The sequence below is a fragment of the Duganella sp. GW822-FHT06D06 genome, from assembly GCF_058799615.1.
Map to the genome: position 1 here is coordinate 221,433 of NZ_JBXALQ010000006.1, position 171,032 is coordinate 392,464.

Sequence of the window (171,032 nt, forward strand, 5' to 3'; positions counted from 1 at the left end):
TGACCAGCGAGAATTCGGCGCCGGCCGGCATCGGCAAGCCGACGCGGATCAGGCCTTTGGTCAGCAGCATGCTGTAGGCGACGCGCTTCTGGTCCAGCGTGGCGGTGGCGGCCAGCGGCGAGACGGCGCCGTCCACCAGGCGGAATACCGGATCGGTGCCGTTGCTGTTGGCGAAGCGGGCGGCCAGCTTGTCCGGGCCGATGCTCCAGCCGTTGTCGGGCTGGTGGCAGGTGGCGCAGGAGCGGCCGTTGCCGAACGGTTTGAAGAAGGGATTGGCGGTGTCCACCGCGCCCACGGTGCTGAAGCTGAGGGAGGCGCCTTCATCGTTCGGCACCGGCGCCAGCACGACGGGTGGCGGGGCTGCCTGCACCGCTGCCGCTTGTACGGTGATCGCCGCCAGCGTCGTGGCGGCCGGTGCGCCGCCTTGCAGCACGCGGGCGGTGGCGCTGGTGGCGGTGTCCGCCGTCGGATCGCTGCCGCCGCATGCGGCCAGCAGGGCGGCGGCGATGGCCGGTGTCAGGTAAAGCGCGCGTTGATACATGGTGTTCTCCGTCTGGTGTGATGACGGTGCGAGATTGACGCCAAATTGTGTAGAAAAAATGAAGACCGGCGCCGTGTCGCGTTTTTGCCAGTAGCTCATAATTTCTCCACATTTGGCGGTTATGATGAAGGCATGAAGCCAAGGAGCCAGCCATGCGGTTGACCATCGCCCGCAAGATCGCGCTGGCGGTCATCGCTATCGTCATCCTGTGCGTGGGCACGATGGCGTGGGTCGCCAGCAGTAACCTCAAGCGCGGCTTCGTCGCCTATCTCAACGATCTTCAGGTGCAGGACTTCGACCAGTTGCGCGAGCTGCTGGAGGACCGTTATCGGACCGAGGGTAACTTCGATTGGCTGAGCGGGAAGCCGCGCGCGCTCGGCGAACTGCTCAACAGGATCACCCCGCGCAGCCAGGTCTTCGAGCCCGATGGCGACGCGCGCCGTCCGCGTCGCGAAGGCCGGCCGCCACCGCCGCCGCGAGGCGGCCCCGCGCCGGAACATGAAGGCGAGCGGGGCGAGTTTGGCGACCCAGCCAGGCCGGCGCGCCGCGGGCCGCCGCCCGAGGCCGACCCGCCGCCGCGCCGCAACGACCCGATGGACTTCGCACAACGGCTCTCCATCACCGATGCCCAGGGCCATAGGCTCATCGGCCCTCCGGACATCCAGGTCGGCGCCGAGCGCGCCATCAAGGTCGATGGCGTGGTGGTCGGCCACATGCGCCTGATGCCGCTGCGCGAGACGGGCGGAGTCGACGCCAGCGCCACCATCTTCCTGCGCGAGCAACTGCAATCGATCCTGCTGCTGTCCGCCGGATTGATCGGCCTTGCCGTGTTGGCGGCGATCTGGCTTGCCCGTCATCTGCTGCGGCCCGTGGCCGCGCTGCGCGACGTCACGGCGCGGCTGGCGCTGGGCGAGTTGAGCGCCCGCGCGCCCTTGCTGTCGCGCGACGAGGTGGCGGAACTGGCGCTGCACGTCAACGCCATGGCCGAGGCGCTGGAAGACAGCGAGCGTCAGCGCCGCAAGATGCTGGCCGACGTGTCGCACGAACTGCGCACGCCGCTGACGGTGATACGCGGCGAGATCGAGGCACTGCTGGACGGCATCCGCAAGGCCGACGCCAACGCGCTGCAATCGCTGCATGCCGAGGTGCTGCGCCTGAATAAACTGGTCGACGACCTGCACCAGCTGACCATGGCCGATGCCGGCGACCTGCACTACCACTGGCATGAACTGAACCTCGGCGAACTGCTGCGGCCCACGCTGGAGCGCTACCAGCCGCGCGCGCAGGCGCGCGGCCTGGATCTGAGCTGGAGCCTGCCGTCCGCGCCGGTGGTGCTGCAAGGCGATGCCGGCCGCTTGCAGCAGGTGTTCACCAACCTGCTGGAAAACAGCCTGCGCTACACCGACAGCGGCGGCCAGATCGTGGTCGCGCTGAGCTGCGCCGGCGGCTATGCCGAAGTCGTGGTGGAAGATAGCGCGCCGGGCGTGCCGTCCGCCGTCCTGGGGAGCATCTTCGAGCGCCTGTACCGCGTGGACGGCGCTCGCACGCGCGAGCGCGGCGGCAGCGGGCTGGGACTGGCGATCTGTAAAGCGCTGGTGGAAGCGCATGGCGGCAGCATAGACGCCGCGCCGTCGGTGCTGGGAGGCGTCAAGATGCTGGTGCGCCTGCCGTTGAAAACATAGGAACAATCACGTGCCCACTATCCTGATCGTCGAAGACGACACCAAGATCGCCGCGCTGCTGGCGGACTACATGAACGCCGCTGGCTGGCAAACCCGGCTCGCCGCCGACGGCCGCAGCGCGGTCGATATTATCCGCAAAGGCGGCATGGACCTGGTGCTGCTGGACCTGATGCTGCCGGAACTGGACGGCATCGGCGTGTGCCGCGAGGTGCGCACCTTCTCGCAACTGCCGATCATCATGTTGACCGCACGGGTGGACGAGATTGACCGGTTGCTGGGCCTGGACAGCGGCGCCGACGACTACGTCTGCAAACCATTCAGCCCGCGCGAGGTGGTGGCGCGCGTACGCGTGCATCTGCGTCGCAGCGGCGTGGCGGCAGCGGCGGCGCCGACTGCACCCGCCTCGCCGTTCCAGATCGACCGCGCCGGCATGCGTGTGCTGCACAAGGGCGCCGCGCTGGCGCTGACGCCACTGGAGTTCCGCCTGCTGGCCGAGTTGATCGACAATCCAAGCCGGGTCTACACGCGCCAGCAACTGCTGGACTTCGCACACCAGGACCAACGCGACATCAGCGACCGCACCGTCGATTCGCACATCAAGAACATCCGCCGCAAGCTGCCGGACGCCGAATGCCTGCAGTCGGTCTACGGCGTAGGCTACCGCTTCGAGCTGCCGCTATAATTGGCGCTTCATTTATAGCCCGGGAGCGCCATGTTCATTCGCCGTTTGCTTTCATCCGACGCCCCCGCGTTCCGCTCCCTGCGGCTGGTGGGCTTGCGCGAATCGGCTTCCGCCTTTGGCTCCAGCTACGAGGAGGAATGCGATATGCCGCTTGCCACCACGGAGGCGCGGCTGGCGCCGGATTCGGGCCGTATCGTGTTCGGCGCTTTCGACGGCGACCAACTGGTTGGCATTGTCGGCCTGGTGCGCGAGACGGCGCTCAAGGTCCGCCACAAAGCCTTTGTATATGCGATGTACGTGGCCGAGTCGCACCGTGGCCGGGGAATAGGGCGGCGCTTGATGGAGCAGGTGCTGGCGTGCGCCGCCACGCTGGACGGCGTGCTGCGCATGACGATCTCGGTCACCGCCGGTAACGCGGAAGCGGTCGGCCTGTATGAGTCGCTGGGCTTCATCGAGTTCGGCCGCGAGCCGGACTCGATGATCGTCGACGGCCGGTTCTACGACGAAATCACGATGTCGCGCGCGCTCGCCGTCACGCCGCCAGCCGGAACTGACTGACCACCTGATTCAGCTGGCCGGCCTGGTCCTGCATCGCCGCCGCGGCTGCCGCCGCCTCTTCGACCAGCGCGGCGTTCTGCTGCGTCACGTGGTCCATCTGGCTGATGGCGATGTTGATTTGTTCGATACCGCCGGTTTGCTCGCGGTTGGCCAGCGTGATCTCGGCGACGATATCGGTCACCTTGCGCACGCTGTCCTGCACCTCGTTCATGGTGCTGCCGGCCAGGTCGACCAGGCGCGCTCCGGCCGCCACCTTGTTCACTGAATCGTCGATCAGCGTCTTGATTTCCTTGGCCGCGCCGGCCGAGCGTTGCGCCAGGTTGCGCACTTCCGACGCCACCACCGCAAAGCCGCGCCCCTGTTCGCCTGCGCGCGCCGCTTCCACCGCCGCGTTCAACGCGAGGATGTTGGTCTGGAAGGCGATGCCGTCGATCACGCCGATGATGTCGACGATCCGGCGCGACGAGTCGTTGATCGAGCTCATGGTGCCAACCACCTGCGCCACCACGTCGCCGCCGCGCTGCGCCACCTGCGTCGCCGACAGCGCCAGCTCGTTGGCCTGCTGCGCATTGGCGGCGTTCTGCTTGACGGTGCTGGTCAGTTCTTCCATCGAGGCGGCGGTTTCCTCTAGCGAGCTGGCTTGCTGCTCGGTGCGCGAGGACAGGTCCATATTCCCGCTGGCGATTTCCGCCGAGGCGGTGGTGATGGCGCCAGTGCCGGTGCGCACGCGGCCGACGATGCTGGCCAGGTTGTCGTTCATCTTGCCCAGTTCCCCCAGCAGCTGGCCCATTTCGTCGCGCCGCTTGTTGCCGATGCGGCAGGTCAGGTCGCCGGAGGCCACGGCGCGCGCCATCGTCAGGGCGAGGCCGATCGGGTCGGTGATCGAGCGCGTCACGCGCCACGCGAAGGCCAGGCCCAGCGCCAGCGCCACGATGCCGAGCCATCCCATCATCTGGCTGGCCATCGCGATATCGTGCTTGACCAGTTCACCGTTGGAGGTGACGATGGATTTTTGCAGGTCCGACAGTTGGCGGATGCTGGCCTGAACCTTGGCCAGCTTGGGCAGCATGTCGGCGCGCAGCGCGGCTTGCGCTTCGTCGCGCTGGCCGCCTGCCAGCATCTTGCCCACTTGCGTGAACGATGCTACGTAGGCCTTGCGCTGCTCGCGGATGGTTTTCAGCAGTGCCTTGCCGTCGTCGGTGTAGACCAGGGTGTCCAGGGTTTCGAGCGAGGCGCTGATGGTCTTTTTGTTGACGTCCATCTCGCGGTAGATTTCCGCCGTGCGCGCCGCGTCGGTGGTGGTGAAGAGTTCCAGCGTCAGCGCCGCGTTGGCGCGGGTGGTGCTGCCGACCATGGCCGCCGCATCGGCCTTGACCCAGTCCTTGTCGATGATGGCCGCATTAAGCTGGCTGATGCTGTTTAGCCGTTGCAGGCCGACGCCGATCAGCACCGCCATCAGCACCAGCACCGCACCAAATGCGACGCCAAGCCGCACACCGATTTTCAGGTTCGAGATATTCATGCATGACTCCATGAGAACACCAGGCGAATAGCCAGTATATCGACAATGGTGCAGCGCGGCGGAATTGGTTGGCGACGACTGTTGCGCACGAGGGACGACGCATAGTATTGTGACACTATTGTCTAAGGAGGCTGCATGTTGGGACGCATACGCGCGGGCTTGAAGGCCGCGTTTCTAGGTACTGCCACCGTTAATGCTCCGTGCGCGCAGGCCACGCGGGAGGCGCTTTTGAGGCCGGATGGATTGCGCCGCTATCTGCTCGCGCGATCGAGCCAGCCGTCAGCAGGCAAGCGCCCGCTGGTCATCGTGGTACATGGCGCCGGCGCTTCGGCGGAGCAGGTGATGGGCAAGGCGTTTCCGCCGTCGCCGTTGTCGGTGTGGTTGGAGATCGCCGAGCGTGAGGATATCGTGGTGATCGCGCCGGACGCCGGCGCGGGCGGCTGGAGCGATTGCTTTGCAAGCGCCGAGAAGGTGGCGAAGAAGGACGACGTCGCCTTCATCGCGGCGCTGATCGACAAGGCGGTGGCCGACTACGATGTGGACGCCGGCCGCGTTTATCTGATCGGCGTTTCCCGTGGCGGCTTGTTGACCTATCGCGCGGCGGTGGAGATTCCGCACAAGCTGGCCGCATTCTCGACCGTCCTCGCCTGCATGCCGCCGCCGCACGCGGCGCGCATGCCCACGGCCGCGTTGCCGGCGCTGATCATGGGCAGCACGGCCGATCCGCTGATGCCTTACCGTGGAGGTAAATTCTTTCATGTGCTGGGTTTCCTGGACCCGGTCAGCAGCATCGAGGACAGTGCCAGGACCTGGCGCGAACTGGCTGGCCTTGCCGATGAACCGAGTGTGCTTGAGATCCCGCATCGCAACCAGTGGGACAAGACGCGAGTCACGCGCACGATGTGGGGCCAAGCGGGCAATGGGCTGCAGGTGGGACTGTACAAGATCGAGAACGGCGGCCATGCGGAGCCGAGCAGCAGCAAGCGCTACCCCTATTTCATCAACAAGCTGACCGGCCGGCAGAACGCCGACTTCGAGGTGGCGGAAGCCGCCTGGGAATTTTTCAGGGAGAAGCGCACGGCAGCCTAGCCGCATCCGCGCGCCCGGACTTACTTCTGCTTGTCCAGCACTTCCATCACCGCGGCGACGATGGCGGCGGGTTCGCCGTGCCGAACTTCGGCCAGCGGCAGCTCGCCGAAGGGCTTGCGCGCGGTGCGCATCTGGCCGGCGCTGGTTTCCAGGCTGTCCAGTTCCGAGGCGCGGGCGCGCCAGTAGGATGGCTTGGCCACTTGCGCCGCCTGCGCCGCCGCCAGCCGAGGTCCGATCTCGCCGTTGATGGCGGTGGCCGGATAGGCGCAGGCGGCGACGCTCTTGCCGTCGTCCGCCGCCGCCAGGCAGGCCAGCGCCGCATCCAGGCTGGCGGCGCGGTCGGCCGGCAGCGCATCCTCGTGCATCGCGTCCACCAGCACCAGGCCGGTGACGGCGCTGCGCGAGCGCAGCGCGTAGTGCTGCGCCACCATGGCGCCGTAACCCGCGCCCACCAGCACGAAGGGCGCGTCCATGCGGGCGTTCTTGATCAGGAAGTTCAAGTCCTTGCTGGCGTTGGCGACCGTCGATGCGCGCATGATCGGATCGCTGGCGCCCATGCCGGCGCGGTCGTAGACGCAGGCGCGGGTGCGCTTGGCCACTTCCGGCAGCACGGCCGACCAATCCCAGCCCGCGCGGCCGCCATCGGCCTCGAACAGCACCGTGGGCGAGCCCTTGCCGGTGCAGTACATATTGAGCTTGCGGCCGCCGACATCGACCTTGACCTGGGCGCCGGCCAGCGCGTCCTGGCCGGTGGGCGGCGTCGCCTGGGCGCCGGTGCCTGCCAGCAGGAGGATGGCGGCGGAGAGTGCGGATTTGTTCATGTTTGCGGAGGATATGGATGGTGAAAGGGCGCCCTCGTGGGGCGCCCTTCAAAATCCGGCTCTGGCGGCTGCTGGCCGGTGCTGTTTTTACGCGGTGGCGTCGGCGTCCGCCGGTGCCGCCGCGGCTTGCTGCTGCGAGAGCTGGCGGTTGACGGCGCTCAGCACCGCCTTGAACGAGGCGGTGACGATATTGCTGTCGATGCCGGCGCCGAACAGCGTCGGGCCGTTGGCCAGGCGCAGTTCGACATAGCAGGCCGCCTTGGCGTTGGCGCCGGAGCCGATCGAATGCTCATGGTAGTCCATCAGCTTGATGTCCAGGCCGAGCGCATTGACGAAGGCGTCGATCGGGCCGTTGCCGCCGCCTTGCAGCGCCAGAGGCGCCTTGCGGTGGGTGAGGGCGATGTCGATCTGCACCGGCTCGTCGCTGCTGGTGTCTTCCACCATCTTGTGCGCGCTGTAGGCATACGGCGAGTTCTGCTCGAAGTATTCCTGGTTGAAGATGTCGTAGATGCCTTCGGCGGTGATCTCCAGGCCGGTGGAATCGGCCACGGCCTGCACCGCGCGGCTGAACTCAATCTGCAAGCGGCGCGGCAGCACCAGGCCGTAATCCTGCTCCAGCAAGTAAGCCATGCCGCCCTTGCCGGACTGGCTGTTGACGCGGATGACGGCGTCGTAGCTGCGGCCCAGGTCCTGCGGGTCGATCGGCAAGTAAGGGATCTCCCACAGCGCGCCTTCCTTCTGCTGGGCGAAGCCCTTCTTGATCGCATCCTGGTGCGAGCCGGAGAAGGCGGTGAACACCAGGTCGCCCACGTATGGATGGCGCGGGTGCACCGGCAACTGGTTGCACTCTTCAACGCACTTGCGCACTTCGTCGATGTCGGAGAAGTCCAGGCCCGGATGCACGCCTTGCGTGTACAGGTTCAAGGCCAGCGTGACCAGGTCGACGTTGCCGGTGCGTTCGCCATTGCCGAACAGGCAGCCCTCGACGCGGTCGGCGCCGGCCATTACGGCCATCTCGGCCGAGGCGACGGCGGTGCCGCGGTCGTTGTGCGGGTGGACGCTGATGATCAGCGAATCGCGGCGCGCCAGCTTGCGCGACATCCATTCGATCTGGTCGGCGTAGACGTTGGGGGTGCTGCACTCCACCGTCGACGGCAGGTTGATGATCATCTTGTTGTGCGGGGTCGGTTCCCAGATCGCGGTGACGGCGTCGCAGATATGCTTGGAGAAATCGAGTTCGGTGGTGGAGAACGATTCAGGCGTGTATTCGAAGCCCCATTCGGTCTGCGGGTGCTGCTTGATCAATTCCTTCACCAGCTTGGTGCCGGTGGTGGCGATGTTGGTGATCTCTTCGCGCGACATGCCGAAGACGACCTTGCGGAACACCGGCGCCACCGAGTTATACAGGTGGACGATGGCGCGCTTGGCGCCGACCGCCGATTCAACGGTGCGGCGGATCAGCTCATCGCGCGACTGGGTCAGCACGATGATGGTGACGTCGTCGGGGATGCGGTTTTCCTCGACCAGTTTGCGCACGAAGTCGAAGTCGGTCTGCGAGGCGGAAGGGAAGCCCACTTCGATTTCCTTGAGGCCGACCTTGACCAGCAGTTCGAAGAAACGCAGTTTTTTCTCGGCGCTCATCGGTTCGATCAGGGCCTGGTTGCCGTCGCGCAGATCGGTGCTCATCCAGATCGGCGGCTTGGAGATCACGTTGTTCGGCCACTGGCGGTCGGACAATTGTACGGGTGGGAAGGCGCGGTACTTCGCTGCTGGGTTCTTCAACATCATGGGGTGCTCCTGAGTCTCAAATGGGGAAATGCGTGTGCCGCAGTCCGAGGAATCGGCGTTGGCGCTCTGTTGTGGCGAGGGGCTGCCGTGCGGCCACGGGATACTAGGCTCGGCAACCGATCGGTAGTTTTAGCAGTAGCGACAAGGCTGGGAACATCGGTGCAAACTTTCCTGGGATTTGTAGACAGGTGCGGCTTATGGCCGGCACTGGGGTACAGCTGGAACGCGGATTAAGCGCGTGCTAGTAGGCGCGCTGCTAGCGATAGGGCGCTAGCAGACGGCAGCAGGAAAGCGGATAGGTGCAGATGCGAGGTCATGGCCCTAAATGTACGAGATCGACGGCGTCGCTGTCAAGGGAATTTGACCTTATGGCGATGAATGCATGGCATCGTGTCACTTTTGACATCTGAACGGCCCGGTAAGCGAGCAGTTATACTATCGCCCTGCAAAAAATTTAAGTTCGGGCTATGTCAACAGAGAAGAAATCGGCGGAAGCGCCACGGGCGCCGCGCTTGCCGCCCACCAGGCAGGAATCGGAGTCCGCATGGGCCGCAGACCCTGCCGCTCAAAAGCAGGCGCGCGAGCGCAAGGATGCGCAGGTGCGCGGCGTCACTTCGATCCAGGCGATGCGCGAGGCGATCAAGCGCGTCGCCCGCGCGCTGCCGGCGATATCCGAAGTGCCGCGCCTGCGGGCGCTCGACGCCGCCGCCTTCCGCAAGCGGGCCGCCGAAGGCCTGCCGTTCCTGATGACCGGCATGGTCGACCGTTGGCCGCTCTCCGGGCTGACGCCGCAGACGCTGCGCGATCACTACAGCCACCTGCCGGTGCGCGCGCGCGTGGGCGACTACATCAACACCGCGTTCGCGCCCGACCGGGCGATGCAGGACATGTCGATGCTGGAGTACCTGGAGCTGTCCGCCTCCGGCGCGCACGACCTGCCGCCGTACCTGGGCAACCTGGAGCTGCGCGAATTGAACCGCTTGTGCCACTGGCCCACCTACTTCGACAAAATGGGGCCGCCGCGTTTCTGGCTCGGCCCCGCAGGCACGGTGACGCCGCTGCATTGCGACTACGACGACAACATCTTCGCGCAGATCTGGGGCACCAAGCGCATCTTCCTGGCGCCGCCGCATCACGACGAATTCCTGTATCCGAACGAGGCCAACGCCATCCTGTTTGGATCGCCGTTCGATCCCGAGGCGCCGGACTTCGAGAAGTTCCCGCTGGCGCGCCAGGCCGCCACGGTCGAAGTCATCGTCAATCCGGGCGACATGCTGTACGTGCCGGCCGGCTGGTATCACCAGGTGCGGGCGCTGACGTTCTCGCTGTCCTCCAACCGCTGGTCCCGGTCCATGCCGTTTTCCCTGAACGGCGACCCGGCCTTGCGCCAGGCGGCGGACTAGCCACCAGGGCCTATTGCGGCAGCCGCGTGCGCGCCTGTTTGATCATCTGCTTGATGAAGCGGCCGATGCGCGGGCTTTGCAGCTCCCAGGCGTGCCAATGCAACTGGACCGCTGGCCGGTCCGCAGGCATGAGGTCGACCAGCGCGCCGGCCGCCAGCATTTCTTCCCATTGCAGTTCGGGGCAGATGCCGTAGCCCAGGCCTCCCTGTATGCAGTGCAGCAGGCTATGCACCGAGGGCACGGTCATCGACGGGAACTCGCCGGACGCCACCGCGAACCGGCTGGCGAGGAAGTTGGTGTGCAGCGTGTCGGAATTGCCGAAGGTGATGGCCGGCGCGCGCAGCAGCGCTTCCCGGTCCAACCCGCGCGGGAAGTAGCGCGCGGCGAAGGCCGGCGTGGCGATGCAGCGGTAGCGCATCTCGCCCAGGCGCGTGCTGGTGCAGCCGCTGGCGGGATGTTCGACGCTGGTCACGCAGCCCAGCACATCGCCGTTCTTCAGCATGCCCAGCGTGTGCGCCTCGTCCTCCACCTTCAATTGCAGCAGCAGGCGTTCCGCTATCAGGATCTCCGTCACCGCCGGGATGAACCAGGTGTGGAGCGAGTCGTTGTTGATGGCGATCGGCAGTTCGACCAGCCGTTCGCGGTCGTCGCCCTGCAAGTCGTCCTGCAATTCCTGTTCGAGCAGGGCGACCTGGCGCGCGTGACGCAGCAGGCGCATGCCGGTCGTGGTGGCGATGGCCGGCGTGCTGCGCACCACCAGCGTCTGGCCCATGCGCTCTTCCAGCTGGCGGATCCGCTGCGAGACGGCCGACGGCGTGATGAACAGCTTTCCCGCCGCGCGTTCAAAGCTGCCCGTGTCGATCACGGCGGTGAGGGCGGCGAACAGTTTGTAGTCTTGCATAAGAAATTCTTATCATTCCTGAAATTGATTAATTTTACTGCATGCGGCGGGACGGCTACAGTCTCTGTTTTTAAGGAGACAGTCAATGAGCGAAGTGGCGATTACCCTGTTCCAGGGCCGCGTGGCGGATCACAACAACCTGGCGATACCCGGCGCGAAGTCGGTGGCGCGCATGCTGGCCGAACAACTGGGCGTTGACGTCACCGTGGTCGGCACACCGGCGCCGGCGCTCGGCGCGGGCTGGCAAACGGAATTGAACCAGGCCATGCCGGCCCTGCATGCGTTGGCCGCACAGTTGGTCGAGGTGTTCGCCCGCCGGGCCAAGCCATTGAGCGCGACCAGCCGCTGCGCCGCCTCGCTGGCGACCCTGCCGGTGGTGGCGCGCTATCGTCCGGATGCCTGCGTGGTGTGGTTCGACGCGCATGCCGACCTGAATACGCCGTCCACCACCGGCAGCGGCTACCTGGGCGGCATGGCGTTGTCCGGGCCTGCGGGCTTGTGGGCTTCCGGCTTGGGAGCGGGGCTGGCGCTGTCGAATGTCGTGCTGGTGGGGCAGCGCTCTCTCGATCCGTCGGAGCTGAGGCTGATCGCATCGGGCGCGGTGGCGCATGTGGCGCCGGGGCCGGAGCTGGCCGAGCGGCTGCGCGCTGCGGTTGGCGGGCGTGCCGTCTACATGCACCTCGATTGCGATGTGCTCAACCCTGGCATCGTGCCCACCGATTATGTGCATGAAGGCGGACTGTCGCTGGCGGATTTGCACACCGCCTGCACGGTGCTGGCGGAATCCGAAGTGATCGGCCTGGAGATCGCGGAGTTCCAGAATGCCTGGGAAGAGGGCGGCGAGCCGGTGTCCCCGGCGCACCTGATCGCCGCCCTGGCGCCGATGGTGACGGCGCTGCGATAGCGTGCCGCGTGGCGCAGGTGTTTTGTTATTTTAGCAATGATGCCTTTTTTGATATTATCGGACTCCGTTCCCTCTGGAGTCTTTCATGCGCTTCGCCCCACTTGGCTGCATCGCTTTACTTGCCGGTATTGGACTATCCTGCAACGCCATCGCACTACCCGGCAGTATCAATCAGGACCACCCGCGCCTGTATGCCACGCAAGCGGATATTGAACAACTCAAGAAAACGCTGCCCCATGGCGGCCCGCTGCCGCAGGTTAAGGGCAAGATAGAATTCACGCTGAAAGCGGCGCTCAAGGCTGCCGGCGATCCGGACGATGCAATGCTGCTGGGGACAGTGAGTTCGGCCACCAACGCGATCATGATCCGTCACGTCGACAATGCCGCAGCAGAATCGGGCGGGCGGATGCGGATACAGGTTGCACTCATCAAAGCCGGAGGGGGCTACTTTGCGTACTCCAATGTCTACATCACGCCTGGCGATCCGGTCACAATCACGGTGAGCTACGACAGCGACGCGCGGCATGTCGAAGTGTCGGCGGACCGTGCCATTTCCGTGGACGCCGTTACCTATAAAGACCCCACCTACACCTGGCGGCCCGGTAGCCAGAGGTTCGACTTTGTAGGGCGACGCGGCGATAGCGTCACGCGTCTCGAGGTGAAGGATGGCGCCGGCAACAAGGTTTGGGGTCTCGACCAGATAGACTATGAACTAAGCAGCGCGCGCACCTCGTTCCTCGCCAATACCAGCGTGCTCGCCGGCCGGATCAAGAACGTGTGCATAGTCACCGCCAATCCAGTCAAGGATCCCAATGCGCCGGAGTGCAATGTCGGGACCGGAGGCCGCATTGCCATTCTCGAAGCAGCCAAGGCGCTGGGGCTGGCCCATAAACTGAGCGGGGATCCGGTTTACCTGGAGGCCGCACGCAAGTACGTCAGCGTCATCTTTGGCATCCAGGACCATCTGCTTGGTGGTGAATGGTCGATGAACGCGCGTGTCGCGGCGCTGGGGGTGATCTACGATTGGTTCCACTCGAATCTCGACGACAGAACGCGCGCCGATATCCGAGCCTACATCCTCAAGACCATCCGCGCGGATAACCAGACGTCGGACAAAAACAATGACGACCTGATCGCTATGATTTGCGGCAACAACGCCAGGTTGAAGCCTTCGACCGCGAGGCTCGAGTGCGATGGCGTGCCAGATATCTCGCGCTTTTATATCATGGGGCATCATGCCAGCGCGATGACCGGCACCGCCCTCGGACTGCTGGCGATACAGGAGGAAAGCCGCGCCGAGGGCATAGACGTGCTGCCGATGATAGACCTCATCTATACCCATCTCGTGCAGGGACTGATCCCGGCACGCAACTATATTTCGGCCGATGGCGGCCACCAGGCCATGTCCTCCTATAACTCCACCGTCGGCGAGATGATAGAACGGTTGATCATGTGGCGGCGGGTGCTGACCCCGACGACATCCGCGATGACCGCCGAGACCCGGTTCGAACCCAAGGTGATCCAGCCCTTTATCTACGCCCTGCGTGGCGATGGCTCTTTCCCTGCCAGCGGCGATAATTTTGAATTGCGGGTCGGGATGCCGCATGTCGGCTACATGAGCTTGGCTGCCGCCACCGGCGGCGAAGGGACGGGCACGCGGTTTTACCAGCAATCCGTGAAAACCGCGCGGACCTGGGGCTCAGGGCAGCTGCTATGGGACACGCTGTATTTCCCTGGCGCGCGCTCGAACGCGGTTGAAATATCGACATTGCCGTTGTCACGCTACTACATCGTCGCCGGCAACGTCTTCATGCGCGATAGCTGGGATTACGCCAACTCGACCCTATTGGATTTCAAGTCGGCTACTTTCATCAGCGAGAATCATCAGCATCTGGACCAGAACAGTTTTTCCGTGTTTCGGCATGCGCCGTTGCTGGTCGACTCCGGTATCTACGATGAGTATCGCAGCGCCCATTGGAACAACTACTACTACCGGACGATTGCGCATAACAGCCTGGTCGTATTCGATCCCAACGAAGTGTTTTCGGATGGCAAGAACACCTACAGCAATGACGGCGGCCAGTGGTTCAAAAATGGCCAAACCCGTTATCCGACGCTGGCCGAGATCCAGCGCGGTGGGGTCAACGTGCTCGACGGCGTGACGCAGTACGAAGAGGGTGTCGCTTACGCCTTCGTCACCGGCAATGCCAGCAAGGCATATTCAAACAAGCTGGACCAGAAGGATGGTTTCCTGCGCAGCATTTTCTATCTGCGTCCAAAAACCAGCGGAGGCAAGACATCGATTCTGGTTTTCGATCGCGTCCACACGGCAGGGTTGCCGGCAACGTCATTGCTGCATACGGTAGGCAAGCCCTCGATGCACGTCGCATCGACCACCGGCGACGCCGGCCGGGTGAATTTGGCCGCCATGCCCGACAATTATCCGCTGCTGGTGCGTAACGGCGGCGGGATGATGACGATCGAGCCGCTGCTGCCGAAAAACGCCAGCATCAGCATGGTCGGTGGCGAGTCGGGTAACCAATGCATGCAGGTGACGAACGAAGACGTGCCGCCCACCACTCCGTACGACTGTCGTTTCATCGTCCGCCGGGCGACCGGCAACGGTCAGTTTGCCTGGTATAACTTCGCGCCCAAGGAAAAGTTCGACAAGGTCAGCCAGTCGGACTTCGGCGTGTGGCGGCTGGAGATCGCGGCGGGACCCGATCAGAGCGCATCGGCCAGGTATCAATGGTTCCTGAACGTGTTGCACGTGGAGGACGAGCGGCCGGAAGCCGATCCGACGGTCAACAGTTCGGTACTGCTGGACAGTAGCGATGGCACTGCGGCCGCAGTCGCGGTCGAAGCTGGAACGACCGTGGTGTTTGCCAAGTCGTCGGCGCCGGCCGCTGCACTGCGCTGGAAGTCGTCGGCGAACTACCAGGGCACGATACTGGTTGGCGGCTTGCTGCCATTGACGGCCTACATCCGAAGCTTCGAAGCTTCGACACAGGAGATTGTGCTGCGTGCGGCGGCGAACGCCGGCCCCGAGGTGCCGCGCACCTCCAAGGATGGCGTGCTCAGTCTCAGCATCAATTGAGCCGGCGACGGCGCGGCTTAATCCAGGGCCATGCTGCGGGACAGATGGCCGAACACCGTTGAGACGCGCCGCAGGTGGCGCGATTCGGCGTGGGTGAGCAGCCATAGCTCGGTTTGCGCTTCGTCCAGCACGCCGCCCAGCTGCGCCAGGTCGTTGCGCTGCCGCGCCAGGAACAGCGGCAGGATGCCGACGCCCAGTCCCAGCGCCACCATCTCGGCCACACCGAGGATGCTGTCGACGCGGAATTGCGGCGTCACCTTCGGATGATTTTTCTTGCGCCAGATGACCGACGGATGTTCCGGCAGCGCGTCGTCCGGCGCGATCCACGGCGCCTTGCCGGCATTGGCTTTCTTCCATTTTCCGCCGCGCGCGGCGAACAGCGCCACGCGGATCGGGCCGACGTGTTTGCCGACCAGGTGCGCGGGAGGCCGGTTGGTGGCGCGTACCGCGATGTCGGCCTCGTGACGGCTCAGGTTCGCCAGTTCGTTGCTGGTGTCCAGTTCATAGGACAGCAGCGGATGGCTGGCCTGCAGATCGCGCAGCGCCGGCGCGACCAGGGCGTGCAGGATCGTGTCGGTGCTGGTGATGCGTACCGTGCCCGCCACCTGCTCGGGGCTGAGCAGCGCCGCCGAACGCGCCGCGTCCAGCTGCGCCTCCACCAGTTCACCATGCCGCGCCAGCGATTGCGCCAGTTCCGACGGTTGGTAGCCCAGGCGCGAGCGTTCGAACAGGCGCGTGCCCAAGCCTTTTTCCATCCGCTGCACCGAACGGAACACGGTGGAGGGATCCACCGCCAGCCGCTCGCCGGCGTCGGCCAGGGTGCCGCCGCGCACCAGCGCGAGGATGATTTCCAGGTCCTGGGAGTTTAGTCGGTATTGCTGTTTTGCATAGCTCATCTGCGTGATCGCCTATTTTCATTGCATGCTCGAAATCGTATATTAACGCCATCGACGTTCAGAGGAGGAGTGAAAATGGATACGGTCCTGGTCAGCCATCCGCTGTGCCCCTATGTGCAGCGGGCGGCGATAGTGTTGGCCGAGAAGGGCGTGCCGTACGAGCGGCGCGATATCGATCTGGCGGTCAAGCCGGACTGGTTCCTGGCGGTGTCGCCGCTGGGGAAGACGCCGGTGCTGCTGACCGGCGGCGCGGCGCTGTTCGAATCGGCGGTGATCTGCGAGTACCTGGACGAGACCCACGCGCCGCGCCTGCATCCGTCGGACGCCTTGCTGCGCGCGCAGCAGCGTTCGTGGATGGAGTTCGGCTCGGCGCTATTGAATCTGATCGGCGGATTTTATAACGCCGCCGATGAGCGGGCGCTGGCCGCCAGGGCCGCCGAAATTCATGCACGTTTCGAGCAGGTGGAAGCCGCGCTGGGCGAAGGGCCTTACTTCATGGGTGGGCAATTCGGCATGGTCGACGCGGTCTTTGGACCGGTGTTCCGCTACTTCGACGTGTTCGATGAGATTGCGGAATTCGGCATGCTGGCCGGGCTGCCGCGAACTGCCGCATGGCGCGCCGCGCTTGCCGCGCGGCCGTCGGTGCGGCAGGCAGCGCCAGCCAACTATCCGGACCTGCTGCGCGTCTTCCTGTTGAAGCGCGGCGCGGCGTTGTCGGTCCGGATGGCGGGGTGATCAGACCACCGTCACGCGCGCCGCGCCTTCGGCCATGCGGCCGATGACGGCGGCTTCGCCGAAGCCTTCGCGGCGGAACAGCTCCAGCACTTCGTCGACGCTGGCCGCGTCGCACGACACCAGCAGGCCGCCCGAAGTCTGCGGATCGGTCAGCAGCATGTGCTGCGCCTGCGATACCGATGGCGACAGGTCGACATCCTTGCCATAGGCGTCCCAGTTGCGGCCCGAGGCGCCGGTGAAGTAGCCGTCGTGCGCCAGTTGTTCCACGCCAGGCAGCAGCGGGATCCTGGCCATGTCCAGATGCGCCGCCAGCTTGGCGCCGCGCGCCAGTTCCAGCAGGTGGCCCAGCAGGCCGAAACCGGTGACGTCGGTCAGCGCATGCACGCCCGCCATGTCCGACAGCGCCTTGCCCGGCTTATTGAGCTTGGTGGTGTTGGCGATCATGGCTTGGTAGCCGGCGGCGTCCAGCTTGTCCTTCTTCAGCGCGGCCGACAGCACGCCCACGCCCAGCGGTTTGCCCAGTATCAGCACGTCGCCGGCCTTGGCGTCGGCGTTGCGCTTGACTTTGGACGGATGGATCAGGCCCAGTACCACCAGGCCGTAGATCGGTTCGACCGAGTCGATGGTGTGGCCGCCGGCGATGGGGATGCCGGCTTCGGCGCAAATCGATTCGCCGCCCTTGATGATCTGGCCGATGGTTTCCAGCGGCAGTTTGTTGATCGGCATGCCAACCAGGGCCAGCGCCATGATCGGCGTGCCGCCCATGGCGTAGACGTCGGAGATGGCGTTGGTGGCGGCGATGCGGCCGAAGTCGAACGCGTCGTCGACGATGGGCATGAAGAAATCGGTGGTGGCGATCAGCGCCTGCTCGTCATTGAGCTTGTAGACGGCGGCGTCGTCGGCGGTCTCGATGCCGACCATCAGCTCCTTCGGCACCGGGAAACCGGACGAATTCTTCAGGATCTCGGACAGCACGCCGGGCGCGATCTTGCAGCCGCAGCCGCCGCCGTGGGAGAAGGAGGTCAGTTTGATGGTTTCGTTAGTCATTTTGTCTTTCCTTGTTTAGCCTTGTGCAGCAGATTATCCACCAACTCCAGCAATGCTGCCCGCTCGGCCGCCGGTGAGAATAAGGGGAGTCGCGCATCGCACTGGGCGCGCAGCTGTTCGTAGAAGTCCGGTTCGGCCAGCGCGCGGTCGATCAGCCGCGCCAGCGCTGCGGCGTCGCCGACCGGGAAATAGCCGGCATAATCGTCGCCCAGCATGCCGCGATTGCCGCTGATGTCGCTGGCCAGCACCGGCACGCCGCTGCAAACCGCTTCGATGATGACGTTGGCGCCGCCTTCCATGTGCGAGGCGATCGCCATCAGGTGGCTGCGTTTGAGGCGCTGCCGGGTGGCCGCGTGGGGCAGTGCGCCAAGCCATTGGTACCTCGGATGGGCGGCCGCCGTCGCCAGCGCCGCCTGTTCCAGCGCCGGCTCCAGCGCGCCGCCGATGTGGACCAGGCGCGCCCTGGGCGCGGTGACCAGCGCCGCCGCGCGCATGAACGTCAGCGGATCTTTTTCGGAGCGCAGGTGGCCGATCATGGCGATGTCCAGACGGCGCCTGTTGGCGGGCGCCGCCGGCTTCAGCGTGGCCGCCGACTGGAAAATCACGCTGGCCTTGGCACGCAGCGGGGCGGGCAGGGCGTCCATGCCGGCCGCTTGCAGCAGCACCAGCGCGCTGGCCTGGCGCAGCGCCTGCTGGGCGCTGGCGTCGGTCTGGATGTCGCGATACAGGTCGGTCCCGGTCAGCAGCAGTATCGACGGCTGCCGCGGACAGGCGCGCGCATACGCGTCGAGCGACGATGCGGAACGGCGCGCGTGCAGCGCGATCAGCAGGTCGGGCGCGGTGTGTTCGCCGAGGTGTTTGCCAGGTTCGGGCCACTGTTGTGAAATCGAGACCCGGTAGCGGGTGCGCAGGAAACGCGCCCAGCGGCTTGCGCTCTGCCAGTTGCCGTTGTTGGCGCGGGCAGAGGCGGGGCTGACGATCCAGATATGGGGTGCGCTCACTGGTGTTTTGGCTAAAATTCGTTACAATCGGCTCATGATATCAAGCCCAACTTCGTTCAGGAACGCCTCGCCACAACAACTGGCGCTGGCGCTGCGGCATGCGCGGGATTATACGCTGTCGCTGTTCGATTGCTTCGCCGCCGCCGGCATGGATGTGTCGACGCGGGTGCCGCAACTGCGCATCGTCAATCCGCCCTTGTGGGAACTGGGGCACATCGCCTGGTTCGCCGAATGGTTCATCCTGCGCGAGGCAGCCTCCAGCCATCCGGCCGACGCCAACGGCAACTGCCTGCTGAGCAAAGGCGACGACTGGTTCGATTCGGCGACGGTGCCGCACCGCGCCCGCTGGACGCTGGACCTGCCCAGCACCGGCGCGCTGAAGACCTACTGCCGCGAAGTGCTGGACCGCGTGCTCGACAAACTGTCGCGCGAGCCGAACGACGACGCGGCGTTGTATCCCTACCGGCTGGCGCTGGCGCACGAGGACATGCACGGCGAAGCGCTGCTCTACACCTTGCAAACCCTGGGCCTGACCGCGCCGGCGCAGGCCGCGCACAACGAGCAGCCGCTGTTCGCGCCGTCGGAGATCGGCTTCCCCGGCGGGGGCATCCAGCTGGGCAGCGCCGAGGGGCAGGGCTTCGTGTTCGATAATGAACGCGAGGCGCACAGCTTCCGCGTGGCGGCGTTCACCATCGACAGCACCCTGGTGACCAATGCGCAGTATGCCGATTTCGTCACCGATGGCGGCTACGACAACCGCCAGTTCTGGAGCAGCGCCGGCGCCGAGTGGCTGATGCGCCAGGAGCGTTCGGCGCCGCGCTATTGGCAGCGTGACGGCGCCCAGTGGCGCACCGTGCGCTTCGGCCAGCCAACCACGCTGGCCGGCGCCGAGCCGGTGCGGCATGTGAACCTGTATGAGGCGCAGGCTTACTGCGCCTGGGCCGTGCGTCGCCTGCCGACCGAGGCGGAATGGGAGTATGCCGCCTTGTCAGGCCATCCGGCGTTCCGCTGGGGGCAGCTGTGGGAGTGGACGGCGTCGCCGTTCGAGCCTTACTCCGGCTTCAAGGCCGACCGTTATCGCGAGTATTCCGAGCCGTGGTTCACCACGCACCAGACCTTGCGCGGCGCCTCGTTCGCGACGCCGCTGCGGTTCGACTCGGCCCACTTCCGCAATTTCTTCCTGCCCGAACGCGACGATTTCTATGCTGGATTCCGCACCTGCGCTTGGCCCGGATAGTTCAACAATAAGAACGCTTTTTTGCATGCGCTCTGCTATTCTTTTCTTTTCGAAGAAAAAGGCGCCCCCAATGAAACTCAAGCATCTCCTGATGTCCGCCGCCGTCCTCGGCGCCCTGGGCGCGGCCGCGCCGTCGTTCGCCGACGGCGCCAAAGTGGTGGCGATACGCGCCGGTAAGCTGGTCGACGTGGTCGCCGGCACGGTGCTCAAGGACCAGACCATTATCATCACCGGCGAGCGCATTACCTCGGTCGGCCCGAGCGCCTCGGCCAAAGTGCCGGCCGGCGCGCAGTTGATCGACCTGTCGTCGCAGACGGTGCTGCCAGGCCTGATCGACATGCATACCCATTTGACCGGCGACCCTTACCTGGGCGGCTACAACGCGCTGGGCGTGTCCGACACCCGCGCGGCGCTGTACGGCGTGCGTGCCGCGCGCAAGACGCTGGAGGCGGGCTTCACCACCGTGCGCAACGTCGGCGCCGGCGGCTTCGGCGACGTGGCCCTGCGCGACGCCATCAACGACGGCGATTTCATCGGCCCGCGCATGCGCACCGCCGGTTACGCCATCGGCATCCAGGGCGGCCATTGCGACGAAAACCTGCTGCCGCCCGATATGAAATTCACCAGCCGCGGCGTGGCCGACGGCCCGTGGGAGGTGCGCGCCAAGGTGCGCGAGATGGCCAAGTACGGCGCCGACGTGATCAAGATCTGTGCATCGGGCGGCGTGCTGTCCAAGGGCGACGAGCCGGGCGCGCAGCAGTACACGCTGGAAGAAATGCAGGCCATCGTCGGCGAGGCGCATAAGCTGGGCCGCAAGGTGGCCGCGCACGCGCACGGCACCAGCAGCATCCGCGATGCGATCCTGGCCGGCGTCGATTCGATCGAGCACGCGAGCCTGATCGACGACGAGGGCATCAAGCTGGCGCGCGAGAAGGGCACCTATCTGGTGATGGACATCTACAACGACGACTTCATCCTGCAGGAGGGCGAGAAGGCCGGCATGCTGCCGGAATCGATCGCCAAGGAAAAGGTGATCGGCCAGCTCCAGCGCGACAACTTCCGCAAGGCCTTCAACGGCGGCGCCAGGATGGCCTTCGGCTCCGACTCCGGCGTTTATCCGCACGGCGACAACGCCAGGCAGTTCGCCTACATGGTCAAGTACGGCATGACGTCGATGCAGGCGATCCAGGCGGCCACCATCAACGCGGCCGACCTGCTGGGCTGGAAGGACCGCGTCGGTTCCCTCGCCGTCGGCAAGTTCGCCGACATCATCGCCGTCAAGGGCGACCCGGCCGAGAACGCGACGGAACTGACCAAGGTGACCTTCGTCATGAAGGGCGGCGAAGTCATTAGAAAATAAAGGCCCGCCGGGTCATCCCGCTGGCTCGCGGGGCCATGCCGTTGTGGCGTGGATGGTAAAGGAAAGGGATAGGTTTTCTATATACTTTTCGCTTTCAGACCGTGCACTGCGAGCCAGTATGAGTATTCAAGCCTTACCCCGCCACCTGGCCCTGTTGACACTGGCCGCCGCCTTGAACGCCTGCGGCGGCGGCTCCGGTTCTTCCAGCCCCGCCGCGGACGCCACCGCCGCCACCACCGTTACCGGCACCACGCCGGACACCACCGGCGCCATCGCCATCGCCGGGGTGGCGCAGGCGGTCAGATTGCCAGGCGGCGCAGCACTGGCCGGCATGGGCGACGCGATGGTGGTCGGCGACCATATCGTGGTGCGCTCCCTCTCCGATTCCAGCATCACCGTCAAAGGCAACCAGGTGCACCCGCGCACGCGCTTGAGTGTGCTGGACCAGAACGGCACGCTGGTTTCCAGCATCGACTACGGCTTCACCTTGGCCGCCGGCTACACCGGCGAGTGGCAGATGCTGCCTTCACCGGACGGCTTCGTCATGGTGCAATCGGGTCCCGGCACCAGGCTGCTGCACTTCGATGCGCAGGCGAAGCTGGTCGGCGCGCCGCTGGAACTGTATCCAGCCGTCGCCGCCACATCCACCACCGAGCTGGCGTCGGCGGAAAGCAGCGGGGCGGTGGACGGCAATGGCTTCTGGCTGGTCACCACGTTCTCGCTGCTGCCGATCACCGAGAAGACGAAGTACCAGCTCAAGCTGTGCAAGTTCGATTTCAACGGCCGGCAGTTGACGCCTCCGCTCCAGATTTCGACGGCGGCCGAGCATCCGCACATCGCGGCGTCGGGCGGCGCGGTGCTGGCCGCGTGGATGGAGGGCGGCGGCGCGATGGTGGCGATGTGGCCGAAAGGACTGGGCGCGCCTATCCTGCGTTCGCTGGGCACCGGCGGCGCGCAGCCACATCCTATCGCGCTCGACACCAGCGGCAAACTGGGCGTACTGTGGAACGGCAAGGTCACGCTGACCAGTCCAGGTGGCGTGATGGGCGTGGCGATCGACAACAACGGCGTCGCGGTACTGCCCACCGGCCGCATCGACCTTGCAAAGGAAACCTTGTCCAGCCGCTGGGGGGGCAACGGGCGGATGGCCGAGGTGGACGCGCGCGTGTACAAGGGCCGCCTGCTGCTGGCCGATGTGACGGTCGGCGCCTACAGCCCCGGTGAACCGGTGGCCGATGTGATGGTGCTGGCCGACTACGGCGTCGGCACGGCGGCCCTGTCGGCGCAGAAGGAGCTGATCTTCCGCATCAAGATGAGCGGCACCGGCTCGGTGCTGGGCAGCTATCCGGTGATGCGGCAAATGCTGTTTGCCGATCACGCCACGCTGCTGTTCGGCGACGAGAACCACCTGGAGACGGCGCGCATCACCCGCAATTGAGCCGATCTACCGTCTTGTTGCCATTATTTAACACATGCTGGCCAACAAGGCATTCGAGCTTGCCAAACCCGCAGCCGCAAAGTACCTTGAACCGTCAACGTCGCCGGGGGCGGGGAATGAAAAAAATCATTGCTTTATCAGCTATCGCAGTTTCGCTGCATGCGGGCGCCGCGGAGCCGGCAAAAACCATACAGCTGGCTAGCCTGGAGTGGATGCCTTTTAGCGGGGCGACCCTGCCCGGCGATGGTTTGTCCAGCAGCGTCGTCGCGGAAGTCGAAAAGCGGCTGGGCAACAGCATCAAGGTCAGGTATTTCGAGTGGAAGGATACGGTCGCCAAAGGCGAATCCGACCCCGAATATGCCGGATACTTCCCCGTGTATTACACGGCTGAAAGATCGGAGACCAAATGCTACTTGTCGCAGCCGATAGGAAAGAGTGAAACAGGTATCGGCTATCTGAAAGACACGCCAGTGCTCTGGAAAAAAACCAGCGATCTGGCGGCGTTCAAGATCGGGGTGGTGGAGGGCTATGCCAACAGCGCCGAGTTCGACGCCGCCGTGAAGCAGGGCAGGCAGGCGGTGGATGTGGGCAGCAGCGATACGAATAACGTTCGTAAGCTGGTGGGCAAGAAAGTCCCCGGCATCGTCGTCGACAAGCTGGTGCTGCGGTACCTGACCATGCACACCGGCGTCAAGGACAGCGTGATGTTCAGCGACCGCTTGTTGACTGAAAATACATTGCATGTTTGCTTCCGCCGTTCTCCCGCCGGCAAGGCGCTGCAGGAGGCTTTTGACGCCGAACTGAAAAAAGTAGACGCCGCCGGCCTGGAGGCGGCTTACCTGAAACGCCTGGAAGCGGGCGCCAGATAGTGCGCGCCAATTCAAGGGGAAATCATGTATCTGAATTTGACCAGGGTTTTTTGGGGCGGTGCGCTGTGCGCGACGGCACTGGTTTGTGGTGCGGCGCGAGCCGGGGAAGCGCCAGCTTCGCCCTTCAGCATCGGCGGCGCGATACGATTTAACTACGTCTACAAGAATTGGCAGGCCGACCATCCGCACGGCTTCTTCGGGCTGGACACTGCGCGTCTGGACGTCAACTACGATGATGGCAAGTGGATCGGTTCCGGCCAATATCGCTACAACGATTTCCCGCTGGGGCAGGGCGACTACGCCGAGCATTTCCTGCATCATGGCTGGATAGGCATGCGCTTTGCCGACAAGAGCAGCGTGCATGTCGGGCTGGATAAAATCCCGTTTGGGCTGCTGCCGTTTGCCTCCAATAATTTCTACGAGTCGATCGCGTTCTACACCGGCTTTGAAGACATGTATGACTTGGGCGTGACCTACGCCAGCAAGCCTGGTCCGCTGGAATGGCAGCTCGGTTTCTATCCGCGCGATGGCGGATCGTATGGCGGCAGTTCCAATACGGCCGGGGCGTCGAATCGTTATTCGTTCAACATCGTCGCGGACGACAACGCCCAGGGTTACGCCACTGGCCAAAAGGATAGCGAGCGCAATACGCTGGTGGCGCGCGCCGCGTGGCATTTTGGCGCCGGCGAAAAACAGGAGCTCGGCCTGTCCGGCCTGACCGGCGAGATACGCAACGGCGCCGGCGACAACTCCCGCCGCAACGCGGTCGCCGTCCACTACAAGGGCGCTTTCGGTCCGGTGGGCGTGATGCTGGAAGCGCTGCGCTACAGCTACCATACCCGGCACGCGCCGACCCAGACCTACGGTGGCCTGGACCCGAACAGCTTCGTGATGCTGGGCGCATTCGGTTATCCGTATCCGATGGCGGCCAAGGGCGATATCTTTGTTGCCAACATCAGCTATGACCTGCCATGGACGATCGGTCCGTTCACCGGGTTTAAGATCTACAATGACTACAGCATGCTGACCAAGCGCGTCGGCAATTACAAGGACGCGCAGCAGAATGTGACCGGGCTGAGCTTCGCCGCCGGGAAATGGTACTTCTACGCCGACTTCATGGCGGGCAGGCACCAGCCGTATATGGGGCCGGATTTTGGTGGCCTCGGTTCGACCTCGACCAGGTACGACGGCGTCACCCACCGGGTCAATCTGCAGGCCGGGTACTATTTCTAGTTTTAGGGATGACAGCCCATGGCGATGGAATGACGCGCGCGGCGGCGGCGCCAGCACCCTTGGCTATTCCTATGCCAGCGAATTCCGGGTGATGGCGCGTTCGGGCAAGCTCCGTATTCTTAGATCAGCGATTCAGCCAGGTCGCGCAGGTCGTCGGCGTATTCCAGCTCGATCAACTCCTTGCGGGCGACGCCGCTGCGCCATGCGGCGGTGGCGATCTTCGGCGTGACGCCGCTCAGCAGGCGCGGGTCCAGCAGGCCTGGCACCACGTAGTCCTTGCCGAAGCGGGCGTCGCTGCGGGCCATGTCGGCCAGCGCCACCACGCAGGCGCGCTTCATTTCCTGGTTGATGGTCGAGGCGCCGCAGTCCAGCGCCGCGCGGAACAGGTAAGGGAAGCACAGCGCGTTGTTGATCTGGTTCGGATAGTCCGAACGGCCGGTGGCGATGATGGCGTCCGGCGCCACTTCGCGCACCAGTTCCGGACGCAGCTCAGGCTCCGGATTGGCCAGCGTGAAGACGATAGGCTGCGGCTTCATGCGTTCGATATCCAGCGGCGACAACACGCCGGGACCGGACACGCCGAGGAACACATCCGCGCCGTCCATCACGTCGGACAGCTTGCTGGCGCTGGTGTCCTGCGCCCAGGCGGCTTTTTCGCCGTCCAGGTTGCGCGCGGTGGTCAGCACGCCTTTGCTGTCGCAGACGAAGATGTTCTTGCGTTCCGCGCCCAGGTCCACCAGCAGTTCCAGGCAAGCGATGGCGGCGGCGCCGGCGCCGGAGCAGACGATCTTCACGGTGGAGATGTCGCGGCCGGTCATTTCGATCGCGTTCAGCATGCCGGCGCCGACCACGATGGCGGTGCCGTGCTGGTCGTCATGGAACACCGGGATCGACAGGCGCTCGCGCAGCTTGCGCTCGATGTAGAAGCATTCCGGCGCCTTGATGTCTTCCAGGTTGATGCCGCCGAAGGTCGGATGCAGCGCGGCGACGATGTCGATCAGCTTGTCGGGGTCGGTTTCGTCGATCTCGATGTCGAAGGCGTCGATGCCGGCGAATTTCTTGAACAGCACCACTTTGCCTTCCATGACAGGCTTGCCGGCCAACGCGCCGATGTTGCCGAGGCCGAGCACCGCCGTGCCGTTGGTGATCACGCCGACCAGGTTGCCCTTGGCCGTGTACTCGTAGGCCTTGGCCGGATCGCGCTGGATTTCCACGCATGGCGCGGCCACGCCTGGCGAGTACGCCAGCGCCAGGTCTTCCTGGGTGGCGACGCTCTTGGTCACTTCGATGGCGATCTTGCCGGCGCTGCCGGCGCGGTGGTAAGCCAGCGCTTTTTGTTCGATGGTGCTCATGGTGTCCTCGTTATTTTATTGGCTCTGAATGCGAAAAACGCCCGCACGGGCCGAAGCCGGTGCAGGCGCAAACTGCTGGGGATTAGTGGATCATGGATACAGGCCGCGTACTTCGCGCGCTTGCAGCACACGGGTGCACGCCAGGATGAAGGTGGCGGTGCGCAGCGTGACCTTCTTGTCCTGCGATACCGACCATACGGCGTTGAAGGCGTCCTGCATGATGCGGGTCAGGCGGGCGTTGATCTCGTCCTCGCTCCAGAAGAAGCTGGAGAAATCCTGCACCCATTCGAAGTACGACACGGTCACGCCGCCGGCGTTGGCCAGCACGTCCGGCACGATCAGCACGTCCTTGTCGGTCAGGATGTCGTCCGCTTCCGGGGTGGTCGGGCCGTTGGCGCCTTCCAGGATGATCTTGGTGCGGATGGTCGGCGCGTTGGCGGCGGTGATCTGCTGTTCCAGCGCGGCCGGAATCAGGATGTCCGATTCGATGCCCCAGAACGCGTCGCGGTCCAGGAAGGCTTCGGCGCCGGGGAAACCGGTCACGCTGCCGCATTCGGCGACGTGCAGGTGCAGACGTGCCACATCCAGGCCGCCCTGGTTGACGACGGTGCCGGTGTGATCCTGCACGGCGATGATCTTGGAGCCGGCTTCCGCGAACATGGTCGCTGCCACGCCGCCGACGTTACCGAAACCCTGGATCGCCACACGAGCGCCTTCGATCGCCACGCCGCGCTTGGCGGCGGCCTCACGGCCCACCACGAACACGCCGCGGCCGGTCGCTTCGCGGCGGCCCAGCGAGCCGCCCAGCGAGATCGGCTTGCCGGTGACGACGCCGGTCGACAGGTTACCTTCGATCATGGCGTAGGAGTCCATCATCCATGCCATCACCTGTTCGTTGGTGTTGACGTCCGGCGCCGGGATGTCCTTGTTTGGTCCGATGATCAGCGAGATTTCGCTGGTGTAGCGGCGGGTCAGGCGCTGCAGTTCGTTGCGGGACAGGGTCTTCGGATCGACACGGATGCCGCCTTTGGCGCCGCCGTATGGCACGTTCACCGCCGCGTTTTTCACGGTCATCCATGCCGACAGGGCCATCACTTCGGACAGGGTCACGTCCTGGTGGAAGCGCACGCCGCCCTTGCCTGGACCACGCGACATATTGTGCTGGACGCGGTAGCCTTCGTAGTGGGCGATCGAACCGTCATCGCGCTCGATCGGCACGTCGACGGTCAGGATGCGCTTCGGGCGCTTCAGCGTTTCGACCCAGCGCGACAGGCTGCCCAGGTGCGGGGTGACGCGGTCGATCTGCTGCAGGTAGACGCCCCAAGGGCCCAGGTCTTCTGGATTGAGGTAGGAAGGCAGTGCGTGTGCTTGTACAGTGGTCATGCTCAAGTCTCCGTTTGAATTCGTGGCTGAAGTCCGCTCGTGGCGCTCTTCAAGTGGAGCGAATCATAGGATGGGAGATTGAAAACGGGCCAATGCTGTATGCGCATTTGGCTATGCAAAAAATGCATAGTTATGCAAGTGGCGTTAATCGTGGCGTTAATTCGCCGCAAACTGGCCCTATCTTTCGGAGACGGTGACGCGGCGTTTGCGGCCGCTGTCTTTCTGCTGCTGTTCGAGGAATTCCCACAGCCGTTCGACGATGGCCTTGCCGCGCCGGTGTGCCGACGGGCGCTCGCGGTACAGGCGGATTTCCATTTCGATTTCCCATTCCGAGGCGCCGCCGTCGGCGCGCGCCAGCTGCTTTTGCTTGAGCTCCCGCGTGACCGCCGATTCGGGCAGGAAGGCCACGCCGCGGCCTTCCAGCGCCATCATCTTCAGGCCTTCGGCCATGTCGGTTTCGTAGTGCGGGTCCAGGTGCAGCGGGGTCTTGGCGTCGGTCAGGATCAGCTCCACCATGCGGCCCAGGTAGGCGTTGTTGGTGTACGATAAAAACGGCAGCGGCTCCTTCTTGGTGCCGGGCAGTGTGAATTCCGGCGCCTTGTTCTTGTCGCAGCGGGCGTAGGCGCGCAGCGATTCGCGGCCCATCACCAGCATGTCGTAGCGGCCCGGATCGAGCTGCACCGGCTGGCGCGGATGGTGATAGCACAGCAGCAGGTCGCAGCCGCCTTCGACCAGCTGCATCACCGCGTCGTGCACGTTGAGCGCCATCAGGCGGCTGCTGATCGGCGCGAAGTCCTGTTCCAATGCGGTCATCCATTTCGGCACGAAGGTCAGCGACAGCGTGTGCGGCACCGCCAGGTCGATGCTGGTCTGCGCGGCGGCCCGCTTGGAGCGCAGCATGTCGCGCGCGCCGTTGATCTGCGCCAGCATCTCCAGCGCCTGCTCGTAGAACACGATGCCGGCCGGCGTCAGGCTGGTGGGATATGAGGTGCGGTCGATCAGGTCCGTGCCCAGCCAGTTTTCCAGCGACTGGATGCGGCGCGAGAAGGCGGGCTGCGTCACGTGCCGCAGCGCCGCCGAGCGGCTGAAATTATTGGTCTCGACCAGCGAGATGAAGTCTTCCAGCCATTTGGTTTCCATGCACGTTTCCTTTTACTGCGGTTGCGGGGTGTTGGCGTTGTTGTCGGCACTGATGCTGCGGATAGGCGTGAGCAGATACGCCAGTGCCGCGAACACCACCAGTATGATGCCACCGCCGAGGAACAATTGCGACAGCGAGATCTTCGTCAGCACCCAGCCGGTGACGGCGGCCGACAACGGCGCCAGTCCCATGAAGATGAACATGAAGATGCTCATGGCGCGGCCCATCATGTGCGGCGGCACGCGGCGCTGGATCCAGGTGAAGACGTTGATCTGCATGTAGCCGGACAGCAGGCCGAGCGCCAGCATCAGCGCGCAGGCCTGCCACGGGGCTTGCACGGCGCCGAGCGGCATCACCAGGAAGCCGGCGATGGCGTCCGCCGCCAGCAGGATGGTACCGAAGCTGGCGAAGCGCAGGCGCGCGCCCAGCACCGCGGCGCCGGCCATCCCGAACAGCATGCCGGCGCCATTGGCGCCCATCAGGATGCCGAGGGCGGAGGCGCCGTGCAGCTTCTCGCTGGCCAGCACCGGGATCGCCACCTGCATCGAGCCGCCGATGAACAGCGATACCGTGCCCCAGTAGATGAAGCACAGGCGCAGCGGCACGTCGTTCCACACCATCATCAGTCCGGCGCCGACGGAGCGCAGCACCGATTGCGGGGCTTCGGCCTGGGCCGGCGCCGCTGTCGGCATCGGACCGACCTTGGACAGGGTCCAGGCCGAGACCAGGAAACTGAGGCAGTCGAAGCCAAAGGCAAACGCCAGGCCGCGCGCATCGGCCACCATGCCGCCGCTGTCGCCCCTGTCGCCGAAAATGGCCAGCAGGCCGGCCGCCATCAGTGGGCCGATCAGCATCGACACCTGGCGCAATCCCATCAACACGCCGTTGGCCGCTTGCAGATGCTCGGCGGCGATCGCCTGCGGCATGATGGAGGTGCCGGACGGGATGCCGAAGGCTTGCGCCAGGCCGATGCCGAAGGCCAGCACGTAGATGATCATCAGCGTCAGGTGGGCGTTCAGGTCGATGGTCAGCGACAGCGTATCGCTCAGCGAGAACGTCAGCGTCGGCTGGTTGTGCAGCACCAGCAAGGTCAACAGGCCAAGCAGCACGGCGTTGGCGTACTTGCTCAGCATGAGGACGCGCTTGGGCGAGTAGCGGTCCACCACGGCGCCGCCGATCAGGATGAAGACCGCGCGCGGTATGCTCATCAGCGCGATGACGAAGCCCAGCGCCAGCGTGTCGCCGGTGAGCTTGAGCACCAGCCAGGGCAGGGCGATCATGGACAGCTGGTCGCCCAGCATGGAGATCACGCTGCCGCGCAGCAGCCATTTGAAGTTGGGGTCGCGCTTCAATGCCGCGCGTTGCAGTTTTTTCGGGTCGTCCATGACGGCGTCTCTCAGGAGTTGGTGGCGTTCATGCCGGCGATCAGGCCGAGCGCGGTGCTCAGTTCATCGAAATGCGCGGTGGGGCAGTTGCGCAGCAGGTCTTTGCTGATCTGCTCCGCCACCACGACGGCGTTGTTCAGCAGTTCGCGGCCGGTGTCGGTGATGGCGGCGTAGGCCACGCGGGCGTCGCGCGGATCCTGCTGGCGTTCGACCAGGCCGATTTTCTCCAGCGGCAGCAGGGTGCGGGTGACGCCGGATGCGGTCAGGCCCTGGCGTTCGGCCAGGTCGACCCGGCGCAGGCGGCCGCCGGGCGCGCGGTTCAGGTAGTGCAGCAGCATGAAGTCGCCGAAGCTGATGCCGTGGTAGCCGCCCAGCACCTGGTCGAGCCGGCGCACCAGCGCCGCCTGTGCGCGCGCCAGCCGCAGCGCAAATTCCAGGCTGGGACTGATGTCGGCCGGGGTGTTGTCAATAATTTCGTTCATACTGTGCTCCGTTGTCAATTAATTCTTGATTAATGCTTGAGTAAACAAGTATATCTCAACCAATTGAGGAAGCAAGCCTTTTTTATCAGCTGATATAATTGCGGGATGAACGATACTACCCAACTCCCTCCATTGCCGGATCGTCTGTCGATTGATCCGCGCAGCAAATTCCACGTTGCCGCCGTGTTCGAACACGATGTGGGCATCCGTTTTAACGATAAAGAACGCCTGGACGTTGATGAGTACTGCATCAGCGAAGGCTGGATCAAGGTCCCGGCCGGCAAGAGCCTGGATCGCTTCGGTAACCCGATGCTGATCAAGCTCAAGGGCAAAGTCGAAGCCTTCTATCGTTAATCCAACCGATGCAATAAAAAAACCACCTGCCTGAACGAGTTCAGCACAGGTGGTTTTTTTTTGCTGGAGCGATCAGAAGCGGTGGTTGTACTCCGCGGTGAAGCGCATCTGGCGTTCCGGGGCGCGTCCCAGCACCTGGTTGTAGTACCCGCTGACCGTGCCCGGACCCGAGTTGTAGCCAGGCTGCGTGGCCAGGTCGGTCTGCTGGTTCAGCAGGTTGAACACGTCCGCCTTCAAGCTCAGGCCCTTGAGCCAGCGCGGCATGTAGGTGACGTTCAGCGCCAGCCGCACATCGGTCGGCAGGGTGCCGGCGCTGCCGCGCGGCGCCAGCTTCTCGTCGCAATAGAAGGTGGCGGAACCGTACCAGCCGGCCGGGTTGTTGTTGACGTCGAGCGCCTTGGGCAGGTTGCCGATGCAGGACTTCGGTGCGCCGGTGGCGATGTTGAGGTTGCCGCCTACGCGCCATTCCGGGGTCAGCTCATAGTAGCCATACGCCTTCAGCACCTGCGTGTGGTTGTTGGGCAGCAGGCCGTTGGCGCCGGTCATCAGCTCCGGATAGTCGAAGGCGGTGGTGGCGGCCAGGTCGGCCTGGCCGATGTCGGACGCCACCTGGCCTTCCATATTGCCGCGGCTGCGCGACAGCGTGTAATTGACCTTGCCGTACCAGCCATCGCGCAGCGGATGCTCAAGGAAGAAGTCCAGCGCCGTGTAGATGCGCTCCACTTTCGGCAGGCCGATGTCGTCGGCCGTCAGCGGGATGGTCACCAGCTTGCCGTCGCCACGCAGGTCCAGCTCCAGGGTGTTGTCGCGGCCCGGATTGATCAGCAGGCACGGCATCCGGTATTTGCTGGCGTCGATCTTGTTGCGCTTGGCCCAGGCATCCACCGGTCGCTGGTCGCACCAGTCCTCGATGGTGCTGCGCAGCGTGCGGTAGGTGAACTTGGCGCCGGCCGTGTAGGCCGGCGTCAGCGCCGCCTCGATGCCCAGCGCCAGTTCATCCTGGTAGGTGGCGCCCAGACTGCTGGCCGCCACCTGGTGCGGATCCTTGGCCTGGCCCCACTCGTTGCCGCCCGAGACCTGCGGGCTGATTTCGGTCAGGCCGGTCGGCACGCCGGTCTTGGGATCGACGCCGGTGTAGGTGAAGTAGTGGTCGATGTGCACCGGATTGCCGGCCAGGCGCATTGCCACGCTGGTCGGAATCTGCAGGTGGTAGCGGCCGGCGTTGGCGAACAGCTTCATGCTGCTGTCGCCGCGCACGTCCCACGACGCCCCCAGGCGCGGCGCCAGCATGTGGCGCTGCTCGGCATACGGCACGCCGAAGCTGTTCTTGTTGGTGAACTGTTCGTTGCGCAGTCCCAGGTCCAGCAGCAGCGTGTTGGTGATCTGCCAGCGATCCTGAATGTATTGCGCGCTCTGGTCGGTCTGCGGCGAGGCCGAGTCGCTCTGGTGGTATTCGTTCACATAGTAGCCCTGGGCGCCGTAGCCGCCGCCGGATGCCGGCGAACGGCCGCCCGGCACCTTTGCATTCGGATCGGACGCGCGGAAGTAAGTCCAGCTGCCGCCACCGGCCAGCGAGGAACCGTTGATCGACGAAACGTCGTTGCGGTCGAGACCGGCGCGTAGCGCATGGTCGCCCAGCTTGTACTCGACGTCCAGCCGCAGCGTGGATTGCTTGTCTTCCGCGTTGGCCACCTGGATGGTGCCGCCTATCGGCTGCGGGTTGTTGTAGGTCAGCCCCGGCACCTGCGCGCTCGCCTGGGCGATGATCTGGTACACACCCGGCACATAGCCTTCCTGGCTTTGCGGATAGGTCGATTTGAAACGGCCGGCCAGCGCGGTCACGGTCAGGCGGTCGGTCAGGTAGCCGGTGTATTTCAGGATCGAGTCGTTGGTGATGGCGCCGTCGCCCGTCACGCCGCTGGCGCGCGTGTTGTTGCGCTGTAGCGTGGCGTAGCTGAAGCCGTAGTTCTGCTGGGTCTTCTTGTTCTCGTCGTGGATCTGGGTGAATTCGAGACGGTGGTTGTCGTTGATGTTGTAGTCCAGCTTGAGCATGTAGCGCGGCGTGCGGGTCTCGCGCTCGGTCCAGCCGTTGGTCTTGTTGACCGAATCGGAATCCTTGCTGATGTAGCCGGTGCTGAAGCGGTCCTGTTCCAGGTTGGCGAACATGAACAGCTTGTCCTTGATCAGCGGCCCGCCGACATAGACGCTGCCGAAAACGTCGGTGGCGTTGTTGGCGCCGCGATAGGTCAGCAGCTTGCCGTCGGTGGCGGGGTTGACGCCGGTCTGCGGATAGTAGGTGTCCTCCGGTTTGGCGCGCAGCCAGTTGGGCGTGTACTGCAACACCGCGCCGGCATCCCAGTGGTTGGTGCCGCTCTTGGTGGTGATGTTGACCACGCCGCCGGTGGAGCGGCCGAATTCGGCGCTGTAGCCGCCTTGCAGGATCTGCGCTTGGGCGATGGCGAAGAACGGCAGCGTGGTCGAGCCGATCTGCTTGTACACATTGGTGACCGGGAAGCCGTTGATGTAGTACGAGTTCTCCGACACGCCGGCGCCGCCGAAGCTGTCGCCGCCGATGCGCGGATTGCCGCGCGAGGTGCCGGGCGCCAGCTGGATGATGCCCGACAGGCTTTGCGCCACCGGCAGCGCCGCCAGTTCGCGCGCGGTGAACACGGCGCCGTTGTTGGTGTTGCTGACGTCGATGCTGCGGCGGCGGCCGGTGACGGTGACCGCCTGCACGCTGTCGAACGAGGCGTCGACACCTTGGCCGATCAAGGCTTCCACTTCCAGCGTGCGTTCGACTTCATCGCCGCGCATCAGCATGACCTTGTAGATACCGGGCTGCATGGAGGTGGCCTGATAGCGTCCGCTGGCGTCGGGATAGACGGTGCGGCGCGCGCCGGTGGCCGTGTTCTCCAGCACCACGCTGGCTCCCTTTGCGTTGGCTATCTGGCCGAAGATGGTGCCGGTGGCGTTCGATTGCGCGTAGGCTGGTGCGACCAATCCGCCTGACAAAAGGGCGCCGCCGAATGCCAGTGCGAGGGCGTGGGCGACGAGTGTCATCCGGGTGCGCTGGGTGGATTTCTTCATGATGTCTCCTGATCGTTATTATGATGATCGGCTGCCGCAGGCAGCCGATGGAGACATACTAGGCAAGGCGGGGATTGCAATCTAATGAATGTTTAGCCACTACCATTGCTGAAAACGATATGCATTAATTTGGAAGCGTGACCTGCAACGGCGCCTTGCCATCCCACGCCCGATCCAGCACGGTCTTGCCGTTCAGGCGCACCAGCACGCGTTGCGCTTGCTGGCCCGGTCGCAGTCGCGTGGTCACCAGGTCGAGGCCTTCGCCCTGGTCGCCCGCACCGAACGCGCGTATGCGCCGCAAGGCCATGCGCGGCCAGCCCTTGGGCAAACGCGGCGCGAAACTGAAGCTGCGCAAGCCGGTCGCCTCGATGCCGAACAGGCCTTCCGTCATCACCCGCGCATACAGGCCGCTTTCCGCCGACAGGTGGCGTTGCTGGCCTTCCGGCCACGCCTCCACCGCATACGGCACGTGCTCGCCCAGCAGGCGGCGGCCGGAGTAGTAGCGCAGGTAGGGCATGCTGCGTTCCAGTTCGCCCGCCTTCAGCAGGCCGCGCAGCGTGTACAACGTGGCGCGGTCCCAGAAGGTCTTGTCGCCGGCTTCGGTCAGCACGCCGTTTTCAGACCACAACTGCGGCGACAGCAACGCATCGATGGTGCCGCGCTGGCGTTCCGTGATGCCGAACGCCAGCGGCAGCGCGATCCACGCGCGCAGCTTGTCGTTGCCGGCGTAGTAGCGGTAGGTGTCGTAGCCGCCGATGCTGGCGCCGAAGTAGCGTTCGATGGCGGCACGCTGGTTCTGCGCCTCCTGCTGGAGCGCGGCGGCGCGCGGCTGGTCGCCCAGCGCCGCGTTCAGGCGCGCGGCGCCGGTCAGGCCGCCGTAGGCCAGCACGTTGGTCGACAGGTTGGCTTTGCCGGCCGGGAAGCGGCCCTCCAGCTCATCGCTGTCGGAATGGACGATGCCGTCGGCGTCGCGCTGGCGGCGGGTGAATTCCAGGCACCAGTCGATCAAGGGCAGCAGCTGGCGCGCGGTGCCGGCGTCGCCCTGCGCCAGTGCGAACTGGCTGGCGCCATAGGAAATCATGGCGCAGTCGCCACGGTCGCCGGCGCCGTTCCAGTAGCCGCGTCCCTCGGCGATGATGGAGGAGGGCAGCGGCTTGTATTCCGGATTCATGTAGCGCGCGAACAGGCCGAAGCTGGTGAGCGCGCTCTGCACGGCGGCGCGGTCGCCCAGGTAGGGGAAGAAGGGATTGACGTATTCTGCCTGGTCGTTGGCCCAGACGGCGGCGTAGTAGCGGGTGCCGCCCGGTCCGTGCAGCAGGCCGCCGCGGGTGGCGAACACGCTTTCGGCGGCGCGCACTTTGGAGAAGGCGAACATGGCGTCGAGCACCGGGTCCGGCGTTTCCAGCACCAGGTCGCCGCGCCACTGCGCCACCTTGCGGGCGCGCGCCTGCAAGGCTTCCTCGCCGTCCACGTACACCATTTCGTTTTGCAGGCGGCCGCTGACGATCACGTCCACGAGCACGCGCGCGCCCGGCGCCAGCGTGCCTTCGCGCGCCTGCGACTGCACCGCGATCACGTAGGCGCCATGGGTGCCGCGGTCGGCGGGCGTGGTCTCGCTGTTGTCCAGCGCCGCGAAGCTGTAGCGGCGCGCTGTCTTGCCGTGGTTGACCAGTTCCAGCCGCTCCACCAGCGCCGGCTCGTCCGGCGACGGCGTCAGCGTGCGGGTCAGCAGCAGGCCAGGCGCCAGCCGGGATTGCAGGCTTAGGCGACCGTCGAAGCGCACTTGCTGCAGATGCTCGGCGGCGGCCGGCACGCCGTCGATCGTGATGGCGGGCGTGGCCTCGGGGCCGAACTTGCGTATCAGGCTGGCGTGCGTGTCGTCCGGGATGGTGCGCAGCATCGGCCACACCACGGTGCGTGTCAGCAGCAGCGTGCCGTCGGCCTGGCTGCCGTAGTCGATCACCGCCGATACCTGGCGGCCGCTCATCTCCAGTTGATCGCGATGGGTGTCGCCGACTTGCCAGCGGATCGCGTTGCCGTCGATCTGCCAGCGCGGCGTAAAGGCTGGCGGCGCGGCTTGCGCGAGGCTGGCCGCAAATAGCGCGGTGGCCAGGGCGGCGGCCATGGTGGTCGTGCGCGTGCGTAATGTGCTTTGCATGGTGTGGTGCTCCTTATTTCGCAGGCGTGGCTGGGCGGATGATGGCGGTCCAGCCGCCGCCTGGCGCCAGGCGCATGGTGAGGCGGCTGGCACGCGTCACGTCGGCGCTGCCGGCCTGCACGTCGGTGGCGAAGATCGCCGCGTTCGGGCCGTCCTCCATGCTGCTCATCTGGTAGCTGCCTTCGCCCAGGAAGGACAGGTCGAGCGCCAGTTCGCGGCCATCGGCGCCGGTCATGGCGCCCACGTACCAGGTATCGCCGTGGCGGCGCGCCATGGCCACGTAGCGGCCCAGTTCCGCGTGCAGCACGCGGCTTTCGTCCCACTCCACCGGCACCTGGCGGATGAAGGCCAGCGACGATGGATTGGCGCGGTATTGCGACGGGCTGTCGGCCAGCATCTGCAAGGGGCTTTCATAGATCACGTACATCGCCAGCTGGTGCGCGCGCGTGCCCTGGCTCATGGGACGGTCGAAGCTGGCCACGAAGTCCTTGCGGTGGGCGTTGCTCATGGCGCCGGGGGTGTAGTCCATCGGCCCTGCGAACATGCGGATGAAGGGCACGGTGACATCGTGCTCCGGGGTTTGCTTGTCGCTCCACTTGTCGTTCTCCAGACCCTTCACGCCTTCGAAGGTGAGCACGTTGGGCCAGGTGCGATGCAGCCCGCTGGGTTTGAAATTGCCGTGGAAGTCCACCAGCAGCTTGCGCGCCGCCGCTTCGCGCGCCACGCGTTCGTAGTAGTTGACCATCCACTGGTCGGCGCGCTGCATGAAGTCGACCTTGATGCCGGCCGCGCCCCAGCGCGCAAACTGGTCCAGCGCCGCCTTCATCTGGGTGTCCAGCGTTTTCCATGACACCCACAGGATGATGCCCACGCCGCGTTCCCTGGCATGCGCCATCAGCGCTGGCATGTCGATCGCCGGCTTGACCGCCAGCAGGTCGCCCAGCTCATACCAGCCTTCGTCCATGATGATGTATTCGAGGCCGTTCTCCGCCGCGAAGTCGATGTAGTGGCGATAGGTGCGGGTGTCGACGCCGGACTTGAACGGCACGTTGTACAGGTGGTTGCCGTTGTACCAGTCCCACGCCACCTTGCCCGGCTTGATCCAGTCGGTTTGCTTCAGCTCCTGGGCATCGGCCAGCAGGTAGGGCATCTGGTTCAGCAGCAGGCCGCCGGCGTCGGCGGCGATGCCCATGATGCGCCACGGGTAGGCGCGGGTGCCGGCGGTGCGCGCGATGTAGGGCGCTTCCTGCGTCACCGGCACGTTGCGGTCGTCGCGCGCGGTGTCGGCCAGCGCCACTTTCGGGAACACGGCGCGCAGGCCGTCCGCCTCGCCGTGCAGGTACATGCCGGGATAGTCGCGCAGGCCGGATTCGGTCAGCACCAGGTGGGTGCCGCCGCTGCGCACCAGCGCCGGCACGCCGACCAGTTTGCCGGCCGCCTCGCTGATGGCCAGCGGCTGGTAATAGTGCTCGTTATGCGACTGCATCGACTTTTCCTGCGGCCAGTACAGCGTGTCCTGCGGCCGCACGTGGACGCCCGCCAGTTCGTCCTCCACCGTCACCTGGCCGGGCAGCTCGGTGCGGAAGCGGTAGGCGATGCCTTCGTCGTAGGCGCGCACTTCCAGCGAGTAGCCGCCGGCGAAGTCCAGCCGCAGGGCGTTGTAGTGGTCGCGCACCTGGCGCGATTTCTGCGCCACCACCGGGCGCACCGTGGTGTCGATGCTGGTGCGCTGTTGCCTGGTCAGGCGCGGATGCTGGCCCAGCGTGCCGATGCCGCTCAGTTTCAGGCCGATGGTGGTGGGCAGCACCAGCTGGGTGTCGCGGTGGTTGACCGCCAGCGTCAGCTGCTCGTCGGTGTCGATGGTGACGCGCAGCTGGCGGTCGGGCGAATTCAGTTCCAGCAGGTTGGCCGCGTGGCTGGCCAGCGGCGCGATCAGGAGCAGTGCGCCGAGGCGGCGCGCAAAGGATAGGTGGTTCAAGGCAGTCTCCATATAGGTGTTTTTGGCATGCTAAGGGCGCGAGGCCATAGCAGTCCATTCACCTTTTATGCGCTTGCCATATCGAATACGGCAAGGCTGGTCGACGCCTGGCGGCGTATCGCTTGCAGCAGCAGCTCGGCGCCCGGCGACAGCAGGCGGTCGCGCCGGCGGATGATGCCGTAGGGGTCCATCTGGCAGGCCAGTTCGATCGGCAGCACCGTCAGCAGGCCCAGTTCCTGGTAGCGCAGGGCGACGTCGGCCGACATCACGTTCAGCGCGTCGCTCATTTGCAGCATGCTGGTGATCAGCACGATCTCGCTGGTGTCGACCACGTCGCCCGGCGGCTCCAGGCCGGCGTTGTGGAACTGCTGGTCGAAGCGCTGGCGCAGGATGCTGCCGGGCGGCGGCATGATCCACGGCGCCGACGCCAGCTCGTGCAGCGCGAGCCGTCCGCGCGCGGCCAGCGGGTGGCCGATGCGCGCCACCACCACCACCGGTTCGGCCGCCAATTCCTCGTATTGTAGGTCGGCGCTGTCGGACAGGCCGGTCATGCGCGCCAGCAGGAAATCGAAGTTGCCGCGTTGTAGGCGTTCGAGCAGCACCACGCTCGATTCGACCTGCACGCCGATGCGCAACAGCGGCGCCAGTTTCTTGATCCGCGTGATGGCGCAGGGCAGCAGCCGCATGGCCGGCGTCATGATGCTGCCGACGTCGACCTGGCCGGCCAGGCCGGCCCGCAGCGCGACGATGTCCTCATGCGCGCGCGCCAGGCTGGTGAGCGCCATGCGGGCGTGGCGTATCATGCTCTCGCCGTAGATGGTCGGTTCCATGCCGCGCGGCAGGCGCTCGAACAGCGCGATGCCGAGCATGTCCTCGAGTTCCTTGAGCTGCTTGGAGGCGGCCGGCTGGGTCATGCACAGGACTTCGGCCGCGCGCATCAGTGTGCCTTCGTCGTCCAGCGCGATCAGCAATAGCAGCTGGCGGGTTTTCAGCCGCGCGCGCAGGAACCAGTTTGGGTTTGGCGCGTCCATGGCGTCTCCGTTGTCATTATAAGAAAATTATACGGGGCGGAGCCATAGCCGTTCAATGATGTAATCGAGGCCATTGATATCGAAATCGGCATAGTGCCGATGGGGCGGGGACGCTGAATGCGAAACGGCCCGGCCGAAAAATCGACCGGGCCGTCCGTGACCGCGCAGGGGGCGTTTAATGCCCCTGCGGTTCGCCACGCAATTTGTCCAGCATCTGCAAGGTCGTCGGCAGCAGGTTCATGATGCCGTGATACGCACAGTATTCACAAAATGCTTCTTCCGGACTCATGGCGGTGATGCTGGCGTCCGAGTGTCCGCGACGGCGCAGTGCGCGTAAGCAGGCTGCGTCCATATTCCTTGCGTTCATGCGCTGATTCCCTTTCGATTGGTTCCAGGTGGGTTGGGATGATGTCTCAGCGCAATTATATGCTCAAAATAGTGCTATGTGGCAACTATATTGGGTTATTTTAAGATCCGGGGCTATTTTGTCATGGCGGCGGCCTGCGGCAAGGCCGCCGCCGCCGTTGTGTTGCGGTTCAGGCGCCACAGCAAGGCCAGGCCGACCAGCGAGGTGCCGACCACGACGAAACCCACCACATCGAAATGCTGCAACTTGCCGCTCGCGCCCTGGGTGACGATATGGCCGGCCAGCACCGACGCCACGCCGCCCGACAGCTGCTGGATCGAGGCGCTGATGGCGTTGAAGGAGCCGCGCTGGGTTTGCGCCGGCACGCCCGTCATCATGGCCTGGAACGGGATCATGCGCGAGAAGATGCCGATGAACATCACAGTGTTGATGACGATGAGCACCGCTACCGAGGTCACGCCCAGATGGGTGTAGACCAGCACCATGGCGATGGTCAGCATGGTGCCGAACATGAACACGCGGAACTTGCCGACCGTGTCCGCCAGCTTGCCGATCATCGGGCCGATGAAGATGGTGCACAGGCCGGTGACCAGGTAAACCGTCGGCAGGTGGGACAGGTCGATGCCCAGGTTGTTGACGATGTAGGCGCTGCTGAACGGCATCAGCATGAAGCCGCCGGTGGTCAGCAGGGCGGTGGTGGCGAAGGCCAGCAGGTAGCGCCGCTCGGTGACGGTGTGGAACAGGTGCAGCCAGGCGCCGTGCTCCTGCGGCTTGCCGAGGTGGGCGTTGACCGGTTGCAGCTTCCACGCCACCAGCAGGCCGCCGGTCATGCCGAAGGCGGCCATGGCGACGAAGGGGACGTGCCAGTTCCAGTGGCTCGACAGGTAGATGCCGGCCGGGATGCCCAGCACCTGGCTGGCGGCAAACGCGGTCTGGATGTAGCCCATGACGCGGCCGCGCAGTTGCGGCGGGAACAGGTCGCTGGCAATGGCCAGCACGATGGAGCCGATCACGCCGCCGAACAGGCCGGTGACGATGCGCGCCGCCAGCAGCGACTCATAGCTTTGCGCCATGCCGCACCACAGCGTGCCGAGGATGAAGCCGGTGTAGAAGAACAGCAGCAGCTGCTTGCGGTCGAAGCGGTCGGCGAAACCGGCCGTCAGCAGGCCGGACGCGCCGGCGCTGAAGGCGTAGGCCGACACCACCAGGCCGAACTGCCGGGGGCCGATGTTCAGGGCCGGCATGATGACCGCGCCGAGCGGCGACATCAGCATGAAATCGAGGATGACGGCGAACTGCAGGAAGGCCAGCATCGCCACCACGGTTTTTTGATAGCCACTGAACGGCGTCGCCACGGGTTTGGTCATGTGTTCTATTCTTTGTTGGGGCGGCAGTAGGCGCCGCGGTCTTTGTGGAATTGGGCGCGCTCTTCGGGCGTCATCGCCTGCCAGCGCTGCCAGCGTTCGCGGCCATAGTGGCCGCCGCCGTGGCGTCCGCGGAAGCCGCCGAACAGAATCCGGCATAGTACCAGCAGGCCGAGCGCGCGCCAGTAGTCGATTTGCATGCTGCCGGCGAACACGCCGGGCATGACCGAGTTCCATAACATCATCACCACCCAGGCCAGCGCGGCCACCCCCACGAGGATCAGCGGCAGGAACAGCAGTTTCCTTTTCATTTCAGTCACTCCTTTCTTTCATTTCATTCGTTGTCGTACAGGGTTTGCAAGCGCGTGCGCAGATACAGGACGGCGTAGCGTTTGCGGGCCAACAGGGTGTTGATGGACAAGCCGCTTTGCGCGGCCATTTCTTTGAAGCTGGCGCCGTCCAGTTCGTGCGCGATGAACACTTCGCGCTGGTTGGCCGGCAGTTCTTCCAGCGCCGTTTGCAGTTCGGCCAGCAGCGTCGAGCGCGCGTAGGCGTCTTCCGGGCTGCCGTCGGGCGAGGGCAGCAGCAGGTCGAGGCGGCAGTCCTCGCCGTCGTCGGCGGCCATGTCGTCGAGCCGCACTTCCTTCTTCTTGCGGAAGCGGTCGATGATGCGGTTGCGCGCCACCCGGAACAGCCAGGCGCTGACTTGCTCGATCGGCTCCGGCAGGCGGTAGGCCTGGACGAATTCGTAGAACACATCTTGCAGGATGTCGTCCGCGTCGGTGGGGTCGCTGACGCGGCGCCGGATAAAATTCCCGAGACGAGACCGCTCCCGCAGTACGGTGGCAGCGATATCCTGTTCGGTGCTTGAATTCGGTGGTGTCATGGCTTTGCAGACGGCTCACGACTCAGCATATTGTGCCAAATTGGAACTTTTTACGATCAGTCGGTGATTTGTGCGCTGACCTTCCAGCAGGCGGCCGTAAAGCGGACCTCCTCGCCATGCACGTAAGGCTCGAAGCTGGCGCGCACGGCTTGCGCCACCTGCTGGCGGGTGTGTTCGTCCGCCGTTTGCAGCGCGCGGCCTACCGGGCCGAGCTGGGTCAGGTATTGGTATAGCCGGTTTTCCGGGAAGATGCAAACCACGTCCAGCGGCTCGATGTCGATCGCGCGCCAGCCGCTTTGCTCGAGGATGGCGTGCAGGCGCTGCCGGTTGGACAGGCCGAACTGGCCGGGTTCGTCGGGCCGGCGGAGCGGCAGGCCGGGCAGCAGGTGGGCCGCGCTGCGCTCGGCGGCGGTCATGAAGGGATTTTCCTCGGGACTGCGCCAGACGATGGCGTGCAAGGTCGCGTGATCGCGCGCCGCCTGCCGCAGGTTGCCGAAGGCGGCCACGGGATCGTCGAAGAACATCAGGCCGAAGCGGGAGACGATGGCGTCGAAGGTGGCGGGTTCGAAGGCGTGCTGTTGGGCGTCGTCGAGGATGTAGCTGAGGTTGGGCTGCTGGCCTCTGGCAGCGGCGGCGGCCAGCATCGGCGCGGAGACGTCGATGCCGGTGCAGTGGCCGTCCGGGCCGAGCCGGCGCGCGATGGCGTGGACGATGCTGCCGGTGCCGCAACCGACGTCCAGCACCCGGCGCGCCTCGGCGGGGATGGCATCGACGATCAAGTCCTCGATGGGCTGGTACATCCGGTCGAGCATGTCTTGCGCGGCGACCCAGGTGTTACCGGCTGCGCCGTTCCATAGTGATGCGTCCATGATGTGTCCTCTCGCTTGTCTTCAAAAAGTGAAAGTGCTACTGTGCCACTTCAAGTCAACTTGAGGTCAAGCGATGGCGAGTCTGGACATAGCCGAAGTGGCGCGGATATCGGGCATGCCGGCATCCACGTTGCGATTTTACGAGGAAAAGGGATTGATCGCCCCGATCGGCAGGCGCGGCTTGCGCCGCCATTACGATGCGGGCGTGGTCGAGCGCCTGGCGTTGATCGCGCTGGGCCGCGCCTCCGGCTTTACGCTCGACGAGATCGCCGGCATGTTCGGCGCCGACGGCGACCTGCGCATCGACCGCCACCTGCTGAGCGCCAAGGCGGACGACCTGGACCGCACCATCAGGAAACTCACCACCATGCGCGACGGCCTGCGGCACGCGGCCGTGTGCAAGGCTGCCAGCCACATGGAATGCCCTACCTTTCGGCGGATCTTGCGGATCGCGGCCAGGGCGTAGGGAGGTTTTCCCGCGCCGGAGCGAGAAAACCGTCATTTTCAGCGCATGAGACCAGTCCCCGCTATCTTTCCTCTGTGTAAGTTTTACACTTATAAGATAAAATTGCTATTTTTAGAATTTCTCGAGGGAATGCATTGTTTTCAAATAAGAATATTCGGTTGTGGCGCGCGGCGGCGATCGGGGTGTCATGCCTGCTTGCCGCCTGCGGTGGCGGTGGATCGTCCAATTCCAGTTCCAATCCCGTTACTTCGGTGCTCGATCCGGCACCCGGATTTTCGGTCAGCGTAGATCGTACCCAGCTGTATTTCTCTGGCGATGAGGGCAGTGTGCTCGCTTCCCAGGTCGTCCTGGGTACGGGCAGCGGCACCAGTATGCCGACGAACGTCTATTTCGGCGGTCAGGATCTGGGCACGGCCATCGACCGTGTGGAAGCCAATATTAATGGTACGCAAGCGCAGTTCAGGGTGTATCCCAAAAAAGCATTGGCGGCGGGGGCGTTTGCCGGCACGCTGAGGCTTTCGATGTGTGCTGACATGCAATGCACCCAGCACTTTAAGGGGTCGCCGGCCGACGTCTCTTATACCGTTAGCATCGCCAAAGGCTTAAAGGTATTGCCGGCCACCGTGGATGTGAGTGCGCTAGCCGGGACCACGGGCTCCGCTGCGGTGACCGTGCAGTTGCCGGTCGGCGCGAGCAGTTTTGCCGCCACGACCAAGACCCCTTGGCTGCAGATCGCGAATATCACAAGCAGTGGCATGAAGATTGTCGCCGCGCTCAAGGCGCCGGGCTCTTATCTCGGGTTGGTCAATGTCAGCGCCGCCGGCCGTCAGACGACCATTCCGGTGTACTACACCGTCACCGCCGACGCATCCACTGTGACTAATATTGTGCCTGACCGCACCAGCCTGGACTTCTCCGCGACTACGGGGTACGCCGGCGGCGTACGGCGGTTGATGGTGACTTTGCCGGCCTGGGCACAAGCCCTGACCAGCAGTGTGCGTTATCGCACTGCCGAAGCCAACTGGCTGACCGTCACACCAGGCGCTGCCGGCACCTTGAACATCGTTGCGTCGGCGGCCATGCTGGCGCCGGGTATCTACCAGGCCGACTTGGTGCTGAGCGGCGGCACTGATGTGCTTCCCTTCAATGTGCCGGTCAGTCTGAATGTACTTCCGGCGAATTGGAGCGTCGCCGGCACGTCTACTTTTACGGTCAACGCCGCCACCACGCAGAGCGGCTTGAACGGACAGATCAGCATCGACATTCCGAACTTGCCGGTGCAGAATTGGCGGGCCAGCACCAACGCCAGTTGGCTGGTGCTGTCGCGTACCAGTGGTTCGCTGCGCACCGACAAACTGGGCGTATCGGTGAATATGCCAGAAATGTTGAAGCTGGCCAACCACCGTGCCCATACGGCCGACATCACCTTGAGCTTGCCCGGCGGCATGGTCGCGGCGACCAAGTTCACGGTCACTCTGGACAAGAAGCTGCCAGAGCTGAATTACATCAGCCCCCATACCCGCCTTCCTGGCGAGTCCGGCAATTACATCGTGCGCGGCAGTGGTTTTGACGCGATTGGCGATCTGAGCCAGGTATTGCAAGTGACCGGTGCCACGCCAGCCAAAGTTGTGCGCGTCAACGACACGCAGTTCGAGCTGAGCCTGCCGGCGGCGGTGGGCGACGCCACGTTTACTTTGCCTGATACCCTGGGCGTCAAGTCCGGCATTGTGACGCTGAAGACGGTGCCTCAGCCATCTATCGCCTACGCGGCGGTGGCGGCGCAGGGTAGCAAAGGTGGCATGGTCTTCGATCCCGAGCGGCAGGCGGTGTTCACCATAAATAAAACGCTGGGTTCGCTGATGCGTTTCAGCAAGAGTGGAGCGAGCTGGAATGTCAGTAGTGTGCCTGCCGGGAATGCCGACGCGGTGGTGATTTCTCCCGACGGCAAGAGTCTGGTAGTGACTGTCACCACCGGGCAGATCAAATTGTTCGATCCGGCCACGCTCGCCGAGCAGGGCAGCTTTAAGGCCGCCTATGTCAACGGTGACACAGTAAACAGTCTGCCGCGCATTGCGATGCGCAACGATGGCAAAGCATTGTTTAGCGGATATTCCGGAGTTCAGGGCGGTGACGCTTCCATGGGGTATTTTGACTTGGTCAGTCTTGGCTTTGGCAATATCGGCGGACCCTATGGCTTTGCCTGGGCGGTGGCTTCCGGTGATGGATCGCACATCAATATTGTACAATCATCAAGCTATTCGTCGAGTTTTTCGATGGTGTCACTGGAGAGCAGCGACTTAGTTGGTAAAGTGGCGCCAGGCGGGTTGACCGCCTGGTATGAGGGCGCACAGAGTCTGCGCGGTGAGCGGTTTGCGGAAGGCACTAGTGTGGTCTGGGACCGCGACTTCAATATGATCGGCAAGGCGGTGATCCCGGGTAACGATTATTTCGGCCGCACGCCGGTTTTTTCGCCGGACGGCAAGCGGCTGTACGTGATGGCTTATGACCGCGATGTGATGTATGGGGGGACGACAAACAAGCCGCGCGTCTATGTCTTCGATAGCAGCACGCGCATGGTGACCAGTACCGACTTGCCGCTGCTTGGTTTCTTTGAACTGCAGGACTACCCGACCTGCACAGTTAGAGATTATGGCTGTGATACGCGCGCGCTGGGTACAATCAGCCCGGATGGCAAGACCTTGTTCTTCCTTGGCGATGCCCGCTTGGTTGTAGCTCCCATTCCGGTCATTTCAGGTGGCAGGGCTCCGGTCATGCGGCGACTCGTTCTGCCCCCATCTCGCTAAATTTCAGCGACGCCAAATACAAAAGCCCCCGCTGGCACCGATCTCGATCAGGCCATCGGGGGCTTTTTAGCAGGACGGCCTGGCGGTCGCGGCCGTGTGCAAGGCCGCCAGCCACATGGAATGCCCTACCTATCGGCGGATCTTGCGCATCGCGGCCAAGGCGTAGGGACGTTTTCCTGTGCCAGAGTCAGAAAGCCGTCATTCTCGGTGCATGAAACCAGCCCGCGACATTTCCCATTTTTGTAGATTGATACACTTGTAAGGTAAAATTATCATTTTTAGAATTTCCTTAAGGAATGCATTGTTTACTTACAAGAAGAATCGGCTGTGGCACGTGGCGGCGATCGGAGTGTCATGCCTGCTTGCCGCTTGCGGTGGCGGCGGATCGTCCAGTTCCAATTCCAATTCCAATTCCAATCTCATTGTTTCGGTGCCTGATCCGGCACCCGGATTTTCGGTCAACGTAGATCGTACCCAGCTGCGCTTCGCTGGCGATGAAGGCAGTGTGCTCTCGTCCCAGGTAGTACTGGGTACGGGCAGCGGCGCCACCGTGCCGACGACGGCCTTTTTCGGCGGCCTGGATCTGGGTACCGCTATCGATCGTGTGGAAGCCAGTATTAATGGTACACAAGCGCAGTTCAGGGTGTATCCCAAAAAAGCGCTGGCAGTGGGGGAGTATGCCGGCACGCTGAGGCTGTCGATGTGTGCTGATACGCAGTGCATCCAGCACTTTAAGGGGTCGCCGGTCGACGTATCTTATACCGTCAGCATCGCCAAAGGCTTGAAGGTGTTGCCTGCTACCGTGGCTCTGAGTGCACTTGCCGGGTCCACGGGCTCCGTTGCGGTGACCGTGCAGTTGCCGGGCGGCGCAAGCAGTTTTACTGCCACGACCAAGACACCCTGGCTGCAGATTGAGAATATCTCAAGCAGTGGCATGAGGATCGTCGCCGCGCTCAAGGCTCCGGGCTCTTACCTCGGACTGGTCGATATCAGCGCCGCCGGCCGCCAGACGACCGTGCCGGTGTTTTACACCGTCACCGCCGCCCCATCCTCTGTGACCAATATTACGCCTGACCGTACCAGCCTCGACTTCTCCGCGCCCGCGGGCTACGCCAGCGGCAACCAGCAATTGAAGGTGGTTTTGCCGGCCTGGGCACAGGCCCTGACCAGCACTGTGCAGTATCGCAGCGCCGAAACCAACTGGCTGGCCGTCACGCCAGGCGCTGCCGGCGCCTTGAGCATCGTCGCTTCTGCGGCCAAGCTGGGCCCCGGTCTGTATCGGGCCGACTTGGTGCTGAACGGCGGCGCTGAAGTGCTTCCTGTCACCGTGCCAGTCAACCTGAACGTCCTTCCGGCGGAATGGACGGTCGCCGGTACGTCTACTTTCACGGTCAACGCTGCCAGCACTCAAAGTAGCTTAAACGGACAGATCAGCATCGACATTCCGAACATGCCGGGGCAGAACTGGCAGGCCAGCAGCAACGCCAGTTGGCTGGTGCTGTCACGTACCAGTGGTTCGGTGCGTACCGATAAACTGGGTGTATCGGTGAATATCGCAGAAATGCTGAAGCTGGCCAACAACCGTGCCCACGCTTCCGATATCACCTTGAGCCTGCCGAATGGTCTTGCCGCGGCGACCAAGTTCACGGTCACGCTGGACAAGAAGCTGCCTGAGCTGAATTACGTCAGCCCGCATACCCGCCTTCCCGGGGAGTCCGGCAATTACATCGTACGCGGCCGAGGCTTCGACGCGATTTCCGATCTGGGTCAGGTGTTGCAGGTGACAGGCACCACGCCCACCAGAATTGTGCGCGTCAACGACACGCAGTTCGAGCTGAGCCTGCCGGCGGCAGTGGGTGACGCCACGTTTGCTCTGCTCAATGGCCTGGGCGGCAAATCCGGCACGGTGGCGCTGAAGACAGTATCGCAACCATCTATCGCCTACGCGGTGGTGGCGGCGCAAGGTAGCAAGGGTGGCCTGGTTTTTGATTCCGAGCAGCAGGCGGTGTTCACTGTAAATAAAACTTTGGGTTCGCTGATGCGCTTCAGCAAGAGCGGCGTGAGCTGGAATATTAGCAGCGTACCGGTCAAGGGTGCCGACGCGGTGGCGATATCCCCCGACGGCAAGAGTCTGATCGTGACTGTCACCTCCGGGCAGATCAAGCTGTTCGATCCGGCCACGCTGGCCGAACAGGGAAGCTTTAAAGCCGGCAGTGTCTGGGGCGATAAGTGGAACTCCCTGCCGAGCATCGTGGTGCGCAATGACGGTAAGGTCCTATTTAGCGGCTATTCCGGAGTTCAGGACGATGGCGGCTCCATGTCGTATTTTGACTTGGTCAGTCATGGCTTTGGCAATATCGGCGGCGTCTATGGCTTTGGCTGGGCGGTGGCTTCCGGTGATGGATCGCACATCATTATCGTGCAATCGGCTAGTTACTCACCGCAGCCGCCGATGGTGTCTCTGGACAGTAGCGACCTGGTTGCGAAAGCGGTGCCCGACAGCAGGGGCTTCTGGTTCGAGGGCGCCCAAAGTCTGCGCGGCGAGCGCTTTGCGGAAGGCACTGATACGGTATGGGACCGCGATTTCAATATGGTCGGCAAGGTGGTGATCCCGGATCGTACTTACTTCGGCCGCACGCCAGTATTCTCGCCGGACGGCAAGCGGCTGTACGTGATGGCTTACGATAGCAGCGGGCTTTACGCTGGGTCAACCAGCAAGCCGCGTGTCTATGTCTTCGACAGCAGCGCGCGCATGATAACCAGTACCGACTTGCCGCTGCTTGCTTCCTTTGATCTGCAGGATTACCCGACCTGCAACACCAGCGATTCTGAGTGCGACACGCGCGCGCTGGGTACTATCAGCCCGGACGGCAAGACCTTGTTCTTCCTTGGAGATGCCCGCTTGGTCGCGGTTCCCATCCCAGTCATTTCCGGCAGAAGAGCTCCGGTCATGCGGCGACTCGTTCTGCCAGCATCGCGTTAAATTTCAGCGACGTCAAATGCAAAAGCCCCCGTTGGCACTGATCTCGATCAGGCCAGCGGGGGCTTTTTAACAGGGCCGCTTGCCAGGCGGTTTTACGTGACCGTATTGAACGACGCGACAACATCGACCAGCTGTTGCCTGACCCAGATATGGGCAGGGTCGCGATGGAGGCGTTCGTGCCAGATCATGGCTGGCGACAAGGGCGCGACCTCTAGCGGCAGATCCAGCAGCACGAGCGGGAGCGTTTGCGCCAGCAGGCGCGCCAAGCGGCCAGGCAGCGTGAGTATCATGTCGCTGTCCGTCACCAGCATCGCGGCAGCAAGAAAGTGGGGCACCCGCAGCGCGACATGGCGCGTGCGCCCCAGTGCGGCGAGCGCTACGTCGACCGCGCTTTCTCCTACGCCGGAAATGGTCACGGCAATGTGACGCAAGCCCACATATCGTTCCAGACTGAACCCATCCGCCAGACCGGGATGACCAGACCGCGCCACGCACACCAGGCTGTCGGTATACAGGCCGCGTCTATGGAAACTGCCGGGCAGCGTTTTGAAAATCCCCAGCGCCAGATCCGCGCCTCCTTGCTCGATCAACCGCACGTTGTCCCCAGCAGGTTGCGCGATATGGAGACTGAGTGCGGGCGCGTGGCGTTCGAAGCGGGCCATCAAACCGGCCAGTACCATCAGGCTCAGGTGATCGTGGGCGGCGATCGTGATGCGACCCGTTGCCGAGGCGGGATCGAAGACGGCGGGCGAGATGATGCCACGGGCATCGTCCAGCAGCTTGGACACCGGACCTGCTAACGCCTCGCCGCGCGGCGTCAGTTCCAGTCCGAGCTTGCCGCGCACCACCAGGCGGTCGCCCAGCATCGTGCGCAGTCGCGCCAGCGCGCGGCTGGCGGCCGGCTGGCTCAGGCCCAGGCGCAGGCCAGCCTGGGTGACGCTGCGCTCCCGCACGAGGGCTTCGAACAGTTTCAGCAGGTTGAGGTCGAGCGTCGATAAATCCACTTGGTGCATGTTGGCTATGACTTCTATGTCATTGGTGAATGTCGGGCCATCATGCACCATTCGGATTCATCTGAATAGGAGATTTCCGTATGACTGCTTGCTTCCCCCATCCTTACCTTGTGTTCGGCGTGACCGGCCGTACCGGCGCCGCTGCCGCCGATGCGCTTTTGCGCGCCGGCCATCCGGTGCGCGTCGTTGTGCGCGATCCGGCCCAAGGCCGGCCGTGGGCCGAACGCGGCGCAGCGGTTGCCGTGGCCGACCTGACAGACCTGGCCTCGATGGTCAGGGCGCTCAGCCAGGTCCAGGGCGCTTATGTCGTCAGTCCGCAGCACTATCACCGTGAAGACCTGTTCGAACGGGCGGACTCGATTGCCGATACCACGGCGCGCGCAGCAGTTGCTGCGGAGGTGCCCAGGCTGGTGGCGCTTTCCTCGGTGGGCGCCGATCATGAAAGCGAAACGGGATGGATAGGCATGAACCGCATGTTCGAACAGCGTTTGGGCGCAAGCGGCGTACCCACCACGTTCCTGCGCGCGGCCTACTTCATGGAGAACTGGATGCCGATGGTTGGGCATGCGATACGCAGCGGCGCGCTGCCGACGTTCCTGGCACCACCGCAGCGTCTCATCCCCATGGTGGCGACGGTCGATGTCGGCAGCGCTGCGGCTGCATTGCTGCAGGAAGCGAGGAAGGGGATCAGCGTCGTCACGCTGTCGGGCCCTCAGGACTACGCTCCGAATGATGTCGCCGCCATTATTTCAGCCGCGCTCCGGAAGCCTGTCGATGTAGCGGTTCTGCCAGAAACAGAATGGCCCAACGCGCTCGCCGACGCCGGTTTCTCAAGCGCCGCCCTGGCTGGCTTCACCGAAATGACCCGTGGCCTCAATGGCTCCCATATCGACATCAAGAGCGACCCCACCGCGACCGAACGGGCGGGAACGACGCCGCTCGAACAAGTGATCGTCGAACTGGTGCAACGCCAGCGGTAAGCCCAATGCAAAAAGCCCCTGTTGGCACTGATCGAGATCAGGCCAACGGGGGCTTTTTAATTCAGCGGGCTACCGATTAACGGTCGCCGTAGCTGCGGCGTGCGCCGTCGGTGCTGCGTGGGTTGCTGCCCTTGTAGCCGCCGCCGGTGGTGCTGCCTTCTTTGCGCGGTGCGCCTGGCTTGCTGAACGTGCGCTGGCCGGATGGCTTGGCGCCGCCACGGTTGTCGCCTGGTTTCCAGCCGCCTGGACGCGGGGACGAACGCGATGCCGACGCGGTCTTCTTAGGCTCGTAGCCTTCGATGACGTTGACCGGAATCAGCTGCTTGGTGAAGCGTTCGATACGCTTGACGTTCATGCCTTCAGCGTGGTTCACCAGCGAGATCGCCAGGCCATTGCGGCCGGCACGGCCGGTACGGCCGATGCGGTGCACGTAGTCTTCAGGGAACTTCGGCAGGTCGTAGTTGAACACGTGGGTGATGGTCGGCACGTCGATACCGCGAGCGGCGACGTCGGTGGCGATCAGGATCTTGACCTGGCCGCGGCGCAGGCTGTCGAGCGTGCGGTTACGGGCGCCCTGGTGCATGTCGCCATGCAGTGCGGCGGCCGAGAAACCGGCGATGTTCAGACGGTCGGCGATGGTGTCGGCGTCACGCTTGGTGGCGGTGAAGACCACGGCCTGGTCCAGCGAGTCGTCGCGCAGCAGGTGGTCCAGCAGGCGATTCTTGTGCGACAGGTCGTCGACGAAGTGAACGCGCTGGGTGATGTTTTCGTGCTTGTTGGCGGCGCTCAGGATCTGGATCACTTGCGGATCCTTGGTGATGCGGCGCGCCATGTTGCCGACGACGCCGTCCAGCGTGGCCGAGAACAGCATGGTCTGGCGGGTCGATGGGGTAGCGTCGACGATTTTTTCGATGTCGTCGATGAAGCCCATGTCCAGCATGCGGTCGGCTTCGTCCAGCACCAGGATTTCCAGTTGCGAGAAGTCGATCTTGCCCGATTCCATGTGGTCGATCAGGCGGCCTGGGGTTGCCACCAGAATCTCAGGATTCTTGGCCAGCAGTTGCATCTGTTTTGGGTAAGGCATACCGCCCAGGATCGACACTGCTTTCAGACGACGCAGGTTGACGCTGTACTTGTCGGTATTGGAGGTGACTTGCAGGGCCAGTTCGCGGGTTGGGGTCAACACCAGCATTTTTGGCTGTGCAGCTTTAAAACGTGGGCGCTCGCCACGGGCACGGGCGGCTTGCATTTCTTGATTCGGAGTCTTGCCGGCTGCGGCCGGGTCGATCTCGGACAAACGGTGCAGCGACGGCAGCATGAATGCTGCAGTCTTGCCGGAACCGGTTTGCGAGGAAACCAACAAGTCCTTGCCTGCGATAGCGGCAGGGATAGCCTGCTGCTGTACTGGAGTCGGCGCGGTGTAGCCGGCGTCGGTCAGGGCTTTAATGAGGGACGTGTTGAGACCAAGTGCTTCAAATGTCATGCTGTACTTTCGTAAAAAACCGGCGTTCGTGCAAAAGCCGAACGCGAAATAGCTACGCCTACCAAAACGAAATGACTCAATCAAAATCGAAAGAAATTTCGGCACAAAAGCTTTGCGCCGGGACGGTGTCAGGTGCGACACCAAAGGCGGGAGGGCTTTAATAGCGACATCAGGGTGATGCGCTAAGGCTTGCGAAGCTGCTAGTAATACCTGGCTGATCAATCGGCGCTGCGTTTGTTGCAGCGCGCTCACTGCAGCGCACAGGCGACACTATACAGCAGTTAGGCTGGTCTGTATAGGTCAATCCCCCGCTATTGTGCAGTGCCGCAGTTACTTTCGTGATAACTTTGTGTATTTGAGTGGAGCGGATGATGCAAATTCGATGGGGATGGATAGCGATGATGTGCGTGGCGGCGCAGGCGGTGGCGGCGCCGGTGGAGGAGTTGAAGCCCGCGCAGCTGGCGGCGTTTGTCGCCGGGCACGAGTACGTGGTGGTGCAACTGACATCGCCGATCCTGGCTGCGGCTACTGCACCGGCGCCGACAAGATCTTCGACCAGGCCGCCGCCGCGCCACATCGACCGGCACTGGCGTTCGTGCGGGTGCAGTGGTCGCCGTGGCGCCAGATCCCCGACTTCGGCAAGCTGATGCCGGTGTATGGCGTGCCGATGCAGTATGTGTTCAACCAGGGCAGGCTGCTGGGCGATATCAGTGGCCGGCCGGCCGGCGTGCCGGCCTTGCTGGCGAAAATCGACGAGGTGATCGCCGATCCGCCGGTCGACCGTGTGGCCGTGGAGCCGCAGGCAGCGGCGCCGGATGCACCGTCCGTGCCGCTCAGTGACGCCGAGCAGGGCGCGCTGCGGCAGATGATACGGCGCGATGCGCTGAAGCTGGTCACCGGCATGTGCGTCAGCCGCTTCCCCGATCACGCCAGGACCTATCAGGACGCCTTGCAGGCGTGGAGTGGGGCGCGCCAGGCGGGCTTGAGCCAGGCTGCCAAGCTGATGCTGGTCCGCGCCAGCCGCGCCGACGCCGCCGTCATGGGCAAGCTGGTGGATACGGAGCAGAAGGCGATGCAAGCCTGGCAAACGAATAAGCTGGGCCTGTCGATGTCCAAGGCGCCGACGATGGCCGATTGCGACAAGATCGCCGCCGGACTGAAGGATTTACCGTGAATCGTGGGGGTCAAGTCTGACATTCGGACACGAACTCTGCCGTAGCGGCCGCTACGGCAGAGCTCGTGTCCGAATGTCAGACTTGACCCCCGCATGAAAAACGCCCTGCATGCAGGGCGTTTTGCTTGGGCGAGGCGGGAAGCGGATCAGGTGTAGTCTTCCGCGTTCAGGCCCATGACGTGCGAGAAGCCGCCGTCGACGTAGGTGATCTCGCCGGTGATGCCGGAGGCCAGGTCGGACAGCATGAAGGCGGCGGTGTTGCCCACTTCTTCAATTGTCACGTTGCGGCGCAGCGGGGCGTGCGACGAGGCAAAGCCCAGCAGCTTGCCGAAGTCCTTGATGCCGGACGCGGCCAACGTCTTGATCGGACCGGCCGAGATGCCGTTGGCGCGGATGCCCATTTTGCCCAGGTTTTCCGCCAGGTAGCGCACCGACGCTTCCAGCGATGCCTTGGCCAGGCCCATGGTGTTGTAGTAAGGGATGGCGCGCACCGCACCCAGGTACGACAAGGTCAGCAGCGACGAACCTTCCTTCAGCAGCGGCAGCGCCGCCTTGGCCATCGCCGGGAAGCTGTAGGCCGAGATGTCGTGGGCGATGCGGAAGTTCTCGCGGGTCAGGCCGTCCAGGAACTCGCCGGCGATCGCTTCGCGCGGCGCGAAGCCGATCGCGTGCACCAGGCCGTCCAGCTGCGACCAGCTCTGGCCCAGGTCGGCGAACAGGGCGGCGATCTGCTCGTCGCTGCCAACGTCGCAGTCGTAGACCAGCTTGCTGTCGAACTCGGCGGCGAATTCGGTGATGCGGTCTTTGAAGCGTTCGCCGACGTAGGTGAACGCCAGTTCGGCGCCTTCGCGATGGCAGGCCTTGGCGATACCGTAAGCGATGGAACGGTTCGACAGCAAACCAGTGATGAGGATTTTTTTGCCTTGCAAGAACGCCATAGTGACTCCGATTGCGACTGCGCGCCCGGGCTTGCCTTGGTAGGCCGGCTGGCTGGCGACGTCAGTGGGGTTGTTGTTTGAGTGAGAGGCGCGTTGCCGGCCGCTGCAAGACCAAGATTGTAGGGCGAGTAGGCCGCGACTGCAACCTTTGATCGCTGCCGCAGCCCCGGCGGCATGCGCTTAAACCGGGGCCGGGCGGGCGTCAGTCGTGATTCTTGCGGTGTTTGCCCTTGGCGGCGTCGCGCGAGACGCGCGCCTTGACCAGCGCCACCGGGCTGGACCTGGCGGCCTTGCCGCCCTTGGCCAGTTTGTAGCCGGCCTTGCTGACGGTGCGCTCGCGCTCGGCCTCGAAGGCGACGGTGGCGTTGCGCTCCACTTCAGGCGAGATGTCGATGCTGGCCGAGGTCGAAATCTTCGGCACCAGGATGGTGGAGCCGGCTTTCAACAGGGACTTTTGCGGGATGTTGTTGGCCTGGCGTATCACTTCCGGCGTGGTGTGGAAGCGCGAGGCCAGGGTGCCGATGCTTTCGCGGGCGGTGGTGATCTTGTGCGTGGTCCAGGTCGACAGGTCCTTGCCCCATTGCGCCAGGTTCAGGTGGAACTTGGCGGCGTTTTCCTTGGGCAGCAGGATCTTGGTCTGCTCGTCGCCGGTGATGACCGGACGCTTGAACTGCGGGTTCAGCGCCTTGAACTCGTCGACCGACAGCTCGGCCAGGTGGGCGGCGATGGTCAGGTCGATGTCGCTGGTCTTGTCGACGGCGGTGAAGTAGGGTGTGTTGTCGATGGCCGGCAGGTTCAGGCCGTATTGGGCCGGATTGGCGATGATGTTCTTCACCGCCTGCAGCTTGGGTACGTAGTTGCGGGTTTCGGCCGGCATCAGCTCGGCCAGGCTCTCGAAGTCGGTCGGCTTGCCGGCGGCCAGGTTGCGCTTGATGGCTTTCTGCACCGAGCCTTCGCCCCAGTTGTAGGCGGCCAGCGCCAGTTGCCAGTCGCCGAACATATCGTACAGGCGCTGCAGGTAGCTCAGCGCGGCGTCGGTCGAGGCCAGCACGCCGCGGCGCTCGTCCTTGAAGGCGTCCTGCTTGAGGTTGTAGTCGCGGCCGGTGCCCGGCACGAACTGCCACATGCCGGCGGCGTTGGCGCTGGACAGGGCTTGCGGGTTGAACGCGGATTCGATGAAGGGCAGCAGCGCCAGTTCGGTCGGCATGCCGCGCTTTTCCAGCTCGGTGACGACGTGGAACAGGTAGCGCGAGGCGCGCGCCGTGGTGCGGCCGATGTAGTCGGGACGGGCGGCGTACCAGTTGACGTGCTTGGCCACCAGCTCGTTGCTGATATCGGGAATGGCGTAGCCGCTGCGGATGCGGCCCCACACGTCTTTTTCGCGGAAAGCATCATCCTCGGCCGCTTTGGCCGGTTTGCTGACTTTCAGGGAGGAGGCATCGAGGGGGGCGGGCGACTTGGGAAGGGCGTTGGGCAGGGCGGACAGCGGCAGGGGCGCCACTGGCGGCAGGCCCGGTGCTTCATCGTAGGCCTGGCTGATCGCCGGCGCCATCAGGGCCAGCAGGGTCGCCAAGGCGGCGGATTTAGAAATACGTGCTTGCATAGTTTTCCATTGTTATCGACGAGCAACATCGAGCGGACTATGAATAAACGTGGAGTGTACGAAGGTCGGGTTAGCGAGTCAAGAAATATGTCAGGCGGATGACTAATTCTTTTGCGCAATGATTCCATGTAAATAAGCCGGAGATCGCCGCAAATTGGCTGAAGTATGAGTTCCCGCAAAGAGTGCGTACAATTCTGCTTTTGAGCAGTCACCAAGGAATTGAACTATGAGTAACCCCGCCATCGATCACGACGCCGTCATCGCCGAGACCGTCAACTGGGTGGAGAAGGCCGTCATCGGCCTGAACCTGTGTCCGTTTGCCAAGGCCGTGCATGTCAAGCAGCAGATCCGCTATGTAGTCTGCGAGGCGACCACGCCCGAGGCGTTGCTGGAAAAGCTGATAGAAGAGCTGGAATACCTGGCCGAGGCCTCGCCGGAAAAGGTCGACACGACGATGATCATCCATCCGAACGTGCTGGCCGACTTCGAAGACTATAACGAGTTCCTGGACGTGGCCGACGCCGCGCTGGAAGACCTGGAGCTGGACGGCATCCTGCAGGTGGCCAGCTTCCACCCGGACTACCAGTTCGCCGACACCCACAAGAACGATATCGAGAACTACACCAACCGCGCGCCATACCAAACGCTGCACCTGCTGCGCGAGGAAAGTGTGGAACGCGCGGTGGAAGCTTTCCCGGAAGCGGGCGACATCTTTGAGAAGAACATCGAGACGCTGCGCGCCCTGGGCCATGACGGCTGGGACAAGCTGATGCAGGTGAAATGATGGCCGACCTGCCGGTCCGTCCGGACACGCCCTGCGTGGCGGTGTGCTCCACCACCTTCGACGAGATCTGCCGCGGTTGCGGCAGGTCGGTGGTCGAGGTGGCGCACTGGGTGTCGATGAACGACGAGCAGAAGGAGCTGGTGTGGCGGCGCATCCTGGCGCAGGGCTACCCGCGCCGGAATACTTGACTATTAATAGGTGCCGATGAAGTTCTTCTTGCCGATCTCCAGGCCGTTGTGGCGCAGGATGTCGTAAGCGGTGGTGGCGTGGAAGAAGAAGTGCGGCAGCGCGTAGTGGAACAGATAGCTCTGGCCGGTGAAGTGCTTGGTCTTCTCGCCGCTGCCGGTGGTGATTTCGCGGGTCTCGCTGCCTTCGATGGCGCTGGCCGGCACGCTGTCGATGTAGGCCAGGGTCTTGACGATGCGCTCTTTCAGTTCGGCGAAGCTGGTTTCGGTGTCTTCGTACGACGGCACTTCCAGGCCGCCCAGGCGGGCGGCGGCGCCTTTCGAGAAGTCGCAGGCGATCTGGATCTGGCGGGTGAACGGCAGCATGTCCGGGAACAGGCGGAATTGCAGCAGCGCGTTAGGCTCGATCTTTTTCTCGGCGGCGTGGATTTCAGCCTTGTCGAGGATGACCAGCAGGCTGTTCAGAATTTGCTTGAACACGGGAATGGAGGCGGAATACATGGAGAAAGTGGTCATGGCAAGGCCCTCTGTTGAATTGAGCCGCGATGATAGCCTGCCTGTGGGTTTTTTGCTTGGCCCATGACTTTTCGATGATTTTCCGTGCATAATTCCAGTTAGTAAGCTAAAAGTTTGCGCGACTAACCAATTTTAAACAGATGATGCAAACTTATCACTACAACGTACCGGTGCATGATTAGCGCCTTCTACCAGCGGATGCGTACCCGGCTCAGCGCCCTGTACGGTCTATCGATCTATGGTGCGCTGTTATTGGTGGTGTTTGGCGGCCTGGTGATCCCGGCCATCATCGGCAGCTATCTGCTGATCGGCGTGCACGAGCAGCAGTCGGCGCGCGCCACGCTGAAGGAGTCGCTGCAACGCAATGCCGACATCCTGGCGCTGGGCATGCAGGAATCGCTGTGGAATATGAATGCCGAGTCGGCCCATTCGCTGGTCGAATCGGTGATGCGCGACCAGTCGGTGCTGCAGGTGGAAGTGGTCGGCCAGGCCGACACCCAGTTCATGAGCGTGCATTCGCCGCGCCAGGCGACCGGCAATGTGTTCCGCGCCGAGCGCGAGATCCTGGTGCGCGGCGAGCGCATCGGCCGCATCACGGTCGAGATGGACGACGCCCGCAGCCAGCAGGAGCTGCGCGAGAAGCAGCTGTCCTATGTGTTCGTGCTGGCCGGGCAACTGATGGTGTCGCTGCTGCTGATCGTGCTGTTCCTCAATTCCCGCCTGATCAAGCCGCTGCGCAAGCTGATGCGCTTCTCCGACCGCCTGTCGCACGGCGATTTCGAAACCCGGCTGGACCTGGTCGGCAACGACGAGCTGGGCCGCCTGGCCGGCCAGCTGGAGCAGATGCGGGTGGCGATCAAGCGCCTGTTCGAGGACATCGGCCAGCGCGAGGAGCGCTTCCGCACCATCGTCACGCAGGTGCCGGGCGCGGTGTTCCGCTTCCGTCCGGACGGCCCGATCGATTTCGTCTCCGACGCCATCGAGGAGATTTCCGGCTACTCGGCCGCCCAGTTCATGCGCAGCACCACCCATTCGTGGACCAACCTGATCGCGCCGGAAGACCGCAAGAAACAGCGCCGCGCGGTGTCCGAGGCGATCCGCGGCGCCCAGCCCTACGAGGTCGAATACCGCATCGTGGACGCCGCCGGCACCGAGCACTGGGTGGCCGAGAATGGCCAGCCGCAGCCGCACGACGGCGTCGGCAACGCGCCCTGGGTGGACGGCATCATCTCCGACATCAGCCAGCGCAAGCACAACGAGATGCGCATCGAGGCGCTGCTGGCCGAGCAGAGCGCGATCCTGGACAACGTGATGTTCGGCGTGATGTTCGTGCGTAACCGCCAGATCGTCTCGGTCAACCGCCGCTGCGAAGAACTGTTCGGCTACGAGCCGGGCGCCATGACCGGCGCCTCGACCGCCATCGTGTTCCCCAACACCTTCGATTTCGAATCGGCCGGCGCGCGCCAGTATCCGTCGCTGTCGGAAGGCGACTACTTCAACGAAGAGCGCCACTACCGCCGCAAGGACGGCAGCCTGTTCTGGTGCATGGTCAGCGGCTGTGCGCTGGACAACAAGCGCGCCAACGAGGGCAGCATCTGGGTGTATGCCGACATCACCGCGCGCAAGGAGGCGGAAGAGAAGCTGCTGCTGTCGGCCACCGTGATCGAGCACATCGCCGACGGCGTGGTGGTGCTCGACGCCCACGGCACCATCGTCGCGGTCAATCCGGCCTTCACGCAGATCACCGGCTACACCGAGCAGGAAGCGCTGGGCCACGACCGCACGCTGACGCGCTCCGGCCGCCACGACGCGGAGTTCTATTCGGGCATGTGGCGGGAGCAGGTGGAAAGCGGCTTCTGGCGCGGCGAGATCTGGAACAAGCGCAAGAACGGCGAGCTGTATCTGGAATGGCTGACGGTGAGCGCGGTGCGCGACACCCGCGGCGAGACCACCCATTACGTCGGCGTGTTCAGCGACATCACCAAGGCCAAGGAATCGCAGGAAAAGCTGGACCACCTGGCGCACCACGATCCGCTGACCGCGCTGCCGAACCGCCTGCTGTTCCACGACCGGCTGCAGCACGCCTTGCTGCGCGCCGCGCGCGACGGCGAGCAGCTGGCGCTGTTGTTCATCGACCTGGATCGCTTCAAGAACGTCAACGACACGCTGGGCCACCACATCGGCGACGAGCTGCTCAAGCAGGTCGCCAAGGCCTTGCTCGAACGCCTGCGCGAGGGCGATACGCTGGCGCGCCTGGGCGGCGACGAGTTCATCGTACTGCTGGAGAATATCGAGAACCAGTTCGGCGCCAGCCAGGTCGCCGAGAAGCTGGTGCAGATGTTCGAGCAGCCGTTCATGGTGGCCGGCCACGAGCTGTTCGTCACCTGCAGCGTCGGCATCAGCGTGTTCCCGGAAGACGCGGTCGACCTGAATATGCTGATACGCAATGCCGACGTGGCGATGTACCAGGCCAAGGCGCGCGGCCGCAACGGCTACAGTTTCTACACGCCGTCGATGACGGGCGAGGGCGTCGAACGCCTGCGGCTGGAGACCTTCCTGCGCCGCTCGATCGAGAAGGACGAGATCTTCCTCAACTATCAGCCGCAGGTGGAAATCGATACCGGCCGCCTGATCGGCGTGGAGGCGCTGGTGCGCTGGAATCATCCCGAACTGGGCCTGATCCCACCGATCCGCTTCATCCCGCTAGCCGAGGATACCGGCTTCATCAACCAGCTGGGCAAGTGGGTGCTGGAAGAAGCCTGCCGCCAGATGATGCGCTGGCAGGAGGCCGGCTTGCACGTGCCGAAGATGGCGGTCAACCTGTCGGCCAAGCAGTTCGAGCGCGGCAGCATCGTCAACATGGTGGCCGACATCCTGCACGAAACCGGCATGGCGCCGGACCGCCTGCAACTGGAGGTGACGGAGTCGGTGATCATGAACACCGGCGACGCCATGGTCTTCATCAACGATTTGCATTCGATCGGCGTAGGCCTGGCGATCGACGATTTCGGCACCGGCTACTCGTCGCTGGCCTACCTGAAGCAGCTGCCGGTGCAGACCTTGAAGATCGACCGTTCCTTCATCAAGGACATTTCGACCGACGTCAATGACGAGGCGATCGCCATCGCCATTATCCAGCTGGGCAAGAGCATGAACCTGTCGGTGATCGCGGAGGGCGTGGAGACCGAGGAACAGGCGGCCTTCCTGCTGCGCCACGGCTGCCGCCTGGCGCAGGGCTACTTCTACAGCAAGCCGGTGGCAGCGCAAGACTTGCTGACACGCTGGCACCAACCATAAAACCATCGGAGACCCCAGTGCAGCCATCGTTGAAAAGCACGCGCAGGCGCTTTATTTTTGGCGGCGTGGCCGCGGTCGGCGCGCTGATCGTGGGCTGGGGCGCGATGCCGCCGAGGCAGCGCCTGCATGCCTCGCATCCGATGCTGCTGGGCGGCGCGTCGATCGCGCTCAATGGCTGGGTCGCGGTGGCGCCCGACGGCACCGTGAGCGTGGCCATGGCGCGCAGCGAGATGGGGCAGGGCGTGCACACCGCCTTGCCGATGCTGGTGGCCGAAGAGATGGACGTGCCGCTGTCGGCGGTGCGGCTGGTGCAGGCGCCGGCCGATAAAATCTACGGCAATATCGCGATGCTCAAGGACGGCCTGCCGTTCCATCCGGACGACAACGGCGACCTGAAAGCGGTGGTCAGCTGGACCGTCGGCAAGGTGGCGCGCGAGCTGGGCTTGGTCATTACCGGTGGCTCGTCCAGCGTGAAGGATGCGTGGCAGCCGATGCGCGAAGCCGGCGCCGCCGCGCGCGCGATGCTGGTCGCCGCCGCCGCCAAACAGTGGAATGCGCGGTTGGAAGACTGCCGCACCGAAGACGGCTCCGTCATCCATGCCGACGGCCGGCGCCTGGCCTATGGCGCGCTGGCGGTTGCCGCCGCCACCGCGTCGCCGGGCGAGATCCGCCTGAAGGCGCCCAAGGATTTCAAACTGATCGGCCGCGCGCAGCCGCGCCGCGACACGCCGTCCAAGGTGAACGGCACGGCGCTGTTCGGCCTCGACGTGCGTCCCCCGGGGATGGTGTATGCGGCGGTGCGCATGTCGCCGGTGATCGGCGGCACGGTCGCCAGCGTCAACACGGATGCGGTGCTGAAGATGCCGGGCGTGATGCGGGTGGTTGATTTTTCCGGCGTGCTGCCGGCAAGGACCGGCGCCGGCGCCGGCGTGGCGGTGGTGGCCAAGACCTGGTGGCAGGCCAAACAGGCCGCGCTGGCCTTGCCGGTACAGTGGTCGACCGACGAGCGGGCCAGTATGTCGAGCGCCGCCATCTACGCGGAGTTCGCGGCCAGGCTGGATGCGGAATCGGGCCACGCCTACTTCAAGGACGGCGACATGGATGCGGTGGAGGGCAAGGTCGCCGGCGTCGCCAAAACTTTGACGGCTGAGTATCGCGCGCCCTATCTGGCGCATGCGGCGATGGAGCCGATCAACTGCACGGCGCAGGTCAAGGACGGCTATGTGTACCTGTGGGCGCCGACCCAGTCGCCCGGTTTTGCGGTGGCGACGGCGGCCAAGGTGGCCGGCGTCCCGGAGGACAAGGTGGTGCTGGTGGTGACCCTGCTGGGCGGCGGCTTCGGACGGCGGCTGGATGTGGACATGGTGGCGCAGGTGGTGGCGCTGGCCAGGGAGACGCGCGGCTTGCCGGTGCAGATGATCTGGTCGCGCGAGGACGACACCACGCACGACGTGTACCGCCCGGCGGCGTTGGCGCGCTTCAGCGCCAGCCTGGATGCGGCGGGCAATGTGCTGGGCTACGACAACAAGTCGGCCAGCGGTTCGGTGTCGCACCAGTTCTTCAAGCGGAACCTGGGCTTGCCGGCCGCCGGGCCGGACAAGACCACGGCCGAAGGCGAGTTCGATATGCAGTACGAGTTCGTCAACCAGCGCGTCCGCCATGTGATCGTCGATAGCCCGGTGCCGCTGGGGTACTGGCGTTCGGTCGGGCATTCGCACAATGCGTTTTTCAAAGAGAGCTTTATCGACGAACTGGCGCACGCGGCGGGCAAGGACAGCGTGGCGTTCCGGCGCGGCTTGCTGAAGCGGCACCCGCGCCATCTGGCGGTGTTGGATGCGGCGGTGGCCAAGGCCGGTGCTGCGCCGGCGGGCCGCGCGCATGGCGTGGCGCTGCACCAGTCGTTCGGCACCATCGTCGCGCAGGTGGCGGAGGTGTCGGTCGAGGGCACGGAAATCCGCGTGCACCGGGTGGTGTGCGCGGTCGATTGCGGCATCGCCGTCAATCCCAATATCATCGCGCAGCAGGTGGAATCGGCGGTGGTGTTCGGGCTGTCGGCGGCCTTGTTCGGCGCGGTGACGATCAAGGATGGCAAGGTCGAGCAGACCAACTTCCATGACTATCCGGTGGTGCGCATGAACCAGGCGCCCGAGGTGGAGACCATCATCATGCCGAGCGCCGGGCATCCCGAAGGCATGGGCGAACCGGCCACGCCGCCGATCGCGCCGGCGGTGGCCAACGCGGTGTTCAAGTTGACCGGCAAGCGCCTGCGCAGCCTGCCGCTGACGCTATGAAGGACTTGCGCTTCAAAGTGTTTGGGCGGCTGATCGCGATCCGTGGCGAGGAGGGCGCGTGGCGGGCGTATTACTTCGGCGCCGAAGGCAAGCGGCGGCCTGCGGATTTCATCGTGCCAGGCGAGCTTGCGGAGCATGAACTATGCGAGTACCTGGCTGACCTGTTTCATGAAGACGCCACGCCGCGTAATCACTCGGCGGTGCAAATATCTTAGCGGGCAATGCGGGCCATGATGCGCTCAAAGATAGATTGCCGCTCCAGAGCGTCGTCGAGCCTGTTTAGCGACGCCACGACGTCATCCGACTCAGCGTTCAGTTCAAGGGCCGCTTCGTCAAAAGCAGCCCAGATTGGCCGCAGCTTTGCGACCAGTCGCTTACCTTCCGCAGTGAGCATGATTTTCTTTTTGCGGGCATCCTCGGGGTCGGACTGAGACCTCACGATCCCGGCTTTTTCAAGCGATTGCCGTGTCTGGCTCACGGAAACATGCGTGATTTTCAGCGTCGCCGCCAGGTCCCCGACGGTGGCGGATTCTTTCATGGCTAATTGGTTCAGCACGCCAAACCAGCGCTGCTCAAACGAAATTCCCAATGCGGCGTACACCCGTGTCGAGTCTCCGTCCAGGCTTTCCGACAAACGCCTTAGCCTAGCGCCGATCGCCGCTCCGCCGGCAAGCCGCGAATAATCTTGCATGCTCATGAACTTTCTATTTTTTAAATTGACATTTATGTAGGTGCCTACGCATAATATCATGTAGCTTCCAGTTTGTACCACTTCCATGTAGAGCGAGCGAAACATGCCAGTCCATGTACCCAAACCTGCGTTCCCGATTTCTCGGCGTGCTTTTCTTGGCGCAGGACTGTCGGCGTTGTTGTTGCCGGCCGTCGCTATGGGAGAGCATCCGGCGCCGCCGGCCTCCGATCTGGAGCTCTTTATCCGGAGCGAAATGCGGACGGCCAATATCCCAGGACTGGCCGTCGGCTTTGCCCGCGATGGTGTTGTGCAATTTGCTCAAGGCTACGGCATGGCCGATATCGCCCAGCACAGGGCAGTGACCGCCGACACGATGTTTCATATTGCGTCGGTTACAAAAGTCGTGACCGCCACCATGATTATGCGACTGGCGGAGCGGGGCAAGCTCACGTTGGATGAATCTATCGCGGGCCATCTTGATTTCCCCGTTTTCAATCCGCGATTTAGCGAAAGGGCAATCACGTTCCGACAGCTGCTGACGCACACATCAAGTATTTCCGACGCCCGCTATTACGAAATCGATTTCCGACAGCATGGCCGCGATGCCGATCAAACCCTACCCGACTTCCTCAGGCAATATCTCACGCCCGACGGAGGCCATTACTCGGAAGCGAAATGTTTCTCAGCCGTTCCCCCGGCGTCAACGTGGGGCTACAGCAATGTGGGCTTCGCCTTGCTGGGGCATCTCGCTGGTCGCATCGGCGGAGTGGACATGCGCGAACAGACGCGTAGAGATATTTTTGCGCCGCTCGCCATGGATTCTACGAGCTGGACGATCAAGGACACCCCCAGATTGCGCAGCGCCAAAGCGTATGACCTGGTAGATGGGGCGCTGGTAGCTGTTGAACCCGTCGGTTTTCCAGATTGGCCGGTTGGCATGTTACGGTCGTCGATCAGCGATTTCATGAGGTTCATCGCCGCATCGGCAAACGCTGGTCAGTCGGGGGGCGTTAAGGTGTTGGGAGCGTCGGCCATGGCGCAGATGTTGGATATGCAGACGCCTGCCGGACTGCCTGCCTGGTTAAGTGGTCAGGGGCTGGGGTGGATGGAATCGCCGTTGAACGGACAGGCGATGCCCAACCATTGGGGCGGCGATCCTGGTGTCTTTACCGCCGTCTATTTGAATCCGCTCACGCGCAGTGGCGTGGCGGTATTTACGAACGTCAGCGCTTCGGCGGAAAATAGAATCGCCGTCAAGAATATCGCCAATCGCCTTTTTCAATTGGCACGGCGGTAGCTGATGGGCGGCCCCGCCCGCTTAATCACTCAGCGGTGTTACTCACGTCCGGTTGACCGAGTTGCCGCCATCCACCATCAGGTTCGATCCGGTGGTGAAGCTCGATGCATCGGAGGCCAGGTAGAGCGCCGAGCGGGCGATTTCCTCCGGCAGCGCTAAACGCTTGAGCGCGTGCAAGCCTTCGACGAAGGCACGCGCTTCGGGCGTGTTGGCGCTGGCCCTGCCCATCGGCGTGTCGGTGCCGCCGGGTAGCAACGCGTTGGCGCGTATGCCATGGCCGCCATACTCGACGGCGATGACCTGCATCAGGCCGATCAAGCCGGCCTTGCTGGCGGCATAGGCGCCCATGCCAGGGAAGCCGACCGTGCTGCCAACGATGGTCGAGGTAAAGATGATGGAGCCGCCACCACGCTTGATCATGGCTGGCAGCTGATATTTCGCGCCGAGGAAGGCGCTGGTCAGGTTGGTGTCGACGATGGCCTGCCAGGCTTCGATGGAAATGTCGGACACCGGGACGGCCTCGCCCGTCATGCCGGCGTTGTTGAAGGCGATATCGAGCCCGCCGAAGCGGCCGACCGCCGTTTCCACCAGTGCCCGCGCGAGATGTTCGTCCCGGATGTCGCCGGCGACGGCGACCGCCTCGCCGCCGTCACCTTCGATGTCCGCGACCAGCGCATTGAGTTCGGCCTGGCGGCGCGCGGTCACGACCACCTTTGCACCTTCACGCGCGAATAACCTGGCTGTCTCGTAGCCGATGCCCGAACTTGCGCCGGTGACGATCGCCACTTTCCCTGATAGCTGATGCATGGTGTTCCCCTTGGTGTGATGGAAAGGCTTCAGCATAGGGAGGTGGGGGATGGCGGGCTACCCGTTTCTTGCTGCGCAATTGCAGCGCGCCGGCGTCGAGGTGGCGTGACAATCCGCGCATTTTTTCGATGATGCGAAGTGCTATCCTGCCGCACCCTGATCGGCAATTACCTAGGAAACCATTGATGCGTCATCTTTTAGTCGCCACCCTCGTCGCAAGTTGCGCGCTGGCGCGGGCTGGAACGCCGGCAACGCCTTTTGGCGCGGACCCGGACAAATCTCCGACGCTCGAAAAAAGCGAGCAGTGCGCGCATGAAATAGAGCGTTCTGCGATGCCGATTTTTCCCAAGGAAGCCCTTCGCTCGGGCGCAGTCGGCTGGGTTGTGGTCCGATTCGACCTGGATGGCAAAGGACATAGCCGGAATGTCGCCGTTGAAGCATCGGCGCCGCCCCAAGTCTTTGATGCGGCCGCGGTCAATTCCGTCAAACGCTCCAGATTCAAGCCGGATGCCGTTAGGGATGACTGCAAGGCGGTGTATGTCTTTGGCCGCTAGGCACGAGATTCGGCGCCACTTGCGCATGAGTGCCCAATCAGACTAAGCTTGAGGGCTACCTCGATCACTTTATTCAGATTGCCGCCATCATGATTTTTCGCCAGCTGTTCGATCCGACTTCCTCCACCTACACCTATCTGCTGGGCGACGGCGGCGAGGCGCTGCTGATCGACCCGGTATACGAGCAGGCGCCGCGCGACCTGGCGCTGTTGAAGGAGCTGGGCTTGCGTCTACTGGCCACGCTGGATACCCACGTCCACGCCGACCATGTGACGGCCGCCTGGCGCCTGCATCAAAGCTGCGGCAGCCGCATTGCGCTGGCGGAGGCGGCGGGCGCCGAGCTGGCCGACCGTCCGCTGCGCCATGGCGACCGTATCGATTTCGGCAGCCGCCACTTGACGGTGCGGGCAACGCCCGGCCACACCAACGGTTGCCTGACCTTTGTGCTCGATGACCAGAGCATGGCCTTCACCGGCGACAGCCTGCTGATACGCGGCTGCGGCCGCACCGATTTTCAGCAGGGCAGTCCGCAGCAGTTGTTTGCTTCGGTGCGGGAGCAGATCCTGAGCTTGCCGGAGGCCTGCCTGCTCTATCCCGCGCACGACTATCGCGGCATCACCGTGACCAGCGTGGCGGAAGAGCGCCGCTTCAATCCGCGCCTGGGCGGCGATGTGGACGAGGGCGACTTTGCCGGGCACATGAACAACCTGCACCTGCCGCATCCGAAGCTGATCGCGATCGCGGTGCCGGCCAATATGCGCTGCGGCCAGCCGGAAGGCAACCAGCCCGCGCCCGATGCGCCGACCTGGGCGCCGTTGACCTTGCGCTTCAGCGGCGTGTGGGAGATCGAGCCGATGGTGCTGCTGGAGCATCTGGCCGAGGCGCAGATCGTCGATGTGCGCGAGGCGCCGGAGTTCATCGACGAACTGGGCCACGTGCCCGGCGCGCGGCTGGTGCCGCTGTCGCAGTTGATGGGCCGGGTCGACGAGTTCGACCGCGCGCGGCCGGTGGTGGCGGTGTGTCGCTCGGGCGTGCGTTCGGCCCAGGCCAGCGTGCTGCTGGCCAAGGCCGGCTTCACGCAGATCGCCAACCTGGCCGGCGGCATGCTGCGCTGGAAATCCGAGGCGCTGCCGGTAGCTTCCGACAGCGTTTGATGACGCCGGCGTTCAGGCCTGCGCGTTGCGCATCAAGGTGCGCAGGTTGCAGTCGGCTTGCCATTGGCGGCGTTCTTCGCTGCTGACGGCCAGTTCGGCCAGTTCGGCGTCGCTGAGCGCGGACTTGGCTTGCACCAGGCGGTGCGCCAGCGCGGCGTCCGGCAACATGGTGCCGAAGAAGGCCACCAGTTCGTGGTGCTGGAGCAGCAGGGTGGGGAAGTTGTCCACGTCCAGGTCGCCCACTACGTCGGCGTGGTCTTCGATGTCGATCCAGACGAAGAACTTGTCCGGATGGCGCGCGGCCAGTTCCTCGAACGTGGCGCGGTAGGTGGCGCAGGTGCCGCACCAGGCCGCGCACAGGCAGGCCACGATCCAGCGGTCGCCGGCCAGGGCGGCGGCGATCTCTGCGCGATTCTCGGAATTCAGGGTCACACTGTGCATGGTATTCGTGGGCTGACGGCGGGCTCTGTGCCTAAGGGGCGTATTCTACATCCCCGCGCGGGGTCGCGCCTGCCAGCGCGGCAGGTTAAAATACGGCATGCCTATTATTCTCGCCATTGAAACCTCCTCCGAACTGGCCTCGGTCGCGCTGCTGCGCGGCGAGACCGTCATCAGCCGCGTGTCCTCGGGCGTGCGCACCCACTCGCAATCGGTGCTGCCGATGATCCAGGAGCTGCTGGCCGAAGCCGCTATCGCCTTGAAAGACTGCGACGCCATCGCCTTCGGCTCCGGCCCCGGTTCGTTCACCGGCGTGCGCACCGCTTGCGGGATCGCCCAGGGCCTGGCCTTCGGCGGCAACCTGCCGGTGGTGCCGGTGGTGACGCTGGACGCGATGGCGCTGGCCTGCCATCAGCGGCACGGCGCCGCCGACGTGCTGGCGGTGCTGGATGCGCGCATGGGCGAGGTGTACTGGGCGCAGTACCGCTTTGCGGACGGCGCGGCGCCGCAGGCGGTGCTGCCGCCTGCGCTGTCGGCGCCCGAGGGCGTGCAGCCGCAGGGCGCGCCTGTCGCCTGCGGCAACGGCTTGTCCGCCTATGCCGAGGCGTTTGCCGGCGGCGGCTTCGCCGAGGTGATGCCGCATGCGGAGCAGGTCGCGCAACTGGCGGCGCTGGCCTTTGCCGCCGGCGCGACCGTGACGGCGGCCGAGGCGCAGCCGCTGTATTTGCGTAACAAGATCGCCTACACCCAGGCCGAGCGGCGCGACATGGCGGCCGCCAAAGCCGCTGAAGGTGGCGCATGAAGCAGATGTGGGACCTGGCGCGACTGAACTATGAGCCGATGCGGCAAACCGATTTGCTCGATGTGGTGGCGCTGGAGGAGAGCGTTTATCCGCATCCCTGGAGCATGGCCAATTTCGTCGATTCCCTCAACAGCAACTACGAGGCGTGGGTGCTGCGCGACCAGCATGGCGATTTGCTGGGCTATTTCCTGCTGATGGGGATCGTCGACGAGGCGCATTTGCTGAACGTGGCGGTGTCGGCGGAGAAGCAGGGGCAGGGCCTGGGACGGTTCCTGCTGAACCAGGCCGTGGCGTGCGCGCGCGGGCTGGGCATGGAGTCGGTGCTGCTGGAAGTGCGGCCATCGAACACGCGGGCGCTGGAGATTTATCAGCGCTACGGATTTCAACACGTCGGTCGGCGCAAGGGCTATTACCCGGCCGCCAATCAGCAACGCGAGGACGCAATCGTTATGCGGTTCAGTTTATGAGTCAGACGATAGCCCGCAGCACCGTGTTCCTCGATGAGATGGGCGTGGGCGTGCAATGGAAGTTGCGCAATCCGCCAGTCAGCGAAGAGGCGGCCGTTGAGGTTGATGTGGCCGAGGAGCCGGTAGCGGTGGCGCCTGAAGTGCCGCCGGCACCGCCGCCGCCAGAGCCCGTCGTCGTTCCGACGCCAGCGCCGTCGCCTGTTCCTATCCCGGTGCCAGCGCCTGCGACTGCGCCGACGCCCGCGCCATCGTTCGTCCCCGAGCCGTCGGCCGCAGAGGAACCTCTCGCCATGGCCGACGAAGACTCAACCGCCTGGTTCGACGAGGCGCCGGTACCGGCCCGCGCCGAGCCGGTCGGCGATGCCGCCATCGCCGCCATGGACTGGGCCGCGTTGAAGACCGCCGTTTCCACCTGCACCCGCTGCGCGTTGTGCGATACCCGCCGCAACGCCGTCAACGGCCGTGGCGCCGCCGACGCCGGCTGGATCGCCATCGCGGCCGCGCCGTCGCGCCTGGACGAAAAGGAAAACCAGGCGATCGCCGCCGAGGCCGGGCAGTTGCTGGACAATATGCTGAAAGCCATCGCCCTGAAACCGGAGGCGGACGTCTACGTGACCAACCTGGTCAAATGCCGTCCATCCGGCCCCGATGGCGCCGACCGCGCGCCGAGCGGCGAGGAGCTGCTGGCCTGCCGTCCCTTCCTGGAGCGCGAGCTGGCGTTGACCGGCGCGACCATGGCCATGACCTTCGGCCAGCATGCCGCCAAGGGTCTGATGATGGGACCGGCCGCGCGCGGCAAGGTGATGCGCTACGGCGCCGCCCAGCTGCCGGTGGTGGCGACCTATCACCCGGACGACCTGCTGCGCAAGCCGGAAGACAAGGCCAAAGCCTGGGGCGACCTGTGTCTCGCCAAGGCCGCCCGTGACTAGCCTGCCGCCCGCCGCGCCGGCCGACAGCTATCAAACTCGCTTCGAGCAGCGCTGGGGGCACCTGACCCGGCCGCACGTACGCGCGCTGGCCTGGCTGCTGGACGCCCCCGATCTGCTGGACCCGGCCTCGCCGCACTGGCACGGCCGCATCGCCACGTTGGGCGCCATGTCGCCGGAAACGGCCGACTGGCTGGCCGCGCTGGAGCAGGATCCGATTCCGCTGGAGGCCGCGCTGGGCACGCGCCACTATTCGCGCCTCGGCCTGTACGCGGAAAAGCTGATGGCCTTCTATTTTGCCGAACACGGCAAGCTGGTCGCCCACGGCCTGCAGGTACGCGCCAGCCGCAACGACACCGTCGGCGAATTCGACTTCCTGCTGCGCGACGGCGACGACCTGGTCCACTATGAATTCGCCACCAAGTTCTACCTGCTCGACGCCAGCGAGGCCGGCGCCGATTTCAACGGCCTGATCGGCCCCAACCTGGCCGACACGCTGGGCGCCAAGATGCGCAAGATCTTCGACAAGCAACTCTCGCTGGCCAGCCATCCGGCCGCCCAGCCACTGCTGCCGCAGCCGGTGGCGCGCGCGCAGGCGTTGGTCAAGGGCTGGCTGTTCTATCCGGGCGGCGAGGGCGCAGAGCCGATGGCGGGCATCTCCCAGCCGCATTGCAACGGCTTCTGGATCACGCTGCAACACGCCGCTGAACTGCAAGGCGAGCGCTACGCCATCATGCCGCGCCTGCATTGGTTGGCGCCGTTGAAGTTGCCGCTGGAGTCGAGCGCGATGAGCAAGGATGAACTGCTGGCCGCGCTGCACGAGCACATGGCGCAGGTGGCCGCGCCGGTGATGGTGGCGGTGCTGGAACAGCAGGGGGAGTGGCTGGTGGAGCGGCGCCGTGGCTTCGTGGTGCCCGACAATTGGCGCGCGCAAGCCGCGCAGCTCCGCCAGGCCGGGGCGCTGCCGGCTTAGACGGCGTTTCAAAATGACCGTGGCGTCGTTGCAGCTCCTTGCCGTGCAGGCGCACTGTCTTCGTCGCCGCGCCTAGCCACGCTCATTTTGAAACGCCTTCTTAAGCGGCTGTCAGTGTTTCAGCTCGCCGATCAGCGCGACCGAATCGAATTCGCGCTGGTTGGCCGCATGCTTGCGCATGATGAAGTACATGGTGCCAGCCAGGAACAGGCCGAACAGCACGATGATGACGTCCAGGTTCAGGTGGCCGCGCAGCATCAGCGAGTACACCGCCAGCATGGTCAGGATGGACAGGTTTTCGTTGAAGTTCTGCACCGCGATCGAGTGGCCCGCGCTCATCAGCACGTGACCGCGGTGTTGCAACAGCGCGTTCATCGGCACCAGGAAGAAGCCGCCCAGCAGGCCGACCAGGATCAGCAGCGGATAGGCCAGCGCCACCGATTTCACCATCACCATGCTGATGACGATGACGCCCATGGCGATGCCCATCGGGATCACGTTCAGTGATTTGCGCAGCGAGATGAAGCGCGCCGACAGCACCGCGCCCAGCGCGACGCCGACGGCGACCACGCCGACCAGGCTGGTCGATTGTTCGTAGCTCAGCTTGAGGGTGCGGTTGGCCCATTCCAGCACGATAAATTGCAAGGTCTGCGCGGCGCCCCAGAACAGCGTGGTGACCGCCAGCGAGATCTGGCCCAGCTTGTCTTTCCACAGCAGGCCGTAGCAGTTGGCGAAGTCGGTGATCAGCTTGATCGGGTTGCGTTCCTGGTGGCCGTAGACGCAGCCGGTGTCCGGGATGCGGGTGTTGAACAGCGCCGCCAGCATATAGATGAACACCACCACGCACAGCGCCGCTTCGGGCGCGGTGTCGATGCCGGTGTCGACCATCGGGAAGTCAAAGCCGAGCAGGAAGGACGACATCTGGCCGCCGACCAGCTTGCCGCCCAGGACGGTGCCGAAAATAATCGACATCACGGTCAAGCCCTCGACCCAGCCATTGGCGGCCACGAGTTTCTCTGCCGGCAGTAACTCGGTGAGGATGCCGTATTTGGCCGGCGAATAGACCGCGGCGCCAAAACCGACCAGCGCATAGGCCAATAGCGGATGGACGTGGGCGAAGATCAGCAGGCAGCCGCCAACCTTGATCAGGTTGGAGATGAACATGACCTTACCCTTGGGCATTGAATCGGCGAAGGCGCCGACAAATGCTGCCAACAGCACGTAAAAGAGTGTAAATGAGAGTTTCAGCAATGGTGTGATCCATGCCGGGGACTTCATTGTTACCAGCAGGTCGATCGCAACAAAGAGCAACGCATTATCCGCCAGTGACGAAAAAAATTGCGCTGCCATAATGGTATAGAAACCACGATTCATTCTGGGGTGCCTGAAAACTTATCTGGCTTGCTTTATACCATGCTTTGATCGTATCCCCAAGAATTGAGCCGTGCAGTCAGGTCGCTACACGGTAAAATACGGCCTTCCATTATTCTGCTCAAATTGCTTATGCCTAGGCCGATCCTCGCAACCATCCACGTTGATTCCATGAAGCATAACCTGGCGCGCGCCAAGGCGAATGCGCCCGGCGCCAAGGCCTGGGGGGTGCTCAAGGCGAACGGCTACGGCCACGGCCTGGAGCGGGCGATGCGCGGTTTCGCCGACGCCGACGGCCTGGCGCTGGTGGAAGTCGACTACGCCGTGCGCCTGCGCGAGCTGGGCTGGAAAAAGCCCATCCTGTTGTTGGAGGGTTTCTTCGATCCGGCCGATTTGCACACCATGGCCGGCTACAACCTGCAGGCCGCCGTGCATTGCGACGAGCAGCTGGCGTGGCTGGAGGCGGCGCAAGCGGCGCTGACGACGCGCGGCATCAAATTTGACCTGCATCTGAAAATGAACAGCGGCATGAACCGGCTCGGCTTCATGCCGGACGCCTACGCCGCCGCGCATGCGCGCCTGAGCGCGATTTCCTGCGTCGGCAGCATCACCATGATCACCCACTTCGCCAACGCCGACGACGCCGAGCATCCGTTGCTGCCGATCGCCGAGCAGGTGCGCCGCTTCGAGCTGGGCACGGCAGGGTTGGCGGGGGCGCGCAGCCTGTCCAATTCGGCGGGGGTGCTGATGCACCAGCAAACCTTGCGCAACGACTGGATCCGTCCCGGCATCATGCTGTACGGCGGCTCGCCGGGCGGCGCCACGGCGGCATCGTTCGGCCTGGAGCCGACCATGACGCTGAGCAGCGAGATCATCGGCGTGCAGAACATCGTCGCCGGCGACGTGGTCGGCTACGGCAGCCGCTACCAGGCCGAGGGCCCGATGCGCATCGGCGTGGTGGCCTGCGGCTATGCGGACGGCTATCCGCGCAGCGCGCCGATGGGCACGCCGGTGCTGGTCGATGGCGGGCGCAGCACGCTGGTGGGCCGGGTGTCGATGGACATGCTGACCGTCGACCTGACCAACCTGCCGTCGGCGGGCGTCGGCAGCAAGGTCACGCTGTGGGGCCGCGGCATGCCGATCGACGACGTGGCGACGGCGGCCGGCACCATCGGCTATGAGCTGATGTGCGCCCTGGCGCAGCGCGTGCCGGTTGTGGAAGGCTGAACCGATGGCCAAGGCAAAAACCAACTACACCTGTAGCGACTGCGGCGGCACGGCCACCAAGTGGACCGGCCAGTGCCCGTCCTGCCAGCAGTGGAACACGATGGTGGAGACCGTCGTCGAGGCGGGCGGCAACAACCGTTACTCGCAACCGCAGCACATGTCGCTGGCGCAGACCGCGCCGGTGCTGTCGCTGGCCGATATCGACGCCATCGACGTGCCGCGCTTCGGCACCGGCATCGAGGAGTTCGACCGCGTGCTGGGCGGCGGCCTGGTGGCCGGCGGCGTGGTGCTGATCGGCGGCGATCCGGGCATCGGCAAGTCGACCTTGCTGTTGCAGGCGCTGGCCAATGTGTCGCATCTGAAAAAAGTCCTGTATGTCAGCGGCGAGGAGTCCGGCGCGCAGATCGCGCTGCGCGCCAAGCGGCTGAACATCGACGCCCGCGATCTGAAACTGCAGGCGGAGATACAGCTGGAGAAAATCCTCGGCACCCTGGCCGACCTGAAGCCGGAAGTGGCGGTGATCGATTCGATCCAGACCGTGTATTCGGACGCGCTCAGTTCGGCGCCGGGTTCGGTGGCGCAGGTGCGCGAGTGCGCGGCGCAGCTGACCCGCGTGGCCAAGCAGACCGGCATCACCATCATCCTGGTCGGCCACGTGACCAAGGAAGGCGCGCTGGCCGGTCCGCGGGTGCTGGAGCACATCGTCGATACGGTGCTGTATTTCGAGGGCGATAACCATTCCAGCTTCCGCCTGGTGCGCGCGATCAAGAATCGTTTCGGCGCGGTCAACGAGCTGGGCGTGTTCGCGATGACGGAGAAGGGCTTGAAGGGCGTGTCGAATCCGTCGGCCTTGTTCCTGTCGCAGCATGACAACCAGGTACCGGGATCGTGCGTGATGGTGACGCAGGAGGGCACGCGCCCCTTGCTGGTGGAGATCCAGGCGCTGGTCGATGCCAGCCATCTGCCTAATGCGCGCCGCTTGTCGGTCGGCTTGGAGCAGAATAGGCTGGCGATGCTGCTGGCCGTGCTGCACCGCCACGCGGGCATCGCGGCCTTCGACCAGGACGTGTTCATCAACGCGGTGGGCGGGGTCAAGATCACCGAGCCGGCGGCCGATCTGGCGGTGCTGCTGGCGATCAATTCTTCGATGCGCAGCAAGCCGCTGCCGCGTGGTTTCGTGGTGTTCGGCGAGGTGGGGCTGGCCGGCGAGATCCGGCCGGCGCCGCGTGGACAGGAGCGTCTGCGCGAGGCGGCCAAGCTGGGCTTCTCGACGGCGATGATACCGACCGCGAATGCGCCCAAGCAGCCGATCGAGGGCATGACCATCATCGCGGTCGATCGCATCGACGATGCCTTCAATAAGCTGCGCGAAATCCAATAACGTTGTATTGTTACGTGTTGTAATCATCAATACTGAATAATCGGTAACGCAAACGTACAAGAGGATAGATAGTGTTAGTTGATCAGAGGTCAGTAGCGCGCAAGATCCTGCGCTCCAAGGTAGTGGCGGCGATGGACGGCATGCCGCCACAGCCGGGACGCACGCTCGATATCAGCGCCAATGGTTTGTCGATAACGTTCGAGCACAAGTTGGCCGTGGGGCATATGGGCAATGTGACGTTCGAGCTGTTCCTCGACGGAAAGCCGCAGATATTGACCTGCCGTTCCAAGGTGAGTTATTGCATTTTCAGCGGCGATCATTTCAAGATCGGTTACCAGTTCCTCAATCTGGACGCGGCCAACGCCAGCGCCATCAACAAGTTCCTGCGCTAGGCCCGACGTAGCGGGCCCTGGGGCGTATCGGGCGGCGGGCCTGCACTTGTTCGAGTGCATGCGCCAGCCAGCCGACGCAGCGGCCCAGCGCAAACAGGATGAACGGCGCGTCATCCGGCAGCCCGTGGGCGGCGGCCAGCAAGGTCAGCGCGAAATCAATGTTCGGCAATTCCCCCGCCTGCGCTTCGGCCGCGGCGGCGAGGTCTGTGTGCGGCTGCAATTCCGGTAGTAATTTCATCAGGGCGCGGGCGCGCGGGTCGCCTTCGGCGTACAGCATGTGGCCGAAGCCGGGCAGCGCGCGGCCGCCGGTTCGCCAGCTGGCGACGGCTGCCTCGGCGCCGTGTTCGCGGGCGGCGGCGGCCAATTGGGCGAATTCGGCCGAAGCGCCGCCGTGCAGCGGGCCGGTCAGCGTGGTGAAGCCGGCCAGCACGCCGGCCGCCAGCGAGGCGCCGGTCGAGATGGCGACGCGGGTGGCGAAGGTGGAGGCGTTCAGTTCGTGGTCGGCCATCAGCACCAGCGCGCGGCGCAGCAGGTCTTCGGACGCCGGGCGTTGCCAGCCGAGGGCCAGGCGGCGGCTGATGGTGGCGCTTGGGTCGCCTGCGGGCGCGGGACCGATCATCGCTTGGGTGAGCGTGGCCAGGATGGCGGCAGCTTCGGCGCGCAGGTCGGCGGCGGGGCGGTCGATCGAGGGGGCGTCGCTGGCGCTGCGCAGCGCCAGCGCCAGCAGGCCGGCGCCCAGTGCGCTGGTCGGTGGTGCGATGGCGGGTTGTGCGCGGGCGGGTGATGTAGCGGCTGCCCGCACCTGGCCGGGCTCGGCCTCCCACAGTAAATCGGCGATTTCTTCCAGCGTGGCGGTTTCGGACAGCGCGACGGCGTCGTGCCCTCGGTAGAGCAGGCGGCCGTCGGCGGCGGTGGAAATGGCGGACGGCAGCACCGGGTCGCCCCACTGCATCGCCTGCGCGGAGACCGCTTCGATCTTGCGGCGGCCGTTGCTGCGCCTGGCCATGCGCAGGATGTCGTCGCGGTGGTAGAGGCTGCGGCGCGGATCGGCCTCGTCGGACTTGGCGCGTATCTTGCCCCGGCTGACGTTGGCGTACAGCGTTTGCGGGCGGACATTCAGTAGCTTCAGCGCTTCCGTCGCTGTCATCCAGACCATCTCGGTTTCCTATGTTGACACTTCAAGTCAAGATTGACGCCCCTTGTGGGCGGTCCTAAGCTGGGACAGCATATCAATTCCTGGAGCGCTCATGTCTAAAATGTTGGAGGCAATTTCGTCCGCGCTGTCGTTGTCGGCGCGGGAGTGCGTGAGGTTCAGCGGCGAGGGCGAACTGCCGTCCTGCTATGCGGTGACGGAGCTGGCGGCGGCGTCGGTGGGCGCGGCGGCGCTGGCGGTGCGGCAGCTGATCGCGGCGCAGGGCGGGCGGCCGGCGGAGGTGGTGGTCGATCGGCGGCTGGCGTCGTTGTGGTTCAGCTGGTCCTTGCGTCCGCTGGGGTGGGCGCTGCCGCCGCTGTGGGACCCGGTGGCCGGCGACTATCCGACCGCCGACGGCTGGATACGCTTGCACACCAATGCGCCGCATCACCGCGACGCGGCGTTGGCGGTGCTGAAGGCGCCGGTCGAACGCGATGCCGTGGCGCGGGCGGTGGCCGGCTGGCGCGGCGCCGAGCTCGAAGCGGCGGTGGTGGCGCAGGGCGGTTGCGCGGCGCAGATGCGCTCCAGCGCGGAGTGGGCGGCGCACCAGCAGGGACGGGCGGTGGCGGCCGAGCCCTTGATCGCGTTCGCCGCGCAGGCCGGCAGTTTCAACACGGGCTGGGCGCCGACGCCGTCGCGTCCGCTGGCGGGACTGAAGGTGCTGGACCTGACGCGGGTGTTGGCCGGGCCGGTGGCGACACGTTTCCTGGCCGGCTACGGCGCGGATGTGCTGCGCATCGATCCGCCGGGCTGGAACGAGCCGGGCGTGATACCGGAGGTAACACTGGGCAAGCGCTGCGCGCGGCTGGATCTGCGGCTGGCGCCGGACCGCGCAGTGTTCGAGCAATTGCTGGCCGGGGCGGATGTGCTGGTGCACGGCTATCGTTCGGATGCGCTGGAGAAGCTGGGCTATGGCGAGCAAGCGCGCCGGCAGTTGAATCCTGGACTGGTCGATGTGGCGCTGGATGCGTACGGCTGGTCCGGGCCGTTGAGCGGACGGCGCGGCTTCGACAGCCTGGTGCAGATGAGTGTGGGCATCGCGCAGCGCGGCATGCAATGGCGGGGCGCGGACCAGCCGGTGCCCTTGCCGGTGCAGGCGCTGGATCACGCGACCGGCTATCTGGCCGCGGCAGCGGTGGTGCGCGGGCTGCTGAACCGTGTTGCGGAAGGCAGCGCGACGCAGGCGCGCCTGTCGCTGGCGCGCACCGCCTTGCTGCTGACAGAGCTGTCGCCGCAGGAGGGGGCAGCGGACGCACTGCCGCTGGCGACGGCAGGCGTAGCGGATCTGGCGCCCGCGCTGGAGCAGACGGCGTGGGGCCCGGCGCAGCGCTACCGGCCGCCGGTGGCGATCCCCGGCGCGCCGATGACATGGACGCGGCCCGCCAGCGAGCTAGGCTCCTCGCCGCCAAGTTGGTAAAAAAAACCGGGGTCAAGTCTGACATTCGGACACGAGCTCAACCATAGCGAGCTTGCTATGGTTGAGCTCGTGTCCGAATGTCAGACTTGACCCCGATGTGGTAGGGAAAAAGGTGTCTGTTCGGTGCTTTGATTTTTTATGGATGTTGCATACTATGTAACCAATTCAGGCGGAACGGATCATGGCGACCTCCAGCATTACATCCAGCGGCAGTACCGGCAGTCCGACAGTGTCGAACGATATCTACAATCGCGTCCAGCAAACCATGGCGTCGCAGAATAGCGCCGCCACCAAGCTCAATGCGACGCTGAAGAACGATCAGACCAAGCTGTCGGCGCTCGGCCAGCTGCAAAGCGCGCTGGCGAATTTCCAGCAGATCGCTTCCGGCCTGACCGGCAGCGGCTTGAGCACCAGCGCCGCCACCTCGGTCAAGAATGTGCTGACCGCCGCTTCCACCGGCAGCGCCAAGGCCGGCACCTATGCGGTCGAGGTCAAGCAGCTGGCGCAGGGGCAGTTTCTTACCAGCGATGCGTTTGCGGCGGCGGACGCCAAGCTCGGTTCGGGTGCCAGCACCACCGTCAAGATCGACTTCGGCACGGCCGGCGGCGACAAGGGCTTTGCCCTCAACGGCAAGGCGGCCAGCAAGTCCGTCACCATCGATGGCAGCAACAATACGCTGGACGGTATCGCCGCCGCGTTCAAGGCGGCCGGCGTGGACGTCAAGGTGGTCAAGGGCGACGGCGGCAAGTTTTCGCTGGCGATCGCCGGCCCGAGCGGCGCGGCCAACAGCATGCGCATCAGCGTCAGCGGCGACGCCGCGCTGAAAAACCTGCTCGGCTACGATCCCGACGGCAGCCAGAAACTCAAGCAGGCCAGCGCCGGCATGGACGCCATCCTGAGCGTCGACGGCAAGGACGTCACCAGCGCCAGCAACACGGTCGACAAGGCCATCGCCGGCGCCACGCTGAACTTGACCGCGGCCGGCAAGACCGAGGTCACCATCACCCAGGACGCCAGCCAGATCGGCAGCAACCTGAAATCCTTCGTCGGCGCCTACAACGACTTGAACAAGAAGCTGCAAGCGCTGCAAAAAGGCGACCTGAAATCCGATACGGCGATGGGCCAGGTGAGCAGCCAGCTGAACCTGCTGCTGAAGACGGGCGGCGGCAGCGTCTCGATCTCGGCGCTCAACGCAGCCGGCGTCAGCCAGGATGGCAGCGGCCAGCTGGTGGTCGACGACAAGAAGCTGAAGGCCGCGCTGGCCACCGATTCGGCCGCCGTCGGCAAGCTGTTCACCAACAACGGCAAGGGCATCGCCGACCTGCTGTCGGCCAAGGCCACGGCGCTGACCTCGGACAACAGCGTGATCCGCAAGGAGGCCGGCATGCTGGGGCGCGAGATCAGCAGCATCAACGGCCGCCGCACGGTGCTGACCAAGGCGCTGACGGCGCAGGCGACGGCGCTGGCGGCGCTGTACACGGCCCAGGCCCAGACCGCCGCCGGCAGCGCGCTCAACGGCACGGCCGGCAAGTCCGGCACGCTGTTCGACATGCTGGGTTGATATATCAGATTGATATTTCTAACGAATTCCTTGCGTCGAAACTGGCTATGCCCGATCATCACGGCTTGTGATTGATTCCACTCGGAGGGGCTATGGCAGGGAAGTTCGTTGGTGCGGCGCTGGTGGCGGCTGGCTTGATGGCGGGCGCGGGGCAGGCAGCGGCCCAGGCGCAAGAGGAAAAAGTCCTCAACATCTATAACTGGTCGGACTATATCGCCGACGATACCGTCAAAAACTTTGAAAAAGAAACCGGTATCAAGGTCCGTTATGACCTGTTTGACAACAACGAAATCCTCAATTCCAAGCTGGCCGCCGGCAAGTCGGGCTACGACATCGTGGTGCCGACCGCGCAATGGGCGCGCCTGCAAATCGACGGCAAGCTGCTGCGCAAGCTCGACAAATCCAAACTCGGCAACCTGAAAAACATGGATCCGGCGATCCAGGCCAAGCTGGCCGGCATCGATCCGAACAACGAGTACCTGGTCGACTGGTTGTGGGGCTATACCACGGTCGGCATCAACGTCAACAAGGTCAAGGCCGCGCTGGGCGGCATGCCGATGCCGGACAATGCCTGGGACCTGATCTTCAATCCGAAATACGCGGCCAAGCTGAAGTCGTGCGGCGTGTCCTTCCTCGATTCGCCGTCCGAGGTGCTGCCGGCCGCGCTGCTGTACCTGGGCAAGCCGGCCTACTCGAAGAACGCCGCCGACTACGCCGAGGCGGGCAAGCTGCTGCAGGCCATCCGTCCCAGCGTGACGCTGTTCAGCTCGTCGGGCTATATCAACGACATGGCCAACGGCGCGGTGTGCGTGGCGCTGGGCTGGTCGGGCGACATCAACATCGCCCGCCAGCGCGCGCTCGAGGCCAAGAACGGCAATGTGATCGAGGTGCTGGTGCCGAAGAGCTCGGCCGCGCTGGTGTTCGACACCATGGCCATCCCGGCCGACGCGCCGCATCCGAACAACGCCCACCTGTGGATCAACTTCATCATGCGGCCCGAGGTGCATGCCAGCCTGACCAACAAGGTGTTCTACGCCAACCCGAATTCGGCCAGCCTGAAGTTCGTGCGCAAGGATATCGCCGACAACAAGACGGTGTTCCTGTCGGATACGGACAAGCAGCGCATGGCCGCGCCGGAAGCGGTGCCGGCTGATATCCGCCGCAACATTACCCGCATCTACACCAAGTTCAAGACCGGCCTGTAAACGGATCATTCCCGCTTGCGCGGGAATGCCGTGGTGCTTCAATGAAGCGTATGCTATTCGTGATAGCGGTCGACCAGTTTGTGTTTGCTGCCGCGCGTTTCCTCGATGAGCTCGTACACTACCAAGGCGATCATCCCTCCGAAGATCCCCATCGTGAGTAAGGTGAACATGGTAACCCTCCCTCAAGTTGTTACGATTAAACTTTAGCAGATGGTTGCCGCTTTACAAGCTCAACCCGACTTTATTTCACCACCAGGTCGGCCGCCATCACCGCTTTCAGGTAGACGCTGATGGCGTTGCCGGGGTCGCGCTGGGAAAACCACCAGGCGCTGGCCTTGCGGATATCCCACTCCAGGTCGTCGCCCGTCATCAACAGCGAGGCCAGCTGGCCCAAGGTCGGCTGGTGGCCGACCACCAGCACCGAATCCTTGTTGCCCGGCCAGTTGACGGCCTTGAGGATGTCGGCGGCGTCGGCGCCGGGCGCCAGGTCGGTGTGGAGCTTGAACTTGCGCCCCAGCGCTTCGGCCGTCTGCAAGGTGCGCACGGCGGGGCTGCACAGGATGCGGCAGCTGTCGGGCAGCTGGGAATCGAGCCACTGGCCCATGCGGCGCGCCTGCTTCAGACCTTTGACGGTCAGCTCGCGCTCCAGATCGGACATGCCGGGTTCCGCGTCCTCGGCTTCGGCATGCCGCCACAATATGAGATCCATGGTTTTCTCCTGAACGACATGTGAAAAAAAGATCCCGCTGCGCTTATTCTCCCAGATGGGCGCCGGGCATGCCCAGCGTTTCCATCAGGTGTTGCTGGGCGCTGTAGGGCAGCTGCTTGCCGCGCGCCTTGCGGCGCTGGTAGTGGCCGTCCGCTTCCAGCTCCCAGGCGTTCATATTATCCTTTAAATAAGGGTTCAGGCCTTCCGTCAGCACGCGCCGCTTGAGCGCCTTGTCGAGGATGGGGAAGGCCACCTCGATGCGGCGGAACAGGTTGCGGCTCATCCAGTCGGCGCTGGCCAGCATGACGTCGTGCGCCAGGTCGTTGCGGAAGTAGTAGATGCGGCTGTGTTCCAGGAAACGGCCGATGATGGAGCGCACCTTGATGTTTTCCGACAGGCCCGGCACGCCCGGCTTGAGCATGCAGGCGCCGCGCACGATCAGGTCGATCTTGACGCCGTCCTTCGAGGCCGCGTACAGCGCGCGGATCACCGATTCGTCGACCAGCGCGTTGATCTTGACGATGATGCGCCCCGGCCGGCCGGCGCGGGCGATGCGCGCTTCGTTGCGGATGGCCTTGATGATCTCGTTGTGCAGCGCGAACGGCGCCAGCCACAGGTGCACCAGCCGGTGCGGCTTGGTCAGGCTGGTCAGGTGGATGAACACTTCGTTGACTTCCTGGCTGATGCCGGGGTGGCTGGTCAGCAGGCCGAAGTCGGTGTAGAACTTGGTGGTGGTCGGGTGGTAGTTGCCGGTGCCGAGATGGGCGTAGAAGCGCAGCTTGCGGTCTTCGCGGCGTATCACCAGCGCCACCTTGGCGTGGGTCTTGAGGCCGACCACGCCGTACACCACCTGGGCGCCGGCCTGTTCCAGCTTGTCGGCCCAGTTGATGTTGGCTTCTTCGTCGAAGCGCGCCTTGAGCTCGACGATCACGGTCACTTCCTTGCCCGAGCGCGCGGCCAGGATCAGCGATTCCATCAGGTCCGAGTTCATGCCGGTGCGGTAGATGGTCTGCTTGATCGCCACCACGGCCGGGTCGAGCGCGGCGCTGCGGATGAAGTCGATCACCGTCTGGAAGGTCTGGTAGGGGTGGTGCAGCAGGATGTCGCCGGCGCGCAGGGCGGCGAAGATGTCCGGGCTGCCCGGCTTTTGCGCGATGCCGGGGTAGAACGGCGGGAAGCGCAGCGCCGGGTTGTCGACGTGGTCCATGATCTCGGTCAGGCGCACCAGGTTGACCGGGCCGTTGACCGCGTACAGCCGGCTCTGGTGCAGGCCGAACTGGTCGAGCAGGAATTGCGACAGCTCCGGCGGGCAGTTCTTGGCCACTTCCAGCCGCACCGAGGTGCCGAACTGGCGGCCCTGCAATTCGCCCTTGAGCGCCTGGCGCAGGTTCTTGACCTCGTCCTCGTCGACCCACAGGTCGGAATCGCGGGTGACGCGGAACTGCGAATAGGCGATCACTTCGCGGCCGGCGAACAGGTCGGAGATGTGGGCGTGGATGATGGACGACAGCAGGCAGAACGAGACGCCGCCGCTTTTCGACAGGTGGTCGGGCAGGCGGATCACGCGCGGCAGCACGCGCGGCGCCTTGACGATGGCGATCGCCGTGCCGCGGCCGAAGGCGTCCTTGCCGGACAGCGAGACGATGAAGTTGAGACTCTTGTTGACCACTTGCGGGAAGGGGTGGGCCGGGTCCAGGCCGATCGGCGTCAGCAGCGGCCGCACCTCGGTGTCGAAGTAGTCCTTGACCCAGGCGCGCTGCGCTTCGTTGCGTTCGTTGTGGCGCACCAGGTGCACGCCGTTGGCGGCCAGCTGGGGCAGTACTTCCTGGTTGAGGATTTCATACTGGTGGGTCACCAGCGCGTGGCACTCATTGCTGACGCGCGACAGCGTCGCCACCAGCGCCGGGTGGTTCGACAGCGAACCTTCGACGCTGCCGGCCGCCAGCAGGCTGGCCACGCGCACTTCGAAGAACTCGTCCAGGTTGCTGCTGGCGATGCACAGGTAGCGCAGCCGCTCCAACAAGGGGATGCTCTTGTCCTCGGCCTGCGCCAGCACGCGCCGGTTGAACATCAGTTGCGACAGTTCCCGGTCCAGAAACGCGGAGTTCTTGTTTACTTCAGCATGCAAGTCAGGCTTCATGTCTTTTTGTTCACTTTGCAGTTAATCTCATTCTATCCTGTATCGATACTTTCTAGCGGAAGAATGATGCAACAGTGTAAATAAGAAATATGACAACTGCGTGACATCGTTTGTCATAAATGACTTTCGTGACGCGCCAATTATGACAGGATGGGCGTAACATATGGCGGCACCACAGCGGCACCATGGCTTGTTCCCAGAGGGGAGGGGGCGCAAATCAGGGCGGGAATAACTATTTTTGACATATTTCGGTCATGTCATAAAGCTGTCATATAGGCCCGGTAGACTGCGCAGCATCCTAACCTGTCATAACAAAAGGACTTGATATGCGACTGAAACAACTGTTCTCTTCCCTGGTAGTAGGCGTCACGGCCGTCATGGCCTTCTCGTCCGCTGCACACGCCGCCGATATGACCGGCGCCGGCGCCACCTTCCCTTACCCGATCTACGCCAAGTGGGCCGAGTCGTACAAAGCCGCCACCGGCAACGGCCTGAACTATCAGTCCGTCGGTTCCGGCGCCGGTATCAAGCAGATCAAGGCCAAGACCGTCGATTTCGGCGCGTCCGACATGCCGCTGAAGGCTGAAGATCTCGACGCCGAAGGCTTGATGCAGTTCCCGGCCATCATGGGCGGCGTGGTCACCGTGGTCAATCTGGACGGCGTGACCCCTGGCCAGCTGAAGCTGACCGGCCCGGTCGTGGCCGACATCTACCTGGGCAAGATCACCAACTGGAACGACGCCGCCATCGCCGCGCTGAACCCGGGCGTGAAGATCCCGGCCGGTGAAATCACCGTGGTGCACCGCGCCGACGGTTCGGGCACCTCCTTCCTGTTCACCGACTACCTGTCGAAAACCAGCCCAAGCTTCAAGACCCAGATCGGTTCCGGCACCGCCGTGAAATGGATCGTCGGCGTCGGCGGCAAGGGTAACGAAGGCGTCGCCGCCAACGTGCAGCGCATCAAGGGTTCGATCGGCTACGTCGAGTGGGCCTTCGCCAAGAAGAACAAGATGTCGCACACCCAGCTGAAAAACAAGGACGGCAACTTCCTGCAGCCTGACGACGAATTCTTCAAGGCAGCGGCCGCAGCCGCCGAGTGGACCAAGACCCCGGGCTTCGGCGTGGTGCTGACCGACCAGGCCGGCAAGAACTCGTGGCCGATCACCGGCGTGTCCTTCATCCTGATGCACAAAGCACAGGCTGACGCCAACAAAGGCAAGGAAGTCGTCAAGTTCTTCGACTGGGCCTTCAAGAACGGCGGCGCATCGGCTACCGAACTGGACTACGTTCCACTGCCGGCATCGGTTGTCAAGCTGGTCCAGGATGCCTGGAAAGCCAACCTGAAAGACGCATCGGGCAAGGCCATCTACTAATCCGGACCTCCCTTCGCCGCCGCGCAGCAGCAAGCGCGGGCGGCGAGGGGGTTAGCCTGCGCCTCCCGACCGGGAGCCGCAGGCTAGCTACCATCCACGAGACAACAATATGAGCGCTGATATCACTTCCACGCCACTGAACAAATCGGAGCCGGCCATGCAGACCGCCACCGCCGCCGCTGCCGGCGTTACCGCAGCCGAGCAGGCCGCCAACCAGGCCATGCACCGCACCATGCGCAACCAGCGCATCCAGGATTTCATCTTCCACAAGACCACGATGCTGTTCGCGCTGTCCGTGCTGGCGGTGCTGCTGGGTATTATCATCTCGCTGATGGTGGGCGCCTGGCCGGCCTTCAAGGAGTTCGGCCCGGCCTTCATCACCACCGTCGAGTGGGATCCGGTCAACGACAAGTATGGCGCGCTGATCGCCATCGTCGGCACCCTGGCCACCTCCGGCATCGCGCTGTTGATCGCCTTCCCGGTCAGCTTCGGCATCGCGCTGTTCCTGACCGAGATCTGCCCGGCCGGCCTGCGCCGTCCGCTGGGCACGGCGGTCGAGCTGCTGGCCGGCGTGCCGTCCATCATCTACGGCATGTGGGGCCTGTTCGTGTTCGCGCCGCTGTTCGGCGACTACGTGCAGCCGTTCCTGAAAAACACCGTCGGCCACCTGCCCATCATCGGCCAGTTCTTCAGCGGCCCGACCATGGGCATCGGCATCCTGACCGCCGCGCTGATCCTGGCGGTGATGATCATCCCCTTCATTTCCTCGGTGATGCGCGACGTGTTCGAGATCGTGCCGGCGGTGCTGAAGGAATCGGCCTACGGCCTCGGTTGCACCCGCTGGGAAGTGGTGCGCAAGATCGTGCTGCCTTACACCAAGACCGGCGTGGTCGGCGGCGTCATGCTGGGCCTGGGCCGCGCGCTGGGCGAGACCATGGCCGTGACCTTCGTCATCGGCAACGCCAACAAGCTGTCGTGGTCGCTGTTCGCGGCCGGTAACTCGATCGCCTCGACGCTGGCCAATGAATTCGCCGAATCGGACACGCCGCTGCACACCTCGTCGCTGTTCGCGCTGGCGCTGATCCTGTTCGTGATCACCTTTATCGTTCTGTCCGCCGCCAAGCTGATGTTGGCCGGCATGTCTCGCAAGGAAGGCGTCAAATAATGAAGCACGCATCTACTCAACCCTTGAATCCGGTCTATCGCAAGCGCCTGCTGACGCACCGCATCGGCATCGCGCTGTCGGTGGCGGCGATGTCGATCGGCCTGCTGGTGCTGGCGTGGATTTTGGTCACGCTGACGGTCAAGGGCTTCGGCGCGCTGAGCGTGCACCTGTTCACCCAGACCACGCCGGCTCCGGGCAGCGAAGGCGGCGGCCTGGCCAACGCCATCGTCGGCTCGCTGATGATCGTCGGCCTGGCCACGGTGATCAGCACGCCGATCGGCATCCTGGCCGGCATCTACCTGGCCGAGTACGGCGAAGAAAACAAGGTGGCGGCGGTGACCCGCTTCGTCACCGACATCATGCTGTCGGCGCCGTCGATCGTGATCGGCATGTTCGTCTGGGCCATGTACGTGGCCACCGCCAAGCACTATTCCGGCTACGCCGGTTCGGTGGCGCTGGCGCTGATCGCGGTGCCGGTGGTGGTGCGCACCACCGACAACATGTTGCGCCTGGTGCCCAACAGCCTGCTGGAAGCGGCCTTCGCGCTGGGCGCGCCGCGCTGGAAAGTGGCGATGATGGTGCGCCTGCGCGCCGTCAAGGCCGGCGTGATCACCGGCGTGCTGCTGGCCGTGGCCCGCATCTCCGGCGAGACCGCGCCGCTGCTGTTCACCGCCCTGAACAACCAGTTCTTCAGCGCCGACATGAACGCGCCGATGGCCAACCTGCCGGTGGTGATCTACGGCTTCGCCATGAGCCCGTACGACAACTGGCGCGAGCTGGCCTGGGGCGGCGCGCTGCTGGTGACCTTCAGCGTGCTGGCGCTGAATATCATCTCGCGCACCCTGTTCAGCCAAAAAGTCCCGAATTAATCCTGAATATCAAAATCTGATAAAGCGATCAACAATGAATACGCAACTGAGCCAAGAGAATGTGGTAGCCGCCAACGGCAAACGTAAAACCATCGAGATTTCTGGTCTGAATTTTTTCTACGGTAAAACCCAGAGCCTGACCAACGTCAACCTGGACGTGCACGAAAAGCAGGTCACGGCCTTCATCGGCCCTTCGGGCTGCGGCAAGTCGACCCTGCTGCGCACGCTCAACCGCATGTACGACCTGTACCCGGGCCAGCGCGCCGAGGGGTCGATCATGTACCGCGGCCGCAACATCCTGGAAGAGGGCCAGGACGTCAACATGCTGCGCGCCAAGGTCGGCATGGTGTTCCAGAAGCCGACCCCGTTCCCGATGTCGATCTACGACAACATCGCCTTCGGCGTGCGCCTGTATGAAGACCTGTCCAAGGGCGAGATGGACGAGCGGGTCGAATGGGCGCTGAAGAAGGCCGCGCTGTGGGGCGAGGTCAAGGACAAGCTGAGCAAGTCCGGCCTGTCGCTGTCGGGCGGCCAGCAGCAGCGCCTGTGCATCGCGCGCGGCGTCGCCGTCAAGCCGGACGTGCTGCTGCTCGATGAGCCGACCTCGGCGCTCGATCCGATCTCGACCTCGAAGGTGGAAGAGCTGATCAGCGAGCTGAAGCAGGATTACACCATCGCCATCGTCACCCACAATATGCAGCAGGCGGCGCGCTGCTCGGACTACACCGCCTATATGTACCTGGGCGAGCTGGTGGAGTTCGGCGAGACCGACCAGATCTTCATGAATCCGGCGCGCAAAGAGACGCAGGACTACATCACCGGTCGCTTCGGCTGATCGAACTTATAATAGCAAAACGACTACGGAGCTCAGCATGATCGGTGAACACTCATCCAAGCAGTACGACAACGAATTAGAAGCCATCCGCAGCAAGGTGCTGCTGATGGGCGGCATCGTCGAGACCCAGTTCCTCGACGCCATGACCTGCTTCCGCATCGGCAATCCCGAGCGCGCCGACCGCGTGATGCGCGAGGACGACGCCGTCAACCAGCTGGAAGTGTCGCTGGACGACGCCTGCAGCCACCTGATCGTGCGCCGCCAGCCGGCCGCCAACGACCTGCGCACCATCATGGCGACCATCAAGGTGATCACCGACCTGGAGCGCATCGGCGACGAGGCGACCAAGATCGCCCGCACCGCCAAGGCGCTGCACGCGCGCGGCGCGGTGACCGTCAACCACTACGAGATGGTGCGCGGCATCGCCAACAACACCAGCGACATGCTGCACGACGCGCTGGACGCGTTCGCCCGCAACGACGGCAAGCAAGCCTTGCAGCTGATCGCCCAGGACGCCGTGATCGACCATGAGTTCCGTTCGATCATGCGCAATCTGATCACCTTCATGATGGAAGATCCGCGTACCATCTCGGCCGCGCTGGACACCCTGTGGGTGGCCAAGGCGATCGAGCGCATCGGCGATCACGCCAAGAACATCGCCGAATACGTCATCTACGTCGTCGAAGGCAAGGACATCCGCCACACCAAGACCGCACCGCTACCGGACGACGCGCCCGAGCAAGCGCAGTAAGTTAATAAGAGAAATATGGCATCCGATAAAACCACCGTACTGATCGTCGAAGACGAGCCGGCCATTGTCGAGCTGGTGACGTTCTCGCTGCGCGAAGCGGGCTGGAACTGCTGCGCCGTGCAAAGCTGTTCCGAGGCCTGGGACTTCATCCAGAGCAAGACCCCGCAACTGATCCTGCTGGACTGGATGCTGCCCGACCAGACCGGCCTGCGCCTGCTGGCGCGCATCCGTTCCGACCGCCAGTTCAATGAAATCCCGGTCATCATGCTGACCGCCAAGAGCATGGAAGAAGACAAGCTGGCGGGCCTGAACAGCGGCGCCGACGACTATGTCACCAAGCCCTTCTCGCCGCGCGAGCTGCTGGCGCGCGCCAAGGCGCTGTTGCGCCGCAAGAGCCCGGAGCATGCGCAGGCCACCATGCGCGCGGCCAATGTGATGCTGGACCCGGTCAGCTGCACGGTGTTGATGGACGAGCAGAAGATCGATATCGGCCATGCCGAGTACAAGCTGCTGAAGTTCCTGCTGGCGCATCCGGAACGGGTGTTCTCGCGCAGCCAGCTGCTCGACAAGGTGTGGGGCGACCATGTGGTGATCGAAGAGCGCACCGTCGACGTCCACGTGCTGCGTCTGCGCAAGGCCTTGAAAGAGGCCGAGCATCTGATCAAGACGGTGCGTAGCGTGGGCTACATGCTGTCGGAGAAATAATGAATCCAAAATTGGTGTTCTGGGTGCCGGCCGCGCTGCGCACCGCCATCATCCTGGCCGGTTGCGCGATGCTGGGCTGGATGTTCGGCTGGGTCAACGGCCTGGTGTTGGCGCTGCTCGCCATGATGGTGATGGTGTTCGTGCAGTTGAGCTATCTTTACCAGCTGAGCAACTGGATGGACGATCCGCAGAGCGCCAAGCTGCCCGACGGCTGGGGCGCCTGGACCAATATCTTCTCGCGCCTGTACCGCATGCGGCGCGACGACGAGAAGAACCAGGCCGAGCTGACCGAATGGCTGGCGCGCTTCCGCCAGGCCATGCATTTGCTGCCGGACGGCGTGGTCATCATGGACGACGTGCTGTTCCTGGAGTGGTGCAATCCGGCCGCCGAGAAGCACCTGGGCCTGACGCACGAGCGCGACAAGGGCATGCGGGTGACCAACCTGGTGCGCAGTCCGGATTTCATGGATTACATCATCCTCGGCCGCTACGAGCAGCCGCTGACGATCAGCTTCCGCGAACGCAAGCTGATCGTGCATATCATTCCGTTTGAAAACCGCCGGCAGATCCTGGTGACGCACGACGCCACCGAGAGCGAGCGCATCGAAGAGATGCGGCGCGACTTCATCGCCAACGCTTCGCATGAGCTGCGCACGCCGTTGACGGTGATCGTCGGCTTCCTGGAGATCGCCGCTTCCGAGGGGCTCGATGCGGCCACCCGCTCGGCGCACCTGAAGCTGATGACGGAGCAGGGCCATCGCATGCAGCATCTGATCGAGGACATGCTGACCTTGTCGCGGCTGGAGTCGGTGGATTATCCGATGCGGCCGGAGCCGGTCGACGTGCCCAAGCTGATGGAGCAGGTGTTGCGCGACGCGCGGGCGCTGTCGGCCGGCAAGCACGAGATCACGATGGCTGTGCATGGTCCGGACATCATGGGCAGTTATGAAGAGCTGCACAGCGCTTTCGGCAACCTGGCCTCGAACGCGGTGCGCTATACGCCGCCCGGGGGCAAGATCCATCTGGTGTGGAAAGAGTATGACGGCGGCGTCAAGTTCATGGTGGTAGACACCGGCATCGGCATCAGCCCTGAGCACATCTCGCGCCTGACCGAACGTTTCTACCGGGTCGACAAGAGCCGTTCGCGCGAGACCCAGGGCACCGGGCTGGGGCTGGCGATCGTCAAGCACGTGCTGTTGCGCCATGGCTCGACCTTGCAGATCAAGTCGGAGGCGGGCAAGGGCAGTTCCTTCCTCGTCTGCCTGCCGAAGAGCGCCATCGTGCAGCGGCAGCCGGAGTTGTTGCTCAACTAGCCGGCTGTCCGGTCATGCGGCTCAATGCGGCGCCGCAAAGGGCGCCAGCGCCTGCTCGACGGCGGATGGACTGAGCGCCGTCGCTTCAAGCGGACGCAAGGCGCGTGCCACGTCGGCTTTGCGCGCGTCGGCTTTCAGCACGGCTTGATGGTCGGCCATGGAGCGCAACAGCTGCGCGGTGATCCGGTCGAGTTCTGGACGTATGGTCTTGGCCAGATCGGGCGCGTCGTCAAACTTGCCGGCCTGTTGCGTCCGCCATTTCGCATACAGTTCGCGCTGCACGATTTTCGATGCCTCGATCTGCGCGCGGAACACCGCTTCGACCCAAGTATCGGCCAGACCGAGCGCAGCGCCTTGCTTGGCTGCCGCCTGGATCACCTGCGCCTCGCGCGGCAGGTCGTCAATCGGCGCTTGCACATTCCACTTGGCGCGCGCCACCGCCTGCGCCAGCAGCAGGCGTTGGTCTATGGCCAGCCGCAACGGCTCCAGGTCGCGCCGCAAAGCGGACGCCGGCGCCACGCTGCGCGCAATAACTTCGTCCGGTCGGCCGCCGACGGTCTGGGCCGATGCAAGCGCGCCGGCCAGCGGCAGGCAGAGCAGGACGAGTCGGATCGCTGCGCGCATGAACTCTCCTTTTGATCAGGGGTAGGTGAAGAAGATGAAGTGCACGGCGTTGAGCGCGATGTGCACGAGGATGGGCGCTTCGATGCGCTGGGTGGCGTGGTAGGCGTAGGCGTAGCCCAGGCCAGCGATGGCGGCAAGCGCGGCGTACAGCGGGCCGCCGGCCAGATGGGCTGCGCCGAACAGCAGGGCGGAGCAGAGCAGCGCCACCCACGCGCCATGACGCAAACCGGACAGCGCCGACGCCAGTCGCGCCTGGATGAAGCCACGGAAGAACGCCTCTTCGGCGACCACCGTGAAGAACAGGTTCACCGCGAGGAATTGCAGCGTGACCTCAGGCAGCTTGAACGCCGGCTGCACGAAACCGACGCCGGTGGCAAAGGCCATCACGGCCGCCACGGTGAGCAGCAGCACCGGCAAGGTCTGCTTCAGCACACCGCCGAATTCGGCCAGCGACGCTGTGCGATGGCAAATGAAAGCCAACAAGATCAGGCCAACCGCGCCCTTGTCGAAATTCGCATACTGCGTGTAGGGCTTGGCGCCGGCCGAGAACACCGCGTCCGCGATCACCACGGGATTGCTGAACCCTGGCAGCTTGTGGATCGCCAGCGCAAACGCCAGCACCAGCGTGACCACGCCGAACAGCATCCGCAGATATTTTTTGGACACCGCATCGGTCAGCCAGGCCGCGCCGACGAACAGGGCCAGCGCGATGAAGGCCGGCGCGTGCAGCACGCCAGCCAGCGCGCCACATAGCAGCGCCAAGGCAAACCAGATTTGCCAGGGCGCGAGCGGGAAGCGGGGAGAGCGTGGGAGCCAGACGGCCCCCACGGACAGCGCGAGGGCGATAAAGGTCAGCAGCGTGAGTGTCGGCATTTGAGGGAAACGATGAATGAATTTCCCTCAATAGTATCACCCAGCTAAGTAATTTAGAACTTGTAGGCAATGCCCGTCATCAGCATCGGCGCGGTTTTGCGCTTGGTCAGCGGGCTGTCGGCGGCATCGGTGGTCAGCTGCGTGACGCCGAGCACGGTGTGCACCGACCAGTTCTTGTCGAGCACATGGTTCCAGTTGACGCTGGCCGAGACGTTGGCGAAGCCGCCCTTGGCGGTGAATGCCTTGTAGCCGGAGGCGGCGCTTTGTGCGGCGGTCACGCCGAAGTAGGTTTGCATGTGCTTCTTGTCCGCATACTCGGTCGACAAACTCAAGCCGATCTGGTCGCTGGCGGTGGTGTACAGCGGCATCGACGCGCCCAGCGTGTAGGTGGAGCCGTGTTCGCGGTGCGCCAGGTTCTGCGTGGTGGCGACGCTGAGACCTACGGTACCGAGCTCATAGCTGGCGGCCAGCGTGAGCTGGGCCGCGCCCTGGATGTCGCCCATGCCCTTGAGCGCGTCGGAGCCGTCGAACACACTGCGCTTGTGGTCGGCGCGCGCGCCACCGTAGCCCAACGCCGCGCTCAGGCCGACGTCGCCGACGCTGGTCTGGAAGCCGACGCCGCGCATGGTGCTGAGGAAGACGCCGTTGTTGAAGGTGCGCTCGATGTAGGGCAGCGGCACCACGCGGCTTTTCTTGCTGCCGGTGTATTCCGGCACATAGGCGATGCCGCCGCCCACGGTCAGGCTGTCGCCGGCGCCGGGCGCGGTTTGCGGACCGGACGACGAAGTCCGGTCGAGGGCGTCGGCGTAGCTGTTGCCGCTGAGGGCGCAAAGGGAGGCGAGGGCAAGGGTGATGGCAAGGCGCATGGAAGATCCTGTGAGGTGAAGGTTCGGTGGTCCGCCGGCGCTGATGGAAGGTGGCCCGGCGTATGACGGAGCGAAGTGTCGCAACATTTCCCGTTCGCCGCCACCAGCTTGTCTGAAGTATCATGTGCCGAATTGATTGGTACCGCGTGGCGGTGCCTGAGCCCCCGGAGAGCCGACCATGTCCCTGACGCTGTATTACCATCCACTGGCCTCGTTCTGCCATAAAGTGCTGATCGCGCTGTACGAGAACGCCACGCCTTTCGACAAGCGGCTGATCAACCTGGGCGAGGAGGGCGACCGCGCCGAGCTGGAGGCGATCTGGCCCTTGTGCAAGTTCCCGGTGCTGCGCGACCACGAGCGCGGGCGCGACGTGCCGGAGACCTCGGTCATCATCGAATACCTGGACCGCTATTTCCCCGGCCCGCAGGATTTGATCCCGGCCGACTGGGACGCGGCGCTCGATGTGCGCCTGTGGGACCGCTTCTTCGATAACTATGTGCAGGAGCCGGTGCAGACCATCGTGCTCGGCCACCTGAACGGCATGCAGTGCGACCAGACCAAGGAGCGCACCAAGCTCAAGACGGCCTACAAGATGATCGAGAAGCGCATGGCCACGCGCAGCTGGATGTGCGGCGAGGCGTTCAGCATGGCCGATTGCGCGGCGGCGCCGGCGCTGTTCTACGCCGCCACGCTGTTGCCGTTCCCCGAGGAATATGCGCAGCTCAACGCCTACTTCGAGCGCTTGATCGGCCGGCCGTCCGTCCGGCAGGTGCTGGACGAGGCCAGGCCGTATTTCTCGATGTATCCGTTCGTCGACGATATTCCGGAACGCTTCCTGTAACGGCGCCTAGTTCTTGTTGCCCTGGTCCTCGGCGCTCTGCATCGAGGCCGGTTGCGCCATCGAACCGTTCTGCGCCGCTACGCTGGCGAAGTGGTGGGCCTGATCGAGCATCTCCTTGCCGGCAGCCTTGCCCTGGCGCAGTTGCTGGTCGACCTGGGCGACGGCCTTGTGCGTGACCGCCTCGGCCAGCTCGGTCGCCGTGCGCGCCGCCTGCGGCGCATGCTGCTGCACCAGCTGGTTGATGCTGGCCTGATACTCGCTGGCGAGCTGGTTCAGCTGCTGCTGCCACGCCTGCAGCTTGTGCGCCGCCTGTTCGGTTGACGGCGCGCTGGCAGGCGCGCGTTCCTCCAGCGGGGTCAGCAGGGCGGAGCGCAGCGCTTCGGTGGAATCCTGAAGCCAGTCGCGGCTGAATTGCAGGTTCACCTCCGACAGCTTGCGCACCGATTGCAAGGTGGCTTGGGTCAGGTCGCTGAAATAGTCGATGCGGGCGAGCACGTGATTTTTTGCTGCTGGCGAAATGGTTTCCACAAACGAATTCATGTACTTCTCCTGGATGGTGTGGGGCCAAAGAGAGCTTGCTGGTACAGGCGCTTTGGCCGGACGCCTGCCGCACTATCTTCGCAGGTGCAGCATATTTTTGCCACCCCGGAGCTTGCAGGCATCATTCGTTAAGTCTGGTCAATAATTTATCCGCTTCGCCACGCCCTTGTCCGTCTCGCCACATAGCGGTGGACCGGCGGCGGACGGCTGCGCTAAGGTGACGTTGTCCCTATCACGCATGAAAGCCAGTCATGAAAAGAAGAAGCTTGCTCAAGTCGCTGGCGGCCTTGCCGCAGCTGTTATCCCTCATGTCGCCTGCCTCGCTGTGCGCCGCCGCCACCACGCCGCGTCGCCGCGTGCGCCCCGGCGACGCCGCTTGGCCGTCGGACGCTGCCTGGCAGCAATTGCAGCGGCGGGTCGATGGCCGCCTGCTCAAGCTGGACGCGCCGTTCGCCGCCTGTGCCGCCGGCGTCGGTGGCGCCACTGCGCCGGCCTGCGTCGCCGCGCTGGACGCGCTGAAAAACACCTACGCCATCGGCGACCAGCCGGCCCTGACCCAGACCAGCGGCTGGCTCGACGCCTGGTCTTCGCAGCCGAGCGCCTACGCGGTGGCGGCGCGCGGCACGGCCGACGTGGTGGCGGCGGTCAACTTCGCGCGCGAACACAATCTGCGGCTGGTGGTCAAAGGCGGCGGCCATAGCTACCAGGGCACGTCCGACGCGCCCGATTCGCTGCTGGTCTGGACCCGCCAGATGAACCAGGCCACGCTGCAGCCGGCGTTCGTCGCGCAGGGCTGCCAGGAGGCGCCGCAGCCGGCCGTCACGCTGGGCGCGGGCGCGATGTGGATCGACGCCTACGACGCCGTCACCACGCGCGGCGGCCGCTACGTGCAGGGCGGCGGCTGCACCACGGTCGGCGTCGCGGGGCTGGTGCAGAGCGGCGGCTTCGGCAACTTCTCCAAGAACTACGGCACCGCCGCCGCCGGCCTGCTGGAAGCAGAGGTGGTGACCGCCGACGGCCAGGTGCGCATCGCCAACGCCTGCACCAACCCCGAGCTGTTCTGGGCCTTGAAGGGCGGTGGCGGCGGCAGCGTCGGCGTGGTCACGCGGCTGACCCTGCGCACGCGCGAACTGCCGGAGACTTTCGGCGCGGTGTTCTTCGCCATCAAGGCCGCCAGCGACGACGCCTACCGCGCGCTGATCGCGCAGGTGCTGGCGTTCTATGCCGGCGCGCTGTTCAACCCCAACTGGGGCGAGCAGATCGGCTTCAACACCGGCAACACGGTGGACGTGGCGATGGTGTTCCAGGGCTTGAACCAGCAGCAGGCGGAGGCGGTGTGGGCGCCGTTCCTGGCCTGGCTGGGCGAGCGTCCCGAGTACACGCTGGAAAAACCGTTGCGCGTGGTGGCGCTGCCGGCGCGGCAGTTCTGGAACCTGGACTTCTTCAAGAAGCACGCGCCCGGCTTCATGCTGGCCGACGAGCGTCCCGGCGCCCCGGCGCACCGCGGCGTGTGGAAGGGCGACGCCGAGGACGCGGGCTGGTTCATCCACGGCTACCAGTCGGCCTGGCTGCCGGCCACGCTGCTGGCCGCCGAACAGCAGGCGCGCCTGGCGGACGCGCTGTTCCGCAGCACGCGGCACTGGCGCGTGGGCCTGCACTTCAACAAGGGACTGGCCGGCGCCTCGGCCGCCGACCTGGCCGCCGCGCGCGACACGGCGACCAATCCCGACGTGCTGGGCGCGTTCGCGCTGGCCATCATCGCCGGCGGCGACGGCCCGCGCTATCCGGGCATGCCGGGCGCACAAGAGGATGCGGCGAAGGGCGCGCAGCGCGGCCGCGATCGGGCCGCGTCGATCGGCCGGGCGATGGCGGAATTGCGCAAGGCCGCGCCCAACGCAGGCTCCTATGTGTCGGAGAGCGACTACTTCCTCAAGGACTGGCAGGCCGCGTTCTGGGGCGCCAACTACGAGCGGCTGGCGCGCGCCAAGCGCCAGTACGATCCGCACGGCCTGTTCTTCGTGCGCCACGGCGTCGGCAGCGAGGCGTGGAGCGACGACGGCTTCACGCGCAAGGGCTAGTCAGGGTTCAACGGCGGGCGCGCGGCGCGGCACCAGCAGCAGCTCCTTCTGCCGTCCGCCGATGTAGCGGATGCCGGCCTGGTCGAAGTAGGCGTCTTCCTCCAGCATGATGCGGACCGGCTCGGCGTAGCCCGGCAGCGCGGTCGCCGCATTGAGCTCGATCGAGTAGGCGGTGCGGTGGCGCAGCGCCTCGTCGCCGCTGCCCGGCACGCCGTCCTGCATGTCCCACATGCCGATGGCGGGACCGGCGGCGTGGCCGTGGTAGCCGATCGGATGGGTGTAGATGGTCGGGTTCAGGTTCTCGGCGCGCGCCTGCGCCAGCGCGGACGCCAGCATCTGGTTGCCGGTGCGGCCATGCTGGAACTGCGCGGTCAGGATGTCCTGCAGGCGATTGGCGCGGGCGAAGGCCTGCACCAGCGCGGCCGGCGCGGCGCGCTCGCCGGGCTTGAGCACATAGGCGTGCTGCTGCACGTCGGTGTTCAGGCGCAGGTAGGTGATGCCGATGTCCACGTGCAGCAGGTCGCCGGGCTGGATCACGCCGGCGTCGGCCTGGCCCTTGCCCTGGCGCTGGATCTCCACCGATGGGTGGAACCAGGTGTCGTAGCCCAGGTCGCGGATCTTCTGGCGGAACCACCACACCACGTCCTCGCTGGTGGTGATGCCGGGCGTGATCACTCGCTCGGAAAAACCTTCGGCGATGATCTTGTGGGTGGCGTCGACCAGCTGCGGGTAGATCTGCATCTCGCGCTCGGTGCGGGTCTCCAGCCAGCGCACCGCCAGCGGCTCGGCCGACACCACCTTGGCGCGGTACTCGGGCGGCAGCGCCTGCAGCAGCTCGGTGTAGTCGGTGTGGGCTATGCCGTCGGCGTGGCCGAAATGGCGCGAGGTGTCGAGCGCGATCCGGTTCGGCTTGCGCTGCCTGACCAGCGCCACCAGCGCATCCCACTGGTTGGGGAATTTCTGCATGTCCCACGCCGCCGCGATGCTCTTGCCGACGTTGTAGCGCGCCACCGCCAGCTTGTCGAGGCGGCCGCTGGCCGGGTCGCGGTAGAACAGCAGCACCGTGCGGCGGCGGGCGTTGAGCCATTCGGCCGGCAGCATGGTCTTCAGCACCGGGTCTTCGTTGTATTCGCGCGCGACCACGATCCACATATCGATGCCGGTCTGCGCCATCATGTCCGGCAGCAGCGTATCGAAGCGTTCGGCCAGCAGCTGGTTGATCACAGCCGCCTGTTCGCGCACCGGCAGCACCTGGGCCGGCGCATGGGCGGCCGCCAGCAGCAGGGACATCGCAAGGAGATATTTTTTCATGCGCCCATTTGACCACAGCGCCCGGCGAAGTCAATCAACTAGCTGCATACTTGTTAAAAAAGCACTCTTGCGTTACGCTGGCGTCAGACCACTCACGAGGAGCAAGCATGGCATCGATTTTCTACCTGCACGGCGGCCCGGGCCTGAACGTCGCCATCGAAAGCACGCGCTTCCCGCAGGCCGTCGACGTGGAATGGTGGCAGCAGCCGCCGGCCGCTCCGTGCGCGCAGCGCCCCTACCTGGATTTGCTGGAGGCCACGCTGGCAGGGTTCCGCCGCAGCGCGGCGGCGCACGGCGCGCCGCTGACCGTGATGGCCAGTTCCTTCGGCGCCCACCTGGCGACCCACGTCGCCAACCACGCGCCGGAACTGGTGGCGCGCGTCGTGTTGCTGGCGCCGACCTACAATCCCGAACAGGCCGCGCTGCGCCTGGCGCGGCACGCGCTGTCCCGCAATGCCGGCCACGCCGACGCGCCCAAGGTCGTCGCGGCGCTGGCGGCCTACGAAGCGGCGCCGGGGCGGGCGCGTTTCTGGGACGTGTTCGGTGTGCTGCAACTGCTGCCGGATGTGCCGTCGCTGTATTTCGGCCCGCACGCCGGCGATGCGCCGCGCCATTTCCTCGAAGTGCTGCAACAGCCGGGCGCCTTTGACGGCCCGACCTCGGTCGCCGTGTCGGACGATTTTGCGGCCAGCTTCCAGCCGCCGGGACGCAGCGCCTTCAACGGACCGGTGTCGGTGCTGTTCGGCCGCCACGATCCGATGATAGATGCGGAACAGGATGGCGCCATCTGGCGCGCCATCTTCCCGCAGGCCAGCGTACGCCTGGTCGACAGCGGCCACTTCCCGCTGCTCGAATCGTCGCTCGAAGCCTGCCTGGCTTAGGCAGCGGCTTTGCGCGAGAAGTGGGCGTCGATTTCTTCCAGCGTCTTGCCCTTGGTTTCGGGCAGCAGGAAGGTGGCGGTCAGGAAGTACAGCAGCGCGCAGCCGGCGCCGTAGAAGAACAGCGTGGCATAGCCATACTGGCCGACGGTCGGCAGGAACACCGCCGCGATCACGGTGGACACGAACTGGTTGATCAGCAGCGCCACGCTCATGCCGTTGGAGCGGATACGGTTGGGCATCAGCTCCGACAACGCCAGCCACACGCACACGCCGGGGCCGACCGCGAAGCTGGCGACGAACAGGCAGATCGCCAGCGCCACCTGCCAGCCGTGCGTGGAAGGCGGCACCGCCGACAGGTGCGCCTGCTCGATGCGCAGCGGCGCGCCCACCGCATCGGCCGGATCGGCGAACGGATTCAGATGCAGGCGGCGGAAGAAGGCGCCGATCACACTGTCCGCCTGCACCGTGTCTTCACGGGCCAGGCGCAGCGGCGGCAGCGCCGGATCGTCGCTGCGGCGGCTTTGCACATTGGTGAACGGACCGTAGGAATAGGCGATCGACAGCTGCATGGCGGCGCCGTCGGCGGCCGTGCCGCCCAGCGCCTGCAAGGTGGCCGGATCGAGGCGCAGCTCCAGGCTGTCGGCCTGGGCGCGCGTTTGCAGCATGGCGCTGATGTCGCGCTGCTCGCCTTCCACGCTGCGGAACAGCAGGCCCGCCGTCAACAGCGCCAGCACGATGCCGCCGGTGCCCAGCATCATCAGGAACTTGCGGCCCTTGCGGTCCACCAGCGCCACCGCCACCACCGTCATCACCGCGTTCAGCACCTTGAGCGCGACGTCGGCCATGTTGGCGGTGGCGCCGGGCAGGCCGGCCTGGTTGAGGATGGTGACCACGTAGGCCAGGATGGAATTGATGCCGGTGGCCTGCGTCAGCGCCAGCACCAGGCAGGCCAGCAGGAAGGGCAGCACATAGCGGCGGCTCAGCAGACGGTCGCTGGCCACCGCGCCGCCGGACGAAGTCGCCGGCGACAAGGCCAGTTCGATGTCGCGCAGCTCCGCTTCCGCCTCGGCGGCGGGACGGGTGCGCAGCAGCGCGGCGCGGGCCTGGGCGATGCGGCCCTTGCGCGCCAGCCAGCGCGGCGATTCCGACAGCAGCAGGCCGCCCAGCGTGAACACCAGGCCAGGCGCCAGGCACATCCAGAAAATGCTGCGCCACGCATGGTCCTTGGCCGCGAACACGGCGTCGGCGCGGGCCGCCTCCGCCAAGCCTTGCGCCGCCGCCGTGGCGGTTTCCACCGTCTGCGCCTGGAATAAGCCGATCAACGCCGCCGCCACCAGGCCGATGGTCAGCAGCAGCTGGAACAGCGCCGCGCCGCGGCCGCGATGGCGCGCGTGCAGGCACTCGGCCAGGTAGAGTGGCACCACCACGCCGATCAAGCCGCCGCTGATGCCTTGCAGCAGGCGGCCCAGCATCAGCGGCAGGTAGCCGTCGGCCAGCGCGATCAGCGGTATGCTCAGGGTGAACAGCGCGCCGGCCAGCACCATCGCCGCGCGTCGCCCGACCAGGTCGGCCAGCGCGCCGGCGAACAGCGACGACAGCACGGAGCCCAGCAGCACCGCCGCGACGATAAAGCCCAGCTGCTGCGCGCTCAGTTTCCACGCCACCGACGCCGTCGATTCAAGATAGGGCAGGGCGCCGGCGATGATGCCGACGTCTATCCCATATAGCAGCCCTCCCATACCGGCGATAAACAGCAGATAGCCCATGGCGCGGGCGGGTGCGGTTGGCAGGGTGGCTTGCATCGAAACTCCGGCTAGTGTGAAGAAAGATCGATGGCTTCGCCTTCAACGAAGACGGCCACCGGCTGTAAATCGGCATTCAGGACCACCAGGTCGGCCCAGGCGCCGGGCGCCAGGCGACCGCGCTCGGACTCGCCGATGTAGTCGGCGGGGTAGAGCGACAGGCGGTTGGAGGCGTCGGCCAGGTCCAGCCCGAGGCCGACGAAATTGCGCAGCGCCTGGTCCATCGTCAGCACCGAGCCGGCCAGCGAACCGGTGGCCAGCCGCACGCAGCCCAGGCACTTGTAGACGCGCTGGCTGCCCAGGCCATACTCGCCGTCCGGCATGCCGGTGGCCGAGGTGGCGTCGGTCACGCCGTACAGGCGCGGGATGGCGCGCAGCGCGGCGCGGATCGCTCCTTCGTGCACGTGCTGCAAATCCGGGATGATCTCGGCGTACTCGGCATGCGCCAGCGCGGCGCCGGCGATGCCGGGGTGGCGGTGGTTGAGTGCCGTCATGCCGTTGAACAGGTGGGTGAAGCCGGCCGCGCCGGCGTTCAGTGCGGCCACACCGTCCTCGTAGCTGCCGTTGCTGTGGCCCAGCTGCACGCGGATGCCCATCTGCTTGAGCATCGGGATCAGGTCCAGGTGGCCGTCGACTTCGGTGGCGATGGTCAGCGCGCGGATCGGCGCCAGTTCGTGATAGCTGCGCACCAGCTCCAGGCTGGCCACCGCCACCGCGTCGGCCGGCTGCGCGCCGAGCCGGTGGATACTGAGGAACGGGCCTTCCAGGTGCACGCCCAGCATGCGCGCGGCGCCGGCCGGGCGATTGGCGATCACGCCGGCCAGGCCCTTGAGCGCGCGCCGGATCGAATTGTCGGTGGCCGTCATGGTGGTGCCCAGCATCGCCGTGGTGCCGTGGCGCGCGTGGCTGCGCGCCACGCTGGCGCCGGCGTCGCCGCCCTGCATGATGTCGACGCCGGCGGCGCCGTGCACGTGCAGGTCGATGAAGCCGGGCAGGATGGTCAGGCCGCTGTCGTTGCCGGCCTGCGCGTCCGCGTGGATGGTTTGAATGCGCCGGGTTTGCTCGTTGAAGGCAATGCTGCCCGTGATCCAGCCCTGTGGTGTGAGAATTCTGCCGCTTAACACTGTTTATTCCGCTATCAGGAGTTCGATGCCGGCTTCCAGCAGGCCATCGCGGTATTCCGCGCTGATGCTGGCGTCGGTAATGACGGTATGGACGCGGTCCAGCTGCACGATGCGGTGCAGGCTGACGCGCCCGAATTTGGAGGCGTCGGCGAGGACGATGATTTTCTTGGCCCGCTCCACCATCTTGTGGTTCAGGCTCGCTTCCGCCTCGTGGTGGGTGGTGACGCCGAATTGCAGGTCGAAGCCGTCGACGCCGAGGAACAGCTTGTCGAAGCTATAGGCCTGCAGGCAGGCCTCGGCCTGCGTGCCCTGGATCGACAGCGACTGCTTGCGCAGCAGGCCGCCGGTCAGGATCAGGTCGACCCCGGGGGCGTCGGCCAGTTCCCAGGCGATGTTCAGGCCATTGGTCATCACCGTCACGTTCTGCGCCTCGCGCAGGTGGCGCGCCAGCGAGATGGTGGTGGTGCCCGAATCGATGATGATGTTATCGCCCGGCTGCACCATGCGCGCGGCCCAGGCGCCGATGCGCTCCTTCTGCTCGTGGTTCAGCGCGTCCTTTTGGGGTATGGTCTGCTCGGGCGGCGGCGTACGGGTCAGCGTGGCGCCGCCGTGGCTGCGCGTGGCCAGGCCCTGCGATTCCAGCGCACTGAGGTCGCTGCGGATGGTGACGGCGGACACGCCCAGCTGGTCCACCAGCGCGGCCACCTGGACCGAGCCGTGTTGGGTAAGCGCTTGCAGGATGGAGGCGCGGCGTTGACTGGTATTTCGCATTATTGTGCAGTCGATTCTACAAAAACGTCGAGCTTAACAGATCGTGGCCGCGCTGCCAGCCGCCGTGGCCACATCGGCCGTCGCATTTAGCGTGTTTAGCGCTGCTGCGGCGGCGTTGCGGTTGCAGGCGCGCGCATATTGCGCCAGCAGGCGGCCGATCTTGTGCTCCAGCAGCGCGTCGGCCTTGGTGCCCAGCCGGCCTTGCAGCACTTCCAGGTACTGCTCCGGCAGGTGTTGACTCAGCAGCGAGAGCGGGATCGCCAGCGCATCGAGGTTGGTGCAAAGCTTGTCGACGGCGGCCACCACGGCCGGCTCGCCCCAGTAGTAGCGGCAACGGTCGCTCAGGCCATAGCGGCGCAGCAGGCGTTGTTCGGCGTTGCCGCCGGGGTAGTGCTTGGCCCAGTGCCTGGGTTGCGCCAGCATGGTTTCGTCCAGCACCTGCATCAGGCGCGAGGCCTGGCCGGGCGCCACCAGCTCGTTCTCGATCAGGCACAGCGCCTGCAATGCTTCGCGCAGCGCGAAGGTGGCGGCCGGGCCGACCTTGAGGATGGCGAAGTGGTCGCGCACCATGTCGTGCAGCGCCGATTCGCGCTGGTAGTCGGTGGAGTGGGCTTCGAACACCAGGCCGGGCTGGCCGGCGACGAAGGCCGACAGCGCGCCGGCCTGGGCCGCCTGGTAGTGCTGGATCCGGCTGTGGTCGAAGTCCACGCCCGGCTGCACCACCATCGCGATCACGCGGCGCCAGGCGCTGTGCAGTTCCATCGCGAAGAAGGCCAGGCGGTGCACGTCCAGCGTGCGCGCGGCGGCCTTGGGCGAGGTGACCGCGCCGGCCTGCGCCAAGTTGGCTTCGCCGCCGGGGATCGGGACTTCGGTGCCGATCACGTACACCGGCGGCGGCAGGCCGGCCTGCCCGGCCGCCTTCTCCGCGACCGCGCACAGCCGCGCCGAGCGGGCGGCGATGGTTTCGTCGCTCAGCAGTTGCGGATCGTCGGCGCAGCGCATGCTGCAATCGAGGTGGATCTTGTGGAAGCCGGCGGCGGCGTAGGCGGCGATCAGCGTCTCCGCGTGCTGCATGGCGGTGGCCGCGTCCAGTCCCTGCCAGGCGTTGGGGCCTAGGTGGTCGCCGCCCAGCACCAGGCGCTCCAGCGGGAAGCCCTGGCCGCGCGCCAGGTTGTGCACGTAGTCGCGGAAGGCGGACGGCGTCATGCCGGTGTAGCCGCCGAACTGGTCGACCTGGTTCGAGGTCGCCTCCACCAGCAGCACGGTGTCGTAGTCGGCCGCCACGCGCATCGCCGCGCGCAGCACGCTCGGATGGCTGCAGCAGACGCTGTACAGGCCTACGGCTTCGCCGCGGCGGTGGGCGGCGACGATCTGCTGGACGGGGGACAGGGTTTCGGTAGTTTTCATAAGTGGTCGGTGAGTTGCTGACGGGCGAGCAGGGCGGCGCCGCGCGCGCCGCCGGCGTCGCCGAATTTCGGCGGCAGGATGGGCGGTACGCGCACGCCGGGGAACAGGTGGCGGCGCATCGCGGCCGGCAACTGGTCGTACAGGTGGGCCAGCTGCGACAGGCCGCCGCCCAGCACGATGGCGTGCGGGTCCAGCGTCAGCACCAGCGTGGCCAGCGCGTGGCCCAGCAGGTCGGCGTGCAGCGCCATGGTCTTGCCGGCGATGGCTGAACCGGCGCGCGCCTGCGCGACGATGGCCGCCGGCGTTTCGTCGCCGCCGCCGAGGTGCTGGTGCAGTCGGCTCATGCCGGGACCGGAGACATAGCGCTCCAGGCAGCCGCGCCGGCCGCAAGGGCAGTCGAGGATGGGCAGGGCGGCAGCGGCAAACTGCAGCACCAGCTGTGATGCCAGCTGTGCCGCCGGCAGCGGCCAGTGGCCCAATTCGCCGGCCACGCCGTTGGCGCCTCGCAGCAGGCGGCCGCCGACGCAATAGCCGCCGCCGGCGCCGGTGCCGATGATGGCGCCGAACATGGTCGGCTGGCCGTGCGCCGCGCCGCCTTGCGCTTCCGACAGTGCGAAGCACTGGCAGTCGTTGCCGATGGCGACCGGGCGCTCCAGTGCATCCTTGAGCGCATGGGCCACGGCGCGGCCGTTCAGCGCCGGCACGTTGGAGCTGAGCTGGCGTCCGGTGGCGCTGTCGATCACGCCCGGCAGGCCGATGCCGACCGGCGCGCGCAGGCCCAGCGCCTTGTCGGCGCGGCCCACCAGGCCCTGGACCGCCAGCAGGAACTCGGCGAAATCGGTGCCCGGCGTGGCGATGCGCTCGCGGTGGACTTCCTTCAGTTCACGGCTTTCCTCGGCAAACGCCACCAGCTCGATCTTGGTGCCGCCGATGTCGATGCCGTGATAGCCGCGTGGTTCAGAATTCGTCATGGCGGTAGATGGTGACGCCTTGCACGACACGGTTGACGGTGCCGCCGGCAAAAGGATTATCGGGACGCAGTTGCAGCAGCGCCGACTGGTGCAGCGCGTACTGCTGCGCCATCAGCAGCCACAACGGGGCCAGCCAGGCGTCCGGCCAGGCCGGCGCGTCGATGCCGATGTCGGCGCCGGCGCCCACGGTCAGGCAGCGGCCCGCCACCTGGTCGCGCTGGAGCTCCAGCAGCAGGTCGTGCTCATAGCGGCGCGACAGCGGATCGGAGCTGCGGAACAGCACCACCAGCGTCTCCTGGTTCAACGCGGCCTTGGGGCCGTGGCGGAAACCGAGCGCGCTGTTGGCCATCGCCAGCACGCTGCCGGCGGTCAGTTCGAGGATCTTCAACGCCGCTTCCTTGGCCAGCGCCTCCAGCGGACCGCTGCCCAGGTAGACCACGCGCGAGACGCGCTGCGCGGCCAGTTCCGCCACCGGCGCCGACCACGCGGCCAGCGCCTGCTCGCCCAGTTGCGCCAGCGTGTCCAGGCGCTCCGGCTGGAAGTCGGGATCGAGCACGCACAACGCCGCCAGCAGCATGCAGGTGAAGCTGCTGGTCATGGCGAAGCCGCGGTCGCAGCTGGCGGCCGGCATCATCAGGTTCAGGGTCTGGTCGTCGCCGGCGCCTTGCAGGGCCAGCGCGCCGTCGGCGTTGCAGGTGATGTTGAGGAAGCGGGCGGTCGGCACCATGTCGCGCACCAGCTGCACCGCCGCCGTGCTTTCCGGGCTGTTGCCGCTGCGGGCGAAGGACACCACCAAGGTCGGCGCCGTGCGTTCCAGGTACAGCGCCGGGTGGGTCAGCAGGCTGGTGGTCGACAGCGCGCGCACCTGGCACGGCCAGGCGGCGTTGATTTCGTCGGCGATGATCTCGCCCACATAGGCCGAGCTGCCGGCGCCGGTCAGGATCACGCGCTGCTGCGGATTGCTCAGGGTGTCGCCCAGGAAGGCGGCGATGCGGCTTTTTTCCGTGGCGAGATGCGTCGCCAGTTCGCGCCAGAGGGCTGGCTGATGGACGATTTCTTCGGCGGTATCGAGGCCGCCGATATCGCGCCAGGCTTGGGGGGCACGTTGGAGTAAGTTGGTCATCGAAAGAATTAGTCTGGTTAAGTCAGGGAAAGAATAAGGTTTTATTTTCGGAATGTCAAATTCGAAAGCAAAAAGAAAGTTGGTTCGCAATGACGTTGGGCAGGGCTGTACCACTTTTGCCACGGAAACGAAAGTGAGTTATTCGATCGACTATCAATACGAAAGATTTGACCTGCTCTTTTCAAATATTTTCTTTCTTTTTGTTGACCGGACTTATTTTTATTCCTAGAGTAATTGCATCGCAACGCATTTTCTTTCGAGAAGCAGACCATGAAACAGATTTCAGCCATTGCCGCCTTGCTCGCCAGCGCCCCCTTGCTGGCCGCGCCGATCGGCAATTTACGCACCGTCACCACGGGCGCCGGCCAGCAGTGGGATCTGGTCACCGACACCGGCGCCCACATACAGCTTAGTCTTCCGCGCGCCGATGTGCTGCATATTTGGGCCGGTCCCAAATCCGGCCTGACCGGCGCCGGCGACAAGGCCGCGCCCATCGTCGTCGCCACGCCGGCCGCCACGGTGGAGCACAGCGTCAGCGAGCAGGCCGACCATATCCTGATACGCACGGCCGCCCTGAGCCTGCGCATCGACCGCAAGCCGCTGCGTTTCAGCCTGTTCCGCGCCGGCGACGCGCAGCCGCTGTGGCGCGAGATCCAGCCGCTGGAACTGGGCGACAAGCAAAGCGTGCAGACGCTGTCGAGCGACAAGACCGAACGCTTCTTCGGCGGCGGCCAGCAGAACGGCCGCTATGAATTCAAGGGCAAGCAGTTGCAGGTGTCGTACTCCGGCGGCTGGGAAGAGGGCGACCGCCCGAGTCCCGCGCCGTTTTTGATGAGCTCACGCGGCTGGGGCATGCTGCGCAACACCTGGTCCGACGGCAGCTACGATCTGCGCCAGAACGACCAGATCTCGCTGGAGCACAACGAAGCGCGCTTCGACGCCTACTACTTCGTCGGCAAGGACCTGCGCGACGTGCTGGCCCGCTACACCGAATGGACCGGCCGCGCGCGCATGCTGCCGCGCTGGGCGCTGGAATACGGCGACGCCGATTGCTACAACGACGGCGACAACGTCAAGAAGCCGGGCACCGTGCCCAAAGGCTGGACCGACGGCCCGACCGGCAAGACGCCGGACGTGGTCGAAAGCGTGGCGCGCAAGTACCGCGAGCACGACATGCCGGGCGGCTGGATCCTGCCGAACGACGGCTACGGCTGCGGCTATTCGGCGCTGCCGGAGACGGTGCAGGGCCTGGCCAAGTATGGCTTCCGCACCGGCCTGTGGACCGAGAACGGCGTCGAGAAAATGGCGTGGGAAGTCGGCACCGCCGGCAGCCGCGTGCAGAAGCTGGACGTGGCGTGGACCGGCAAGGGCTATCAATTTTCGCTGGACGCCAACAAGTCGGCCTACGACGGCATCCTGAACAACTCCGACGGCCGTCCATTCATCTGGACCGTGATGGGCTGGGCCGGCACCCAGCGCTACGCCGTCACCTGGACCGGCGACCAGAGCGCCAGCTGGGACTACATCCGCTGGCATGTGCCGACCTTGATCGGCTCCGGCCTGTCCGGCCAGGCCTACGCCACCGGCGACGTCGACGCGATCTTCGGCGGCAGCCCGGAGACCTACACCCGCGATTTGCAGTGGAAGAGTTTTACCCCGGTGCTGATGGGCATGTCCGGCTGGGCGGCGGCGGAGCGCAAGCATCCGTGGTGGTTCGCCGAGCCCTACGTCAGCATCAACCGCCGCTACCTGAAGCTGAAGATGCGCCTGACGCCGTATATGTACACGCTGATGCGCGAGGCGGAGCAGAGCGGCGCGCCGCTGGTGCGCGGCCTGATGTGGGATAACCCGGAAGATCCGGCGGCCTACACCGAAGCCTACAAATACCAGTACCTGCTGGGCCGCGACCTGCTGGTGGCGCCGGTGTACCGCAGCCAGGCGGTCAGCCAGGGCTGGCGCCGCGGCATCCACCTGCCGCAGGGCCAGTGGTTCGATTACTGGGACGGCCGCCAGGCCACGGCCGGCAAGGGCGGGCGCGATATCGACCTGGCCGTCACGCTGGACAAGCTGCCGGTGTTCGTCCGCGCCGGCGCCATCCTGCCGATGTACCCGGAGATGCTGTACGACGGCGAGAAACCGAAGGACGTGCTGACGCTGGACCTGTATCCGCACGGCGTTTCCGAGTTCACGTTGTACGAGGATGACGGCAATACCCGCAAGTACCAGGACGGCGCCTTCAGCCAGCAGCTGGTCCGCATGAACGCCGGCGCCGATGGCGTCAAGGTCGATGTCGAGCCGGTGGTGGGCAGCTATGCCGGCCAGCCTGATCGCCGCGCCTATGCATTGCGCCTGCTGACCCGCCAGCGTCCGGCCGCCGTCAGCACCGGCAGCGCCGTGCTGCCGCCGCTGGCCGACCGCGCCGCCTTCGATGCCGCCGCCGCCGGCTGGTACTTCGACGCCGCCGACCGATTGGGCACGCTGCACGTCAAGGCCGCCAGCCAGGACATCCGCCAGCCGCTGCGCTTCACCGTGCAAACCGGCGCCACGGCCATGGTGGCCGACGACGCCTTCCCATCCGCACCGGTGCTGGGCCGCGCCATTCCGGCCGACGCCATGATGGTGATGAACCGTCCGGCCGAAGAAACCGGCCACCCGCTGGAAAACGCCTTCGACAACAACCCGGCCACCTGGTTCCGCACCACGCGCAGCCCGGCGGTGCAGGGCGGACCGCACGAATGGGTGATCGGCTTCACCGAACGCCGCCTGATCGACGGCATCGAACTGGCGCCGCGCACCGACCAGCACTGGCAGCACGGCCAGATCCGCGACTACGAGATCTACATGGGCGACAACAACGGCGACTGGGGGCAGCCGGTCAAGCGCGGCCAGTTGAAGCTGGAGCAGGGCCTGCAGACGATCAGCTTCCCGCCGGCCGCCGGCCGCCTGCTGCGCTTCCGCGTCATGAGCACGCAGAACCCCGAGGGCGATGGCGCCGCCGCCACCGATCCGATGGTGACCGCCGTCGCCACACCGGTCGCGCGCGCCTACAACGCCGCCGTGCCGAGCGAGGTGCAGCCGATCACGCTGTCCAGCTTCCATGTGATGGCCTACCAGCCGAAGGAAGGCCCGGAAGTGCAGCAGTTCCTGTCCGACCTGGTCTTGCCGAAGAACGTCAGCCGCGACAAGCCTGTGCATGGCAGCGAGATGCGCATGAACGGCCTGTGGTTCCGCAAGGGCCTGGGCGTGGGCGCCGCCAGCCGGGTCGACCTGCAACTGGCCGGCAACTGGAACCTGCTGCGCGCCGACCTGGGCGTGGACGACAGCTGCCGCAGCGCGGGCGGCATGCAGTTCCAGGTCTGGAGCGGCGAACGGATGTTGTACGACAGTGGCCTGATCATGGCGCCCGCCGTGGTCAAGCCGGAAATCGATGTGCGCGGACTGAGTCAACTCAGCCTGCGCACCCTGGGCGCGCGCGGCAGCAAGCCGGCCCAGGTCTGCGGCAACTGGGCCAACGCGGTCCTGATAGGAACCGAGGGCAGCACCGTCCGGCCGCGCTGACCCAAGCCCTGGTTTCACAAGAAAGAGCCCCTCCACGGACCGGGGAGGGGCCGTTGCAGCCTCAAATAAATCAAACCACTAACAAACCACTGATAACAGGGAGACGAAGATGCATATGAAAAAACTGGTGGCCGCGATGGTAGCGGTGGGTCTGGCATCCACGGCGCTGGCCGCCGACGAGCTGGATGAGCAAGCACAAAAGAGCGCGAATGAGCAGAAGCTCGCGCGGGTCGAAATCACCGGCTCCAGCCTGAAGCGCATCAACGCCGAAACCGCGTCGCCGGTGCAGGTGATCGACGCCAAGCAGATCGAAAACATGGGCGCCCGCACGCTGCTGCAAGTGCTGGACAACCTGCCGGCCGCCCGCCCGGCGCAGCAGGACTTCCGCTCGATGTTCACCGGTTCCGACGGCGCCTCGCAGGCCAATCTGCGCGGCCTGGGCGCGCAGGGCACGCTGGTGCTGCTGAACGGCCGCCGCCTGTCGTTCTATGGCGCGCCGGCCGGCTTCCAGACCATGTTCGTCAACATCGACGCGATTCCCGCCGCCGCCATCGAGCGCATGGAAGTGCTGACCGACGGCGCCTCGGCCGTCTATGGCTCCGACGCGGTGGCCGGCGTGATCAACGTCATCACCAAGAAGAACTACAAGGGCTTGGAGGCCCGCGCCAGCATGGACACCACGCCGAGCGTCAAATCCTACGGCGAACGCCAGGCCAATGTGCTGTACGGCCTGGGCGACCTGAACACCGACGGCTACAACGTCTATGGCGCCATCAACGTCTACCAGCGCGACCGCATTTCGTCGGCGGACACCTATCTGAAACGACCCGACTACTTCTACGTCAACAACCCGACCTTTGTCTCGGGCATGCGCGTCGGCGTCGGCAGCGAACCTGGCGTGGTCAATCCCGGCACCTTCTTCGTCTTCGACAAGTCCAAGAACAATGCCCGCACCCAGCGCGCGGTCAATGGCTGCACCACGTCCATCACCGAGGCCTCCGGCAGCCGCTGCGTGTGGAATACGCTGCCCTACCAGCTGGACACCGGCCCCACCTCCGACCGCGCCACCGGCTTCCTCAGCGGCCGCCTGAAGATCAGCGAGAACCTGGAGGGCTTCGCCGAAGCGACCTACACCCACATCAAGCTGCGCGGCGAGAACGGTCCGCGCAGCTTCAACAGCGGCAGCACCAGCAACTGGTTCGCGCGCAATACCGGCAACACGCTCAACACCTTCGTCACGCCCTACCTGGGCCCCAACAACGCCTACCTGAAAGGCAAGCTGGATGCCGACATGGCGGCCAAGATGGGCGGCGCGGCGGGGCTGAACTACCTCATGCTCGACGCCCCCGGCCACTTCGGCCAGACCAATGAGGACAACAACTATCGCGCGGTGGCTGGCCTGCGCGGCAGCATCGGCGGCGGCTGGGATTTCGAGACGGCGCTCAGCGTCGCGGGCAGCCATTCGACGCTGTTCCAGACGATTAACATCAACACCCAGGGCTTCACCAAGGCCTTCGGTCCGTTCACCACCGACGCCGCGACCGGCCGCACCTATATCGCCGACAATCCGGCCTACAAGTTCGGCGAGATCAGCGACGCCAACGCCGCACTGCTGCGCGCCGCTTATCCAACTTTCGACATCCAGTCCTGGACCAAGCTGATTACCTGGGACGGCAAGGTCGAAGGCACCATCGCCAAGCTGGGCGAACGCGAAGTGCGCGCGGCTGTCGGCGCGAGCCTGATGCGCGAGAGCTTCTACACGCCGGGCAACCAGGAGGCTGCCAACGGCCACATCACGCAGCAGGGCGGCTCCTGGTTCGACGGCCAGCGCAATATCGCGGCGCTGTTCGGCGAAGTGGTGATACCCGTGACCGACAAGCTGGAAGTGAACGCCGCCGCGCGCCTGGACAAGTATCCGAACTTCCCGGCCAACCTGGCGCCGAAGATCGGTGTGCTGTGGCGCGCGCGTCCCGAGGTGATGGTGCGCGGCACCTACTCCGAAGGCTTCCGCGCGCCCAACCTGGCCGAATCGGGCAGCGGCGGCGTGTTCGCGCAGGTGGGCGGCATCCGCGACACCGTGCGCTGCGACGAAACCAATGCGATGGCCAAGGTGCTGATGAAGTCCGTCTCGCCGGCCGAAGCGGAGCTGGGCAAGAACATGCTCAATTCGAACTGCTCGACCACGGTCGGCGGCCTGACGCCGCCCAACCCGTCGCTGCGTCCGGAAAAGGCCAAGATCTCGACCGCCGGCCTGGTGCTGCAACCGGTCAAGGATGTCAGCATTTCGGTGGACTACTGGTTCGTCTACCGCCGCAACGAGATCGTGCGCCAGGACTTCAATGAGCTGTTCACGCAGCTGGTGGAAAAATACGGTCCGAACCTGGCCGGCACCACTGCCGCCATCCGCAATCCGATCACCGATGCGGACCGTGGCAACATGGCGGCCGTCGCCGCCATGTGCAACAACCCGGCCAACGCGGCGGCTTGCTCCGGCGGCGCGCCGAAGTACTCGGTGGGTAACCTGGGTGGCTTGATCAACTCGTATTCGAACCGTGGCCGCACGCTGGTCGACGGCGTCGACATCGATGCGCGCACCCGCTTCTCGCTGGGCGAGTACGGCAAGTTGAACACCGGCGTATCGGCCACCATCCGCCGCCGCGAGCTCTATAACTCGGAAGACGGCACCGGCTTCACGGGCAACTATGTCGGCTTCTACGATTCGCCGCGCGTGCGCGCCACCTTCAACGCCGACTGGGCCTATCAGAAGTTCGTCACCAGCCTGTTCGTCAACTACACCGGCAAGACCAAGTGGGCCTACGGTCCATGGGACAAGGACAACACGCCGGAGAGCTGCACGGCCGCTTCGGTCGCCTTGCCGCAGAACCTGTGCGGCGGCGCGCCGTCGTTCTACACGGTCAACCTGGCCCTGAACTGGAAGCCGATGAAGAACCTGGAGCTGGGCATGAACATCAAAAACCTGCTGAACAAGCAACCTAGCTACGATCCGAACGGCTGGGAAGGTTACAACCATAGCCAGAACCTGTTCGGCCGCATGTATTCGTTCTCGGCCAACTACAAGTTCTTCTGACCCGACCTGAGGAGAGCATAATGAAGCTACGACCTTTGAAGTCAAGACGGCTGTTCCTGTATTCCGCGGCGTTGATGTTGAGCGCCTGCGGCGGCGTCAGCACCGGCGGCCAGACGGATAAAACGGCCGCGCAGGTGGTCATGGGCGGGCCGCAGGCCGGCATCGTGGCCGCCAGCTCGAAGACGGTGGCGCTGGCCGGCAACGCCTTCATCACCAGCGCGCCGGCCGGCGCGGAGGAGGAGATCAACGGCAACGGACTGGCCAACTGGAGCAACCCTGACACGGTCACCAGCGCCTACTTCCGCATGGCGTCCGCCGGGTCGGTCACGCTGGGGCTGGACGCCCAGCTGGCCGGCAGCAACAACAGCACCATCCGCGTCACCGTCAACGGCACGCCGTTCCTGGTCAAGCTGTCGGTCAACGGCAGCAGGACCTACAAGGTCGGCACCGTCAACATTGCGGCGCCGGGCTATGTGAAGGTTGACCTGCAGGGCGTCAGCAAGGACGGCGGCTACTTCGGCGACGTCTCGGCGCTGCGGGTGACCACCAGCGCCGCCATCAACTACGCCGACGACGCGGCCAACTACTATTGGTCGCGGCGCGGACCATCGGTCCACATGGGCTACACCACGCCGGCCAACACCGAGTATTTCTACAACGAGATGACGGTGCCGGTGGGGCAGGACCCGGAAGGCTCCTACTACATGGCCAACGGCTTCGGCCAGGGCTACTTCGGCATCCAGGTCAAGTCGCCCAGCGAGCGCTGGGTGCTGTTCTCGGTGTGGGATCCGGACGGCGGCGGCAAGACCACGCTGGTGAAAAAGGGCGCGGGCGTGGTGGACAACGGCTTCGGCGGCGAAGGCACGGGCGGCCAGTCCTACCTGAGCTACAACTGGATCAGCGGGAACACCTATCGCTTCATCACCCGCGCGCGGCCGGACGGCGCCGGCGCCACCGACTACTCGGCGTGGTTCTACGCGCCGGAGCTGGGCGTGTGGCGCTTTATCGCCACCTGGAAGCGTCCCGCCACCACTACGTATCTGACCGGAGCCTACTCCTTCCTGGAGAACTTCATCGATACCAAGGGCTATACTGGCCGGCGTGTATCGTTCGGCAACCAGTGGGCGCGCAACGTGTCGGGCGCGTGGTCCGAGGTGACCAAGGCGCGCTTCACCGGCGACGCCACCGTGACCAACGTCCAGCGCATGGACTACGCCGGCGGCCTGGATAACGGCCAGTTCTACCTGCGTAACGGCGGCTTCTTCGCCGGCTATGTGCCGGTGAACCAGAACTTCATCCGTGCCGCCAACGGCCAGCAACCGGCCGTGGATGTGACCACGCTGCCGCAGCAATAAGAAGAATTTTAAAAGGAGCACCATGAAATCAGTTTTTAATCGACGCGACTTCCTGAGCGCCGGCGCAGCCTTGGCCGGCAGCCTGATGCTGCCGACCGCCTTTGGCGCCACCCGCGAGCGGGTGCGCATCGGCATGATAGGCACCGGCATGCGCGGCCAGGTGCTGTTGCAGGAACTGCTGCGCCGCGACGACGTGGAGGTCGTCGCGCTGTGCGACATCGAGCCGATCATGCTGGGCCGCGCGCTCAAGCAGGTGGAAAAATCCGGCAAGGCCAAACCCAAGACCTTCGGCGAGGACCGCGATCCGCAAGGCTACAAGCGCATGCTGGACGCCGGCATGCTGGATGGCGTGATCATCGCCACGCCGTGGGAGTGGCACGCGCCCATGGCCATCGCCGCCATGCAGGCCAAGGTACCCGTGGGTTGCGAGGTGGTCGCCGGCATCACGCTGCAAGACCACTGGGATGTGCTGAGCACCCAGCTCAAGACCAACACGCCGTATATGCTGCTGGAGAATGTCTGCTTCCGCCGCGATGTGATGGCGGTGCTGCAGATGGTGCGTTCCGGATTGTTTGGCGAGCTGATACACCTGCAGGGCGGTTACCAGCACGACCTGCGCGCGGTGAAGTTCAACAGCGGCGATCCGGCCAAGCCGTATGGCAGCGGCGTGGAGTTCGGCGCCAAGGGCTGGTCGGAGGCCAAATGGCGCACCGAGCACTCGGTGCAGCGCGACGGCGAGCTGTATCCCAGCCACGGCATCGGCCCGTGCGCGATGTACACCAACATCAACCGCGGCAACCGCTTCACGCGCATCAACAGCTTCGCCACCAAGGCGCGCGGCCTGCACGACTACATCGTCAAGCAGCCGGGCGGCGCCAACAGCCCGAGCGCGAAGACGCAGTTCAAGCTGGGCGACGTGGTCACCACCACGCTGTCGTGCGAGAACGGCGAGACCATCCTGCTGCAGCACGATACCTCGCTGCCGCGCCCTTATTCACTGGGCTTCCGCGTGCAGGGCACCGACGGCCTGTGGATGGACGTGAACCATTCCATCCACATCGAAGGCAAGAGCAAGCCGCACCAGTGGGAGGACTTCCAGGCTTACCAGGACAAGTACGACCATCCGCTGTGGCGCAAGCACGCCAAGGACGCGGAGGGCGCCGGCCATGGCGGCATGGACTTCTTCGTGATCCAGTCCTTCATCGAAGCGCTGAAGGCGAGGGCGCCGATGCCGATCGATATCTACGACGCGGTGACGTGGAGCGCCATCACGCCGCTGTCGGAGCAGTCGATCGCGCAGAACTTCCAGACGCTCGATTTCCCGGACTTCACGGCCGGGGCATGGAAGACGCGCAAGCCGATCTTCGCGCTCTGAGGCGGATAAGCATCGTGGGTTACAATCTGCTGCGCCTAAACCCCAGCAGATTGAACCCCTACATGCCATCACGCCGTCTTTCCCTTGTCGCTTTAACCATCTTCGCCGCAGCCGCCGTCGTCGGCTGCAAAACCAATCCGGTGATAGAAACGCGGTCGGCACCGCCGCTGGCGGTGCCGGAGCCTCTGCCTCCGAAGAAGATCAAGATCGGCCTGGCGCTGGGCGGCGGCGCGGCGCGTGGCTTCGCGCACATCGGCGTGATCAAGGCGCTGGAGGCGCAGGGCATTTACGCGGACATCGTGGTCGGCACCAGCGCCGGCTCGGTGGTCGGCGCGCTTTACGCCGCCGGCAATACCGGTTTCCAGTTGCAGAAGGTGGCGATGGACATGGACGAAGCGGCGATCTCCGACTGGGCGGTGCCGCTGTTCGGCAAGAGCTCCGGCGTGCTGAAAGGCGAGGCGCTGCAAACCTACGTCAACAAGGCGGTCAACAGCCAGCCTATCGAGAAGTTGAAGATTCCGTTCGGCGCCGTGGCGTCGGACCTGAAGACCGGCCAGCCGATCCTGTTCCAGCGCGGGAATACCGGCATGGCGGTGCGGGCGTCGTCGTCGGTGCCGGGCGTGTTCCAGCCGGTGGTGATCAACGGCCGCTCGTATGTGGACGGCGGCCTGGTGGCGCCGGTGCCGGTGCGCTTTGCGCGCGACATGGGCGCGGACTTCGTCATCGCTGTCAACATCTCGACCCAGGCCGATGTGCAGGCCACCGTCAGCTCGCTGGACGTGATCATGCAGACCTTCAGCATCATGGGCCAGCGCATCAACCAGTACGAATTGAAGGACGCCGACGTGGTTATCGCGCCTAGCCTGGGCAAAATGGCGGGCAACGATTTCGCCGGCCGCAACCAGGCGATCCTGGCCGGCGAGCAGGCCGCCGCGCAGGTGATGGCGCAGATCAAGCAGAAACTGGAAGCCAAGCGCAGACCATAGCAGTACAATATCCGGTCCAAGAATAAGGAAGAGCACATGCAAACCAAACCATACCTGTCGCTTGCCGACATCAAGAAGATCGCTGCCGGCGCCGAAGCCGAGGCGACCGCCCACAACTGGCCAGTGGTGATCGCCATCGTCGACGACGGCGGCCACCTGCTGTGGCTGCAACGTCAGGACGGCGCCGCGCCGCTGTCGTCGCACATCGCCCCCGCCAAGGCGCGCGTATCGGCGCTGGGCCGCCGCGAATCGAAGATCTACGAAGACATGATCAACAACGGCCGCACCGCCTTCCTGAGCGCCCCGGCGCCGATGGCGGACGGCCTGCTGGAAGGCGGCGTACCCATCATCGTTGACGGCCACGTCGTTGGCGCCGTCGGCGTCTCGGGCGTCAAGTCGGCCGAAGATGTGCAGGTTGCCAAGGCCGGTATCGCCGCGCTGAATTAAGAAACAACCGTCGCACAAGAATGCCGCCTGGCTCAACACCAGGCGGCATTTTCTATTGGAGAATCGTCGCAGCATGCAAACGGCATGTCTATAATGTGATATCGCCAGCGATATCGCTGCGATGCCATGACTCCAAACCATCTGGCTAAAATCAAGCGAACCTTGTTGGACATGGAGCGCTCGCCGAGCGGGATTTCTCCTGCTCAGTTGAGGGGGCTGGCCCATGAGTTGGGGCGGCAGGCTATCAAGCGCGGAAAGGAGCCGACTTATATACGCGAGGCACCCCCACGACTACCGGTGCCGCTCAGTATTCCGGGGCATGCCAAGGATTTGCGGGTGGGGACTGCTAAAAATGTCATTAAGTCGTTGTTGAGAGACGTTGAGGTGTGGGAGGCTTACTTGCAAGGAGGGGATGATGGAAATTAGTGATGAGGAGATTCTGGCAATTCTGGCTCGGCCTTACGTTCGCTGTTTGCTTCCTGATCCAGACGGTGGTTATACGGTTACGGTACACGAATTTCCTGGCTGTGTTGCAGAAGGGGATACGGCGGAAGAGGCGCTGTGCAATTTTGACTCCGTTGCCGCATCATGGATCGCCGCAGCCGATGAAACCGGCTACCCGATCATCGAACCGATCGAGCCCCCTTCCTATAATGGCCGGATAGCGTTGCGTATTCCGGGCGGGCTGCATCAGGATATTGCGCATCTGGCGCAACTCGATGAATGTAGTATCAATCAACTTCTTAGCGTGGCGATCTCGGAATACGTCGGGCGCAGGCATGGAGCACCCCTAGCTCCATCACCAAAGAAAAAGGAATCAAACGCCAGGTCGCGCGCGGATATTGATGTTGCAACCAAATGAAATTGGGCTGCATTTTTGCAGGTATTTCGCCGACGGTCCATTGCCAAGCAGGGCAGATTTGGTTATAATTCAAAGGTTTAGCCAATCTCACCTCTACCGTAGCGACTACCACTCACTCCATCATCAATTGACCTTCTACCCTGGCCTGCGACGGCGGGGGACACACGACGGTCGTCTGACGTGGCGCAGCTACGGTAACTTTATCAGGAGTTGCCCTTGCCGCCATTTTTTTCTGGCCCTGCCGTTCCAGCCATACTGGCCCTCGCTGACGGTACCATTTTCAAAGGTTTTTCGATCGGCGCCGCCGGTCATACAACCGGCGAAGTGGTCTTCAATACGTCCATGACCGGCTATCAGGAAATCCTGACCGATCCTTCCTACAGCCGCCAGATCGTCACGCTGACGTATCCGCACATCGGCAATACCGGCGTCAATCCGGAAGACGTCGAATCCTCCAAAGTCCACACCGCCGGTCTGATCATTCGTGATCTGCCGCTGATGGCGTCGAATTTCCGCTCCACCCAGTCGCTGTCCGATTACCTGAAGGCCGAGAACATCGTCGGCATCGCCGGTATCGACACCCGCAAGCTGACCCGCATCCTGCGCGAGAAGGGCGCCCAGTCCGGCGCCATTCTGGTCGGCACCCAAGGCAACGAGCCGTCCGCCGCGCAAGCGCTGGACCTGGCCCGCTCCTTCCCCGGCATCGCCGGCATGGACCTGGCCAAGGTCGTCACCGTCAAGGCGGCCTACGACTTTACCGAAACCGAATGGACGCTGGGCGAAGGCTACGGCAAACTGTCGGATGCCAAGTTCCACGTGGTCGCCTACGACTTCGGCGTCAAGCGCAACATCCTGCGCATGCTGACCGCGCGCGGCTGCAAAGTCACCGTGGTGCCGGCGCAAACTTCCGCCGCCGACGTGCTGGCGCTGAACCCGGACGGCGTGTTCCTGTCGAACGGCCCAGGCGACCCTGAGCCGTGCGACTACGCGATCGCCGCCGCCAAGGTCTTCATGGCCAAGAAGCTGCCGCTGTTCGGCATCTGCCTCGGCCACCAGATCATGGGCCTGGCCTCGGGCGCGAAAACCCTGAAGATGAAGTTCGGCCACCACGGCGCCAACCACCCGGTGCAGGACCTGGACAGCAAACAAGTGCTGATCACGTCCCAGAACCACGGCTTCGCGGTCGACCCGGACAGCTTGCCGGCCAACTGCCGCGTCACCCACAAATCGCTGTTCGACGGTTCGCTGCAAGGCTTCGCCCGCACCGACACGCCGGCCTTCTGCTTCCAGGGCCACCCTGAAGCATCGCCCGGCCCGACTGACGTCGCTTACCTGTTTGACCGCTTCATCGGCATGATGGAAGCTACGGAGAAAAAATAAGATGCCTAAACGTACAGACATTAAAAGTATTCTGATTATTGGCGCTGGCCCTATCATCATCGGCCAGGCTTGCGAGTTCGATTATTCCGGCGCACAGGCCTGCAAGGCCCTGCGCGAAGAGGGCTACAAAGTCATCCTGGTCAACAGCAACCCTGCGACCATCATGACCGACCCGGAAATGGCCGATGTCACCTACATCGAGCCGATCACCTGGCAGGTGGTGGAACGCATCATCGCCAAGGAAAAGCCGGACGCGATCCTGCCGACCATGGGCGGCCAGACCGCGCTGAACTGCGCGCTCGACCTGCATCGCCACGGCATCCTGGACAAGTACAAGGTTGAACTGATCGGCGCCACCCCGGAAGCCATCGACAAGGCCGAGGACCGCTCCAAGTTCAAGGACGCGATGACCAAGATCGGCCTCGGTTCGGCCAAGTCGGGCGTGGCCCACACCATGGAAGAATCGTGGGGCGTGCAGCGCACGCTGGGCTTCCCGGTCATCATCCGTCCATCGTTCACGATGGGCGGCACCGGCGGCGGCATCGCCTACAACGAAGAAGAATTCGAGACCATCTGCAAACGCGGCCTGGAAGCTTCGCCGACCTCCGAACTGCTGATCGAAGAATCGCTGATCGGCTGGAAAGAGTACGAGATGGAAGTGGTGCGCGACAAGGCGGACAACTGCATCATCATCTGCTCGATCGAAAACCTGGATCCGATGGGCGTGCACACCGGCGACTCGATCACCGTGGCGCCGGCGCAGACGCTGACCGACAAGGAATACCAGATCATGCGCAACGCCTCGCTGGCGGTGCTGCGTGAAATCGGCGTCGATACCGGCGGCTCCAACGTGCAGTTCTCGATCAACCCGGAAGATGGCCGCATGATCGTCATCGAGATGAATCCGCGCGTGTCGCGTTCGTCGGCGCTGGCGTCGAAAGCCACCGGCTTCCCGATCGCCAAAGTGGCGGCCAAGCTGGCCGTGGGCTTCACGCTCGACGAGCTGCGCAACGAGATCACCGGCGGCGCGACCCCGGCCTCGTTCGAACCGTCGATCGACTACGTGGTGACCAAGATCCCGCGCTTCACGTTCGAGAAATTCCCGACCGCCGACCACCACCTGACCACGCAAATGAAATCGGTCGGCGAAGTGATGGCGATCGGCCGCACCTTCCAGGAATCGTTCCAGAAAGCGCTGCGCGGCCTGGAAGTCGGCGTCGACGGCCTGAACGAAAAAACCAAGGACCGCGAGAAGATCGAAGAGGAACTGGGCGAGCCAGGTCCCGAGCGTATCTGGTACGTGGGCGACGCCTTCGCCCAGGGCTTTACCTTGGAAGAAGTGCACAACCTGACCAAGATCGATCCGTGGTTCCTGATCCAGATTAAGGAGATCGTGGACCTGGAACTGTGGATGGACACGCAGAAGCTGGAACAGATCGACAAGCCTACGCTGTACAAGCTGAAGCAAAAAGGCTTCTCGGATCGCCGCCTGGCCTTCCTGCTGCAGACCGATGCCAAGACCGTGCGCGCCAAGCGCCACGAACTGAACATCCGTCCGGTGTACAAGCGCGTCGACACCTGCGCGGCGGAGTTCTCGACCAACACCGCCTATATGTACTCGACCTACGATGAAGAGTGCGAGTCCAACCCGACCGACAAGAAAAAGATCATGGTGCTGGGCGGTGGCCCCAACCGTATCGGCCAGGGTATCGAATTCGATTACTGCTGCGTGCACGCGGCGCTGGCGATGCGCGAAGACGGCTACGAGACCATCATGGTCAACTGCAATCCGGAGACCGTGTCGACCGACTACGATACCTCGGATCGCCTGTACTTCGAATCGCTGACGCTGGAAGACGTGCTGGAAATCGTCGACCTGGAAAAACCGGTCGGCGTGATCGTCCAATACGGCGGCCAGACCCCGTTGAAACTGGCGCTGGACCTGGAAGCGAACGGCGTGCCTATCGTCGGCACCTCGCCGGACATGATCGACGCCGCCGAAGACCGCGAGCGTTTCCAGCAGCTGCTGCACAAGCTGGGCCTGCGCCAGCCGCCTAACCGCACCGCCCGCACCGAAGCCGACGCCCTGGCGCTGGCGCAGGAGATCGGCTACCCGCTGGTGGTTCGTCCTTCCTACGTGCTGGGCGGCCGCGCGATGGAGATCGTCCACGAGCAGCGCGACCTGGAGCGCTACATGCGCGAAGCGGTCAAGGTGTCGCACGATTCGCCGGTGCTGCTGGACCGCTTCCTGAACGACGCCATCGAGTGCGACGTCGATTGCATCTCCGACGGCGAAACCACCTTCATCGGCGGCGTGATGGAGCACATCGAGCAAGCCGGCGTGCACTCGGGCGATTCGGCCTGCTCGCTGCCGCCTTACTCGCTGGCGCAAGAGACCATCGATGAACTGAAGCGCCAGACCTCGCTGATGGCCAAGGGCCTGAACGTGGTCGGCCTGATGAACGTGCAGTTCGCGATCCAGAAGCAGGAACGCGACGGCGAATTGCGCGACGTGGTCTACGTGCTGGAAGTGAACCCACGCGCATCGCGCACCGTGCCGTTCGTGTCGAAAGCCACCGGCCTGCAACTGGCGAAGATCGCCGCGCGCTGCATGGTCGGCCAGACCCTGGCGCAGCAGGGCATCACCAAGGAAGTCGTGCCGCCTTACTTCAGCGTCAAGGAAGCCGTGTTCCCGTTCGTGAAATTCCCGGGCGTCGACACCATTCTCGGACCTGAGATGAAATCGACCGGTGAAGTCATGGGCGTCGGCAAGACCTTCGGCGAAGCCTTCGTCAAGTCGCAGCTGGGCGCGGGCATCAAGCTGCCGAAGTCGGGCAAGGTGTTCCTGTCGGTGAAATCGTCGGACAAGCCGCGCGCCGTCAAAGTGGCGCGCGACCTGGTGGAGATCGGCTTCACGCTGGTGGCGACCAAGGGCACCGCGGCCGTCATCGCGGCGGCCGGTATCCCGGTCACGCCGGTGAACAAGGTGGTCGAAGGCCGTCCGCACGTGGTCGACATGATCAAGAACCACGAGATCGTCCTGGTGATCAACACGGTGGAAGAGAAACGCAGCGCCATCACCGACTCGCGTGCGATCCGCACCTCGTCGCTGGCGTCGCGCGTGACGACCTACACCACCATCGCCGGCGCGGAAGCGGCGGTCGAAGGCATACGTCATTTGGACGAGTTGCAAGTGTACGATTTACAAGGGCTGCATAAAACCTTACACTAAGGTTCTTTCGTCGCCTCGGTGACGGAAAACAGTACCTTTTAACCACAGAGCTCGCGCTGCAGGTTGGCGTGGCCTCTGTGGTTTTCCATTGTAACAACAGAGTAAATATAAACATGACTTCAGTTCCACTTACCAAGTACGGCGCAGAACTCCTGAAAGAAGAGTTGCACCAGTTGAAGACCAAAGAACGCCGTATCGTGATCGACGCGATTGCTGAAGCGCGTTCGCACGGCGATCTGTCGGAAAACGCCGAGTACGATGCCGCCAAGGAGCGCCAGGCGTTCGTCGAAGGCCGCATCGCCGAACTGGAAGGTAAGCTGAGCGCGGCCCAGATCATCGATCCGACCACGCTGGACGCGGACGGCCGCGTGGTGTTCGCCTCGACCGTGCACCTGGAAGACCTGGATTCGGGCGCGAAAGTGACCTACCAGATCGTCGGCCTGGACGAAGCGGACCTGAAGCTGAGCAAAGTATCGGTGACCTCGCCGATCGCCCGCGCGCTGATCGGCAAGTCGGCCGGCGACGTGGTGGAAGTGCAGGCGCCGTCCGGCCCGCGCGAATACGAAATCCTGGAAGTGCGATACATCTGATGCTGCTCGCGCGTACACGTTTGCTGGTCGCGACGCTGTGGGCGGGCAGTCTGTGGGCAGTCGGCTATCTGGCCGCGCCGACGCTGTTCGCCACGCTGAGCGACCGGGTGCTGGCCGGCACCATCGCCGCCAGCCTGTTCAGGAACGAGGCCTGGCTGTCGATCGCCTGCGCGCTGGTGATGCTGGCGTTGCTGTGGATTAGCAAGGGCGCGGAGACCGGCGGCATCTTTGCCGGTTCGGCCGCCAACTCGGCCGCCAAGACGCGCCGCACGCTGCTGGTGGTCGTCATCACCATGCTGGTGTGCACGCTGGTGTCGCACTTCGGCCTGCAGCCGATGATGGCCGCATTGCGGGCCGCGGCGGGGCCGGGCGGGGTGATGGAAGATGCCGCGAAGAATGAATTTGGCATGTTGCACGGCATTTCCAGCAGCATTTACCTGGTGCAGAGCTTGCTGGCCGCGTGGCTGGTGGTGAAACAGTAACGGTTAAATAGCAATACGGTAATAACAGTTTCGTCCTTTCCCAGGCGGGAAAGGACGATGCATCAGGCTTATTTCGAGCCCAGTGCGCTCTTCTTGGTCGACTTCTGCTGTGGCTTGGCGCGTTTGATATTGCCGCCTTGCGTCACGCGTTCATTTCCCTTGAGCAGTACCTTGGTCACAGACGGACGTTTGGTGCCGCTTGGGCTAGGCTTGACGATGGTGACTTCGCGCAGGCCCTTGCCGGAGGTCGAACGGGCTTTTTCCGTTTCGATCTTCGGACGGTACAGCACCAGCAGTTTGCCGATGTGTTGTACCGGCGACGCGTCGAGCTGTTCGCAGATGGCGTCGTACATGGCGGCGCGGGCTTCACGGTCGTCGCCGAACACGCGGACCTTGATCAGGCCGTGGGAGTCCAGACCCAGCGCAATTTCCTTGAGGACGTTGGCTGTCAGGCCTGCCTCGCCGATCATGACGATAGGCTTGAGGCCATGCGCTTCGGCGCGCAGAGCGCTGCGCTCAACAGGTGTAAGTTTTTGCATAATATATTTTTAGTGGTTCCCTTAAAGGCAGTATTCTACGCGAATGAAGAAGAAGAAATTAAACAAAAACTGGTTACACGACCACATTAACGACCCTTATGTGAAATTAGCGCAAAAAGAGGGCTACCGCGCCCGCGCCGCTTTCAAGCTCAAGGAGATCGATGAGGACGAGAACCTGATCAAGCCCGGCCAGGTCATCGTCGACCTCGGCTGCACTCCCGGCAGCTGGGGGCAATACGTGCGCCGCAAGCTGTCCGGCAAGGAGGGCGGGGGCATCAACGGCACCCTGATCGGCCTCGATCTGCTGCCGATGGAGCCGATCGCCGACTTCCACTTCATCCAGGGCGATTTCCGCGAGCCCGAGGTGTTGCAATTATTGGAAGATCATGTCAAAGGTCAAAAAATCGATGTGGTGTTGTCGGACATGGCGCCCAATCTGTCCGGTATTGCCTCGGCCGACGCCGCGCGCATGGAGCATCTGATCGATTTGGCAATTGAATTCTCCCAGGCCCATTTAAAACCGAGCGGTTCGCTGCTGGTGAAATGTTTTAAAGACATGGGTTTTAACGATATCGTGCTCAAATTCCGCCGCGAATTCAAAACCGTGGTGCAGAAAAAGCCGAAAGCCAGCCGCGACAAGTCGTCCGAGATTTTCCTGCTGGGGCGCGGCTTGAAAAACCCGACCGACGGCATGAGCTCGGCGCTACCGCTGGAAACTGACGATTTCCCTCTCGAGCGCCCTTGATATTTCGCGCTTGGGCCGCACATCGACACGGTGAGGATCAGTTTTGACTTGATCGCACTGGTATTTTGGTCAAATAATGTGTTTTACGGCTGGAATTTTGGCCGCACGCGCAGGCGGGCTTCTGGCACCGCCTGCTTATTGCGAGTAAAATCGGGTTTCTAGCTATCGGTTAAAAGATGCGCCCTGCATCCAAGGAGTTTTCGTGAATAACATGTTTTCCAAATCAGCCATCTGGGTAGTCGTGGTACTGCTGCTGCTGATGCTGTACAAGCAGTTTGACAGCCACGGCGTGACCGCTGGCGCCAAACCCATCGCTTATTCCGATTTGCTGGATGAGGTCAAGGCCAAGCGTATCAAGGATGTGGTGATCGAAGGCGTCAACATCACGGCCACCCGTAGCGACGACACCAAGGTGCGCGCCACCGCCACCGGCCTCGATCGCGGCCTGGTCGGCGACCTGCGCGACAACGGCGTGCACTTCGACGTGCGTCCGCCTGAGGAACAGTCGTTCCTGCAACAAATCTTCGTTTCCTGGTTCCCGATGCTGTTGCTGATCGGCGTGTGGATTTTCTTCATGCGTCAGATGCAGGGCGGCGGCAAGGGCGGCGCTTTCTCCTTCGGCAAGTCGAAGGCGCGCATGATGGACGAAACCAATAACACCGTCACCTTCGCCGACGTCGCCGGTTGCGACGAAGCGAAGGAAGAAGTCAACGAAATCGTCGACTTCCTCAAGGACCCGAGCAAATTCCAGAAACTGGGCGGCCGCATTCCACGCGGCGTGCTGATGGTCGGTCCGCCGGGCACGGGTAAAACCCTGCTGGCGCGCGCCATCGCCGGCGAAGCCAAGGTGCCGTTCTTCTCGATCTCCGGTTCGGACTTCGTTGAAATGTTCGTCGGCGTGGGCGCCTCCCGGGTGCGCGACATGTTCGAGAACGCCAAGAAGCATTCGCCGTGCATCATCTTCATCGACGAGATCGACGCGGTCGGCCGCCATCGCGGCGCCGGCATGGGCGGCGGCAACGACGAACGCGAACAGACGCTGAACCAGCTGCTGGTGGAAATGGACGGCTTCGAAGCGTCGTCCGGCGTGATCGTGGTCGCTGCCACCAACCGCGCCGACGTGCTGGACAAGGCGCTGCTGCGTCCGGGCCGTTTCGACCGTCAAGTCTCGGTCGGCCTGCCGGACATCCGTGGCCGCGAACAGATCCTGAACGTGCACATGCGCAAAGTGCCTATCGGCACCGACGTCAAGGCCGACATCCTGGCCCGCGGCACGCCTGGCTTCTCGGGCGCCGACCTGGCCAACCTGGTCAACGAGGCGGCCCTGTTCGCCGCGCGCCGCAGCAAGCGCCTGGTCGACATGATCGACTTCGAAGATGCGAAAGACAAGATCTTCATGGGCCCGGAGCGCAAGTCGATGGTCATCCGCGAGGAAGAGCGTCGCAACACCGCGTATCACGAGTCCGGCCACGCCGTGGTCGCCAAGCTGCTGCCGAAGGCCGATCCGGTCCACAAAGTGACCATCATGCCGCGCGGCTGGGCCCTGGGCCTGACCTGGCAGCTGCCTGAGCACGATAATATTTCGGGCTACAAGGACAAGATGCTGGAAGAAATTTCCATCCTGTTCGGCGGCCGTATCGCCGAAGAGATCTTCGTCGGCCAGATGTCGACCGGCGCCTCGAACGACTTCTCGCGCGCCACCAAGCTGGCCCGTTCGATGGTGACCCGTTTCGGCATGTCCGACGCGATGGGTGTGATGGTCTACGAAGACAGCCAGAACGACGGCTTCTTCGGCGGCGCATCGAAAACGATATCCGAAGCGACCCAGCAAATGGTCGATGCCGAGATCCGCAGCATCCTCGACACGCAATACAAGCTGGCGCGCAAGCTGCTGGAAGAGAATCGCGACAAGGTCGAAGTGATGACCAAGGCGCTGATGGAATGGGAAACCATCGATGCCGACCAGATCAACGACATCATGGCTGGCCTGGAGCCGCGCGCGCCGAAAGCCGGCGTGACCATCCGCAAGCATCCGCCTAGCGACGGCGGCTCGGGTGTGTCGCCCAGCGTGACCGCGCCAGCCTGATACTTGGCTGGGTAGCAAGACAGAGGGGTGGGGAGCGATCCTCGCCCTTTTTTTTATTTTTCTTCCGGTTCACCATGCGATCTACATTACAGTTCGGCCGTTTCAACTATCTGTGGCGGGGCGACCGCGTCCGCGCCCGCGTGATGGGCATCCTCAACGTCACCCCCGATTCGTTTTCCGACGGCGGCCGGCATCAGTCGCTGGAATTCGCCATCTCCCATGCCGAGCAGATGATACTGGACGGCGTCGACATCATCGACGTCGGCGGCGAATCCAGCCGCCCCGGCGCGCCGCCGCTGCCGCTGGACGATGAGCTGCAGCGCGTGATGCCGGTGCTGTACGCGCTGCGCGACCTGGGGCCGGCGATCTCGGTCGATACCTACAAGCCAGAGGTGATGCGCGAAGCCATCATCGCCGGCGTCGACATGATCAACGATATCAACGGCTTCCGCGCGCCCGGCGCCATCGCAGCGGTGCGCGACAGCGACTGCGGCTTGTGTATCATGCACATGCAAAACGACCCCCAGCACATGCAGCTGGCGCCCAGCTACAGCGACGTGGTGGCCGAAGTCACCGGCTTCCTGCGCGAGCGCGTCGAAGCGCTGACCGCCGCCGGCATTGATCCGCGTCGACTGTGCATCGATCCAGGTTTTGGATTTGGCAAGACTGTGGAGCATAATTACGCCTTGTTGAAAGCCACCGGGCAGCTGATCGCCGAACTGGGCGTGCCGCTGCTGGCCGGCCTGTCGCGTAAAGCGATGGTGGGCGCGGTGACCGGCAAGCCGGTCGAGCAACGCATGGCCGGCAGCGTCGGCGGCGCGTTGGCGGCGGTGGCGCAGGGCGCGCTAATCGTGCGCGTGCACGATGTGGCGGAAACGGTGGATGCGCTAAAAGTATGGCAGGCTGGAACTAACCTACAACGATAAAGAGAATACACAATGTCACGTAAATATTTTGGAACTGATGGCATCCGCGGCCTGGTGGGCGTTTCGCCGATTACGCCGGACTTCGTCATGCGTCTCGGCTATGCGGCCGGCAAGGTGCTGGCCAAGACCCGCAGCGGCTCGGTGCGTCCGACCGTCCTGATCGGCAAGGACACCCGCATTTCCGGCTACATGCTGGAAGCGGCGCTGGAGGCGGGTTTCTCGGCCGCCGGCGTCGACGTCATGCTGGCCGGCCCGATGCCGACCCCGGCCATCGCCTACCTGACGCGCGCGCTGCGCCTGTCGGCCGGCGTGGTGATTTCGGCCTCGCACAACCCGTTCCAGGACAACGGCATCAAATTCTTCTCCCACCAGGGCACCAAGCTGCCGGATTCGGTCGAGCTGGAAATCGAAGCCGCGCTGGACGTGCCGATGGAGTGCGTGGCGTCGGAAAAACTGGGCCGCGCCAAGCGGCTGGACGACGCCCACGGCCGCTACATCGAATTCTGCAAGAGCACCTTCCCGAACGAGCTGGACCTGCGCGGCCTGAAGCTGGTGGTCGATTGCGCCCACGGCGCCGCCTACAACATCGCTCCGCATGTGTTCCACGAGCTGGGCGCCGAGGTGATCGCCATCGGCAACAAGCCGGACGGCTTCAACATCAACCTGGAGCACGGCGCCACCGCGCCGGAAGCCATGGCCGCCGCCGTGCGCGCCCACGGCGCCGACCTCGGCATCGCGCTGGACGGCGACGCCGACCGCCTGATCATGTGCGACGCCAACGGCCGCCTGTACAACGGCGACGAGCTGCTGTACCTGATGGTCATGGATCGCCTGGCGACCGGCCCGGTGGCCGGCGCGGTCGGCACCTTGATGACCAATATGGCGGTCGAAGTGGCGCTGAAAGAGAAGGGCATCGGCTTCGCGCGCGCCAAGGTCGGCGACCGCTACGTGCTGGAAGTGATGAAGGACAAGGGTTGGCTGCTGGGCGGCGAGGGCTCCGGCCACCTGCTGTGCCTGGACAAGCACACCACCGGCGACGGCATCATCTCGGCACTGCAAGTGCTGTCGGCGTTGAAACGCGCCGGCAAATCGCTGGAGCAGTGCGCCGGCGAGCTGGTGATCTTCCCGCAGACGCTGGTCAACGTGCGCGTCTCGCCAGGGTTTGACTGGACCAAGAACGCGGCCATGGTGGCGGAAAAGGAACTGGTCGAGCGCGAGCTGGGCGACAGCGGCCGCGTGCTGATCCGCGCCTCCGGCACGGAACCATTGATACGCGTGATGGTCGAAGCTCGTAACGCCAGCGATGCGCAGTCGATGGCGCGCCGCATTGCGGACAAAGTGGAAACCCAGCTGGCTGCGTAAAATTTCAGCAGTGTAATAATTCCTTGGCCTGTCATTGACGTAGCGAGAGCCAAGCGTTAGAATACTGTCTTCGGAGTGTGGCGCAGCCCGGTAGCGCACCTGGTTTGGGACCAGGGGGTCCAAGGTTCGAATCCTTGTACTCCGACCAAGAACTTTTAAAACGGGTTGTCGAAAGACAGCCCGTTTTTCATTTCCGCAGCATATTCTTTGTTGCGAACATATCTGCCCATAGCTCAGTTGGATAGAGCATCAGCCTTCTAAGCTGAGGGTCGCAGGTTCGATTCCTGCTGGGCAGGCCATCAAAAAACCAGTATCCATGCGGGTTCCAGCTGATTAGTCTGCATCCCACGCCAATTGCCAGCACCACTGGCTCGGCGTATGACATGCGGTAAGCAGCGCCACTATTTTGTTTCGCGGGTATTGAGGACAGTCAAACCGGTAGCCGGGCTGGCGGGGGCAATCGGATCGCAGTAGGATTGAATCCTATTTGATCTTGTTCTGTCGGAGCCCATCATGCGAACTACTCAACAATTCAGCGTCACCCTGCCGTTGGAGATGGCCGAGGCGGTCAAGGCCAAGGTGGCTGCGGTGAGTATGCGACCGAGAGCGAAGTCATTCGTGATGGCCTGCGTGTGCTGCTGGCACGTGATCACATGATGGAAACCTGGCTGCGGAAACAGGTGGCGTCGGCATTCGATGCGATCAAAGCCGATCCATCGCGCGCGGCCAGTGTTGATGCTGTCCGCGCCCGGTTGGCTGCCGAGCACAAGGCGGCCAGGAAAAAAATGAAAAAATATACAGTCGTCTTCACACCGGAGCGGAAGAGCAGCTCTCCGAGCTGTACCGCTATATTGCGGAGAGGACGTCGGCTGTCACAGCATTGCGCTATACGGAAACAATCGTTGATTATTGCGCAACGCCAAGAACTTTTCCCCATAGGGGGGCGCAGCGTGACGACAATTCGTCCAGGACTGCGTATTACCAACTTCAGGAAAAATTCTGTCATTGCGTCTGCATTCCCTGCGTTCCAATTCTAGGTGAAAAATTAAGAGATAGACAATGTTATACAAAGGGATTATTGTTGGGGTAGGTTTCGGCAAAAAAAGGGACAACCGAAATTCGCCCAAATTCAAAGATATAAACAGTAGGAACTATGGAAACAGTAATGATGGCTGGATTAATTTTGAGCCCTGTTGGACTCATCATTTGCATCCTTATCCCAACAGTCGCTATCCTGTTTGCGCGGCGGCCGCCGTTTCCTGCTGGCCGATTGGCGGCGGGCGACAGAGGTGCTTTGCTGGCACTTGCCTTTGTGGTTGGGGCCTCATCCTATGTGTCTCCACAAGAGGCCGCCTCGGTATGGAAAGTTCCCCTAGAGCGATATTGGAGCTCACTGGTCGAACAATTTATGCCTACGTTCGTTGTTGCCGCATTTGTGTCAATCATCAGTATTTCATTTGTTGGGGTTCCTGTGCTCATTGCGCTATCAAAAGCTGGTAGAGCCACCTTGCCATGGTTTGTCTTGGCTTCGGTAGTTATCTCAACGTTTGTGGCAATTTTCGCCTATTCATTAGTGCCTTGGTCATCCAATATTACCTTTTTCGGAATACTCGGGTTCTTAGTTGTCACCCATGGCGTCTTAACTATCGGATTTTCCTTAGGTGTTAAGTTGCCTTGGGGCCCGTATAAAAGTTAGTTCTAGGGAACCGCTGATTTAATCGATTTTTCGACCCAATCAGCGTTGCAAGTCTTTGATTTTTCAGGTAATGTATTTTCAGGAAGCGAATAAATCAGCACTTCCCTAGGTGTGCTTGGCTAACGGCCTGGAGCCGCTGGCGGAGAACTTTAATATTTGTTGGAGACGGAAAATGTCAATCCAAGCTTCATTGATCCCGTGGCGATTTGTTTTTCTTTTTTATTACGCTGGCTTCTTCTGTAAGTTTGGCCCAGGATTCACCCCAAGATGTTACTGGCGAGCAGATCCGTTTTTATAAATTAGGAATCGAAACGGGCTGCCGTGACCAAGGGCGCGGAAGGGAGACAAAAACGCTGAAGTGTTTTGTTCATGCCTCATGGATGTATTGAATGCAAATATGGCGTATGAGGAATGGCAGAAAGCATATTATTTTTCTCAAAAACGGCAAGGCCGAGAAGAAATGCAAGTGCTAGGGAAGTGCTGATTTATTCGCTTCCTGAAAATACATTACCTGAAAAATCAAAGACTTGCAACGCTGATTGGGTCGAAAAATCGATTAAATCAGCGGTTCCCTAAGTCCACATACGGCGAAGGCCGGAGCATGCAAGCCAAGCAAGTTGTAAGCGGCAACTTGAGCAGGGGCATGGACGCCATGACCAAATCTGATAATCGGACACTGGCTTTGCCGTAGTTTTCCTATCATTGCCGAGCTTATGTCTGAAGGTCAGATTTGACCCTGATGTCGGAAAAAAACTAAACCATGGCATATTATTTTTGGAGACGGCGTGAAAGATAATAGCTTAAGCGAAGTTGATAAAATAGAGTTGGCTAGCTCTTTAGATGCTGTGATTGGTGAAGGAGACGGGGTAAAATATTACTACGAAAAGGTATTGCTAGATTATTCCACTCCTGCGTGCTTCGCACTCCGAAATTTATTATACTCAAAGCCCACTTTGTTGCGATTTAATGGGGGTGGTATTAATTTTGGATTAAATGTATCTTCGACTAGCTTGGATAGTCTAGGTAACTGGTTGGTAGAGAGGGCTCTTGTGGAGCCGTCATCTTTTGTTGTTGATAGGTTAAATAATTTTTTATCTAAAACTGCTATAGATACCTTACATATTTTCTTGCTTCAAGGGATATCTGTTATAGAACCTTGTAAAATATCTGACGAATTGTTCCTTGTTCCGTTGAACGCTATCCCGTCTGAGAATTTTCAAAAGGCGTATCAACTGCGGCAAGAACGCCTTATGGCGCAGAAACTAATTCCTGGCAACGCAGCATGGGAATATTTTCTTTCGCCCCTCCTTACCCCGCACAGTGCCCTTGTGCGTAGATACACCTCTGGCAGCGGCCTACAGAAGTTAGACCTTGATGTTGCTGATATGGGGTTTGAGCAAAAAATTGATTTGCGAGCAAAGGAGGTGTACGAATGTATCAGCTTTCTTACATTATTTGGCCCATGTGGCATTGTGCCGATCGCGAATTGGTATGAACCTGAGGACTGGGTTCCGTTAAAAGGATACTTGGGTCAGTCGCCTAGGCAGAGTGCTGCCCGGACTACTAATAATCAACCCGTGGCAGTTTCTCCAGGAGAAATTAAAGATGTAGAGCGATTGTTTTCTATGTTTATTAAATTGCCGTCGGAAATGAGAGACCGACTAATGCTTGGTTTAAAGCGATTAAACTCTGCAGTCAGAAGAGAAGATATGGTGGAGCGCGCAATTGACGTTGGAACTGCCTTAGAGTCTCTGCTGATAGATGGCGAATCTAAAAGTGAAATTACATATCGCCTTAAAATAAATGGTGCCTATTTGTTAGAGCCTAATAGTTTTGAAGGGCGAAGAAAAATGATGGATTTCCTTGGTAAAATATATAATCTTAGATCACTTGCTGTTCATAGGGGGAAATTATCAAAAAAACAGATAATGCCGGATGATTATCAGGAAATTAACGAACTATTATCGGAAGCCATGAAGGTTTCTGCCAGGTCGATTATTCGGATAATCGAGTTGGGAAAATCCGTCGATTGGTCAGCTTTGGTTTTAGGTCAACCAATTGAGTCGCCTGAAGATGCCCCTGGAATGCTTTGATAGTGGGGCATGGAATTGTCCGAGTGTCATCAAAATCTGGGTAATTCGGTACCAGATGATTGAATGAAATCAATGGGTTATCGCTCGGGCACTCTACAGTGAATTACCCAGCAACCGCGCTGTAACCGATTGATTTTCAATGCATAATCTCTATTCGGTAACCTGACTTCTAAGCTGAGGGGCGCAGGTTTGATTCCTGCTGGGCAGGCCAAACTCCGCATCTTATTTTTGATATGGGCTGCTATTTGCAGACAAACTCAATGACATCTTTGATGCGACCATCCGTAGAGCGACTGGACAACGTGCACTCAGCCGCGCTCTCAAGCACTTGCTTAAACTTAGTTCCGGCACCTTGAGTCTCAGCAAAAGCTGCACATCGAAGCCGAGCAGGCGGTCTTTCTGAAGGTCGGCAAACAAGGGCTCTATGCCGTTTTCAGTGGAATTTGACTTCAGGCGGCATGTCGGGTAACGCCGTATTCGCGCGGCACGGCGGCGCGCAGCGGATTGGACGGCAGGTGTTTGAGCTTGGCCATGCGTAAATAAGCGATGGCGATGAAGTTGGTCACGGTGCGGAAGCCGCGCGCGGCGCGCTTGGTTTGCTGGAGCCTTCCGTTCATGGCCTCGACATAGGCATTGCTGCGACGTCGAGCATGCCGCGCACCACGCCGGGCAGGCGCTCCTTGAGGATGACGGCTAAGCGTTTGAAAGGTTCAAGTCTGCAGCGGCTGGCCCAGGATATCCAGCCCATCAGGTCTTGCTTGGCCTTGCTGGCGCAGTTGGCAGCCACAGCGCCGCGATAGACCTCGCGATGAACTCCTACTACAGCAACCGTATTGAAGGGCAGGGCACGCATCCGCTGAACATCGAGCGCGCCTTGCGGCGCGAGTTCTCGGATCAGCCTGGTATCGCTTATCTGCAGCGGGTCGCGTTGGCCCACATCGATCCCGAGCGCGCGCTTGAGCAGCTAGTCGTCAACGGCGAAAACCCGCGCTCGTCAGCCTTCCTGATCCGCGCCCATGAGGCCATGTATGCCCGGCTGGATGAGGCCGACCGCATCACCGAAGACCAGCGCGTCATCGAGCCGGGTGTACTGCGATCCGATAATGTGACGATCGGCCATCACCTGGCGCCCACGGCCGCATCGCTTGCCACGTTCCTGGACCGAATGGACCAGGCGTACGCCGGACACAAGGGCAGCGATGCCACCGTGATTGCCATCTCCTGCCTGCGCCACCGGGCTGCGTGGGTACACCCCTTCCTGGACGGGAATGGACGCGCCGTGCGCCTGCAAAGTCATTGCGCCCTGTGGGCCATCTCCGAAGGCCTGTGGTCGCCGAGTCGCGGCCTGGCGCGCTCCGTCACCGACTACTATGCTCGCTTGCACAACGCCGACATGCCGCGCCGTGGCGATCTGGACGGACGAGGGAATTTGACGACGGCCGGCTTGGTCGAGTGGATCGATTATTTCGTCGGCATGTGCGCGGACCAGGTGAATTTCATGAGCCGCATGCTTGAACTCGATGGCATGAAGCGCAGGATTGAAGCGCTGGTGAGGTTCCGTTCCGCGCATGACAAGGCGCTGCGCGCGCAAGCCACTCTGCCGCTGCATCATGTCTTTGCCGCCGGTCCCGTGACGCGCGCGGAATTTGCGCAGTTGACCGGCCTGGGCGAGCGGACCGCGCGCTCGCTTCTATCCTGGCTGCTCGCGACCGGGTTGATGGTGACCGATACCCCGCTTGGGCCTGTGCGCTTTGGCTTGCCGCAGGATGCGCTACAGTTCTTGCTTCCAGGGCTTTATCCCGAGGCGGCTTCCGCGGCCGGCCAACCCTACATCCTGTCCGTCTCGCGTCGCACCACGCGGCCGATGATGCTGCGCTCGCCCTCGCGGCAGCTCTTGCGGCGATGGCGCTGCTGGTCGTGTCCGAGGTCTGCCACCAGTGGCCGCGCTCGCGCTGGGCGTCAAAATTGACGGCACGCCGTCATGGCGGGCGGACGGTCCCGCCACTTAAACCTCGCATATTATTGGTACACTGCGGCATCCGAACATTCTGAAAGAAGAAAATGACATCCGGCCCACTGCCCAACAATGCGACCACCGAAGAAACCTGTTCCTGGTTAAGTGAACAGACCGGCACGCCATGGAACCTGGCGCGCTTGTTGGAAGCAGGTTTGACTCCCCATGTCTGGCTGGACTATTCGGAGGAATATGCCGGCTTGTTTGCCGAAGGTATTACTCGCTATCCGGCGCCGATATTCTTTGTCGAGGATACCCAGCGTCTTATCGCCGGCAGTAGCGACGTATTAATTCGCATGACGCGCGACTCGGACAGGATTTCATTTAAACTGAAACCGCCAGGCATCACCATGCCATTGGACGCGCTGCGTTTCTTTCAGAGAGATATAGCCAATCTATTGGAAGATATATTGAACCCGAAAGTAGAAGTGGTCGCCGCGCCACCCAAGGAGATTCTTAAAGGAATTACCAAGGATGAGGTGCTGCGCGTATTCGGTGGCATGGCCAGGCTGGATTTGGAGAAATCGCTGGCAAGCGGGATCGGCATTTTCGGCGATGACGGCGCCCGGGTCAGAAAGAATTCGCGGGCCGGCAAGAATACCCATCTGTGGAATCCCGTCACGCTGGCGCTGGGATTGAATGATGTTTATCGCGTACCGATGTCGCATTTGAAGAAGGCGTTTGCCAGCAATCCGGACCTGCGCCCGTGGAAAGCGGCTTGGCTGGAGTCCCTGGCCCTGCTGGGAGAGTAAAATTATGCCAACAATTGGCTTGTACGCGCCGCTTTCTGGCGCGTGTCCGTAGGAGTTGCAGTTGATGACCGATACACTGAGCTTCATGCCCTGGTCCGCGCTGCTTGGCGGCATGCTTATCGGTGTGGCGGCAGCGATGCTGATCCTGGCGAATGGCCAAATTGCAGGCATCAGCGGAATTCTGGGAGGACTATTGCACCCGGCCCCGGGCGATATTCTCTGGCGTGTGGCTTTTGTTTCTGGGTTGATACTGACGCCTATGGCCTACGGCGTATTTTACGCCTGGCCGGATATTCGGATCGAGGCGGATACTGCAACATTAATTATTGCCGGGTTGTTGGTCGGCGTCGGTACTCTATACGGTGGCGGATGTACCAGCGGCCACGGCGTTTGTGGAATATCCAGGCTATCCCCGCGTTCGATCATGGCGACCAATGTGTTCATGGTGGCCGGTTTCGCCCCTGTCTATTTGATGAGGCATCTGTAATGGTTATCGCATTGCTGAGTGGATTGCTGTTCGACCTGGGCCTGATTATTTCCGGCATGGCCAATCCCACCCAAGTCCTGGGTTTATATGAGGCGCCATAGTGGTGGGATTCTTTGCGTTTTTATATGCCGGCCGCCGCCAAACGACTTTGTTCGGCGCTGAATTGAAATTATCCACCGCAACCAAAATAGACCGCCGTCTGGTATTCGGTTCGATATTATTTGGCGCGGGCTGGGGAATTGCCGGTTTTTGTCCCGATTCGTGCTGGCGATGCTGGCCGGCATGGGTATTTTCGAGCTGATCGAACGCCGGAGCGGTGGATAAGTTACCACTGCGACAAAATTGCGCAGTGGCTTATTTTTCTTTTGAAACAGCAGCTTAGCGCTTCCCGGTCCGGCTTGTTAACAAGCTTATCCACAGAATTTGTTAACAACCCGGACGCTCAGCCGATCAGAAACGATAACGCGCCGTCAATTGCACCGAACGCGGTGCGCCGGGCAGGATGAGGTTTTTGCTGCTGCCGTGGCCGGCCACGATGTAGGCCTTGTCCAGCAGATTCATCACGTTCAGCGTCAGATCGATGTTGCGGTGACGGTAATAGGCCATGGCGTCCGCCGTCACAAAGCCTGGCAGGACGACGGTGTTGCCCGGATTGGCAAAGCGCTCGCCGACGTAGTTCAGGCCGCCGCCTACGCCGAAGTGGCCCGCCAGCGCCTTGCTGGCCCACAGATTGGCACTGTGTTTGGGCGTCAGCGTAGGCCGCTTGCCTTGCACCGGTTGACCGTCGTCCCTGGCGATCGACGTCAGCATCGACGCATCCAGGTAGGAATAGCCCGACCAGGCCTGCCAGCCGTCGCCCAGATCGCCGCTGAAGGTCAGTTCCAGGCCGTTGGTGCGCTGGGTGCCCAGTGGAATCAGCTTGTTGGTGACGGGGTCGCTCGATTTCATATTAGTGCGCGTCAACTGGAACAGCGACACGCCGGCCGAGGCGCGGCCGCCGAATAGATCGTATTTGGCGCCTACTTCCTTGTTTTTGGTGACCTCCGGCGCGATGTCGGCGTTATTGACCGCCAGCGCGAAACCTTCGCCGGACGGCTGGAAGGAGCGGCTGAACGAGGCGTAGTAGGACTGGGCCAGGCTGGGCTGATACACCAGGCCGGCACGCGGACTCCAGTTGCGGTCGGTGCGGGCCACGCTGGCGACGCCGACGCGGCGCTCGACGGTTTCCTGTTCAAACTTGTCGTAGCGGACGCCGGCCAGGGCCTTCCATTGCGGCGACATCGTCACCAGATCCTGGAGGTAGGCGCTGCTGACCTTGAAAATGCCCAGATTGTTCGCCGTTGGCGCACCGCCGGCCGTAAATGGCACAACCGGGGAGATTGGGTTGAACAATGGCACGGTAGCAACGTTGGCCTGCGAGCGCACCAGTTGGTCCTTGTTCTGCTTGCCGAATTCCACGCCGTACAGCAGTTGGTGTTGCATACCAGCCAGTTCCGCGTGCTGCGTGAGTTCGGTCTGGTTGGTGTAGCCGTCTTCGTCGCGCGCCACGTTGCCGCGCGTCAGCGAGGCGGTTTTCGCCGCTTCATTGACGGAGCCGATCAGCGTGTTGTTGCGGTCGAGCGTGTAGTTGTAATGGCGGAAGGCATTGCGGATCGAGAACTTTTGATTGAAGCGGTGATCCAGCGTAAAGCCGAAGGCGTGTACGCGTGATTCGTTGTAGTCGAAATCCTTGGCGTTGGCGGCGCCGTAGTAGGTGCCCGGCGGTACATCGACCGCGCGGCCCTGATAGGAGGGGATGCCGAAGTCGGTCAGGCGCTTGTCGTGCAGGTATTCCGCTTGCAGCAGCAACAGGGTGTCCACGCCGAGCTTGAACTGCAGCGACGGCGCCACGGTCTCGCGCTTGAGGAATTGCTGGTTGCGATAGCTATCGGCGTCCTCCACCGCGCCGGTGACGCGGAAAGCCACGCCGCGCTCGGACAGATTGCGCGCCAGGTCGAATTCACCGCGCTTCTGGCCCCAGCTGCCCACTTGCAGGCTGACTTCGCTACGGTCCATGCCCGGCTTCTTGGTGATGCGGTTGATCATGCCGCCGGACGAACCGCGGCCATACAACACCGAAGCCGGGCCCTTGATCACCTCGACCTGCTCGACATTCGACAGGTCGCGGAAATACAGCGCATCGTCGCGCATGCCGTCGATAAACTGGTCGCTGATGGCGCTGAAACCACGGATCGTCACCTGGTCGCGCTGGCCGTCGCCGGTCGACATGCCGATGCCGGGCACGGCTTTCAGCACATCCTGGAGCGAACGCGCGCCCTGATCGCGCAGCAAGGCCTGCGGCACCACGTTGACGGTTTGCGGAATATCGCGCAGCGGCGCGTCGATCTTGGTGGCGCTGGTGGCGGTGGTGGGACGGTAGCCGGCATCGGCTTCGCCGGTGACGGTGACGACTGCCATCGTCTGCTCCGGCGCCGCGCCGGTTTGCGCCAGCGCGGCGTTGGTGAGGGTAAGGCTGGCCAGCATCAATGCCAGCGGTTTCTTGTTCAGTGCCATGGGGTCCTTGAAGTAGTGTGTGGCTGGCTACTTCGTTGGACGAAAGGTTGGCTGGCTAGATGAGAATGGTTATCAATTGAATTATGCCCCCAAAGCAATGATTAGCGCAAGCCGGGCAACACCAGCACTTCGACGCCGGAGTACATCGCCGGCGCGTGATACACGCGTTGCGTCGCTTTCTGGAAGTCCTCCGGCTTGGCCTTTGGAATATCGACGAACGTCTGCGGATTCAAGTCCACCAGCGGGAACCAGGAGCTCTGGATCTGCACCATGATGCGGTGGCCGCGCCGGAAAGTGTGGTTGACGTCGCTCATGGCATAGTTGACCGCTTCCACCTTGCCGGGCGTGAACGGCTCCGGTTTCTCGAAGCTGTTGCGGAACTTGCCGCGCAGCGGGTCGCCGCGTACCAGTTGTTGATAACCTGCCATCGTCAAGGTCGGTTTCGGCACGTCCGGGCCGCGTTCGTCGTCCCCGCCCGCGCCCGGGTAGGCGGCCGGATAGACGTCGATCAGCTTGACCACCCAGTCGGCGTCGGTGCCGGTGGTGGAAACGAACAGCTTGGGCTTGACCGGGCCGGCCAGCGTGACGTCTTCTTCCAGCACCTCGCTGCGGTAGGTCAGGACGTCCGGCCGCGTCGAGGCGAAGCGCTGGTCGCCGACCATGTATTCCTTGGGGGCGCCCAGCGCAGGATAGGCCGTGAACGGCACCGGCTTGCGCGGATCGGCCACATATTCGTCGTAGGCTTCGCCGGTGGCCGGCTGCTTCCAGTTCAGCGTGCCGTTCGGCCCGAGGAACAGCGTGCGCGGCTGCGCCTGCTTGGGCGGCCAGGCGGCGTAGTTGCGCCAGACATTGCTGCCGGTCTCGAAGGCATACACTTCCGACACATTCTTGTTGGCCGCGCCTTTCAGGTGTTGCTCGAAGAAAGGATACAGGATGTTGCTACGGAACTGTTCGCCGGTCTTGGCGTCAAACTTGACATAGCCGAGGTTTTTGCCGTCGGCGCGGCCCCAGGCGCCGTGCGACCACGGACCCATCACCAGGCCGTTGTAGATGCCGGGATTGTTGCGCTTGATGCTGCTGTAGGTGGTCAGCGGGCCTTGCAGGTCTTCGGCGTCGTACCAGCCGCCCACGGTCAGCACGGCGGCCTTGATGTTCTTCAGGTGCGGCGCGATGCTGCGGGTTTTCCAGAATTCGTCGTAGCTCGTGTGTTCGATGGTCGGCAACAGCAGGGCGCGCTGTTTCGGCGTCATGGTGGCGGTGATGTTGGACAAGGTCAGGTGCGACAGGAAGAATTCGTAGCCGTCGGCCGTGCCGTAGTCGAAGTGATCCCAGGTCTTCGGCAGCGGCGTCGGGTTCTCCGCCTCGACGAAGGCCGAGTAGAAATCGAAGTTGGCGGCCAGCATGAAGGCGCCGCCGTGATAAGAGTCGTCGTTCATGTACAGGTCGGTCACCGGCGCCTGCGGCGACGCCGCCTTGATCGCCGGGTGCGAATCGATGATGCTGGCCGACGTGTAGAAGCCGGGGTAGGAGGTACCCAGGATGCCGACCTTGCCGTTGTTGTTGGCGACGTTCTTCAGCAGCCACTCGACGGTGTCGTGCATGTCCTCGCTTTCGTTGCCCTGGCCCTTGGCGCGGTTGGGATGGACGTGCGGCGTCATCTCGATCCACTTGCCTTCGGACATGTAGCGGCCACGCACATCCTGCTTGACGAAGATGTAGCCGCTGTCCTCGAAGTCCTGCGAGGGGCCGATGTGTTCAGGGTAGAAATCCACGCCGTAGTGCAACTCACCGCCCGACTGTACTCCGGCGCTGTATGGCGTGCGCTGGACCAGGAAGGGATAGCTCTTGCCGGCGGCCTTGGGCACGTAGACGGCGGTGAACAGACGCACGCCGTCGCGCATCGGGATGCGGAACTCGTACTTGGTGTAGTGTTCGCGCAGGCTGTATTTCGGCGCGGCGGCGGCATCGGCGGCGCCAGCATGGCAGGAAAGCCCGCCCAGTATCAGGGCGAGGGCAAGGGCGGTAAGACGGGGTTTCATGATTTCCTTGTGAATGAGAAGTCAAACCCGCCCAGTGTAATGCCAGTGGATAACTTTTACTGCGACAAATTTGCGCAGTGAAAGTTTTCCCTTTCTAAACAGCCACTTGGCTACCGCGCTTGACGCTTGTTAACAGGCTTATCCACAGAATTTGTTAACAACCTGGCGGTCACAGCATTGGCAGCTTCAACGAGTCGACCACCAGCCGTATCAGCCGCAAGCGGCCTTGCGTGTAGGGCGGAAAGAACAGCTTGATGAGCATCAGCGGCGATGCGCGCAGCACCGCGCGCTCGTGCGAGAAGGTCTTGAATCCGTATTCACCGTGGGCGCTGCCCATGCCCGAATTGTTGACGCCGCCAAAAGGCAGGTTGCCATGCGCGAAATGGGCGACGCAATGATTGACGCAGGCCCCGCCCGAGCTGGTCTGCTTCAGCATCTGGTCGATATTGGCCTGGCGCGTGCTCCACACGTACAAAGCCAGCGGTTTTGGCGCGGCGTTGATGGCGGCGATGACCTGGTCGAGCTCGCGGTATTCGATGATCGGCAGCAGCGGGCCGAAGATTTCCTCCGACAGGATCGCCGCGCCGGCCGGAATCTGCTCGATCAGCGTCGGCGCGATATAGCACTGCGCCGCGTCGACGTCGCCGCCGGTGTGCACCACGGCGCCCCGTTGCAGCGCGTCCGCCAGCAGCCCGGCCAGCCGCTGGGTGTGGCGCTGGTTGACCACGCGAGTCAGGTCGGGGCTGCGCTTTTGCGCCGCCGCGTCGGCGCCGTAGCGCTGTTGCAGCACGCGGCGGCAGGCTGCGACGAACTCGGCCTTGACGCTGGCGTGCACGTACACATGATCGGGCGCCACGCAGGTCTGGCCGTTGTTGAGGAACTTCCCCCACATCAGCGTTTCCGCCGCCAGCTTCAGGTTGGCGGTTTCATCGACGATGGTGGGCGATTTGCCGCCCAACTCCAGCGTCACGCTGGCCAGGTGCTGGGCGGCGGCGGCCATCACCAGCTTGCCGACCGACGGCGAACCGGTGAAGAAAATGTGATCGAAGGGCAGCTGGAGCAGCGCGTGCGAAGTGGGCTGGCTGCCTTCGAACAGCGCCACCTCGTCGGCCTTGAACACGTCGGCGATGATGCGCCCCATCAGCGCGGACACGGCCGGCGTCATTTCGGACGGCTTGATGATCGCCGTGTTGCCGGCGGCCAGCGCCGATACCAGCGGACCGAAACACAAGCTGAGCGGATAGTTCCACGGCGCGATGATCAGCACCCGTCCGCGCGGCTGGTATTGCACCGAGGCGTAAGTGCCCAGCATGGTGGTGGTGGGCCAGTGCCGGCGCGGTTTCATCCAACGCTTGAGGGCGCCCAGCACCTGGCGGATTTCCTCCATCACCGGCAGGAATTCGGACGCTTCGACCTCGGCCGGGGACTTGCGGTAGTCGCGCTGGAAGGCTACGTAGAACGCTTCGCGCTGCGCCATCATGGCGTCGCGCAGACGTTTGACGCGGGCGATGCGCTCGGCCGCGCTCGACTCCCGCCAGCGCAGCGCGGTGGTCTGCTGGGCGTCGAATGCCGTCTTGATCTGCTGCACGTCCGCTTCATTCATCGCCACTGTCCCTGTTGTTATATGTTGGAGGACCATTATTGCTGCAATTTTTGCAGCAAGCAAGCGCTTGATTAGTATGATCTATCGGGCGTGGCGTGCCGCCCAAACGGCCTACAATGCGGCCTATGAAGACTTTGCGCGCATTGTTGCTGGGACCGGCGTTGTGCCTGCTGTTGGCCGCACACGGGCAGGCGGCACCCGAGAAGCAGGCTCAGGCGGAAAAGCAAACAGCGCGCAAGATGCCGCCATCAGGCCATCATCTCGACCGTTCCGGCAAAACCCGCAAAGGCAAGGCTTCCTACTATGGCCGCCGCTTCCACGGCAAGAAAATGGCGAACGGCGAAACCATGAAGCCCGACAGCAACGCCGCCGCCAGCAAGACGCTGCCGGTGGGGACGGTCGCCAAGGTCACCAACCTGGACAACAACAAGAGCGAGGTGGTGGTGGTCAAGGACCGCGGCCCGTATGTGGACGGCCGCATCATCGACGTCACCCCCAAGACCGCCGACAAGCTGGACATGAAGGAAGAGGGGGTGGCGCCGGTGGCAGTCACGCCGCTCAAACTGCCGCCCAAGACCGAGGCCGCATCGGCCCCGCCCGACAAATCGCGCTAGGCCGGCGCGATGCCGTCGATCAGCGCGCGACAGGCGGCGGACATGCGGCGGTGCGGCGCATAAATCAGCGAAAACGGCCGGCTGCGGCCGCGCAAGTCCGGCAGCAACTCCACCAGTTGGCCACTGCGCAGCTTTTCCGCGACCACGAAATCGTAGATCTGGCAGATGCCCAAGCCCTGCTGCGCCAGCGACACCACGCCCAGCACATCGTCGGCCACCCGCATGCGCGGCGGCGCCAGCCAGTCGATGTCGCGGCCATCCTCGCGCAGCAGCCACGGCGCCTGCCGCCCCGTGCTGGGCAGCGTGAAGGGCAGGCAGGCGTGGCCGGCTAGCTGCGCCAGGTTCTGCGGCGTGCCGGCGCGGCGCAGGTAGTCGGGCGAGGCCGCCAGGCAGAGCTGTGCATCGTCCAGGCGCCGGGCCACCAGGCCGCTGTCGGCCAGTTCGCCCAGGCGTATCGCCATGTCGTAGCCTTCGGCGACCAGGTCGACATTGCGGTTCGAGATGCTCAGCTCGATGACGACTTTCGGATAGCGCTCCATGAAAGGCCGCAACAATTGCGGCAAGCGGTAGTGGCCGTAAGTGGTCGGCGCGCTCAGGCGTATCGTGCCGGACAATTCGCCGCCCTGGCCCTGGATCGCGCGCTCGGCGTCCGCGATCAGGCCGAACGCGCTGCGCGCCTGTTCCAGGTACAGCTTGCCGGCCTCGGTCACGCTCAGGCGACGGGTGGTGCGTCGCATCAGTTGCACGCCGAGGCGGGTTTCCAGTCTCGCCACGGCGCGGCTCAGCACCGACGGCGTGGTGCCCAGCGTCACCGCCGCCGCGCTGATCGTGCCCTGGTCGACGATGGTCACGAATGCTTCCACATCGGCCAGATGGTCGAATTGCCTGCTCATTCACGCCTTTCAAGAACAAATGATTTGATTTTCTGGTTATTTACACACTCTACAGGCATCAATAGAGTAACGCTACTGACTTACCACCATAGGAGCACTGCCATGAACAACACCATCCATAAAATCGCCGCCGGCGCCATTCTCGGCCTGGCCGGCATCGCCGCCAACGCCGCCCATGTACTGGTCGTGCTGTCCGACGAATCGCAGCTGGCGCTGCGCGACCAGCGCAGCTTCAGCACCGGTTTCTACGCCAATGAATTGATGCAGCCGGTCAAAAAGCTGCTGGACGCCGGCCACACCGTGACCTTCGCCACGCCGCTGGGCAAGGCGCCGACGGTGGACCGCAGCTCGCTCGATAAAACGTACTTTGGAAATGACGACGCCAGCCTGCGCCAGCATGTGGAATTGTTGGAGAAGTTGCAGCTGACCTCGGTCGAGCATACGCCCGTCATCAGCCTGGCGCGCGTCGAGCAGAACGGCTATGGCCGCTACGACGCCGTCTACATCCCTGGCGGCCATGCGCCCATGCAGGATTTGCTGCACAGCGCCGCGCTGGGCCGCCTGCTGAACGACTTCCACGCCAACGCCAAGCCGACCGCGCTGGTGTGCCACGGTCCGATCGCCTTGCTGTCGGCGCTGCCGCAGCCGGAGCGCTTCACGGCCACGCTGGAGCGCGGTGCCCACGCCGGCAAGGCGCCGGACTGGATTTACGCCGGCTACAAGATGACGGTGTTCAGCAACGCCGAGGAGGAGGCGTCGAAAGGCATGCTGAACGGCGGCGCGATGAAGTTCTGGCCGCAAGATGCCTTGCAAAAGGCCGGCGGCGCCTACAGTAGCGGCGCCAGCTGGCAAAACTGGGTGGTGGTCGACCGTGAGCTGATCACCGGCCAGAATCCGGCCTCGGCCAGCACCGTCGCCGACCAGCTGTTGGCCCGCCTGAAGCGCTGATCAGCGCGCCACGAACATCTTCGGCAGCAGCGGATTGATGTCTTTTTTCAGCAACGTCGGTAGGTAGGGATCGGTGCGAAAGGACAAGGATTCGTAGAATTTTTCGCTGCCGTTGGCGGCTTGCAACACCAGGCGGCGTATGCCGAAGCTGTTGCAATATTGTTCGATGCGATGCATGAACCAGCGGCCCACGCCCTGCGACCGGTATTTGCTGCGGACGATGACCTCGCTGACGGCGCAGAATTCGGGCGGCGCCAGCTCCAGTCGGGCGATGGCGATTTGCTTGCCGTTCGTTTCCACGCTGACCCACACCACCCGGCCGCGTGGGTCATGCGGCAATTCGGGGTTCGACGGCCAGTTGGCGTCCTGGCGGTAGGCGTGCAGCACTTTGGCCGGGATCGCTGACTTGAGCGGGACGAATTGTAATTCCAGGGGCATAGGTGTTTCAGGCTAAGGGAATCACCTAGCTTGAAGCGCGCACGATTGGAAGGCAAGCAATAATTTGTATAAATTGTTGCATCAGCCTGGACGGAAGCGGTCGAGCATGGTCTGGATTTCCCCGCGCCGTTTCAGCGCCTGGATCGCCTTGTCCAGCGCCGGCAAGTTCAGTTTGCCTCGCTGCGGCAGCGCGCAGTAGGTGTCGAAGGAAGTGACTTTGAACGCCACCGGATTGAGCAGGGCCCGCTCCGGATGTACCTTGCGCTGATAATCGAAATACAGGGAATTGGTCAGCATGTAGACAAAGCGCTTGCGCAACAGCTTGGACAGGTTGAGGTCGTCGCTGGAGGCGTCGTCGCGGATGAATTCCTCGCCCAGCGGCTGTTCCAGGTGGGCGTAGCGGTAGCCGAGTATGGTGCCGATGCGCTGCCGGCGCAGCTCGCCCACCCGGCGCACGGCCGCCGTATCGATGCGGGTGGTGACGATCTCGTTGTTGGTGAAGATCGCTTCCGACCACAGCCAGTCCTTGCCATCCAGCCATTCCGGCCGCAGGTCGCACAGGATGTCGGCCTGGCCGCCGGCCAGCGGCGCCTCCACCCGCTTGCGCGGCACCGCCAGGTAGCGCGGCGTCAGGTGCAGCTCGCGCGCCAGCGCATCGCCGAACTGCTTGAGCAAGCCACCCACCAGTATGCCATCGCGGATCTCGGTCATCGGCATCGCGCTACCCATGGAGACCACGTAGACCAGTTCCTCGGCGCGGATTGGCGCCGCCAGCAACAGGCCGGTGAAAAATAAAGTAATCAGTCTCATGTGGCTATCATACCGGGTGCCCGGGCAGGCGCCATGGCCGTGTGCGAAAATGCCGCACCGGCGCGCCAGCGTCCTTTGGAGCTACCATGGAAGACCGTTATTTCTATCAACCCGCACTGGGCCACGGCCTGCCGCATGACCCCTTCAACGCCATCGTCGGACCGCGCCCGATCGGCTGGATTTCCTCGCGCGGCGCCGACGGCGCGCTGAACCTGGCGCCCTACAGTTTCTTCAACGCTTTCAACTACAAGCCGCCGCTGATCGGTTTTTCCAGCCAGGGCCGCAAGGACACGCTGCGCAACATCGAGCAGAGCGGGGAATTCGTGTGGAACCTCGCCACGCGGCCGCTGGCTGAGGCGATGAACGCCAGCTGCGTGGCGGCGCCGCCTGAAGTGGACGAGTTCGCGCTGGCCGGCCTGACGCCGGCGCCGTCGACCATCGTCGGCGTGCCGCGCGTGGCGGAGAGCCCGGTGGCCTTCGAATGCCAATGCACGCAGATCATCCGTCTGCAAGACGCGTCCGGCGCGCCGACCGACGGCTGGCTGATCATGGGGGAAGTGGTGGGCGTGCACATCGCGCACAGCTCGCTGCAGGACGGTGTGTATGACACGGCGGGCTCGCAGACCATCTTGCGTGGCGGCGGCCCGGCCGATTATTTCGAGATCAAGCGGGACAGTCTGTTCCGCATGCGGCGGCCAGACTATCCCCCTACTGATCAGTAGCTGTAGAACATGCGCTGGATTTCCTTGCTGTCGCTGGTCTTGGTCAGCGCCAGCATCAGCAGGATGCGGGCCTTTTGCGGGTTCAGCGTATCGGAAACCACGAAGTCCAGCTCATCGTCGTTGGCTTCGCCGTTGCGGGCCACGATGCCCTGGCCGACGCGGGCCGAGCGCACGATCAGCACGCCTTGCTTGCGGGCCGCCGTCAGCGAAGGCAAGACTTTCGATGCAAGGCTGCCGTCGCCGACGCCGGCGTGGATGATGCCCTTGGCGCCTGCGGCCACCAATGCGTTCAGCGCGACCGGGCTGACGTTGGCGTAGCCGTAGACGATGTCGACCTGCGGCAACGCGTCCAGCTTGCTGATGTCGAACTCGGTGTCGACCGTGTGCTTGCGGGTCGACGCGTGGTAGAAGTAAGGCTTGTTGCCCTGGAAGTAGCCCAGCATGCCCAGTTCCGGCGTCTTGAAGCTGTCCGGGGTCGAGGTGTTGGTCTTGGTGACGTCGCGGGCGCCGTGGATCTGGTCGTTCATCGCGACCAGCACGCCCTTGCCGACGGCTTCCTGGCTGGCCGCCAGCAGCACGGCGTTGTACAGGTTGATCGGGCCGTCAGCCGACAGCGCGGTGCCCGGACGCATGGCGCCGACCAGCACGACCGGCTTCTTGCTCTTGACGACCAGGTCCAGGAAGTAAGCGGTTTCTTCCAGCGTGTCGGTGCCGTGGGTGATCACGATGCCGTCGACATCGGGCTGGGCCAGCAGCACGTTGACGCGCTTGGCCAGGGTCAGCCAATGCTCGTTGCTCATGTTTTCGCTGGCGATCTGGAACACTTGCTCACCCTTGACCTGGGCCACCTTGGCCAGTTCCGGCACGGCCTGGATCAGGCGCTCGACACCGACCGTGGCGGCGGTGTAGCCGACCGTGGTGGTGCTGGTGGCGCCGCTGCCGGCGATGGTGCCGCCGGTGGCCAGGATGGTGACGTGGGCCAGCGGGGCGGCGGCTTTTTCAGCTGCCCCGGCATAGGCACTGAGCAATACCGCGCAGGCTAACATTGCCTTGAGGAACCGTGCTGGAATAGGGTGCGTCATGCGATCTCCTGATCTGGTTATTAAGCTTGGGATAGTAACAAATAGCCCGGCTGTCAACAATGCGCGCCGTTGCCGCGTTATGGGTGGTATGAGATGATGCTGAGATAGATAATTGCTGCAAGATAATTAAAAAGAGAACACATTATGATTTTTGCTAACACCACGCGCAGGGTCGCGGTGCTGGCGCTGATGGCCGTGTTGGCCGCCTGCGGCAAGAGCGCGGCGGACAAGCGGCAAGAAGAAGCCGCGACGCTGACCAGTTTGGGCGAGAAGTATGTGAAGGAAAAGGTGCGCGAACCGTCGACGGCGATGTTCCGCAACCAGGTGGTCGGCAAGGGCGGCGCCACCTGCGGCGAGTTCAACGCCAAGGACGCCTTCGGTACCTACATCGGCTACCAGCGCTACATCTCGGTGGCGCGCGACCTGACCCTGCTGGCGCAGGACGTGTCGCCGGCCGAATTCGAGCAAAACTGGAACCAGCTGTGCCGATAGCCCGGTCTGCCGCCTTGCGTGTTTAGCGCTATCATGATCACACGCTGCGCAGCGGCTTGCTGTGGCGGGTGGAGCGGCGGATCGCCGGATGCTTGCCCGGCGCGTGCGCCAGCGCCTCCAGCGCGCGGTCGTAGCCGTACTGCCACTGGTCGTTCATGTGCTGGACGAAGGTGTCGTAGGTAGGCGGCATCGCCAGCTCGATGCGGTTGCGGCGCCAGTCCAGCTTCTGCTGCAACTGCTGCTTGGCCAGCACCAGCGACACGTCGGAGGTGTCGATGCGCATGTCGGCCAGGTGGGTGTTGGCGTAGCGCAGGCGCGCATTGCCGTCGATGCCCAGCACCGAGCGCCAGGCGGGAATCGCAAACACCTGGTCGAAGGCTTCCTTGAACTCCATGATCACTTCCGCGCCCAGCCGGCGCGCGATCTCCACCGGGAACAGATCCAGCACGCCGCCGATGTACTCCTGGCCGCGATGCTGCTGGCAGCGGAAGTAGATCATGTCGGCGATGGAGATGCGGGCGGCGTCGGTCAGCGGCACGCTGCCGTCGACCAGCAGGTCATGCGCGACCGCGTGCTGGCCCCAGCGGCTGTCGCTCAGCGGCGATTTCATGTTGTGCAGCAGCGCCGCGGCCTGTTCGCCGCAGAACACCGTTTGCGCGAACAGCTTGCGTCCCGCGCGCGGCTGGCCGACTTGCGATTCGTCGAACAGCAGCTTGCCGCCGATGATGGCCACATCCACCTGCGGCGTGCCGGTGGCGGGCGGGAAGGGCAGCTGCGGCGGAATTTCGAACAGATAATCGCTGAACAGGTCGGGGATCACGGGCGCCCTGGCGGTCGACAGCTTGCGCTTGGCGGCGCGCATCAAGCTGCCCATCAGGTCCGCGCGCTGGGTCGATTTCAGGCTGCACCAGAACTGGTACATCTCCGGCGACGACAACCAGGCGCGCTGCGCCTCCGGGTCGGGCAGGTTGTGGATGATGGTGGCGGCGATCGCGCCGCCGCAGCTGGCCAGCAGCACATCGGGAGCGCGTCCCGCCTGCCGCAGCGCGGCGTACATGCCGATGTAGATGCCAAAACGGAAACCACCCCCGCCCAGCACCATGCAGCGTTTATACGGTTTATACGATTGTTGCCAAGGTTGAATTTGTGCTCGCGTCATAAACCGAACCATACCACAACAGGCCTCACAGGCTTGTGCGCCGTGTCCTGCGCAGCGCTGCGTTGGCCGGTTCGGAGACATAGCGGGCGACGAGGGCGGCGGCCAGCGCCGTCAGGCACAGGAACAGCAGCAGCCATGGCAGCCTGGCGCCGTAGCTCAGATGCTCCTTGTCCACCACCACATTGCGCATGCCAGCCAGGACGATGATGTGGAACAGGTAGATCTCGTAACTGTGCTGGCCGAACCAGCGCAGCACCGAGCGGCGCGGCGCGCGCTCCGCCGTCGTCACTTTCGCCGAACTGCCCAGCAGGAAAACTCCGCTCGCCAGCGCAACCAGCGTGAAGCCGTACACCTGGTGGCCGTCGATGCCGCGCAGGTACAGCGCCGCCAGCGCGATGCCGGCTGCGATGCGCAGCGCGCGTCCCTGGCGCGCGTTCGGCACTTCACGGTGCGCCAGCATCGCCGTCAGGCAGCCGATGGCGATGGCGTCGAAGCAGGCCAGGTAGCCGTACATGAAAAAGATCTCGTTGTCGGGGTGCTGGCTGCGGTAGATCGGCCCGGCGACGATGGCCGCGCAGCACAGCAGCACGATCAGCCAGTTGCGGCGCAACAGCAGGCATGACAAGGGCAGCAGCAGGTAGAACATCTCCTCGACCGACAGCGACCAGTACACATTGAGGCAGTAGTTGAAGTAGCCGGCGGTTTGCATCAGCTGGTTGTGCCAGAACGTCAGCACCGAACCGGCGGCGATGAAGAAGTAGCTGGCCGGCCGGTCCACGTCGCCGTCCGAATTGGAGAAGAACGGCACATCGACACTGCCCAGCACCACGATGATCGCCAACGCCAGCAGCAGGCAAGGCATGATGCGGGCGAAACGGTATAAATAGAATGTACGGATGTCGATCTGCGCCAGACTGCCCCAGCGCCGCAGCGATGTCGATGTGATCAGATAGCCGGATACGGTGAAGAACATCGTCACGCCGAAGTTCCCCTGCAACGCCGCGCGCAGCAGCCAGGCAGGCAGGATGTCGCCCAGTGGGCTGTTTTTCAATCCGTAGGCCAGCGTAAAGTGCAGCACCAGCACGCACATGATGGCCGCGCCGCGCAGGGTGTCGATATGGTTGTTTCTCATTGGGTGGATGTATCCGTTCAAAGTTGGTGTTCCAGCAGGATGCGCAGCGTGGCGCTGGTCGGCGTTTGCGAGATGCGGTAGCGGCGGCCGTCTTCATTGGCGTATTGGTGCGATTCGCTGGACTGCTGGCGCAGCAGGTTGCTTGCCGAGATGCGCAGCTGCGTCTTCGCATCCATCTTCCAAAGCCCATACAGATCCAGCTCGCGTTTCGGGCTGGTGTTCATTTGTACCAGCGCCGATTGCCGCACCGGGCCGCCGGCCTGGTAGTTCAGGTTCCCGCCGAAAGTCCACGCCGCGTCGGCCAGGCGATAGTCGGCGCCCAGGTTGGCCGTGAACGGCACCTGGTTCTCGAGACGGTTGTTTGGCCCCGGCACGCTGCTCATTCGCGACCAGTTGCGCGCCAGGTTGGCGCGCAGGTCCAGCTTGGGCGACAGCGGCAGCTTGGCTTCCAGCTCGATCCCGCGCACGCTGGCGTTGCCGCTGTTGAAGGGCGCTTCGACCCACTCGCCGTCCTGCTGGAACAAGCGGGTCAAGGTCACGTCGCGGATGCGCCTTATATAGGTGCTGGCGCCGAGCAGCGCGCCCGCGCCGAGATAGTGTTCGTAAGCCGCGTCCATGCCCCAGGCCAGTTCCGGTCGCAGATTGGGATTGCCCTGTTCGTCGGGATTGGTCTGGTTATTGTTGTTGTCGTTGGTGTAGCGACGCGGCACCAGCTGCGCCAGGGGCGGCGCCTTGTACGTGCGGCTCAGCGCAAACCGCAGCACATCCTTGTTCGGCAACTGATAGCGCGATTGCAGCGAGGGGCTCCACACCTGCGAGCGCAAGTCCAGCGCGTCGGGCGCGTTGGCGGCGTCGGCGCGGCTGGAGGTGGACAGGCTCTCGTGGCGCAGGCCCAGGTACAGCGAATAGCGCTCGGTGACCTGCCACTCGTCTTGCGCGAACAAGGCCATGCGATTGACATTGGCGCGATAGTCGGCGTTGTTGCTGCCGGTGAGCGTTCCGTTGGCGTCGAAGAGGGTTTCGCTGCGGTCTTCATTGCGCACGGCGCGGCTGGCGTCCCAGCCCAACGCAATCGCATGACGTTCGCCGACCGGATGGCGGTAAGTACCGCTGGCGGTCACGCTGGTCTCCGACGGTCCCGAGTCGACGTGGTGGCGGCCGGTGGGTTTGCCGTCGGCGTCCATGCCGTTGAAGTCGAAGCCGCCTTTGCGCCGGTTGTCGCTCAGGCCTAGTTTGGTTTCCAGCCTGGCGCCGTTCTCCAACAGATGCGTCCAATTCAGGTCGCTGCGCAGCATGCGGAAATTGGCCGCGAAATGGTGCAGGTTGCGCGGAAACTCGCTGTGCGGGCCTGTCAGCGCGGTCTCGTCCTCGCTATGCATCTTGTCGACGCGGCGCAGATTGGCGAAGCCCAGCCAGGTCAGCGTGTCGCCGCCGGCGAAGGTCCAGTTCAGGCGCGGCGTGACGGTGAGGGCGTCGGCACGGCCGGATTCCACCTTGGCCGTGCGGCGTTGCTCAATCAGGGCGCCGCGCGTATCGCTCAGTTCTTCCAGGTCGTTGAACGTCGCCGCGCTGCGATTGCGCGTCAGCGCCGCGGCCAGGCTGTAGGAGTAGCCGCCATCCTGGTCCGACAGCGTGGCCGACAGCGCCGGCGTATCGACGCCCGCGTGCCGCGCCAGGCTGGCGCTCACCGTGCGTTGGCCGCGCCGGATGGACTTCTTGAGGATGATGTTGATCGCCCCGGCCACCGCCTGGTTGCTCAATTCCGCCGTGGCGCTGCGCATGATTTCGATCCGTTCGATCATCTCGGGCTCCACCGAATCGAGCGAGAAGCCTGCCGCCACAGGCTCGCCGTTGAGCATGATCTGCGTGTAGCCGTTGCCCAGGCCGCGCATGCTGATCGTGCCGCCGCGTCCGGGCACGCCGGTGATGCTGATGCCGGGCAGGCGTTTCAGCACGTCGGCCAGCGTCTGCTCGCCCTGGCGTACGATGTCCTCGTGGTTGACGACGATGCTGGTGGTGGTTTCGCGCTGGCGCTGGTCGGCGCGCTGGCTGCTGACTTTCACTTGCTGCGGTTCGCTGTCGGCGGCGTGCGCGCTGGCGGCGACCAGCAGCAGGCCGCCGGCGATATGGTGTAGCTGCATTTTCTTCCTTGTCTTCAAAAACGCGGGCGACAGTCCTCCTTGCCGCAGCGTGGGGGCTGCGGCTTGGCGGACTTCGGTGGCTAAGGGTTAGTAGCCTTGCTGCTGTTGGCGCATGCGCAAGGCGCGTTTGGTGGTGTAGGCGTCCAGGTTGGCCAGCTTGGTGGCCGGGTTGATGAATTGCTCGTCCTGCCGGACCTCGAAGTGCAGGTGCGGGCCGGTGGCGAAACCGGTCTCGCCGACGGTGCCGATCTGCTGCCCGGCTGCCACCGTGGCGCCGGCTCTGACGTTCATGCTGGTCAGGTGGGCGTACAGGGTGCGCTGTGCGCCGTGCTGGAGGATTACCGTTTTGCCGTAGCGGCCGGCGTTCTCGACCAGCACGCCGGCGCTGACGACCACGCCGCCGGCCACCGCATGCACCGGCGTGCCGCTCGGCGCAGCGATGTCGATGCCTTTGTGCGGTGTCACGACCACGGTGCGGCGCACGCCGAACAGACCGGTGATGCGCATCTTGTCCAGCGGGTAGCGCCAGGCGGCTTCGGTGGCCGTTGCCGTTGGCGGCGGATCGGCGGGCGAGGGCGCGACCTGCGCGGGGGCTGGCACTGGCACGATGTACGGTTGCTGGCCGGTGTTGAAGGCCAGCGCCGGTTGCAGCATGGCGCCGCCTGCCAGCACGGCGACCATCAACGCGGCGACGCTCCAGGCAACCGCGCTGCTTAGCACTGGCAGCGCTGCCTGCTGCATCTGGCGGATACGCGCGGCGGCGGTGGCGCCATCGATGCCGCCGAAGGCCACGCCGCCGGTCGGCATGGCGGCCGTTTGCGCTTTCCATTGCAGCAGCAGGGCAACGGCGTATTGCTTGCGCTGTTGCTGCGGACGGCCCGCCAGAACGCGCTGGTCGCAGATCAGCTCCAGCGCCCATTCCATCTTGCCGTTCATCCAGCGCAGCGCCGGATTGAACCAGAACACCGTTTGCAGCAAGCTCGCCACGCCCAGGCACAGCGGATCGCATGCGCGCCAGTGGTGTAGCTCGTGGGCGATGACCATGTGCTGCTGCTCGGCGCTGAAAGCGCGCAGGTGGCGCGGCAGCAGCAGCACCGGGCGCCGCACGCCGACCAGCATCGGCGAAATGGCGGCGTCGGTTTCCATCACCGCCAGGCGGTGGCGGGCGATGTCCGCCAGCTGGGCGCTGTCGAAGGCGCCGTGCGCCAGCAAGTCTTGCGGCGACAGGCGCTGCGAAGCGGCCAGCAAGCCGCGCCAGACGCGCCGCGCACGCAGCCGGCGGGCCAGCATCCACGCCAGGCCGGCCGCATACACCACCGTCCACAGCGCGGGCAGGAGCAGGGCGAGCGGGGGCAGGTCGAGATCGCCGGCGCTGGCATCCGGCTCCGTTGCGTCGGCGGCGGACGCGCGCTCCTGCACCGGCCCCGCCAGCGCCGGCAATCCGGCGCGGATGGCCGACGATTCGGCCGCGCTCAGCGTCACGGTCGGCGCCAGGCTGTGCTGCGCGCTGTGCGGCAGCAACGCCAGCAGCGCGGCGCCTGCCGTCACCGCTTGCGCCGCCAGCCAGACCGCGCGCCGCGGCAGCAAGGCAGGCCAGCAGCGCAGCGCGACCGCCAGCAGCGCCCACACCAGCGCGCCCGCCAGCAGGCAGCTGACGCTGGCCAGCATCCATTTGAACAGCATCACATAGGCCAGCATCATGGCTTGCCGGCCTCGTCGGATGGCCAATCCTGCAGCATCTGCTCCAGTTGAGCCAACTCAGCCTGGTCCACCAGCTTGCTGCCGGTGAACATGGTGACCGGCAGCGGCGCCGCCATTTCCATCACGCGGGTGCCGAAATCGCGGGCGAAGGCGGCCAGCGTGCCGACCTTTTCCAGCCGCGCGCTGTAGACGTTGACGCCGTGCGCCGTGTGCTGGGCCAGCATCTGCTTGTCGAGCATGCGGTCCAGCGTCTTGCGGGTGGAGGAGAACGACCAGCCCAGCTCTTCGGCGACGGCGTCGTGCAGCTCGCGCGCGCTCAACGGCTGCTGTTTCCATAGTGCTTTTAACAAGGTCAGCTCGCTGACGGACGGGATGGGGATGGACGTGGACATGGCTGGGCCTCTTTGCGACAGATGGGATGATTATGCGACACATGTCGCACACCAGTCAATCTGTTGTCTAAAAATTTGTAACATTGCTTTATATTAATTCTCTATATGTTACGATTAAGTTTTTGCTAATTGCCAATTGTGTACGGTCGTGCGGAACAAGGCGCGGGGTGGCGTGGCGCGGGGGCTTGCTTGTAACCGGCAGCACCGTTATGCAATGCGCTATACAATGCCTGGGGCCGCAGCTTTCCGCCGCTGCCTCACAGTATTGGAAACACATATGTATTACGGAGAGCGCTTCAACAGCATCACTCACACCGTGGGCGCCGCGCTCGCGGCAATCGGCGGCACCTTGCTGATTGTGCTGGCGGCGCGCAGCGGCGACGCCTGGAAAGTGGTGAGTTTCAGCGTTTATGCCGCCACGCTGCTGGGGCTGTATCTGACGTCGACGCTGTACCACAGCCTGCGCGGCCGCGCCAAGGATGTGCTGCGGCAGATGGATTACTGCGCCATCTACCTGCTCATCGCCGGCAGCTACACGCCGTTCACGCTGGTCAGCCTGCGTGGGCCGTGGGGCTGGTCGCTGTTCGGCGTGGTCTGGGGCCTGGCACTGATCGGCATTTTGCAGGAAATCTGGTTTGCCAAGGGCGCGCGCGTCCTGTCGCTGCTCATTTACGTGGCGATGGGCTGGGTCGGCGTGATCGGCGCCAGCCCGCTGATCGACGCGCTGGGCTGGAGCGGATTCGCCTGGCTGGCGGCCGGTGGCGTGGTGTACACGGTGGGCATCGCCTTCTTTGTCACCGACCACAAATGGAGCTACGGCCACGGCGTCTGGCACTTGTTTGTGCTGGGCGGCAGCGCTTGCCATTTCGGCGCGGTCTTGCTGTATGTAGCGTGAAGCACCTGTACAACTGTTGGATTTCGAGAGTAGAGCACCAGTGGATATTAATTCCGACGACCTGAAAACATTTATCACCGTGATCGACAGCGGCACCCTCAGTGCCGCGTCGGTCCACCTCGGCCAGACCACGTCCGGCGTCAGCCGCGCGCTGTCGCGGCTGGAGGACAAGCTGGCGACGTCGCTGCTGACGCGCACCACGCGCCGCATGGAACTGACCGAAGAGGGACACCTGTTCCTCGAACGCGCGCGCGCCATCCTCGGCGCCATGGAAGAAGCCGAGGAGTCGATCCGCATCCGCCGCCAAAAGCCAGCCGGACGCCTGTGCGTGGACGCCGCGTCGCCCTTCATGCTGCATTGCGTGGTGCCGCACATGGCCGAGTTCCGCGCCTTGTACCCGGAGATCAAGCTGGAGTTGAGCAGCAACGACCAGATCACCGATCTGATCGAGCACCGCACCGATATCGCCATCCGCATCGGCGCGCTGACCGATTCGACGCTGCATGCGCGCGCGCTCACTTCGAGCCCGTTGCACGTGCTGGCCAGCCCGGACTACCTGCGCCGCCACGGCACGCCGGAAACCCCGCAAGACCTGGCGCGCCATTCGCTGATCGGCTTCGCCCAGTACGAGCAGGGCAACAACTGGCCGCTGCGCCATGCGGCCGGCAACAGCCTGCCGATCACGCCGTCGATCGCCGCCTCCAGCGGCGAGACGCTGCGCCAGCTGGCGCTGACCGGCCAGGGCGTGGTCTGCCTGGCGGACTTCATGACCCGCGCCGACATCGAAGCGGGCCGCCTGGTGCCGATCCTGGTGGACGCCAACACCGGCTACTGCCAGCAGATCCACGCGGTCTACTATCGCAACACGCAGCTGGCCCAGCGCATCAGCTGTTTCCTGGAGTTCCTGCAGCAAAAGCTGTGACGCAAGCAGTGTGCGGCGCCGTACAGATGGCACTCCGGTGCGGCGCTACACTGGCCTTGCGTGCTTGGGAAACCAGGCAGCAGGTGAGCCGATAGCCTCAAGTATCGGCACCAACAATGCGTCGCCGCCGGGAGGCCATCATGTCGCAGACTACTCACCCCTCGAAGTTTCTGGTGCGCGCCTACCTGCAGCGCCGCTCGCATGATGTCCAGCCGCCGCCTACGCCGGAAGAGATCCGGCGCCAGCTGGGCTGGGGCCTGCAGATGTTTGAAGCCAAGGTCGGCAACGGCCGCTCCTGATCCCTTTTCGCCGTTCACCGCACCATTTCCGCCGTTCGCCGAATAGCGGTTTCCCCGCCAGCCGTTCCCCGGTATTGTTACATCCATACCGACTTGGGGGACTGACATGAGTATTAACACAGCCTACCGCTGGCGCCAGCAAATCGTCTGGGGCACCGGCTTGATCATCGCCGGCTGCGTGCTGCTGCTGGACCGCGCCGGCATCGTCGAATTCGATTTCAACCTGATGAACTTCTGGCGCTGGTGGCCTTGGCTGCTGGTCATCTCCGGCCTCACCAAAATCATCCCGCCGACCACGCCGCGCTACTTCCTCAGCGGCCTGTGGGAGATCTTCTTCGCCGGCTGGTGGTACGTCTCGTTCAACCACATCTGGGGCTGGGGCTTCGGCGAAACCTGGCCCGCGCTGGTGGTGGCCACCGGCGTCGGCATGCTGCTGCGCCCTTTGCTGGACAATATCTTCGCAGCGACCCGGGAGCCGAAATGAGCGACAAAATGAACGACAAACGTCAAAAAAATCCGGCCTCGCAGATGGTCGTCGGCCTGTTCGTGGTGGCGATCGGCATGATCTTCCTGCTCGATAACCTGGGCTGGCTGGACCTGGAGTTTACGCTGCATCTGTGGCCGACCGCGCTGATCTTCTTCGGCATCCTCAAGGTGCTGCAAACCCGCTCGCCGTCCGGCGCCATCGTCGGCGGCGCGCTGATACTGGTCGGCGGCATGATGCTGCTGAAGGAAACCGGCTTCATCTCCATCAGCTGGCGCTCGCTGTGGCCGGTGCTGCTGATCGCCGCCGGCCTGTCGGTGGTGTTCCGCTCCCCCAACAGCCGCTGGCTGTTCGAGCCGCGCGGCGAGCTGCCGGACACGGCCAGCGACGACGCCGTCGTCAACATCACGGCCGTCATGGGCGGCTTCAAGCGCCGCATCACGTCGCCGGACTTCCGCGGCGGCGAAGTCACCACGCTGATGGGCGGCTGCGACCTGGACCTGCGTCAAAGTTCGATCAACGGCGAGGCGGTGCTGAACGTGTTCTCGATGTTCGGCGGGATCACCATCAAGGTGCCGATCGACTGGACCGTGGTCCTGCAAGGCACGCCCATCATGGGCGGCTTCGAAGAAAAGACCGTGCCTCCCGCCACGCCGAACAAGCGCCTGATCGTGCGCGGCTACGCCATCATGGGCGGCCTGGAAGTGCGTAACTAGGCATGCAGGAGATTTCCTCCAGCCGGCGCGGCATCACCATCTACCTGCTGGTGTGGCTGTTCCTGGGGATCGCGCTGGGCGGTGTGATCTCGCTGGCGAACGACGCGCCGGCCGCCAACGCCATGATGTTCGCGATTCCGCTGAACCTGGTGTACGCGTTCGCGGCGGGGTATTCGTCCTACTACCTGTGCCGCGCCTATCCGTTGGGCGGCCGCCGGCCCGGCGCCACCGCGCTGGTGCTGACGGTGGCGGCGGTGGTGTCGGGCTTCCTGTGGCTGACGGTGGGGCGCGCCTGGAACGGCGCCTGCCTGATGCTCGACGTGCCGTGGGCCGGCATCGCGTTCAGCCCGCAGTTGTCGGCGCTGATCGTCGGCCTGGGCATCCTGCTGTACGGCTTCGCGGCGGCGGTGCACTACCTGGTGATCGAATTCGTGCGCGCCAAGGGCGCCGAGCAGCGCGAGCTGGAATCGCTGCTGATGGCGCAGGAGGCCGAGCTGCGCATGCTGCGCACGCAGATCGATCCGCACTTCCTGTTCAACAGCCTCAATTCGATCAGCGCGCTGACCTCGCAGGACCCGAGGGCGGCGCGCCGCATGACGCTGGAACTGGCCAGCTTCTTCCGCCAGAGCCTGGGCATGGAGGCGCATAAAAAAGTCACGCTGGGCGAGGAGATGCGGTTGATACGCCACTTCCTGGCGATCGAGCAGGTGCGCTTCGGCGCGCGCTTGCAGGTGGAGGAGCTGGTCGAGGACCAGGCGGCCGCGTGCCTGGTGCCGCCGATGATCATCCAGCCGCTGGTGGAGAACGCCGTCAAGCACGGCATCTGCAATATGCCGGACGGCGGCACGATACGGGTGACGGCGCGGCGCGCCGGTTCGATGCTGCACATCCGCGTCGACAATCCGGTCGACGCCGACATGGCGTCCCTCCGCAACGACGGCCACGGCATCGGCTTGAGCAATGTGCGCCAGCGTTTGTCCGGCGCCTACAAACACGAAGCCAGCATCCACTGGGGACGTATCGACAACAGCTTTGGCGTGGACATCGCGATGCCCGCGCAAACAGGCGAACAGGGAGAGTAGAGCATGCGTGTGATTATCGTCGACGATGAAATGCTGGCGCGCGGCGTGGTGCGCGAGTACCTGGCCGAGCATCCGGATGTGGAAGTGCTGGCCGAATGCGCCAATGGCTTCGAGGCGGTCAAGGCGATCACCGAGCTGGCGCCGGACCTGGTGTTCCTGGATATCCAGATGCCCAAGCTGGACGGCTTCGAAGTGGCCGAGCTGGCGGGCGGCAAGACCCGCTACATCTTCGCCACCGCCTTCGACCAGTACGCGATCAAGGCCTTCGAGTTCCATGCGCTCGACTACCTGCTCAAGCCTTTCAGCCAGCAGCGCTTCGACCAGGCGCTGGCGCATGCGCGCGCCAACCTTGGCAAGCCGGAGGCAGATAGCGCGCTGGCGGGCATGGTGCGCGAGGCGGCCGGCCGCAACAAGCCGCTGGGCCGCGTGCTGATACGCGACGGCGCCAAGGTCCACGTCCTCAACAGCGACAGGATCGAGGTCATCGAGGCGCAGGACGACTACGTGCAGATCCGCTCGGAGGGCAAGTCCTACCTGAAGAACCAGCGCATGGCGGAGCTGGAGGAGCAGCTGGACGCGCAACAGTTCCTGCGCATCCATCGCTCATGGATCGTCAACATCGCCTACGTGGACCGCATCGAGCAGGCCACCAAGGACAGCTATGTCGCCATCCTCAAGGACGGCGGCAAGGTGCCGGTCAGCCGCAGCGGCTACCAGAAGATCCGCGCGGTCATTCAGTAGTCACTTGCCGTTCCGGCAGCGGGTCGGATTCGCGCCGCTTGCGGGCGCCGGAGAGCACCCGCAAAATGGTGCCGTGGGGGACTTCAAACGAGGAAAGATAAGCCCAGGCATAGGCCGCGCCCTTGGTGGCGTCGATGACGACGGCTTGTTGTATGGCCTTTGACAGGCGCGTGTCTTCCCGTGGTCTCATGTCGGTTTCCCGGTACAGCGTTCAAGCCAATATAGCAGACATGCAAGTCAACGTTGATTGCATATTGCTATCATCGTGGCGGCGGCGATTCGGCGCCCGCCACATCGATGCGCCACCAGGCCGGCATCAGCTGTTGTATTTCGGGACGGCCGAAGCGGTCGTCGATCAGGTAGACGGTGCCGCGGTCCGATTGGGTGCGGATCACGCGGCCGGCCGCCTGCACCACTTTCTGCATGCCGGGGAAGGTGTAGGTGTAGTCGTAGCCGGCGCCGAAGATGGCGTCCATGCGCTGGCGGATCTGCTCGTTGACCGGGTTGATCTGCGGCAGGCCCAGTGTGGCGACAAAGGCGCCGATCAGGCGCGCGCCCGGCAAATCGACGCCCTCGCCGAAGGAGCCGCCCAGCACGGCGAAGCCTATGCCCTCGCTGTCGAGCGTGAAGCGGGCCAGGAACTGCGCGCGCTCCGCCTCGTCCATGCGGCGCGACTGGCGCCACACCGGCACCTCGGGATAGCGCTCGGCGAACTGGCTGGCGGCCTTGTCCATGTAGTCGAAGCTGCTGAAGAAGGCCAGGTAGTTGCCCGGCTGGCGGCGGTACTGCCCGCCCATCAGCTCGGCGATCGGCCGCAGCGATTGCTGGCGGTGCTGGTAGCGCGTGGAAATGTGCGCGGCCACCTGCACCGACAACTGCTCGGCCACGAACGGCGATTCGACGTCGACCCAGGCCGTGGTCTCGGGCATGCCGAGCATGTCGCCGAAGTAGTTCCAGGGACTGAGCGTGGCCGAGAACAGCGCGGTGCTGTGGCTGCTCTCGAAGCGCGGCTTGAGGAAGGGCGCCGGCACGATATTGCGCAGGCACAGCACGGAGTTGGAATGGCTGGCGCGCGCGCCTGCCGACTTTTCGATATCGAACAGCGCATGGTCGCCGAAGCTCTCGGCCAGCCGCGCGAACAGCAGCGCGTTGAAATAAAAGGCCTGCAGATCCGCATCGACATACGACGGATGGTCGGCCAGGTAGTCGGAGATGGCGGTGGCTGCCGTCTGCAGCGCGCCCATGAATTTTTCCGGCAGCGCGGCGTAGGACTGGTACTCGGCGGACTGGTCTTTTTCCAGCTGGTTCCACTGGCGGTGCACGCGGTCCAGCGGTTTCTTCAATTCTTCCGGGACCAGCTTGCGCAGCAGGCGCAGCGCGGCGTGCTCCATGTCGGCCGAATACATCTTGCGCGCGCGCGAAACCATATTGTGGGCCTCGTCCACCAGCACGTTGACCTTCCAGTTGTTCAGCAGCGTCAGGCTGTGCAGCATGGCGCTGAGGTCGAAGTAGTAGTTGTAGTCGCCGATGACGATGTCGCACCAGCGCGCCATCTCGCTGCTCAGGTAGTAGGGGCAGACCTCGTGCGCCAGCGCGACCGCGCGCAGCGTGTCGCGGTCCAGCGCGAGCAGGGTGGGGGCGGCGTCGGCGGACGCGGGCGGCAGCATGATGTCCAGCGCGGCCTGGCGCGCGGCCGGCAGGCGGTCGTAGAAACCCCTGGCCAGCGGGCAGGAATCGCCGTGGCAGGCCTGGTCCGGGTTGACGCAGGCGCTGGCCTTGGACGCCATCTCCAGCGTGCGCAAGGGCAGCAGCGGCGCGCCGCCGCGGATCACGTCGACCGCGTCCAGCGCCATCTGCCGGCCCGAGGTTTTCGCGGCCAGGAAGAACAGCTTGTCGACGCCGTGTTCGGCGCTGGCTTTGAGCATGGGGAACAGGCTGCCGACGGTCTTGCCGATGCCGGTCGGCGCCTGCGCCAGCAGGCACACGCCGCGCTTGCTGGCTTTGTACATCGCTTCGGCCAGCTGGCGCTGGCCGGGGCGGAAGTCCGCATGCGGAAAGCGCATCGCCTTCAGTTGCAGGTCGCGCTCGGCGCGGTGCGCCATCTCCTGCCGCGCCCATTGCAGGAACAGCGTGCATTGTTGTTCGAACCAGGCTTGCAGGCCGGCGGCCGTGTGCTCTTCCTGCAGCACGGTTTCCTTCTGGCTGCCGATGTCGAAGTAGACCAACGCCAGTTTGACCTGGTCCAAGCCCTGCTCGGCGCACAGCAGGTGGCCGTAGACCTTGACCTGCGCCCAGTGCAGCTGGCGCTGGTTGTCCGGCATCTTTTTCAGGTCGCCGCGATAGGTCTTGATTTCCTCCAGGCGCCGGGCGCGCGGGTCGTAGCCGTCGGCGCGGCCGCGCACGCGCAGCGGGCCGAAATCGCCGGACAGCGCCACCTCGGTCTGGTAATCGTCGTCGCGCCGCGCCGTGACGATGGCGTGGCCGGCGATGCCTTCCTGCGCCGTCGGCGAGGGCGTGAAGCGCAGGTCGAGGTCGCCGGTCTTGGCGGTGAACTCGCACAGCGCGCGCACGGCGATGGTGTACCGGGGCAGTGTGCTCATGCGGCCCATTGCAGGTAGCAGACCGCGATCGGCATGTCGTGCGTGGCGCAGTAGTCGATCCAGCGCAGCTGGTTGTCCTGCAGGCGGTCGCCCGGGCCTTTGACTTCGATCATGTTGTAGCGGCGCTCGGCCGGCCAGAACTGGATCAGGTCGGGGAAGCCGCTGCGGTTGGCCTTGATGTCGGCCAGGATGCGCTCGAAGGCGCGCTTCAGGTGCAGCGCCGGGATGCAGTCCAGCGCCAGGTCGAGCAGCGCCGGGTCCAGCGTTTCCCAGTAGACAAAGGGCGACTGGATGCCGGCCTTGGCGGCGAAGTTGGCGCGTATCGTGGCGCGGTATTGGTCGCTGTCGAGCTGCGCCAGCGCGGCGGCGAACTGCTGCGCGCGGCGGCGCTGGAAATCGGCGCTGTGCAGGTCGGCCGGGCCGCGGTGGTAGGGATGGAAGAAGGCGCCCGGTATCGGGCTGAACACGGCGTCCCAGCACAGCAGGCCGAACAGCGAGTTGATCAGCGCGTTCTCGACGTAGTAGACCGGGGCGTCGTCGCGCGTCAGGTGGTCGCGCACGACGAATTCGACGTAGTTCGGTTCCGGCGGTGGCGGCAGGCTGAGGTCGATGCGCAGCGGTTGCGCCGGCGCGTGCGGCGCCGGTTTGGCGTGGCCCAGCTTGCGTGCCAGGCGCGGCTGCATGCGCAGCAGTTGCTGGCGTTCGGCCTCGCTTTCGGGCGCTTGCAGCGCGGCTTGCAGCAGCTCGAAGGCGGCGCGCGGCTGCTCGTCCTTTTCCAGCACGCGCACGGCGCGCGCGCGGGCGCCCGGGTAGTTGCAGCCGGCGTAAAGCGCGTGCGCGGCCGGCCAGTCGGCCAGCTTCTCGAGGTGCTGGGCGATCTGGAAGGTCAGCTTGTCGCGGCGGCTGCGCAGCCATTCGTTGTCGGCCGGGCAGGGCGGCAGGTCGCGGATCACGTCGGCCGGCGCTTCGCCTTCGATGAAGCGCTCGTAGCAGCGGTGCAGCGCGAGAAAATCGTCGATGTCGCGGCGGCTGCGGAAGCCGCGCGCGGCCGGCGAGAAGTCGACCTTTTCGTACTGGTAGATGCCGAGGTCGGACAGCACGAACTCGGTCCAGTCCTGGTGGTAGTTGCCGAAGAAGATAAGCCGCAGGCGGTCGCACAGTTCCTGCGTCAGGTTGCGGTAGCAGTGGTCGCCCGAGCCCTGGTACCAGCCGGAGTAGCGGTGTTCGCCTTCGTACTGCGCGCGCAGCGCTTCCAGCTGGTCGGCCTTGCGCAGCTGGCGCAGGTGCGGGGGCAGCAGGAAGATCTTGCCGATCTCGGGTTTTTGCAGCAGCTCGAACAGCTGGTCCAGGTCCAGCGCGGGGTCTTCCTCGATCAGGCCCAGCGCCACCAGCGAACGGGCCGCCTCATGCGTGCTGCCGATCTCGGCATACGCCAGTTTGCTGGCGCGAAACACCGTGCCCTTGCGCATGACCATGCGCACGAACAGCGCGCGCGAGGCTTGCGGCAGGGTGGGGAAGGCGGCGAGGAAGTTGCGTTCCTCGGCGGTCAGCAGGTCGTCGTAGCGGTCGCCTATCCACGTCAGTACCTGATGGAAGTTTTCCAGGTAGTACAAGGGATTTTCTAGAACTTTGATCATTGCTGGAGTGGGCTGCCGCGATAGCTGTGTTTATGTACAGTGTATCGTGTTCGGCGTCGCTTGCCCAGCAAAATTCACTTGCCCAGTTTTTTACGGGCTAACCTGAATTCCGGGATGTTAATTGCCGCAGGGCTGAATAGTGATTCCTGCATATCGCGGGGAATGGGAGTTCCGCTCAGTGCGACGCGAATCTTGCCATCCGTCGGCTGGACTTCACGCTCAAGGGCTATATGCATGGCGGCCCGTTTGGAGCGGCGTACAGCCGCTTCGAGCTTGTAGCTGGTGCTTTGGGCTTTTTTTGCGGTTGTCATGGCTGCTGCTCCTGCAATGCCTCGTACAGATAGTTTAGCAGAATGATCCAACTACGGCTTCCGGCGGTCAGGTCGAATTGCATTCGTCGTCCGGTGCCATGCGCTGTCCACCATTCAGGCACCACTGCGGGTGCGTTGTGCGCGAGCATGAGCCGGCGAATATATAGCGCATCCAGCCACATGGCGGGACCGATCTCGTCACGGAATGCAATCACGCTGTTGGTTTCGTCCTCGGCGAGAAAGGGATTGGTGGACTGGACATCCAGGCCAGCTGGGGCATCGGCGTTTTCACCCACCTTCAGCGCCCAGACTATGGAGCCGTCAGGGATCATGAACAGGCGTCCAACCGTCGCTTCGTCGAGATCCAGCACTTCGCCGGCCTGGCGTTCAAGTGTCATACCTTGCAAACGGTTGTTGTGGCGATCATAGAGTTCGCCCTGAAAGTAGTCGCGAGCGACCTCATGCGCCAGCAGAATGGCCTCTGCGCGGGTCAGGTTCTGATCGTCGAACTGTTGGCCGGGATTCATGGATCTGGAAAATAAAAAGCCAGGCGCGTGGGCCTGGCTGGTGCGGGGAGTTGAACAGGTTTATTTTTTCGCGGCCTTGGCTGGTTTGTCGTTTTGATCGACCAGGGCGCTGGCCTTGGCGATTTGCGTTTCCACCGCTTCGACCGCCTGCTTGGTGGCCTTGGTCACCTGCTCGTAGCCGCTGAAGGCGTTGTCGATCGCGGTCTTGACGATCTGCACCGCGTTCTCCGATCCGGGACGCACGTTCTTGGTGACGTCGTAGATCAGCGCGCTGAGCGTGCTCTTGGCTTCGGTCATGTGAGCGTCGGCGGCGCGGGTGAATTCTTCGCGGATCTCGGCGATGATGGTGCCCAGTTGCTGGTTGTAGGCGGCGGCGCCGGCCACGCCCGGTTGCATCTTGGCGGCGGCCAGCGACATGGCGGCTTTGGGATCTGTCGCCTGGCTGATTTCCTTGCCGGTGGCGAGGCCGTCTTCCAGCTGGGTTTTGGCGGTGGCCATGTTCAGGGCGACGACTTGTTCGACGCCTTGTACGGCTTTGCTGGTCAGGCTATTGAAGGTTTCAAGCTGAAATTCAAACAGTGCTTTGGTGGCGTTGGCAAATTGTTCGGGATTTGTAAACATACAGTCTCCTCAAAGTGATGAAATGTAGCCAGTAATGCCCCGGGGTTCCCCCTGTTATTGCGACCCCATTATTTAGCAAGAACCAACTTTTCGCAACGGCTATCTTTATAAGGGCCGGAGTCTCTTTCCCAGCCCGGCCCCAGCGGCGTCTGCGAGCAGCTGAGGTAGTTGTCGATCTTGCTGCGCCACTTGTACCACGGCGCCGGACCGGCGTTGAGGCTGGTGCAGCACAGGGCCAGCATGGCGGCGGCCAGCGTGTATCGCTTGATGTGGATCATGTTCTAAACCAGTTGTCGTGAGCAGACGCGGTTGCGGCCGCTGTTTTTGGCAGCGTACAGCAATTCGTCGGCGGAGGCGATCATGTTGAGGTGGGCTTCGTGGGTGGAGGTCGCGAAATCGACGCTGGCCACGCCGAAGCTGGCGGTGATGTGGATCTGCTGGCCCTCGTACTCGACCGGGGTGTCGGCCAGCGCGTGGCGCAGGCGCTCGGCCAGCAGGACGCCGCCGTCCAGGTCGGTCTCCGGCAGGATCAGCAGGAACTCCTCGCCGCCGTAGCGCACCACGCTGTCGACGCTGTCGCGCGTCATCGATTGCAGCAGGGCGCCGAAGCGTTGCAGCACGGCGTCGCCGCCGTTGTGGCCGTAGGTGTCGTTGACCGCCTTGAAGTGGTCCAGGTCGCTCATGATGACCGTCAGACTCAGCCGGTAGCGCTGGGCGCGCGAGATTTCCGTCTCCAGCAGCTGCTCGTGCAAGTGGCGCCGGTTGTAGCAGCCGGTCAGCGGATCGCGCACCGACAGGTTCTTGAGCACCGTCTGCGCGCTGTATTCGTCGCGCAGCAGCAACTGGTAGCGGCGCGCGGCCACGTAGCCGAACACATTGGTCAGCGTCAGCAGCGCCGCCATCGTGGCCAGTTCGACCCGGCGCAGGTCGCCCAGTTGCTGGGCCAGCACGATGAAGCCCAGCGTCGCCGGCGCGGCGATCGCGGCCGCGTACAGCAGACGGTTGGGAATGTAGATGTAGATTACGATGACGATGATGGACATCGAAATCGCGTGCAGCGAAAACTCGCCAGGGCGCAGCGCGGCGATCAGCAGGAAGCCGGCCGCGCCCGCCATCTCGACCATGCTGGCCACGCCGCGCGTGACCGGGATGGAATCGGGCCGGCGCCGCAGCAGCATCAGGCCGCCCAGCGCGACGGCCGCCACCAGCAGGCGCGCGCCGGCCAGCACTGCGGTGCGCAGGCTGTAGCCCAGCCAGATCGCGTCGGTGGCGGCAAAGCACAGGTAGAACAGGGAACAGAAGACAAAAGTCACGCGCAGTTGCGCCTGCGTCATGGTCAGGTGATGGCGCAGGAACGCGCGTTCGGCCGTGGCGTCGCTGAATTCGCAACGCAGGGTCGCCGTTTCCACTTTCGCAGGCTGGGCAGGATGTGGGTGCACAGGACTGGTCTCTCCGCTAGGCGCCGGCTGGTTGCCGGTCTGGTGCAACCTATTATACGGCTGCAATAATTGCGTGGAGGAAAATTGTTGCGGCCGGGTCAAAGCGGGGCCACCCTTGGCAGGCGCAAGGTGAAGGTGGTGCCGGCGCCCAGCTGGCTGACGACGTCGATGTGCCCGCCCAGCACGCCGGTGACGATGTTGTGCGTAATATACAAACCCAGGCCGGAACCGCCGGCGCCGAGCCGGGTGGTGAAGAAGGGATCATAGATGCGCGTCAGATTGGCGCTCGGGATGCCGTCGCCGTCGTCGCCGATCGACATGGCGATCTCGCCGTTGCCGGTGTCCAGCGCCCGGATCGTGATGGTGCCGTGGCTGCGGCCGTTGAAGCCGTGCGTGATGCAGTTGTCGATCAGGTTTTCCAGCGCCTGGGCCAGCGGGCCGGGATAGCTGTCGAGTTCCAGCCAGTGTTCGATCTCCTCGACCAACACCAGTCCATGCTGCTGGATCGCGGCCTGGGTCGATTGCAGCAACTGGGCCACCAGGTCGCCCAGCACGAAGTGGCTGCGCTGCGAGCTGGCGCTGTCGACCGCGATGCGGCGGAAACCGGCCACCAGCGAAGCGGCGCGGTTCAGGTTGCGCAGCACCACGGCGTCGGCGTCGGCCGCCTGTTGCAGATAGCTTTCCAGCACCGAGCGCCGCAGTCCACCATCGAGGTCGCGCCGGAGCTCGGCCGTGCGTTCGCTCATGCTGCCGGCCATGGTCAGGCAGTTGCCGATCGGCGTGTTCAGCTCGTGGGCCACGCCGGCCACCAACGCGCCCAGCGCCGCCAGCTTGTCGCGCCGCACCAGTTCTTCCTGCGTCAGACTGAGGTTGTCGAGCGCCGTGCTCAGCTCTTCGTTGACGTGCTCGGCTTCCTCTTTGGCGCGCAGCAGCTCGGCGGTCCGGGCCTGCACCAGTTCCTCCAGGTGTTCGCGGTGGCGCAGCAGTTCGGCCTCGCGCCGGGTGCTGGCGATGGCGATGCCGGCCAGGTGGCTGGCGGCCTTGATCAGGCGGCGGTCGTCCTCGGTCGGGCTGCGCGGCTCGCGGTAGTACATGGCGAAGCTGCCCAGCACCGTGCCGGGGTCGAGCAGGATGGGCATGGCCCAGCAGGCGCGCAGGCCGTACTGGACCGCGATGTCCTTGTACGGCGCCCACAGCGGATCGTTGAAGGTGTCGCTGACCACCACCGTTTGCTTGCGGTGGACGGCGGTGCCGCAAGAACCCGCCACCGGACCGGCCGCCAGGCCGTGGATGGCCGCCAGGTAGTCGGCCGGCAGATTGGGGCCGGCGGCGCTCAGCAGCGTGACGCCGTCCGGCGCCACCAGCATCACCGTGCACAGCACCGGCGGCGCCTGCGATTCGATCAGCAGGGTCAGGCATTCCAGCGTGTCGGCCAGCGGCGCGCCGCGCGCGATCATTTCCAGCACCTGGTTCTTGCCGTCGCGGAGTTGCTCGGACAGCTTGCGGCTGCTGATGTCGACGATGCGTACATGCATCAGCCGGTGTTCGGGCGTGTTCAGCGGCACCATGCGCAGTTCGCACGGGATCCCGCGGCCGGAACTGTGCAGCACCATCAGCTCGAACACCTGGACCCCGCCCGCCATCACCTGGTCGACGTAGCCGGCGAACGCTTCGGCCGAGCTGCGGCCGTCGGGCTGTAGCGCCGGGCACAGCGATGGCAGGGTCGCTTGCACCAGCTCGGTCTCGGTGGCGCCGAACAGGATGCGGGTCTGGCGGTTGACGTCCAGCACGCGGTTGCTGCCGCGCTGCATCAGCAGGATGGCGTCCGGCGAGCCGGACAGCATGTGGTGGTAGTTGACTTCCAGCGTCGCCATGGTCGGCATGTCGGTCGCCGGCGGGGCCGGCGAGATCGCCTTCAGCTCCAGCAGCACGCGTTCAGCGAGGTCTTCGGTGGGCAACGACAGCGGCAGGTAGGCGCTGACGCCGGCTTCGCGCGCGCGCTCGCGTTCCTCGGCACTGGGGCTGCCGGACAGCAGGAACACCGGCAGCTTGTCGTCGCAGGCGGCGCGCATGCGCAGGCACAGCTCCAGCCGCGCGCTGCCGGCCAGCGCCACGTCGATCAGCGCCAGCGCGACCTTGCCGCCAGCGGCCAGCGCCAGCGCCTCGTCGCCGCGCCGCACCAGCTCGACCCCCAAGCCGTGGCGGGCCAGCATGATACTGAGCAGGGCGAGGTCATAGTTCGTGTTGGTGGCAATCAACACGAGGTTGGGCGGGTGGGGGAGTGACGGCTGCATGGGTGAGGGTATCCGCTCCGCAGTACGTGATAGCAGCCAGTGTCACAGGATGGGCGGGCTGGGTCAAGCCTTTCTGCTGGCCTAGGCCGCCGCCAGCGCCGCCTCTTCCTGGGCCTGACGGATCAAGGGGAAGTTGTCTTCGATCCAGTCGACCAGTACTTCCAGCCGCTCGGCAGCCTGGCGTCCCAGCGGCGTCAGGCTGTATTCCACATGCGGCGGCACCACTTGATGCGCCACCCGCAGCACCAGGCCGTCGGTGGCCAGCGCATCGAGCGTCTGCGCCAGCATCTTCTCGCTGACGCCGCCGATCTCCCGGCGCAGCTGGCTGAAGCGATGGGTGCCGTCCAGCAGCACCACCAGCACCAGCACGCCCCAGCGGCTGGTGATGTGGCCGAGCACGATGCGCGACGGACATTCGGCCGCCAGCACGTGGGCGCGCGGGTCGCCCAGGTTGCCGGCCAGCGCCTTGCGCAGGGAACGGCTGGATTTTGCCTGGCTCATTTGGTTCTTCCTCTGGTTAGGGGTACTTACTAATTTGTGCGTACTTACAATTCGTAAGTATAAACCCTATTATAGACCCAACCGCGCGGAAACCTCCCCGTGGCAGCCTACTCGAAGGAATAATATGATTATCGTTACTGGTGCAACCGGCCAACTGGGCCGTCTGGTGATCGCCCGCCTGCTGAAAACCATTCCTGCCGCGCAGATCGTCGCCGCCGTGCGCGATGTCGCCAAGGCCTCCGACCTGGCCGCGCAAGGCGTGCAGGTGCGGCGCGCCGACTACACCGATCCGGCCTCGCTGGACGCCGCCTTCCAGGGCGCGACCAAGGTGCTGCTGATCTCGTCGAACGAACTGGGTCAGCGCGGCCCGCAGCACCGCAACGTCATCGACGCCGCCGTGCGCGCCAAGGCCGGCCTGCTGGCCTATACCAGCGTGCTGCATGCCGACACCTCGACACTGGCGCTGGCGGCCGAACACCGCGAGACCGAGGCGGCGGTGCGCGCCTCCGGCCTGCCATACAGCTTGCTGCGCAACGGCTGGTACGTGGAAAACTACACGGGCGGCCTGGGCGGGGCGCTGGCGCATGGCGCGCTGGCCGGCGGCGCGGGGGAAGGGCGGATCGCAGCGGCCGCCCGCGCCGACTACGCCGACGCGGCCGCCGCCGTGCTGACCAGCACGCAGGCGGTCGAGCAGGTGTACGAGCTGGCGGGGGATCATGGCTTCACGCTGGGCGAGCTGGCGGACGAAGTGTCGCGCCAGTCGGGCAAGCACATCCCTTTCCACAATCTGCCGCAGCAGGCGTATCGCGAGATGCTGTTGAGTGTCGGCCTGCCGGCGCCGTTGGCCGAGTTGATCGCCGATTCGGATGCGCAGGCCGCCAAGGGCGCGCTGGATGACCGCAGCGGCACGCTGGGCCGCTTGATCGGCCATCCGACGATTACTCTGGTGGAGGCGGTCAAAGCGGCGCTCTAATGAAAAAAGCCCCCACCTGCTTTTCAGCTCGATGGAGGCTTTTTGCGGAATTTTTGGTGCCCACGGAGGGACTCGAACCCCCACACCTTGCGGCACATGGACCTGAACCATGCGCGTCTACCAATTCCGCC

At 64.0% G+C, this 171,032-nt stretch carries 148 protein-coding genes, 3 tRNA genes and 4 pseudogenes (1 of these 155 only partly in view); 85 read left to right on the forward strand and 70 right to left on the reverse strand.

Translation table 11 applies throughout. The features are described 5' to 3' along the window. A protein-coding gene (locus tag AC1RMD_RS13715) for a cytochrome C (protein ID WP_492927164.1) crosses the window boundary here: on the reverse strand, window positions 1-541 show its beginning. 1,034 nt of this gene lie to the left of the window's left edge; 541 of the gene's 1,575 nt are visible here — the first part of the coding sequence; it begins with the start codon at window positions 539-541; its stop codon lies beyond the left edge, outside the window. 152 nt (window positions 542-693) lie between these two features. Between AC1RMD_RS13715 and AC1RMD_RS13720 the strand changes: the two genes are divergently transcribed. From AC1RMD_RS13720 to AC1RMD_RS13730, 3 genes are read left to right on the forward strand one after another with little or no spacing between them, the layout of a single operon-like run. After that, window positions 694-2,223, forward strand: a complete 1,530-nt coding sequence (locus AC1RMD_RS13720) for an ATP-binding protein (protein WP_492927165.1) — start codon at window positions 694-696, stop codon at window positions 2,221-2,223. Between the two features lie 10 nt (window positions 2,224-2,233). Continuing rightward, window positions 2,234-2,905: a response regulator gene (locus AC1RMD_RS13725; protein WP_492927166.1), complete on the forward strand. Its 672-nt coding sequence runs from the start codon at window positions 2,234-2,236 to the stop codon at window positions 2,903-2,905. A gap of 30 nt (window positions 2,906-2,935) precedes the next feature. Continuing rightward, window positions 2,936-3,463, forward strand: a complete 528-nt coding sequence (locus AC1RMD_RS13730; RefSeq protein WP_492927167.1) for a GNAT family N-acetyltransferase — start codon at window positions 2,936-2,938, stop codon at window positions 3,461-3,463. On the opposite strand, the gene AC1RMD_RS13735 is transcribed toward AC1RMD_RS13730, so the two are convergent. Then, complete coding sequence (locus tag AC1RMD_RS13735; protein WP_492927168.1) at window positions 3,438-4,985, reverse strand: methyl-accepting chemotaxis protein; 1,548 nt, start codon at window positions 4,983-4,985, stop codon at window positions 3,438-3,440. The two genes, AC1RMD_RS13730 and AC1RMD_RS13735, sit on opposite strands and share 26 nt — an antisense overlap. Before the next feature lie 228 nt (window positions 4,986-5,213). On the opposite strand from AC1RMD_RS13735, the gene AC1RMD_RS13740 reads away from it, so the two are divergent. Then, entirely contained in the window at window positions 5,214-6,074 is an 861-nt protein-coding gene (locus AC1RMD_RS13740; RefSeq protein ID WP_492927169.1) for a CE1 family esterase, read from the forward strand. 20 nt (window positions 6,075-6,094) lie between these two features. On the opposite strand, the gene AC1RMD_RS13745 is transcribed toward AC1RMD_RS13740, so the two are convergent. Then, window positions 6,095-6,895, reverse strand: a complete 801-nt coding sequence (locus tag AC1RMD_RS13745) for an alpha/beta fold hydrolase (protein ID WP_492927170.1) — start codon at window positions 6,893-6,895, stop codon at window positions 6,095-6,097. Between the two features lie 87 nt (window positions 6,896-6,982). Continuing rightward, window positions 6,983-8,683 (reverse strand): 2-isopropylmalate synthase, encoded by a 1,701-nt coding sequence (gene leuA / locus AC1RMD_RS13750; protein WP_492927171.1) that lies wholly within the window; start codon window positions 8,681-8,683, stop codon window positions 6,983-6,985. 467 nt (window positions 8,684-9,150) lie between these two features. Between leuA and AC1RMD_RS13755 the strand changes: the two genes are divergently transcribed. Continuing rightward, the gene (locus AC1RMD_RS13755; RefSeq protein ID WP_492927172.1) at window positions 9,151-10,086 is read left to right on the forward strand and encodes a cupin-like domain-containing protein; all 936 of its coding nucleotides are present in this window, start codon (window positions 9,151-9,153) and stop codon (window positions 10,084-10,086) included. 10 nt (window positions 10,087-10,096) lie between these two features. On the opposite strand, the gene AC1RMD_RS13760 is transcribed toward AC1RMD_RS13755, so the two are convergent. Further along, window positions 10,097-10,987: a LysR family transcriptional regulator ArgP gene (locus tag AC1RMD_RS13760; protein WP_492927173.1), complete on the reverse strand. Its 891-nt coding sequence runs from the start codon at window positions 10,985-10,987 to the stop codon at window positions 10,097-10,099. A gap of 85 nt (window positions 10,988-11,072) precedes the next feature. Here AC1RMD_RS13760 and AC1RMD_RS13765 point away from each other — a divergent pair, with 85 nt between their 5' ends. Next, window positions 11,073-11,891: an arginase family protein gene (locus tag AC1RMD_RS13765; RefSeq protein WP_492927174.1), complete on the forward strand. Its 819-nt coding sequence runs from the start codon at window positions 11,073-11,075 to the stop codon at window positions 11,889-11,891. An 85-nt stretch (window positions 11,892-11,976) separates the two neighbouring features. After that, entirely contained in the window at window positions 11,977-14,988 is a 3,012-nt protein-coding gene (locus AC1RMD_RS13770) for a heparinase II/III domain-containing protein (protein WP_492927175.1), read from the forward strand. Between the two features lie 17 nt (window positions 14,989-15,005). On the opposite strand, the gene AC1RMD_RS13775 is transcribed toward AC1RMD_RS13770, so the two are convergent. Further along, the gene (locus AC1RMD_RS13775) at window positions 15,006-15,884 is read right to left on the reverse strand and encodes a LysR family transcriptional regulator (protein WP_492927176.1); all 879 of its coding nucleotides are present in this window, start codon (window positions 15,882-15,884) and stop codon (window positions 15,006-15,008) included. Between the two features lie 75 nt (window positions 15,885-15,959). Between AC1RMD_RS13775 and AC1RMD_RS13780 the strand changes: the two genes are divergently transcribed. Further along, entirely contained in the window at window positions 15,960-16,619 is a 660-nt protein-coding gene (locus AC1RMD_RS13780) for a glutathione S-transferase family protein (RefSeq protein WP_492927177.1), read from the forward strand. Here the strand turns inward: AC1RMD_RS13780 and selD are convergent, their stop codons facing one another. Beyond that, the gene (gene selD, locus AC1RMD_RS13785) at window positions 16,620-17,666 is read right to left on the reverse strand and encodes a selenide, water dikinase SelD (protein ID WP_492927178.1); all 1,047 of its coding nucleotides are present in this window, start codon (window positions 17,664-17,666) and stop codon (window positions 16,620-16,622) included. Further along, window positions 17,663-18,667 (reverse strand): selenoneine biosynthesis selenosugar synthase SenB, encoded by a 1,005-nt coding sequence (gene senB / locus AC1RMD_RS13790; RefSeq protein WP_492927179.1) that lies wholly within the window; start codon window positions 18,665-18,667, stop codon window positions 17,663-17,665. Before senB ends, selD begins: the two co-directional genes overlap by 4 nt. Window positions 18,668-18,701: 34 nt before the next feature. Between senB and senA the strand changes: the two genes are divergently transcribed. From senA to AC1RMD_RS13815, 5 genes are all read left to right on the forward strand, one after another. Next, on the forward strand, window positions 18,702-19,904 hold the full coding sequence (gene senA, locus AC1RMD_RS13795) for a selenoneine synthase SenA (RefSeq protein WP_492927180.1): 1,203 nt from the start codon (window positions 18,702-18,704) through the stop codon (window positions 19,902-19,904). A 70-nt stretch (window positions 19,905-19,974) separates the two neighbouring features. Next, the gene (locus AC1RMD_RS13800) at window positions 19,975-21,264 is read left to right on the forward strand and encodes a Xaa-Pro dipeptidase (protein ID WP_492927181.1); all 1,290 of its coding nucleotides are present in this window, start codon (window positions 19,975-19,977) and stop codon (window positions 21,262-21,264) included. Between the two features lie 118 nt (window positions 21,265-21,382). Beyond that, window positions 21,383-22,702, forward strand: coding sequence for a hypothetical protein (locus tag AC1RMD_RS13805; protein ID WP_492927182.1), 1,320 nt, complete (start codon window positions 21,383-21,385; stop codon window positions 22,700-22,702). Between the two features lie 116 nt (window positions 22,703-22,818). Next, window positions 22,819-23,571 (forward strand): substrate-binding periplasmic protein, encoded by a 753-nt coding sequence (locus AC1RMD_RS13810; RefSeq protein ID WP_492927183.1) that lies wholly within the window; start codon window positions 22,819-22,821, stop codon window positions 23,569-23,571. A 24-nt stretch (window positions 23,572-23,595) separates the two neighbouring features. Further along, entirely contained in the window at window positions 23,596-24,804 is a 1,209-nt protein-coding gene (locus AC1RMD_RS13815) for a hypothetical protein (RefSeq protein ID WP_492927184.1), read from the forward strand. Between the two features lie 119 nt (window positions 24,805-24,923). Here the strand turns inward: AC1RMD_RS13815 and AC1RMD_RS13820 are convergent, their stop codons facing one another. The 5 genes from AC1RMD_RS13820 to AC1RMD_RS13840 all read right to left on the reverse strand — a co-directional run bounded on the left by AC1RMD_RS13820 (window position 24,924) and on the right by AC1RMD_RS13840 (window position 30,547). Continuing rightward, window positions 24,924-26,156, reverse strand: coding sequence for a malic enzyme-like NAD(P)-binding protein (locus AC1RMD_RS13820; RefSeq protein ID WP_492927185.1), 1,233 nt, complete (start codon window positions 26,154-26,156; stop codon window positions 24,924-24,926). 90 nt (window positions 26,157-26,246) lie between these two features. Then, window positions 26,247-27,539, reverse strand: coding sequence for a Glu/Leu/Phe/Val family dehydrogenase (locus AC1RMD_RS13825; protein WP_217943778.1), 1,293 nt, complete (start codon window positions 27,537-27,539; stop codon window positions 26,247-26,249). Between the two features lie 177 nt (window positions 27,540-27,716). Beyond that, window positions 27,717-28,679 (reverse strand): LysR substrate-binding domain-containing protein, encoded by a 963-nt coding sequence (locus AC1RMD_RS13830; protein ID WP_492927186.1) that lies wholly within the window; start codon window positions 28,677-28,679, stop codon window positions 27,717-27,719. Between the two features lie 12 nt (window positions 28,680-28,691). Next, window positions 28,692-30,065 carry an MFS transporter gene (locus tag AC1RMD_RS13835; protein ID WP_492927187.1) on the reverse strand — a complete coding sequence of 458 codons (1,374 nt, stop codon included), beginning with the start codon at window positions 30,063-30,065 and terminating at the stop codon, window positions 28,692-28,694. 11 nt (window positions 30,066-30,076) lie between these two features. Then, the gene (locus AC1RMD_RS13840) at window positions 30,077-30,547 is read right to left on the reverse strand and encodes a MarR family winged helix-turn-helix transcriptional regulator (protein ID WP_492927188.1); all 471 of its coding nucleotides are present in this window, start codon (window positions 30,545-30,547) and stop codon (window positions 30,077-30,079) included. 105 nt (window positions 30,548-30,652) lie between these two features. Between AC1RMD_RS13840 and AC1RMD_RS13845 the strand changes: the two genes are divergently transcribed. Beyond that, window positions 30,653-30,901 (forward strand): DUF3297 family protein, encoded by a 249-nt coding sequence (locus AC1RMD_RS13845; RefSeq protein ID WP_026335271.1) that lies wholly within the window; start codon window positions 30,653-30,655, stop codon window positions 30,899-30,901. Window positions 30,902-30,973: 72 nt separating this feature from the next. Here the strand turns inward: AC1RMD_RS13845 and AC1RMD_RS13850 are convergent, their stop codons facing one another. From AC1RMD_RS13850 to AC1RMD_RS13890, 9 genes are all read right to left on the reverse strand, one after another. After that, window positions 30,974-33,988, reverse strand: coding sequence for a TonB-dependent receptor (locus tag AC1RMD_RS13850; RefSeq protein ID WP_492927189.1), 3,015 nt, complete (start codon window positions 33,986-33,988; stop codon window positions 30,974-30,976). A 124-nt stretch (window positions 33,989-34,112) separates the two neighbouring features. Further along, on the reverse strand, window positions 34,113-36,146 hold the full coding sequence (locus AC1RMD_RS13855) for a glucosidase family protein (protein ID WP_492927190.1): 2,034 nt from the start codon (window positions 36,144-36,146) through the stop codon (window positions 34,113-34,115). 13 nt (window positions 36,147-36,159) lie between these two features. Beyond that, a complete protein-coding gene (locus AC1RMD_RS13860) occupies window positions 36,160-38,124 on the reverse strand; it encodes a glycoside hydrolase family 97 protein (RefSeq protein WP_492927191.1) in 1,965 nt (654 codons plus the stop codon). A gap of 65 nt (window positions 38,125-38,189) precedes the next feature. Beyond that, window positions 38,190-39,155 (reverse strand): LysR family transcriptional regulator, encoded by a 966-nt coding sequence (locus AC1RMD_RS13865; RefSeq protein ID WP_492927192.1) that lies wholly within the window; start codon window positions 39,153-39,155, stop codon window positions 38,190-38,192. Window positions 39,156-39,330: 175 nt separating this feature from the next. Then, window positions 39,331-39,522: a hypothetical protein gene (locus tag AC1RMD_RS13870; RefSeq protein WP_492927193.1), complete on the reverse strand. Its 192-nt coding sequence runs from the start codon at window positions 39,520-39,522 to the stop codon at window positions 39,331-39,333. 113 nt (window positions 39,523-39,635) lie between these two features. Continuing rightward, window positions 39,636-40,889, reverse strand: coding sequence for an MFS transporter (locus AC1RMD_RS13875; protein ID WP_492927194.1), 1,254 nt, complete (start codon window positions 40,887-40,889; stop codon window positions 39,636-39,638). 5 nt (window positions 40,890-40,894) lie between these two features. Continuing rightward, window positions 40,895-41,197 carry a hypothetical protein gene (locus AC1RMD_RS13880; RefSeq protein ID WP_020706023.1) on the reverse strand — a complete coding sequence of 101 codons (303 nt, stop codon included), beginning with the start codon at window positions 41,195-41,197 and terminating at the stop codon, window positions 40,895-40,897. A gap of 23 nt (window positions 41,198-41,220) precedes the next feature. Further along, a complete protein-coding gene (locus AC1RMD_RS13885) occupies window positions 41,221-41,772 on the reverse strand; it encodes an RNA polymerase sigma factor (protein ID WP_492927195.1) in 552 nt (183 codons plus the stop codon). 56 nt (window positions 41,773-41,828) lie between these two features. Beyond that, window positions 41,829-42,641 (reverse strand): class I SAM-dependent methyltransferase, encoded by an 813-nt coding sequence (locus AC1RMD_RS13890; protein WP_492927196.1) that lies wholly within the window; start codon window positions 42,639-42,641, stop codon window positions 41,829-41,831. 73 nt (window positions 42,642-42,714) lie between these two features. Here AC1RMD_RS13890 and AC1RMD_RS13895 point away from each other — a divergent pair, with 73 nt between their 5' ends. The 4 genes and pseudogenes from AC1RMD_RS13895 to AC1RMD_RS13910 all read left to right on the forward strand — a co-directional run bounded on the left by AC1RMD_RS13895 (window position 42,715) and on the right by AC1RMD_RS13910 (window position 48,894). Then, a complete protein-coding gene (locus AC1RMD_RS13895) occupies window positions 42,715-43,107 on the forward strand; it encodes a helix-turn-helix domain-containing protein (RefSeq protein ID WP_492927197.1) in 393 nt (130 codons plus the stop codon). Between the two features lie 134 nt (window positions 43,108-43,241). After that, complete coding sequence (locus tag AC1RMD_RS13900; RefSeq protein WP_492927198.1) at window positions 43,242-45,911, forward strand: hypothetical protein; 2,670 nt, start codon at window positions 43,242-43,244, stop codon at window positions 45,909-45,911. A 70-nt stretch (window positions 45,912-45,981) separates the two neighbouring features. Further along, a pseudogene (locus tag AC1RMD_RS13905) lies at window positions 45,982-46,077 on the forward strand (MerR family transcriptional regulator); the annotation flags it as partial. Window positions 46,078-46,212: 135 nt separating this feature from the next. Beyond that, window positions 46,213-48,894 carry a hypothetical protein gene (locus AC1RMD_RS13910; protein WP_492927199.1) on the forward strand — a complete coding sequence of 894 codons (2,682 nt, stop codon included), beginning with the start codon at window positions 46,213-46,215 and terminating at the stop codon, window positions 48,892-48,894. 92 nt (window positions 48,895-48,986) lie between these two features. Here AC1RMD_RS13910 and AC1RMD_RS13915 read toward each other — a convergent pair whose 3' ends face one another. After that, a complete protein-coding gene (locus tag AC1RMD_RS13915) occupies window positions 48,987-49,958 on the reverse strand; it encodes a LysR family transcriptional regulator (RefSeq protein ID WP_492927200.1) in 972 nt (323 codons plus the stop codon). A 29-nt stretch (window positions 49,959-49,987) separates the two neighbouring features. Here AC1RMD_RS13915 and AC1RMD_RS13920 point away from each other — a divergent pair, with 29 nt between their 5' ends. Next, entirely contained in the window at window positions 49,988-50,887 is a 900-nt protein-coding gene (locus AC1RMD_RS13920; protein ID WP_492927201.1) for an NmrA family NAD(P)-binding protein, read from the forward strand. Window positions 50,888-50,963: 76 nt separating this feature from the next. Here the strand turns inward: AC1RMD_RS13920 and AC1RMD_RS13925 are convergent, their stop codons facing one another. Then, window positions 50,964-52,370 carry a DEAD/DEAH box helicase gene (locus AC1RMD_RS13925; protein WP_492927202.1) on the reverse strand — a complete coding sequence of 469 codons (1,407 nt, stop codon included), beginning with the start codon at window positions 52,368-52,370 and terminating at the stop codon, window positions 50,964-50,966. A 388-nt stretch (window positions 52,371-52,758) separates the two neighbouring features. On the opposite strand from AC1RMD_RS13925, the gene AC1RMD_RS13930 reads away from it, so the two are divergent. Continuing rightward, window positions 52,759-53,544 carry a hypothetical protein gene (locus AC1RMD_RS13930; protein ID WP_492927203.1) on the forward strand — a complete coding sequence of 262 codons (786 nt, stop codon included), beginning with the start codon at window positions 52,759-52,761 and terminating at the stop codon, window positions 53,542-53,544. A gap of 146 nt (window positions 53,545-53,690) precedes the next feature. Here AC1RMD_RS13930 and fabI read toward each other — a convergent pair whose 3' ends face one another. Both fabI and AC1RMD_RS13940 read right to left on the reverse strand, forming a co-directional pair. After that, complete coding sequence (fabI, locus tag AC1RMD_RS13935; protein WP_492927204.1) at window positions 53,691-54,482, reverse strand: enoyl-ACP reductase FabI; 792 nt, start codon at window positions 54,480-54,482, stop codon at window positions 53,691-53,693. Window positions 54,483-54,684: 202 nt separating this feature from the next. Next, window positions 54,685-56,085, reverse strand: coding sequence for a transglycosylase SLT domain-containing protein (locus AC1RMD_RS13940; protein WP_492927205.1), 1,401 nt, complete (start codon window positions 56,083-56,085; stop codon window positions 54,685-54,687). Window positions 56,086-56,311: 226 nt separating this feature from the next. Here AC1RMD_RS13940 and AC1RMD_RS13945 point away from each other — a divergent pair, with 226 nt between their 5' ends. Continuing rightward, complete coding sequence (locus AC1RMD_RS13945; protein ID WP_492927206.1) at window positions 56,312-56,869, forward strand: DUF1415 domain-containing protein; 558 nt, start codon at window positions 56,312-56,314, stop codon at window positions 56,867-56,869. After that, complete coding sequence (locus AC1RMD_RS13950) at window positions 56,869-57,057, forward strand: DUF1289 domain-containing protein (protein ID WP_492927341.1); 189 nt, start codon at window positions 56,869-56,871, stop codon at window positions 57,055-57,057. Before AC1RMD_RS13945 ends, AC1RMD_RS13950 begins: the two co-directional genes overlap by 1 nt. 3 nt (window positions 57,058-57,060) lie before the next feature. Here the strand turns inward: AC1RMD_RS13950 and AC1RMD_RS13955 are convergent, their stop codons facing one another. After that, the gene (locus AC1RMD_RS13955; RefSeq protein ID WP_492927207.1) at window positions 57,061-57,570 is read right to left on the reverse strand and encodes a DUF1993 domain-containing protein; all 510 of its coding nucleotides are present in this window, start codon (window positions 57,568-57,570) and stop codon (window positions 57,061-57,063) included. 174 nt (window positions 57,571-57,744) lie between these two features. On the opposite strand from AC1RMD_RS13955, the gene AC1RMD_RS13960 reads away from it, so the two are divergent. The 3 genes from AC1RMD_RS13960 (at window position 57,745) to AC1RMD_RS13970 (ending at window position 63,373) form a co-directional block, all read left to right on the forward strand. Continuing rightward, a complete protein-coding gene (locus AC1RMD_RS13960; protein WP_492927208.1) occupies window positions 57,745-60,867 on the forward strand; it encodes an EAL domain-containing protein in 3,123 nt (1,040 codons plus the stop codon). Window positions 60,868-60,971: 104 nt separating this feature from the next. Next, window positions 60,972-63,158, forward strand: a complete 2,187-nt coding sequence (locus AC1RMD_RS13965) for a xanthine dehydrogenase family protein molybdopterin-binding subunit (protein ID WP_492927342.1) — start codon at window positions 60,972-60,974, stop codon at window positions 63,156-63,158. Then, window positions 63,155-63,373: a DUF7661 family protein gene (locus tag AC1RMD_RS13970; protein ID WP_492927209.1), complete on the forward strand. Its 219-nt coding sequence runs from the start codon at window positions 63,155-63,157 to the stop codon at window positions 63,371-63,373. Before AC1RMD_RS13965 ends, AC1RMD_RS13970 begins: the two co-directional genes overlap by 4 nt. On the opposite strand, the gene AC1RMD_RS13975 is transcribed toward AC1RMD_RS13970, so the two are convergent. Next, window positions 63,370-63,855, reverse strand: coding sequence for a MarR family winged helix-turn-helix transcriptional regulator (locus tag AC1RMD_RS13975; RefSeq protein ID WP_492927210.1), 486 nt, complete (start codon window positions 63,853-63,855; stop codon window positions 63,370-63,372). The genes AC1RMD_RS13970 and AC1RMD_RS13975 overlap by 4 nt on opposite strands. Before the next feature lie 97 nt (window positions 63,856-63,952). On the opposite strand from AC1RMD_RS13975, the gene AC1RMD_RS13980 reads away from it, so the two are divergent. Further along, window positions 63,953-65,146 carry a serine hydrolase domain-containing protein gene (locus AC1RMD_RS13980; RefSeq protein WP_492927211.1) on the forward strand — a complete coding sequence of 398 codons (1,194 nt, stop codon included), beginning with the start codon at window positions 63,953-63,955 and terminating at the stop codon, window positions 65,144-65,146. 42 nt (window positions 65,147-65,188) lie between these two features. Here AC1RMD_RS13980 and AC1RMD_RS13985 read toward each other — a convergent pair whose 3' ends face one another. Continuing rightward, on the reverse strand, window positions 65,189-65,953 hold the full coding sequence (locus AC1RMD_RS13985) for an SDR family oxidoreductase (protein WP_492927212.1): 765 nt from the start codon (window positions 65,951-65,953) through the stop codon (window positions 65,189-65,191). Between the two features lie 185 nt (window positions 65,954-66,138). Between AC1RMD_RS13985 and AC1RMD_RS13990 the strand changes: the two genes are divergently transcribed. Further along, the gene (locus AC1RMD_RS13990; RefSeq protein ID WP_492927213.1) at window positions 66,139-66,507 is read left to right on the forward strand and encodes an energy transducer TonB; all 369 of its coding nucleotides are present in this window, start codon (window positions 66,139-66,141) and stop codon (window positions 66,505-66,507) included. A gap of 89 nt (window positions 66,508-66,596) precedes the next feature. Next, on the forward strand, window positions 66,597-67,661 hold the full coding sequence (locus AC1RMD_RS13995; RefSeq protein WP_492927214.1) for an MBL fold metallo-hydrolase: 1,065 nt from the start codon (window positions 66,597-66,599) through the stop codon (window positions 67,659-67,661). A gap of 12 nt (window positions 67,662-67,673) precedes the next feature. Here the strand turns inward: AC1RMD_RS13995 and AC1RMD_RS14000 are convergent, their stop codons facing one another. Beyond that, window positions 67,674-68,102, reverse strand: a complete 429-nt coding sequence (locus tag AC1RMD_RS14000) for a thioredoxin family protein (protein WP_492927215.1) — start codon at window positions 68,100-68,102, stop codon at window positions 67,674-67,676. 97 nt (window positions 68,103-68,199) lie between these two features. Here AC1RMD_RS14000 and tsaB point away from each other — a divergent pair, with 97 nt between their 5' ends. Genes tsaB through AC1RMD_RS14020 form a run of 4 tightly spaced genes read left to right on the forward strand, consistent with a single transcriptional unit; the run spans window position 68,200 to window position 71,267 of the window. Continuing rightward, window positions 68,200-68,901: a tRNA (adenosine(37)-N6)-threonylcarbamoyltransferase complex dimerization subunit type 1 TsaB gene (gene tsaB, locus AC1RMD_RS14005; protein ID WP_492927216.1), complete on the forward strand. Its 702-nt coding sequence runs from the start codon at window positions 68,200-68,202 to the stop codon at window positions 68,899-68,901. Next, window positions 68,898-69,368 carry a ribosomal protein S18-alanine N-acetyltransferase gene (rimI, locus tag AC1RMD_RS14010; RefSeq protein ID WP_492927217.1) on the forward strand — a complete coding sequence of 157 codons (471 nt, stop codon included), beginning with the start codon at window positions 68,898-68,900 and terminating at the stop codon, window positions 69,366-69,368. The genes tsaB and rimI overlap by 4 nt, the downstream gene beginning before the upstream one ends. After that, window positions 69,365-70,297, forward strand: coding sequence for a uracil-DNA glycosylase (locus AC1RMD_RS14015; RefSeq protein ID WP_492927218.1), 933 nt, complete (start codon window positions 69,365-69,367; stop codon window positions 70,295-70,297). The genes rimI and AC1RMD_RS14015 overlap by 4 nt, the downstream gene beginning before the upstream one ends. Further along, window positions 70,290-71,267, forward strand: coding sequence for a DUF1853 family protein (locus AC1RMD_RS14020; RefSeq protein ID WP_492927219.1), 978 nt, complete (start codon window positions 70,290-70,292; stop codon window positions 71,265-71,267). The genes AC1RMD_RS14015 and AC1RMD_RS14020 overlap by 8 nt, the downstream gene beginning before the upstream one ends. 111 nt (window positions 71,268-71,378) lie before the next feature. Here AC1RMD_RS14020 and lplT read toward each other — a convergent pair whose 3' ends face one another. Continuing rightward, window positions 71,379-72,641 (reverse strand): lysophospholipid transporter LplT, encoded by a 1,263-nt coding sequence (gene lplT / locus AC1RMD_RS14025; RefSeq protein WP_492927220.1) that lies wholly within the window; start codon window positions 72,639-72,641, stop codon window positions 71,379-71,381. Between the two features lie 129 nt (window positions 72,642-72,770). Between lplT and alr the strand changes: the two genes are divergently transcribed. From alr to AC1RMD_RS14040, 3 genes are all read left to right on the forward strand, one after another. Further along, the gene (gene alr / locus AC1RMD_RS14030) at window positions 72,771-73,865 is read left to right on the forward strand and encodes an alanine racemase (RefSeq protein WP_492927221.1); all 1,095 of its coding nucleotides are present in this window, start codon (window positions 72,771-72,773) and stop codon (window positions 73,863-73,865) included. A 4-nt stretch (window positions 73,866-73,869) separates the two neighbouring features. Then, on the forward strand, window positions 73,870-75,246 hold the full coding sequence (radA, locus tag AC1RMD_RS14035; RefSeq protein WP_492927222.1) for a DNA repair protein RadA: 1,377 nt from the start codon (window positions 73,870-73,872) through the stop codon (window positions 75,244-75,246). A 71-nt stretch (window positions 75,247-75,317) separates the two neighbouring features. Continuing rightward, complete coding sequence (locus AC1RMD_RS14040; protein WP_492927223.1) at window positions 75,318-75,638, forward strand: PilZ domain-containing protein; 321 nt, start codon at window positions 75,318-75,320, stop codon at window positions 75,636-75,638. On the opposite strand, the gene AC1RMD_RS14045 is transcribed toward AC1RMD_RS14040, so the two are convergent. Further along, window positions 75,619-76,794 (reverse strand): citrate synthase family protein, encoded by a 1,176-nt coding sequence (locus tag AC1RMD_RS14045; protein WP_492927224.1) that lies wholly within the window; start codon window positions 76,792-76,794, stop codon window positions 75,619-75,621. The genes AC1RMD_RS14040 and AC1RMD_RS14045 overlap by 20 nt on opposite strands. Before the next feature lie 100 nt (window positions 76,795-76,894). Here AC1RMD_RS14045 and AC1RMD_RS14050 point away from each other — a divergent pair, with 100 nt between their 5' ends. From AC1RMD_RS14050 to AC1RMD_RS14060, 3 genes are all read left to right on the forward strand, one after another. Continuing rightward, the gene (locus tag AC1RMD_RS14050; protein WP_492927344.1) at window positions 76,895-78,247 is read left to right on the forward strand and encodes a CoA transferase; all 1,353 of its coding nucleotides are present in this window, start codon (window positions 76,895-76,897) and stop codon (window positions 78,245-78,247) included. A gap of 181 nt (window positions 78,248-78,428) precedes the next feature. Continuing rightward, the gene (gene fliD, locus AC1RMD_RS14055; protein WP_492927225.1) at window positions 78,429-79,808 is read left to right on the forward strand and encodes a flagellar filament capping protein FliD; all 1,380 of its coding nucleotides are present in this window, start codon (window positions 78,429-78,431) and stop codon (window positions 79,806-79,808) included. Between the two features lie 92 nt (window positions 79,809-79,900). After that, window positions 79,901-81,013, forward strand: a complete 1,113-nt coding sequence (locus tag AC1RMD_RS14060) for a polyamine ABC transporter substrate-binding protein (RefSeq protein WP_492927226.1) — start codon at window positions 79,901-79,903, stop codon at window positions 81,011-81,013. A gap of 241 nt (window positions 81,014-81,254) precedes the next feature. On the opposite strand, the gene sixA is transcribed toward AC1RMD_RS14060, so the two are convergent. Both sixA and ppk1 read right to left on the reverse strand, forming a co-directional pair. After that, window positions 81,255-81,722 (reverse strand): phosphohistidine phosphatase SixA, encoded by a 468-nt coding sequence (gene sixA / locus AC1RMD_RS14065; RefSeq protein WP_492927227.1) that lies wholly within the window; start codon window positions 81,720-81,722, stop codon window positions 81,255-81,257. A 43-nt stretch (window positions 81,723-81,765) separates the two neighbouring features. Beyond that, window positions 81,766-83,862 (reverse strand): polyphosphate kinase 1, encoded by a 2,097-nt coding sequence (gene ppk1 / locus AC1RMD_RS14070; protein ID WP_492927228.1) that lies wholly within the window; start codon window positions 83,860-83,862, stop codon window positions 81,766-81,768. Window positions 83,863-84,188: 326 nt separating this feature from the next. On the opposite strand from ppk1, the gene pstS reads away from it, so the two are divergent. From pstS to phoR, 7 genes are all read left to right on the forward strand, one after another. After that, window positions 84,189-85,235 carry a phosphate ABC transporter substrate-binding protein PstS gene (gene pstS / locus AC1RMD_RS14075; protein ID WP_492927229.1) on the forward strand — a complete coding sequence of 349 codons (1,047 nt, stop codon included), beginning with the start codon at window positions 84,189-84,191 and terminating at the stop codon, window positions 85,233-85,235. 157 nt (window positions 85,236-85,392) lie between these two features. Next, window positions 85,393-86,400 carry a phosphate ABC transporter permease subunit PstC gene (gene pstC, locus AC1RMD_RS14080; RefSeq protein WP_492927346.1) on the forward strand — a complete coding sequence of 336 codons (1,008 nt, stop codon included), beginning with the start codon at window positions 85,393-85,395 and terminating at the stop codon, window positions 86,398-86,400. Then, window positions 86,400-87,269, forward strand: a complete 870-nt coding sequence (gene pstA / locus AC1RMD_RS14085; protein WP_492927230.1) for a phosphate ABC transporter permease PstA — start codon at window positions 86,400-86,402, stop codon at window positions 87,267-87,269. Before pstC ends, pstA begins: the two co-directional genes overlap by 1 nt. Before the next feature lie 34 nt (window positions 87,270-87,303). Beyond that, complete coding sequence (gene pstB / locus AC1RMD_RS14090; RefSeq protein WP_020706065.1) at window positions 87,304-88,104, forward strand: phosphate ABC transporter ATP-binding protein PstB; 801 nt, start codon at window positions 87,304-87,306, stop codon at window positions 88,102-88,104. A 37-nt stretch (window positions 88,105-88,141) separates the two neighbouring features. Next, window positions 88,142-88,855: a phosphate signaling complex protein PhoU gene (phoU, locus tag AC1RMD_RS14095; protein WP_492927231.1), complete on the forward strand. Its 714-nt coding sequence runs from the start codon at window positions 88,142-88,144 to the stop codon at window positions 88,853-88,855. A gap of 15 nt (window positions 88,856-88,870) precedes the next feature. After that, complete coding sequence (locus AC1RMD_RS14100; protein ID WP_492927232.1) at window positions 88,871-89,560, forward strand: response regulator; 690 nt, start codon at window positions 88,871-88,873, stop codon at window positions 89,558-89,560. Further along, window positions 89,560-90,873, forward strand: coding sequence for a phosphate regulon sensor histidine kinase PhoR (phoR, locus tag AC1RMD_RS14105; RefSeq protein ID WP_492927233.1), 1,314 nt, complete (start codon window positions 89,560-89,562; stop codon window positions 90,871-90,873). The genes AC1RMD_RS14100 and phoR overlap by 1 nt, the downstream gene beginning before the upstream one ends. Window positions 90,874-90,894: 21 nt before the next feature. Here the strand turns inward: phoR and aroQ are convergent, their stop codons facing one another. The 3 genes from aroQ to AC1RMD_RS14120 are packed head-to-tail and all read right to left on the reverse strand — an operon-like array spanning window position 90,895 to window position 93,236. Then, the gene (gene aroQ / locus AC1RMD_RS14110) at window positions 90,895-91,497 is read right to left on the reverse strand and encodes a gamma subclass chorismate mutase AroQ (RefSeq protein ID WP_492927234.1); all 603 of its coding nucleotides are present in this window, start codon (window positions 91,495-91,497) and stop codon (window positions 90,895-90,897) included. A gap of 15 nt (window positions 91,498-91,512) precedes the next feature. Beyond that, window positions 91,513-92,370, reverse strand: coding sequence for a CPBP family intramembrane glutamic endopeptidase (locus AC1RMD_RS14115; RefSeq protein WP_492927235.1), 858 nt, complete (start codon window positions 92,368-92,370; stop codon window positions 91,513-91,515). 53 nt (window positions 92,371-92,423) lie between these two features. Beyond that, window positions 92,424-93,236 carry a MipA/OmpV family protein gene (locus AC1RMD_RS14120; protein WP_492927236.1) on the reverse strand — a complete coding sequence of 271 codons (813 nt, stop codon included), beginning with the start codon at window positions 93,234-93,236 and terminating at the stop codon, window positions 92,424-92,426. 178 nt (window positions 93,237-93,414) lie between these two features. Between AC1RMD_RS14120 and AC1RMD_RS14125 the strand changes: the two genes are divergently transcribed. Next, window positions 93,415-94,077 (forward strand): glutathione S-transferase family protein, encoded by a 663-nt coding sequence (locus AC1RMD_RS14125; RefSeq protein ID WP_492927237.1) that lies wholly within the window; start codon window positions 93,415-93,417, stop codon window positions 94,075-94,077. Window positions 94,078-94,083: 6 nt separating this feature from the next. Here the strand turns inward: AC1RMD_RS14125 and AC1RMD_RS14130 are convergent, their stop codons facing one another. Then, a complete protein-coding gene (locus AC1RMD_RS14130) occupies window positions 94,084-94,617 on the reverse strand; it encodes a phasin family protein (RefSeq protein ID WP_492927238.1) in 534 nt (177 codons plus the stop codon). Between the two features lie 251 nt (window positions 94,618-94,868). Between AC1RMD_RS14130 and AC1RMD_RS14135 the strand changes: the two genes are divergently transcribed. Further along, window positions 94,869-96,695 carry an FAD-dependent oxidoreductase gene (locus AC1RMD_RS14135; RefSeq protein WP_492927239.1) on the forward strand — a complete coding sequence of 609 codons (1,827 nt, stop codon included), beginning with the start codon at window positions 94,869-94,871 and terminating at the stop codon, window positions 96,693-96,695. On the opposite strand, the gene AC1RMD_RS14140 is transcribed toward AC1RMD_RS14135, so the two are convergent. Beyond that, the gene (locus AC1RMD_RS14140; RefSeq protein ID WP_492927240.1) at window positions 96,696-98,006 is read right to left on the reverse strand and encodes a M24 family metallopeptidase; all 1,311 of its coding nucleotides are present in this window, start codon (window positions 98,004-98,006) and stop codon (window positions 96,696-96,698) included. 107 nt (window positions 98,007-98,113) lie between these two features. On the opposite strand from AC1RMD_RS14140, the gene AC1RMD_RS14145 reads away from it, so the two are divergent. After that, window positions 98,114-98,887, forward strand: coding sequence for an alpha/beta fold hydrolase (locus AC1RMD_RS14145; RefSeq protein WP_492927241.1), 774 nt, complete (start codon window positions 98,114-98,116; stop codon window positions 98,885-98,887). Here AC1RMD_RS14145 and AC1RMD_RS14150 read toward each other — a convergent pair. The 6 genes from AC1RMD_RS14150 to AC1RMD_RS14175 are packed head-to-tail and all read right to left on the reverse strand — an operon-like array spanning window position 98,884 to window position 106,085. Continuing rightward, window positions 98,884-100,689 carry an MFS transporter gene (locus AC1RMD_RS14150; RefSeq protein ID WP_492927242.1) on the reverse strand — a complete coding sequence of 602 codons (1,806 nt, stop codon included), beginning with the start codon at window positions 100,687-100,689 and terminating at the stop codon, window positions 98,884-98,886. The genes AC1RMD_RS14145 and AC1RMD_RS14150 overlap by 4 nt on opposite strands. Window positions 100,690-100,700: 11 nt before the next feature. After that, a complete protein-coding gene (nagA, locus tag AC1RMD_RS14155) occupies window positions 100,701-101,813 on the reverse strand; it encodes an N-acetylglucosamine-6-phosphate deacetylase (protein WP_492927243.1) in 1,113 nt (370 codons plus the stop codon). A gap of 3 nt (window positions 101,814-101,816) precedes the next feature. Next, window positions 101,817-102,584: a DeoR family transcriptional regulator gene (locus AC1RMD_RS14160; protein WP_026335293.1), complete on the reverse strand. Its 768-nt coding sequence runs from the start codon at window positions 102,582-102,584 to the stop codon at window positions 101,817-101,819. Between the two features lie 33 nt (window positions 102,585-102,617). Next, the gene (locus AC1RMD_RS14165; protein WP_492927244.1) at window positions 102,618-103,991 is read right to left on the reverse strand and encodes a D-tagatose-bisphosphate aldolase, class II, non-catalytic subunit; all 1,374 of its coding nucleotides are present in this window, start codon (window positions 103,989-103,991) and stop codon (window positions 102,618-102,620) included. Next, on the reverse strand, window positions 103,988-104,962 hold the full coding sequence (locus AC1RMD_RS14170) for an ROK family protein (RefSeq protein ID WP_492927245.1): 975 nt from the start codon (window positions 104,960-104,962) through the stop codon (window positions 103,988-103,990). The genes AC1RMD_RS14165 and AC1RMD_RS14170 overlap by 4 nt, the downstream gene beginning before the upstream one ends. Further along, window positions 104,949-106,085 carry an SIS domain-containing protein gene (locus AC1RMD_RS14175; protein ID WP_492927246.1) on the reverse strand — a complete coding sequence of 379 codons (1,137 nt, stop codon included), beginning with the start codon at window positions 106,083-106,085 and terminating at the stop codon, window positions 104,949-104,951. The genes AC1RMD_RS14170 and AC1RMD_RS14175 overlap by 14 nt, the downstream gene beginning before the upstream one ends. A gap of 270 nt (window positions 106,086-106,355) precedes the next feature. Between AC1RMD_RS14175 and AC1RMD_RS14180 the strand changes: the two genes are divergently transcribed. From AC1RMD_RS14180 to AC1RMD_RS14230, 11 genes are all read left to right on the forward strand, one after another. Then, window positions 106,356-109,643: a TIM-barrel domain-containing protein gene (locus AC1RMD_RS14180; RefSeq protein ID WP_492927247.1), complete on the forward strand. Its 3,288-nt coding sequence runs from the start codon at window positions 106,356-106,358 to the stop codon at window positions 109,641-109,643. Window positions 109,644-109,752: 109 nt separating this feature from the next. Beyond that, a complete protein-coding gene (locus AC1RMD_RS14185) occupies window positions 109,753-112,731 on the forward strand; it encodes a TonB-dependent receptor plug domain-containing protein (protein ID WP_492927248.1) in 2,979 nt (992 codons plus the stop codon). A 20-nt stretch (window positions 112,732-112,751) separates the two neighbouring features. Continuing rightward, complete coding sequence (locus AC1RMD_RS14190; RefSeq protein ID WP_492927249.1) at window positions 112,752-114,086, forward strand: DUF3472 domain-containing protein; 1,335 nt, start codon at window positions 112,752-112,754, stop codon at window positions 114,084-114,086. A 22-nt stretch (window positions 114,087-114,108) separates the two neighbouring features. Then, on the forward strand, window positions 114,109-115,461 hold the full coding sequence (locus AC1RMD_RS14195) for a Gfo/Idh/MocA family protein (RefSeq protein ID WP_492927250.1): 1,353 nt from the start codon (window positions 114,109-114,111) through the stop codon (window positions 115,459-115,461). A 62-nt stretch (window positions 115,462-115,523) separates the two neighbouring features. Further along, entirely contained in the window at window positions 115,524-116,447 is a 924-nt protein-coding gene (locus AC1RMD_RS14200; RefSeq protein WP_492927251.1) for a patatin-like phospholipase family protein, read from the forward strand. Window positions 116,448-116,483: 36 nt separating this feature from the next. Continuing rightward, complete coding sequence (locus AC1RMD_RS14205) at window positions 116,484-116,894, forward strand: heme-binding protein (RefSeq protein ID WP_020706088.1); 411 nt, start codon at window positions 116,484-116,486, stop codon at window positions 116,892-116,894. A gap of 412 nt (window positions 116,895-117,306) precedes the next feature. Continuing rightward, window positions 117,307-117,756 carry a type II toxin-antitoxin system HicB family antitoxin gene (locus tag AC1RMD_RS14210; protein WP_492927253.1) on the forward strand — a complete coding sequence of 150 codons (450 nt, stop codon included), beginning with the start codon at window positions 117,307-117,309 and terminating at the stop codon, window positions 117,754-117,756. 216 nt (window positions 117,757-117,972) lie between these two features. Continuing rightward, the gene (carA, locus tag AC1RMD_RS14215) at window positions 117,973-119,136 is read left to right on the forward strand and encodes a glutamine-hydrolyzing carbamoyl-phosphate synthase small subunit (RefSeq protein WP_492927255.1); all 1,164 of its coding nucleotides are present in this window, start codon (window positions 117,973-117,975) and stop codon (window positions 119,134-119,136) included. Window position 119,137: 1 nt separating this feature from the next. After that, entirely contained in the window at window positions 119,138-122,368 is a 3,231-nt protein-coding gene (gene carB, locus AC1RMD_RS14220; protein ID WP_492927256.1) for a carbamoyl-phosphate synthase large subunit, read from the forward strand. A gap of 113 nt (window positions 122,369-122,481) precedes the next feature. Further along, window positions 122,482-122,958: a transcription elongation factor GreA gene (gene greA / locus AC1RMD_RS14225; RefSeq protein WP_492927258.1), complete on the forward strand. Its 477-nt coding sequence runs from the start codon at window positions 122,482-122,484 to the stop codon at window positions 122,956-122,958. Further along, window positions 122,958-123,440, forward strand: coding sequence for a DUF4149 domain-containing protein (locus AC1RMD_RS14230; protein ID WP_492927260.1), 483 nt, complete (start codon window positions 122,958-122,960; stop codon window positions 123,438-123,440). The genes greA and AC1RMD_RS14230 overlap by 1 nt, the downstream gene beginning before the upstream one ends. Window positions 123,441-123,508: 68 nt before the next feature. On the opposite strand, the gene AC1RMD_RS14235 is transcribed toward AC1RMD_RS14230, so the two are convergent. Continuing rightward, complete coding sequence (locus AC1RMD_RS14235; RefSeq protein ID WP_492927262.1) at window positions 123,509-123,979, reverse strand: YhbY family RNA-binding protein; 471 nt, start codon at window positions 123,977-123,979, stop codon at window positions 123,509-123,511. Window positions 123,980-124,022: 43 nt separating this feature from the next. Here AC1RMD_RS14235 and AC1RMD_RS14240 point away from each other — a divergent pair, with 43 nt between their 5' ends. From AC1RMD_RS14240 to AC1RMD_RS14285, 10 genes and pseudogenes are all read left to right on the forward strand, one after another. Then, a complete protein-coding gene (locus tag AC1RMD_RS14240) occupies window positions 124,023-124,724 on the forward strand; it encodes an RlmE family RNA methyltransferase (protein ID WP_332855332.1) in 702 nt (233 codons plus the stop codon). Between the two features lie 202 nt (window positions 124,725-124,926). After that, a complete protein-coding gene (gene ftsH, locus AC1RMD_RS14245) occupies window positions 124,927-126,810 on the forward strand; it encodes an ATP-dependent zinc metalloprotease FtsH (RefSeq protein WP_199538451.1) in 1,884 nt (627 codons plus the stop codon). A gap of 74 nt (window positions 126,811-126,884) precedes the next feature. Continuing rightward, window positions 126,885-127,736: a dihydropteroate synthase gene (gene folP / locus AC1RMD_RS14250; protein WP_492927264.1), complete on the forward strand. Its 852-nt coding sequence runs from the start codon at window positions 126,885-126,887 to the stop codon at window positions 127,734-127,736. A gap of 12 nt (window positions 127,737-127,748) precedes the next feature. Continuing rightward, a complete protein-coding gene (gene glmM, locus AC1RMD_RS14255) occupies window positions 127,749-129,098 on the forward strand; it encodes a phosphoglucosamine mutase (RefSeq protein ID WP_492927266.1) in 1,350 nt (449 codons plus the stop codon). A 71-nt stretch (window positions 129,099-129,169) separates the two neighbouring features. After that, a tRNA-Pro gene (locus AC1RMD_RS14260) sits at window positions 129,170-129,246 on the forward strand. A gap of 74 nt (window positions 129,247-129,320) precedes the next feature. Beyond that, window positions 129,321-129,397 (forward strand) — tRNA-Arg (locus tag AC1RMD_RS14265). 214 nt (window positions 129,398-129,611) lie between these two features. After that, window positions 129,612-129,877, forward strand: a pseudogene (locus tag AC1RMD_RS14270) (ribbon-helix-helix domain-containing protein); the annotation flags it as partial. 71 nt (window positions 129,878-129,948) lie between these two features. Next, window positions 129,949-130,188: a hypothetical protein gene (locus AC1RMD_RS14275; RefSeq protein WP_492927347.1), complete on the forward strand. Its 240-nt coding sequence runs from the start codon at window positions 129,949-129,951 to the stop codon at window positions 130,186-130,188. A gap of 63 nt (window positions 130,189-130,251) precedes the next feature. Next, a complete protein-coding gene (locus AC1RMD_RS14280; protein ID WP_492927268.1) occupies window positions 130,252-130,794 on the forward strand; it encodes a hypothetical protein in 543 nt (180 codons plus the stop codon). A 785-nt stretch (window positions 130,795-131,579) separates the two neighbouring features. Continuing rightward, window positions 131,580-132,887, forward strand: coding sequence for a hypothetical protein (locus tag AC1RMD_RS14285; RefSeq protein WP_492927270.1), 1,308 nt, complete (start codon window positions 131,580-131,582; stop codon window positions 132,885-132,887). Window positions 132,888-133,336: 449 nt separating this feature from the next. Here the strand turns inward: AC1RMD_RS14285 and AC1RMD_RS14290 are convergent. Further along, window positions 133,337-133,695: pseudogene (locus AC1RMD_RS14290) on the reverse strand (transposase); the annotation flags it as partial. On the opposite strand from AC1RMD_RS14290, the gene AC1RMD_RS14295 reads away from it, so the two are divergent. The 4 genes and pseudogenes from AC1RMD_RS14295 to AC1RMD_RS14310 all read left to right on the forward strand — a co-directional run bounded on the left by AC1RMD_RS14295 (window position 133,696) and on the right by AC1RMD_RS14310 (window position 136,464). Then, a complete protein-coding gene (locus AC1RMD_RS14295) occupies window positions 133,696-134,856 on the forward strand; it encodes a Fic family protein (RefSeq protein WP_492927271.1) in 1,161 nt (386 codons plus the stop codon). Window positions 134,857-134,948: 92 nt separating this feature from the next. Next, entirely contained in the window at window positions 134,949-135,653 is a 705-nt protein-coding gene (locus AC1RMD_RS14300) for a hypothetical protein (protein ID WP_492927273.1), read from the forward strand. A 61-nt stretch (window positions 135,654-135,714) separates the two neighbouring features. Next, on the forward strand, window positions 135,715-136,140 hold the full coding sequence (locus AC1RMD_RS14305) for a YeeE/YedE family protein (RefSeq protein WP_492927275.1): 426 nt from the start codon (window positions 135,715-135,717) through the stop codon (window positions 136,138-136,140). After that, window positions 136,140-136,464 (forward strand): annotated as a pseudogene (locus AC1RMD_RS14310) (DUF6691 family protein). Before AC1RMD_RS14305 ends, AC1RMD_RS14310 begins: the two are co-directional and overlap by 1 nt. 126 nt (window positions 136,465-136,590) lie before the next feature. Here the strand turns inward: AC1RMD_RS14310 and AC1RMD_RS14315 are convergent. From AC1RMD_RS14315 to AC1RMD_RS14325, 3 genes are all read right to left on the reverse strand, one after another. Further along, entirely contained in the window at window positions 136,591-138,693 is a 2,103-nt protein-coding gene (locus AC1RMD_RS14315; RefSeq protein ID WP_492927276.1) for a TonB-dependent receptor, read from the reverse strand. Window positions 138,694-138,794: 101 nt separating this feature from the next. Continuing rightward, window positions 138,795-140,732, reverse strand: coding sequence for a CocE/NonD family hydrolase (locus AC1RMD_RS14320; protein ID WP_492927277.1), 1,938 nt, complete (start codon window positions 140,730-140,732; stop codon window positions 138,795-138,797). Window positions 140,733-140,901: 169 nt separating this feature from the next. Beyond that, complete coding sequence (locus AC1RMD_RS14325) at window positions 140,902-142,335, reverse strand: aldehyde dehydrogenase family protein (protein ID WP_492927278.1); 1,434 nt, start codon at window positions 142,333-142,335, stop codon at window positions 140,902-140,904. A 125-nt stretch (window positions 142,336-142,460) separates the two neighbouring features. Here AC1RMD_RS14325 and AC1RMD_RS14330 point away from each other — a divergent pair, with 125 nt between their 5' ends. Then, window positions 142,461-142,949 (forward strand): septal ring lytic transglycosylase RlpA family protein, encoded by a 489-nt coding sequence (locus AC1RMD_RS14330; RefSeq protein ID WP_492927279.1) that lies wholly within the window; start codon window positions 142,461-142,463, stop codon window positions 142,947-142,949. Here AC1RMD_RS14330 and AC1RMD_RS14335 read toward each other — a convergent pair. Next, window positions 142,946-143,842, reverse strand: a complete 897-nt coding sequence (locus AC1RMD_RS14335) for a LysR family transcriptional regulator (RefSeq protein ID WP_492927280.1) — start codon at window positions 143,840-143,842, stop codon at window positions 142,946-142,948. The two genes, AC1RMD_RS14330 and AC1RMD_RS14335, sit on opposite strands and share 4 nt — an antisense overlap. A 102-nt stretch (window positions 143,843-143,944) precedes the next feature. Here AC1RMD_RS14335 and AC1RMD_RS14340 point away from each other — a divergent pair, with 102 nt between their 5' ends. After that, entirely contained in the window at window positions 143,945-144,790 is an 846-nt protein-coding gene (locus tag AC1RMD_RS14340) for a type 1 glutamine amidotransferase domain-containing protein (protein ID WP_492927282.1), read from the forward strand. Here the strand turns inward: AC1RMD_RS14340 and AC1RMD_RS14345 are convergent, their stop codons facing one another. Both AC1RMD_RS14345 and AC1RMD_RS14350 read right to left on the reverse strand, forming a co-directional pair. Beyond that, complete coding sequence (locus tag AC1RMD_RS14345) at window positions 144,791-145,228, reverse strand: GNAT family N-acetyltransferase (RefSeq protein ID WP_492927284.1); 438 nt, start codon at window positions 145,226-145,228, stop codon at window positions 144,791-144,793. A gap of 81 nt (window positions 145,229-145,309) precedes the next feature. Continuing rightward, on the reverse strand, window positions 145,310-146,038 hold the full coding sequence (locus AC1RMD_RS14350; RefSeq protein ID WP_492927286.1) for a substrate-binding periplasmic protein: 729 nt from the start codon (window positions 146,036-146,038) through the stop codon (window positions 145,310-145,312). Window positions 146,039-146,124: 86 nt separating this feature from the next. Between AC1RMD_RS14350 and AC1RMD_RS14355 the strand changes: the two genes are divergently transcribed. Continuing rightward, window positions 146,125-146,760, forward strand: a complete 636-nt coding sequence (locus tag AC1RMD_RS14355) for a flavin reductase family protein (protein WP_492927287.1) — start codon at window positions 146,125-146,127, stop codon at window positions 146,758-146,760. Here the strand turns inward: AC1RMD_RS14355 and AC1RMD_RS14360 are convergent. Then, the gene (locus tag AC1RMD_RS14360; protein WP_492927289.1) at window positions 146,754-147,842 is read right to left on the reverse strand and encodes a type II asparaginase; all 1,089 of its coding nucleotides are present in this window, start codon (window positions 147,840-147,842) and stop codon (window positions 146,754-146,756) included. The genes AC1RMD_RS14355 and AC1RMD_RS14360 overlap by 7 nt on opposite strands. A 144-nt stretch (window positions 147,843-147,986) precedes the next feature. Here AC1RMD_RS14360 and AC1RMD_RS14365 point away from each other — a divergent pair, with 144 nt between their 5' ends. Beyond that, complete coding sequence (locus AC1RMD_RS14365; protein WP_492927290.1) at window positions 147,987-148,334, forward strand: hypothetical protein; 348 nt, start codon at window positions 147,987-147,989, stop codon at window positions 148,332-148,334. A gap of 37 nt (window positions 148,335-148,371) precedes the next feature. Here the strand turns inward: AC1RMD_RS14365 and AC1RMD_RS14370 are convergent, their stop codons facing one another. The 5 genes from AC1RMD_RS14370 to AC1RMD_RS14390 form a co-directional block, all read right to left on the reverse strand. Beyond that, window positions 148,372-149,436 carry a patatin-like phospholipase family protein gene (locus AC1RMD_RS14370; protein WP_492927291.1) on the reverse strand — a complete coding sequence of 355 codons (1,065 nt, stop codon included), beginning with the start codon at window positions 149,434-149,436 and terminating at the stop codon, window positions 148,372-148,374. Between the two features lie 82 nt (window positions 149,437-149,518). Continuing rightward, window positions 149,519-150,625, reverse strand: a complete 1,107-nt coding sequence (locus AC1RMD_RS14375; protein WP_492927292.1) for an acyltransferase family protein — start codon at window positions 150,623-150,625, stop codon at window positions 149,519-149,521. Window positions 150,626-150,642: 17 nt separating this feature from the next. After that, window positions 150,643-152,766, reverse strand: a complete 2,124-nt coding sequence (locus tag AC1RMD_RS14380) for a TonB-dependent receptor plug domain-containing protein (RefSeq protein ID WP_492927293.1) — start codon at window positions 152,764-152,766, stop codon at window positions 150,643-150,645. A gap of 87 nt (window positions 152,767-152,853) precedes the next feature. Next, window positions 152,854-154,467 (reverse strand): peptidoglycan DD-metalloendopeptidase family protein, encoded by a 1,614-nt coding sequence (locus AC1RMD_RS14385; RefSeq protein WP_492927295.1) that lies wholly within the window; start codon window positions 154,465-154,467, stop codon window positions 152,854-152,856. Further along, window positions 154,464-154,859 (reverse strand): BlaI/MecI/CopY family transcriptional regulator, encoded by a 396-nt coding sequence (locus AC1RMD_RS14390; RefSeq protein WP_116989816.1) that lies wholly within the window; start codon window positions 154,857-154,859, stop codon window positions 154,464-154,466. Before AC1RMD_RS14390 ends, AC1RMD_RS14385 begins: the two co-directional genes overlap by 4 nt. 277 nt (window positions 154,860-155,136) lie before the next feature. On the opposite strand from AC1RMD_RS14390, the gene trhA reads away from it, so the two are divergent. The 7 genes from trhA (at window position 155,137) to AC1RMD_RS14425 (ending at window position 159,998) form a co-directional block, all read left to right on the forward strand. Next, on the forward strand, window positions 155,137-155,754 hold the full coding sequence (gene trhA, locus AC1RMD_RS14395; protein WP_492927297.1) for a PAQR family membrane homeostasis protein TrhA: 618 nt from the start codon (window positions 155,137-155,139) through the stop codon (window positions 155,752-155,754). A gap of 40 nt (window positions 155,755-155,794) precedes the next feature. Continuing rightward, a complete protein-coding gene (locus tag AC1RMD_RS14400) occupies window positions 155,795-156,676 on the forward strand; it encodes a LysR substrate-binding domain-containing protein (RefSeq protein WP_492927299.1) in 882 nt (293 codons plus the stop codon). Between the two features lie 140 nt (window positions 156,677-156,816). Next, the gene (locus AC1RMD_RS14405; protein WP_492927301.1) at window positions 156,817-156,975 is read left to right on the forward strand and encodes a hypothetical protein; all 159 of its coding nucleotides are present in this window, start codon (window positions 156,817-156,819) and stop codon (window positions 156,973-156,975) included. A 106-nt stretch (window positions 156,976-157,081) separates the two neighbouring features. Then, window positions 157,082-157,459, forward strand: coding sequence for a LiaF transmembrane domain-containing protein (locus AC1RMD_RS14410; RefSeq protein ID WP_492927303.1), 378 nt, complete (start codon window positions 157,082-157,084; stop codon window positions 157,457-157,459). Then, a complete protein-coding gene (locus tag AC1RMD_RS14415) occupies window positions 157,456-158,175 on the forward strand; it encodes a LiaI-LiaF-like domain-containing protein (RefSeq protein ID WP_492927304.1) in 720 nt (239 codons plus the stop codon). Before AC1RMD_RS14410 ends, AC1RMD_RS14415 begins: the two co-directional genes overlap by 4 nt. 2 nt (window positions 158,176-158,177) lie before the next feature. Beyond that, window positions 158,178-159,257, forward strand: a complete 1,080-nt coding sequence (locus AC1RMD_RS14420; protein WP_492927306.1) for a sensor histidine kinase — start codon at window positions 158,178-158,180, stop codon at window positions 159,255-159,257. 3 nt (window positions 159,258-159,260) lie between these two features. After that, window positions 159,261-159,998: a LytR/AlgR family response regulator transcription factor gene (locus AC1RMD_RS14425; RefSeq protein WP_492927308.1), complete on the forward strand. Its 738-nt coding sequence runs from the start codon at window positions 159,261-159,263 to the stop codon at window positions 159,996-159,998. On the opposite strand, the gene AC1RMD_RS14430 is transcribed toward AC1RMD_RS14425, so the two are convergent. From AC1RMD_RS14430 to AC1RMD_RS14475, 10 genes are all read right to left on the reverse strand, one after another. Next, entirely contained in the window at window positions 159,988-160,188 is a 201-nt protein-coding gene (locus AC1RMD_RS14430; RefSeq protein WP_492927310.1) for a hypothetical protein, read from the reverse strand. The genes AC1RMD_RS14425 and AC1RMD_RS14430 overlap by 11 nt on opposite strands. 70 nt (window positions 160,189-160,258) lie before the next feature. Continuing rightward, window positions 160,259-162,598, reverse strand: coding sequence for an ATP-dependent DNA helicase (locus tag AC1RMD_RS14435; RefSeq protein ID WP_492927312.1), 2,340 nt, complete (start codon window positions 162,596-162,598; stop codon window positions 160,259-160,261). Further along, entirely contained in the window at window positions 162,595-164,235 is a 1,641-nt protein-coding gene (locus AC1RMD_RS14440) for a VRR-NUC domain-containing protein (RefSeq protein WP_492927314.1), read from the reverse strand. The genes AC1RMD_RS14435 and AC1RMD_RS14440 overlap by 4 nt, the downstream gene beginning before the upstream one ends. Window positions 164,236-164,309: 74 nt before the next feature. Then, window positions 164,310-164,546 (reverse strand): hypothetical protein, encoded by a 237-nt coding sequence (locus AC1RMD_RS14445; protein WP_492927316.1) that lies wholly within the window; start codon window positions 164,544-164,546, stop codon window positions 164,310-164,312. After that, window positions 164,543-165,073: a hypothetical protein gene (locus AC1RMD_RS14450; RefSeq protein WP_492927318.1), complete on the reverse strand. Its 531-nt coding sequence runs from the start codon at window positions 165,071-165,073 to the stop codon at window positions 164,543-164,545. Before AC1RMD_RS14450 ends, AC1RMD_RS14445 begins: the two co-directional genes overlap by 4 nt. A 60-nt stretch (window positions 165,074-165,133) precedes the next feature. After that, the gene (locus AC1RMD_RS14455; RefSeq protein ID WP_492927320.1) at window positions 165,134-165,694 is read right to left on the reverse strand and encodes a phasin family protein; all 561 of its coding nucleotides are present in this window, start codon (window positions 165,692-165,694) and stop codon (window positions 165,134-165,136) included. Between the two features lie 68 nt (window positions 165,695-165,762). Then, window positions 165,763-165,972 carry a hypothetical protein gene (locus AC1RMD_RS14460; protein ID WP_492927322.1) on the reverse strand — a complete coding sequence of 70 codons (210 nt, stop codon included), beginning with the start codon at window positions 165,970-165,972 and terminating at the stop codon, window positions 165,763-165,765. Between the two features lie 3 nt (window positions 165,973-165,975). After that, window positions 165,976-167,133 carry a GGDEF domain-containing protein gene (locus AC1RMD_RS14465; RefSeq protein WP_492927324.1) on the reverse strand — a complete coding sequence of 386 codons (1,158 nt, stop codon included), beginning with the start codon at window positions 167,131-167,133 and terminating at the stop codon, window positions 165,976-165,978. A 98-nt stretch (window positions 167,134-167,231) separates the two neighbouring features. Next, window positions 167,232-169,427, reverse strand: a complete 2,196-nt coding sequence (locus AC1RMD_RS14470; RefSeq protein ID WP_492927326.1) for an ATP-binding protein — start codon at window positions 169,425-169,427, stop codon at window positions 167,232-167,234. Window positions 169,428-169,508: 81 nt separating this feature from the next. After that, window positions 169,509-169,928, reverse strand: coding sequence for a winged helix-turn-helix transcriptional regulator (locus AC1RMD_RS14475; protein WP_492927327.1), 420 nt, complete (start codon window positions 169,926-169,928; stop codon window positions 169,509-169,511). Between the two features lie 124 nt (window positions 169,929-170,052). On the opposite strand from AC1RMD_RS14475, the gene AC1RMD_RS14480 reads away from it, so the two are divergent. Continuing rightward, entirely contained in the window at window positions 170,053-170,901 is an 849-nt protein-coding gene (locus tag AC1RMD_RS14480) for an NmrA family NAD(P)-binding protein (protein WP_492927329.1), read from the forward strand. Window positions 170,902-170,955: 54 nt separating this feature from the next. Here the strand turns inward: AC1RMD_RS14480 and AC1RMD_RS14485 are convergent. Continuing rightward, window positions 170,956-171,032 (reverse strand) — tRNA-Leu (locus AC1RMD_RS14485).

Excerpts from the sequence above, each read along its gene's own strand:
- AC1RMD_RS13720 (WP_492927165.1), top strand. The coding sequence starts at position 694 with ATGCGGTTGACCATCGCCCGCAAGATCGCGCTGGCGGTCATCGCTATC.
- AC1RMD_RS13730 (WP_492927167.1), top strand. The coding sequence starts at position 2,936 with ATGTTCATTCGCCGTTTGCTTTCATCCGACGCCCCCGCGTTCCGCTCC.
- AC1RMD_RS13735 (WP_492927168.1), bottom strand. The coding sequence starts at position 4,985 with ATGAATATCTCGAACCTGAAAATCGGTGTGCGGCTTGGCGTCGCATTT.
- AC1RMD_RS13745 (WP_492927170.1), bottom strand. The coding sequence starts at position 6,895 with ATGAACAAATCCGCACTCTCCGCCGCCATCCTCCTGCTGGCAGGCACC.
- leuA (WP_492927171.1), bottom strand. The coding sequence starts at position 8,683 with ATGATGTTGAAGAACCCAGCAGCGAAGTACCGCGCCTTCCCACCCGTA.
- AC1RMD_RS13755 (WP_492927172.1), top strand. The coding sequence starts at position 9,151 with ATGTCAACAGAGAAGAAATCGGCGGAAGCGCCACGGGCGCCGCGCTTG.
- AC1RMD_RS13760 (WP_492927173.1), bottom strand. The coding sequence starts at position 10,987 with ATGCAAGACTACAAACTGTTCGCCGCCCTCACCGCCGTGATCGACACG.
- AC1RMD_RS13765 (WP_492927174.1), top strand. The coding sequence starts at position 11,073 with ATGAGCGAAGTGGCGATTACCCTGTTCCAGGGCCGCGTGGCGGATCAC.
- AC1RMD_RS13770 (WP_492927175.1), top strand. The coding sequence starts at position 11,977 with ATGCGCTTCGCCCCACTTGGCTGCATCGCTTTACTTGCCGGTATTGGA.
- AC1RMD_RS13775 (WP_492927176.1), bottom strand. The coding sequence starts at position 15,884 with ATGAGCTATGCAAAACAGCAATACCGACTAAACTCCCAGGACCTGGAA.
- AC1RMD_RS13780 (WP_492927177.1), top strand. The coding sequence starts at position 15,960 with ATGGATACGGTCCTGGTCAGCCATCCGCTGTGCCCCTATGTGCAGCGG.
- selD (WP_492927178.1), bottom strand. The coding sequence starts at position 17,666 with ATGACTAACGAAACCATCAAACTGACCTCCTTCTCCCACGGCGGCGGC.
- senA (WP_492927180.1), top strand. The coding sequence starts at position 18,702 with ATGATATCAAGCCCAACTTCGTTCAGGAACGCCTCGCCACAACAACTG.
- AC1RMD_RS13800 (WP_492927181.1), top strand. The coding sequence starts at position 19,975 with ATGAAACTCAAGCATCTCCTGATGTCCGCCGCCGTCCTCGGCGCCCTG.
- AC1RMD_RS13805 (WP_492927182.1), top strand. The coding sequence starts at position 21,383 with ATGAGTATTCAAGCCTTACCCCGCCACCTGGCCCTGTTGACACTGGCC.
- AC1RMD_RS13810 (WP_492927183.1), top strand. The coding sequence starts at position 22,819 with ATGAAAAAAATCATTGCTTTATCAGCTATCGCAGTTTCGCTGCATGCG.
- AC1RMD_RS13815 (WP_492927184.1), top strand. The coding sequence starts at position 23,596 with ATGTATCTGAATTTGACCAGGGTTTTTTGGGGCGGTGCGCTGTGCGCG.
- AC1RMD_RS13820 (WP_492927185.1), bottom strand. The coding sequence starts at position 26,156 with ATGAGCACCATCGAACAAAAAGCGCTGGCTTACCACCGCGCCGGCAGC.
- AC1RMD_RS13825 (WP_217943778.1), bottom strand. The coding sequence starts at position 27,539 with ATGACCACTGTACAAGCACACGCACTGCCTTCCTACCTCAATCCAGAA.
- AC1RMD_RS13830 (WP_492927186.1), bottom strand. The coding sequence starts at position 28,679 with ATGGAAACCAAATGGCTGGAAGACTTCATCTCGCTGGTCGAGACCAAT.
- AC1RMD_RS13835 (WP_492927187.1), bottom strand. The coding sequence starts at position 30,065 with ATGGACGACCCGAAAAAACTGCAACGCGCGGCATTGAAGCGCGACCCC.
- AC1RMD_RS13840 (WP_492927188.1), bottom strand. The coding sequence starts at position 30,547 with ATGAACGAAATTATTGACAACACCCCGGCCGACATCAGTCCCAGCCTG.
- AC1RMD_RS13845 (WP_026335271.1), top strand. The coding sequence starts at position 30,653 with ATGAACGATACTACCCAACTCCCTCCATTGCCGGATCGTCTGTCGATT.
- AC1RMD_RS13850 (WP_492927189.1), bottom strand. The coding sequence starts at position 33,988 with ATGAAGAAATCCACCCAGCGCACCCGGATGACACTCGTCGCCCACGCC.
- AC1RMD_RS13855 (WP_492927190.1), bottom strand. The coding sequence starts at position 36,146 with ATGCAAAGCACATTACGCACGCGCACGACCACCATGGCCGCCGCCCTG.
- AC1RMD_RS13865 (WP_492927192.1), bottom strand. The coding sequence starts at position 39,155 with ATGGACGCGCCAAACCCAAACTGGTTCCTGCGCGCGCGGCTGAAAACC.
- AC1RMD_RS13870 (WP_492927193.1), bottom strand. The coding sequence starts at position 39,522 with ATGAACGCAAGGAATATGGACGCAGCCTGCTTACGCGCACTGCGCCGT.
- AC1RMD_RS13875 (WP_492927194.1), bottom strand. The coding sequence starts at position 40,889 with ATGACCAAACCCGTGGCGACGCCGTTCAGTGGCTATCAAAAAACCGTG.
- AC1RMD_RS13880 (WP_020706023.1), bottom strand. The coding sequence starts at position 41,197 with ATGAAAAGGAAACTGCTGTTCCTGCCGCTGATCCTCGTGGGGGTGGCC.
- AC1RMD_RS13885 (WP_492927195.1), bottom strand. The coding sequence starts at position 41,772 with ATGACACCACCGAATTCAAGCACCGAACAGGATATCGCTGCCACCGTA.
- AC1RMD_RS13890 (WP_492927196.1), bottom strand. The coding sequence starts at position 42,641 with ATGGACGCATCACTATGGAACGGCGCAGCCGGTAACACCTGGGTCGCC.
- AC1RMD_RS13895 (WP_492927197.1), top strand. The coding sequence starts at position 42,715 with ATGGCGAGTCTGGACATAGCCGAAGTGGCGCGGATATCGGGCATGCCG.
- AC1RMD_RS13915 (WP_492927200.1), bottom strand. The coding sequence starts at position 49,958 with ATGGTGCATGATGGCCCGACATTCACCAATGACATAGAAGTCATAGCC.
- AC1RMD_RS13920 (WP_492927201.1), top strand. The coding sequence starts at position 49,988 with ATGACTGCTTGCTTCCCCCATCCTTACCTTGTGTTCGGCGTGACCGGC.
- AC1RMD_RS13925 (WP_492927202.1), bottom strand. The coding sequence starts at position 52,370 with ATGACATTTGAAGCACTTGGTCTCAACACGTCCCTCATTAAAGCCCTG.
- AC1RMD_RS13930 (WP_492927203.1), top strand. The coding sequence starts at position 52,759 with ATGGATAGCGATGATGTGCGTGGCGGCGCAGGCGGTGGCGGCGCCGGT.
- fabI (WP_492927204.1), bottom strand. The coding sequence starts at position 54,482 with ATGGCGTTCTTGCAAGGCAAAAAAATCCTCATCACTGGTTTGCTGTCG.
- AC1RMD_RS13940 (WP_492927205.1), bottom strand. The coding sequence starts at position 56,085 with ATGCAAGCACGTATTTCTAAATCCGCCGCCTTGGCGACCCTGCTGGCC.
- AC1RMD_RS13945 (WP_492927206.1), top strand. The coding sequence starts at position 56,312 with ATGAGTAACCCCGCCATCGATCACGACGCCGTCATCGCCGAGACCGTC.
- AC1RMD_RS13950 (WP_492927341.1), top strand. The coding sequence starts at position 56,869 with ATGGCCGACCTGCCGGTCCGTCCGGACACGCCCTGCGTGGCGGTGTGC.
- AC1RMD_RS13955 (WP_492927207.1), bottom strand. The coding sequence starts at position 57,570 with ATGACCACTTTCTCCATGTATTCCGCCTCCATTCCCGTGTTCAAGCAA.
- AC1RMD_RS13960 (WP_492927208.1), top strand. The coding sequence starts at position 57,745 with ATGATTAGCGCCTTCTACCAGCGGATGCGTACCCGGCTCAGCGCCCTG.
- AC1RMD_RS13965 (WP_492927342.1), top strand. The coding sequence starts at position 60,972 with ATGCCGCCGAGGCAGCGCCTGCATGCCTCGCATCCGATGCTGCTGGGC.
- AC1RMD_RS13970 (WP_492927209.1), top strand. The coding sequence starts at position 63,155 with ATGAAGGACTTGCGCTTCAAAGTGTTTGGGCGGCTGATCGCGATCCGT.
- AC1RMD_RS13975 (WP_492927210.1), bottom strand. The coding sequence starts at position 63,855 with ATGAGCATGCAAGATTATTCGCGGCTTGCCGGCGGAGCGGCGATCGGC.
- AC1RMD_RS13980 (WP_492927211.1), top strand. The coding sequence starts at position 63,953 with ATGCCAGTCCATGTACCCAAACCTGCGTTCCCGATTTCTCGGCGTGCT.
- AC1RMD_RS13985 (WP_492927212.1), bottom strand. The coding sequence starts at position 65,953 with ATGCATCAGCTATCAGGGAAAGTGGCGATCGTCACCGGCGCAAGTTCG.
- AC1RMD_RS13990 (WP_492927213.1), top strand. The coding sequence starts at position 66,139 with ATGCGTCATCTTTTAGTCGCCACCCTCGTCGCAAGTTGCGCGCTGGCG.
- AC1RMD_RS13995 (WP_492927214.1), top strand. The coding sequence starts at position 66,597 with ATGATTTTTCGCCAGCTGTTCGATCCGACTTCCTCCACCTACACCTAT.
- AC1RMD_RS14000 (WP_492927215.1), bottom strand. The coding sequence starts at position 68,102 with ATGCACAGTGTGACCCTGAATTCCGAGAATCGCGCAGAGATCGCCGCC.
- tsaB (WP_492927216.1), top strand. The coding sequence starts at position 68,200 with ATGCCTATTATTCTCGCCATTGAAACCTCCTCCGAACTGGCCTCGGTC.
- rimI (WP_492927217.1), top strand. The coding sequence starts at position 68,898 with ATGAAGCAGATGTGGGACCTGGCGCGACTGAACTATGAGCCGATGCGG.
- AC1RMD_RS14015 (WP_492927218.1), top strand. The coding sequence starts at position 69,365 with ATGAGTCAGACGATAGCCCGCAGCACCGTGTTCCTCGATGAGATGGGC.
- lplT (WP_492927220.1), bottom strand. The coding sequence starts at position 72,641 with ATGAATCGTGGTTTCTATACCATTATGGCAGCGCAATTTTTTTCGTCA.
- alr (WP_492927221.1), top strand. The coding sequence starts at position 72,771 with ATGCCTAGGCCGATCCTCGCAACCATCCACGTTGATTCCATGAAGCAT.
- radA (WP_492927222.1), top strand. The coding sequence starts at position 73,870 with ATGGCCAAGGCAAAAACCAACTACACCTGTAGCGACTGCGGCGGCACG.
- AC1RMD_RS14045 (WP_492927224.1), bottom strand. The coding sequence starts at position 76,794 with ATGGTCTGGATGACAGCGACGGAAGCGCTGAAGCTACTGAATGTCCGC.
- AC1RMD_RS14050 (WP_492927344.1), top strand. The coding sequence starts at position 76,895 with ATGTTGGAGGCAATTTCGTCCGCGCTGTCGTTGTCGGCGCGGGAGTGC.
- fliD (WP_492927225.1), top strand. The coding sequence starts at position 78,429 with ATGGCGACCTCCAGCATTACATCCAGCGGCAGTACCGGCAGTCCGACA.
- AC1RMD_RS14060 (WP_492927226.1), top strand. The coding sequence starts at position 79,901 with ATGGCAGGGAAGTTCGTTGGTGCGGCGCTGGTGGCGGCTGGCTTGATG.
- sixA (WP_492927227.1), bottom strand. The coding sequence starts at position 81,722 with ATGGATCTCATATTGTGGCGGCATGCCGAAGCCGAGGACGCGGAACCC.
- ppk1 (WP_492927228.1), bottom strand. The coding sequence starts at position 83,862 with ATGAAGCCTGACTTGCATGCTGAAGTAAACAAGAACTCCGCGTTTCTG.
- pstS (WP_492927229.1), top strand. The coding sequence starts at position 84,189 with ATGCGACTGAAACAACTGTTCTCTTCCCTGGTAGTAGGCGTCACGGCC.
- pstC (WP_492927346.1), top strand. The coding sequence starts at position 85,393 with ATGCAGACCGCCACCGCCGCCGCTGCCGGCGTTACCGCAGCCGAGCAG.
- pstA (WP_492927230.1), top strand. The coding sequence starts at position 86,400 with ATGAAGCACGCATCTACTCAACCCTTGAATCCGGTCTATCGCAAGCGC.
- pstB (WP_020706065.1), top strand. The coding sequence starts at position 87,304 with ATGAATACGCAACTGAGCCAAGAGAATGTGGTAGCCGCCAACGGCAAA.
- phoU (WP_492927231.1), top strand. The coding sequence starts at position 88,142 with ATGATCGGTGAACACTCATCCAAGCAGTACGACAACGAATTAGAAGCC.
- AC1RMD_RS14100 (WP_492927232.1), top strand. The coding sequence starts at position 88,871 with ATGGCATCCGATAAAACCACCGTACTGATCGTCGAAGACGAGCCGGCC.
- phoR (WP_492927233.1), top strand. The coding sequence starts at position 89,560 with ATGAATCCAAAATTGGTGTTCTGGGTGCCGGCCGCGCTGCGCACCGCC.
- aroQ (WP_492927234.1), bottom strand. The coding sequence starts at position 91,497 with ATGCGCGCAGCGATCCGACTCGTCCTGCTCTGCCTGCCGCTGGCCGGC.
- AC1RMD_RS14115 (WP_492927235.1), bottom strand. The coding sequence starts at position 92,370 with ATGCCGACACTCACGCTGCTGACCTTTATCGCCCTCGCGCTGTCCGTG.
- AC1RMD_RS14120 (WP_492927236.1), bottom strand. The coding sequence starts at position 93,236 with ATGCGCCTTGCCATCACCCTTGCCCTCGCCTCCCTTTGCGCCCTCAGC.
- AC1RMD_RS14125 (WP_492927237.1), top strand. The coding sequence starts at position 93,415 with ATGTCCCTGACGCTGTATTACCATCCACTGGCCTCGTTCTGCCATAAA.
- AC1RMD_RS14130 (WP_492927238.1), bottom strand. The coding sequence starts at position 94,617 with ATGAATTCGTTTGTGGAAACCATTTCGCCAGCAGCAAAAAATCACGTG.
- AC1RMD_RS14135 (WP_492927239.1), top strand. The coding sequence starts at position 94,869 with ATGAAAAGAAGAAGCTTGCTCAAGTCGCTGGCGGCCTTGCCGCAGCTG.
- AC1RMD_RS14140 (WP_492927240.1), bottom strand. The coding sequence starts at position 98,006 with ATGAAAAAATATCTCCTTGCGATGTCCCTGCTGCTGGCGGCCGCCCAT.
- AC1RMD_RS14145 (WP_492927241.1), top strand. The coding sequence starts at position 98,114 with ATGGCATCGATTTTCTACCTGCACGGCGGCCCGGGCCTGAACGTCGCC.
- AC1RMD_RS14150 (WP_492927242.1), bottom strand. The coding sequence starts at position 100,689 with ATGCAAGCCACCCTGCCAACCGCACCCGCCCGCGCCATGGGCTATCTG.
- AC1RMD_RS14160 (WP_026335293.1), bottom strand. The coding sequence starts at position 102,584 with ATGCGAAATACCAGTCAACGCCGCGCCTCCATCCTGCAAGCGCTTACC.
- AC1RMD_RS14165 (WP_492927244.1), bottom strand. The coding sequence starts at position 103,991 with ATGAAAACTACCGAAACCCTGTCCCCCGTCCAGCAGATCGTCGCCGCC.
- AC1RMD_RS14170 (WP_492927245.1), bottom strand. The coding sequence starts at position 104,962 with ATGACGAATTCTGAACCACGCGGCTATCACGGCATCGACATCGGCGGC.
- AC1RMD_RS14175 (WP_492927246.1), bottom strand. The coding sequence starts at position 106,085 with ATGACCAACTTACTCCAACGTGCCCCCCAAGCCTGGCGCGATATCGGC.
- AC1RMD_RS14180 (WP_492927247.1), top strand. The coding sequence starts at position 106,356 with ATGAAACAGATTTCAGCCATTGCCGCCTTGCTCGCCAGCGCCCCCTTG.
- AC1RMD_RS14185 (WP_492927248.1), top strand. The coding sequence starts at position 109,753 with ATGCATATGAAAAAACTGGTGGCCGCGATGGTAGCGGTGGGTCTGGCA.
- AC1RMD_RS14190 (WP_492927249.1), top strand. The coding sequence starts at position 112,752 with ATGAAGCTACGACCTTTGAAGTCAAGACGGCTGTTCCTGTATTCCGCG.
- AC1RMD_RS14195 (WP_492927250.1), top strand. The coding sequence starts at position 114,109 with ATGAAATCAGTTTTTAATCGACGCGACTTCCTGAGCGCCGGCGCAGCC.
- AC1RMD_RS14200 (WP_492927251.1), top strand. The coding sequence starts at position 115,524 with ATGCCATCACGCCGTCTTTCCCTTGTCGCTTTAACCATCTTCGCCGCA.
- AC1RMD_RS14205 (WP_020706088.1), top strand. The coding sequence starts at position 116,484 with ATGCAAACCAAACCATACCTGTCGCTTGCCGACATCAAGAAGATCGCT.
- AC1RMD_RS14210 (WP_492927253.1), top strand. The coding sequence starts at position 117,307 with ATGATGGAAATTAGTGATGAGGAGATTCTGGCAATTCTGGCTCGGCCT.
- carB (WP_492927256.1), top strand. The coding sequence starts at position 119,138 with ATGCCTAAACGTACAGACATTAAAAGTATTCTGATTATTGGCGCTGGC.
- greA (WP_492927258.1), top strand. The coding sequence starts at position 122,482 with ATGACTTCAGTTCCACTTACCAAGTACGGCGCAGAACTCCTGAAAGAA.
- AC1RMD_RS14230 (WP_492927260.1), top strand. The coding sequence starts at position 122,958 with ATGCTGCTCGCGCGTACACGTTTGCTGGTCGCGACGCTGTGGGCGGGC.
- AC1RMD_RS14235 (WP_492927262.1), bottom strand. The coding sequence starts at position 123,979 with ATGCAAAAACTTACACCTGTTGAGCGCAGCGCTCTGCGCGCCGAAGCG.
- AC1RMD_RS14240 (WP_332855332.1), top strand. The coding sequence starts at position 124,023 with ATGAAGAAGAAGAAATTAAACAAAAACTGGTTACACGACCACATTAAC.
- folP (WP_492927264.1), top strand. The coding sequence starts at position 126,885 with ATGCGATCTACATTACAGTTCGGCCGTTTCAACTATCTGTGGCGGGGC.
- glmM (WP_492927266.1), top strand. The coding sequence starts at position 127,749 with ATGTCACGTAAATATTTTGGAACTGATGGCATCCGCGGCCTGGTGGGC.
- AC1RMD_RS14280 (WP_492927268.1), top strand. The coding sequence starts at position 130,252 with ATGGAAACAGTAATGATGGCTGGATTAATTTTGAGCCCTGTTGGACTC.
- AC1RMD_RS14295 (WP_492927271.1), top strand. The coding sequence starts at position 133,696 with ATGAACTCCTACTACAGCAACCGTATTGAAGGGCAGGGCACGCATCCG.
- AC1RMD_RS14300 (WP_492927273.1), top strand. The coding sequence starts at position 134,949 with ATGACATCCGGCCCACTGCCCAACAATGCGACCACCGAAGAAACCTGT.
- AC1RMD_RS14315 (WP_492927276.1), bottom strand. The coding sequence starts at position 138,693 with ATGGCACTGAACAAGAAACCGCTGGCATTGATGCTGGCCAGCCTTACC.
- AC1RMD_RS14320 (WP_492927277.1), bottom strand. The coding sequence starts at position 140,732 with ATGAAACCCCGTCTTACCGCCCTTGCCCTCGCCCTGATACTGGGCGGG.
- AC1RMD_RS14325 (WP_492927278.1), bottom strand. The coding sequence starts at position 142,335 with ATGAATGAAGCGGACGTGCAGCAGATCAAGACGGCATTCGACGCCCAG.
- AC1RMD_RS14330 (WP_492927279.1), top strand. The coding sequence starts at position 142,461 with ATGAAGACTTTGCGCGCATTGTTGCTGGGACCGGCGTTGTGCCTGCTG.
- AC1RMD_RS14335 (WP_492927280.1), bottom strand. The coding sequence starts at position 143,842 with ATGAGCAGGCAATTCGACCATCTGGCCGATGTGGAAGCATTCGTGACC.
- AC1RMD_RS14340 (WP_492927282.1), top strand. The coding sequence starts at position 143,945 with ATGAACAACACCATCCATAAAATCGCCGCCGGCGCCATTCTCGGCCTG.
- AC1RMD_RS14345 (WP_492927284.1), bottom strand. The coding sequence starts at position 145,228 with ATGCCCCTGGAATTACAATTCGTCCCGCTCAAGTCAGCGATCCCGGCC.
- AC1RMD_RS14350 (WP_492927286.1), bottom strand. The coding sequence starts at position 146,038 with ATGAGACTGATTACTTTATTTTTCACCGGCCTGTTGCTGGCGGCGCCA.
- AC1RMD_RS14355 (WP_492927287.1), top strand. The coding sequence starts at position 146,125 with ATGGAAGACCGTTATTTCTATCAACCCGCACTGGGCCACGGCCTGCCG.
- AC1RMD_RS14360 (WP_492927289.1), bottom strand. The coding sequence starts at position 147,842 with ATGACGCACCCTATTCCAGCACGGTTCCTCAAGGCAATGTTAGCCTGC.
- AC1RMD_RS14365 (WP_492927290.1), top strand. The coding sequence starts at position 147,987 with ATGATTTTTGCTAACACCACGCGCAGGGTCGCGGTGCTGGCGCTGATG.
- AC1RMD_RS14370 (WP_492927291.1), bottom strand. The coding sequence starts at position 149,436 with ATGGTGCTGGGCGGGGGTGGTTTCCGTTTTGGCATCTACATCGGCATG.
- AC1RMD_RS14375 (WP_492927292.1), bottom strand. The coding sequence starts at position 150,625 with ATGAGAAACAACCATATCGACACCCTGCGCGGCGCGGCCATCATGTGC.
- AC1RMD_RS14380 (WP_492927293.1), bottom strand. The coding sequence starts at position 152,766 with ATGCAGCTACACCATATCGCCGGCGGCCTGCTGCTGGTCGCCGCCAGC.
- AC1RMD_RS14385 (WP_492927295.1), bottom strand. The coding sequence starts at position 154,467 with ATGATGCTGGCCTATGTGATGCTGTTCAAATGGATGCTGGCCAGCGTC.
- AC1RMD_RS14390 (WP_116989816.1), bottom strand. The coding sequence starts at position 154,859 with ATGTCCACGTCCATCCCCATCCCGTCCGTCAGCGAGCTGACCTTGTTA.
- trhA (WP_492927297.1), top strand. The coding sequence starts at position 155,137 with ATGTATTACGGAGAGCGCTTCAACAGCATCACTCACACCGTGGGCGCC.
- AC1RMD_RS14405 (WP_492927301.1), top strand. The coding sequence starts at position 156,817 with ATGTCGCAGACTACTCACCCCTCGAAGTTTCTGGTGCGCGCCTACCTG.
- AC1RMD_RS14410 (WP_492927303.1), top strand. The coding sequence starts at position 157,082 with ATGAGTATTAACACAGCCTACCGCTGGCGCCAGCAAATCGTCTGGGGC.
- AC1RMD_RS14415 (WP_492927304.1), top strand. The coding sequence starts at position 157,456 with ATGAGCGACAAAATGAACGACAAACGTCAAAAAAATCCGGCCTCGCAG.
- AC1RMD_RS14420 (WP_492927306.1), top strand. The coding sequence starts at position 158,178 with ATGCAGGAGATTTCCTCCAGCCGGCGCGGCATCACCATCTACCTGCTG.
- AC1RMD_RS14425 (WP_492927308.1), top strand. The coding sequence starts at position 159,261 with ATGCGTGTGATTATCGTCGACGATGAAATGCTGGCGCGCGGCGTGGTG.
- AC1RMD_RS14430 (WP_492927310.1), bottom strand. The coding sequence starts at position 160,188 with ATGAGACCACGGGAAGACACGCGCCTGTCAAAGGCCATACAACAAGCC.
- AC1RMD_RS14435 (WP_492927312.1), bottom strand. The coding sequence starts at position 162,598 with ATGAGCACACTGCCCCGGTACACCATCGCCGTGCGCGCGCTGTGCGAG.
- AC1RMD_RS14440 (WP_492927314.1), bottom strand. The coding sequence starts at position 164,235 with ATGATCAAAGTTCTAGAAAATCCCTTGTACTACCTGGAAAACTTCCAT.
- AC1RMD_RS14445 (WP_492927316.1), bottom strand. The coding sequence starts at position 164,546 with ATGACAACCGCAAAAAAAGCCCAAAGCACCAGCTACAAGCTCGAAGCG.
- AC1RMD_RS14450 (WP_492927318.1), bottom strand. The coding sequence starts at position 165,073 with ATGAATCCCGGCCAACAGTTCGACGATCAGAACCTGACCCGCGCAGAG.
- AC1RMD_RS14455 (WP_492927320.1), bottom strand. The coding sequence starts at position 165,694 with ATGTTTACAAATCCCGAACAATTTGCCAACGCCACCAAAGCACTGTTT.
- AC1RMD_RS14460 (WP_492927322.1), bottom strand. The coding sequence starts at position 165,972 with ATGATCCACATCAAGCGATACACGCTGGCCGCCGCCATGCTGGCCCTG.
- AC1RMD_RS14470 (WP_492927326.1), bottom strand. The coding sequence starts at position 169,427 with ATGCAGCCGTCACTCCCCCACCCGCCCAACCTCGTGTTGATTGCCACC.
- AC1RMD_RS14475 (WP_492927327.1), bottom strand. The coding sequence starts at position 169,928 with ATGAGCCAGGCAAAATCCAGCCGTTCCCTGCGCAAGGCGCTGGCCGGC.
- AC1RMD_RS14480 (WP_492927329.1), top strand. The coding sequence starts at position 170,053 with ATGATTATCGTTACTGGTGCAACCGGCCAACTGGGCCGTCTGGTGATC.